Annotated in this window: 195 protein-coding genes, 2 tRNA genes and 1 riboswitch (2 of these 198 running past the window's edge); of the genes, 102 read left to right on the top strand and 95 right to left on the bottom strand. The window is 63.8% G+C overall.

Annotated elements, in window-relative coordinates; all coding sequences use genetic code 11:
- The 5 genes from GWQ44_RS13805 to GWQ44_RS13785 form a co-directional block, all read right to left on the bottom strand.
- A protein-coding gene (locus GWQ44_RS13805) for a protein adenylyltransferase SelO (protein ID WP_275927569.1) crosses the window boundary here: on the bottom strand, nt 1–1,440 show its 5' portion. 24 nt of this gene lie to the left of the window's left edge; the window shows 1,440 of its 1,464 coding nt (coding positions 1–1,440); it begins with the start codon at nt 1,438–1,440; the stop codon falls past the left edge of the window.
- 49 nt (nt 1,441–1,489) lie between these two features.
- Nucleotides 1,490–4,843: a mechanosensitive channel MscK gene (mscK, locus tag GWQ44_RS13800; protein ID WP_016962662.1), complete on the bottom strand. Its 3,354-nt coding sequence runs from the start codon at nt 4,841–4,843 to the stop codon at nt 1,490–1,492.
- Between the two features lie 65 nt (nt 4,844–4,908).
- On the bottom strand, nt 4,909–6,651 hold the full coding sequence (locus tag GWQ44_RS13795) for a potassium/proton antiporter (protein ID WP_047301248.1): 1,743 nt from the start codon (nt 6,649–6,651) through the stop codon (nt 4,909–4,911).
- Between the two features lie 166 nt (nt 6,652–6,817).
- Nucleotides 6,818–8,443: a methyl-accepting chemotaxis protein gene (locus tag GWQ44_RS13790; RefSeq protein ID WP_275927568.1), complete on the bottom strand. Its 1,626-nt coding sequence runs from the start codon at nt 8,441–8,443 to the stop codon at nt 6,818–6,820.
- 192 nt (nt 8,444–8,635) lie between these two features.
- A complete protein-coding gene (locus GWQ44_RS13785; protein ID WP_275927567.1) occupies nt 8,636–10,261 on the bottom strand; it encodes a methyl-accepting chemotaxis protein in 1,626 nt (541 codons plus the stop codon).
- Nucleotides 10,262–10,572: 311 nt separating this feature from the next.
- Between GWQ44_RS13785 and GWQ44_RS13780 the strand changes: the two genes are divergently transcribed.
- From GWQ44_RS13780 to GWQ44_RS13770, 3 genes are all read left to right on the top strand, one after another.
- The gene (locus GWQ44_RS13780) at nt 10,573–10,803 is read left to right on the top strand and encodes a hypothetical protein (protein WP_016962666.1); all 231 of its coding nucleotides are present in this window, start codon (nt 10,573–10,575) and stop codon (nt 10,801–10,803) included.
- The gene (locus tag GWQ44_RS13775) at nt 10,800–11,102 is read left to right on the top strand and encodes a cell division protein ZapA (RefSeq protein WP_016962667.1); all 303 of its coding nucleotides are present in this window, start codon (nt 10,800–10,802) and stop codon (nt 11,100–11,102) included. The genes GWQ44_RS13780 and GWQ44_RS13775 overlap by 4 nt, the downstream gene beginning before the upstream one ends.
- 118 nt (nt 11,103–11,220) lie before the next feature.
- Nucleotides 11,221–13,158, top strand: coding sequence for a methyl-accepting chemotaxis protein (locus GWQ44_RS13770; RefSeq protein ID WP_275927566.1), 1,938 nt, complete (start codon nt 11,221–11,223; stop codon nt 13,156–13,158).
- Nucleotides 13,159–13,318: 160 nt separating this feature from the next.
- Here the strand turns inward: GWQ44_RS13770 and GWQ44_RS13765 are convergent, their stop codons facing one another.
- Both GWQ44_RS13765 and putA read right to left on the bottom strand, forming a co-directional pair.
- Entirely contained in the window at nt 13,319–15,121 is a 1,803-nt protein-coding gene (locus tag GWQ44_RS13765; RefSeq protein WP_275927565.1) for an acyl-CoA dehydrogenase, read from the bottom strand.
- A gap of 277 nt (nt 15,122–15,398) precedes the next feature.
- A complete protein-coding gene (putA, locus tag GWQ44_RS13760; RefSeq protein WP_275927564.1) occupies nt 15,399–19,352 on the bottom strand; it encodes a trifunctional transcriptional regulator/proline dehydrogenase/L-glutamate gamma-semialdehyde dehydrogenase in 3,954 nt (1,317 codons plus the stop codon).
- Nucleotides 19,353–19,818: 466 nt separating this feature from the next.
- On the opposite strand from putA, the gene putP reads away from it, so the two are divergent.
- Nucleotides 19,819–21,303, top strand: coding sequence for a sodium/proline symporter PutP (gene putP / locus GWQ44_RS13755; RefSeq protein ID WP_047301260.1), 1,485 nt, complete (start codon nt 19,819–19,821; stop codon nt 21,301–21,303).
- 71 nt (nt 21,304–21,374) lie between these two features.
- Here the strand turns inward: putP and GWQ44_RS13750 are convergent, their stop codons facing one another.
- The 6 genes from GWQ44_RS13750 to GWQ44_RS13725 all read right to left on the bottom strand — a co-directional run bounded on the left by GWQ44_RS13750 (nt 21,375) and on the right by GWQ44_RS13725 (nt 28,495).
- The gene (locus GWQ44_RS13750) at nt 21,375–21,872 is read right to left on the bottom strand and encodes a DUF2165 domain-containing protein (protein WP_016964728.1); all 498 of its coding nucleotides are present in this window, start codon (nt 21,870–21,872) and stop codon (nt 21,375–21,377) included.
- Nucleotides 21,873–22,000: 128 nt separating this feature from the next.
- Nucleotides 22,001–23,272, bottom strand: a complete 1,272-nt coding sequence (locus tag GWQ44_RS13745; RefSeq protein WP_016964727.1) for an aminotransferase class V-fold PLP-dependent enzyme — start codon at nt 23,270–23,272, stop codon at nt 22,001–22,003.
- 222 nt (nt 23,273–23,494) lie between these two features.
- Nucleotides 23,495–24,919 (bottom strand): glycerol kinase, encoded by a 1,425-nt coding sequence (locus tag GWQ44_RS13740; RefSeq protein WP_199009098.1) that lies wholly within the window; start codon nt 24,917–24,919, stop codon nt 23,495–23,497.
- A 29-nt stretch (nt 24,920–24,948) separates the two neighbouring features.
- On the bottom strand, nt 24,949–26,181 hold the full coding sequence (locus GWQ44_RS13735) for an FAD-dependent oxidoreductase (protein ID WP_275927563.1): 1,233 nt from the start codon (nt 26,179–26,181) through the stop codon (nt 24,949–24,951).
- Complete coding sequence (locus tag GWQ44_RS13730) at nt 26,168–27,574, bottom strand: NAD(P)/FAD-dependent oxidoreductase (protein ID WP_275927562.1); 1,407 nt, start codon at nt 27,572–27,574, stop codon at nt 26,168–26,170. Before GWQ44_RS13730 ends, GWQ44_RS13735 begins: the two co-directional genes overlap by 14 nt.
- A gap of 156 nt (nt 27,575–27,730) precedes the next feature.
- Nucleotides 27,731–28,495, bottom strand: a complete 765-nt coding sequence (locus tag GWQ44_RS13725; protein WP_016964724.1) for a DeoR/GlpR family DNA-binding transcription regulator — start codon at nt 28,493–28,495, stop codon at nt 27,731–27,733.
- 383 nt (nt 28,496–28,878) lie between these two features.
- Here GWQ44_RS13725 and eutH point away from each other — a divergent pair, with 383 nt between their 5' ends.
- The 3 genes from eutH (at nt 28,879) to rlmJ (ending at nt 31,448) form a co-directional block, all read left to right on the top strand.
- A complete protein-coding gene (gene eutH / locus GWQ44_RS13720; protein ID WP_179598522.1) occupies nt 28,879–30,114 on the top strand; it encodes an ethanolamine utilization protein EutH in 1,236 nt (411 codons plus the stop codon).
- 37 nt (nt 30,115–30,151) lie between these two features.
- The gene (locus GWQ44_RS13715) at nt 30,152–30,508 is read left to right on the top strand and encodes a DUF1937 family protein (RefSeq protein WP_016964473.1); all 357 of its coding nucleotides are present in this window, start codon (nt 30,152–30,154) and stop codon (nt 30,506–30,508) included.
- Nucleotides 30,509–30,611: 103 nt separating this feature from the next.
- Nucleotides 30,612–31,448 carry a 23S rRNA (adenine(2030)-N(6))-methyltransferase RlmJ gene (gene rlmJ / locus GWQ44_RS13710; protein WP_047301263.1) on the top strand — a complete coding sequence of 279 codons (837 nt, stop codon included), beginning with the start codon at nt 30,612–30,614 and terminating at the stop codon, nt 31,446–31,448.
- Nucleotides 31,449–31,526: 78 nt separating this feature from the next.
- On the opposite strand, the gene msrA is transcribed toward rlmJ, so the two are convergent.
- From msrA to aceE, 4 genes are all read right to left on the bottom strand, one after another.
- On the bottom strand, nt 31,527–32,174 hold the full coding sequence (gene msrA / locus GWQ44_RS13705) for a peptide-methionine (S)-S-oxide reductase MsrA (RefSeq protein ID WP_016964475.1): 648 nt from the start codon (nt 32,172–32,174) through the stop codon (nt 31,527–31,529).
- Nucleotides 32,175–32,248: 74 nt separating this feature from the next.
- The gene (locus GWQ44_RS13700) at nt 32,249–34,942 is read right to left on the bottom strand and encodes a GGDEF and EAL domain-containing protein (protein ID WP_275927561.1); all 2,694 of its coding nucleotides are present in this window, start codon (nt 34,940–34,942) and stop codon (nt 32,249–32,251) included.
- A gap of 312 nt (nt 34,943–35,254) precedes the next feature.
- Nucleotides 35,255–37,165 (bottom strand): dihydrolipoyllysine-residue acetyltransferase, encoded by a 1,911-nt coding sequence (aceF, locus tag GWQ44_RS13695; RefSeq protein WP_275927560.1) that lies wholly within the window; start codon nt 37,163–37,165, stop codon nt 35,255–35,257.
- Between the two features lie 11 nt (nt 37,166–37,176).
- Nucleotides 37,177–39,822, bottom strand: coding sequence for a pyruvate dehydrogenase (acetyl-transferring), homodimeric type (gene aceE / locus GWQ44_RS13690; protein ID WP_016968310.1), 2,646 nt, complete (start codon nt 39,820–39,822; stop codon nt 37,177–37,179).
- Nucleotides 39,823–40,205: 383 nt separating this feature from the next.
- On the opposite strand from aceE, the gene glnE reads away from it, so the two are divergent.
- From glnE to GWQ44_RS13620, 14 genes are all read left to right on the top strand, one after another.
- Nucleotides 40,206–43,145 carry a bifunctional [glutamate--ammonia ligase]-adenylyl-L-tyrosine phosphorylase/[glutamate--ammonia-ligase] adenylyltransferase gene (glnE, locus tag GWQ44_RS13685; protein WP_103739497.1) on the top strand — a complete coding sequence of 980 codons (2,940 nt, stop codon included), beginning with the start codon at nt 40,206–40,208 and terminating at the stop codon, nt 43,143–43,145.
- 133 nt (nt 43,146–43,278) lie between these two features.
- Complete coding sequence (gene waaF / locus GWQ44_RS13680) at nt 43,279–44,313, top strand: lipopolysaccharide heptosyltransferase II (protein ID WP_275927559.1); 1,035 nt, start codon at nt 43,279–43,281, stop codon at nt 44,311–44,313.
- 1 nt (nt 44,314) lies between these two features.
- A complete protein-coding gene (gene waaC, locus GWQ44_RS13675; RefSeq protein ID WP_047301274.1) occupies nt 44,315–45,376 on the top strand; it encodes a lipopolysaccharide heptosyltransferase I in 1,062 nt (353 codons plus the stop codon).
- Nucleotides 45,376–46,500 carry a glycosyltransferase family 4 protein gene (locus GWQ44_RS13670; RefSeq protein ID WP_275927558.1) on the top strand — a complete coding sequence of 375 codons (1,125 nt, stop codon included), beginning with the start codon at nt 45,376–45,378 and terminating at the stop codon, nt 46,498–46,500. Before waaC ends, GWQ44_RS13670 begins: the two co-directional genes overlap by 1 nt.
- On the top strand, nt 46,497–47,303 hold the full coding sequence (gene rfaP, locus GWQ44_RS13665; RefSeq protein ID WP_179598514.1) for a lipopolysaccharide core heptose(I) kinase RfaP: 807 nt from the start codon (nt 46,497–46,499) through the stop codon (nt 47,301–47,303). Before GWQ44_RS13670 ends, rfaP begins: the two co-directional genes overlap by 4 nt.
- Nucleotides 47,303–48,037, top strand: coding sequence for a lipopolysaccharide kinase InaA family protein (locus GWQ44_RS13660; protein ID WP_016968304.1), 735 nt, complete (start codon nt 47,303–47,305; stop codon nt 48,035–48,037). Before rfaP ends, GWQ44_RS13660 begins: the two co-directional genes overlap by 1 nt.
- Entirely contained in the window at nt 48,034–48,786 is a 753-nt protein-coding gene (locus GWQ44_RS13655) for a lipopolysaccharide kinase InaA family protein (protein WP_016968303.1), read from the top strand. The genes GWQ44_RS13660 and GWQ44_RS13655 overlap by 4 nt, the downstream gene beginning before the upstream one ends.
- Nucleotides 48,786–50,240, top strand: a complete 1,455-nt coding sequence (locus tag GWQ44_RS13650; protein ID WP_275927557.1) for a lipopolysaccharide kinase InaA family protein — start codon at nt 48,786–48,788, stop codon at nt 50,238–50,240. The genes GWQ44_RS13655 and GWQ44_RS13650 overlap by 1 nt, the downstream gene beginning before the upstream one ends.
- A 201-nt stretch (nt 50,241–50,441) precedes the next feature.
- The gene (locus GWQ44_RS13645; protein WP_016968301.1) at nt 50,442–52,199 is read left to right on the top strand and encodes a carbamoyltransferase; all 1,758 of its coding nucleotides are present in this window, start codon (nt 50,442–50,444) and stop codon (nt 52,197–52,199) included.
- Nucleotides 52,183–53,313, top strand: coding sequence for a glycosyltransferase (locus GWQ44_RS13640; protein WP_275927556.1), 1,131 nt, complete (start codon nt 52,183–52,185; stop codon nt 53,311–53,313). Before GWQ44_RS13645 ends, GWQ44_RS13640 begins: the two co-directional genes overlap by 17 nt.
- Nucleotides 53,313–54,209 carry an antimicrobial resistance protein Mig-14 gene (locus GWQ44_RS13635; protein ID WP_016968299.1) on the top strand — a complete coding sequence of 299 codons (897 nt, stop codon included), beginning with the start codon at nt 53,313–53,315 and terminating at the stop codon, nt 54,207–54,209. Before GWQ44_RS13640 ends, GWQ44_RS13635 begins: the two co-directional genes overlap by 1 nt.
- 8 nt (nt 54,210–54,217) lie before the next feature.
- The gene (locus GWQ44_RS13630; protein WP_275927555.1) at nt 54,218–55,621 is read left to right on the top strand and encodes a PIG-L family deacetylase; all 1,404 of its coding nucleotides are present in this window, start codon (nt 54,218–54,220) and stop codon (nt 55,619–55,621) included.
- 84 nt (nt 55,622–55,705) lie between these two features.
- Nucleotides 55,706–56,662 (top strand): glycosyltransferase, encoded by a 957-nt coding sequence (locus tag GWQ44_RS13625; RefSeq protein WP_047301288.1) that lies wholly within the window; start codon nt 55,706–55,708, stop codon nt 56,660–56,662.
- Nucleotides 56,663–56,799: 137 nt separating this feature from the next.
- Nucleotides 56,800–57,897 (top strand): glycosyltransferase, encoded by a 1,098-nt coding sequence (locus GWQ44_RS13620; protein ID WP_275927554.1) that lies wholly within the window; start codon nt 56,800–56,802, stop codon nt 57,895–57,897.
- Here GWQ44_RS13620 and GWQ44_RS13615 read toward each other — a convergent pair.
- On the bottom strand, nt 57,886–58,452 hold the full coding sequence (locus GWQ44_RS13615) for a lipopolysaccharide kinase InaA family protein (protein WP_275927553.1): 567 nt from the start codon (nt 58,450–58,452) through the stop codon (nt 57,886–57,888). The two genes, GWQ44_RS13620 and GWQ44_RS13615, sit on opposite strands and share 12 nt — an antisense overlap.
- Before the next feature lie 146 nt (nt 58,453–58,598).
- Here GWQ44_RS13615 and GWQ44_RS13610 point away from each other — a divergent pair, with 146 nt between their 5' ends.
- The 5 genes from GWQ44_RS13610 to hldE all read left to right on the top strand — a co-directional run bounded on the left by GWQ44_RS13610 (nt 58,599) and on the right by hldE (nt 64,602).
- Nucleotides 58,599–59,771, top strand: a complete 1,173-nt coding sequence (locus GWQ44_RS13610; RefSeq protein ID WP_275927552.1) for an O-antigen ligase family protein — start codon at nt 58,599–58,601, stop codon at nt 59,769–59,771.
- 15 nt (nt 59,772–59,786) lie between these two features.
- A complete protein-coding gene (msbA, locus tag GWQ44_RS13605; RefSeq protein ID WP_016968293.1) occupies nt 59,787–61,595 on the top strand; it encodes a lipid A export permease/ATP-binding protein MsbA in 1,809 nt (602 codons plus the stop codon).
- A 152-nt stretch (nt 61,596–61,747) separates the two neighbouring features.
- Complete coding sequence (locus tag GWQ44_RS13600; RefSeq protein ID WP_016968292.1) at nt 61,748–62,452, top strand: sulfotransferase family 2 domain-containing protein; 705 nt, start codon at nt 61,748–61,750, stop codon at nt 62,450–62,452.
- Nucleotides 62,445–63,065: an adenylyl-sulfate kinase gene (cysC, locus tag GWQ44_RS13595; RefSeq protein ID WP_275927551.1), complete on the top strand. Its 621-nt coding sequence runs from the start codon at nt 62,445–62,447 to the stop codon at nt 63,063–63,065. The genes GWQ44_RS13600 and cysC overlap by 8 nt, the downstream gene beginning before the upstream one ends.
- Before the next feature lie 103 nt (nt 63,066–63,168).
- Nucleotides 63,169–64,602, top strand: a complete 1,434-nt coding sequence (gene hldE / locus GWQ44_RS13590) for a bifunctional D-glycero-beta-D-manno-heptose-7-phosphate kinase/D-glycero-beta-D-manno-heptose 1-phosphate adenylyltransferase HldE (protein ID WP_275927550.1) — start codon at nt 63,169–63,171, stop codon at nt 64,600–64,602.
- A 48-nt stretch (nt 64,603–64,650) separates the two neighbouring features.
- Here hldE and GWQ44_RS13585 read toward each other — a convergent pair whose 3' ends face one another.
- The 4 genes from GWQ44_RS13585 to GWQ44_RS13570 form a co-directional block, all read right to left on the bottom strand.
- On the bottom strand, nt 64,651–65,622 hold the full coding sequence (locus tag GWQ44_RS13585; RefSeq protein WP_275927549.1) for a metal ABC transporter ATPase: 972 nt from the start codon (nt 65,620–65,622) through the stop codon (nt 64,651–64,653).
- Between the two features lie 105 nt (nt 65,623–65,727).
- Complete coding sequence (locus GWQ44_RS13580; RefSeq protein WP_016968288.1) at nt 65,728–66,546, bottom strand: aldo/keto reductase; 819 nt, start codon at nt 66,544–66,546, stop codon at nt 65,728–65,730.
- Nucleotides 66,543–67,718 carry an FAD-dependent oxidoreductase gene (locus tag GWQ44_RS13575; protein ID WP_016968287.1) on the bottom strand — a complete coding sequence of 392 codons (1,176 nt, stop codon included), beginning with the start codon at nt 67,716–67,718 and terminating at the stop codon, nt 66,543–66,545. The genes GWQ44_RS13580 and GWQ44_RS13575 overlap by 4 nt, the downstream gene beginning before the upstream one ends.
- Nucleotides 67,719–67,828: 110 nt before the next feature.
- Nucleotides 67,829–68,161 (bottom strand): multidrug efflux SMR transporter, encoded by a 333-nt coding sequence (locus GWQ44_RS13570; RefSeq protein ID WP_011058907.1) that lies wholly within the window; start codon nt 68,159–68,161, stop codon nt 67,829–67,831.
- A gap of 110 nt (nt 68,162–68,271) precedes the next feature.
- On the opposite strand from GWQ44_RS13570, the gene GWQ44_RS13565 reads away from it, so the two are divergent.
- Together GWQ44_RS13565 and waaA are read left to right on the top strand one after the other, a co-directional pair.
- A complete protein-coding gene (locus GWQ44_RS13565) occupies nt 68,272–69,156 on the top strand; it encodes a LysR family transcriptional regulator (protein ID WP_275927714.1) in 885 nt (294 codons plus the stop codon).
- A 22-nt stretch (nt 69,157–69,178) separates the two neighbouring features.
- Nucleotides 69,179–70,459 (top strand): lipid IV(A) 3-deoxy-D-manno-octulosonic acid transferase, encoded by a 1,281-nt coding sequence (gene waaA / locus GWQ44_RS13560; RefSeq protein ID WP_103739480.1) that lies wholly within the window; start codon nt 69,179–69,181, stop codon nt 70,457–70,459.
- Nucleotides 70,460–70,558: 99 nt separating this feature from the next.
- Here waaA and GWQ44_RS13555 read toward each other — a convergent pair whose 3' ends face one another.
- Nucleotides 70,559–71,989, bottom strand: coding sequence for a TolC family outer membrane protein (locus GWQ44_RS13555; RefSeq protein WP_016964919.1), 1,431 nt, complete (start codon nt 71,987–71,989; stop codon nt 70,559–70,561).
- Between the two features lie 196 nt (nt 71,990–72,185).
- Nucleotides 72,186–72,290: riboswitch (TPP riboswitch) on the top strand.
- A gap of 164 nt (nt 72,291–72,454) precedes the next feature.
- Between GWQ44_RS13555 and thiC the strand changes: the two genes are divergently transcribed.
- Both thiC and cytX read left to right on the top strand, forming a co-directional pair.
- A complete protein-coding gene (gene thiC / locus GWQ44_RS13550; RefSeq protein WP_016964918.1) occupies nt 72,455–74,344 on the top strand; it encodes a phosphomethylpyrimidine synthase ThiC in 1,890 nt (629 codons plus the stop codon).
- Nucleotides 74,345–74,451: 107 nt separating this feature from the next.
- The gene (cytX, locus tag GWQ44_RS13545) at nt 74,452–75,741 is read left to right on the top strand and encodes a putative hydroxymethylpyrimidine transporter CytX (protein ID WP_275927548.1); all 1,290 of its coding nucleotides are present in this window, start codon (nt 74,452–74,454) and stop codon (nt 75,739–75,741) included.
- Here cytX and GWQ44_RS13540 read toward each other — a convergent pair.
- Nucleotides 75,710–76,456: an RsiV family protein gene (locus tag GWQ44_RS13540; protein WP_275927547.1), complete on the bottom strand. Its 747-nt coding sequence runs from the start codon at nt 76,454–76,456 to the stop codon at nt 75,710–75,712. The genes cytX and GWQ44_RS13540 overlap by 32 nt on opposite strands.
- A gap of 224 nt (nt 76,457–76,680) precedes the next feature.
- On the opposite strand from GWQ44_RS13540, the gene GWQ44_RS13535 reads away from it, so the two are divergent.
- The 9 genes from GWQ44_RS13535 (at nt 76,681) to GWQ44_RS13495 (ending at nt 85,933) form a co-directional block, all read left to right on the top strand.
- On the top strand, nt 76,681–77,298 hold the full coding sequence (locus GWQ44_RS13535) for an NUDIX domain-containing protein (protein WP_047301310.1): 618 nt from the start codon (nt 76,681–76,683) through the stop codon (nt 77,296–77,298).
- Nucleotides 77,289–77,741, top strand: coding sequence for a DUF1249 domain-containing protein (locus tag GWQ44_RS13530; RefSeq protein WP_016964915.1), 453 nt, complete (start codon nt 77,289–77,291; stop codon nt 77,739–77,741). The genes GWQ44_RS13535 and GWQ44_RS13530 overlap by 10 nt, the downstream gene beginning before the upstream one ends.
- A gap of 99 nt (nt 77,742–77,840) precedes the next feature.
- Nucleotides 77,841–78,656 carry a 3',5'-cyclic-AMP phosphodiesterase gene (cpdA, locus tag GWQ44_RS13525; protein ID WP_275927546.1) on the top strand — a complete coding sequence of 272 codons (816 nt, stop codon included), beginning with the start codon at nt 77,841–77,843 and terminating at the stop codon, nt 78,654–78,656.
- A gap of 67 nt (nt 78,657–78,723) precedes the next feature.
- Nucleotides 78,724–79,332: a YqiA/YcfP family alpha/beta fold hydrolase gene (locus GWQ44_RS13520; protein WP_047301314.1), complete on the top strand. Its 609-nt coding sequence runs from the start codon at nt 78,724–78,726 to the stop codon at nt 79,330–79,332.
- A 42-nt stretch (nt 79,333–79,374) separates the two neighbouring features.
- Nucleotides 79,375–81,279 (top strand): DNA topoisomerase IV subunit B, encoded by a 1,905-nt coding sequence (gene parE, locus GWQ44_RS13515; protein WP_047301316.1) that lies wholly within the window; start codon nt 79,375–79,377, stop codon nt 81,277–81,279.
- A complete protein-coding gene (locus GWQ44_RS13510) occupies nt 81,279–82,262 on the top strand; it encodes an esterase-like activity of phytase family protein (RefSeq protein WP_103739476.1) in 984 nt (327 codons plus the stop codon). The genes parE and GWQ44_RS13510 overlap by 1 nt, the downstream gene beginning before the upstream one ends.
- Nucleotides 82,259–82,780, top strand: a complete 522-nt coding sequence (locus GWQ44_RS13505) for a TIGR02281 family clan AA aspartic protease (RefSeq protein WP_016964911.1) — start codon at nt 82,259–82,261, stop codon at nt 82,778–82,780. Before GWQ44_RS13510 ends, GWQ44_RS13505 begins: the two co-directional genes overlap by 4 nt.
- Before the next feature lie 7 nt (nt 82,781–82,787).
- A complete protein-coding gene (parC, locus tag GWQ44_RS13500) occupies nt 82,788–85,046 on the top strand; it encodes a DNA topoisomerase IV subunit A (RefSeq protein WP_103739475.1) in 2,259 nt (752 codons plus the stop codon).
- Nucleotides 85,047–85,222: 176 nt separating this feature from the next.
- Entirely contained in the window at nt 85,223–85,933 is a 711-nt protein-coding gene (locus GWQ44_RS13495) for an ABC-type transport auxiliary lipoprotein family protein (RefSeq protein ID WP_275927545.1), read from the top strand.
- A 233-nt stretch (nt 85,934–86,166) separates the two neighbouring features.
- Here GWQ44_RS13495 and GWQ44_RS13490 read toward each other — a convergent pair whose 3' ends face one another.
- The gene (locus tag GWQ44_RS13490; RefSeq protein WP_275927544.1) at nt 86,167–87,693 is read right to left on the bottom strand and encodes an AhpA/YtjB family protein; all 1,527 of its coding nucleotides are present in this window, start codon (nt 87,691–87,693) and stop codon (nt 86,167–86,169) included.
- Nucleotides 87,694–87,826: 133 nt separating this feature from the next.
- On the opposite strand from GWQ44_RS13490, the gene serB reads away from it, so the two are divergent.
- Nucleotides 87,827–89,041: a phosphoserine phosphatase SerB gene (gene serB / locus GWQ44_RS13485; RefSeq protein WP_016964907.1), complete on the top strand. Its 1,215-nt coding sequence runs from the start codon at nt 87,827–87,829 to the stop codon at nt 89,039–89,041.
- A 72-nt stretch (nt 89,042–89,113) separates the two neighbouring features.
- Here the strand turns inward: serB and asd are convergent, their stop codons facing one another.
- From asd to GWQ44_RS13470, 3 genes are read right to left on the bottom strand one after another with little or no spacing between them, the layout of a single operon-like run.
- On the bottom strand, nt 89,114–89,974 hold the full coding sequence (gene asd / locus GWQ44_RS13480) for an archaetidylserine decarboxylase (protein ID WP_047301325.1): 861 nt from the start codon (nt 89,972–89,974) through the stop codon (nt 89,114–89,116).
- Between the two features lie 18 nt (nt 89,975–89,992).
- Entirely contained in the window at nt 89,993–90,808 is an 816-nt protein-coding gene (gene rhdA / locus GWQ44_RS13475) for a thiosulfate sulfurtransferase (RefSeq protein WP_199010410.1), read from the bottom strand.
- Between the two features lie 43 nt (nt 90,809–90,851).
- Nucleotides 90,852–92,390 (bottom strand): HDOD domain-containing protein, encoded by a 1,539-nt coding sequence (locus GWQ44_RS13470; RefSeq protein WP_275927543.1) that lies wholly within the window; start codon nt 92,388–92,390, stop codon nt 90,852–90,854.
- A 166-nt stretch (nt 92,391–92,556) separates the two neighbouring features.
- Here GWQ44_RS13470 and motA point away from each other — a divergent pair, with 166 nt between their 5' ends.
- Both motA and motB read left to right on the top strand, forming a co-directional pair.
- The gene (gene motA, locus GWQ44_RS13465; RefSeq protein WP_016965245.1) at nt 92,557–93,408 is read left to right on the top strand and encodes a flagellar motor stator protein MotA; all 852 of its coding nucleotides are present in this window, start codon (nt 92,557–92,559) and stop codon (nt 93,406–93,408) included.
- A 3-nt stretch (nt 93,409–93,411) separates the two neighbouring features.
- Nucleotides 93,412–94,527: a flagellar motor protein MotB gene (motB, locus tag GWQ44_RS13460; RefSeq protein WP_275927542.1), complete on the top strand. Its 1,116-nt coding sequence runs from the start codon at nt 93,412–93,414 to the stop codon at nt 94,525–94,527.
- 52 nt (nt 94,528–94,579) lie between these two features.
- Here motB and rsgA read toward each other — a convergent pair whose 3' ends face one another.
- Nucleotides 94,580–95,611 (bottom strand): small ribosomal subunit biogenesis GTPase RsgA, encoded by a 1,032-nt coding sequence (rsgA, locus tag GWQ44_RS13455; RefSeq protein WP_016965247.1) that lies wholly within the window; start codon nt 95,609–95,611, stop codon nt 94,580–94,582.
- A 108-nt stretch (nt 95,612–95,719) separates the two neighbouring features.
- Between rsgA and orn the strand changes: the two genes are divergently transcribed.
- Together orn and GWQ44_RS13445 are read left to right on the top strand one after the other, a co-directional pair.
- Nucleotides 95,720–96,262 (top strand): oligoribonuclease, encoded by a 543-nt coding sequence (orn, locus tag GWQ44_RS13450; RefSeq protein ID WP_011058931.1) that lies wholly within the window; start codon nt 95,720–95,722, stop codon nt 96,260–96,262.
- Nucleotides 96,263–96,379: 117 nt separating this feature from the next.
- Nucleotides 96,380–96,994 (top strand): trimeric intracellular cation channel family protein, encoded by a 615-nt coding sequence (locus GWQ44_RS13445; RefSeq protein ID WP_177435162.1) that lies wholly within the window; start codon nt 96,380–96,382, stop codon nt 96,992–96,994.
- Here the strand turns inward: GWQ44_RS13445 and queG are convergent.
- Nucleotides 96,976–98,055 carry a tRNA epoxyqueuosine(34) reductase QueG gene (queG, locus tag GWQ44_RS13440; RefSeq protein ID WP_016965249.1) on the bottom strand — a complete coding sequence of 360 codons (1,080 nt, stop codon included), beginning with the start codon at nt 98,053–98,055 and terminating at the stop codon, nt 96,976–96,978. The two genes, GWQ44_RS13445 and queG, sit on opposite strands and share 19 nt — an antisense overlap.
- Before the next feature lie 63 nt (nt 98,056–98,118).
- Here queG and GWQ44_RS13435 point away from each other — a divergent pair, with 63 nt between their 5' ends.
- The 12 genes from GWQ44_RS13435 to GWQ44_RS13380 all read left to right on the top strand — a co-directional run bounded on the left by GWQ44_RS13435 (nt 98,119) and on the right by GWQ44_RS13380 (nt 112,458).
- Nucleotides 98,119–98,979 carry an NAD(P)H-hydrate dehydratase gene (locus GWQ44_RS13435; protein ID WP_047301335.1) on the top strand — a complete coding sequence of 287 codons (861 nt, stop codon included), beginning with the start codon at nt 98,119–98,121 and terminating at the stop codon, nt 98,977–98,979.
- Nucleotides 98,967–99,437, top strand: coding sequence for a tRNA (adenosine(37)-N6)-threonylcarbamoyltransferase complex ATPase subunit type 1 TsaE (gene tsaE / locus GWQ44_RS13430; RefSeq protein WP_016965251.1), 471 nt, complete (start codon nt 98,967–98,969; stop codon nt 99,435–99,437). The genes GWQ44_RS13435 and tsaE overlap by 13 nt, the downstream gene beginning before the upstream one ends.
- Nucleotides 99,438–99,440: 3 nt before the next feature.
- Nucleotides 99,441–100,868: an N-acetylmuramoyl-L-alanine amidase gene (locus tag GWQ44_RS13425; RefSeq protein ID WP_197662855.1), complete on the top strand. Its 1,428-nt coding sequence runs from the start codon at nt 99,441–99,443 to the stop codon at nt 100,866–100,868.
- On the top strand, nt 100,865–102,775 hold the full coding sequence (mutL, locus tag GWQ44_RS13420) for a DNA mismatch repair endonuclease MutL (protein ID WP_275927541.1): 1,911 nt from the start codon (nt 100,865–100,867) through the stop codon (nt 102,773–102,775). The genes GWQ44_RS13425 and mutL overlap by 4 nt, the downstream gene beginning before the upstream one ends.
- A complete protein-coding gene (miaA, locus tag GWQ44_RS13415) occupies nt 102,775–103,746 on the top strand; it encodes a tRNA (adenosine(37)-N6)-dimethylallyltransferase MiaA (RefSeq protein ID WP_275927540.1) in 972 nt (323 codons plus the stop codon). The genes mutL and miaA overlap by 1 nt, the downstream gene beginning before the upstream one ends.
- 92 nt (nt 103,747–103,838) lie before the next feature.
- Nucleotides 103,839–104,099, top strand: coding sequence for an RNA chaperone Hfq (hfq, locus tag GWQ44_RS13410; RefSeq protein WP_007921378.1), 261 nt, complete (start codon nt 103,839–103,841; stop codon nt 104,097–104,099).
- Between the two features lie 12 nt (nt 104,100–104,111).
- Nucleotides 104,112–105,413: a ribosome rescue GTPase HflX gene (gene hflX, locus GWQ44_RS13405; protein ID WP_103739467.1), complete on the top strand. Its 1,302-nt coding sequence runs from the start codon at nt 104,112–104,114 to the stop codon at nt 105,411–105,413.
- Nucleotides 105,414–105,509: 96 nt separating this feature from the next.
- Nucleotides 105,510–106,688 (top strand): FtsH protease activity modulator HflK, encoded by a 1,179-nt coding sequence (gene hflK / locus GWQ44_RS13400; protein WP_047283685.1) that lies wholly within the window; start codon nt 105,510–105,512, stop codon nt 106,686–106,688.
- Complete coding sequence (gene hflC / locus GWQ44_RS13395) at nt 106,688–107,557, top strand: protease modulator HflC (protein WP_016965257.1); 870 nt, start codon at nt 106,688–106,690, stop codon at nt 107,555–107,557. Before hflK ends, hflC begins: the two co-directional genes overlap by 1 nt.
- A gap of 292 nt (nt 107,558–107,849) precedes the next feature.
- Entirely contained in the window at nt 107,850–109,037 is a 1,188-nt protein-coding gene (locus GWQ44_RS13390) for an ATP phosphoribosyltransferase regulatory subunit (protein WP_275927539.1), read from the top strand.
- A 54-nt stretch (nt 109,038–109,091) separates the two neighbouring features.
- Nucleotides 109,092–110,384 carry an adenylosuccinate synthase gene (locus tag GWQ44_RS13385; RefSeq protein WP_016965259.1) on the top strand — a complete coding sequence of 431 codons (1,293 nt, stop codon included), beginning with the start codon at nt 109,092–109,094 and terminating at the stop codon, nt 110,382–110,384.
- Between the two features lie 139 nt (nt 110,385–110,523).
- On the top strand, nt 110,524–112,458 hold the full coding sequence (locus GWQ44_RS13380; protein WP_275927538.1) for a methyl-accepting chemotaxis protein: 1,935 nt from the start codon (nt 110,524–110,526) through the stop codon (nt 112,456–112,458).
- Nucleotides 112,459–112,523: 65 nt separating this feature from the next.
- Here GWQ44_RS13380 and GWQ44_RS13375 read toward each other — a convergent pair whose 3' ends face one another.
- From GWQ44_RS13375 to GWQ44_RS13360, 4 genes are all read right to left on the bottom strand, one after another.
- Nucleotides 112,524–114,089, bottom strand: a complete 1,566-nt coding sequence (locus GWQ44_RS13375) for an iron ABC transporter permease (RefSeq protein ID WP_275927537.1) — start codon at nt 114,087–114,089, stop codon at nt 112,524–112,526.
- Nucleotides 114,089–115,114, bottom strand: coding sequence for an extracellular solute-binding protein (locus GWQ44_RS13370; RefSeq protein WP_103739465.1), 1,026 nt, complete (start codon nt 115,112–115,114; stop codon nt 114,089–114,091). The genes GWQ44_RS13375 and GWQ44_RS13370 overlap by 1 nt, the downstream gene beginning before the upstream one ends.
- A gap of 184 nt (nt 115,115–115,298) precedes the next feature.
- Nucleotides 115,299–115,385, bottom strand: a tRNA-Leu gene (locus tag GWQ44_RS13365).
- 165 nt (nt 115,386–115,550) lie between these two features.
- A tRNA-Leu gene (locus GWQ44_RS13360) sits at nt 115,551–115,637 on the bottom strand.
- A 226-nt stretch (nt 115,638–115,863) separates the two neighbouring features.
- Here GWQ44_RS13360 and rnr point away from each other — a divergent pair.
- From rnr to GWQ44_RS13295, 13 genes are all read left to right on the top strand, one after another.
- Nucleotides 115,864–118,491, top strand: a complete 2,628-nt coding sequence (gene rnr, locus GWQ44_RS13355; RefSeq protein ID WP_016964327.1) for a ribonuclease R — start codon at nt 115,864–115,866, stop codon at nt 118,489–118,491.
- Nucleotides 118,488–119,255 (top strand): 23S rRNA (guanosine(2251)-2'-O)-methyltransferase RlmB, encoded by a 768-nt coding sequence (gene rlmB / locus GWQ44_RS13350; RefSeq protein ID WP_016964328.1) that lies wholly within the window; start codon nt 118,488–118,490, stop codon nt 119,253–119,255. Before rnr ends, rlmB begins: the two co-directional genes overlap by 4 nt.
- 249 nt (nt 119,256–119,504) lie before the next feature.
- On the top strand, nt 119,505–119,930 hold the full coding sequence (gene rpsF, locus GWQ44_RS13345) for a 30S ribosomal protein S6 (RefSeq protein ID WP_011058949.1): 426 nt from the start codon (nt 119,505–119,507) through the stop codon (nt 119,928–119,930).
- 28 nt (nt 119,931–119,958) lie between these two features.
- Nucleotides 119,959–120,189, top strand: coding sequence for a 30S ribosomal protein S18 (rpsR, locus tag GWQ44_RS13340; RefSeq protein WP_002551829.1), 231 nt, complete (start codon nt 119,959–119,961; stop codon nt 120,187–120,189).
- Nucleotides 120,190–120,225: 36 nt separating this feature from the next.
- Complete coding sequence (locus GWQ44_RS13335) at nt 120,226–121,122, top strand: hypothetical protein (RefSeq protein WP_047301352.1); 897 nt, start codon at nt 120,226–120,228, stop codon at nt 121,120–121,122.
- Nucleotides 121,123–121,143: 21 nt separating this feature from the next.
- A complete protein-coding gene (gene rplI / locus GWQ44_RS13330; RefSeq protein ID WP_007921484.1) occupies nt 121,144–121,590 on the top strand; it encodes a 50S ribosomal protein L9 in 447 nt (148 codons plus the stop codon).
- Nucleotides 121,591–121,713: 123 nt separating this feature from the next.
- Nucleotides 121,714–123,111, top strand: a complete 1,398-nt coding sequence (gene dnaB / locus GWQ44_RS13325) for a replicative DNA helicase (RefSeq protein WP_007921486.1) — start codon at nt 121,714–121,716, stop codon at nt 123,109–123,111.
- 254 nt (nt 123,112–123,365) lie between these two features.
- On the top strand, nt 123,366–125,663 hold the full coding sequence (locus GWQ44_RS13320; RefSeq protein WP_060837271.1) for a YgiQ family radical SAM protein: 2,298 nt from the start codon (nt 123,366–123,368) through the stop codon (nt 125,661–125,663).
- A gap of 180 nt (nt 125,664–125,843) precedes the next feature.
- Nucleotides 125,844–126,776 carry a hypothetical protein gene (locus GWQ44_RS13315; protein WP_042940825.1) on the top strand — a complete coding sequence of 311 codons (933 nt, stop codon included), beginning with the start codon at nt 125,844–125,846 and terminating at the stop codon, nt 126,774–126,776.
- Complete coding sequence (locus GWQ44_RS13310; protein ID WP_275927536.1) at nt 126,773–127,234, top strand: hypothetical protein; 462 nt, start codon at nt 126,773–126,775, stop codon at nt 127,232–127,234. Before GWQ44_RS13315 ends, GWQ44_RS13310 begins: the two co-directional genes overlap by 4 nt.
- Before the next feature lie 172 nt (nt 127,235–127,406).
- On the top strand, nt 127,407–130,682 hold the full coding sequence (locus tag GWQ44_RS13305) for a transglutaminase family protein (protein WP_275927535.1): 3,276 nt from the start codon (nt 127,407–127,409) through the stop codon (nt 130,680–130,682).
- An 87-nt stretch (nt 130,683–130,769) separates the two neighbouring features.
- Nucleotides 130,770–133,256 carry a circularly permuted type 2 ATP-grasp protein gene (locus GWQ44_RS13300; protein WP_275927534.1) on the top strand — a complete coding sequence of 829 codons (2,487 nt, stop codon included), beginning with the start codon at nt 130,770–130,772 and terminating at the stop codon, nt 133,254–133,256.
- A complete protein-coding gene (locus GWQ44_RS13295) occupies nt 133,256–134,146 on the top strand; it encodes a transglutaminase family protein (protein ID WP_047301364.1) in 891 nt (296 codons plus the stop codon). Before GWQ44_RS13300 ends, GWQ44_RS13295 begins: the two co-directional genes overlap by 1 nt.
- 97 nt (nt 134,147–134,243) lie before the next feature.
- On the opposite strand, the gene GWQ44_RS13290 is transcribed toward GWQ44_RS13295, so the two are convergent.
- Both GWQ44_RS13290 and GWQ44_RS13285 read right to left on the bottom strand, forming a co-directional pair.
- Complete coding sequence (locus tag GWQ44_RS13290; RefSeq protein WP_016966114.1) at nt 134,244–134,414, bottom strand: hypothetical protein; 171 nt, start codon at nt 134,412–134,414, stop codon at nt 134,244–134,246.
- Between the two features lie 68 nt (nt 134,415–134,482).
- Nucleotides 134,483–135,070, bottom strand: coding sequence for a TIGR00730 family Rossman fold protein (locus tag GWQ44_RS13285; protein ID WP_016966113.1), 588 nt, complete (start codon nt 135,068–135,070; stop codon nt 134,483–134,485).
- 351 nt (nt 135,071–135,421) lie between these two features.
- On the opposite strand from GWQ44_RS13285, the gene azu reads away from it, so the two are divergent.
- A complete protein-coding gene (gene azu / locus GWQ44_RS13280; RefSeq protein WP_047301366.1) occupies nt 135,422–135,868 on the top strand; it encodes an azurin in 447 nt (148 codons plus the stop codon).
- A 154-nt stretch (nt 135,869–136,022) separates the two neighbouring features.
- Here azu and nadE read toward each other — a convergent pair whose 3' ends face one another.
- The 3 genes from nadE to GWQ44_RS13265 all read right to left on the bottom strand — a co-directional run bounded on the left by nadE (nt 136,023) and on the right by GWQ44_RS13265 (nt 139,172).
- Nucleotides 136,023–136,850, bottom strand: a complete 828-nt coding sequence (gene nadE, locus GWQ44_RS13275; protein ID WP_047301368.1) for an ammonia-dependent NAD(+) synthetase — start codon at nt 136,848–136,850, stop codon at nt 136,023–136,025.
- 3 nt (nt 136,851–136,853) lie between these two features.
- On the bottom strand, nt 136,854–138,068 hold the full coding sequence (gene pncB / locus GWQ44_RS13270) for a nicotinate phosphoribosyltransferase (protein WP_016967879.1): 1,215 nt from the start codon (nt 138,066–138,068) through the stop codon (nt 136,854–136,856).
- Nucleotides 138,069–138,269: 201 nt separating this feature from the next.
- Nucleotides 138,270–139,172, bottom strand: coding sequence for a LysR substrate-binding domain-containing protein (locus GWQ44_RS13265; protein WP_275927533.1), 903 nt, complete (start codon nt 139,170–139,172; stop codon nt 138,270–138,272).
- Nucleotides 139,173–139,342: 170 nt separating this feature from the next.
- Between GWQ44_RS13265 and GWQ44_RS13260 the strand changes: the two genes are divergently transcribed.
- The 9 genes from GWQ44_RS13260 (at nt 139,343) to GWQ44_RS13220 (ending at nt 150,459) form a co-directional block, all read left to right on the top strand.
- Complete coding sequence (locus tag GWQ44_RS13260; protein ID WP_103739551.1) at nt 139,343–140,833, top strand: aldehyde dehydrogenase family protein; 1,491 nt, start codon at nt 139,343–139,345, stop codon at nt 140,831–140,833.
- Between the two features lie 113 nt (nt 140,834–140,946).
- Complete coding sequence (locus GWQ44_RS13255) at nt 140,947–142,230, top strand: FAD-binding oxidoreductase (protein WP_275927532.1); 1,284 nt, start codon at nt 140,947–140,949, stop codon at nt 142,228–142,230.
- Nucleotides 142,231–142,594: 364 nt separating this feature from the next.
- Nucleotides 142,595–143,731: a branched-chain amino acid ABC transporter substrate-binding protein gene (locus GWQ44_RS13250; RefSeq protein ID WP_016967874.1), complete on the top strand. Its 1,137-nt coding sequence runs from the start codon at nt 142,595–142,597 to the stop codon at nt 143,729–143,731.
- Nucleotides 143,732–143,892: 161 nt separating this feature from the next.
- Nucleotides 143,893–144,807 (top strand): branched-chain amino acid ABC transporter permease, encoded by a 915-nt coding sequence (locus tag GWQ44_RS13245; RefSeq protein WP_011058967.1) that lies wholly within the window; start codon nt 143,893–143,895, stop codon nt 144,805–144,807.
- Nucleotides 144,808–144,809: 2 nt separating this feature from the next.
- Complete coding sequence (livM, locus tag GWQ44_RS13240) at nt 144,810–146,105, top strand: high-affinity branched-chain amino acid ABC transporter permease LivM (RefSeq protein WP_275927531.1); 1,296 nt, start codon at nt 144,810–144,812, stop codon at nt 146,103–146,105.
- Nucleotides 146,102–146,974, top strand: a complete 873-nt coding sequence (locus tag GWQ44_RS13235) for an ATP-binding cassette domain-containing protein (RefSeq protein WP_016967872.1) — start codon at nt 146,102–146,104, stop codon at nt 146,972–146,974. The genes livM and GWQ44_RS13235 overlap by 4 nt, the downstream gene beginning before the upstream one ends.
- On the top strand, nt 146,971–147,687 hold the full coding sequence (locus GWQ44_RS13230) for an ABC transporter ATP-binding protein (protein WP_016967871.1): 717 nt from the start codon (nt 146,971–146,973) through the stop codon (nt 147,685–147,687). Before GWQ44_RS13235 ends, GWQ44_RS13230 begins: the two co-directional genes overlap by 4 nt.
- A gap of 882 nt (nt 147,688–148,569) precedes the next feature.
- Nucleotides 148,570–149,331 (top strand): SDR family oxidoreductase, encoded by a 762-nt coding sequence (locus GWQ44_RS13225; RefSeq protein ID WP_199011542.1) that lies wholly within the window; start codon nt 148,570–148,572, stop codon nt 149,329–149,331.
- A gap of 222 nt (nt 149,332–149,553) precedes the next feature.
- Nucleotides 149,554–150,459: a cation transporter gene (locus GWQ44_RS13220; RefSeq protein ID WP_275927530.1), complete on the top strand. Its 906-nt coding sequence runs from the start codon at nt 149,554–149,556 to the stop codon at nt 150,457–150,459.
- A gap of 49 nt (nt 150,460–150,508) precedes the next feature.
- Here the strand turns inward: GWQ44_RS13220 and GWQ44_RS13215 are convergent, their stop codons facing one another.
- The 7 genes from GWQ44_RS13215 to GWQ44_RS13185 form a co-directional block, all read right to left on the bottom strand.
- The gene (locus GWQ44_RS13215) at nt 150,509–151,648 is read right to left on the bottom strand and encodes an AGE family epimerase/isomerase (protein ID WP_275927529.1); all 1,140 of its coding nucleotides are present in this window, start codon (nt 151,646–151,648) and stop codon (nt 150,509–150,511) included.
- Between the two features lie 208 nt (nt 151,649–151,856).
- Nucleotides 151,857–152,429, bottom strand: a complete 573-nt coding sequence (locus GWQ44_RS13210) for a HupE/UreJ family protein (RefSeq protein ID WP_275927528.1) — start codon at nt 152,427–152,429, stop codon at nt 151,857–151,859.
- 37 nt (nt 152,430–152,466) lie between these two features.
- Nucleotides 152,467–153,081 (bottom strand): urease accessory protein UreG, encoded by a 615-nt coding sequence (gene ureG / locus GWQ44_RS13205; RefSeq protein ID WP_103739548.1) that lies wholly within the window; start codon nt 153,079–153,081, stop codon nt 152,467–152,469.
- A gap of 9 nt (nt 153,082–153,090) precedes the next feature.
- The gene (locus GWQ44_RS13200; RefSeq protein ID WP_275927527.1) at nt 153,091–153,765 is read right to left on the bottom strand and encodes an urease accessory protein UreF; all 675 of its coding nucleotides are present in this window, start codon (nt 153,763–153,765) and stop codon (nt 153,091–153,093) included.
- The gene (gene ureE / locus GWQ44_RS13195) at nt 153,762–154,262 is read right to left on the bottom strand and encodes an urease accessory protein UreE (RefSeq protein ID WP_060842341.1); all 501 of its coding nucleotides are present in this window, start codon (nt 154,260–154,262) and stop codon (nt 153,762–153,764) included. Before ureE ends, GWQ44_RS13200 begins: the two co-directional genes overlap by 4 nt.
- A 281-nt stretch (nt 154,263–154,543) precedes the next feature.
- Nucleotides 154,544–155,176, bottom strand: coding sequence for a TetR family transcriptional regulator (locus tag GWQ44_RS13190; protein WP_016967858.1), 633 nt, complete (start codon nt 155,174–155,176; stop codon nt 154,544–154,546).
- Between the two features lie 167 nt (nt 155,177–155,343).
- The gene (locus GWQ44_RS13185; protein ID WP_275927526.1) at nt 155,344–155,799 is read right to left on the bottom strand and encodes a hypothetical protein; all 456 of its coding nucleotides are present in this window, start codon (nt 155,797–155,799) and stop codon (nt 155,344–155,346) included.
- Between the two features lie 384 nt (nt 155,800–156,183).
- Here GWQ44_RS13185 and GWQ44_RS13180 point away from each other — a divergent pair, with 384 nt between their 5' ends.
- Nucleotides 156,184–158,259 carry an AsmA family protein gene (locus GWQ44_RS13180; RefSeq protein WP_275927525.1) on the top strand — a complete coding sequence of 692 codons (2,076 nt, stop codon included), beginning with the start codon at nt 156,184–156,186 and terminating at the stop codon, nt 158,257–158,259.
- Between the two features lie 66 nt (nt 158,260–158,325).
- On the opposite strand, the gene GWQ44_RS13175 is transcribed toward GWQ44_RS13180, so the two are convergent.
- Nucleotides 158,326–158,856 (bottom strand): ferritin-like domain-containing protein, encoded by a 531-nt coding sequence (locus GWQ44_RS13175; protein ID WP_016967852.1) that lies wholly within the window; start codon nt 158,854–158,856, stop codon nt 158,326–158,328.
- 110 nt (nt 158,857–158,966) lie between these two features.
- Nucleotides 158,967–159,920 (bottom strand): LysR substrate-binding domain-containing protein, encoded by a 954-nt coding sequence (locus GWQ44_RS13170; protein WP_275927713.1) that lies wholly within the window; start codon nt 159,918–159,920, stop codon nt 158,967–158,969.
- A gap of 125 nt (nt 159,921–160,045) precedes the next feature.
- Here GWQ44_RS13170 and GWQ44_RS13165 point away from each other — a divergent pair, with 125 nt between their 5' ends.
- The 3 genes from GWQ44_RS13165 to GWQ44_RS13155 all read left to right on the top strand — a co-directional run bounded on the left by GWQ44_RS13165 (nt 160,046) and on the right by GWQ44_RS13155 (nt 162,008).
- Nucleotides 160,046–160,684, top strand: a complete 639-nt coding sequence (locus GWQ44_RS13165; RefSeq protein WP_275927524.1) for an NAD(P)H-dependent oxidoreductase — start codon at nt 160,046–160,048, stop codon at nt 160,682–160,684.
- 9 nt (nt 160,685–160,693) lie between these two features.
- Nucleotides 160,694–160,999, top strand: coding sequence for a multidrug efflux SMR transporter (locus GWQ44_RS13160; protein ID WP_179598449.1), 306 nt, complete (start codon nt 160,694–160,696; stop codon nt 160,997–160,999).
- Between the two features lie 118 nt (nt 161,000–161,117).
- Nucleotides 161,118–162,008 carry a triacylglycerol lipase gene (locus GWQ44_RS13155; RefSeq protein ID WP_275927523.1) on the top strand — a complete coding sequence of 297 codons (891 nt, stop codon included), beginning with the start codon at nt 161,118–161,120 and terminating at the stop codon, nt 162,006–162,008.
- A 3-nt stretch (nt 162,009–162,011) separates the two neighbouring features.
- Here GWQ44_RS13155 and GWQ44_RS13150 read toward each other — a convergent pair whose 3' ends face one another.
- Nucleotides 162,012–162,914 (bottom strand): DMT family transporter, encoded by a 903-nt coding sequence (locus GWQ44_RS13150; RefSeq protein ID WP_275927522.1) that lies wholly within the window; start codon nt 162,912–162,914, stop codon nt 162,012–162,014.
- Between the two features lie 96 nt (nt 162,915–163,010).
- Between GWQ44_RS13150 and GWQ44_RS13145 the strand changes: the two genes are divergently transcribed.
- From GWQ44_RS13145 to GWQ44_RS13125, 5 genes are all read left to right on the top strand, one after another.
- A complete protein-coding gene (locus tag GWQ44_RS13145; protein WP_275927521.1) occupies nt 163,011–163,799 on the top strand; it encodes a helix-turn-helix transcriptional regulator in 789 nt (262 codons plus the stop codon).
- 71 nt (nt 163,800–163,870) lie between these two features.
- Nucleotides 163,871–164,170, top strand: a complete 300-nt coding sequence (locus GWQ44_RS13140) for a PsiF family protein (RefSeq protein WP_103739539.1) — start codon at nt 163,871–163,873, stop codon at nt 164,168–164,170.
- A 214-nt stretch (nt 164,171–164,384) separates the two neighbouring features.
- Nucleotides 164,385–164,849, top strand: a complete 465-nt coding sequence (locus GWQ44_RS13135) for a hypothetical protein (protein ID WP_275927520.1) — start codon at nt 164,385–164,387, stop codon at nt 164,847–164,849.
- Nucleotides 164,846–165,733 (top strand): hypothetical protein, encoded by an 888-nt coding sequence (locus tag GWQ44_RS13130; RefSeq protein ID WP_275927519.1) that lies wholly within the window; start codon nt 164,846–164,848, stop codon nt 165,731–165,733. Before GWQ44_RS13135 ends, GWQ44_RS13130 begins: the two co-directional genes overlap by 4 nt.
- 124 nt (nt 165,734–165,857) lie before the next feature.
- The gene (locus GWQ44_RS13125; protein WP_016967043.1) at nt 165,858–166,868 is read left to right on the top strand and encodes a membrane protein; all 1,011 of its coding nucleotides are present in this window, start codon (nt 165,858–165,860) and stop codon (nt 166,866–166,868) included.
- 95 nt (nt 166,869–166,963) lie between these two features.
- On the opposite strand, the gene GWQ44_RS13120 is transcribed toward GWQ44_RS13125, so the two are convergent.
- On the bottom strand, nt 166,964–168,229 hold the full coding sequence (locus GWQ44_RS13120) for an Hsp70 family protein (protein WP_275927518.1): 1,266 nt from the start codon (nt 168,227–168,229) through the stop codon (nt 166,964–166,966).
- Nucleotides 168,230–168,526: 297 nt separating this feature from the next.
- On the opposite strand from GWQ44_RS13120, the gene GWQ44_RS13115 reads away from it, so the two are divergent.
- Both GWQ44_RS13115 and GWQ44_RS13110 read left to right on the top strand, forming a co-directional pair.
- Complete coding sequence (locus tag GWQ44_RS13115) at nt 168,527–169,468, top strand: DnaJ C-terminal domain-containing protein (protein WP_011058996.1); 942 nt, start codon at nt 168,527–168,529, stop codon at nt 169,466–169,468.
- Between the two features lie 23 nt (nt 169,469–169,491).
- The gene (locus tag GWQ44_RS13110; RefSeq protein WP_011058997.1) at nt 169,492–169,794 is read left to right on the top strand and encodes a chaperone modulator CbpM; all 303 of its coding nucleotides are present in this window, start codon (nt 169,492–169,494) and stop codon (nt 169,792–169,794) included.
- Between the two features lie 209 nt (nt 169,795–170,003).
- Here GWQ44_RS13110 and GWQ44_RS13105 read toward each other — a convergent pair whose 3' ends face one another.
- The 27 genes from GWQ44_RS13105 to cbiE form a co-directional block, all read right to left on the bottom strand.
- Nucleotides 170,004–171,137: a HAMP domain-containing sensor histidine kinase gene (locus tag GWQ44_RS13105; RefSeq protein WP_011058998.1), complete on the bottom strand. Its 1,134-nt coding sequence runs from the start codon at nt 171,135–171,137 to the stop codon at nt 170,004–170,006.
- Nucleotides 171,138–171,235: 98 nt separating this feature from the next.
- On the bottom strand, nt 171,236–172,936 hold the full coding sequence (gene ureC, locus GWQ44_RS13100) for an urease subunit alpha (RefSeq protein WP_011058999.1): 1,701 nt from the start codon (nt 172,934–172,936) through the stop codon (nt 171,236–171,238).
- Between the two features lie 108 nt (nt 172,937–173,044).
- Nucleotides 173,045–173,350: an urease subunit beta gene (locus GWQ44_RS13095; RefSeq protein ID WP_011059000.1), complete on the bottom strand. Its 306-nt coding sequence runs from the start codon at nt 173,348–173,350 to the stop codon at nt 173,045–173,047.
- On the bottom strand, nt 173,347–173,880 hold the full coding sequence (locus GWQ44_RS13090; RefSeq protein WP_011059001.1) for a GNAT family N-acetyltransferase: 534 nt from the start codon (nt 173,878–173,880) through the stop codon (nt 173,347–173,349). The genes GWQ44_RS13095 and GWQ44_RS13090 overlap by 4 nt, the downstream gene beginning before the upstream one ends.
- 7 nt (nt 173,881–173,887) lie before the next feature.
- A complete protein-coding gene (locus tag GWQ44_RS13085) occupies nt 173,888–174,421 on the bottom strand; it encodes a GNAT family N-acetyltransferase (protein WP_011059002.1) in 534 nt (177 codons plus the stop codon).
- 9 nt (nt 174,422–174,430) lie between these two features.
- A complete protein-coding gene (gene ureA, locus GWQ44_RS13080) occupies nt 174,431–174,733 on the bottom strand; it encodes an urease subunit gamma (RefSeq protein WP_011059003.1) in 303 nt (100 codons plus the stop codon).
- Between the two features lie 57 nt (nt 174,734–174,790).
- Entirely contained in the window at nt 174,791–175,630 is an 840-nt protein-coding gene (locus tag GWQ44_RS13075) for an urease accessory protein UreD (RefSeq protein ID WP_015633968.1), read from the bottom strand.
- Nucleotides 175,631–175,660: 30 nt separating this feature from the next.
- Complete coding sequence (gene urtE / locus GWQ44_RS13070) at nt 175,661–176,359, bottom strand: urea ABC transporter ATP-binding subunit UrtE (RefSeq protein WP_019094031.1); 699 nt, start codon at nt 176,357–176,359, stop codon at nt 175,661–175,663.
- Nucleotides 176,360–176,462: 103 nt separating this feature from the next.
- Nucleotides 176,463–177,323, bottom strand: coding sequence for an urea ABC transporter ATP-binding protein UrtD (gene urtD, locus GWQ44_RS13065; RefSeq protein ID WP_011059006.1), 861 nt, complete (start codon nt 177,321–177,323; stop codon nt 176,463–176,465).
- Nucleotides 177,320–178,399, bottom strand: coding sequence for an urea ABC transporter permease subunit UrtC (gene urtC / locus GWQ44_RS13060; protein ID WP_210457656.1), 1,080 nt, complete (start codon nt 178,397–178,399; stop codon nt 177,320–177,322). The genes urtD and urtC overlap by 4 nt, the downstream gene beginning before the upstream one ends.
- Nucleotides 178,399–179,901: an urea ABC transporter permease subunit UrtB gene (gene urtB / locus GWQ44_RS13055; protein WP_275927517.1), complete on the bottom strand. Its 1,503-nt coding sequence runs from the start codon at nt 179,899–179,901 to the stop codon at nt 178,399–178,401. Before urtB ends, urtC begins: the two co-directional genes overlap by 1 nt.
- Nucleotides 179,902–180,048: 147 nt before the next feature.
- Entirely contained in the window at nt 180,049–181,314 is a 1,266-nt protein-coding gene (urtA, locus tag GWQ44_RS13050; RefSeq protein WP_060837316.1) for an urea ABC transporter substrate-binding protein, read from the bottom strand.
- Between the two features lie 226 nt (nt 181,315–181,540).
- Nucleotides 181,541–181,840, bottom strand: coding sequence for a hypothetical protein (locus GWQ44_RS13045; protein WP_016968244.1), 300 nt, complete (start codon nt 181,838–181,840; stop codon nt 181,541–181,543).
- 148 nt (nt 181,841–181,988) lie between these two features.
- Nucleotides 181,989–182,999, bottom strand: coding sequence for an iron ABC transporter permease (locus GWQ44_RS13040; RefSeq protein ID WP_275927516.1), 1,011 nt, complete (start codon nt 182,997–182,999; stop codon nt 181,989–181,991).
- Entirely contained in the window at nt 182,996–183,955 is a 960-nt protein-coding gene (locus tag GWQ44_RS13035; protein ID WP_275927515.1) for an ABC transporter substrate-binding protein, read from the bottom strand. The genes GWQ44_RS13040 and GWQ44_RS13035 overlap by 4 nt, the downstream gene beginning before the upstream one ends.
- Nucleotides 183,952–184,740: an ABC transporter ATP-binding protein gene (locus GWQ44_RS13030; protein ID WP_103739531.1), complete on the bottom strand. Its 789-nt coding sequence runs from the start codon at nt 184,738–184,740 to the stop codon at nt 183,952–183,954. The genes GWQ44_RS13035 and GWQ44_RS13030 overlap by 4 nt, the downstream gene beginning before the upstream one ends.
- 29 nt (nt 184,741–184,769) lie before the next feature.
- A complete protein-coding gene (locus GWQ44_RS13025) occupies nt 184,770–186,905 on the bottom strand; it encodes a TonB-dependent receptor (protein ID WP_275927514.1) in 2,136 nt (711 codons plus the stop codon).
- Between the two features lie 154 nt (nt 186,906–187,059).
- Complete coding sequence (locus GWQ44_RS13020; protein WP_275927513.1) at nt 187,060–188,442, bottom strand: PepSY domain-containing protein; 1,383 nt, start codon at nt 188,440–188,442, stop codon at nt 187,060–187,062.
- A 99-nt stretch (nt 188,443–188,541) separates the two neighbouring features.
- Nucleotides 188,542–190,674, bottom strand: a complete 2,133-nt coding sequence (locus GWQ44_RS13015; RefSeq protein WP_275927512.1) for a TonB-dependent copper receptor — start codon at nt 190,672–190,674, stop codon at nt 188,542–188,544.
- 88 nt (nt 190,675–190,762) lie between these two features.
- Nucleotides 190,763–191,173, bottom strand: coding sequence for a DUF2946 domain-containing protein (locus GWQ44_RS13010; protein WP_179598417.1), 411 nt, complete (start codon nt 191,171–191,173; stop codon nt 190,763–190,765).
- A 55-nt stretch (nt 191,174–191,228) separates the two neighbouring features.
- The gene (locus GWQ44_RS13005) at nt 191,229–191,708 is read right to left on the bottom strand and encodes a copper chaperone PCu(A)C (RefSeq protein WP_173655926.1); all 480 of its coding nucleotides are present in this window, start codon (nt 191,706–191,708) and stop codon (nt 191,229–191,231) included.
- A gap of 64 nt (nt 191,709–191,772) precedes the next feature.
- Nucleotides 191,773–192,171, bottom strand: a complete 399-nt coding sequence (locus GWQ44_RS13000) for a DUF2946 domain-containing protein (RefSeq protein WP_275927511.1) — start codon at nt 192,169–192,171, stop codon at nt 191,773–191,775.
- A 99-nt stretch (nt 192,172–192,270) separates the two neighbouring features.
- Entirely contained in the window at nt 192,271–192,561 is a 291-nt protein-coding gene (locus GWQ44_RS12995; protein WP_016968235.1) for an addiction module antidote protein, read from the bottom strand.
- 3 nt (nt 192,562–192,564) lie between these two features.
- Nucleotides 192,565–192,867 (bottom strand): type II toxin-antitoxin system RelE/ParE family toxin, encoded by a 303-nt coding sequence (locus GWQ44_RS12990; RefSeq protein WP_016968234.1) that lies wholly within the window; start codon nt 192,865–192,867, stop codon nt 192,565–192,567.
- A gap of 183 nt (nt 192,868–193,050) precedes the next feature.
- Nucleotides 193,051–193,779 carry a cobalt-precorrin-6A reductase gene (locus GWQ44_RS12985; protein ID WP_275927510.1) on the bottom strand — a complete coding sequence of 243 codons (729 nt, stop codon included), beginning with the start codon at nt 193,777–193,779 and terminating at the stop codon, nt 193,051–193,053.
- Nucleotides 193,776–194,873 (bottom strand): cobalt-precorrin-5B (C(1))-methyltransferase, encoded by a 1,098-nt coding sequence (locus GWQ44_RS12980; protein ID WP_275927509.1) that lies wholly within the window; start codon nt 194,871–194,873, stop codon nt 193,776–193,778. The genes GWQ44_RS12985 and GWQ44_RS12980 overlap by 4 nt, the downstream gene beginning before the upstream one ends.
- A gap of 93 nt (nt 194,874–194,966) precedes the next feature.
- The gene (gene cbiE / locus GWQ44_RS12975) at nt 194,967–196,181 is read right to left on the bottom strand and encodes a precorrin-6y C5,15-methyltransferase (decarboxylating) subunit CbiE (protein ID WP_253163936.1); all 1,215 of its coding nucleotides are present in this window, start codon (nt 196,179–196,181) and stop codon (nt 194,967–194,969) included.
- A 131-nt stretch (nt 196,182–196,312) separates the two neighbouring features.
- Between cbiE and cobG the strand changes: the two genes are divergently transcribed.
- The 4 genes from cobG to cobJ are packed head-to-tail and all read left to right on the top strand — an operon-like array spanning nt 196,313 to nt 200,697.
- Complete coding sequence (gene cobG, locus GWQ44_RS12970; RefSeq protein ID WP_345894543.1) at nt 196,313–197,626, top strand: precorrin-3B synthase; 1,314 nt, start codon at nt 196,313–196,315, stop codon at nt 197,624–197,626.
- The gene (locus tag GWQ44_RS12965; protein ID WP_275927508.1) at nt 197,619–198,245 is read left to right on the top strand and encodes a precorrin-8X methylmutase; all 627 of its coding nucleotides are present in this window, start codon (nt 197,619–197,621) and stop codon (nt 198,243–198,245) included. The genes cobG and GWQ44_RS12965 overlap by 8 nt, the downstream gene beginning before the upstream one ends.
- Nucleotides 198,245–198,976, top strand: a complete 732-nt coding sequence (locus GWQ44_RS12960; protein WP_275927711.1) for a precorrin-2 C(20)-methyltransferase — start codon at nt 198,245–198,247, stop codon at nt 198,974–198,976. The genes GWQ44_RS12965 and GWQ44_RS12960 overlap by 1 nt, the downstream gene beginning before the upstream one ends.
- Nucleotides 198,976–200,697: a precorrin-3B C(17)-methyltransferase gene (gene cobJ / locus GWQ44_RS12955; protein WP_275927507.1), complete on the top strand. Its 1,722-nt coding sequence runs from the start codon at nt 198,976–198,978 to the stop codon at nt 200,695–200,697. Before GWQ44_RS12960 ends, cobJ begins: the two co-directional genes overlap by 1 nt.
- Nucleotides 200,698–200,751: 54 nt before the next feature.
- On the opposite strand, the gene GWQ44_RS12950 is transcribed toward cobJ, so the two are convergent.
- From GWQ44_RS12950 to gcbA, 16 genes are all read right to left on the bottom strand, one after another.
- Nucleotides 200,752–201,213: an SMI1/KNR4 family protein gene (locus GWQ44_RS12950; protein ID WP_047301456.1), complete on the bottom strand. Its 462-nt coding sequence runs from the start codon at nt 201,211–201,213 to the stop codon at nt 200,752–200,754.
- On the bottom strand, nt 201,210–201,755 hold the full coding sequence (locus GWQ44_RS12945; protein WP_275927506.1) for a CPCC family cysteine-rich protein: 546 nt from the start codon (nt 201,753–201,755) through the stop codon (nt 201,210–201,212). The genes GWQ44_RS12950 and GWQ44_RS12945 overlap by 4 nt, the downstream gene beginning before the upstream one ends.
- A 23-nt stretch (nt 201,756–201,778) precedes the next feature.
- Complete coding sequence (locus GWQ44_RS12940; protein WP_275927505.1) at nt 201,779–202,231, bottom strand: hypothetical protein; 453 nt, start codon at nt 202,229–202,231, stop codon at nt 201,779–201,781.
- A gap of 56 nt (nt 202,232–202,287) precedes the next feature.
- Nucleotides 202,288–202,884 (bottom strand): MarC family protein, encoded by a 597-nt coding sequence (locus tag GWQ44_RS12935; protein ID WP_003171467.1) that lies wholly within the window; start codon nt 202,882–202,884, stop codon nt 202,288–202,290.
- Nucleotides 202,885–202,947: 63 nt separating this feature from the next.
- The gene (locus tag GWQ44_RS12930) at nt 202,948–205,734 is read right to left on the bottom strand and encodes a hybrid sensor histidine kinase/response regulator (RefSeq protein WP_016968223.1); all 2,787 of its coding nucleotides are present in this window, start codon (nt 205,732–205,734) and stop codon (nt 202,948–202,950) included.
- Nucleotides 205,735–205,833: 99 nt separating this feature from the next.
- The gene (gene purD / locus GWQ44_RS12925) at nt 205,834–207,123 is read right to left on the bottom strand and encodes a phosphoribosylamine--glycine ligase (protein ID WP_275927504.1); all 1,290 of its coding nucleotides are present in this window, start codon (nt 207,121–207,123) and stop codon (nt 205,834–205,836) included.
- 162 nt (nt 207,124–207,285) lie between these two features.
- Nucleotides 207,286–208,893 carry a bifunctional phosphoribosylaminoimidazolecarboxamide formyltransferase/IMP cyclohydrolase gene (gene purH, locus GWQ44_RS12920; RefSeq protein ID WP_047301465.1) on the bottom strand — a complete coding sequence of 536 codons (1,608 nt, stop codon included), beginning with the start codon at nt 208,891–208,893 and terminating at the stop codon, nt 207,286–207,288.
- An 82-nt stretch (nt 208,894–208,975) separates the two neighbouring features.
- Nucleotides 208,976–209,296 carry a DNA-binding transcriptional regulator Fis gene (fis, locus tag GWQ44_RS12915; protein WP_003186237.1) on the bottom strand — a complete coding sequence of 107 codons (321 nt, stop codon included), beginning with the start codon at nt 209,294–209,296 and terminating at the stop codon, nt 208,976–208,978.
- Nucleotides 209,293–210,306 carry a tRNA dihydrouridine synthase DusB gene (gene dusB / locus GWQ44_RS12910; protein WP_275927503.1) on the bottom strand — a complete coding sequence of 338 codons (1,014 nt, stop codon included), beginning with the start codon at nt 210,304–210,306 and terminating at the stop codon, nt 209,293–209,295. The genes fis and dusB overlap by 4 nt, the downstream gene beginning before the upstream one ends.
- A gap of 196 nt (nt 210,307–210,502) precedes the next feature.
- Nucleotides 210,503–211,813, bottom strand: a complete 1,311-nt coding sequence (locus GWQ44_RS12905; RefSeq protein WP_275927502.1) for a DUF3426 domain-containing protein — start codon at nt 211,811–211,813, stop codon at nt 210,503–210,505.
- A 30-nt stretch (nt 211,814–211,843) separates the two neighbouring features.
- Nucleotides 211,844–212,722, bottom strand: a complete 879-nt coding sequence (gene prmA, locus GWQ44_RS12900; protein ID WP_016968218.1) for a 50S ribosomal protein L11 methyltransferase — start codon at nt 212,720–212,722, stop codon at nt 211,844–211,846.
- Nucleotides 212,723–212,960: 238 nt separating this feature from the next.
- Nucleotides 212,961–214,322 carry an acetyl-CoA carboxylase biotin carboxylase subunit gene (gene accC / locus GWQ44_RS12895; RefSeq protein ID WP_275927501.1) on the bottom strand — a complete coding sequence of 454 codons (1,362 nt, stop codon included), beginning with the start codon at nt 214,320–214,322 and terminating at the stop codon, nt 212,961–212,963.
- 17 nt (nt 214,323–214,339) lie between these two features.
- Complete coding sequence (gene accB, locus GWQ44_RS12890; RefSeq protein ID WP_015633997.1) at nt 214,340–214,801, bottom strand: acetyl-CoA carboxylase biotin carboxyl carrier protein; 462 nt, start codon at nt 214,799–214,801, stop codon at nt 214,340–214,342.
- A 48-nt stretch (nt 214,802–214,849) separates the two neighbouring features.
- Nucleotides 214,850–215,302 (bottom strand): type II 3-dehydroquinate dehydratase, encoded by a 453-nt coding sequence (aroQ, locus tag GWQ44_RS12885; protein ID WP_016968217.1) that lies wholly within the window; start codon nt 215,300–215,302, stop codon nt 214,850–214,852.
- 312 nt (nt 215,303–215,614) lie between these two features.
- On the bottom strand, nt 215,615–217,576 hold the full coding sequence (locus tag GWQ44_RS12880) for a methyl-accepting chemotaxis protein (RefSeq protein ID WP_275927500.1): 1,962 nt from the start codon (nt 217,574–217,576) through the stop codon (nt 215,615–215,617).
- Nucleotides 217,577–217,629: 53 nt separating this feature from the next.
- Entirely contained in the window at nt 217,630–219,300 is a 1,671-nt protein-coding gene (gcbA, locus tag GWQ44_RS12875; RefSeq protein ID WP_016968215.1) for a diguanylate cyclase GcbA, read from the bottom strand.
- Between the two features lie 288 nt (nt 219,301–219,588).
- On the opposite strand from gcbA, the gene GWQ44_RS12870 reads away from it, so the two are divergent.
- From GWQ44_RS12870 to GWQ44_RS12850, 5 genes are all read left to right on the top strand, one after another.
- Entirely contained in the window at nt 219,589–220,656 is a 1,068-nt protein-coding gene (locus tag GWQ44_RS12870) for a DUF2333 family protein (protein WP_103739510.1), read from the top strand.
- Between the two features lie 3 nt (nt 220,657–220,659).
- Nucleotides 220,660–221,196, top strand: a complete 537-nt coding sequence (locus tag GWQ44_RS12865; RefSeq protein WP_047301474.1) for an NUDIX hydrolase — start codon at nt 220,660–220,662, stop codon at nt 221,194–221,196.
- A 198-nt stretch (nt 221,197–221,394) separates the two neighbouring features.
- The gene (locus GWQ44_RS12860; protein WP_015634001.1) at nt 221,395–221,766 is read left to right on the top strand and encodes a translation initiation factor Sui1; all 372 of its coding nucleotides are present in this window, start codon (nt 221,395–221,397) and stop codon (nt 221,764–221,766) included.
- Nucleotides 221,767–221,988: 222 nt separating this feature from the next.
- On the top strand, nt 221,989–223,902 hold the full coding sequence (speA, locus tag GWQ44_RS12855; RefSeq protein ID WP_016968213.1) for an arginine decarboxylase: 1,914 nt from the start codon (nt 221,989–221,991) through the stop codon (nt 223,900–223,902).
- A gap of 117 nt (nt 223,903–224,019) precedes the next feature.
- The gene (locus GWQ44_RS12850; protein ID WP_275927499.1) at nt 224,020–224,889 is read left to right on the top strand and encodes an alpha/beta hydrolase; all 870 of its coding nucleotides are present in this window, start codon (nt 224,020–224,022) and stop codon (nt 224,887–224,889) included.
- On the opposite strand, the gene GWQ44_RS12845 is transcribed toward GWQ44_RS12850, so the two are convergent.
- Entirely contained in the window at nt 224,883–226,229 is a 1,347-nt protein-coding gene (locus GWQ44_RS12845) for an MATE family efflux transporter (RefSeq protein ID WP_275927498.1), read from the bottom strand. The two genes, GWQ44_RS12850 and GWQ44_RS12845, sit on opposite strands and share 7 nt — an antisense overlap.
- Before the next feature lie 67 nt (nt 226,230–226,296).
- A complete protein-coding gene (locus GWQ44_RS12840; protein ID WP_016967052.1) occupies nt 226,297–226,590 on the bottom strand; it encodes a hypothetical protein in 294 nt (97 codons plus the stop codon).
- Between the two features lie 184 nt (nt 226,591–226,774).
- Between GWQ44_RS12840 and GWQ44_RS12835 the strand changes: the two genes are divergently transcribed.
- The 3 genes in view from GWQ44_RS12835 to GWQ44_RS12825 are tightly spaced (at most 11 nt apart) and all read left to right on the top strand, a layout consistent with a single transcriptional unit that may run on beyond the window.
- Entirely contained in the window at nt 226,775–227,080 is a 306-nt protein-coding gene (locus tag GWQ44_RS12835; protein ID WP_016967051.1) for a MazG-like family protein, read from the top strand.
- On the top strand, nt 227,077–227,826 hold the full coding sequence (locus tag GWQ44_RS12830) for a methyltransferase (RefSeq protein ID WP_275927497.1): 750 nt from the start codon (nt 227,077–227,079) through the stop codon (nt 227,824–227,826). The genes GWQ44_RS12835 and GWQ44_RS12830 overlap by 4 nt, the downstream gene beginning before the upstream one ends.
- 11 nt (nt 227,827–227,837) lie before the next feature.
- Nucleotides 227,838–227,956, top strand: the 5' portion of a protein-coding gene (locus GWQ44_RS12825) for a DUF4136 domain-containing protein (protein WP_103739507.1). 490 nt of this gene lie beyond the right edge of the window; only the first 119 of its 609 coding nucleotides appear in the window; the start codon lies at nt 227,838–227,840; the stop codon falls past the right edge of the window.

Genomic DNA, 227,956 nt, shown 5'->3' with positions numbered 1-227,956 from the left:
GTGCTTGCCCCACTCCGGCGGGCGTTCGGCGTAGCTGTCCATGCCGGCCTGTTCCTCGAAAGGCCGGCTCAGTACCTGATGCAGGCGACGCACTTCGCTGTAGTCCCCGGCTTCTGCGGCGTCGATGGCTTTCTGCGCCAAATAGTTGCGCAGGATGTACAGCGGGTTGACCGCGTGCATGCGCGCGCGGCGCAGGTCCTGGCCCTGGATCGGATCGCGGGCGACCCGTTCCCGGTACAGCTCGGCCCAGGCGTCGAAGCCGTTGCGGTCGACGAAATCGTCCCGCAGCCGGGCCAGCGCCTGTTCCGGCGTGGCGTCTCCCAGGCGGCGGAAGAACAGGCTGTAGTCCACGCCGCTGTTCTGCATCAGTTGCAGCAGGCGTTCCACCAGTTTCTGGTCGTCGTCCTCGGCCTGGGTGAAGCCCAGGCGCCGACGCATCAGGTCCAGGTAATGGGCCTGATACAGCGGCAGGAACAGGCCCAGGCTTTCCCGTAGCGCCTCGACGCTGATGAACGGCGTCAGGGCCTGGGCCAGGGCGCTGAGGTTCCACTGGCCGACGGGCACCTGGTTGCTGAAGGAATAGCGCCCCTGGTCGTCGGAGTGGTTGCAGATGAAGTGGGCGTCGAAATCATCGAGGAAGGCGAACGGGCCGAAGTCGAAGGTGATGCCCAGGATCGACATGTTGTCGGTGTTCATCACCCCGTGGCAGAAACCGTAGGCCTGCCACTTGGCGATCAGCTCGGCATTGCGTTCGACGATTTCACGGAACATCGCCAGGTAGGGTTCCGGCTGCTCCAGGCACTCGGGGAAATGCAGGGCCAGCACATGCTCCCCCAGCTGCTTCTGCTGCTCGGGTTTCTTGGTGTAGTAGAAGTACTCGAAATGGCCGAAGCGGACATGGCTCGGCGCCAGGCGCAGGACCATCGCCCCGCGCTCCTGCTTCTCGCGCCATACCGGGGTGTCCGAGCCGATCACGCACAGCGCGCGGCTGCTGGGAATGCCCAGGGCATGCAAGGCCTCGGAGGCGAGGAATTCACGGATCGACGAGCGCAACACCGCGCGACCATCGCCCATGCGCGAGTAGGGCGTCTGCCCGGCGCCCTTCAGGTGCAGGTCCCAGTGTTCCCCTGCCTGGTTGTAAACCTCCCCCAGCAACAGGCCGCGACCGTCCCCCAGTTGCGGGTTGTAGGAACCGAACTGATGCCCGGAATAGACCATGGCCCGGGGCTCGGCCTCGGCCCACAGCTTGTGCCCGCCGAACAGCTCGGCGAACACCGGGCTTTCGGCCACGGCCGGGTCCAGGTCCAGCAGCGCCATGGCCGCCGGGCTGGCGGCCACCAGCCGCGGGTTGTCCAGGGGTTCGGGCAGTACATGGGTCGAGAAGGCGTCGCCCAGGCGGGCGAAGCGGTTGTCGAAGGTCAGTTCGTCGAGGGCTTTCAACGGCCATCTCCCAGCAGAATGTCCGAGCATTCTGCTAGGGATAGGGGCCTTAGTCGAGTTTGCTGGGTGGCGGTTCCTGCAGCGGCTTGCCCTCGGCCACCGGGACTATGGTCTTGGTCTCCGGCTCGATGGGCACCATCTTGTATTCCTGGCCGTGGAGGTTTTTCAGGTAGACCTCCATCTGCCGGAACGAGATGTTGATGTGCTGCTTCTTGAACTCGCGGTTGATGAAGCGGTTGACCTCGTCCACCACCGGGTTGCGGTCCCCCAGCTCGCGCACGTGCATGCGCAGTTCGTGGTCCAGGGTGCTTTCGCCGAAGTTGAGGAAGTACACCTGAGGCTCGGGTTCCTTGAGCACCCGCGGGTTGTCCCGGGCGGCCTTGAGCAGCAGTTCCTTGACCAGGTCCAGGTCCGAGCCGTAGTCGACGCCGAGCTTGAGGGTCACCCGGGTCACGGTGTCGGTCAGCGACCAGTTGATCAACTGCCCGGTGATGAAGGTCTGGTTGGGGACGATGATGTCCTTGCGGTCGAAGTCGGTGATGGTGGTGGCGCGGATGCGGATCTTGCTCACCGTGCCCGACAGGTTGCCGATGGTGATGGTGTCGCCGATGCGCACCGGCCGCTCGAACAGGATGATGATGCCGGAGATGAAGTTGGCGAAGATCGCCTGCATGCCGAAACCCAGACCTACCGACAAGGCCGCCACCAGCCACTGCAGCTTGTCCCAACTGACCCCGAGGGTGGCCAGGGTCGAGACGAAGCCTATGCCGGCAATGGCGTAGGACAGCAGGGTGGTGGTGGCGTAGGCGCTGCCCTGGGCCAGGTTCAGCTTGGACAGCACCAGCACTTCCAACAGGCCCGGCAGGTTGCGCGCCAGGGCGAAGGTGATGCCGACAATGATCAGCGCCCCGATCACGTCGCCGATGCTGATCGGCACCATGCTCATGTTGGCGCCGGTGCCGCTGGTGTATTCGTAGAGGGTGATGTTGTCCAGGTAGGAGAACACCGTGATCAGGTCCGACCAGACCCAGTACAGCCCGGCGATGAAGCCGCCCAGCAGGGCCAGGCGGATCAGGCGCAGGGACTGTTCGTTGACCTTCTCGATGTCCATGGTCGGCTCTTCGACCACCGCCTCGCCGCTTTCCCCGGCTTCCTTGGCCGCCTGGCGCTTGCTCAGCGCCCGCTGGTAGGCCAGGCGCCGCGCCGCCACCCCGAGTCCGCGGACGAAGGTGGCTTCGATCACCAGCCAGAACATCAGCAGGTACAGGGTGTTGATCAGGCGGTCGCTGAGCTTGAGCGCGGTGTAGTAGTAGCCGAAGCACACGGCGATGAACAAGGCGATCGGCAGCAGGGTGAACAGCATGCCCACCGCCTTGCGGAACAGCGAGGCATTCTCGTGGGCCGGGCTGCTCAGCAGCAGGCGACTCAGCAGCCAGGCCATCAGCCCGTAGCAGGTCAGCACCACGGCGATGCCCAGCACGTCATCGGCCAGGGCCGCGGGTTGGTGCTCGGCCACCGCCACCACGGCCACCAGCGCCAGGACCACCAGCCCCAGGCGCCGGACCCAGCCCTGGAGGAATTCCACCTGGGGTTTTTCCCAGCGGAAATGCAGTTCCGCCACGCCGCCGGGGGCGAGGATCCGATAGGCGGTGTAGAACACCAGCCAGGCCTGGGCGATCTGCAGCAGCGCCGCGCCGAGGTTGGCGTTCTGTCCTCGGGCGTCGATCTGCAGGGCATAGCCGCACAGCGCCAGGCCCAGGGTCACCGGCATCGCCAGGAGAATGTTGACCAGGATCGCCAGCGGCGTGTGCCACTGGCTGTCGCGTTTGAAGTGGCCGATGTCCTTGTGCACCTTGCTCAGGCGTGCATAGAGGTTCTTGCGCCGCCACAGCAGGGCGCCGATCAGCAGCGCCAGGGGCAGGAACAGCAACGGCCGCTGCGCCAGGCCGTCGGTCAGTTCACTGAGGCTGGAGGCCCAGGGCAGGGTGGTGACCTGTTTCTGCAGGCGCAGAGGCACTTCCTGCAGCCACTCGGCGTCCAGCGGCTTGTTGCTGGGGATCCAGAACATCTGCTCGTCGAGGGTCGCCCGCAGGCTCTGGGAGGTGCTCAGCAGCTGCTTCTGGTTCAGCTGCAGGGTGATGGACTCGTTGAGCAGGGCGCTGAGTTCGCGGTTCAGGCGCTCCAGCAGATCGGCGCGGGTCATCGCCAGGTCGATCAGGGTCCGGCGCAGTTGCGGCGTGACCTGCTCCGGCGGCTGGCTCTTGAGCAGGTTGTCGACGTAGGTGCTGGGGCTGCCCAGCAGTTCGCGCTGCTGGTTGACCTCGAACTGATAGAGACGGATATCGGCGATTTCGTCTGCCAGATCGCGGTCCAGCTTCAGGCGTGGCAGGGCCTGCTTCTGTTTGTAGAGAATCTTCGACAGCAGCAGGCTGCCCTTGAGCACGTTGATCTGCTCGTCCAGGGCCGCGTCGCTCTGGGTCACGCTGTCCAGCTGCTGTTTGGTCTGAAGGTTCTGCTGGGTCAGTTCGTTGAGGCGGTCGGTGCTCTTGAGCAGGTAGTCGGAGAGCTTGAGGTTGGTGGCGCTCTCGGTGGCCAGCAGGCTGCTGCTGCCGGCCTTCTGCGCCTCGATCGACTGCTGGGTCACGGTTTCCTGGGACTGGGCCAGGCGCTTCTGGTTGATCAGGGTCTGCAGGTCCTGGATTTCCTGCTCCAGGCGCGCGGTCTTTTCCATCAGCAGGTCATGCTGGCTGCTGCCCAGGTCCTGCAACTGGCTGTTGCCTGCCAGTTCCTGGCGCCGCAGCGGAATCAGCGCATTGATCGCCGCCAGTTCGGCGTTCAGCAGATTGCGCTGGTCGGCGCCGAGCAGCTTGCCGCCGTCCTTGCCGGACTTGAGTGCGGCGTTGATCTGCAGGATCCGGGTCTGGCTGCTGCTGATTTCCGCCTGGGCCCGTTCGGGCCGGGTCTGGGCGGTGATGGTCAGGGTGTTGGCGTCGGCCAGGGCCTTTTGCAGCTCGCCTTGCAGGGTGGTGCGTTCGCTCAGCAGTTGCTCCAGTTGCGACACCGCCAGCGAGCCGTAGCGCTGGGCCACCGGTACCACTTTGCTGGCCTTCAGGCGTGCCAGTTCCCGCTGGTTTTCCGTGGTCTGGCGCGGCGCGTTGCTCAATTGCTGGCGCAGGTCGTTGAGGCGTCGCTCGTAGTCCTGCTTGTTGTTCAGCTGATTCAGGGTGTTCTGCAGCAGGGTCTGCAGGGCCTTCTGATCGGCTTCCGGCAATTTGCGCTCGGCGATCTTGTCCAGGCTTTGCTGGACCGCCTCGGCACTGGGCGGATCGCCGCCCTGAGCGGCGCCGACAGAGAGACTCAGGCCCAGCAGGGCAACAGCGAAGAATTTACGCAGGTTAGGCATAGAAGTCGGTCAAGCAAATAGGAAAGGGGGGGCGCGTTGCGACCAGGTCCGACGCGCTCCGCAGTTTAGAGGAAGAGGCCGGGGCCGGGGCGACTTCCTTCGGGGAATCTGACGCCCACCTTGCCGATCTTGTTCCCGTCCATCACCGCCACGGTCCAGATGGTGTTGTTCCACTCCACCTGGTCGCCGACCACCGGCGCACCGCCGACCTTCTGCGCGATGAACGCCCCCAGGGGCATGTCCGCGTCCTGGCCGTCGAGCTTGAGCCCGTAGAGCGCCGACACCGCGCCCAGCTGGGCGTCGCCTTCGAGGACGAAGTCGCCGAAGAAGCGCAGGTCCAGCCCGCGCTCCGGCGCCTGGCTGAAGAGTTTGCCCAGGGCCGGCAGGTTGTGTTCATGGCCGATCACGCACAGCAAGTCATCGGCTTCAAGCACGGTACTACCCGACGGATGGAGCAGTTGCTGGCCGCGAAACAGCGCGGCAATCCGCGTGCCTTCGGGCATTTTCAGTTCCCGCAGGGCGGCGCCGATGCACCACTTTTCCGCTCCCAGGCGGTAGACGAACATCTCCCACTCGCTGGTGACATGCACTTCCAGGGCCGACCGGGAAATCGGCGCCGGGTCCGGCGGCACCGTGACCTTCAGCCACTTGGCCACCCACGGCAGGCTGGTGCCCTGCACCAGCAGCGAGATCAGCACGATGAAGAACGCCAGGTTGAAGTACAGCTGGGCGTTGGGCAGCCCGGCCATCAACGGGAACACCGCGAGAATGATCGGCACCGCGCCGCGCAGGCCGACCCAGGAAATAAAGGCCTTTTCCCGGCCGTGGAAGGCCTTGAACGGCGCCAGGCCCACCAGCACCGACAGTGGCCGGGCGAACAGGATCATCCACAGCGCCAGGCCCAGGGCCGGCAGGGCGATGGGCAGCAGGTCGTGGGGGGTGACCAGCAGCCCCAGCACCAGGAACATGCCGATCTGTGCCAGCCAGGCCATGCCGTCGAGCATGTGCAGGATGCCGTGGCGGCTGCGCACCGGGCGGTTGCCGATCATCAGGCCGCACAGGTACACCGCCAGGAAGCCGCTGCCGTGCAGGGCGTTGGTCAGGGCGAAGACCACCAGGCCGCCGGCGATCACCAGGATCGGGTACAGGCCGTTGGCCAGGTGGATGCGGTTGACCAGTTGCAGCATCAGCCAGCCGCCGCCCAGGCCGATCACCGCGCCGATGCCGAATTCGCGGATCAGGTCCCCCAGCAGGCCCCAGTGCAGGCCAGTGTGGCCGCTGGCGAGCATGTCGATCAGGGTCACGGTGAGAAACACCGCCATCGGATCGTTACTGCCCGACTCGATCTCCAGGCTGGCAGTGACCCGTTCGTTGAGGCCCTTGCCCCCCAGCAGCGAGAACACCGCCGCGGCGTCGGTGGAGCCGACGATGGCGCCGATCAGCAGGCCCTGGATCAGGTTGAGGTCGAACAGCCAGGCCGCGGCCATGCCGGTCAGCCCGGTGGTGATCAGCACCCCCACCGTGGCCAGGGACAGCGCCGGCCACAGGGCCACGCGGAAACTCGCCACCCGGGTGCGCAGGCCGCCGTCCAGCAGGATCACGGCCAGGGCCAGGTTGCCCACCAGGTAGGCGGTCGGGTAGTTGTTGAAGATGATGCCGCCGCCGTCGACCCCGGCGGTCATGCCCACGGCGAGGATGATCACCAGGATCGGGATGCCGAGTCGCGAGGACAATGAGCTCACCAGAATGCTCGCACCTACCAGCAACGCGCCGATCAAGAACAGGCTGTTGATGGTCGTCGCATTCAAAGGCAGTACTCCAGGGCGAAAAAGGCGGGCGCAAACTGACCATGCAGTCTGCGTGCCAGCGATTCTAACCTGTTGAAATGTGCCGCTGTCAAAAAGCTTTCAATGACCGCGGCCGACCCGGCGCAAGTGCTGTGCGCCGGGGCTTTGCCGAGCCTGGCCCGGCGTTTCAAAGGCTGAAGCGTGCCACCAGGCCGTTGAGGTCCACGGCCAGGCGCGACAGCTCGTTGCTGGCTGCACTGGTCTGGTTGGCGCCGGTGGCCGACTGCACCGACAAGTCGCGGATGTTCACCAGGTTGCGGTCCACTTCCCGGGCCACTTGGGCCTGTTCTTCGGCGGCGCTGGCGATCACCAGGTTGCGTTCGTTGATCTCGATGATGGCGCTGTTGATGGTGTCCAGGGACAGGCCGGCGCCGCGGGCGATGTTCAGGGTCGACTCGGCGCGTTCGGTGCTGTTGCGCATCGAGTCCACGGCATGTTCGGTGCCGCTCTGGATGCTGCCGATCATGCGTTCGATTTCGCTGGTGGACTGCTGGGTACGGTGGGCCAGGGCACGCACTTCGTCAGCGACCACGGCAAAGCCGCGACCGGCCTCGCCGGCACGGGCGGCTTCGATGGCGGCATTGAGCGCCAGCAGGTTGGTCTGGTCGGCCAGGCCGCGGATCACGTCCAGTACCTTGCCGATGTCCCGGGATTCGTTGGCCAGGTCGCCGATCAGGCGGGCGGTGCTTTGTACGTCCGAGCTCATGCGCTCGATGGCGGACACGGTTTCCTGCACCAGGTCGCGACCGTCGCCGGCAGAGGTGGTGGCGTTCTTCGAGGCTTCGGAGGTGCTGACGGCGTTGCGCGCCACTTCTTCCACGGCGCTGGTCATTTCATTGACCGCGGTGGCGGCTTGTTCGATCTCGTTGTTCTGCTGGGTCAGGCCGCGAGCGCTTTCCTCGGTGACGCTGTTGAGCTCCTCGGCCGCCGAGGCCAGCTGGGTGGCCGAGCCGGAGATGCGTTGCAGGGTGTCGCGCAGTTTTTCCTGCATCTTGGCCATGGCGCGCAGCAGGCGTCCGGCTTCGTCGTTGCCGTCGACCCGGATCGGCCGGGTCAGGTTGCCTTCGGCGATCTCTTCGGCGGCGCTCAGGGCGTTGGCGATCGGCAGGGTGATGCTGCGGGTCAGCAGCCAGGCGAACAGCAGGGTCAGGGCGGTGGCCAGCACCAGCAGGGTCACCACCAGGGCGAAGGCCGAGGAGTACTGCTCGGCGGCTTGCTGGTTGGTGTCCAGGGTCTGCTGGGTGTTGATCTCCAGCAGGCGGTTGAGCACGGTGTTCATGGCTTCGGAGTTGTTCAGCAGGTCGGTGTTGAGCAGGTTGCGCAACTCGTCCACCTGATTGCTGCGCGACAGGCTCTTCATCCGCTCTTCGATCTGCCGGTACTGGCCCAGCAACTGCACGTACTGGTCGTAGGCGGCTTTTTCCGCCGGGCTGCTGATCAGCTTTTCATAGGTCGCCTGGGCCGTGCGGATCTGCTGATTGCGCATCTCCAGCAGTTCCACGGTCTTTTGCTGCACATCCGGCTCGCGGTTGACCAGCAAACGGTAGGACAGCACCCGCAGGCGCAGGGTCAGCTGGGTGAACTCGTCGAGGCTCTTGATGCTCGGCACGCTGCTCAGGGTGATGTCCTCGGCGGCGCCGCGGATCTTGCTCATCTGATTCAGGGCGAACACCCCCAGGATCAGCATCAAGCCGCCGATCATGGCAAAACCGAGGAAGGCCCGCGGAGCGATATTCATATTACGAAGGGACATGGTGGGTACCAGAAAGGGCGCATCCGTGCGGGGCTTGAGACTGATCTACCGTGACTTATCGGTCGTACGACTAAAGTCTTGAGCCACGCCGTGGATTTAGCCTTTTGGCTACGCACCCGGCCGGGAGCGCCAATGGCCGACGGCATCGGCTCCAGGCCCGCAATAGAGCCTTGGAACCGAGCGAAGGGCTTTTTATAGCTGGAACCGGGTCACCAGGTTGTTCAGGTCCACGGCCAGGATCGACAACTCACTGCTGGCGGAGCGGGTCTGGTTGGCTCCGGTGGTGGACTGCACCGACAGGTCGCGGATGTTCACCAGGTTGCGGTCCACTTCCCGGGCCACCTGGGCCTGTTCTTCGGCGGCGCTGGCGATCACCAGGTTGCGTTCGTTGATCTCGTTGATGGCGCTGTTGATGGTGTCCAGGGACTGCCCGGCGTTGCGGGCGATGGTCAGGGTCGACTCGGCGCGTTCGGTGCTGTTGCGCATCGAGTCCACGGCGTGTTCGGTGCCGCTCTGGATGCTGCCGATCATGCGTTCGATTTCGCTGGTGGACTGTTGGGTGCGGTGGGCCAGGGCACGCACTTCGTCGGCGACCACGGCAAAGCCGCGCCCGGCCTCGCCGGCGCGGGCGGCTTCGATGGCGGCATTGAGCGCCAGCAGGTTGGTCTGGTCGGCCAGGCCGCGGATCACGTCCAGCACCTTGCCGATGTCCCGGGATTCGTTGGCCAGATCGCCGATCAGGCTGGCGGTGCTTTGCACGTCGCCGGTCATGCGCTCGATGGCGGCGACGGTTTCCTGGACCATGTCGCGTCCGTCCCCGGCGGACTGGGTGGCGTTCTGCGAGGCTTCGGAGGTGCTGACGGCATTGCGCGCCACTTCTTCCACGGCGCTGGTCATTTCATTGACCGCGGTGGCGGCCTGTTCGATTTCATTGTTCTGCTGGGTCAGGCCACGGGCGCTTTCATCGGTGACGCTGTTGAGTTCCTCGGCCGCTGAGGCCAGTTGGCCGGCGGAGGCGGAAATGCGTTGCAGGGTGTCGCGCAATTTTTCCTGCATGGTGAGCATGGCCTGCAGCAGGCGACCGGCTTCGTCGCGGCCATCCACGGTGATCGGTTGGGTCAGGTCGCCTTCGGCGATGGTTTCGGCGGCATGCAGGGCGTTGGCGATCGGCAGGGTAATGCTGCGGATCAGTCGCCAGGCGAACAGCAGGGTCAGGGCGCTGGCCAGTACCAGCAGGGTCACCACCAGGTTGAAGGCGGTGGTGTATTGCTCGGCCGCGTCTTGGTCGGCGGCGCTGGAGTACTGGGTGTTGATCTCCACCAGTTGGTTGAGGAGGCCGTTGATCTTTTCCGCGCTGGTCAGCAGCTCGGTGTTGAGCAACTGCTGCATGCTTTCGAGCTGGTTGTTGTGCGACAGCTCGATCAACTGGTCTTCCAGTTGGCGGTGGTGGGTCAGCAGCTCCATGTACTGGTCGTAAGCGGCGCGCTCCTCGGGGCTGCTGATGAGCTGTTGGTAGCGGGCACGGGTTTCATCGATCTTCTGGTTGCGCTCGCGGATGGAGTCCAGGGTCTTTTGCTGTTCCTCGGGGTCGCGGTTGAGCAGCAGTCGATAGGCCTGGACCCGCAGGCGCAGGCTCAGTTGGGTGAAGTCGTCGACGCTCTTGATGCTGGGGATGGTGTCCTGGGTGATGCGTTCGGTCGCTGCGCGGATCTTGCTCATCTGATTCAGGGCAAAGATCCCCAGAAACAGCATCAAGCAACCTATCAGGGCAAAGCCGAGGAATGCCCTCGGAGCGATATTCAGGGTACGCAGGGACATTGAACCTACCTCGGATGTGCGCGGCTTGCGCGTGTGGGTCTGGGAAGTACCTGTGCTATCGCGTTGAAAAAGTGCTTCTTGAATGCCCGGGAGTAGTTTCAGAAAAGTCTGAGTAACTGTTGGGATATTTCAGAAAAGTCCTGACGGCCCGACGGAGCGTCAGGAACCCACGGCGCCAATGACAGTCTCTAGCAGCTCTCGCGGAAGGGTCATCGCCAGTAAAATCAAGGCCTTGCGCCTGGATAACCCTGGTATCCAAGGTGACTTTTCTTTATCGTACGCGCCCTTTGCAAAACGCCCGGAAGGTCAAAATGTTGGAAGCATCCCTCAGCCAATTGGAACAGCTGGTCAGCGACCTGGTGCTACAGAACCAGGAACTGCTCGGCACGAACGCAGCCCTCAAGGAACAACTGGCCCAGGCCAAGGATGAAAACGAAAGCCTGCAATTGAGCCTGATGGAACAGGAAGAGAAACAAGGCGCGACCGCAGCCCGCATCCAGGCTCTGGTTGAGCGCGTCAGCGCGAGCCCGGCCAACCCATGAGACACCATATCGATGGGGTGAAGGTGATCTCGATCCTGGGCGAGGATTACTCGATCAAGGCCCCGGCCGGTGAGGAGCAGACCCTCATGGACGCCGCGCTGATGCTCAAGGCGGCCCTGGCCGACACCAAGAAGAAATACCCGACGCTGATAGGCGAGCGCCTGCTGGTGCTGGCGGCGATGAACCTGTGCTCGCAGCAGATCGACATGCAAAAACGCCATGCCCAGGAACTGGCCCGTTATGAGGAACAGGTGAGCGCCACCGTCGAGGTGATCGCCAAGACCATTCAACAGAATTGATGGAAGTGCACACAGCCGGCGGGTAATGGGTTGGACAAGCAGGATCTTTGTTTGTATACAACTTCCCGCGGCTGGCGCGGTATCTCAGCCTCTTATAACCATAAGAAAGAGGTGTTCCATGCAATTCTGGCGACGCAGTATTCAATGGCAGCTGATCCTCAGCATGGGATCGGCCCTGTTGGTCAGTCTGCTGGTGGTAGTAGCCATCTACACGGTACTGATCAATCACCTGACCCAGAACTATCTGGTGGACAGGGCGCTCCCTTCGAGCATCGAAGCCATGCGCAACGATATCGAGCGCATTCTCACCCAGCCCCTGACCGCCGCCCGCGACCTGGCCGGCAACGGCATGCTGCGCGACTGGCTGGCGGCCGGCGAAGACCCGGCCCGGGCGCCGAGCTTCATCAGCTACCTGGAAGACATCCGCGCCGAGAACCAGGCGTTCACCACCATGATGGCCAGCCCGCTCAGCCATCACTACTACAACCAGAAAGGCCTGGACCGGACCCTCAGTCGGGATAATCCCAAGGACGTCTGGTTCTACCGCTTTATCGACAGCGGCAAGCCGCGGGTGCTGAACATCGATATCGACGTGGCCAGCGGCGAGCTGGCGCTGTTCATCAACTACCGGGTCGAGAAAGACGGTGAACTGGTGGGCGTCACCGGCCTGGGCTTGCGCATGACCGAGCTGTCGCAGCTGATTCACGACTACAGCTTTGGCGAGCGCGGCCGGGTGTTTCTGGTGCGCAGCGATGGCTTGATCCAGGTGCACCCGGACGCCGAGTTCAGTGGCAAGCGGCAGTTGTCCGAGCAGATCGGCGCGACCGCCGCCGAGGCGCTGATGGGGCACGAGGGGCTGACCAGCAGTCATTTCGAACGTGACGGCGAAGACTACCTGGCCCTGAGCCTGCCCCTGCGCGGCTTTGGCTGGAGCCTGGTGGCCGAGGTGCCGCAGGCGCAGATCTACGCCGAGGCGCACCGGGCGATCTGGCTCACCAGCCTGATCGGCCTGGGCATTGCCGCGGTCTGCCTGTTGCTGGTTGTGCTGTTGGCCCGTGGCCTGGTGCGGCCGGTCCGGCAAGTGACCGAGGGGCTGGTGGCCATCGGCAGTGGTGGCGGTGACCTGACCCTGCGCCTGGACGCCAGCCGCGCCGACGAGCTGGGGGACCTGGCCCGGGGCTTCAACCGCTTCCTCGACAGCCAGCGCGGCATGATCGGCGAGGTGCTGGCCACCACCGAACGCCTGCGTTCTTCGGTGAGCCAGGTGGCGGCGGTGGTGGAGAACACCGCCGAGCGCTCCGGACAGCAGCAGGAGATGACCGACACCGTGGCCACCGCGGTGCACCAGATGGGCCTGACGGTCCAGGACATTGCGCGCAATGCGGGGCAGGCGGCGGACGCGTCCCAGGCGGCCCGGGACGAAGCCCTGCAGGCCCGGGAAGTGGTGGGTGGCTCGATCCAGCATATCGAGAGCATGTCCGGGGACATTGCCCTGGCCGCCGGCGCCGTGAGCGAACTGGCGGAACAGGTGGCCTCCATCGATCAGGTGCTGGCGGTGATTCGCGGGGTTTCCGAACAGACCAACCTGCTGGCCCTCAACGCCGCCATCGAAGCGGCCCGGGCCGGGGAGATGGGCCGTGGCTTTGCCGTGGTCGCCGATGAAGTGCGCACCCTGGCCCAGCGCACCCAGACCTCCACCGATGAAATCCAGCAAATGATCCAGGGCCTCAAGCAAGGGGCGGAGAACGCGGTGTCCTCGATGCATGCCGGGCAGACAGCGACGGGCACCGGCGTCGAATCCAGCCAGCGCACCGGCGCCTCGCTGACCGCAATCACCGGGCAGGTGGAGCGCATCAGCGACATGAATCAGCAAGTGGCCACGGCCACCGAGCAGCAGTCGACGGTGACCGAAGAGATCAACCGCACGGTGCAGGGGATTTCCGATCTGGCCCGGGCCACGGCGGCCGAAGTGCATGCCTGCCGTGAAGATTGCCGGACCTTGCAGCGCTTGGCCGAGGACCTGGTGCGCCAGGTGGGCGGTTTCAAGCTGCACTGAGTGCCCAGGAGCGCGGGCCTGCCGGCGAACCGCATGCTGCGGTGTGCCAGGCCCGCCGCTTTCGCCGGCAAGCCGGCTCCTACAGGTGTGGCGTGATCCCTCTGGTAGGAGCTGGCTTGCCAGCGAATAGCGCGCCGCGGTGTGTCAGGCCGCCTCGGCCTCAGAACCAGGCGTCCTGCATCTCCAGGCAGGTGGCGTCCCGTGCTTCCAGCAGGGTCAGTTCATGCTGGCAGCCCGGCACTTCCCAGGTCAGGAAGTAGCGCGCGGCCTGCAGTTTGCCGTGATAGAAATCCCGGTCCCCGGCATGGCCTCGCGCCAGTCCTTCCTCGGCCCTGATGGCCTGTTCCAGCCAGCGCCAGCCGATCACCGCGTGGCCGAAGGCCTTCAGGTACAGCGCCGAGTTGGCCAGGGTCGCCGTGACCTTGCCGCTGGCTAGATCCCCGAGCAACCCCAGCGTCACGCTCTGCAGGCGCGACACCAGTTGCTCCAGAGGCAGGCGCAGGGCATCCAGCGACGCATGGGCGCGGGCCCGCTCGCCGGTTTCGGCGATCAGGCGGATCAGGCGCTTGAGCCCGGCGCCGCCGTTCTGCGCCAGCTTGCGCCCCAGCAGGTCCAGGGACTGGATGCCGTGGGTGCCTTCGTGGATCGGGTTCAGGCGGTTGTCGCGGTAGTACTGCTCCACCGGGTATTCCCGGGTGTAGCCGTGGCCGCCGAGGATCTGGATCGCCAGCTCGTTGGCCTTGAGGCAGAACTCCGACGGCCAGGATTTGACGATCGGCGTCAGCAGGTCCAGCAGTTCGTGGGCCTGCCGGCGCCCGGCCTCGTCGGCCAGGGTGGTGGTGTCGTCGAACAGCCGCGCCGCGTACAGCCCCAGGTCGAAGGCGCCTTCGACGTAGGCCTTCTGAGTCAGCAGCATGCGGCGCACATCGGCGTGCTGGATGATCGATACCGGCGCGGTGCTCGGGTCCTTGCTGTCCGGCAGGCGACCTTGCGGACGCTCGCGGGCGTATTCCAGGGAGTACAGGTAGCCGGCATAACCCAGCATCACCGCACCCATGCCGACGCCGATCCGCGCCTCGTTCATCATCTGGAACATGTAGCTCAGGCCCTGGTGCGGCTGGCCCACCAGATAGCCCACGCAGTGGCCGTTATCACCGAAGTTCAGCGCCGTGGAAGTGGTGCCGCGCCAGCCCATCTTGTGGAACAGTCCGGCCAGCAGCACGTCGTTGCGCGGCCCCAGGCTGCCGTCGTCGTTGACCAGGAACTTGGGCACGATAAACAGCGATATGCCCTTCACCCCGGCCGGCGCGTCCGGCAGCTTGGCCAGGACCATGTGCACGATGTTCTCCGACAGCGGGTGGTCGCCGCCGGAGATGAAGATCTTGTTGCCCTTGAGCCGGTAGCTGCCATCGGCGGCCGGTTCGGCACGGGTGCGGATATCGGCCAGGGAGGAGCCGGCATGGGGCTCGGTCAGGGCCATGGTGCCGAAGAAGCGGCCGTCGATCATCGGCTGCAGGAAGCGTTGCTTCTGTTCCGGGGTGCCGAAGCTTTCGATCAGGTTGGCCGCGCCCATGGTCAGGAACGGGTAGGACGTGGTGGCCGCGTTGGCCGCCTGGAAGTGGGCGAAGCAGGCCTGGGACAACAGGGTCGGCAACTGCATGCCACCGGCTTCGAAACTGCGCGCGGCGTTGAGGAAGCCGGCTTCGAGGAAAGCGTCCACCGCCGGTTTCACTTCAGGAATCAGCCTCGCCTGACCGTCTTCGTAGCGTGGTTCGTTCTCATCGCCCTTGCGGTTGTGCGGGGCAAAGTACTTCTCGGCGATGCTGCGGGCGGTGCCGATGGCGGCGTCGAAGGTTTCGCGATTGTGCTCGGCAAACCGCTCGCGCTGAGTCAGGCCCTCGGCGTCGAGCACCTCATACAGTTCGAAAGCCAGATTACGGGAACTCAGCAACGTCTCGGACATGGCGCCACACCTGTTGGATAGGGAATGAGCCGAGTCTAGGCGCGTGAATAAACACTGAATAGCAAGATTGATATCGGTGATAAAGATGCCAAACAGGCACGGCCCCTGTCGCCGCTGCCGAAGGCTGCGATAAGCCCCGCAGGGACGTTGGCGGCAATGAAATCGCTACGGCCGTTCCGGCCGATCGCAGCCTGCGGCAGCGGCTACAGGACATGGCGTCGGGCAAAAAAAAGAGCGCCGCTGAGGGCGCTCTTTTCCATGCCGCTGACTATTGGCTTCAGCCGATGGTCATCAGGCTGGCGTTACCGCCGGCCGCCGCGGTGTTGACGCTCAGGGCGCGCTCGATCACCAGGCGCTCCAGGGCAATCGCCGTCTCGCCCTGGGACAGGCCCTGGACGCCAACGATGGCTCCGGCGCGCTGGGCCACTTGCTGGCAAACGCCGCGCAACTGGTCGGAATCGCCGTGGTGCAGGACTGCATCGAATACCACTTCGTCCTTGGTCCAGTCGGCCACGCGCTGGATGCGCGCTTGGACGTCCTTCGGCAAGCGGGCGAACAGCGCCTTGCTGATCTCGCCTTCCGGCCACACCGCCGAGCCACCGACGGCCAGCACGGCTGCCAGTTGGGTCAGCAGGTCACCCTCGACCTCCGCCAGGCACAGGACGTGCTCGCGGGGCAGGATGGCGTAGCTGTTGCGCTCGCCGGTCGGGCCGGTCAGCTGGCGGGTGATGCCGCTTTGCGACTGGCTGGCGAACTGTTTGCACAGGGTGGCCAGTTCCGCCAGCTTGCTGCTCTCGGCCCAGGCTTGCAGGGCATTGAGCGGCTTGCCCAGGACTTCGCGCAGGCGCAGGTCCGGGGCGTTCTCGGCATCGCTACGGGCGAAGGACTGCTCGATGGCATCCACCGGGCGGGTCGACAGCAGGCGGTACAGGTACAGCGGGCCGCCGGCTTTCGGGCCGGTGCCCGACAGGCCTTCGCCGCCGAACGGCTGCACGCCGACCACGGCACCGACGATGTTGCGGTTGACGTAGACGTTACCGGCGTGGACGTTGTCCACCACCTTGGCGATGGTTTCGTCGATCCGGGTGTGCACACCCAGGGTCAGGCCATAGCCGGAGGCGTTGATCTGGGCGATCAGCTGGTCGATGTCCTTGCGCTTGTAGCGCACCACGTGCAGCACCGGACCGAAGATCTCGCGTTGCAGCTCGTCGAAGCTTTCCAGCTCGATCAGGGTCGGCATGACGAAGGTGCCACGCTTGCATTCTTCGCTGTCGGCAATGGCCATCTGGTACACGCTGCGACCTTTGTCGCGCATGGCCTGGATGTGCTTCTCGATGCCGGCCTTGGCTTCGGCGTCGATCACCGGGCCGATGTCCACCGACAGGCGCTCCGGGTTGCCCAGGCGGCTTTCGGCCATGGCGCCCTTGAGCATTTCGATCACGCGGTCGGCGGAATCTTCCTGCAGGCACAGCACGCGCAGGGCCGAGCAACGCTGGCCGGCGCTGTCGAAGGCCGAGGACACCACGTCGATGACCACTTGTTCGGTCAGGGCCGAGGAGTCGACGATCATCGCGTTCTGGCCGCCGGTTTCGGCGATCAGCGGGATCGGCCGGCCCTGGTTGTCCAGGCGCCCGGCGATGTTGCGTTGCAGCAGGCGCGCGACTTCGGTGGAACCGGTGAACATCACGCCCTTGACCCGCTCGTCGCCGACCAGGCGGGCACCGACGCTTTCGCCCTGGCCCGGCAGCAGTTGCAGCACGCCTTCGGGAATCCCGGCTTCGAGCAGCAGGCGCACGGCCTGGGCGGCGACCAGCGGAGTCTGTTCGGCCGGCTTGGCCAGTACCGGGTTGCCGGCGGCCAGGGCCGCGGCGACCTGGCCACTGAAGATCGCCAGCGGGAAGTTCCACGGGCTGATGCACACCACAGGACCCAGTGGACGGTGGGCGTCGTTGCTGAAGTCGTTGCGTGCCTGCACCGCGTAGTAGCGCAGGAAGTCCACGGCTTCACGCACTTCGGCGATGGCGTTGGCGAAGGTCTTGCCGGCCTCGCGGGCCAGCAGGCCCATCAGCGGCTGGATCTCGCCTTCCATCAGGTCGGCGGCGCGTTCCAGGATCGCGGCGCGTTCGGCCGGCGGCGTGGCTTGCCAGATCGGCGCGGCGTTGAGGGCGCACTGGATGGCGTTGTCGACGTCTTCGACCGTGGCTTCCTGGACGTGACCGACCACATCGCGATGATCCGCCGGGTTGAGGACCGGCGCCGGGGTTTCGCTGCTGGCGGCGCAACCGAGCATCGGTGCGGCTTTCCAGTGGTTGTGGGCGGTGGCCAGCAGGGCGCAGGACAACGACGCCAGGCGGTGTTCGTTGGCCATGTCGATGCCGGCGGAGTTGGCGCGTTCGCTGCCATACAGGTCACGCGGCAGCGGAATGCGCGGGTGCGGCAGGCCGAAGCCGCCTTCCAGGGTGGCCATCTGCTCGATCTGCGCCACCGGATCGGCCACCAGCTCTTGAATCGAGATCGACTGGTCGGCGATGCGGTTGACGAAGGAGGTGTTGGCGCCGTTTTCCAGCAGGCGGCGGACCAGGTAGGCCAGCAGGGTTTCGTGGGTGCCGACCGGTGCGTACACGCGGCACGGACGGTTCAGCTTGCCATCGGCGACCTTGCCCACTACTTGCTCGTACAGCGGTTCGCCCATGCCGTGCAGGCACTGGAACTCGTACTGGCCGGGGTAATAGTTCTGACCGGCAATGTGGTAGATCGCCGACAGGGTGTGGGCGTTGTGGGTGGCGAACTGCGGGTAGATGACTTCCGGCACCGACAACAGCTTGCGTGCGCAGGCGATGTAGGAAACGTCGGTGTACACCTTGCGGGTGTAGACCGGATATCCTTCCAGGCCTTCGACCTGGGCGCGCTTGATCTCGCTGTCCCAGTAGGCGCCTTTCACCAGGCGGATCATCAGGCGGTGACGGCTGCGACGGGCCAGATCGATCACGTAGTCGATCACGTATGGGCAGCGCTTCTGGTAGGCCTGGATCACGAAGCCGATGCCGTTCCAGCCGGTCAGTTGCGGCTCGAAGCACAGGCGCTCCAGCAGGTCCAGGGACAGCTCCAGGCGGTCGGCTTCCTCGGCGTCGATGTTCAGGCCGATGTCGTACTGCTTGGCCAGCAGGGTCAGGGACAGCAGGCGCGGGTACAGCTCTTCCATCACGCGCTCGTACTGGGCGCGGCTGTAGCGCGGGTGCAGGGCCGAGAGCTTGATCGAGATGCCCGGGCCTTCATAGATGCCGCGACCGTGGGAGGCCTTGCCGATGGAGTGGATGGCCTGCTCGTAGGACGCCAGGTACTTCTGTGCGTCGTGCTCGGTCAGTGCCGCTTCGCCGAGCATGTCGTAGGAATAGCGGAAGCCCTTGGCTTCGAACTTGCTGGCGTTGGCCAGGGCTTCGGCGATGGTTTCGCCGGTGACGAACTGCTCGCCCATCAGGCGCATGGCCATGTCCACGCCCTTGCGGATCATCGGCTCGCCGCTCTTGCCGATGATGCGGCTCAGGGAGGAGGTCAGGCCGGCCTCGTTGTGGGTCGACACCAGCTTGCCGGTGAGCAGCAGGCCCCAGGTGGCGGCGTTGACGAACAGCGACGGGCTGTTGCCCAGGTGCGGCTGCCAGTTGCCGGTGCTGATCTTGTCGCGGATCAGTGCGTCGCGGGTGCCCTTGTCGGGGATGCGCAGCAGGGCTTCGGCCAGGCACATCAGCGCCACGCCTTCCTGGGACGACAGGGAGAATTCCTGCAGCAGGCCCTGGACGATCCCGGCACGGCCGCCGGCGCTCTTCTGGTTGCGCAGCTTCTCGGCGATCGAGGCCGCCAGCTTGTTCGCGGCTTCGGCGGTGGCGGCCGGCAGGCGCGCCTGCTCCAGCAGCATCGGCACCACTTCCGGCTCCGGGCGACGGTAGGCGGCGGTGATCGAGGCGCGCAGCACCGATTGCGGGAGGATGCTTTCGGCAAACTCCAGGAAGCATTGGTGAGCGTGATCGGTCTGCACCTCGCCGGCGTCATCGCCGTCTTTGGCGGTGACACTGCTCAGCTCGGACAGGGTTGCACCACCCTCGAGTTTTTCCAGGTAATTGAAAATCGCCTGCTTGATCAGCCAGTGCGGCGTACGATCGATCGAGGCCGCGGCGGCCTTGAGGCGCTCGCGGGTTGGGTCGTCGAGTTTGACCCCGAGGGTGGTGGTAGCCATATTTTTATCCTCATGTTTGCCACGCACGTGTGGCATCAGCTGGCGGCAAGATTATCCGCGCTATGCAATAGGTGCAACCGGGTGCAACCCATTTTCGGACGGAAAAAATGGCAGCTTGTCAGGAATAAATATCCTGCATCACTGGGTCGGCATCTTGATGGTGCGTTTGCTTCTGAAAAATTGATTTCTTGCTCCAAAAAGGAGCAAAAGCGCCATGGGGGGTCGATTATTCGACAAGGTGCAACTTAAACACCGCAAATTGGTTGCACCTTGTTCATTTTGTTGCATAGGATTCGCGCCCAAGGTGCAACCGACCCCTTTTCGGGGTGGTTCATCGGCTGATGGCTTTCCTGGGGAAACATCAGTCATAAATGCGCGGCTCGCCTGACCGTCTGCCAAATACCATCGTTTGGCGTCGGCGGGCAGTGACCGCCGCACCATAAAAACAAAGCCAGGGCGTAACTCAATGAGTGCAAGCAATCCCACCCTGATCACCTTCGTGATCTACATCGCAGCAATGGTGCTGATCGGCTTCATGGCCTATCGCTCCACCAACAACCTTTCCGACTACATTCTGGGCGGCCGTAGCCTGGGCAGCGTGGTGACCGCGCTTTCCGCCGGTGCTTCCGACATGAGTGGCTGGTTGCTGATGGGCCTGCCGGGCGCCATCTATATGTCCGGTCTGTCTGAGAGCTGGATCGCCATCGGCCTGATCGTCGGTGCCTACCTGAACTGGCTGTTCGTGGCCGGTCGCCTGCGGGTGCAGACCGAGCACAACGGTGATGCCCTGACTCTGCCGGACTACTTCTCCAGCCGTTTCGAAGATAAAAGCGGCCTGCTGCGGATCATCTCCGCGGTGGTGATCCTGGTGTTCTTCACCATCTATTGCGCCTCCGGCATCGTCGCCGGCGCCCGTCTGTTCGAAAGCACCTTCGGCATGCCTTACGAGACAGCCCTGTGGGCTGGCGCGGCCGCGACCATTGCCTACACCTTTGTCGGTGGTTTCCTGGCGGTGAGCTGGACAGATACCGTACAAGCCACCCTGATGATCTTCGCCCTGCTGCTGACCCCGATCATCGTGCTGCTGGCCACCGGTGGCGTCGACACCACCTTCCTGGCCATCGAGGCCCAGGATCCGACCAACTTCGACATGCTCAAGAACACCACCTTCATCGGCGTGATCTCGCTGATGGGCTGGGGCCTGGGCTACTTCGGTCAGCCGCACATCCTGGCGCGCTTCATGGCCGCGGACTCGGTCAAATCGATCGCCAACGCGCGTCGCATCTCCATGACCTGGATGATCCTGTGCCTGGGCGGCACCGTGGCTGTGGGCTTCTTCGGCATCGCCTACTTCTCGGCGCACCCGGACGTGGCCGGCCCTGTGAGCGAGAACCCTGAGCGGGTGTTTATCGAACTGGCCAAGCTGCTGTTCAACCCGTGGATTGCCGGTGTGTTGCTGTCGGCGATTCTGGCGGCGGTGATGAGTACCCTGAGCTGCCAGTTGCTGGTGTGCTCCAGTGCCCTGACCGAAGACTTCTACAAAGCCTTCCTGCGCAAGCATGCCTCGCAGCTGGAACTGGTATGGGTCGGCCGCGCCATGGTGCTGGTGGTGGCGCTGATCGCCATCGCCATGGCCGCCAACCCGGAAAACCGCGTACTGGGCCTGGTGAGCTACGCCTGGGCCGGTTTCGGCGCCGCCTTCGGCCCTGTGGTGCTGATCTCGGTGATGTGGAAAGGCATGACCCGCAACGGCGCGCTGGCCGGGATCATCGTCGGTGCCGTCACCGTGATCCTGTGGAAGCACTTCGCTCTGCTGGGTCTGTACGAAATCATCCCGGGCTTCATCTTTGCCAGCCTGGCGATCCTGCTGGTGAGCAAGATGGGCACGCCGACCGCTGGCATGGTTCAGCGTTTCGAAGCGGCCGAGAAGGATTTCAAGCTCAACCACTGAGTGCGAATGCCTTGCCCTGATTCCCCAGGGCGCTGAACAACGGCCCGCTGCGTCACCGCAGCGGGCCGTTTTCATTTGTACAGCTCGGCGTCGGGCTGGTTGAGGAAGATCAGCACCCCCAGGATCGCCATGTAGAACTTGAAGGCAGCGTCCTGACCGTTCCAGGTCGGGGATTGCCACATCATGAACCACTCTCCGCCCACCACCATGAAGCCGAAGAACCAGACGCAGAAGCCCAGGCAGAAGCCGGCAATCGCCCAGCCCTTGGAGCGGTTGAAGTAGCTGGCGACGCCGTGCCGTGCCAGCCACAGGCGCAGCGCCCCGACCACCAGCAGCACACCGGTCAGGGCTTCGCCGCCGATGATCAGCCAGTAGCCGACATTCCACAGCAGTGGCAGGGTCACGGCGCGGTCGGTGGCGGTGTTGCCGGGGAACACGCTGTCCATGCTCAGCACATGCTGGACAAAGGCGAAGTTGGAGCCGTAGTCACTGATGTTGTTGTAGGCCACCAGCAGCGCGAAGGCCGCGACAGCCAGGGTCATGGTGATCTTTACGTAACGCACAATCATGGTTGATTCCTTTGCGGGTAAGAGAGGTTCCTGGGGGCTATTGGTGGGGAGGGCGCGCCGGTGCCGACGCGGTTGAGTCAATGCATGGGACGCGGCCCCGCCACCTTCGGGCGGCGGGGCTTGCGGGCTCAGGCCTGGCGCAGCGCCTGATCGAGGTCTTCGAGCAGGTCCTCGATGGCTTCGATGCCCACCGAGAGCCGGATCATCTCCGGTTTGACCCCGGCCTTGGCCTGCTCTGCTTCGTTCATCTGCCGGTGGGTGGTGGAGGCCGGGTGGCAGGCCAGGGACTTGGCGTCGCCGATGTTCACCAGGCGCTTGAAGATCTGCAGCGCGTCATAGAAGCGCACGCCCGCGGCGTAGCCGCCCTTGAGGCCGAAGGACAGGATCGCCGACGGCTTGCCCTGCATGTACTTGCGCGCCAGTTCATGGTGCGGGTGATCGGGCAGGCCGGCGTAGCTGACCCAGGCCACCAGCGGATGGTCCTTGAGGAACTGCGCGACCTTGATGGCGTTGTCGGTGTGGCGCTCCATGCGCAGGGCCAGGGTTTCCAGGCCTTGCAGCAGGAGGAAGGCGTTCATCGGCGCCAGCGCCGCACCGGTGTTGCGCAGCGGCACGGTGCGGGCTCGGGCGATAAAGGCCGCCGGGCCGAATTTCTCGGTGTAGACCACGCCGTGGTAGGCCGGCTCCGGGGTGTTGAGGCTGGCGAATTTCTGCGGATGCTCGGCCCAGGGGAAGTTGCCGCTGTCGACGATCACCCCGCCCAGGGAGTTGCCGTGGCCACCGACGTACTTGGTCACCGAGTGCACCACGATGTCGGCGCCGAACTGGATCGGCTTGCACAGGATCGGCGTGGCCACGGTGTTGTCCACCATCAGCGGCACGTTGCGGGCGTGGGCGACCTGGGCCAGGCCCTCGATATCGACGATGTTGCCCGCCGGGTTGCCGATGCTCTCGCAGTACACCAGCTTGGTCTTGTCGTCGATCAGCTCGGCGATGGCTTCGGGGGAATCGTCCCGGGCAAAGCGCACTTCGACGCCGAAGCTCGGCAGCAGGTGGGCGAACAGGGTGTAGGTGCCGCCATACAACTGCGGGGTGGAGACAACGTTGTCGCCGGCCTGGGTCAGGGTCTGGATCGCGTAGTGGATCGCCGCGCTGCCGGCGGCCACCGCCAGCCCGGCGATCCCGCCTTCCAGGGCCGCCATGCGCTGCTCCAGCACATCGTTGGTAGGGTTCATGATGCGGGTATAGATGTTGCCGGGCACATCCAGGTTGAACAGGTCGGCCCCGTGCTGGGCGTTGTCGAACTCGAAGGCGACGTTCTGATAGATAGGCACGGCCACGGCCTTGGTGGTCGGGTCCGACTTGAATCCGTGGTGCAGCGCAATCGTTGCGTCTTTCATAAAACCTCGACTCAGTAGCAATCCATTAATGAGCACAGCCAGGCAGGTGGTGTGCCCGCGCAGCAGTCAGTGGTCCCGTGTGTCTGAGTCGCCAGCAACCGCTTGATGTGCCCGCCGCTCGGTGGCGGGCGGGCGCGTCAGTGTCCAATAGGCGTGGCGGATCGGCAAGGGCAGCGCGGGCGTGTCGGCAGCAGGGCGGCCATCCTTGGCCGCTGGAGCGTTTCAGCGTGGTTGCGACCAGCCCTGGGAGCGACTGACCGCGCCGCTGAAGGTGTGGCGCCAGGCGGCCGCGGTGGCCGGGTCGATGCGCGGCCGATAGTAGGTGCTGGTGTTGTCCAGGGCCGGCAACTCCAGGCCCAGGCCACGGGCGGCGAGGGCGGCGCAGCCCAGGGCGGTGAGCTCGTCGAAACGCTGGGTGACGATGCTGCGCTGCAGAATATCGGCCAGGAACTGGGCGAAATACGGGCTGCGGGCCAGCCCGCCGTCGATCGACAGCTGGTCGGTGACATTGAGGTGGGCGTCCATGGCGCTGATCACTTCGGCGCTGCGCAGGGCCACGCCTTCCAGTACCGCCTGGCACAGGTCCTGGCGGCTGGTGGCGGCGTTCATGCCGATCCACACCGCCCCGGCGCTGCGGTCCCAATGCGGGCAGGCCAGCCCGGACAGGGCCGGAACGAAGGCCAGGTCGCGGGAAATCGCCGGAGGCTGATCAAAGGCTGCCAGTTCCGAGAAATCACTGAACAGGCCCAGGCGCCCGGCCCACTCCACCGCGGCGCTGGCGTCATAGACACCTCCGTCCATGGCGTACACCGGCTGGCCGTCGGCCTGCCAGGCCACGGTGGCCAGCAGGCCTTTTTCCGGGGCGCGGATGATCTGCTCGCCGGTGACGGTCAGGGCAAAGGCGCCGGTGCCGAAGGTGATCTTGGCGTCCCCCGGTTTGCGGCAGCCGTGGCCATAGAGCGAGGCTTGCTGGTCGACCACCGAAGCGCTGATGGGGGTCTGGCCGATGCGCCCGAAGTCGCCGACCGTGGCGCGGATTTGCGGCAGGGCCTGCAAGGGCACGCCGAACAATGCGCAGAGATCCGGGTCCCACTGGCCGCTGGCGAGGTTCATCAGCGAGGTGCGCGAGGCGGTGGTGATGTCGGTGGCGTAGACCCCCGTCAGGCGGTCGAGGAAGTAGGCGTCGGTGGTGCCCAGGCGCAGGCGGCCGGCGCTCAGGGCGGCTTGTGCTTCGGGCAGATGGCGGACGATCCAGGCCAGCTTGCTGGCGGAAAAGTAGGCATCCAGGGGCAGGCCGGCCCGTTCCAGGGTCAGGGCCTCGGCCCCGTCGGCCCGCAGTTCCTCGATATGGGCGGCGGTGCGGTTGTCCTGCCAGACGATCACCGGCGACAGCGGCGCGCCGGTGATGGCGTCCCAGGCCAGGCAGCTTTCGCCCTGGTTGGCCAGGCCGATGGCGTCGACCCGGCCGGTGGCTTCCAGGCAGCGTTGCAGGTTGGCCAGCAGTTCCAGCGGGTCGTGCTCGACCCAGCCCGGACGCGGGTGATGCTGCTGATGACGCAGAGCCAGTTGGATGTCGGCCCGGCCTTGCATGTCCACCACCAGTACGCGGGTGCTGGTGGTGCCCTGATCAAGTGCGGCTATTCGCATGGTGTTCTCTCTTGTTTGGATGGGCCGGGCTAGTCGATGCAGATATCCAGTTGGTCGATGTGTCCGGGCAGCGTCAGTTCCTTGAGGGGGATCAGCAGGCGGCGTTCCGGCAGGGCCGACACCGGTCGGCTCCAGAGGTCCTTGCCGTGGGCGCGGACCCGCAAGGTGCCGCTGACGGCCTGGCCGACTCGCAGCTGGATGTGGCGCAGGCCGGGCAGCTCGCTGCGCACCAGTTGCGCCGGTACGCCGAGCTTGATCGGGGCGGCGAACTTGAGGGTCAGCGCGTCTTGGGGAGCGGGTAGCTGGCCGCACAGGGCCTGTGCCATCAGGCCGCCGATGCGCCGCCCTTCACGGTACGACCAGCCGGCCGTCTCGATCGGCCGCAGCAGGTTGCCGGCGGCGAAGTAGGCCGGGTCCGAGCAGCGCCCGTACTGGTCGATCTTCGGCCCGCCGCTACCGCTGTCCAGCTGCAGGTGGCTCTGGCGCACCAGGCTCGACTCCGGGGTGAACTGGCCGGTGAGCAGCACGCCGTCGCAGGGGATGTCGCGGACCTGGTCGTCGGCCAGGCGTACCTTTGCCGACTCCACGCGACCGGTGCCCTGGATCTCCAGCAGTTGCGCGCCCAAATGCATGGGGATGCCCAGCAGACGTGGGAACAGGGTCAGTGGCCAGCGGGCGGTGGCGCGCTGGTTGGCCTCCAGTACCGCGACCGGTCGGATGCCGGCCCGCCGACAGCTGAGCACGGCGGACAGGCTGACCAGTTCGGTGCCGATGATCAGCGGTCGTTCGAAGGGCTTGAGATGCCGCACATAGAGGAAGTTCTGCAGGGCTCCGGTGTTGATCACCCCCACCGGCCGGTCCCCGGACAGCAAGCGCGCCGAGCGCGGGGTTTCCCGGGCGCCGGTGGCGATCAGCACCTTGCGCGCCTGCACCAGCCGCGGCCCGTCGGGACTGGCCAGGCGCAGCAGGCCGGCGGGTTCGAGGCTGAGCACGGTGTGGCGCAGCAGCAGCACGACCCCAGCTTTGAGCGCCGCCTGGACATTGCGCCGGGCATAGGCCGGGCCGCTGAGAATGCGCTGGTACTCGCCCATGCCGAACGGCGGATGGGCACAGTGCCGGGGAATGCCGCCGGCTTCGCTTTCCCGCTCGATGACGAGCACCGGGCCGATGCCCTGGCGGCGCAGTTCGATGGCCGCGGCAAGGCCTGCGGGTCCGCTGCCGATAATGGCCACTTCGGCCTGAATCTGTTCAGTGCTGTGCATGGCAACGACCTGTGGCAAGAGGGATGGCCAGATGGCTGGCACTGAGTTCGGCGACCTGGGCCGAGCAATAGAAACCCTGGCAGCGGCCCATGCAGGCCCGGGTGCGGCGCTTGAGCCCGCCGATATCGCCAGGGGGCAGGGGGCTGCTCAGGGCGCTCTCGATCTCGCGGCGGGTCACCAGTTCGCAATGGCAGACGATCTCGCCGTAGCCGGGTCGTTGCCAGTCGCGGGGCAAGTGCTCGGCGAGATTGGGCATCTGCGGCCAGCTCGGTTGCTCCACCTGAGCGTGCTGGCAGCGCTGGCTGTACAGCTGGTAGACATGCCGGGCAATGCCCAGGGCCGCGGTGAGCCCGGTGGAGCGGATGCCGCCGACGGTGATCCAGTGTCGGGCATGATCGGCGCGGATCCGGTACTCCTTCTTTTCGCTGGCGGGGCGCAGCCCGGCGTAGGTGGCGGTCACCGGGACGCCGGCCAGGGCCGGGATGCGCTCCACGGCGGCATCGATCAGGCTTTGCAGGGTGGCCCCGTCGAGGCCGGCGTGAATCCGGTCGTCCTGCTCTTCGGCGGTGGGGCCGACCAGCAGGTTGCCGTAGACCGTGCGGGTCAGGACGATGCCTTTGGTGCGTTCGTTGGGCACCGGCAGGACGATGCGCTGCAGGAGCTTGGCCGCGGCCTTGTCGAAGACCACGAACTGGCCCTTGCGCGGCATGATGCGAAATTCGCTGTGGCCCAGCAGGTTGTGCTCCAGGGTGTCGCCGAACAGCCCGGCGCAGTTGATCAACTGGGCGGCGTGCAGGCTGCCCTGGTTGGTGTCGAGGCGCCAGCGTTCACCGTCGAACTGGCCTTGCTCCACCTCGCACCGCAACTGCACCCGGGCGCCATGGGCCATGGCCTGTTGCAGGTAGCCAAGCGGGGCGGACCAGGGGTCGATCAGGTGCTCGTCGGGCACCAGTACCGCGCCGCAGGCGTGATTGGCCAGCTGGGGCTCCAGGGCCAGGATCTCGCCCCGTTCCAGCAGGCGCGCGTTGTCCACGCCATTGGCCCGGGCCTGGGCGAGGATGCCGGGCAGTCTGGCCTGATCCTCGGTATTCCAGGCCACCACCAGGGCTCCGCTCTTGAGCAGGGGCAGGTTCATCTTCGAGTGGATGTCCAGGTACTCCTGGTACCCGGCCTGCATGCATTGCAGTTCCAGGCTGGCGCTGGGGGCATCGAAGCCGGTATGCAGGATGGCGCTGTTGGCCTTGCTGGCTCCGGAGAGAATGTCGCTGCCCTTTTCCAGCAGCACCACCCGCGCGCCTTCCAGGGCGAAGCGCCGGGCCATGGCGCAACCGACGACGCCGCCACCGACTATGGCCACGTCGAAAGTCACATTGTTCGGATAAAGTTCGGTCATATAAATGCCTGTTTCCTGCAGTAACACCCAAGAGCGGTGCTGCAAGCAAAGCACAATACGGGCCAGTCTTGTTGTTTTTATTTGTTATTCGGTCATTTATCGGTCATTAAGTTGTGTGTTTTTTGACTGATAAAGCCGTGCATTCGTTGCTGCAATTCAGGCCTGCGGCACCAGGTGAACCTGCACCTTGGCCTTTTCCAGCGCCGCCAGCAGCTGCGGGCCGGGCTGGCGATCGATCACCAGGCGGTCGATGCGTTCCAGGGGGAAGACCTTGAACAGGCCGCGCCGTTCGAGCTTCGAGGAGTCGGCGATCACCGTCAGTTGGCGCGCCTGGGCAATCATGGCGCGGGCCACTTCGGCTTCTTCGATGGAGAAGTCCATGGCGCCGTCTTCATTCAGGGCGCCGATGGTGATCACCGCGTGTTCGGCGTTGAACCGGGTGATCTGTTCCAGGGCCAGGGTGCCGACGTTCTGGGTCGAGTCGGGGCGGTATTCGCCACCGATCATGAACACCCGGTTGCCCGATTCGCCGATACAGCCGGCAATCGGCAGGGAGTTGGTGATGACCGTCAGGCGTGTGTGCTGCGCCAGCTCCCGGGCAAAGAACAGGGTGGTGGTGCCGGTGTCGATGAAGATGCTGTCGCCGGCGCAGAACAGGCCAGCGGCGTAGCGGGCGATGGCGCGCTTCTCCTGGGCGTGTTCGTTCATGCGGGTCTGGAAGGTGTTCTCGTGCTCGCCGGTCGGAGGCAGCGCCGCGCCGCCGTGGAACTTGGTGACCAGGCCGCTTTCCGCCAGTTCGCTGAGATCGCGGCGGATGGTTTCCTGGGACGTGGCGGTGATGCGCGCCAGTTCCTCCACGGAAATCCGCTCCCGTTGCCGCAGGAGTTCGAGAATGTGCTGTCGTCGTTCGTTGGGGCGCATGCTGGGTTTCCGTCGGTGGTACTTCGCCACACAAGTGGGCAGTTTTTGTTACTTACGCACACCTTTGGCACATCGATATGCGGATTCGGTCAACTTGGCTGAGCCAGTTAAGCATTTCATTGCGGTTTTCACAATCAGCCTCGGTCACTGTGTGGCGCCGCGTTGATGATGGGGTAGGAAAAGAGTAGTGGGAATTTTTTGACCGATATTTGAGAGTTTATCGGTAATAACCACAAAGAATGCACATTGTGGCACAGGAAATGCCCTGTGTTTGCATGGCGCCTGCATCGTCTGTCCTGGCGATGGGGTGAGCGCAGCTGGCCTCAACAAGAACCTCCCCGGCGGGGGAACCCTATAAATGACGCTCAGAGAGATGAACCCACATGGCTGAATTTGGAAACTACGTCATTTACCTGATCATGCTCGGCGCAGTGCTCGGCGCCTTGTCGTCGATCATCAAGCCCGAGAGCGGCCTGGGTCGGGAATTCGTCAACGGTATCCACTCCATCGGCCCGGTGTTCCTGGCCCAGGCCGGGATCATGGTGGCGATTCCCTATCTGTCGCAGGCCATTTCCCACGCCCTGGGGCCGTTCTTCAACGCCCTGGGTTCGGACGTCTCCATTGCGGCGCTGTCGATCATCGCCGTGGACATGGGCGGCTACCAGCTGGCCAATGCCCTGACCGCCAATCGTGACCTGTGGATTACCGCCATGCTGGTGGGCTACACCTCCGGGGCGACCATCGTCTACCTGATCCCGGTGGGGCTGACCATGCTCGAGCGCAAGGATCACAAGTACCTGGCCCTGGGCGCCATGGCCGGGCTGATCAGCATTCCCTTCGCGGTATTGATGTCGCTGCTGATCATCACCGCGACCCAGTTGCCGGTGCGGGACATCGTCTCCACCAACTCCGAGGCGCTGTACTACCTGTCCCTGAGCTTTGTCGACATGCTCAAGCTGCTGGCGCCGCTGTTCGTGTTCTGCTTCCTGCTGGCGGCGGGGCTGCGCTACCGGCCGCAGATGATGGTCAGGGGCTTTCTGGTGTTCGGCAAGATCATGGATGCGGCGATCAAGCTGATCCTGGCCCTGAGCATCGTCGAGCACTTCACCAAGTTCTTCAGCATCAACTTTGGCGGCTGGGGCTTCGACCCGATGTTCGCCGATGAGAAGGAGCTGTTCCGGGCCATCGAGATTGCCGGTTACATCGGCATCATGCTCGCCGGCACCTTCCCCATCTGCTACCTGTTCCAGCGCTACTGCAAGAAGCCCATGGAGCTGCTGGGGCGCCAACTAAACCTGTCGAGCACCGGTGCCGCGGGCTTCATCATGGTGTTCGCCAACATCATCGCCACCTATCACCTGTTCAAGCACATGACCGCTCGCGACAAGGTGCTGTGCGTGGCCCTGGGGGTCTGTGCCCAGGCGCTGATCGGCGATCACCTGGCGTTCACCGCGAATTTCCAGCCGAGCCTGATCCTGCCCATCCTCATCGGCAAACTGTTCGGCGGCCTGCTGGCGGTGGCAATCGCCATCCGCATCTCGGTGCCGGCCGCCCAGCGTTACGAGCAGCAAGAGCAGGAGCAGGCCGCGGCTTTCGCCCTGCAACCCGCGCGGGCCTGAACGGCCCGCTTCTCCTACCCATGATTTCGAGGTAACGATGCGCAAGATTTTCCTGGCCTGCCCCTACAGTCATTCCGAGCCGGCGGTCATCAATGAGCGTTTTCTCCAATGCAACCAGGTGGCGGCGCGGATACTCGAGGCCGGACACGCGGTGTTCAGCCAGGTGAGCATGTCCCACCCCATCAACCTGTGCCTGGAAGGCAAGGACAACGCCGCCATCGGCAAGCTCTGGGCTCCGGTGGATGCGTTGTACATGGCGATGATGGAGGAGCTGATCGTGCTCGACCTGCCAGGCTGGAAGGACAGCGGCGGGATCAAGCGCGAGATCGAGGTGTTCGAATCCTCGGGACGTCGGGTCAGCCTGTGGTCCGAGGTCAGCCACGAGTTCGTCTGAGTGCCTCCCCGTACCCGTCGTCGACTGCGCCGGGTACGGGCCTGCTGTGAACTGACGACAGGCTGCACACAAGGTAAACTTGCGCTCCTGCGCAGGAGCAACCATGAACTATCGTCACGCCTTCCACGCCGGCAATCACGCCGACGTCTTCAAACACCTGACCCTGACCCGCCTCATCGCCCTGATGTCGCGCAAGGAGCAGCCGTTCGCCTACCTCGACAGCCACGCCGGCATCGGTCTGTATGACCTCAAGGGCGATCAGGCGAGCCGTACCGGCGAGTACCTGGAAGGCATCGCCCGCTTGTGGGGCGCACAGGATCTGCCGGCGCTGACCGCCGACTACATGCAGGTGCTGCACAAGATGAACCCCGATGGCGAGCTGCGTTACTACCCGGGGTCGCCGGAGCTGGCGCGCCGCCTGACCCGCTCCCAGGACCGGGTGCTGCTCAACGAGAAACATCCTGAAGATGGCCTGCTGCTCAAGGACAACATGAAGGGCGATCGCCGGGTGGCGGTGCACCTGGGGGAAGGCTGGCACGTGGCCCGGGCCTTGCTGCCGGTGGCGGAAAAGCGCGCGGTGATGCTGATCGATCCGCCGTTCGAGCAACTGGACGAGATGCAGCGCTGCGCCGCATCGCTCAAGGAAGCCATTGGCCGTATGCGCCAGACCGTGGCGGCCATCTGGTACCCGGTCAAGGATCAGCGCGCCCTGCGGCGCTTCTACCAGGACCTGGCCGGCAGCGGCGCGCCGAAGCTGTTGCGGGTGGAGTTGCTGGTGCATCCGCTGGATACCCCCAACAGCCTGAACGGCTCGGGCCTGGCGATTGCCAATCCGCCGTGGGGCCTGGAGGAGGAGTTGCGCGAGCTGCTGCCCTGGCTGTCGAAAAAACTCGCTCAGACCCAGGGCGGCTGGCAGATGGACTGGTTGATCGCGGAGTAGCAGTCACCAGCCATAAGCGGCAAGCTGCAAGTCGCCGGCGAACCACTTGCAGCTCGGGGCTTGCAGCTTGTAGCTGCTTTAAATGGGGCAGGTCACGCCAGTGCCGCCGATGCCGCAGTAGCCTTCCGGGTTCTTCGCCAGGTATTGCTGGTGATAGGCCTCGGCGAAGTAGACGGTCGGCGCTTCTGCGATTTCGGTGGTGATCTCGCCCAGGCCGGCCTTGGTCAGTTCCGCCTGGAACACTTCCTTGCTGTGCAGTGCCTGTTCCAGCTGGGTCGGGGTGGTGGTGTAGATCACCGAGCGGTACTGGGTGCCGATGTCGTTGCCCTGGCGCATGCCCTGGGTCGGGTTGTGCAGTTCCCAGAACATCGCCAGCAGTTCCTGGTAGCTGACCTTTTCCGGTTCATACACCACCAGCACCACTTCGGTATGGCCGGTCAGGCCCGAGCAGACTTCTTCGTAGGTCGGGTTCGGGGTGAAGCCGCCGGCATAACCCACGGACGTGCTGAACACGCCCTCGCGCTGCCAGAAGCGCCGCTCCGCGCCCCAGAAACAGCCCAGGCCGAAGATGGCGAATTCCACATTGCCCGGAAACGGACCCAGCAGCGGGTTGCCGTTGACGTAGTGTTCTTCGGGCACGGTCATGGGCGTTTCGCGGCCGGGCAGAGCTTGTTCTTTGGTTGGAAGCACGTTTTTGTTCACCAGAATTTCCGAGCGCAAGACCATGGGGCAGTCCTCCAGTCAGGTTGGGGAGTCGGTAAGAAGATAGACACGCAGTTTGCCCGAGTGTTACAGCGCTGTCAGGCAATTGGACCGCGCGGATAGCGCTTGAGCTTGGCAATCAGCTCGGTGCCGGGAATCGGTCGGTCGAACAGGTAGCCCTGGCCGACGTCGCAGCGATGGCGACGCAGGAACGCCAGTTGTTCCGCGGTTTCGATGCCTTCGGCAACCACCTTGATCTTCAGGTTGTGGGCCATGGCGATCACCGCCGAGGTGATTTCCATGTCGTCCTGGTTGTCCGGGATTTCATGGATGAAGCTGCGATCGATCTTGATGATGTCGATGGGGAATTTCTTCAGGTAGCTCAGGGACGAATAGCCGGTGCCGAAGTCGTCCATGGCCAGGGTCAGGCCGAGCTTTTTCAGCTGTTCCAGCTGCTGGTGGGTGTCCTCGGTGGCTTCCAGCAGCAGGCCCTCTGTCAACTCAAGCTCCAGCAGCGAGGACGGCAGTTGTTCTTCCCTGAGGATGCTGGCGATGGAGGCCACCAGGTCCGGGTCGGAGAACTGCTTGGGCGACAGGTTGATGGCCACGTGCAGGTTGCCCAGGCCGGCGGCGGTCAGCTGCTTGCTCATGCGGCAGGCCTGACGGGCGATCCACTTGCCGATGGGGATGATCAGGCCGGTTTCTTCCGCCACGCTGATGAACTGGTCCGGACGGATCATGCCCTTTTCCGGGTGGTTCCAGCGCAGCAGCGCTTCCATGCCCAGCAGGCGGCCGCTGCGCAGGCACAGCTTGGGCTGGTAGAACACGTCCAGCTCGTTCTGGGTCAGGGCCCGGCGCAGGTTGTTTTCGACGAACAGCTTGTAGCTGGCTTCGGCGTTGAGCGCCTCGGTGAACACCTGCACCTGGTGCTTGCCGTTGGCCTTGGCCTTGTGCAGGGCCAGGCCGGCGTTGCGCATCAGGGTCTGGGGGTCGCGGCCATGCAGCGGCGCGCTGGCCAGCCCCACGGAGCCGGTGACGCTGATCAGCTGGTTGTCGACGAACATCGGCTTGTCCAGGGTCATCAGCAGTTGGCTGGCGATCTGTTGGCCGGATTCCAGGTCGGTGTTGTCCAGCAGCACCGCGAACTCGTTGCTGGCAAAACGCGCCAGGCTGCCGCTGGGGCTCAGGCTATTGCGCAGGCGCCGGGCCAGGCTGATCAGCAGCTTGTCGCCGGTCTGGTGACCGAGGCTGTCGTTGATCCGCTTGAAGTTGTCGATGTCCACCAGCAGCAGGCTGATCGGGGTATCGCTGTCTCGGGCGAAACGTTCATCCAGGTTGCGGATGAATGCGGGGCGGTTGCCCAGGTTGGTCAGGTTGTCGGTGTAGGCCAGGCGCTCGATGCGCTGCTGGGCGAGCTTGGTCTGGGTGATGTCTTCGTAGATGCCGATGTAGTGGGTCAGCTCGCGATTGTCGCCATACACCTTGGAGATCGACAGCTGGCCCCAGTAGGGCTCGAGGTTCTTGCGCCGGCTCTTGAACTCGCCTTGCCAGCTGTTGCTCTTGGCCAGGCTGGAAGGGGCGTCGAACAACAGCTCGCTGAGGTTTTCCAGGGCTGGCAGTTCGGACAGGCGATGGCCGTGAACCTCTTCGGTGCTGTACTGGGTGATGGCGGTGAAGCTGGGGTTGACGTACTCCACCACGCCGTCGCAGTTGACCAGCAGGAAGGCGTTGGCGCTCTGTTCCACGGCGCGCTGGAACAGGTGCAGGGCGCTGGTGGCGGCGCGTCGGTTGTGATTGTTGATGACCTGGGCGAACTGGTCCGCCAGTTCGCCGGCGAAGGCGATCTCGTCGGACTGCCAGGCGCGGGTCATGCCGGTCTGTTCCAGGCAGAGCACGCCGACCACCTGGCCATCGATGCGGATGCTGGCGTCGAGCATGGCGTTGACGTCCCGCGGACGCAGGCTTTCGGCCATCTCCCGGGTGCGCGGGTCGCGCATGGCGTTCTGCGCATCGATGGCGCGAGAGCTGTGCAGGGCTTCCAGGTAGTTGGGAAAGCTGCTGGCGTCGATGGGCTCCGGCATGCGGTATTCCTGCGGGCCGCGATGGTAGGCGGCAATCGGCACCAGTTGCCGGTCTTCCAGGTTCCAGATGCTGGCGCAGTCGATCTGGTAGATATCACAGGCGCAGCGGGTGATGAGTTCGGCGGCTTCCTTCAGGGAGTTGCCGCTGCTGTAGCGCTGGCGCGTCAGCAGCAGGATCAGGTCCTGCTGGGCGCGCACCCGTTCCAGGTGCTGAAGCTGTTCCTGCTGGGCCCGCTGGTTCAGTTCCAGGGCGATCTGCAGCCTGGTGTTCTGGGTTTCCAGGTCCTGGGTCGGCGGGGTGGTGGAGTTGCTGAACAGACCTTCGACAACCAGCAGGTAACCGCGCAGCAGGTGCCGGTTGTGCTGTTTGTAGGCTTCTCCCAGCTCCAGGATGCTCAAGGGGCCCTGGCCGGTGTGCAGGGTGTAGCGGATCAGGTAATGGGGGCTGCTGCTCAGCTGTTGCTGGATGGTGTCGTGCAATTGATAGCGCGCTTCGGGTTCCATCAGGCTGGCGTAGGGCGAGCCCACCAGGGCGCAGAGTTCGACGGCGGGCAGGCCGAACTGGCGCTCGCAATTGGGATCGAGAAACAGCAGCGCCCAGCTTGCTTCATTCAGCCGTTCGAAACGCAACATGCCGAGCCGCGAGGGCACAGGCAACTGCGTCACTACCTCGGCCGCCATACGGCTGGCGGCATCGGGTTGGCTTTTCATGGGGAAACTCGCTTCGAAATTGCTGATCGCGCCGGGCTCGCGCCCTCTTTACTGTTGCCTGCGGCAAGGTTGCATCATGGCGCGTCGACTGACAAGTAAGATGAAGGCTAAGTGCTATAAACCTGTATCGGCAGACCGAAGGATTTCTGCAAAGTAACTTTTCTGCGCCTTTGCCTCGGGAAATGACGGGCAATTGACGACGTTTTTCCGGCAAAAAAAAGCCCCGCCAAATTGACGGGGTTGAGGTACGAGCGTGGCGCTCGGAAAGCATGCGGTGCCGGCCCGCCCAGGTTGGGAGGGCCGGTTCGCGGGTTACAGCAGGATGGTGCGGATGTCCGCCAGCAGGTCGCTCAGACGCTTGGTGAAGCGTGCAGCGGCCGCGCCGTTGATCACACGGTGATCGTAGGACAGGGACAGTGGCAGCATCAGCTTCGGCTGGAAGGCCTTGCCGTCCCAGACCGGCTGGATGGTGGCCTTGGATACACCGAGGATCGCCACTTCCGGCGCGTTGACGATCGGCGTGAAGCCGGTGCCGCCAATGTGCCCGAGGCTGGAGATGGTGAAGCAGGCGCCTTGCATCTCGTCCGCGGAGAGCTTCTTGGTCCGGGCTTTTTCCGCCAGGGAAGCCGCCTCGGCCGCCAGTTGCAGCAGGCTCTTCTGGTCGACGTTCTTGATCACCGGTACCAGCAGGCCATCCGGGGTGTCCACGGCGAAGCCGATGTTCACGTACTTCTTGCGGATGATCGCCTTGCCGCTTGGCGCCAGGGAGCTGTTGAAGTCCGGCAGTTCCTTGAGCAGGTGCGCGCAGGACTTGAGCAGCAGTGGCAGGATGGTCAGCTTGACGCCGGCCTTCTCGGCCACGGCCTTCTGGGCAACGCGGAAGGCTTCCAGCTCGGTGATATCCGCCGAGTCGAACTGCGTCACGTGCGGCACGTTCAGCCAGCTGCGGTGCAGGTTGGCGGCACCGGCCTGCATCAGGCGGGTCATCGGCACTTCTTCGATTTCACCGAAGCGGCTGAAGTCCACGACCGGAATCGGCGGGATGCCCGCGCCACCGGTTGCGCCGGCAGCAGCTGGCGCTTCCTTGGCCTTCTGCATCATCGCCTTGACGTAAACCTGCACGTCTTCTTTCAGGATGCGACCGTGTGGGCCGCTTGGGCTCACGGCGCTCAACTCGACGCCGAATTCACGGGCCAGTTGGCGTACCGCCGGGCCGGCGTGAACTTTCGCGCCGGGCTTGGCTGGCGCGGCAACTGGAGCAGCAGCGGCAGGCGCGGCGGCGGCAGGAGCAGCTTCAGTTTTGGCTGGAGCAGGTGCGGCGGCAGGTGCCGGAGCGGCTGCCGGGGCTGCGCCCTTGACCTTGAGCTTGAGGATCAGGTCGCCGGTACCGACTTCGTCGTCCAGCTTGATCGATACGCTTTCCACGATGCCGGCGGCTGGCGATGGGATTTCCATGCTGGCCTTGTCGGATTCGAGGGTGATCAGCGATTGATCGGCAACCACGCTGTCGCCGGCCTTGACCAGCACTTCGATGATCTTGGCCTTGCCGGCCGAGCCGATGTCCGGAACGTGGATGTCCTGCACGCTGTCAGCCACTGCAGCGGCCGGGGCTGCTGCGGGAGCAGGCGCGGCAGCAGCAGGCGCTGCAGCACCCGCCACTTCCAGATCCAGGATCAGGTCGCCGGTGCCGACTTCGTCGTTGAGCTTGACGCTGATGGCCTTGACCACGCCAGCGGCAGGCGATGGGATTTCCATGCTGGCCTTGTCGGATTCGAGGGTGATCAGCGATTGATCGGCCTCGACGGTGTCGCCGACCTTGACCTGGATCTCGATGATCTGGGCCTTGCCCGACGAACCGATATCCGGCACGTGAACCTGTTGCACCGAGGCGCTGGCAGGTGCGGCAGCCGGAGCGGCAGCAGCAGGTGCTGCGGCTGGCTGTGCAGGGGCTGGCGCAGCGGCGGCAGGTGCAGGGGCCGCAGCAGCGGCGCCCTCGACTTCCAGTTCCAGCAGTTCGTCGCCTTCTTTCAGGCGGTCGCCCAGCTTCACTTTCAGGCTTTTGACCACGCCGGACTTCGGTGCAGGGATTTCCATGCTGGCCTTGTCCGACTCGAGGGTCAGGATGCTCTGGTCGGCTTCGATGCGATCGCCGACCTTGACCATCAGTTCGATTACTTCACCTTCACCGCTGCCGATGTCAGGTACGCGAATGAGTTCGCTCACAGAAAGTCTCCTCAGCAGTCCAGTGGGTTGCGTTTTTCCGGGTCGATACCGAACTTGGTGATGGCTTCAGCCACGACCTTGGGTTCGATGTCGCCACGGTCAGCCAAGGCTTCCAGGGCTGCCAACACCACGAAGTGACGGTCTACTTCGAAGAAGTGACGCAGTTTCTTGCGGCTGTCGCTGCGGCCGAAACCGTCGGTGCCCAGGACTTTGAATTCCTTGGACGGCACCCACTGGCGGATCTGTTCGGCAAACAGCTTCATGTAGTCGGTAGAGGCGATGACCGGACCCTTACGGCCGCTCAGGCACTCTTCGACGTAGCTCAGCTTCGGCTTCTGGCCAGGGTGCAGACGGTTGCTGCGCTCTACGGCCAGGCCATCGCGACGCAGTTCGTTGAAGCTGGTCACGCTCCACACGTCGGCGGCGACGTTGAACTCGTCACGCAGGATCTTCGCTGCTTCGCGGACTTCGCGCAGGATGGTGCCGGAGCCCATCAGTTGCACGTGGTGCGCGGCTTCGCGGGTGTCTTCTTCCAGCAGGTACATGCCCTTGATGATGCCTTCCTCGACACCTTCAGGCATGGCTGGCTGCTGGTAGGACTCGTTCATCACGGTGATGTAGTAGAAGACGTCCTGTTGCTCTTCGGTCATCTTCTTCATGCCGTCCTGGATGATCACCGCCAGCTCGTAGCCGTAGGTCGGATCATAGGTGCGGCAGTTCGGGATGGTCCCGGCCAGCATGTGGCTGTGACCGTCTTCGTGCTGCAGGCCTTCACCGTTGAGGGTGGTACGGCCGGCGGTGCCGCCGATCAGGAAGCCGCGGGTACGGCTGTCGCCGGCAGCCCAGGCCAGGTCGCCGATACGCTGGAAGCCGAACATCGAATAGAAGATGTAGAACGGCAGCATCGGCTGGTTGTGGCTGGAGTACGAAGTACCGGCCGCGATGAAGGAGCTCATGGCGCCCGCTTCGTTGATGCCTTCCTCGAGGATCTGGCCCTTCTTGTCTTCGCGGTAGAACATCACCTGGTCTTTATCGACTGGCTCGTAGAGCTGGCCGACGGAGGAGTAGATGCCCAACTGACGGAACATGCCTTCCATACCGAAGGTACGGGCTTCGTCCGGGATAATCGGCACGATGCGCTGGCCGATTTCCTTGTCCTTGACCAGCTGCGCGAGGATCCGCACGAAGGCCATGGTGGTGGAGATTTCACGGTCGCCCGAGCCGTCGAGGATGGCCTTGAGGGTATCCAGTGGCGGAGTCGGGATGCTGAAGCTCTTGGCGCGACGCTGAGGCACGAAACCACCCAGCGCGGCACGACGCTCGCTCAGGTAGCGGGCTTCGGCGCTGCCTTCTTCAGGCTTGAAGAACGGCAGGTTTTCGATGTCTTCGTCTTTCACCGGAATGTCGAAACGATCGCGGAACAGCTTCAGGCTTTCAACGTCGACTTTCTTGGTGTTGTGCGCGGTGTTCTTCGCTTCGCCGGCGCCGGTGCCATAACCCTTGATGGTCTTGGCCAGGATGACGGTCGGCTGCTCTTTGTGGTTGACCGCCTCGTGGTAGGCCGCATAGACCTTGTACGGGTCGTGGCCGCCACGGTTGAGTTTCCAGATCTCGTCGTCGGACAGATCGGCAACCATCGCCTTGAGTTCAGGGGTGTTGAAGAAGTGCTCACGGACGAACGCACCGTCCTTGGCCTTGTAGTTCTGGTATTCGCCGTCGATGACTTCGTCCATGCGGCGCTGCAGGATGCCGTCGACGTCCTTGGCCAGCAGTGGGTCCCAGAAACGGCCCCAGACCACCTTGTTGACGTTCCACTGGGCACCACGGAACACGCCTTCGAGTTCCTGGATGATCTTGCCGTTGCCGCGAACCGGGCCGTCGAGGCGCTGCAGGTTGCAGTTGATGACGAAGATCAGGTTGTCCAGCTTCTCGCGGCCGGCCAGGGAGATCGCGCCCAGGGATTCCGGCTCGTCGCACTCGCCGTCGCCCATGAAGCACCAGACTTTCTGCTTGCCGGCCGGGATGAAGCCGCGGGCTTCCAGGTACTTCATGAAGCGTGCCTGGTAGATCGCCTGGATCGGACCCAGCCCCATGGAAACGGTCGGGAACTGCCAGAAATCAGGCATCAGCCAAGGGTGTGGATAGGAGGACAGGCCGTTGCCATCCACTTCCTGGCGGAAGTTGTTCATCTGGTCTTCGGTGATGCGGCCTTCCATGAACGCACGGGCGTAGACGCCTGGCGATGCGTGACCCTGGAAGTAGATCAGGTCGCCGCCGTGTTCGTCGGTCGGGGCCTGGAAGAAGTAGTTGAAGCCGATGTCATACAGGGTGGCGCTGGAGGCGAAGCTGGAGATGTGACCGCCCAGGTCAGAATCTTTCAGGTTCGTACGCATGACCATGGCCAACGCGTTCCAACGTACCAGCGAGCGAATGCGGCGTTCCATGAACAGGTCGCCAGGCATGCGTGCTTCGTGGGTGACGGGAATCGTGTTGCGGTACGGCGTGGTGATGGCGTAGGGCAGTTGCGAGCCGCTGCGGGTCGCGAGTTCACCCATACGGGTCATCAGATAGTGAGCACGGTCTTCGCCTTCTTTGTCGAGAACCGATTCCAGGGCGTCCAGCCATTCCTGGGTTTCGACGGGATCGAGGTCTTGCATGGCTTGCTCCAGGGCGGAAAGGCTTCCAGAATCGGTTGCCTGAGTTTGCGACTGGCCTTGTGGGCAGACGATTATAAATTCTTGGATTGCCGGAGGTTGATCCGGCGGCGTGTAGTTTTACTACAAATCGTCGGCCATTTCAGCCTTTCGAATGTATATACGAGTAGTAAAACTACAGAAGAGCGGCTTATGGCCTCCTGCTGCGTTGTGAGAATAATCGTTACTGTTGGTCGGTGACTAACGGGAATAGGTAAAAAATTAATGCTGGCTGCCAAAAAAAACCTATTTTCAGCTATTTCTAACTTTTGTTCGACAGTCCATCAGGCTGCTTGCCCTCGATATCCCTCTCCGCCTGCCTTTTCCACGCCGATCAAGGATAGCCCATGAGTCTGCCCGCGCTTGCCCCAGTCCCCGCGATTCTCCTGCCATTGGTCAGCCGTGCAGAGCAGTCGTTCCGCGCTGCGGTGGCGGCCCTGGAAGACAGCCCCGGTGTCGCGGATTGGACTGCCGAGCGCTGGGCCGAGTTCGCCCGGATCAGTGCCGCCAGCGACTTCGTCATTGAACAGAGTCTGCGTGACCCTTTGATGTTGCTGGAGCTGGTGCGCAGCGGCGAACTGGATCGCGGTTTCGCCCCGGGCGAGTTATGTGCACAGATTGCCGCGGCCGTGGACACCGCCGAGAGCGACGATCAACTGGGGCGCGTGCTGCGTCGCCAGCGCACCCGGCAGCAGGTGCGGATCATCTGGCGCGATCTGACCCGTCGGGCGGATCTGGTGCAGACCTGCCGCGATCTTTCCGACCTGGCCGACGCCTGCATCGACCAGGCCTATCAATGGCTGTACCTGCGCCACAGCCAGCAGTTCGGCGTGCCCACCGGCGCGCGCAGTGGCGAGCCGCAGCAGATGGTCATCCTTGGCATGGGCAAGCTGGGGGCGGTGGAGCTCAACCTGTCGTCGGACATCGACCTGATCTTCGCCTACCCCGAAGGCGGCGAGACGGTGGGGGTCAAGCGTGCCCTGGATAACCAGGAGTTCTTCATTCGCCTGGGCCAGCGCTTGATCAAGGCCCTGGACCCGATGACCGTCGACGGTTTCGTGTTCCGCGTCGACATGCGCCTGCGGCCCTACGGTTCCGCCGGGGCCCTGGTGCTGAGCTTCAATGCCCTGGAGCAGTACTACCAGGATCAGGGGCGCGACTGGGAACGCTACGCCATGATCAAGGCCCGGGTGGTCGCCGGAGATCAGCTGGCCGGGGCGCAATTGCTGGATATGTTGCGGCCCTTCGTCTATCGCCGTTACCTGGACTTCTCCGCCATCGAGGCGCTGCGCACCATGAAGCAGCTGATCCAGCAGGAGGTGCGGCGCAAGGGCATGGCCGACAACATCAAGCTGGGCTCGGGAGGCATTCGCGAAGTCGAGTTCATCGCCCAGGCCTTCCAGCTGATTCACGGCGGTCGCGACCTGAGCCTGCAGCAGCGTCCTTTATTAAAGGTGCTGGGCACGCTGGAGGGGCAGGGCTATTTACCGGCGGCGGTGATCAGCGAGCTGCGCGAGGGTTACGAGTTCCTGCGCTACACCGAGCATGCGATCCAGGCCATCGCCGATCGCCAGACACAGATGCTGCCGGACAATCCCCAGGATCAGGCGCGGATTGCCTTCATGCTCGGCTTTGCCGACTGGAGCGCTTTCCATGAGCAACTGATGTACTGGCGCGGGCGGGTGGAGTGGCACTTCCGCCAGGTGATTGCCGATCCCGATGAAGACGAAGGCGCGGAAAGCGAAGTGGTGGTGGGTGGCGAGTGGCTGCCGCTGTGGGAGGAGGCCCAGGACGAGGAAGCAGCTTGCCGGCAGTTGCAGGAGGGCGGCTTTGCCGATGCGCCCAAGGCCCTGCGAGCCCTGGCCAGTTTGCGTGGCAGTCCGCAATTGCGGGCGATGCAACGTCTGGGGCGTGAGCGCCTGGATGCCTTTATTCCACGGTTGTTGGCCCAGGCGGTGGAGCACGCCAATCCGGATCTGGTGCTGGAGCGGGTGCTGCCATTGGTCGAGGCCGTAGCCCGGCGTTCGGCCTATCTGGTGCTGCTCACTGAAAACCCTGGTGCTCTGCGCCGCTTGCTGACCTTGTGCGCGGCCAGTCCGTGGATTGCCGAACAGATCACCCGCTTCCCCCTGTTGCTGGACGAATTGCTTAATGAGGGACGCCTGTTCAAACCGCCCCTGGCGCCGGAGCTGGCGGCCGAGCTGCGCGAGCGCCTGACGCGGATTCCCGAGGACGACCTGGAACAGCAGATGGAGGCCCTGCGCCACTTCAAGCTGGCCCACCGGTTGCGGGTGGCCGCCTCGGAGATCGCCGGCAGCCTGCCTTTAATGAAGGTCAGCGATTACCTGACCTGGCTCGCCGAGGCGATTCTGGAGCAGGTGCTGGCCCTGGCCTGGCGCCAGACCGTGGCCAAGTACGGCGCGCCACAGCGCAGCGACGGCACCTTGTGTGACCCGGGGTTCATCATCGTCGGCTATGGCAAGGTCGGCGGCATCGAGCTGGGCCACGGTTCCGACCTGGACCTGGTGTTCATCCATGATGGCGATCCCCAAGCGGAAACCGATGGCCCCAAACCCATCGACGGCGCGCAGTTCTTCACCCGCCTGGGGCAGCGCATCATCCACCTGCTGACCACCCAGACCAACTCCGGCCAGCTCTACGAAGTGGACATGCGCCTGCGGCCGTCCGGCGCCTCGGGGCTGTTGGTGAGTTCCCTGGGCGCCTTTGCCCGCTATCAGGAAAACGAAGCCTGGACCTGGGAGCATCAGGCGCTGGTCCGGGCCCGGGTGCTGGTGGGCAGCCAGGATGTGGGGCAGGCCTTTGAAAAGGTCCGGGCCGTGGTGCTGGGCAAAAAGCGCGATCTGCCGACCTTGCGCCAGGAAGTCAGCGAGATGCGGGCCAAGATGCGCGACAACCTGGGCAGCCGCCTGACCGCCGCCGGAACCGCAGCCAACGCCTTCGAAGCCACGGCGCCGTTCGACCTCAAGCAGGACGCCGGAGGTATCGTCGATATCGAATTTATGGTGCAATACGCGGCCCTGGCGTGGTCCGAAGAGCACCCGTCATTGCTGCGCTACACCGATAACATCCGCATTCTGGAAGGTCTGGAGCAGGTCGGCCTGATGCCGGCGAGCGATGCCAGCTTGCTGCGCGAGGTCTACAAAGCCTACCGTTCCGCGGCTCACCGGCAGGCGTTGCAGAATGAGGCCGGAATCATTGCCGGTGATCAATTCGTGACCGAACGACGGGAAGTGTTACGGATTTGGCGCGAGCTGGGGCTAAGCTAAGCGGCCTGACAGGGCCACTCCTATTTCGGCGAGCCTTGTGGGCTCGCCCAAACTGAACCGGCGGTGAAGGCCGCGGTGCTGGATTCTCGAGGCGGGGAGGCGTATGCCTCCCCGGCTCGTTTATGGAAACCACATGAATATTCTGATCGTTGGGCCCAGTTGGGTCGGTGACATGGTGATGGCGCAGACACTCTTCGAGTGCCTGAAACAGCGTCATCCACAATGCGAGATCGACGTGCTGGCCCCCGAGTGGAGCCGGCCGATCCTGGAGCGCATGCCCCAGGTGCGTCGGGCCTTGAGCTTTCCCCTGGGCCACGGCGCCCTGGAGCTGGCCACCCGCCGGCGGATCGGCAAGTCCCTGGCCGGCCAGTACGATCAGGCGATCCTGCTGCCCAATTCGTTGAAGTCGGCGCTGGTGCCGTTTTTTGCCGGCATCCCCAAGCGCACCGGCTGGCGCGGCGAGTTCCGCTATGGCTTGCTCAATGACGTGCGCAAGCTCGACAAAGAACGTTATCCGCTGATGATCGAGCGCTTCATGGCCCTGGCCTATGAACCGGGCGCCGAACTGCCCCAGCCTTATCCGCGCCCGAGCCTGCAGATCGATCCGCAAAGCCGTGAGGCGGCCATGGCCAAGTTCGGTCTGACGCTCGATCGTCCGGTGCTGGCGCTGTGCCCAGGGGCGGAGTTCGGCGAGGCCAAGCGCTGGCCGTCCGAGCATTACGCCCAGGTGGCCGAGGCGAAGATCCGCGAGGGCTGGCAGGTGTGGCTGTTCGGTTCGAAGAACGATCATGCCGTGGGTGAAGAGATTCGCGGGCGACTGATTCCCGGCCTGCGCGAGGAATCGAGCAACCTCAGTGGCGAAACCTCCCTGGCCGAGGCCATCGACCTGCTGTCCTGCGCCGACTCGGTGGTGTCCAACGACTCCGGGCTGATGCATGTGGCGGCGGCGCTGAATCGCCCTTTGGTGGCGGTGTATGGCTCCACTTCGCCGGGCTTCACTCCGCCCCTGGCGGATCAGGTCGAGGTGGTGCGCCTGGGCATCGAATGCAGCCCGTGCTTTGACCGCACCTGCCGCTTCGGCCATTACAACTGCCTGCGCCAGTTGTTGCCGCAGCCGGTGAATGAAGCCTTGCAGCGCTTGCAGGGCTCCCCGGTCGAGGTTCAATAAGTTGCGGGTACTGTTGATCAAGACCTCGTCCCTGGGAGATGTGATTCACGCATTGCCGGCGCTGACCGATGCCGCGCGCGCCATCCCCGGGATCAAGTTCGACTGGGTGGTGGAAGAAGGCTTTGCCGAGATCCCCACCTGGCACCCGGCGGTCGGCAAGGTGATTCCGGTGGCGATCCGTCGCTGGCGCAAGAACATCTGGCAAACCATCAAGAGCGGCGAGTGGCGCCGCTTCAAGCAGAGCGTGCGCTCGACCAAGTACGACCTGGTGATCGATGCCCAGGGCCTGCTGAAAAGCGCCTGGCTGACCCGCTACGTGCGCGCCCCGGTGGCGGGGTTGGACAAACACTCGGCCCGTGAGCCCCTGGCGTCGCGTTTCTATTCGCGGCGCCTGGCGGTGGCCCGTGGGCAGCACGCGGTGGAGCGGGTGCGTCAGTTGTTCGCCGTGGCCCTGGGCTACGACCTGCCGCAGGGCCTGGGCGACTACGGTCTGAATGTCGAAAAGCTGGTGGAACTGCCGCGCAAGAATCCCTTCGTGCTGTTCCTGCACGGCACCACCTGGGACACCAAGCACTGGCCCGAAGCCTACTGGCGCGAGCTGACCGAGCGCATGGGCATGCTCGGGGTGGAGGTCAAGCTGCCCTGGGGCAACGCCGCCGAGAAAGCCCGGGCCGAGCGCATCGCCAGCGGCCTGAAAAATGCCACGGTGCTGCCCAAGCTGAACCTGGCCGGGGTCGCCAAGGTGCTGGCCGATGCCCAGGCCTGTGTGGCCGTGGACACCGGGTTGGGTCACCTGGCTGCAGCCCTGGATGTGCCGACCATCTCCTTGTTTGGCCCGACCAACCCGGGCCTGACCGGCGCCTATGGCAAGGTGCAGATCCACCTGGGCAGCAACTTTCCCTGCGCGCCGTGCCTGCAGAAAAAATGCACCTACCAGCCCTCCGCTGTGGACCAGCAGCGCTATGACATCAAGCGCGAGTGGCCACTGTGTTTCACTCGCCTGAACCCCGAGCGTGTCGCCAGCCGACTGAGCGCCTTGTTACTGGCTGAGGAGCCGCGCTGATGCAATTGGCTTTTGTCCTTTATAAGTATTTTCCCTTTGGCGGCCTGCAACGCGACTTCATGCGCATTGCCCTGGAGTGCCAGCGGCGCGGGCACCAGATCCGCGTCTACACCCTGATCTGGGAAGGCGATGTGCCTCCCGGCTTCGAAGTGCTGGTGGCGCCAGTCAAGGCGCTGTTCAACCATCGTCGCAATGAAAAGCTCAGCGCCTGGATGGAGGCCGACCTGGCCAAGCGTCCGGTGGATCGACTGATCGGTTTCAACAAGATGCCGGGGTTGGACGTGTACTACGCCGCTGACGGCTGTTTCGAGGACAAGGCGCAGAACCTGCGCCATTCCCTGTACCGGCGCTGGGGCCGCTACCGGCATTTTGCCGAGTACGAGCGGGCGGTATTCGCCAAGGAGGCCAAGACCGAGATCCTGATGATCTCCGAGGTCCAGCAGCCGCTGTTCATCAAGCATTACGACACCCCGCTGGAGCGCTTTCACCTGCTGCCGCCGGGCATTGCCCAGGACCGTCGGGCACCGGCTAACGCCGCCGAGATCCGCGCCGATTTCCGTCGCGAGTTCGCCTTGCAGGATGACCAGTTGCTGCTGGTGCAGATCGGCTCCGGGTTCAAGACCAAGGGCGTGGACCGCAGCCTGAAGGCGCTGGCGGCGCTGCCGTCGGCGCTGAAAAAACGCACCCGGCTGTTTGTAATCGGCCAGGACGACCCCAAGGTATTCCAGGTGCAGAGTACGGCGCTGGGTTTGAGCGATCAGGTGCAGTTCATGAAGGGCCGCAGCGATATCCCGCGGTTCCTGCTGGGCGCCGACCTGCTGATTCATCCGGCCTACAACGAAAATACCGGCACCGTCCTGCTTGAGGCCCTGGTGGCCGGGCTGCCGGTGCTGGTGACTGCGGTTTGTGGCTATGCCCATTACATCGCCGAGGCCGAGAGCGGCCTTGTGCTGGACGAGCCGTTCGAGCAGAGCCAGCTCAATCAATACCTCACCAACATGTTGACCGACGACGCTGCACGCGCGACCTGGAGCCGTAATGGCCTGGCGTTCGCCGAGACGGCCGACCTTTACAGCATGCCGCAGTATGCTGCGGATGTGATTCTGGCGGAGCAACACCGATGAAGTTGATGCTTGCCGAACCCTTCAAGAGCCTGTGGGCCGGACGCGACGCGTTCGAGGCTGTCGAGGGCCTGAAGGGCCAGGTCTACCGTGAGCTGGAGGCGCGCCGTACCTTGCGTACAGAGGTCGATGGCCGCGGTTATTTTGTGAAGATCCATCGTGGGATCGGCTGGGGCGAGATCGTCAAGAACCTGATCACCGCCAAGCTGCCGGTGCTCGGCGCCGGCCAGGAGTGGCGGGCCCTGGAGCGCCTGCACCAGGTGGGCGTGCCGACCATGACCGCGGTGGCCTATGGCGAGCGCGGCGCCAACCCGGCGGACCAGCATTCGTTCATCGTCACCGAAGAGCTGGCACCGACCGTCAGCCTCGAAGACTTCAGCATCGACTGGGTCAAGCAGCCCCCGGCGCCGGCCCTCAAGCGCGCGCTGATCGCCGAGGTGGCGCGCATGACCGGCATGATGCACCGCGCCGGGGTCAACCATCGTGACTGCTACATCTGTCATTTCCTGCTGCACACCGATCGGCCCATCACCCCTGAGACTCTCAAGCTCTCGGTGATCGATCTGCATCGGGCCCAGACCCGGCCCAAGATCACCTTGCGCTGGCGCAACAAGGACCTGGCGGCCCTGTATTTCTCGGCCCTGGACATCGGCCTGACGCGCCGCGACAAGCTGCGTTTCCTCAAGGGCTATTTCCAGCAGCCGCTGCGGCAGGTTCTGGCCGAGGAAGCGGCGCTGCTGTCCTGGCTCGAAGGCAAGGCGGAAAAACTCTACGCCCGCAAGCAACGTTACGGAGACGCACTCTGATGGCGAGTTGGAATCTGGACCCCGCCTATCAGGAGTTGACGCAGGATTTCGGCAGTCTGGAAGCGGTATTCGCCCTGCAGGGCGAGCACCTGACCCGTGATCCGCTGTCCGAAGTGATTCGCGTCGAACGAGGTGGCATTCACTATTACGTCAAGCGCTACAGCGGCGCCGGCAAGAACCTGCGGCGCTATCTGGGCAAGCCCCGGGTCAAGTTCGAATGGCAGAACCTCAAGCGCTTCGCCAAGTGGGGCATTCCCACCGCCGATGTGGTGGCCTGGGGCCTGGAGCGGCGCTGCCTGGCTTATTCCCGTGGCGCGATGATCACCCGCGAGTTGCCGCGGACCGAGGACCTTTCGGTGTTGGCCGAGCGCAATGATCCGCGGCTCAAGGACCGGCGCTGGGTCGATGGCATCAGCCAGCAGCTGGCAACCCATACCCGGGTCATGCACGACCATCGCTTTACCCACAACGATCTGAAGTGGCGCAACTTGCTGGTCGACGACCAGGACCGCTTGTACCTGATCGACTGTCCGAACGGCGATTTCTGGCGTGGATTCTGGCTCAAGTACCGGATCACCAAGGATCTGGCCTGCCTGGACAAGGTGGCCAAATATCATCTGTCGGCCACTCAGCGCCTGCGTTTCTATCTGCAGTACCGCGAGCGCAACCGGCTGAGTGCCTCCGACAAGGAGCGCATTCGTCACGTGGTGAGATTTTTTGAGGGGCGTGAATGACTGATTTCCTGGCGCCGCAGGAGCGTGCGCTGCTGGAGCGTAACGGCCTCGGCACTTTTGACCAGCTGTGGGCCGTGCAATTGGCTGCGGTGGATGAACCCAACACCAGCCGTGGCGGCAGCAGCAGTGTCTTTCGCCTGGATGTGGAGGGGCAGGGTTTCTATCTCAAGCGTCAGACCAACTACCTGACCCGCACCCTGCACCGGCCCTTCGGCGAGCCGAGTTTCGCCCGGGAGTTTCGCAATATCCGGCGCTATCAGCTGCTGGGCATTCCGGCCTTGCAGGCGGTGTTCTTTGGCATGCGCAAGGTGGCGGGCGAGTCCCGGGCGATTCTCCTGACCCGGGCCCTGGACGGCTGGGACGACCTGGACGGGCTGCTGTTGCGTTGGGATGAACTCAGCGAAGTACAGCGTCAGGCGGTGCTCAAGGCTTGCGGGCAACTGGCCCGGCAGCTGCACAGCTTGCGTCAGGTGCATGGCTGTTTCTATCCCAAGCATATTTTTCTGCGGGGGCACGGCGACGGCTATCAGGCGCAGTTGATCGACCTGGAGAAAACCCGGCCTCTATTGTTCGGGCAGCGTGATCGGGTCAAGGATCTTGAGCCTTTGCTGCGCCGGGCTTCGGTGTGGAGCGTCGACGAGGTGCGCGCGCTGCTGGCGGCGTACCTGGATCAGTCGCCCGACAGTTCCCTGGTGCAGGCCTGGCTGACCCGTCTCAGTGCTCGCAGCAGTCATAAGGAATCTCGCTGATGCGTTTGTCCGAGCTGAAGAACAGCGGGCGCAGCCCGGTGCTGCCCCTGAGCCTTGAACTGGCGGATGCCGCCGGCCCGGCGCAACTGCAATTGCTGACCTTGCTGCGGGTGCTGCCGGGGCAGCGCTACGTGGGCGCCGGGGTCTGGCGAGGCCGCCCGGTGCTGGCCAAGTTGCTGGTGGGGTCCAAGGCGGCGCGGCATTTTCAGCGAGAGTTGAACGGCGTGCGCCTGCTGGCGCAGCAAGGCCTGACCACCCCTCTGCTGCTGGCCGACGGCCTGCAGGAAGGCGAGGGTGGCTGGCTGCTTTTTGAATTTCTAGAAGGCTCGCAAAGCCTGGGCGACGCCTGGCAGCAGGTGGAGAACCTGCCGGTACTGGCCGATGAGCAGACGGCGGTGCTGGCCGAGGCGCTCGGGGCGATTGCCCAGTTGCACGCCAAGGGCCTGTGGCAGGAAGACCTGCACCTGGACAATCTGCTGCGCCATGGTGGCCAGCTGTATTTGATCGATGGTGCGGGGATCTGCGTCGAGGAGGCCGGCAAGCCTCTGTCCCGGTCCAGGGTGCTGGAGAACCTTGGGGTGTTCTTCGCCCAGTTGCCCAAGAGCCTGGAGCCCTTCACCGAAGAGTTGCTGGTGCACTACCTGCTCGGCAATGCCGAGCACGCCTTGCCCCTGGAGGCCCTGGAAAAACAGGTGAACAAGGTGCGTGGCTGGCGGCTGCGGGATTTTCTCAACAAGGTCGGCCGTGACTGCACGCTGTTCAGCGTGCAGCGCGGACCCTTTGCCTTGCGGGCGATCCGTCGCGAAGAAGAGGCGGCGATGCGGCCGGTGCTGGAGCAGGCCGATGCCTTGCTGGACCAGGGCCATCTGTACAAGACCGGTGGCGCGGCCAGCGTCGGCCGGGTCGCGGTGGCGGGGCGGACCCTGGTGGTCAAGCGCTACAACATCAAGGGTTTCGCTCATTGGCTCAAGCGTTTCTGGCGCCCGAGCCGGGCCTGGCACTCCTGGCGCGAAGGCAATCGCCTGGCGTTTCTCGGCATTGCCACGCCCAAGCCCCTGGCGCTGCTGGAGCAGCGTTTTCTCTGGTTGCGCCGGCGCGCCTACCTGGTCACCGAGTATCTGCCGGGGCCGGACATCATCGAGCGTTTTGCGCCGTTCGTGGACAGCGGCGAAGCGCCGGAGCCTGAGTTGCAGGCATTGGGCCGGCTGTTTGCCGAGCTGATCAAGGAGCGCATCAGTCACGGTGACTTCAAGGGGCACAACCTGTTCTGGCACGAGGACCGCTGGGCGTTGATCGATCTTGACTCCATGTGCCAGCACACCAGCCTGAGCAGTTTCGCCCCGGCTTATGCCCGGGATCGCGCGCGCTTCATGCGCAACTGGCCCGAAAGCAGCCATTTGTATCAAGTGATTGATCAGCGCCTGCCCAAGACCGCCGATTCCCCCCAGGCCTGACCTGCGACCCATGGCCGCTGTTGCTGGCAGCGGCTGCGGGCCCTGCTGGCGGCAGCGCCCTGGCTTGCCGCTTGCCGCTAGAGGCTTGCCCCTGCTTTTCAGTTATAATCGCGCCCTTTCGTTGTTTCTCGCCCCTTGCGAGCACACTTTATTTTCAAGGCGCATCGCGCCCGCATGCAGACTAAACGAGGCTAGACCCCTGTGGCATTGACGATTCTTGGCCTGTCCGGCGCCCTTAGCCATGATCCTTCAGCAGCCCTGTATATCGACGGCAAGCTGATCGCGGCCGCTGAAGAAGAGCGTTTCGTGCGCGACAAGCATGCAAAGAACCGCATGCCCTACGAGTCGGCGAAGTTCTGCCTGGAACAGGCCGGTATCAAGCCTTCCGACGTTGACGTGGTAGCGATTCCCTTTGCTCCGATCAGCCTGTTCGGCAAGGCCCGCTGGCATTACGCCAAGCGCTACTGGTACGCCCCGGACCGCGCCCTGGACGCGATCCTGATGGGCAACCGTCGCTACAAGCGCTACCGCAAGAAGATCGTCTGGTGCCTGGAGCAACTGGGCTTTGACCCGAAAAAGGTCAAGATCGAGCCGGTGGAACACCACCTGGCCCACGCCTCCAGTGCCTACCACTGCTCGGGCTTCAAGGAGAAGACCGCGATCCTCGGGATCGACGGCAAGGGCGAATACGCCACCACCTTCTTCGGCTACGGCGAAAACGGCAAGATCCACAAGATCAAGGAATTCTTCGATCCGGACTCCCTGGGCGGCCTCTATGGCGCGATCACCGAGTTCCTCGGCTTCGAGATGCTCGACGGCGAGTTCAAGGTCATGGGCATGGCGCCTTATGGCGATGCCAGCAAGTACGACTTCTCGCGCCTGGCCAGCTTTGAAAACGGCGAGTTGGTGATCAACACCGACTACGCCAACGTCATCGGCCTGCGCCGCTACAAAGAAAAGGGCAAGGGTTTCTACTTCTCGCCAAAACTCATCGAGTGGCTGGGTCCCAAGCGCGAAGGCGACATCGCCGACGAGCCGTACATCCACTACGCGGCGAGCATGCAGGCGCTGTTCGAGAAGCTGGCCCTGCAGATGATCGACCACTACCTGGGCGACATCCTCAAGGAAACCGGCAAGCTGGCCTTCGCCGGTGGCTGCGCGCTGAACGTCAAGTTGAACCAGAAGATCATTGCCCGTCCCGAGGTCAAGGAGCTGTTCGTGCAGCCGGCTTCCGGCGACGCCGGCACCGCCGTCGGTGCCGCGGCCTATGTTTCCCATGCCCGTGGGGTGCCGGTGGAGAAGATGGAACACGTCTATCTCGGCCCGTCCTACAGCAACGAAGACGTGATCGCCGCTTGTGCCCGCCACCCGAACAAACCGGCCTGGCGGCAGATCGACAACACCCCGGAACGCATCGCCAAGATCATGGTGGACGGCAACCCGGTGGCCTGGTTCCAGGGCCGCATGGAGTTCGGTCCTCGGGCCTTGGGCGGTCGTTCGATCATCGGTTGCCCGAGCGCCACCGGCGTGGCCGACCGGATCAACGAGCAGATCAAGTTCCGCGAGCGCTGGAGGCCTTTCTGCCCGTCGATGCTCGACACCGTTGGTCCGCAGATGATCAAGGTCGATCACCCGGCGCCGTTCATGACCTTCACCTTCGAAGTGGCGGAAGAATGGAAGACCCGGGTGCCGGAAGTGGTCCACGAGGACGGCACGTCCCGGGCCCAGGTGCTCAAGCGCGAATACAACCCGCGCTACTACGACATGATGAAGGCCCTGGAAGTCCTGACCGGCAACGGCGTGTCGCTGAACACCTCGCTGAACCGCCGTGGCGAACCGATGATCTGCTCGCCGACCGACGCCTTGAACATGTTCTATGGGTCCGATCTGCAGTACCTGATCATGGAAGACATTCTGGTGGTCAAAGACGGCGTGGACCCTTATGACACGCTCGGCTGAACGCCATGTGCTGCAGTTCTGCCACGGCTATGACGGGCCGTTCCTGGACTGCGCCCGGCAATACGCCAATCTGTTCGCCGGCAGCGGCTATCGAGTGACCACGGTGTTCCTGACCGGGGTCGCCGATGCCGAGGTCGCCGCGGGCTGTGCGTCAGATGAAGTGCTGTTCATGGAGTACAGTTCCAAGGCCATCCGAGGGCTGAAGCTGGGAGCGATCCGTGACCTGCGCAAGATCGCCGCCTCGCGTGATTTCAGCTTCTGCATCGCCCATCGCTTCAAACCGATCTACATCGCCCTGCTGGGTACGGGCTTGCCGGTGATCGGTGTCCATCATGCGTTTTCCGATTACAAGCGTGGCAGCCGCAGGCTGTTCGCCCATCTGTTCCGCAAACGCTTGAGCCTGCTCGGAGTGTCGGATGCGGTGCGTGACGATATGCGCGCCTGCCTGCCGAAATGGCCGGCACAGCGTATCCAGACTCTGTACAACCGTATCGACATTGAGGCGCTGCAGGCCGAACAACTGAGCGCGGCCCAGGCTCGCAGCGAGCTGGGCCTGTCCGCTGAGGCCTGGATTGTCGGCAATGTCGGGCGCCTGCATCCGGACAAGGACCAGGCCACCCTGCTGCGGGGTTTTGCCGCCGCCGTGGCGCAACTGCCGCCGCACAGCCAATTGGCGATCCTGGGCACCGGTCGCCTGGAGAAGGATTTGAAATCCCTGGCTCGGGAACTGGGCATCGCCGATCGCGTGCTGTTCCTTGGACAGGTGCCGCAGGCCCGGCGCTACTTCCGCGCGTTCGACGTGTTTGCCCTGAGTTCCGATCACGAGCCCTTTGGCATGGTCCTGCTGGAGGCCATGGCCGCCGGCGTGCCGCTGCTGGCCACCGCCTGTGGGGGAGCCAAGGAAGTGGTCGAGGGCGTGGGCATTCTGTTTCCGCTGGGTGACGTCGAGCACATGGCTCAAGGGCTGCAGCGCCTGGCCGCGATGGATGATCATCAGCGTCGGGTCTGCGCCGAACTGATGCTTGACCGCCTGCGTGAGCGTTTCTCCGACCGTGCCGTACGCGACGCATTCTGGCGTTTGCCGCAAGTCACCGATCTGACCGCGAGGGGCTGATGCTCAATCGATTTCAAGGCTGGCGCGAACGCGGCTGGTCAGTCATTGACGCATCGACCTATGCCGATGCCTGGCAGCGTTTTGGTGGCAGCGTGGCGACTCATCCGCTGGTGGTCGAGCAACTGGCGGAGCTGGCGCAGATTCCCGTGCGCTATCTGGCCTGGGAGCAGAACGGCCATCTGCAGGCGGCCATCGCCACCTGGGGGCGGGACCTGGCGCTGTCCAAGGACGTGCTCAAGCGTGCCGGCAAGAAGGGGTTGTTCGATATCGGCAATGCCGAGCTGATCCTGCCGGCCGCCGCGGATGCCCAGGCCGTGCTGCGTCATCGCGGGCGTTATCTCTCCGCGCTCAACGAAGGGCGCTTCACCGCCCTCAGGCCTCAGGCCGAACAGTTGGCCATGGCTCGCACCCCGGAAGAGTTGTCGAAGAAGTTTCGCTACAACCAGCGCCGCGAACTGCGCCTGCTGGAAGAGGCCGGCGGCGTGGTGCGTGCCGTCACTGATTTCACCAGTGCTGAGCTGGCGGCGATCTACTGTGATCTGTTCCAGCGTCGCTGGGGCTTTGCCGCGACGGGGGCCGAGCGCATGGCCGAGGTACTGGAGCGCCTGCGCGAGCTGTTGATCGGCTCGGTGATCTTCCTCAACGATGCGCCCATTGCCGTGCAGTTGATCTACCGGGTCGAAGCCCCGCAGTGGATCAGCGTCGAGTACGTCAATGGCGGGGTCGATCCCGAGACACGGGAGTTCAGCCCCGGCAGTGTGCTGAGCTTCCTCAATACCCAGAGCGCCTGGGAGCAGGCCCGGGCCTTGAACAAGCCGCTGCGCTTTTCCTTCGGTCGCGCCGACCGTGAATACAAGGATCGTTGGTGCAATCCTGTGCCGGTTTTCCAGGTGTGAGTCCGTCCATGAGTCGCAAGCAGCAATTGCTCAAGCGCCACCGGCGCAACAAACGAATCGTCCTGTTGGCGGGGCTGGTCCTGTTGCTGCTGGTGGGGGTGCTGGTGGCCTGGTGGTTGCCGCTGCTGTTGGCGGTGCTTGGCTGGCTGGCTCATGAAGCCTGGTTTGCCGATCACTTGTTCTATTCGCCCAAGGATGACTACTGCTACGACTTCGGCAGTGAAGCCCGGCAGATCGCGGTGCGCCTGGAAGCGGGACGTCTGTTGCTGGATCCGGCGCCCGAGTTAGGCGCGGATGAAACCCTGATCCTCGGAGTGCAGGTCAAGAGCTCCTGGATCGGACGTTTTCTCGACCCGGCGATTGAAGTGCTGGGTGGTCCGAGCGCTGATCGCCAGGCCTTCGAGCGTGGGGTCAATGGGCTGCGCTATCTCAACCTCAGTGGTCTGGCCGGTCCTCTGGTTCGTGGCGAGCTGCAACTGCGTGGGCGCTTTTGCCGGATCCAGGTCCAGCCTCGCTTGCTGGCTTGGCGCGACCCCGACTACCGGCGTCAGCGGGTGATGGTAATCGCACCCCATGCCGATGATGCCGAACTGGCCGCTTTCGGCTTGTACAGCCAGGCTGACGAAGCCTGGATCGTGACCCTGACAGCGGGTGAAATCGAGGCCGAGCATTATCAGGCCATGGGCATGAGCCCGGTCGAGGCGGCGCGCATCAAGGGCCGCCTGCGGGCCTGGGACAGTATCGCCGTGCCTCGCTGGGCCGGTGTGCCTGAGGCTCACTGCGTGCAGCTTGGGTATTTCTGCCTGCAACTGCCGGCCATGCAGGCCGATCCGCAGCAGCCGGTGGCCTCGCGCGAAGCGCAGTTGAGCGATATCCGCCTGTTCCGTCAGTTCAATCCATTTCCCTTGCCTGCCGACCGTGACGGCCTGCCGACCTGGGACAACCTGCTGGCGGATCTGCGGGCGCTGTTGCTCAAGGCCCGGCCTGAAGTGCTAGTGCTGCCGCACCCGTCACTGGACCCCCATCCTGACCACATCTGTGCCCAGGCGGCAGTGATGCAAGCGCTTGAGGGGTTGGAGTGGCAGCCGACCACCGTGCTCGGCTACGCCAATCACCTGCATGACAACGACCGCTGGCCCATGGGCGATTCTGGAGCGGGCGTTGCCTTGCCTCCGCTCTTTGATGCGGCTACCGCCTTGCGTCCGTGGTGCTTGTCGCTGTCCCAGGCCGAGCAGTTTGACAAGGCCATGGCGCTGGGGATGATGCATGACTTGCAACCACCGGCGCCTTTCAAACGGCGTGTGCGACGCTGCCTGCAGCGTTGGTTGGCCGGTCGTTCAGGATCGACCTACGGTGAAAACGAGTTTTTCCGCAAGGCGGTTCGCAGGCATGAGTTGTTCTGGCGTTTGTGAGTTGCTGCTTTAAAACTGCCTTGTGCCAAGACAACAGGGCAATGTCGATTTTTTCTCGGACTGCTCAGCGTCGAAAGGAAGATGATGAAGGTTTTATTTCTGGTGCAGAAAGAACAACGAGCCATTCTGGATCGTTTGTACGAAGGCGTTGCCGAGAATTGTGAATGCGATGTGCGCTGGCTGAGCAGCGACGAGCAACGCAACTTGCGTCGTTACTTCCGGCGGGAGGTCGATGTTTCCCGTTATGACCGCATCATCTTCTTCCTGCGCTTCAAGCAGGAGATACGCCAGGTCGGGTTCATTCGCACTGTGCCCAACCTGGTGATTCTCGAGCACGATGCTTACCAGAATTACATTCCCTGCAAGTACACGGGCAAGTTCAGCGCCCATTACCGTCGCTTGCCTTGGGCGCGGGTGATCAGTTCAGGGCATATGGTGACCGAGCGCTTGCGCGAGGAAGGTTTCGACGCGGTGTTCGTACCCAAGGGCTACGATCAGGCGCTGTTGCAGGCGCAAGGGCGTGAGCGGGATATCGAACTGGCCTTTGTCGGCAGTACCAACAGCGTTGCCTACAGCGGTCGCAAGGCATTGCTGGATGAACTGGCGCGGGTTGAGCCGCTGGTGGTTACGCGAACCAAGTCGGGTGAAGAGTACTGCGCGACCCTCAACCGGATTCGTTTTTTCGTCAGTGCCGATGTGGGTATGGGCGAGTACATGATCAAGAATTTTGAAGCGATGGCTTGTGGTTGTGTGTTGTTGGCCTTCGATCAGGGGGCTGCCGAGAATGCAGCCTTGGGTTTCAAAGACATGGTCAATGTTGTGCTCTACAAGGACATCCCTCAGCTGCAGGAGAAGCTGGCCCACTTGCGCATGAATCCGTTACTGGCGGCGGATATCGCTCGTAACGGACAGGAACTTGCGGTCAATCAGTTCAGTTTCGCTCAGATCGGCCGGCGTATTGTTGATGCGCTCCAGCCGCCCTTGAGAGCTCGTGCTCCCTTAAGTCTGGTGGAGAGATTGCGGTTGCGACTGGGTGTTTGATATCGACTTGTCGGGAATGCTTAGTGGCTTTTTGATACTGTTCAGGTCGGGATTCAGTTCTTTGATCGAAGGCCAACCTGGCATCACTGAATTGCAAATGGCGGGCTTGCGAAACCACGTATCAAGGTCTTTTTTCAATGAGCATTCTTAACATCATGTGGGCCGGTGGCTCTGCTTTTGCTTCGGTGCAGAAGGTACATCAACAGATACTTTCTCGCGTTGAGGGCTGTGCTTCGATCAACACTTGGCTGCTCCAGGGAAGTGCGGGTATTGGCGATTTCCAGGGCAACCAAGTCGTTGAGTGGAACCTTTCTGCTGATCAGCTCAAGGAGCGACGCATCTGGAAGTTGCTGGCTCCCTTTATGCGTGCGCGTTTCAAGAAGGCTCTGCCGAAAGACTTGGAAGTGGTGCTTCTGGATGGCATCGGTGTGGCGCGAGCGTTGCTGCCGGCACTCAGGACTGTGCCAGGGGTGCGTGCTGTGGTCATTTTTCATGGCACCACTCGCCTGCGCGGGAGTGATCGAAAGCTGTTTGCGAGGTTCTCGGACTCTGAATTGACGCTGGTAGCTGTGTCGAACACTCTCGCCCAATCTCTTGAGTGTGATTCGCGCCGGCCTGTAGCTGTCTTGCGCAGCGCCTACGACCCGGTCGCTTTTCGTGCCGCGTCACTGTCTCGTGAGCAGGCTCGAGCTCGCTTGGGGGTGCCATCAGGAGCCTCACCGGTGCTGGGCGCGGTAGGCCGCTTGGTGAGTGGCAAGGGCTTTGCGTGTTTGCTGGAGGCTTTTGCTGCTGCGGCGGTGCATCGACCCGATGCGCGTTTGGTCATCGTCGGCGAGGGGTCCGAGCGGCCTGCCCTTGAGGCCGTTATCGAGCGTTTGGGCTTGCGTGGCAAAGTTTCCCTCCCTGGTCATCTGCCGGAGGCGGCAGCGCTTTACCGAGCGTTTGACTGGGTAGCCATTCCATCGCTGGACGAGGGGCTGGGCTTGATCTTGCAAGAGGCGGTGATCTCGGGAGTTCCGGTGCTCACCAGTGATCTTGCGGTATTCCGGGAACAGTTGGCTGAGTCAGGCTGGTATGCGCCGCCGGACGATGTAGGTGCCTGGAGCAACCTCATGGAGCGTGCATTTTCAGCGTCGGCTGAGGTGATCCTCGACGGTCAGTCTCGGGCACTGGCGCCGGAACAGGCTTGGACCGATTTCACTGAAACCTCGCGGCGGCTGTTTTCATGCCGGTAACAGCGCTTGTTCCAGTGATTGCATTGGAAAGCGTTCGTTCAGCTCTTCGCGCGCAATATAGCGGGCAAAGTGCTGCAAGTTACGCTTGATCAACCTGGGGGGGAGGGGGGCACGCAAGAAACGCATATCGGCGACATCAATGAGCCCCATTTCATTGTCCGGCGTGACCACGATATTGCCCAAGTGTAATGAGCGGAAGTAGATGCCGGCCGCGTGCAATCGACGAATCAGTGCCACGAGTGGCTCGAGGTTTTGTTGCCAGTTAAAGTCTTTTTGGCTGGCCATTTGACGCAGCGTCTGCCCGGGTAGTGGTCGATAAAGCACCGCCGTCATGCCGGGGGCACTTAGTTCGAAGAACTTGAGGACGGTCAAGGTGGGTATTCCACGCTTGCGCAACTCCGCCGCGTTGTCGATGAAGCGCTTGGAGTAGGGGTGAAACAACGCTGAAGAAAAAAGGCGTTTGCGGCGAAACAGTTTGAGGATGTCTCCGTCTGCCAGCAGGTAGACTTTGGGACCGTAGCTGTCGGCTTCCAATATTCTGGCGCCTTCAGTCATTGAAGTTAGAGCGGCTTGGGAAAGCCTTGAACATTGCATTGTCGGAGCCTTCTCGGGGGCGCGGGTACAGTGGTCGGTAATGATGCCGAAAGTTTTGGGTTTTAACCATGCCGGGTAGGGTGGTTGGCCGTGATGAGGAGTAAGGAATGCAAGCAAATCGTTGGGCGCAGGGATGGATGGTTGGTGGACTGTTATGGTTTTTACTGGCTATTGCATTTGCGCCGACCAACAAGATTTATCAGCAGGGCCTGGTGCTCTTTCTCTGGTTGCCGGCCTTGGTTTTTGCCTGGCCTGCCCGTGATCGGCTCAAGGAAGTCTGGCGGTCGCAGCCTTGGATCTGCCTGATGATCCTGTTATTGGCGGTCTGGGGCGGCATCAGTTTGTTCTGGACCAACGCAGAAGATCCTTCCCGTGAGGCCAAGCGCCTGCTTTATATCGGCGTCTTCCTGCTATTCTTCCCAGTGTTTGCCAATGCTCGACCCGAGCGGGTCATTCGAGTCATGCAATGGGGCGGTTTCGGACTGGCATTGTCGTCGCTGATTGCAGTGATCAAATTCTATGGCGTTGAAGGACATCCCTGGTATGCCCGCCTTGAAGGGTTGGGCCAGCTTTCTCATCCGATTCTCGGTGCCTACGTCATTGGTTTGGCCGCGGTGTGGATGCTGCACTGGGTGCCTCGCGGTCGTTGGATGCAGGTGGCTTGGTTGCTGGCGATGGGGCTGCTCGCGCTCTTTGTGGTGCTGAGCCAAAGCAGAGGCGCCGCTCTGGCACTGCTTCTGAGCATCGTGGCTATGCCTATCTGGTGTCGTGACCGGCGCAGTACCTTGATTGCAGCGGCGGCGGTTGTCACTGCGTTGGCGGTATTCTGGGCAATGGAATCTCTGGTCTTGTCCCGTGGCGTTTCCTATCGCCCTCAGATTTTCATGGCAGCCTTGCACATGATTGCTGAGCGGCCTTGGGGCGGCTTGGGATTGGGGGGCGATTACAAGGTCTTTGCCGATAACCTCTATTTCGATCACTCTCACAACCTGTTCACCCATGTGGCCATCGAACTCGGTCTGCCGGGCCTGCTGCTGTGGTGTGGGCTGTGGTTCGGAGTGCTATGGCAAGCGTGGAAGGCGCGTGATACCCAATATGGCAAGGGCCTCATCGGGATATGGGTGTTCTCATTTCTGGCGATGCAGTTTGATGCGGCGAGCCTGACAGGCACGCCTCGGGCCGAGTGGTTCATCTCCTGGTTTCCAATTGCATTGGCCAGCGTTTTGGTCTGGGCTCGGGCCAAGCCCGAGGCTTGTGATAAAATTCGCCGTTCTACCTAACCAGTGAGCCCGATGATGAGTGACGCACCGCCCAAAGCGGAACAGGATTCCAGCCTGAAAATTTATTTCCGGCTGCTGGGCTATGTACGGCCGTACCTTGGCATGTTTCTGTTGAGTATCGTGGGCTTCGTGATTTTTGCGTCTACCCAGCCGATGCTCGCGGGAATCCTCAAATACTTCGTTGATGGCTTGAGCAATCCCGATGTGGTGTTCTTCCCCAATGTGCCGTATCTGAGAGACCTGAAGTTGCTGATGGCCGTTCCGCTGCTGATCGTCCTGATCGCCGCGTGGCAAGGTTTGGGATCTTTTCTGGGCAACTACTACCTGGCCAAGGTTTCCTTGGGGTTGGTCCACGACCTGCGTATCGAACTGTTCAACAAGCTTTTAGTTCTGCCCAATCGCTATTTTGATACTCATAGTTCTGGGCACCTGATTTCCCGTATCACTTTCAACGTGACTATGGTCACGGGGGCGGCCACCGACGCGATCAAAGTGGTCATTCGCGAAGGCCTGACAGTGGTGTTTCTGTTTGGTTATCTGTTGTGGATGAACTGGAAACTGACGCTGGTGATGCTGGCGATCCTGCCAGTAATTGCCCTGATGGTTGGCAGTACCAGCAAGAAGTTTCGCAAACAGAGCAAAAAGATTCAGGTCGCCATGGGCGATGTGACCCATGTTGCTTCGGAAGCGATCCAGGGTTATCGAGTGGTGCGCAGTTTCGGTGGTGAAGGCTATGAGCAGCGGCGCTTTGCTGCGGCTAGCCAGAGCAACACTGAAAAACAATTGCGCATGACCAAGACTGGCGCTGTTTACACCCCCATGTTGCAACTGGTGATTTACTCCGCCATGGCCGCACTGATGTTTCTGGTGTTGTTCTTGCGGGGCGATGCAACAGCCGGTGATCTGGTGGCCTATATCACTGCTGCCGGTTTGCTGCCTAAACCGATTCGGCAGTTGTCGGAAGTCAGCTCAACTATTCAAAAGGGTGTTGCTGGTGCCGAAAGTATCTTCGAGCAACTGGATGTTGAGCCTGAAGTCGATAGCGGAACGGTCGAGCGAGATCGCATCAGTGGTCGCCTTGAAGTTCGCAACTTGAGCTTCACGTATCCGGAGACCGGGCGTGAGGTTCTCAAGAACATTACCTTCAGTGCCGAGCCAGGGCAGATGATTGCCTTGGTTGGACGCTCTGGTAGTGGTAAATCGACTTTGGCCAGCCTGATTCCGCGTTTTTACCATCATGAAACCGGAGAAATACTGCTCGACGACGTTGAGGTCGAGGACTATCGGCTGCGTAACTTGCGCCGACACGTGGCTCAAGTGACACAGCATGTGACCTTGTTCAACGATACCGTTGCCAACAACATTGCATACGGGGACCTGGCAGGTGCGCCGCGTGCGGATATCGAGAAGGCTGCCCAAGACGCCTATGCGATGGACTTCATTGCCGAGCTGCCTCTCGGCCTGGATACCGAAGTCGGAGAGAACGGCGTGCTCCTTTCGGGTGGTCAGCGTCAGCGCTTGGCCATAGCCCGGGCGTTGCTGAAGAATGCGCCGTTGCTGATTCTTGATGAGGCGACGTCGGCACTGGACACCGAGTCGGAGCGGCATATTCAGGCGGCGTTGGACAAGGTCATGAAAGGGCGTACCACTCTGGTTATCGCTCACCGGTTGTCCACCATCGAGAAGGCTGACCTGATCCTGGTGATGGACCACGGCGAAATTGTCGAGCGTGGTACTCACGTCGAGCTACTGGCCATGGGCGGCTACTACTCGCGGCTGCATGCCATGGGGCTGGACGCGCCGGCTGAGGCCGATATCGTCTGATATTCCGGGGCGCGCAATGCGCCCGGGCTTTTGTATCAATGCCCTTACAAGGTTGACCAAAGCTAAATAATTCCTTCTCCAGCGTTTGTTATGTTGGCCCTCTCGATTCGAATGATGAACGAGAGGGCTAACCTTCTTGCGTGGGTAATGGGATGTTGCAACGTCTGTTGTGGAAACTGCTTCCTAAGAATCAAAGGGCTTTTTTGCTGGGACGTTTGTCTGTGGTTGATCGGCAGGCTGTGAACAAGTCCTTGTCCGCGGTCATTACGCTTCCAACAAGTTTTGTGACGCATAAGTGCGTGTTCATCCATGTGCCCAAATGCGGTGGCAGTAGCCTGTGTTCTGCCTTTCTAGATGGCCGGTGGCCAGGGCATTTACCGTATTACTGGTATCAGCAGCAGTTCCCCGAACACTGCGCGCGCAGTTTCAAGTTCGCCTTCGTCCGCGACCCCTTGGAGCGGGCTTACTCGGCATACGCTTACTTGCGTGGCAATAACATGAGTCGGCGTGACCAGGAAGCTCAGGCCCTGGTGACCAGCTACCGAGACTTCGACGATTTCGTTGCGCAGTGGTTGCACCCGGATAACCTGCGTCGTCAGCTGCACTTTGCGCCTCAGACGGATTTTCTCGTTGATCATTTGGGCCGGATGTCCATGGATTTTCTAGGACGGCACGAGCATTTTGAGCGAGACTTTCGCCATCTATGCGAGCGACTCGCAGTGGACACATTATTGCCACATCTGAATGTTTCCCTTGAGCGTCGAAATGAGCCAGTCAGGGAGTTTTGCTCCTTGCGCACGCGGCGCTTGGTCAGGCGTGCTTATCAGCGTGATTATGAGGTCCTGGGTTATGAGTAACTCTTCAGTATTTCCAGTCTCTAAGGGGCTTGCTCCCCCTATCCGCCCCTTTTCCCTATCGTTGTCAGTGGTTGCCCGTTCTGCGTTGAAACATCAGCAGCCTTGTTGTCTGTGGCTGACGGGGCTGTCGGGTGCCGGAAAGTCAACGTTGGCCAATGCGTTGGAGATCAAACTCAATGAGCAGGGTCGCCATACGTTTGTGCTAGACGGTGACAACCTGCGTACTGGGTTATGCAGCGATTTGGGTATGGGCAACGAGGCGCGCAAAGAGAATATTCGTCGTATTGGCGAGGTAGCGCGCTTGATGGTCGAAGCCGGATTGATTGTGATCGTCTCGGCAATTTCGCCTTTTAGTGCTGATCGGGCGACTGCCAGGGCGCTGTTTGGTCCTGGGCAGTTCTTTGAGGTCTATGTCAGCACGCCGTTTGATGTGTGCGCCCGACGCGATCCCAAGGGCTTGTATCAAGCTGCGCTGCAAGGGGCAATCAAGGATTTCACCGGGCTGGACAGTCCTTACGAAGCGCCAGAGCAGGCAGATTGCGAGATCAATACCGATGAAATCGAATTGTCCGATGCGGTGCAGTTTGTTTTGAGTCGGGTGTTCAAAAAATGATCAGGTAAAGTGCGTGATACATCCCGCGTAAAGCTCTCAAACGAGACGGCGCCAACCCTGTGTTAATATCGCGCCCCTGTTCATTTTGTATGTGGGATGCTCCATGAAGTTGTCCATGCCGCGATTCGATCAAGCCCCTGTCTTGGTGGTCGGCGATGTCATGCTCGACCGTTACTGGCATGGTGGTACCTCACGGATTTCCCCTGAGGCGCCGGTGCCGGTGGTCAAGGTCGAGCAAATCGAGGACCGCCCGGGTGGTGCCGCTAACGTTGCCCTGAACATTGCCGCTCTGGGCGCTCCGGCGTCTCTGGTGGGGGTGACCGGTGACGATGAGGCTGCCGACAGTCTAGCCAACAGCTTGAAAGGCGCAGGTGTACGGGCGCTGTTTCAGCGCATCGCTCATCAGCCGACCATCGTCAAGTTGCGGGTCATGAGCCGTCACCAGCAGTTGCTGCGTATCGATTTCGAAGAGCCCTTCGCCACTGACGCTCTGGCCCTGGCGGCCGAGGTCGATGCCCTGCTCGATGGGATCAAGGTGTTGGTGCTGTCCGACTACGGCAAGGGCGCGCTGCGTAACCATCAGGTGCTGATCGCGGCGGCGCGGGCGCGGGGCATTCCGGTGCTGGCCGACCCCAAGGGCAAGGATTTTTCCATCTATCGCGGCGCCAGCCTGATCACGCCGAATCTCAGCGAGTTCGAAACCATCGTCGGCGGCTGTGCCGATGAGCACGAGTTGGTGAGCAAGGGCGCCAAGCTGATGCACGATCTGGAGCTGGGAGCGCTGCTGGTGACCCGTGGCGAGCACGGCATGACCCTGCTGCGTCCGGAGCATCCACCCCTGCATCTGCCGGCTCGTGCCCGTGAAGTGTTCGATGTCACCGGTGCCGGGGATACGGTGATCTCTACCCTGGCCGCTGCCATTGCCGCCGGTGAAGAGCTGCCCCATGCGGTGGGCCTGGCCAATCTGGCAGCGGGCATCGTGGTCGGCAAGCTGGGGACGGCGGCTATCAGTGCCCCGGAATTGCGTCGGGCGATCCAGCGCGAGGAAGGTTCCGAGCGTGGGGTCCTGAGTCTCGATCAGTTGTTGCTGGCGATTGATGACGCCCGGGCGCACAACGAGAAGATTGTCTTCACCAATGGCTGCTTCGATATCCTCCACGCCGGGCACGTGACCTACCTGGAACAGGCTCGGGCCCAGGGTGATCGGCTGATCGTGGCGATCAACGATGATGCCTCGGTCAGCCGCCTCAAGGGGCCCGGACGTCCGATCAACAGTGTCGACCGGCGCATGGCGGTGCTGGCGGGATTGGGCGCCGTGGACTGGGTGATCAGCTTCCCTGAAGGCACTCCGGAAAACCTGTTGACCCAGGTGCGGCCGGATGTGCTGGTCAAGGGCGGGGACTATGGCATCGATCAGGTGGTGGGCGCCGATATCGTCACGGCGTATGGTGGCACGGTGAGGGTGCTGGGGCTGGTCGAGAACAGCTCGACCACCGCCATCGTCGAGAAGATCCGCAAGACCGACAAGGCCGAGTAACGGCCACCGCGGAAAAAAGGCGCCTGCTCAAGGCGCCTTTTTTTGGCCTCAGCCCTGGCGCCTGGCCTTGGCCGGAACCATCTTGCCAAGGATCTGCCGGGCCTTGCCGGTCAGGCGTGAGAGTTTCGAGTCCTTTGCAGGTTCACTCAGGCCCCGCTGCCTGAGCCAGTCCTTCCAGCGAATCCGCTCCTCGCGCACCACCCAGCCTTCCTGCTGGGCGAAGCTTTCTGCCAGGTACAGGCCACGGGTGCTCGCCGGGTACAGCTGGTCCTTCTTCAGGGTGTAGAGCTCGGCGCAGGGTTCGCCGTTCTCCAGGGGCATCAGGTACAGGTCCGGGCGCTTGCGGTCGAGCCGGGCCACCAGTTGATCGCCCTCCAGGCGTTCATCGACGTGGAACAGGCTCAGGGACTTGGCTTCCTTGGGCACCTCCAGGCGCAGGTCGTAGATCAGCTGCAGCGATGCGGTGGGCAGGTGCACATAGGCCTGGGGACGCTCGAGCAGTTGCAGGTTGGCGCAACGCACCGGACGCGCCGCGCCGGACAGTGGCGTCAGGCGAAAGGGCAGGGCCTCGCGGTAGTGCAGGGCACCGGCATAGGGCGCGGGCAACCAGGTGTCGTTGAAGCGTCCGCCGAGCCAGCCTTCGGGGGTCTCCAGCAGGCATTCCTCGGCGATTTCCTGGATGGCGGTAAGCAGCGGCAGGTTCAGCTCGTGAGCCGGCACGTAGCCGGAGATCAGCTTGAGCACCACGTCGCCGCGATCCTGGCGGCGCTGGCGTACCAGTACCCAGTAATCGCGGTTCTGCCAATGCAGGGTCAGGCGCACCGAGACCCCGAGATTGGCCAGCTCCAGGGCGAAACGCTGGTTGTCGGCCACGGTCACCGCGCGCCGGCGCTGCAGGGTCTGGGCGAAGTTCAGCGGCATGCCGACGCTCTGGTAGCACAGGCTTTCGGGAGTCGCCTCGACGAACAGTGGCAGGGTCTTGAAGTTGCTGGGGTTCTTTCTAATCAGCGGTCGCGACATTGCGGCTCCTTCTTGCGTCGGGGTCGGCCGCGTCGGCGGCATCAGTTCTGGCCTGGGGGCTGTTCCCGTTTGACACGCAACCCGAAGGGACGGGGCGGCCTGACACTAAACGCGAACGGACCCTAGAACCTGTGCCACGGTCGCCACGTTATGGGCCAGGTGCAGCGGATTGATGGTCCCGACAATAGCACTGGCGACACCGGGCCGGTCAAACAGCAATTCGAAGCTGGCCCGCACCGGATCGGTGCCCGGGCTCAGGCACACGTGGCCGCTGGCCAGGGCCTTCTTCACCAGGATGCCCTTGTGCTGGGCGGCGGCGTAATCAATGACCGCTCGCTCGGCCTGTTCGTTCAGATTGTAGGTAACCATGGCGCAATCGCCTTGCTCCAGAGCCTTCAAACCGCCGTCGACAGTCTTGCCGGAGAAGCCGAAGCCGCGGATCTTGCCCTCCTGCTTGAGCTGCGCCAGGGTCTGGTAGACCTCGCACTGTTCGAGGATCGCCAGGTCGTTGCCGTCGGAATGCACCAGCACCAGGTCGATGAAGTCGGTTTCCAGGCGTTGCAGGCTGCGTTCCACGGACAGTCGAGTGTGGGCGGCGCTGAAATCGTGGCGGGACACGCCGTCGGCAAACTCCTCGCCGACCTTGCTGACGATCACCCATTCCTGGCGCTGGCCCCGCAGCAGCGGGCCCAGGCGTTCTTCGCTGCGGCCATAGGCCGGAGCGGTGTCGATCAGGTTGATGCCCAGGTCGCGGGTCAGCTTGAGCAGCATGCGCGCTTCCTGGTCGTCGGGGATCTGGAAACCGTTGGGGTATTTCACGCCCTGGTCACGGCCCAGCTTGACCGTGCCCAGGCCCAGAGGTGAAACCATCAGTCCGGTGCTGCCGAAGGGACGATGCAGGTCGTGCAGGGTTGGCTGGCTCATGGCAGCAGTTGCTCCCAGGCCGTTTGCGCCAGCGGCGGCTTGGGCAGGTCGGGGAGTGCCTGGTTGTGGCCGGGGCGAATGCCATCGCGCTCCAGGGCCGCCAGGACCCTGTCGGCGAAGTCCGGCGCCAGGGCCAGCTTGGTCGGCCAGCCCACCAGCAGGCGATCCTGTTCGGCGAGGAAGGCGTTGTCCGGGCGGGTCAGGCCTGATTGCGCAGGTTCGGCGCGCTCCACTCGCAAGGTGGCCCATTGCGCCTGGCTCAGGTCGACCCAGGGCAGCAGCTGGCCCAGTTCCTTCTGGGCCGCAGCGATTTGCGCCGCCGGTTCCCGGGCCACGCCCTCGGCTTCGGCCAGATCGCCCCCCAGGTACCAGACCCACTGGCCATCGGCGGCCGGATGGGTGGTGACGGTGATCCGCGGCTTGGGGCCGCCGCCCAGGCAATGGGCATACAGTGGTTTCAGGCTTGGCCCCTTGACCAGCACCATGTGCAGTGGGCGTCGTTGCATCGCCGGCTGGCTCAGGCCGACCGCCTGGAGCAGCTCGGCATTGCCGGCACCGGCGCTGAGGACGATGCGCTGTGCGCGAATCTCCCGCTCGTCGACCCGCAGGCCTGCCAGCTGACCGCTCTCCAGCAGTGGCTCGATCTTCTGCCCGGCCAGCAGGCTATCGCCGCCCAGCTCCGCCAGACGCTGGATGACGCTGGGCACATCCACCACCAGCTCGGCCAGCCGGTAGACCTTGCCCTTGAAGCGCTTGTCTTGCAGGGCCGGCGGCAACTGCTCGCCCTTGACCTGATCGACCCGGCCGCGCACGGCCTTGCTGGCAAAGAAGCTGGTGAGGTTGCCGGCCAGGGTGCCGGGGGACCAGAGATAGTGAGCGTCGGACAGCAGGCGCACGCCGGACAGGTCCAGCTCGCCGCTGCCGGCCAGGGCCTCGCGCCAGCGCCGCGGCATGTCGGCAATGGCTTCCGAGGCGCCGGTGAGGGCGCCGTGCAGGGCGTATTTGGCGCCGCCGTGAATGATCCCCTGGGACTTCACGCTCTGTCCGCCACCGAGGCTGGCGCTTTCCACCAGGACCGTGGAAAAGCCCTGGCGCCGCAGGCGGGCGTTGAGCCAGAGACCGGCGACGCCTGCGCCGACAATCAGCACATCGGTGGAAATAGCGGATGGCATGCAGCGACCTCGGTAAACAAAACGAAGCCGCAAGTTTCAAGCCTCAAGCCTCAAGCTGCAAGCATGGCACTCACTCTTGCCACTTGAAGCTTGTCGCTTGAGGCGGCTTTTCAATGTCCGGCGGTTTTCGAGAACAGCTGGATCACCACCACGCCGAGGACGATCAGCGCCATGCCCAGCATCGCCGGGATATCCAGCTTCTGGCCGTACAGGAACAGCGCGGCAATGCTGACCATGACGATGCCCATGCCGGCCCACACCGCATAGGCCACGCCCACCGGGACGGTACGCACCACCAGGGTCAGCATCCAGAAGGCCACGCCGTAGCCGACGATGATCAGCGCCAGGGGCAGCGGTGTGCTCAGGCCCTTGACCGCTTTCATTGAAACAGTGGCAATCACTTCTGCGCAGATGGCGATGGCCAGGTAGTAGTAAGCGTTCATGGGAGGGTTCCTCGTGTTCGGGGCTGCTTTCTGAGGTCGGCATTCTAGAGGCTGCTCAGATGCGGTAAAGTCATTACCTATCTGCTATGGAGATAGGTTGCACTATGAACATGCAATGGAACCTGGAGCAGTTGCGGCTGTTCGTCAGTGTCGCCGAGCTGCGTTCGTTCTCGGCGGTGGCCCGCCAGCAACGCAAGGCGCAATCGGCCATCAGCAACGCCATCGTTCTGCTGGAGGAGGACCTGGGGGTCAGCCTGTTCGAGCGTAGCAGCGGGCGTCAGCCCAAGCTCAGCGAAGCCGGCAGTGCCTTGTTGCAGGAGGCGCGGGAGATTCTGCGCCAGTGCGATCGCCTCAATGGCCGGGCCCTGGCCCTGATGCGGGGCCAGGAGGCGCGGTTGCGCCTGGCCCAGGACGAGGCGATGCCCTACCAGCCGGTGCTCGACAGCCTGGAAGCCCTGGCCGAGCGTTTTCCCAGCCTGGAAGTGCAACTGGCCAGCGGCGCCCAGGGTGATGTGGCGCGCAAGCTGGTGGAGCGCCGGGCCGACCTGGGGTTGCTGTTCCACCATGAGCAGATGCCCGAAACCCTGGAACGTCAGGCCCTGGGCAGCGTCGAAATGGTCACTGTCTGTGCCGTGGGGCATCCGCTGGCCCATGAACGGCGGGTCAACCGCCAGCTCCTGGCCCGGCACCGGCAGTTGCTGATCGCCCCGCAACTCAGTGGTTATCCGGGGGGTGAGCAGGTCAGCCCCCAAGTCTGGCGGGCGGACAGCTTCTATGTGATGGCCGAATGGCTGATGCGCGGCCTGGGCTGGGCCTGGTTGCCGCGGCATGTGGTGCAGTACCCGACCTATCAGCATCAGATGGTGGAGCTGGTCAGCGAATGGACACCGCCGGCGCTGGTGGTGGAACTGGCCTGGCGCCGCGACGAGCCCTTGGGGCCGGCAGCGTGCTGGCTGGCGGAACGTTTTGCCGTGCACCTGAAGGCGATCGGCTAAAAAACCGATAAACTCCGCCGCCATGAATAGAACTCTCTACACCGCACTGTTTTACCTGGGGCTGCCATTGGTAGCGATTCGCCTGTGGCTGCGTTCGCGCAAGGCCCCGGCTTATGCCAAGCGCATTGGCGAGCGTTTCTCCCTGGGCTTGCCGGCCATGCGCACTGGCGGCATCTGGGTGCATGCGGTGTCCGTGGGCGAGAGCATCGCCGCCGCGCCAATGATCCGGGCGCTGTTGGCCCGTCATCCGCAACTGCCGATCACCGTGACCTGCATGACCCCCACCGGCTCCGAGCGGATCCAGGCGCTGTTCGCCCATGAGCCGCGCATCCAGCATTGCTACCTGCCTTACGATCTGCCCTGCGCCGCGGCGCGCTTTCTCGACCGGGTGCAGCCCAAGCTGGCGGTGATCATGGAAACCGAGCTGTGGCCCAACCACATCGACCAGTGCGCCCGGCGCGGGATTCCGGTGGCCCTGGCCAATGCCCGCCTGTCCGCGCGTTCGGCCAAGGGCTATGGGCGCTTTGCCGGCCTGACGGCGCCGATGCTGGCGCAGATGAGCCTGTTCGCGGTGCAGACCGAGGCCGAGGCCCAGCGTTTCCGGGAACTGGGCGCACGTCCCGAGACAGTGGAAGTGACAGGCTCGATCAAGTTCGACCTGAGCATCGACCCGCAACTGCTGGAGCGTGCCCGGGAGCTGCGCCAGCAGTGGCAGGCCATGGATCGTCCGGTATGGATCGCCGCCAGTACCCACGAGGGTGAAGACGCCGTGGTGCTCGATGCCCATCGGCAACTGCTGGCCAGTTACCCGAATGCCTTGCTGATCCTGGTGCCACGGCATCCGGAACGCTTCGACTCGGTGTTCGAGCTGTGTCGGCAACAGGGCTTCGCCACCATTCGCCGCTCCGCCGGGGAGCCGGTGGGCGCCACCACCTCGGTGTTGCTGGGGGACACCATGGGCGAGTTGCTGTTCCTCTACGCCCTGGCCGACAGCGCCTTTGTCGGTGGCAGCCTGGTGGCCAACGGCGGGCACAATCTGCTGGAACCGGCGGCGCTGGCCAAGCCGGTGATCAGCGGGCCGCACCTGTTCAACTTCCTGGAAATCGCCGCGATGCTGCGCGAGGCCGGGGCCCTGCAGGAGGTGGATGACGCCGAGGGGCTGGCGGTGGCGGTGCAGCGCCTGTTCGAGTTGCCCCGGGATGCGCAGAAGATGGCCGAGGCCGGGCTCAAGGTGCTCAAGGCCAATCAGGGCGCCTTGCAGCGGCTGCTGGATGGCCTTGATCGCCTCTTGAACAGGCACTGATCGTCGTTCTGTGGCGGTTGCCGTAAAGGGCGTTTGTCACAACAGGCTCACCATGAAAAAGGCCACCTGCAAAGGTGGCCTTTTTCATGGCTTCAGGCTTCAGGGACGAGCCTTGAGCTGCTCCTGTGCGGCCTTGGCCAGGTCCGGCGGCAGGAAGTCGCGGTCCGGGTTGTAGTCGGCCTTGAGGTAGCGCGACAGGTCCTGCAGGTCACCGGGGTTGAGGGTGCCGGCGGCCTGCTTCAGGCGCAGGTTGTCGAGGATGTAGTCGTAGCGGCTGTTGTTGTAGTTGCGCACCGAGGTGTACAGCTGACGTTGCGCATCCAGCACGTCGACGATATTGCGGGTGCCCACCTGATAGCCGATTTCCGTGGCTTCCACCGCGCTCTGGTTGGAGATGATCGACTGGCGCCGGGCCTGGACCTGCTCGACATCGGTGTTCACCGCGCGATGCAGGTTGCGGGTGTTTTCCACCACCTGGCGACGCAGGGACTCGCGCTGCTGCTCGGTCTGGCTCAGGCGCGAATAGGACTCGCGGACCTGGGAACTGGTCAGGCCGCCGCTGTAGATCGGGATGTTCAGTTGCAGACCGATGGAGCGTTGCTCGACATCGCTGCCATAGCGCGTCAACGGGTTGGGGTTGCTGAAGCCCAGGGCGTCGTTGTCGCCTTTCTTGTACTGCGCCACGGCGTCCAGGGTCGGGGCGTGCCCGGCCTTGCGCTGCTTGAGGGTTTCTTCGGCGGCGCTGACCGCGTAGTTGCTGGCCAGTAGGTTGAGGTTCTGCCGGGCGGCGGTGTCGACCCAGGCCTTGGCGTCGTTGGGTGTCGGTGCCAGCACCGGCAGGGTGTGGACAATGCCCTGGATCGAGTTGTACTCGCGGTTGGTCAGGGTGATCAGCGCTTCGAAGGCGTCATCCACCTGGCGCTGGGCGAGGATCCGGTTGGCCCGGGCGGTGTCGTAGCTGGCCTGGGCCTGGAGGACGTCGGTCTTGTCCGACAGACCCACGTCGAAGCGCTCGTTGGACTGGTCCAGTTGACGCTTGAAGGCGGCTTCCTCGGCCTTGGTCGAGGCCAGGTTGTCCTGGGCGCGCAATACCGCGAAGTAGTTTTCCGCGCTTTGCAGGATCAGGTTCTGTTCGGTGGCCGAGAGCTGCAGCGAGGCCTGCTCGTTGATGTCCTTGGCGGCCTGCAGCTGGAACCAGCGGTCGGCGCGGAACAGCGGCTGGGCCAGGGTCGCCTGGTAGACGTTGCCGCTGCGGGTCGAGGCCATGGAAGGCTCATCGAATTTGGTGCGGGTGTTGTTGATGTCCGCCCCCGCCGAGAGGTTGGGCAGCAGGCCGGCGCGGGCCTGGGGCACCACTTCCTTCTGGGCGCCGTACTGGGCGCGGGCGGCCGCCAGATCGGCGTTGTTGTCCAGCGCTTCCTGGTAGACGCTGACCAGGTCGGTCCTGGTGGTCAAAGGCGCTTCTGCTGCCCAGGCCATTCCATTGGACGCACAAGACACGGCAACAGCCAGTGAGAGTTTGCGCAGCATTCGGCGATCCCTAGAGTTGATATTACGGAGATAATCCAGGCGCCAAGGCTAAGGCGCGGTCCATGGAGCGTCAAGGTTCGACATAGGGCTGGGAGTGTAGAGCTGCTGACCTATGGCAACAATCCTGCAATTACGCCATTCATCCTGCTTATTGCACCGGTGTTGGCGTTCTGTCCCGGCTTTGTCTAGACTGGCCCGGTTCTTGTCGGGGTGCCTTGCTATGAGGCTGAGATCGGATAATCCGGATCCCGTTGAACCTGATCAGGTTAGCGCCTGCGTAGGGAACAAGATTTCTCGTCACCCGGCGAGTCCTCTTGTGCTTCGTCCGGGATGTTGTTCGACAATCGAACACCCCCTCGAGTACCAAGCACTGCACTCACTAGTTGCTTAGACAGGGTGCGTCCGTCCGTTACAGGTTCGCTCCGACAACAATCCACTGCCTGGATGCTGTCTGGAGAGCCCGTGATGACGACAAAACTAAAAAACGCTAGCAACCTCAGTGAGTCGGCCCAAGTCGACCAACAATCGGTTCAGCCCTTTACCCGCTCGCAAAAAATCTATGTCCAGGGTTCGCGCCCGGACATCCGCGTGCCCATGCGCGAAATCACCCTGGACGTGACCCCCACCGATTTCGGTGGCGAGATCAACGCCCCGGTGACCGTGTACGACACCTCCGGCCCCTACACCGATCCGAACGTGGTGATCGATGTGCGCAAGGGCCTGGGCGACGTGCGTTCGGCGTGGATCGAAGACCGTGGCGACACCGAGCGCCTGCCCGGCCTGAGCTCCAACTTCGGCCAGCAGCGCCTGGCGGATCCGGAGCTGACCAAGCTGCGTTTCGCCCACGTCAACAACCCGCGCCGGGCCAAGGCCGGGGCCAACGTCAGCCAGATGCACTACGCCCGCAAAGGCATCATCACCGCGGAGATGGAATACGTCGCCATCCGCGAAAACATGAAGCTGCAGGAAGCCCGCGCCGCCGGCCTGCTGAACCAGCAACACGCCGGCCACAGCTTCGGCGCCAGCATCCCCAAGGAAATCACCCCGGAGTTCGTCCGCGAGGAAATCGCCCGCGGTCGCGCGATCATTCCGGCCAACATCAACCACGTCGAACTGGAACCGATGATCATCGGCCGCAACTTCCTGGTGAAGATCAACGGCAACATCGGCAACAGCGCCCTGGGCTCCTCGATCGAGGAAGAAGTGGCGAAACTGACCTGGGGCATCCGCTGGGGTTCGGACACGGTGATGGACCTGTCCACCGGCAAGCACATTCATGAAACCCGCGAGTGGATCATCCGCAACTCGCCGGTGCCGATCGGCACCGTACCGATCTACCAGGCCCTGGAAAAGGTCAACGGCGTGGCCGAGGACCTGACCTGGGAGCTGTTCCGCGACACCCTGATCGAACAGGCCGAGCAGGGCGTGGACTATTTCACCATCCACGCCGGCGTGTTGCTGCGCTATGTGCCGCTGACCGCCAAGCGCGTGACCGGCATCGTCTCCCGCGGCGGTTCGATCATGGCCAAATGGTGCCTGGCGCACCACAAGGAGAACTTCCTCTACACCCACTTCGACGAAATCTGCGAAATCATGAAGGCCTACGACGTCAGCTTCTCCCTGGGAGATGGCCTGCGTCCGGGGTCGATTGCCGACGCCAACGACGAAGCCCAGTTCGGCGAGCTGGAAACCCTCGGCGAGCTGACCAAGATCGCCTGGAAGCACGACGTGCAGTGCATGATCGAAGGCCCCGGCCACGTGCCGATGCAGTTGATCAAGGAGAACATGGACAAGCAGCTGGAATGCTGCGACGAGGCGCCGTTCTACACCCTCGGCCCGCTGACCACCGACATCGCTCCGGGCTACGACCACATCACTTCCGGTATCGGTGCGGCGATGATCGGCTGGTTCGGTTGCGCCATGCTCTGCTACGTCACGCCCAAGGAGCACCTGGGCCTGCCGAACAAGGATGACGTGAAGACCGGGATCATCACCTACAAGATCGCCGCCCACGCTGCCGACCTGGCCAAAGGTCACCCCGGCGCGCAGATCCGTGACAACGCCCTGTCCAAGGCGCGTTTCGAATTCCGCTGGGAAGACCAGTTCAACCTCGGCCTGGATCCGGACACCGCGCGTTCGTACCACGACGAAACCCTGCCCAAGGATTCGGCCAAGGTGGCGCATTTCTGCTCCATGTGCGGGCCGAAGTTCTGCTCGATGAAGATCACCCAGGAAGTGCGCGAATACGCGGCCAACCAGCGCATCGACGCGGTCGATGTGGACGTCGCCAAGGGCCTGGCGGAGCAGGCTGAGCGCTTCAAGCAGGAAGGCAGCCAGCTGTACAAGAAGGTCTAAGCCATGAGCTGCAAGCTGCAAGCTGCAAGCGGAAAGCAAAGGCCGAAGTGCTTTTTCTTGACGCTTGAGGCTTGCAGCTTGCTCCTGTTCTTATTGAGATATGTCCCTTGAGCAGTCCAAGTACCTATTCCCCCAATCTGGCGGTCCCCGCCGACCGGCGTGTGTTTGGCGCCCGGGACCTGTTTTCCCTGTGGTTCTCCCTCGGCATCGGTTTGATGGTGCTGCAGACCGGTGCGCTGTTGGCGCCGGGCCTGGGGCTGTCCCATGCGTTGCTGGCGATCCTGCTTGGCACCGCGGTGGGCGTTCTGCTGCTGGCGGCGGTGGGGGTGATCGGCAGCGACACCGGCCTGTCGTCGATGGCCGCGCTCAAGCTCAGCCTGGGCCGGCGTGGTGCCAGTTTGCCGGCGTTGCTCAACCTGCTGCAGTTGGTGGGCTGGGGTTCGTTTGAAATCATCGTCATGCGCGATGCCGCGAGCCTTTTGGGCACCCGGGCCTTCGGTGACGGCAGCCTGTTGGCCAACCCGCTGCTCTGGACCCTGTTTTTCGGCGCCCTGGCAACCTTGCTGGCGGTCAGTGGCCCCTTGACCTTTGTCCGCCGGATCCTGCGCAAGTGGGGCATCTGGCTATTGCTCGCGGCGTGCCTGTGGCTGACCTGGAACCTGTTCGCCCGGGCCGACCTGGCGGCACTCAAGGCTCAGGCTGGCGACGGCTCGATGCCCTTCGCCGCAGGCTTCGACATCGCCATCGCCATGCCCTTGTCGTGGTTGCCGCTGATCGCCGATTACTCGCGGTTCGGCAAACGCGCCAAGAGCGTGTTCGGCGGCACGGCCCTGGGTTTTTTCATCGGCAATTTCTGGCTGATGAGCCTGGGCGTCGCCTACACCCTGGCCTTTGCCCCGAGCGGTGAAGCCAATGCCTTGCTCCTGGCGCTGGCCGGCGCGGGCCTTGGAATCCCGTTGTTGCTGATCCTGCTCGACGAGTCGGAGAACGCCTTTGCCGACATCCACTCGGCGGCGGTTTCCAGTGGCATTCTGCTGCGCCTCAAGGTCGAGCACCTGGCCCTGGCCATCGGTGTGCTCTGCACCCTGATCGCCTGCCTGGCGCCGCTGGCCCAGTACCAGAATTTCCTGCTGCTGATCGGCTCGGTGTTCGCGCCCTTGTTTGGCGTGGTGCTGGTGGATCACTTCATTCTGCGTCGACGCTCCGGGCACGATTCGCTGTCAGCCTGGCGCTGGACCGCGCTGTTGGCCTGGCTGGGTGGGGTGAGCACCTATCACCTGCTGGCCAACCTGTATCCGGATGTCGGGGCTACCCTGCCGTCGCTGCTGCTGGCAGGGCTGCTGCAGTGGCTGTTGGGCCGGGTTTTCAATTACTGCCAGGAAACAGCTCGGGCTTGAGCACGCCCTTGAGGCGGTCGTAGGGAATCTGCAATTCGATATGGCCCAGCACCGAGGGCGCGATGGTGCTGACGTCGTACTTGAGGGTCACGGCTTTCTGGGTCAGCGCCACGTTGGCGGTTTTCTGGAACGGCCAGGTCTTGATGAATTCGGCTTCGCGATCCAGGTGGGTGCTGATCAGCCAGTTGTTGTGGGCGACCCGCGCGGCCTTCCAGAACATCTCTTCCTGGCCGGGCAGCAGCATGTCCGCCAGGCTCAGCGCCCGCTGCTGCTGGCGCGAATAGTTGACGAAGCCCCGTCCCGGGGTGCCGTTGGCGGCGCCGGTGTCCAGGTAGCTGGCCAGTTCGATGATCACCAGGCCGTCATGCTGCTCGCGTACCTTAGATTGCAGGTACATGCCGTGGCGGTCCGCCGCGCTGCGCAGGAACTGTTCACGGTAGGCCGCCAGGCTGGCCGGCAGCGCTGCTTCGGGGCTGGTGCGGGTCATTTGCAGCAGGCGTTTTTCGACGATGGCATCCAGTTGCGGCTCGGCGGGAAAGTGCACGGTGTCGAGGTTGACCAGCGGACAGTCGGCGCCGCTGCAGCCTGGCTTGAGCTGCTCGGACTTCTCGCGCTTGGTTTCCAGCGGGGTGTTGTAGCTTGGCTGAAACAGGCTTTGACAGGCGCCCAGGGTCAGGGCGATACAGGCCACGGAGGCGATTTTGACAAGCGACATGGGCGTCCTTCATAAACCAGGGGGAGGCAAAAGTTACCGGCTTCGACTGTCTGCGAGGCAGTCGGTTCGCCACTAAGCTCAATACAGGCAATTAGATTAGGTTTAGCCCCCCGCCGTCTATCCCGCTGAGGCTAAAGGGGCTGCATCGGCGACGGCGGGCGCGTTAGGATGGCGCGAAGTCGAGGGGGATCCTCGGGATGAACAGGCTGTACACGAGGATTGCTATGACTGACTTTGCCAACTCCACGCCGAGTGCCGTCGAGATCATCCGGCGCGAGAACTGCTTCCAGGGTTTCTACCGGCTCGATCGCCTGCAACTGCGTCATGAGCTGTTCGCCGGTGGCATGGGGCGTGAAATCAATCGTGAAGTCCTGCTGCGTCACGATGCGGTCTGCGTACTGCCGTACGATCCGCAGCGCGATGAGGTGGTGCTGATCGAACAGTTTCGCATCGGCGCCATGGGCAAGGCCGCCACGCCCTGGCTGGTGGAACTGGTGGCCGGGTTGATCGACAAGGACGAGCAGCCTGAAGAAGTGGCGCGTCGCGAGGCGCAGGAAGAAGCGGGCCTGGAGATCTCGGCGTTGTGGCCGATGACCCAGTACTTCCCGTCGCCAGGGGGTAGCACCGAGTTCGTCCATCTGTTCCTGGGGCGTTGCGACAGCAGTGCCGCTGGCGGGTTGCACGGGCTGGAGGAAGAGGCGGAGGACATCCGGGTGTCGGTGATGGCCTATGAAGATGCGCAGCAGGCCATGCGCGACGGGCGGATCTGCAATGCCGCCAGCATCATTGCCTTGCAGTGGTTGGCGCTCAATCGCGCTGAAGTGAGGGGGTTATGGTCGTAAACAAGGTACGCGACCGCTATCGGGTGGATCTCGCGGGGCTGCAAGCTTCCTGCGAGGCCAACTACGCCCGACTGATGCGCCTGCTGCCCGATATGCGCAACCAGCCTGTGGCGCGGCGCATCGCCGTGACCCAGGGCGAGCAGATGCTCGGTGTACTGGCCCTGGAAGTGGTGCTGGCCTGCCCATACACCACCACCTTGCAGGTGCGCCAGGAGCACAGCCTGCCCTGGCTGCCGGTGCCGCAGCTGGAGGTGCAGGTCTATCACGACGCGCGCATGGCGGAGGTCATCAGTGCCGAGCATGCGCGGCGGTTTCGCAGCATCTATCCCTATCCGAATGCCTTCATGCACCAGCCGGACGAGAAGGCCCAGTTGAATGTTTTTCTGGGCGAGTGGCTGAGCCACTGCCTGGCCTGTGGGCACGAGTTCGAAGCGGTGCGCTAGATGTGAACTGGGTCCGCTTCCCAGGTTTCCTCTTTTTCACTTCCCCCAGCATAATTACCGCCTTCATCATGCTTTGTGCCCTTGCTCCGGGAGAACACCGTGCCAAGCGTATCCGCACTGACTGCCGACGACTCGGTGCTGCTGGTGCAACTGTCCGATAGCCATCTGTTTGCCGAGACCGACGGCGCGCTGTTGGGCATGAACACCGCCGACAGCCTGCAACGGGTCATCGACCTGGTGCTGGCGCAGCAGCCACGGATCGACCTGATGCTGGCCACCGGCGATCTGTCCCAGGACGGCACGCTGGAGTCCTATCAGCGCTTTCGCCAGCTGACCCGGCAGATTCCGGCGCCAGGCCGTTGGTTGCCCGGTAATCATGACGAGCCCCAGGTCATGCAGTTGGCGACGGGGGACAGCGATCTGCTGCAACCGATCATCGATATCGGCAACTGGCGCATAACCCTGCTGGATTCGGCGGTGCCCGGCTCGGTGCCGGGCTACCTGCAGGACGACCAGTTGCAATTGCTGGCCCGCTCCCTGGGGGAGGCGCCTGAACGTCATCACCTGATCTGCCTGCACCATCATCCGGTATCCATCGATTGCGCCTGGATGGAGCCCATCGGCCTGCGCAACGCCGAGGCGCTGTTCGCCGTGCTCGACCGCTTCCCCCAGGTTCGCGCCTTGCTCTGGGGGCATGTGCATCAGGAGATCGACCGCCAGCGGGGCGACGTGCGGCTGTTGGCCTCACCCTCCACCTGCATCCAGTTCGAGCCCGGCAGCGACGACTTCAAGGTCGAAGAGCAGGTGCCCGGCTATCGCTGGCTGCGCCTGCTGCCCGATGGACGGTTGGAAACCGGTGTGGAGCGGGTCCACGGCTACGCCTTCAGCATCGATTACGGCAGCAACGGCTACTGAAGCGGCTTCGTTCGCCGCTGCCATCCCTGTAAACTGCGGCTTTTGCCCAGGTGCACAGGGAGTTCGCATGTCCGGTTCGATCCTTTATATCCACGGCTTCAACAGTGCTCCCGCGTCGACCAAGGCCTCCCAGTTGCGGCGTGTCATGGAGCAAATGGGGCTGGCCGAGCAATTGCGCGTACCGGCCCTGCATCACCATCCACGCCAGGCCATTGGCCAGCTGGAACAGGCGATTGCCGAACTCGGTCGTCCATTGCTGGTCGGCAGCTCGCTCGGCGGCTACTATGCGACTCACCTTGCCGAGCGCTATGGTCTGAAAGCCCTGCTGATCAACCCTGCGGTCAGCCCGCACCGGATGTTCGACGGTTATCTGGGCACGCAGAAGAACCTGTACACCGACGAAACCTGGGAACTGACCCACGACCACGTGGCGGCGCTGGCGGCGCTGGAAGTCGCGCCTCCCCAGGACCCGCAGCGTTATCAGGTGTGGTTGCAGACCGGGGACGAGACCCTGGACTATCGCAGCGCCGAGCGCTACTACCGCGCCTGTGCCTTGCGCATCCAGGCCGGCGGCGATCATAGTTTCCAAGGTTTTGCCGGACAATTGCCGGCGATGTTGAATTTTGCCGGCATCACTGCCGATCAGTACCAGGCGATCGACTTCACCGCACTGTGAAGCCCCGCCCCATATTCATTGAACGACTAACGACGAGAACCCATGGCCACTCCCAGCGCTAGCTCTTATAACGCAGACGCCATCGAAGTCCTCTCGGGACTCGACCCGGTGCGCAAACGCCCGGGCATGTACACCGACACCACGCGGCCCAACCATCTGGCCCAGGAAGTCATCGACAACAGCGTCGACGAAGCCCTGGCCGGCCATGCGAAGTCGATACAGGTCATCCTGCATGCCGACCATTCCCTGGAAGTCTGCGACGACGGCCGCGGCATGCCCGTGGACATCCACCCGGAAGAGGGCGTCTCCGGGATCGAGCTGATCCTCACCAAGCTCCATGCCGGCGGCAAGTTCTCCAACAAGAACTACCAGTTCTCCGGCGGTCTGCACGGGGTGGGCATTTCCGTGGTCAACGCCCTGTCGAACCAGGTGCGGGTGCGGGTCAAGCGCGACGGCAACGAATACCAGATGACCTTCGCCGACGGCTACAAGGCCAGCGAGCTGGAAGTGGTCGGCACCGTGGGCAAGCGCAACACCGGCACCAGCGTGTACTTCGCCCCGGACCCGAAATACTTCGATTCGCCGAAATTCTCCGTCAGCCGTCTCAAGCATGTGCTCAAGGCCAAGGCCGTGCTGTGCCCGGGGCTGCTGGTGAGCTTCGAGGACAAGTCCAGCGGCGAGAAGGTCGAGTGGCATTACGAAGACGGCTTGCGTTCCTACCTGGTGGACGCGGTCAGTGAATTCGAGCGCCTGCCCAACGAACCCTTCTGTGGCAGCCTGGCGGGCAACAAGGAAGCGGTGGACTGGGCCCTGCTGTGGCTGCCCGAAGGCGGCGACAGCGTTCAGGAAAGCTACGTCAACCTGATCCCCACGGCTCAGGGCGGTACCCACGTCAACGGCCTGCGCCAGGGCCTGCTGGATGCCATGCGCGAGTTCTGCGAATTCCGCAACCTGTTGCCCCGCGGCCTCAAGCTGGCCCCGGAAGACGTCTGGGAGCGCATCGCCTTCGTCCTGTCGATGAAGATGCAGGACGCGCAGTTCTCCGGCCAGACCAAGGAGCGGCTGTCGTCCCGTGAGGCGGCGGCTTTCGTTTCCGGTGTGGTCAAGGACGCCTTCAGCCTGTGGCTCAATGCCAACCCCGAGCTGGGCATGCAACTGGCGGAACTGGCCATCAGCAACGCCGGCCGTCGCCTGAAGGCCAGCAAGAAGGTCGAGCGCAAGCGCATTACCCAGGGCCCGGCACTGCCCGGCAAGCTGGCGGATTGCGCCGGCCAGGACCCGATGCGTTCCGAGCTGTTCCTGGTGGAGGGCGACTCCGCCGGCGGTTCGGCCAAGCAGGCGCGGGACAAGGAATTCCAGGCGATCCTGCCGTTGCGCGGCAAGATCCTCAACACCTGGGAAGTGGACGGCAGCGAAGTTTTGGCCAGCCAGGAAGTGCACAACATCGCCGTGGCCATCGGTGTCGATCCAGGCGCCGAGGACATGAGCCAGCTGCGCTACGGCAAGATCTGCATCCTCGCCGACGCCGACTCCGATGGTCTGCATATCGCCACCTTGCTCTGTGCCCTGTTCGTCCAGCATTTCCGTCCGCTGGTGGATGCCGGCCACGTCTATGTGGCCATGCCGCCGCTGTACCGCATCGACCTGGGCAAGGAGATCTTCTACGCCCTGGACGAGGCCGAGCGCGACGGCATTCTCGACCGCCTGGTGGCCGAGAAGAAACGCGGCAAGCCCCAGGTCACCCGATTCAAGGGGCTGGGTGAAATGAACCCGCCGCAACTGCGCGAGACCACCATGGACCCGAACACCCGGCGCCTGGTGCAGTTGACCCTGGACGACGTCGAGGCCACCGCGGAAATCATGGACATGCTGCTGGCGAAGAAGCGCGCCGGTGATCGCAAATCCTGGCTGGAGTCCAAGGGCAACCTGGCCGAGGTGCTGGCCTGATGCACAGAGGTTTTGCCCTGGCCCTAGCGCTATTGGCAACCTCGGTGGTGGCCGCGCCTGCGCCCGAACTGACCTTGCTGTCCGAGCATCCTGTCGAAGGCATGCGCGGTGGCAATCTGTCCGGGCTGGCGCTGTGCGGCCAGGAATTGTGGACGGTTTCCGACCGCGATGACGATCAGATCTACAAGCTCGATACCCGCGACAGCGTCTGGCAGGCCGAGGCCCTCAAGCTGGAGGTGCCGGCGGTGCCGGATACCGGCTTGCCCTGGGGCTTGAAGTCGCGGACCTGGGCCGCGTCTTTCGTGCGTGGCGGCGATCTGGATTTCGAAGGCATCTCCTGCGACGCCGCGGGCAACAAATATGTGGTCAGCGAAGCTCACGCCACGGTGCTCAAGGTACCGGTGCAAGGCGCTCCGGCCTGGTTGAAGATTTCGCCGATCATGGTCCGTGAAGCACGGGCCAGCGGCATGCTCCTGCATTTCAATGCCTTGTTCGAAGGCCTGGCGGTGAACCCCGCCGGCGACCGGATCTGGCTGGCGGCAGAGCGTGAGCGGCGCGGGCTGCTGTTGATCAAGCGTGGGCAGACCACCTGGGACTGTGATGGCGGTTGCGTACTGCTCAGTGAGGCCGGCTCGGAAATGCAGCCGCAGCAGGTGCCCAACGCCAAGGCGGTGTCCCGGGACTTTGCCGACCTGGCTTTGTTTGACGGCAAGCTGTTCACTCTGGAGCGTAACGCCTACCAGATCTGCCGCCGGGATGGGCAGAGCGCCAAGGTCGAGCGCTGCTGGTCCTTTGCTGCCGAGGCGCTGGTGGAACACCGGCGTTATCCACAGCCTTACGGTTTGGCCGAGGCGCTGGTGGTGGATGCCAAGGGCGCCTGGATCGGACTGGACAACAACAACGGCGCCCGCGCCGATGGCGAGGCCCGCCCCATCGTCTGGCGCTTTGCCGCCCCCGAAGGCGGCTGGAGTGCCCAGCCATGAGCCAGCAACCGGGCAAGAGCGCCGGGCGGGTGATGCTGATCATGGCCTGGGCCGCGGCGCTATTCCTGGCCACACGGTTCTTCGCCGACTGGGAAGCCCGTCAGGAGAACCCCAACACGGTCGTCAGTTCGCAACAACATGAGGGTTACATCGAAGTGCAGCTGGTCGGCAACGGCCAGGGGCATTTCGTCGCCAGCGGCCATATCAACGGGCAGCCGGTGCAGTTCATGCTCGATACCGGTGCCACCGAGGTGTCGATTCCTTCCGGACTGGCCGAGCGCCTGGGCCTGGAGCGCGGGGTACCGGTCACCCTGAGTACCGCCAATGGGCGCAGCGAAGGCTATCGGACCCGCATCGAGCGTCTGCAACTGGGGGACATCGTCCTTCAGGACGTCAGGGCCCTGGTGGCCCCGGGGCTCGACGGCGACCAGGTTTTGCTGGGCATGAGCGCTTTGAAGAAACTTGAATTTACTCAGCGCGGCGGCACCATGCTGCTGCGCCAGACCACGAACCAATGAGGCCCGCATGAGCGACTCCCTTGATCTCAGCCTGGATGGCGTAGAACGCCGGTCACTGGCTGACTTCACCGAAAGTGCCTACCTCAACTACTCCATGTACGTGATCATGGACCGTGCTCTGCCGCATATCGGCGACGGCCTCAAACCCGTACAGCGGCGTATCGTCTACGCCATGAGTGAGCTGGGGCTGGATGCCGATTCCAAGCACAAGAAATCCGCGCGTACCGTGGGCGACGTGCTCGGCAAGTTCCACCCGCACGGCGACTCCGCCTGCTACGAAGCCATGGTGCTGATGGCCCAGCCGTTCAGCTACCGCTACACGCTGGTGGACGGGCAGGGCAACTGGGGCGCGCCGGACGATCCCAAGTCCTTCGCCGCCATGCGTTACACCGAGGCGCGCCTGTCACGCTATTCCGAAGTGCTGCTCAGCGAGCTGGGCCAGGGCACTGCGGACTGGGGGCCGAACTTCGACGGCACCCTGCAGGAGCCGCTGGTATTGCCGGCGCGTCTGCCGAATATCCTGCTCAACGGCACCACCGGTATCGCCGTGGGCATGGCCACCGACGTGCCGCCGCACAACCTGCGGGAAGTGGCGTCGGCCTGCGTGCGTCTGCTGGATGAGCCCAAGGCCACCGTGGAACAGCTCTGCGAGCACATCCAGGGGCCGGACTACCCCACCGAAGCGGAAATCATCACCCCTCGCGCCGATCTGCTGAAGATCTACGAAACCGGCCGCGGCTCGGTGCGCATGCGCGCCGTGTATCGGGTCGAGGATGGCGACATCATTGTCACCGCGCTGCCGCATCAGGTGTCCGGGGCCAAGGTACTGGAGCAGATCGCCGCGCAGATGCAGGCCAAGAAGCTGCCCATGGTGGCAGACCTGCGGGACGAGTCGGACCATGAGAACCCCTGCCGCATCGTGATCATCCCGCGCTCCAATCGGGTCGATCCCGATGAGCTGATGCAGCACCTGTTCGCCACCACCGAGCTGGAGTCGACCTACCGGGTCAACATCAACATCATCGGCCTGGACGGCAAGCCGCAGTTGAAGAACCTGCGTGCGCTGCTGGTGGAGTGGCTGGAATTCCGGGTGGCTACCGTGCGTCGTCGCCTGCAATTCCGCCTGGACAAGGTCGAGCGGCGCCTGCACCTGTTGGACGGCTTGCTGATCGCCTACCTCAATCTGGATGAAGTGATCCACATCATCCGTACCGAGGAGCATCCCCGGGCCAAGCTGATCGAGCGTTTTGCCCTCAGCGAAATCCAGGCCGACTACATCCTCGACACCCGTCTGCGGCAGTTGGCGCGTCTGGAAGAGATGAAGCTGCGGGCCGAGCAGGACGAGTTGCTCAAGGAGCAGGCCAAGCTGCAAGCCCTGCTCAACAGCGAAGCCAAGCTCAAGAAGCTGGTGCGCACCGAATTGCTGCAAGACGCAGAAACCTACGGCGACGACCGTCGCTCGCCGATCGTCGCCCGCGCGGAAGCCAAGGCCCTGTCGGAAAACGAGCTGATGCCCACCGAGCCGGTGACCATCGTTCTGTCGGAAAAAGGCTGGGTCCGTTGCGCCAAGGGGCATGATATTGACGCCACGGGTCTGTCCTACAAGGCCGGTGACGGCTACAAGACTGCCGCTGCTGGGCGCTCCAACCAGTTTGCGGTGTTTATCGATTCCACCGGCCGCAGTTACTCGGTGGCGGCCCACACGCTGCCATCGGCCCGTGGCCAGGGCGAGCCGCTGACCGGTCGCCTGACGCCGCCGCCGGGTGCGACCTTCGAATGCGTGCTGCTGCCGGATGACGAGGCTCTGTATGTGATCGCATCCGACGCGGGCTACGGTTTCGTGGTCAAGGGCGAGGATCTGCAGGCCAAGAACAAGGCGGGCAAGGCGCTGCTGAGTCTGCCGAACAACGCCAAGGTTCTGGCGCCGCGGCCGGTGGCCGATCGCGAGCAGAACTGGCTGGCCTCGGTGACCACCGAAGGGCGTCTGCTGGTGTTCAAGATCAGCGACCTGCCGCAACTGGGCAAGGGCAAGGGCAACAAGATCATCGGCATTCCCGGTGAGCGGGTGGCCAGCCGTGAAGAGTACGTCACCGACATCGCGGTGTTGCCGGATGGCGCGACCCTGGTGTTGCAGGCGGGCAAGCGCACCTTGTCGCTGAAGGCCGACGACCTTGAGCACTACAAGGGCGAGCGCGGGCGCCGAGGCAACAAGCTACCGCGCGGATTCCAGCGGGTCGATGCGTTGTTGGTAGAGCCTCTCAGTTGAGTGTCGGCCAGAGCGCTTGATCCTGGATTTAAGCGGCGGATCGATGCTGGAACACTGGAGTCAAGGCGCATATTCACGGATGATATGCGCTTTCAAACGCCGGCCTTGCCGGCGTTATTCAATTTTTTGAGTATTTATACTGTGGCCAGGCTTGTGGCCGCCACCTGGATGGGATGATGACTGCTCTGCGCCTTCCTCTTGTTTTTCTGCTCGCGGGCGTTCTTGGCCTGGCGGGTTGCAGCGTGCACCAGCCGGTGTCGCTGTATCAGCTGGACAGCGGAAGTCCAGCCCAGCCGGCCAGTGCCGGCATGTCGGTATTGTTGGGGCCGGTGCTGATCGCCGATTACCTGCAACGTGAAACCCTCCTGCAACGCCAGGACGATGGCAGCCTGCAAGCGTCCACCGATGGTCGTTGGGCGGGCAGCCTGTCTTCGGACATCGACCAGTTGCTGTTGCGCCAGGTGGCCGGTCATCTGGACAGTCAGCGCGTAGTGCTGGCGCCGGCGAACAGCGGCTTCACCCCGGATGTACAGGTCCTGCTGTCGATCACCCGCCTGGATTCCGGCAAGTCGCAGCCGGCGGTGCTGGACGCGCAGTGGCGTCTGATCGACCGGCGTGGCCAGGTGCGGGATAACCGCATCGTGCACCTGCAGGAGCAGCATGCGGGCACCACCGCTTCCCAGGTCCAGGCTCAGGGCGTGTTGCTGCAGCGCCTGGCCGAGCAACTGTCGGTGGCCCTCAAGCCCCTGGCCAACCAGCCGGCCGTGGCGGAAGTGCCGCGCAAGGCTACACCGGCGCCAGCGCCCAAGCCCGTGGAGCAGGGCAAGCAGCCGAAGATTCCGATGGCCACGCCGATCCGCACGGATATGGAAGTGTTCCGGTTCTGAAGTAAATCGCTGTCAGACAAGGCCCGCCTACCCGCGGGCCTTGTTGTTTCTGGTTCTGGCAGGTTCCACATGGCCCACCCTGTAGCCGCTGCCGAAGGCTGCGAACGGGCCACCAGCGGCGATATCCCCAGTGCTCAAGCCCCTTCGATGCTTGTCGCAGGCAGTGCCAGCGTCTGCCCGCCGGCCACGAAAAAGCCCGCACTGGGCGGGCTTTTTCTTGTGTGGGAGTCGCCTTACAGCTTGGCCCGTGTTTCATGCATGCGCGCCAGTTGCCGCTCCAGCATCGACGGGTAGGGCTCCATCAGGCGTTCAACGCAGCAGGCTCCTTCAGGGCTGGCGATCGGACGGATGCGTGCGCGCTGGCGCAGCAGCGCGTCGTCATTGACCTTGCGCTCAACCAGCAGCAGGTTGCGGCTGTGTTGGGACAGGGCCAGGGCATCTTGAGCCGTTTCGGTGAGCAGCAGGTCGATCTGGCTCAGGCCGAACAGTCCTTCGCCCAGTGTCAGGCCCAGTTGCAATTGCAGGGTGATGCCGCTGTCCGCCACTTCGATCTGCAGGGCATGGCCCAGGGCGCGCAGCAGTTCGCCGCAGCAGATGGCGTTGGTCAGGTAATCGTCGCCGCTGTCTTCGCTGTGGAACAGCATCAGCGTGCTGCCGTCGTTCAGGGTGTGCAGTTCGCTCTGGTACAGCGAGGCGGCCTGGTCGAGGCAGTCGCGATAGCGCTCGAGCAATTCCATCAGGCGTGCCCGTGGCAGGCGTCGCAGTTGTTCCTGGGCGCCCAGTTGCACCGCGAGTACCGCGCTGTGCTGAGGCTGGGCGGGCGTTTGCGGTTGCAGCGTCGGTTTGGGAGCGGGTGTCGACGAGTGATCACGCAGGTCGGCGAACGGATCTTCTTCGTCCAGCTCGTCCTCCTCCGCGCTGACCAGGTGCCGTGGCGCAGGCTTCAGGCCCGCCACGGGCGCGCTTTGATCAAAGCTCGGATCACGCAAGTTGCGCACTTCGAAGCCGGGCTCGGGTCCCTCGTCGGCCTCTGCTTCCAGTTCAGGCTGAAGCTCTGGCTCGGGCTTTTCCGGCACCAGGCGGGCGTGCAGCTGGCGCGCCAGATCGCCGATCTCGTCCTGGCGCTGAGTGGCCGGTGTGTGTTCATCCAGGTCCCGCAGCCAGACACGCAGTTGCAGCAACGGGGTGGAGATGTGGCGACCCAGGCGCAGGCTCAGGGCCAGCGCCAGGGCCAGCAGGATGGCGCTGAGGATACCCATGCTCTGCAGGCTGATGGTCATTGGCTGCTGGAACTGCGCCATGTCCAGGCTGATCCGCAGGTTGCCGGCGGTCACGTCCTGAAAGGTGATCTTGGTCTGGTACACGCCCTCGGTTTCGCCCAGCAGGCTGCTCTTGGGGCGCTGTCCGGCCTCGGCGAGGATGCGGTTGTCGACGCTGTAGATCGCCGCGTGGGCCACCAGCGGGTTCTTGGTCAGGTTGTTGAGCAGGACGTTGAGGCTGAGGATGTCGTTGGACACCAGCAACTCGGTGGCCGAGGTGGCGGTCTGGGTGGTCAGGCTCTGACCCAGGGCATCGGCTTGTTCGTGCATGGCTTGCTTGAACTGCAGGCCCATCACGCCGGCATAGATCACCAGGGCCAGGGCGACCAGGATCACGTTATGGCTGGCGATGCGCAATGCAATCGGCACACGACGATGGCGCAGTGCACGGAAGATCAGCAGGAAGAAGTTGTCGGTTTTGACTGGCGTGGGCCGGTTCACTGAGCTCGGCTCTTTTGTCCGTGAATTTGACGCGCAGTATAGCGACAGGCCCTAGACCGGCAAAGCGCTGGCTGTGCCCGATGGTCACCGAAAGTGGGTAGAATGCGCTTTTTTTCCACCTCGGGGGTGCGCCTTGCGCGAAATTGTCCTGATCAACATCACCGGCGAAGATCGTCCCGGTCTGACTGCGGCCATTACCGGCGTTCTGGCCCAGGGCGGTGTGAACATTCTCGACATCGGTCAGGCGGTGATCCACGACACCTTGTCGTTCGGCATCCTGGTTGAAATTCCGAGCAACGAACAGAGTTCGTCGGTGCTCAAGGACATTCTGTTCACGGCCTACAAGCTCGACCAGCAGGTGCGTTTCACGCCGGTGTCCGAAGACGATTACCAGCAGTGGGTCGACGGCCAGGGCAAGCAGCGCCATATCGTCACCCTGCTGACCCGCAAGGTCACCGCCGAGCAGTTGCAGCGGGTGAGTTCGATCACTGCCAAGTACGGCCTGAACATCGACCACATCGATCGCCTGTCCGGGCGCATGCCCCTGGATATGCCGGCCGATCAGGGCAAGGGCTGCATCGAGTTCTCGGTGCGTGGCGAAGCCGCCGACCCGCAAGCGCTGCGGGCCGAGTTCCTCAGCGTGGCCCAGGAGCTGAACGTCGACATCGCCTTCCAGGAAGACTCGCTGTTTCGCCGCAACCGCCGTTTGGCGGTGTTCGACATGGACTCGACGCTGATCGAGGCCGAGGTGATCGACGAGCTGGCCAAGGCGGCAGGCGTGGGTGATCGGGTGGCAGAAATCACTGAGCGGGCCATGGCCGGCGAACTGGATTTTCGTGCCAGCTTCAAGGAGCGCCTGGCCTTGCTCAAGGGCCTGGACGTCAGCGTGCTGGACTCCATCGGTGCCTCGCTGCGCCTGACCGAGGGCGCCGAAACCCTGTTCGCCGAACTCAAGCGTCTGGGCTACAAGACCGCGATTCTCTCAGGCGGCTTCACCTACTTCGCCAAGCAGTTGCAGGCCAAGCTGGGCATCGACTATGTGTTTGCCAACGAGCTGGAAGTGGTGGACGGCAAAGTGACCGGCGTGGCGGTGGAGCCGATCGTCGACGCCCAGCGCAAGGCTGATCTGCTGCGCGAGCTGGCGCACAAGGAAGGCCTGCGCCTGGAGCAGACCATCGCTGTCGGTGATGGCGCCAACGACCTGCCGATGCTGGGCATTGCCGGCCTGGGCGTGGCATTCCGTGCCAAGCCGCTGGTCAAGCAGTCGGCCAAGCAGGCGATCTCGACCCTGGGCCTGGATGGGGTGTTGTATCTGCTGGGCTTCCGCGATCGTGACGGTCAGCTCTGAGTTGTGCGGAAAACGCCCCGAGCATAAAAAACGCCGCTGATCAGCGGCGTTTTTTTGTCCGGTATCCGGGTTTCAGGCCTTGGGCAGGCCCAAGCCCTGGCCCATGCGTACTGGCGAGCCGGCGGCCAGTTCTTCCGCCCACTGCACCTGGTCCGGGCCAAACAGCACGATGGCCGTGGAACCCAGCTTGAAGCGCCCCATTTCGGCACCTTTTTCCAAATGAATCGGTGCCCGGGCCGCTTCGTCGTAGCGCACGGTCTTGAGTTCGCGCTTGGGCGGGGTTACCAGGCCGGCCCAGACGGTTTCGATCGAAGCCACGATCATGGCGCCCACCAGTACCAGCGCCATAGGCCCGCGTTCGGTGTCGAAGATGCACACCACGCGCTCGTTGCGGGCGAACAGTTCAGGCACGTTCTCGGCGGTGGTCTGGTTCACCGAGAAGATGCGGCCAGGGACATAGACCATTTCCCGCAGGGTGCCGGCCAGCGGCATGTGCACCCGGTGATAGTCTTTGGGCGACAGGTAGATAGTGGCAAAGTCGCCGCCCATGAAGGGGGCAGCCAGGGCCGGATCGCCCCCCAGCAGTTCCAGCACGCTGTAGCTATGGCCCTTGGCCTGGAACACTCGGCCGTGCTCGATCGGGCCCAGTTGGCTGACGGCGCCGTCGGCAGGGCTGAGCACTGCGCCCGGCGTCGGGTCCAGCGGTCGTGCGCCGTCTTTCAGGGCGCGGGTGAAGAAGGCGTTGAAGTGTTCGTAGGCGGTCACGTCCTCGACCTGGGCCTCGGACATGTCCACCTGATACTGCTTGGCGAACCAGCGGGTGAAGGCATTCTTGAACCAGCGCACGCGGCACTCGGCAATGCAGCCGGCCAGGCGCGACAGCAGGTGGTGAGGCAGCAGGTACTGGCTGAGGATGAACAAGCGCTTTTTCATTGGGTGTCCTTAAAAACCTTAAATCTCTACGGGCGTATCGGGATGATTGCCCCATTCGCCCCAGGAGCCGGCGTAGCCCTTGACCCGCGGGTAGCCCAACGCCTTGGCCACCAGGTAGGTGAAGCCGGAGCGGTGGTGGGTCTGGCAGTGGGTGATGATTTCTTTGTCTTTGCTGATGCCCAGGTCCATGAGGATCTGCGGCATGTCGCGGCGAATGCGCAGGTGGCGTGCCTGGTCCATGCCGGCGGTCCACTCGAAGTTCACCGCGCCGGGAATGTGTCCGCCCTTGGCGGCCAGGACCTTCTCCCCGGAGTATTCCAGCGGGCCGCGCGCGTCCCAGATTGCCAGGTCAGCGGCGCCAAGACGGCTTTGCAGGTATTCGCGGGTGGCGGTGGGTTCGTCATGCAGGGTCAGCGGCACCGGGCCGCCTGCCGCAGGCGGGGCTTCGGTGCTCACGGGCAGGCTTTCCGCCAGCCAGGCCGGCAGGCCGCCATCCAGGTAGTGGTAGCGGCCGTGGCCGATCACGTCCAGAAGCCAGATGAAGCGCCCGGCCCAGCCGCCGCCTTCGTCGTCATAGACCACGTATACCGCGTCCGGGTTGTGCCCGAGCTCGCCGAACAGCGCTTCAAGGGCGTTCTGCGGCGGTAGCAGTCCGGGAGCGGGGGGCTGGCCGAGCTGGGTGCGCTTGGGGTCGACGAAGCGTGCCCCGGGGATATGTCCGGTGGCATAGCGGGCAGCGCTGGTCAGGTCGACCAGGATCAGTTCGCGGGCGTCGAGGCGGGCGAGCAAGTCGCTCGGTTCGATGACCAGCGGCAAGCCAGAGAAGTCAGACATGTGAGGTCCCCAGGGCACAAAGGGTGGGATTGTAGCGCAAGCGTCATTGGCTGCGGTTGGTAAAGCTGTGCAAGGCTTTTTCGATGCACTGGGCGGTCTTGCCGAATGCCTGGACACTGATTTCCGAGAACGGCACGCCGCCCTGGTCGGCGATTACCAGCATCAGTACCCGGCCATTGCAGGACAGTGAGCGCAGCAGCAGGTGTTCGCCGCGGAACAGTTGGCGCAAGGGGCCCGGCAGGTGCGAGGAGTACTGTGCCTTGTTGGCCGGCGTCAGGCGTACCTGGGCGGATTTCTCCAGCAAGCGCTGCAGCAGCGAGCTCTGCTTGGTCTGCAGAGTCAGCCCCGCAGCTTCTTTGGGCAGGCCATATAGCTGTTGCACCCGCAGATGACTCAGGCTGCGATCGACCATCAGCAGCAATACCCGGCGCATGCCGCATGCCACCAGGGCGTCTCTGGCAAAGCTGGTGAGATGCACGGCATTGGTGAAGGGGCTTTGTTCGAGCAGCAGTTCGCTGCAGGCCTTGCGCCACTTGGCCAGTTCTTCGGCCGTGGGCGCCGGTGCGGGCTGTTCGCCGCTGTGCAGGCGGCGGGCGTTCCAGGGCCAGAGCAGGGCCTGGGCCGGATGCCAGAGGTCCGGCTGGCTGTCATTGCGGGCGCTGGTTGCCGCCTGCTGGTGCAGCTGTTGCTGGACCTGGGCGATCGGCATCTGCAGGTAGAGGCCGGTGAGGTTCTGCCAGCGTCGGCCGTGGGGGTTGTTCCAGGAGTGTTGTGCCGCCAGGGCCAGGCCGTTGGCCAGCAATACGCAGTTGGCCGGCTGGTTCAGCCAGCGTTGCAGGTCCGGGTCGGCATCCAGGCGTTGCTGCTGACGCAGGGGGTGCTCGTTGTCCCGGGCGATCAGCATGGCCTTGGCCAGTTGACGCCGTTCACGGGTCAGCAGGCGATAACCCTGCTGCACCCAGATCGGCAAGTGCCAGACCTGCACCAGCGCCTGGCACAGTTCCATCAGTCGCACGCCGAACAGCTGCATTTCCACCTTGCGCGCCGACTCATGCTTATAGATGACCCGCAGTTCCCACTCTTCCATGAGCTTGGGATAGACCAGGGCCATGGCCCACAGTGGCGAGAGGAACAGCAGGCTGCCCCAGTGAATGTCCTGCCACAGCCGCGCCAGGCGCCCGGCAAAAAAACCGTTGGCTTGCTGGGTGGCGTGCTGGCTGATCAATTGCAGTTGCCGCAACTCCTGGGGGATCTTTTCCTCGGGCAGGGTCGGCAACTGTTCCAGCAGTTCTTCGGTGCGCTTGAGGCCCAGGCGGTTGACCGCGACCTCCAGGTTTTCTGCCGGCTCGCTCATGCTGCCGTGGGAATGCCGATTGGCTTCGCGGATCACGCTCAGGGCCAGCGCAGGGCTGTTTTGCATCAGATCGGCGATGTCTCGCAGCGAGCTGCGGTTGTTGGCGATGGCTTTGCACACGCGATCATGGCTGGCTTGCGGCACGGGCAAACGCACGCCATTAAGCAGCTTTACCCAAGCGTCGAGAGAGGTCGGCGGGGAATGTGGGACGTTGGTTTCATTAGACATGGTTGGGCGCAATCATCGTCTGCTTTGAACACGCCCAGAGCGGGCCAAACTGGCTTTTCGCCTTAACTGGCTATAGTCTGGCGCAGTTTTGCCGATAAGTAGAAGAAGAGTTTTAAGAACTTCCGAATATGACCTTGAACCCGACTCAATAAGTACTCTCCTACCTATGGCTAAAATTATCGGCATCATCGTCGTATTCGCGAGCGTGCTCGGCGGATACGTGCTCTCTCACGGCAAAATCGCTGCTCTGATCCAGCCCTTCGAGGTCATGATCATCGGTGGTGCAGCCTTCGGCGCATTCCTGCAGGCCAACCCGGGCTACATGACGATGCACGTCGTGAAAAAATCCCTGGGCATGTTCAGTTCGCGTTTCACCCACACCTTCTACCTGGAAGTGCTGGGCCTGATCTACGAGATCCTCAACAAGAGTCGCCGTGAAGGCATGATGGCGATCGAGGGTGATATCGAAGACGCCGCGGCCAGTCCGATCTTCGCCAAGTATCCGGCGGTGCTTAAAGATGAACGCATGACGGCGTTTATCTGTGACTACCTGCGCATCATGTCCTCCGGCAACATGGCTCCCCACGAGCTCGAAGGCCTGTTCGACATGGAGCTGTTCAGTCTCAAGGAAGACCTCGAGCACCCATCCCACGCGGTCACCGGGGTTGCCGACGCCATGCCGGGCTTCGGTATCGTGGCGGCGGTACTGGGTATCGTGGTGACCATGGCGTCCCTGGGCGAAGGCGACCAGAAGTCCATCGGTCTGCACGTAGGTGCGGCGCTGGTAGGTACCTTCTTCGGTATTCTGGCGGCCTATGGTTTCTTCGGTCCTCTGGCGACCTCGCTGTCCCACGACGCCAAGGAAGAACTCAATGTCTACGAAGCCATCAAGGCGTCCCTGGTAGCTTCCGCTTCCGGCGTTCCGCCTTCGCTGGCGGTGGAGTTCGGGCGCAAGGTCCTGTATCCGGCCCACCGTCCTAGCTTCGCCGAGCTGGAACAAGCGGTTCGCGGTCGCTAAGTCATGGAAAATAACCAGCCGATTATCATCAAGCGCGTCAAGCGCTTTGCGGGCGGGCATCACGGGGGCGCCTGGAAAATCGCCTTCGCCGACTTCGCCACGGCGATGATGGCGTTCTTCCTGGTGCTGTGGCTGCTGTCCACCGCGACCCCGGAGCAGAAGATCGCCATCGCCGGTTACTTCAAGGACCCGATCGGCTTCTCGGAAAGCGGCACGCCGTACATCATCGACCTGGGCGGCTCGCCGCAGCTGGCGCCGGAAAACACCCTCAACCCCGAGGTCAAGTCCCAGCCGCAGCCGGACAAGGTCACGGTGGACGCCGAGCAGGTGGAGGGCATGGCCGAGCAGGTGGAGCGCGAGCGTCTCGAACTGTTGCTGCAAGAGCTGCAGAACAAGGTCGAAGAGAATCCTCAGTTGCAGAAGTTCAAGGACCAGATTCTTTTCGAGATCACTCCGGATGGCCTGCGCATCCAGATCATGGACGCCGAGAACCGGCCGATGTTCGACTCCGGCAGTGCGCGCTTGAAGCCGTATTTCGAAGACATCCTGCTGGCCATGGCCGACACCATCAAGGCGGTGCCGAACAAGATCAGCATCAGCGGTCACACCGACGCCACGCCTTATGCCGGTAGCGGCGAGTTCGGCAACTGGGAGCTGTCCGCCAACCGTGCCAACGCCGCACGTCGTGCATTGGTGGCCGGTGGTTATCCGGATCCGCAAGTGGCTCGGGTGGTGGGTTTTGCCTCCTCGGCGCTGTTCGATCGCAAGAACCCGCTCAATCCGGTCAACCGGCGTATCGACATCGTGGTGCTGACCAAGAAGGCCCAGCGTGCCATCGAGGGCGAACAGGTCGATCCGCAGGCACCGGCACCGACTCAGGGCAGCGGGGCTCCCGGAGAAGTACCGGCCGACCCCCACGCCTTGCCGCCGGGCAGCGAACCGCTGCCGGCCCACGAGGTGCGCCAGCGTCTGAACATCTTCGAGGACGGTGTGCTGAAGATGGATGAGCAGGGTGCCGCAGGTCAGGCCCCCGCTGGCAAGCCGGCGGCGCCGGCGCCCCAGCCAGCGGCACCCCCAGCAACACCGGCGCCTCCGGCCACACCGGGCAGCGCCAGGTAAGACACCAAAAGGCCGCGATCTTCGCGGCCTTTTCGTGTCTGGAACAGAGGGTTCAGTAGCTGCTGTCGGGCAGGCTGGCGAGAATCGAGCGGTAGCTGTTCATCCGTTGTTGCTGGATGCGCCCGTCTTCCAGGGCCTTGAGCAGGGCGCAGCCCGGTTCGCGATCGTGCTTGCAATCGCGGAAGCGGCAGGTGCCCAGCAGGTCGTTGAACTCGATGAAGCCGGCCTCGACATCGGCGCGGCTGACATGCCCCAGGCCAAACTCGCGGATACCGGGGGAGTCGATCAGCTCGCCGCCGCCGGGGAAGTGGAACAGGCGCGCGGTGGTGGTGGTATGGGTGCCCTGTCCGGAAAACTCCGACAGCGGCCCGACCCGGGTTTCGACTTCCGGCAGCAGGCTGTTGACCAGGGAGGACTTGCCCACCCCCGACTGGCCCACGAACACGCTGATGCGGCCGTCCAGCAGGGCTTGCAGCTGTTCCATGCCGTCGCCGTGGTGCGCCGAGACTTCCAGCAGCGGATAGCCCAACTGGCGATAGACCGCCAGCAAGGCATTGAGCGCCGGGGCGTTCTGCTCGTCGATCAGGTCGGCCTTGTTCAGTAGCAGCAACGGGCGGATGCCGGCGTGCTCGGCAGCCACCAGATAGCGGTCGATGAGGTTGGCGTGGGGCTCGGGCATGGGCGCGAACACGATCACGATCATGTCGACGTTGGCGGCGACCGGCTTGAGCTGGCCGCGGCTGTCCGGACGGCACAGCTCGGTGCTGCGTGGCAGTTGCGCGACGATCACGCCGATGCCCTGATTGCCGGCACGCCAGACCACTTGATCACCGGTGACCAATGCCGGCAGGTTGGCCCGCAGATAGCAGCGGAATACCTGGCCGGCCAGCTCGCCTTCGCGCGCTTCGACCTCGACCTGCACGCCGAAGTGGGCGATGACCAGGCCGGTCTGTTCCGGGCCCAGGTCGCCACCTTCGAGCGCCTCTACGGCAGAGGACTCGCGTTTGGCGGCGCGGGCGGCGCGCTCACCCTGAATCTTTTCGATGCGCCAGTTTTGGCGACGATTGAGCTGGCGTTTGGCCATTGGTGTTCCGTGTCGATAATTACGGCGGTTGGGTAAAGCGGCGGCGAGTTTAGCACGCCGGGCGGGTCCTCTAGGCTAAACTGCGCAACTACGCCGAGGAGCCCTCCCATGCAAAACCCGCAGAACCTGATTTGGATCGATCTGGAAATGACCGGTCTGAACCCCGACACCGACGTCATCATCGAGATGGCGACCATTGTCACCGACAGCAACCTCAACACCTTGGCTGAAGGACCGGTCATCGCCATCCACCAGAGCGACGAGATTCTCGCCGGCATGGACGAGTGGAACACTCGCCAGCACGGTGGTTCCGGCCTGACCCAGCGGGTGCGCGAAAGCCGCATCAGCATGGCCGAAGCCGAAGCCCAGACCATTGCCTTCCTTGAGCAATGGGTGCCGAAGGGCAAGTCGCCGATCTGTGGCAACAGCATCTGCCAGGACCGGCGTTTCCTCTATCGCCACATGAAGGCCCTGGAAAGCTACTTCCACTACCGCAACCTGGATGTCTCGACCCTCAAGGAGCTGGCCGCCCGCTGGGCCCCGGACGTGCGCGACAGCTTCAAGAAAGGCAGCACCCACCTGGCCCTGGACGACATCCGCGAGTCCATTGCCGAGCTTCAGCACTACCGCAAGCACTTCATCAAGTTTTGATCTTCAGCAGCCGGCTGGTCGGCGAACGGGCGCGCGATGCCATTCGGCGCCCGCTCCCGCCCTCTTTTGGTGCTCGCTTCAACTGAGTAGACTGCGCGCCTTCTTGTAAGGACCGCCATCATGTTGTTGATGCTTTATCTGATCGCCATTACCGCCGAAGCCATGACCGGTGCCCTGTCTGCCGGCCGCCGTGGCATGGACTGGTTCGGCGTGGTGCTGATCGCCTGCGTCACCGCGCTGGGTGGTGGTTCGGTGCGCGACATGTTGCTCGGCCATTACCCGCTGACCTGGGTCAAGCACCCGGAGTACCTGGTGCTGACCTCGGTGGCGGCATTGGTGACGATCTTTATCGCGCCGTTGATGCGTCACCTGCGTTCGCTGTTCCTGGTGCTCGACGCCGTGGGCCTGGTGGCCTTTACCCTGATCGGCTGCATGACCGCCCTGGAAATGGGCCACGGCATGCTGGTGGCCTCGGTCAGTGGGGTCATCACCGGAGTGTTTGGCGGCATCCTTCGGGATATCTTCTGCAACGACATCCCGTTGATCTTTCGTCGCGAGCTGTACGCCAGCGTGTCTTTCGCCGCGGCCTGGTGCTACATGCTGTGCATTTATCTGCAGTTGCCGAGCGAACAGTCGATCCTGATCACCCTGTTTGGCGGTTTTCTATTGCGCTTGCTGGCGATCCGCTTTCACTGGGAAATGCCCAAGTTCGTCTACAACGACGAGCACTGACGCTGGGCGTGCTGGGCCAGGGCCCACTGCACATGTTCGCGCACCAGCTCCGACGGGTAGTCCTGGCGGGCCTTGAGCGCTTCCAGCACGGGAATGCTCGACGGTGCGTTGCCCAGGCCCACGGCCAGGTTGCGTAGCCAGCGCTCGTAACCGGCGCGGCGCAGGGGCGAGCCCTCGGTGCTGCTGAGGAACTTGTCCTCGTCCCACATGAACAGCTCGGCCAGTTCGGCGTTGTCCAGGTTATGCCGGGGCTTGAAGTCGCCTTCTGCCGAGGGTCGGGCGAAGCGGTTCCAGGGACAGACGATCTGGCAGTCGTCGCAGCCGAATACCCGATTGCCGATGAGCGGGCGCAGGTCTTCGGGGATGGCGTTTTTCAGTTCGATGGTCAGGTAGGAAATGCAGCGCCGCGCATCCAGCACGTAGGGACCGACGAAGGCATTGGTCGGGCAGATGTCCAGGCAGGCGGTGCAACGTCCGCAATGCTCGCTGGCGTGGGGTTCATCCACTGGCAGCGGCAGGTCGACGAACAGCTCGCTGAGAAAGAAGTAGCTGCCGGCCTTGCGGTTGAGCACCAGGGTGTTCTTGCCGATCCAGCCGAGCCCGGCCTGTTCGGCGATGGCTTTCTCTAGCACCGGGGCGCTGTCGACGAAGGCGCGATAGCCGAACGGGCCGATGGCTTGCTGGATGCGCTCGGCCAGTTGCTGCACGCGCTTGCGGATCAGCTTGTGGTAGTCGCGGCCCAGGGCGTAGCGCGAAACATAGGCCTTGGAGGGCTGGGCCAGGCGCTGGGCCATCTGGGTGTCGCCGGGCAGGTAGTCCATGCGCAGCGACACCACGCGCAGGGTGCCGGGCACCAGTTGCTCGGGATGGGAGCGCTTGCTGCCGTGGGCGCCCATGTAGTCCATCTCGCCGTGGTAGCCGGCGGCGAGCCAGCGCTCCAGGTGCTGTTCATGCTCGGCCAGGTCCAGGCCGCTGATGCCGACTTGCTGAAAGCCCAGTTCGCGGCCCCAGTCCTTGATCGATTGGGCGAGAGCGGGAAGATCCTGGGTAATAGCGGGCATGAGGCGAGAGAAACCGGGGCTGAGGTGCGTATAATTCTGCCAGACATCGGAGCCCTAAGACGCATGCCGCAGACAAAACACCCATTACCTGAGGTTCAGTTGCTGACTGGCGGTCATCTGCCGCGCCTGAACGGCCGGCCTGTGGATGCCCATAAGGGGCAGTTCGGCCATCTGTTGCTGATCGGCGGCGACCGCGGCTTCGCCGGTGCCGCGTTGTTGAGTGCGGAAAGCGCCTTGCGCAGTGGCGCGGGGCTGGTTTCCCTGGCGACTCGCAGCGAGCACGTGGCGGCGGCGGTTGCGCGGCTGCCGGAAGTCATGACCCAGGCGACCCATTCGGCCAACCAGCTGATGGGACTGCTGGCCAGGGCCTCTGTGTTGGTGGTCGGTCCAGGCCTGGGCCAGGGAGCATGGGGGCGCAGCCTGTTATCCGCAGCGGCCAACGCACCCTTGCCTCAAGTCTGGGATGCCGATGCGTTGAACCTGTTGGCGCAGGGTGAGCTGCAACTGCCCGCCGGCAGTGTGATCACCCCCCATCCTGGTGAGGCGGCCCGTCTGCTGGGCCTGACCAATGCGGCGGTTCAGGCCGATCGGCCGGCAGCGGCCCGGGCCTTGAGCGCAAAATATGCGGCGGTTGCGGTGCTCAAGGGCGCTGGCAGTTTGATCGCCGCTCCCGACGGGCGAGTGGCGCGTTGTGATGCCGGGCACCCGGCGATGGCGACTGCGGGGCTGGGGGATGTGCTCGCGGGGTTGATCGGTGCGTTGCTGGCCCAGGGCATGTCGGCGTTCGATGCGGCTTGCCTGGGTGTCTGGCTGCATGCCAGTGCCGGCGAGCGACAAGGCAAATTGGGCCGTGGGCTGGCGGCCAGTGATCTGATTCCAGCCATTCGTCAGTTGTTGGAGGAGCAATCACCGTGTCTGAGTTAACCCTTTATCTGGCCGACGAGCAGGCCATGGTGGAATTTGGTGCACGCATTGCTCAGGTCACCCAGGGGGTGGGGGTGATTTTTCTCGAGGGCGACCTAGGGGCGGGCAAAACCACCTTGTCCCGAGGGATCATCCGCGGGCTGGGGCATGCAGGGGCGGTGAAGAGTCCGACCTTTACCCTGGTGGAGCCTTACGAGATAGGTGCGGTGAGGGCCTTTCACTTCGATCTGTATCGTTTGGTGGACCCCGAAGAGCTGGAATTTTTGGGCATCCGCGACTACTTCGAAGGCGATGCGCTGTGCCTTTTGGAGTGGCCCCAGAAGGGTGCAGGCTTTTTGCCAAAGCCTGACCTGACCATTACCATTACCCCGCATCACAATGGGCGTTCTGTGCATCTGTTGTCTCAAGGCTCGCGAGGCGAGTCCTGGTGTGCCGCTTTGGCGTTGGAATTCAAATAATTGATGGGGTTAGGTATGCGCATTCGCGCGTTGGTTGCTGTCGTAGGACTGTTGCTTACGGCATTGGCCGTCGATGCTGTGGCCGCTACACAGGTTCGCAGCGTCCGCCTGTGGCGGGCACCGGATAACACGCGACTGGTCTTCGACCTGTCCGGCCCGGTTCAGCACAGCGTCTTCACCCTGACGGCCCCGGATCGTCTGGTCATCGATATCAATGGTGCGACCCTCGGCGGCCCGCTGAACGTCGCCACGGCCAACACCCCCATTACCGCGATGCGTTCGGCACAGCGCACCCCTAGCGATTTGCGGGTGGTCATCGACCTGAAAAAGGCCGTCACGCCGAAAAGTTTTACCCTGGCGCCCAACGCGCAGTACGGCAACCGCCTGGTGGTCGATCTGTTCGACAATCCATCCGATGCGGCGCCGCCTGCGGCCCCGCCACCGACAGTGACCACTGTGCCCGCCGTGCCTGTCACGCCTGCTGAGCCGGCGATCAAGTTGCCTCCGGCCCCGGCTGGCAAGCGCGACATCATCGTGGTGATCGATGCCGGTCACGGCGGTGAAGACCCGGGCGCATCCGGCTCTCGTGGCCAGCACGAGAAGGATGTGGTGCTGGCCATCGCCCGCGAGTTGCAGCGCCAGGTCAATGGCCTCAAGGGGTTCCGCGCCGAGCTGACCCGGACCGGTGACTACTTCATTCCGCTGCGTGGTCGTACCGAGATAGCGCGGAAGAAAGGCGCCGACCTGTTCGTCTCGATCCACGCCGACGCCGCGCCTTCGGCTGCCGCCTTTGGTGCTTCGGTGTTCGCCTTGTCCGAACGCGGCGCCACCTCGGAAACCGCCCGCTGGCTGGCGGACAGTGAAAACCGTTCCGACCTGATCGGCGGGGCTGGCAACGTCAGTCTCGATGACAAGGACCGGATGCTGGCCGGGGTGCTGCTGGACCTGTCGATGACCGCATCGCTGACTTCGAGTCTGAATGTCGGGCAGAAAGTGTTGAACAACATTGGCCGGGTCACACCGTTGCACAAGCAGCGGGTGGAGCAGGCTGGGTTCATGGTGCTCAAGTCGCCGGATATTCCATCGATCCTGGTGGAAACCGGCTTCATCTCCAACTCCAACGAGGCCTCGAAACTGGCCACCGCCAGTCATCAACAGGCCCTGGCGCGTTCCATCAGCAGCGGTGTGCGGCAGTTCTTCCAGCAGAATCCGCCACCGGGGACTTACATCGCCTGGCTGCGGGACTCCGGCAAGATCGCCCAGGGACCGCGTGATCACCGGGTCAACCCGGGAGAAACCCTGGCCATGATCGCCGTGCGCTATCAGGTGTCGGCGGCCACCCTGCGCAGTGCCAACAATCTGAAAAGCGATGAGTTGAAAGTGGGGCAGGTCCTGACCATCCCCGGTACAGAATTGGCGGCCAAGGAATGAGTGATTCGGTAATCAGCGGCGCGCGCATCGAGCTGCTCAGTCCACGGCTGGCCAACCAGATTGCGGCGGGTGAGGTTGTTGAGCGTCCAGCCTCGGTGATCAAGGAACTGTTGGAAAACAGCCTGGATTCGGGCGCCAAACGCATCGATGTGGATGTCGAGCAGGCTGGGGTCAAGCTGTTGCGGGTTCGTGACGACGGTGGCGGCATTTCCTCCGACGACCTGCCGTTGGCTCTGGCGCGACACGCCACCAGCAAGATCCGTGACCTGGAAGACCTGGAGCGGGTGATGAGCCTGGGCTTTCGCGGTGAGGCCCTGGCCTCCATCAGTTCCGTGGCGCGGCTGACCCTGACCTCGCGGACCCGGGATGCCGAGCAGGCCTGGCAAGTGGAAACCGAAGGTCGGGACATGGCGCCGAGGGTTCAGCCGGCGGCCCATCCGGTGGGTACTTCGGTGGAAGTGCGCGACCTGTTCTTCAATACACCGGCCCGCCGCAAGTTCCTCAAGGCCGAGAAAACCGAGTTCGATCACCTGCAGGAGGTGATCAAGCGCCTGGCCCTGGCGCGCTTCGATGTGGCGTTCCACTTGCGCCACAACGGCAAAAGCATTCTCAGCCTGCACGAAGCCAAGGACGACGCGGCTCGTGCCCGGCGGGTGGCGGCGGTGTGCGGTTCGGGCTTCCTGGAGCAGGCGCTGCCCATCGAGGTGGAGCGCAATGGCCTGCATCTATGGGGCTGGGTGGGGTTGCCGACGTTCTCCCGCAGTCAGGCGGACTTGCAGTATTTCTACGTCAACGGCCGTGCGGTGCGGGATAAGCTGGTGGCCCACGCGGTTCGCCAGGCTTATCGCGATGTGCTGTTCAACGGTCGGCATCCGACGTTTGTGCTGTTTTTCGAGGTCGATCCGTCGGCGGTCGACGTCAATGTGCACCCGACCAAGCACGAAGTGCGCTTTCGCGATGGGCGCATGGTCCACGACTTCCTGTATGGCACTTTGCACCGGGCCCTGGGAGATGTACGCCCCGAAGACCAGCTGGCGGCGCCGGCAGCGGTGGCCGGTATCGTGCGCCCGAGCGGTATCGAAGCCGGTGAGTTCGGGCCGCAAGGCGAGATGCGCCTGGCTGCGAACCTGGCCCTGGAGCAGCCTCAGTCCGAACCGGGTTACAGCGCTCCGGGTTCCGCGGCTGGCAACGGCTATCAGTACCAGTACACGCCGCGTCCCCAGCTGGTGTTGCCGGCGGCGGAAGCACAAGGCGTCTATCGTGAATTCTTTGCCCCGTTGCCGGGAGCGGCGGCTACCGCCCTGCCGGAAGGGCAGGAGGACATTCCGCCTCTGGGCTACGCCCTGGCCCAGCTCAAGGGCATCTATATCCTTGCGGAGAATGCACTGGGCCTAGTGTTGGTGGATATGCACGCCGCCCATGAGCGGATCATGTACGAGCGCTTGAAGGTGGCCATGGCCAGCGAAGGCCTGAGTGGCCAGCCGCTGTTGGTGCCGGAGTCGATTGCTGTCAGCCAGCGTGAAGCCGATTGCGCGGAAGAGCACGCCGCCTGGTTCCAGCGGCTGGGCTTTGAGTTGCAACGCCTGGGGCCTGAGTCCCTGGCGATCCGGCAGATTCCGGCGCTGCTGAAGCAGGCCGAGGCCAATCGCCTGGTGCACGATGTGCTTGCCGATCTGATGGAATACGGCACCAGCGACCGGATCCAGGCTCATCTCAACGAGCTGCTGGGGACCATGGCCTGTCATGGTGCCATTCGCGCCAATCGGCGTCTGGCCGTTGCGGAAATGAACGGCTTGCTGCGGGATATGGAAAATACCGAGCGCAGTGGCCAGTGCAATCATGGTCGACCGACCTGGACCCAATTGGGTCTGGACGATTTGGACAAACTCTTTCTGCGCGGCCGTTGATGAATCAGCTTCCTCCTGCGATTTTCCTCATGGGTCCGACCGCAGCGGGCAAGACCGACCTGGCCATCGAGCTGACCAAGGTGCTGCCTTGCGAGCTGATCAGTGTCGATTCGGCGCTGGTCTATCGCGGCATGGACATCGGCACCGCCAAGCCTTCCAGGGAATTGCTGGCGCAATATCCCCATCGGCTGATCGATATTCTCGATCCCGCAGAAAGCTATTCAGCGGCGGATTTTCGTAGCGATGCCCTGGCGGCCATGGCCGATATCACCGCGCGGGGCAAGATTCCGCTGTTGGTGGGCGGCACCATGCTGTACTACAAGGCGCTGCTGGAAGGCTTGGCGGACATGCCGCCGGCGGACCCGCAGGTGCGCGCCGAGCTTGAACAAGAGGCCCAGCATCTGGGCTGGCAGGCGCTGCATGATCAGTTGGCGGCGGTAGATCCGGAGTCGGCCGCCAGGATTCATCCCAATGATCCCCAGCGTCTGACGCGGGCGCTGGAAGTCTATCGGGTCAGTGGCCTGACGATGACCGCTCATCGTCAGCGTCAATTGGCGCAAAGTACTGAAGCAGGCGCATCGGGACACGGTCAATTGCCCTATACTGTCGCCAATCTGGCCATCGCTCCGGCGAATCGTCAGGTACTGCATCAGCGTATCGCACAAAGATTCACACAAATGTTGGAACAGGGATTCATTGATGAGGTCGTAGCTCTGCGCTCCAGAAGTGACCTGCACGCCGGGTTACCGTCTATACGTGCTGTGGGCTACCGCCAAGTCTGGGATTACCTGGATGGCAAACTGACGTCAGCCGAAATGCAGGAGCGGGGCATCATCGCCACGCGCCAATTGGCGAAGCGGCAGTTCACCTGGTTACGCAGTTGGGCTGACCTGCAATGGTTGGACAGCCTGGATTGCGACAATCTGCCACGCGCCTTGAAATACTTAGGGACGATCTCCATATTGAGCTGAGTCCTTGCAATTGCCGTCTATCCTTGGGGGTGTGACGGTTTTAGCTATCTGTTTTCCGATTTTTATTATTGATCCTTAAAGGAGTGCGGCACATGTCAAAAGGGCATTCGCTACAAGACCCTTACTTGAATACATTGCGTAAAGAGAAAGTTGGGGTGTCCATCTATCTGGTTAACGGAATCAAACTGCAAGGCACGATCGAGTCCTTTGACCAGTTCGTCATCCTGCTGAAAAACACCGTCAGCCAAATGGTTTACAAGCACGCTATCTCTACAGTGGTTCCGGTTCGCCCAATTCGTCTGCCTAGCGCATCCGAATCCGAACAGGGTGACGCTGAGCCAGGTAACGCCTGATAGGAGTCTCCTTTGTTCTTTGAGCGCCACGGTGGTGGTGAACGGGCCATTCTCGTTCACTTGGATGGTCAGGACCCTGAGGCGCGCGAAGATCCGCAGGAGTTTCAGGAGCTGGCATTATCGGCCGGCGCCGAGACCGTCGCGTTTGTTAGCGTGCCGCGTCATCGGCCAACCGCCAAATACCTGGTTGGCAGCGGCAAGGTCGAGGAATTGCGCGACCTGGTCAAAGCCGAACAGGTAGACCTGGTGATTTTCAATCACATCCTCACGCCCAGTCAGGAACGTAACCTCGAACGTGTATTCGAGTGTCGCGTGATTGATCGCACGGGTCTGATTCTCGATATCTTCGCTCAGCGCGCGCGCACCCATGAAGGCAAGCTCCAGGTTGAACTGGCCCAGCTTGAGCACATGAGCACGCGATTGGTCCGTGGCTGGACTCACCTTGAACGGCAGAAAGGCGGTATTGGTCTGCGTGGTCCGGGTGAAACCCAGTTGGAAACCGACCGGCGCCTGCTGCGAGTGCGTCTGCGGCAGATCAAGGCGCGGCTGGAAAAGGTTCGCAGTCAGCGCGAGCAAGCCCGCCGTGGCCGCAAGCGTGCCGACATTCCTTCGGTGTCGCTGGTGGGCTATACCAACGCTGGCAAGTCCACGTTGTTCAATGCTGTCACCTCCTCCGATGTGTTCGCCGCCGACCAGTTGTTCGCTACCCTCGATCCGACTTTGCGCCGCCTCGAGCTGGATGATCTGGGGCCGATTGTGCTGGCCGATACCGTGGGATTCATTCGTCACCTGCCGCACAAGCTGGTGGAGGCGTTTCGAGCTACCCTCGAAGAGTCCAGCAACTCCGACCTGCTGCTGCATGTGATCGATGCGCATGAACCCGAGCGTACTGCCCAGATCGAGCAGGTGATGGTGGTGCTGGGCGAGATCGGGGCTCAAGACTTGCCGATCCTGGAGGTCTATAACAAACTCGATTTGCTCGAGGGTGTGGAGCCGCAGATCCAGCGCGATCCGGACGGCAAGCCGCAGCGAGTCTGGTTGTCGGCCCGTGACGGCCAGGGGCTGGATCTGCTCAAGCAGGCCATCGCGGAGCTGCTGGGCGAAGATTTGTTCGTGGGCACCTTGCGCTTGCCTCAACGTTTTGCTCGACTGCGAGCACAGTTTTTCCAGTTGAACGCTGTGCAGAAAGAAGATCACGACGACGAGGGTGTCAGTTTGCTGGCCGTTCGCCTGCCGCGGGCCGAGTTGAATCGGCTGGTCAGTCGCGAAGGTTGGCAGCCGTCGGAATTCATCGAGCAACACACTTTGCAATAAAAGCCTGGGCAAGCGGTTGTGCCGCTGTAGCAGGCATTCTGTAGCATTGGTCGGCGCGCCGTGGGTGCGTCTTTGCTTTATCAGATGGAGAGCGCTATGGCTTGGAATGAGCCGGGTGGCAACTCGAATAATCAGGACCCTTGGGGTGGTAAGCGCCGCAATAATGGCGATCGCAAGGGACCACCAGATCTCGACGAGGCCTTCCGAAAGCTGCAGGAAAGCCTGAATGGGTTGTTCGGTGGTGGTAAGAAACGTGGTGATGACGGCGGTAGCTCCGGCAAGGGCGGTGGTTTCGGCTTGCTGGGTATTGGTCTTGTCGTGCTGGCGGCCGTGTGGCTGTACAGCGCGGTTTATGTAGTCGACGAGCAGGAGCAGGCCGTGGTGCTGCGCTTCGGCAAATACTACGAAACCGTCGGCCCGGGTCTGAACATCTACTTCCCGCCGATCGATCGCAAGTACATGGAAAACGTCACGCGCGAGCGTGCCTACACCAAGCAGGGGCAGATGCTCACCGAGGACGAGAACATCGTCGAAGTGCCGCTGACCGTGCAGTACAAGATCAGCAACCTGCAGGACTTCGTGCTGAACGTCGATCAGCCGGAAATCAGCCTGCAGCATGCGACCGACAGTGCCCTGCGCCATGTGGTGGGTTCCACCGCCATGGACCAGGTTCTGACTGAAGGCCGTGAATTGATGGCCAGCGAGATCAAGGAGCGTCTGCAACGTTTCCTCGACAACTACCGCACCGGTATCACCGTGACTCAGGTGAACGTACAGAGCGCGGCTGCGCCGCGTGAAGTGCAGGAAGCCTTCGACGACGTGATCCGTGCCCGTGAAGATGAACAGCGCTCGCGCAACCAGGCTGAAACCTATGCCAACGGCGTCGTGCCGGAGGCGCGTGGTCAGGCTCAGCGCATCCTCGAGGATGCCAACGGTTATCGCGACGAAGTGGTTTCTCGGGCCAAGGGTGAGGCGGATCGCTTCACCAAGCTGGTCGCCGAGTACCGCAAGGCGCCTGAAGTCACACGTCAGCGCCTGTACCTGGACACCATGCAGGAAGTCTTCAGCAACACCAGCAAGGTGTTGGTGACCGGCAGCAAGGGCGGGCAGAACAACCTGCTCTACCTGCCGCTGGACAAGATGATCGACAGTGGTCGTAGCGGCGCTGCTCCGGTAACGGGCTCGGCTTCTGCGGCCAGCAATGAAGCGAATGCGCGCGCTGCGGCTGATCATATGCAGCAACAGCAGCAGACGCGTTCTAGGGAGAGTCGCTGATGAGCAATAAATCGCTGATCGCCCTGATCGTGGGCGTTGTCGTGGCGGTGGTTGCCTGGAACAGCTTCTACATCGTCGCTCAGACCGAGCGCGCGGTGTTGCTGCAGTTCGGTCGTGTGGTCCAGGCCGATGTCCAGCCTGGTCTGCATGTGAAAGTGCCCTATGTGAACCAGGTGCGGAAGTTCGACGCGCGCCTGATGACTCTGGATGCACCGACGCAGCGCTTCCTGACTCTGGAAAAGAAAGCCGTGATGGTGGATGCCTACGCCAAGTGGCGCGTGAAGGATGCCGAGCGCTTCTACACCGCTACATCCGGCCTCAAGCAGATCGCCGACGAGCGTCTGTCCCGTCGTCTGGAATCGGGCCTGCGTGACCAATTTGGTAAGCGCACCCTGCATGAAGTGGTTTCCGGCGAGCGTGACGCGCTGATGGCGGATATCACCGCTTCGCTGAACAAGATGGCCGAGAAGGAACTGGGTATCGAAGTGGTCGATGTCCGGGTCAAGGCGATCGATCTGCCGAAGGAAGTGAACCGCAGCGTGTTCGAGCGCATGAGCACCGAGCGTGAGCGCGAGGCTCGTGAGCACCGGGCCAAGGGTAACGAGCTGGCGGAAGGCATTCGTGCCGACGCTGATCGTCAGCGTCGTGTGTTGCTGGCTGAAGCCTATCGCGAGTCTGAAGAAGTGCGCGGTGATGGCGATGCCCAGGCAGCGGCGATCTATGCCAAGGCCTACGGTCAGGATCAGGAGTTCTACGCGTTCTATCGTAGCCTGCGTGCCTACCGTGAAAGCTTCGCGAACAAATCCGACGTCATGGTTCTGGACCCAAGCAGCGACTTTTTCCACTATCTGGAAAAGTCCAAGCCTTGATCAGGCCCTGATCCGGGAACACCCCGCCGGGCGGCTAAAATGCCTCGCGGGGTGATCCTTTGGGAAAACGGGTGTATGATGCGGCAGCCGGGAAATTCCCGGCTTTTTTGCGTCTGCATCTTTGATTGGCCGTGGTTCGTTCAAGAGCCCGGTAAGATTTTTCGAGGAAAATGGTCTGTACAGCTGATTCCTGGCTGCCTGTCCGGCTGAGCTCGCGTCGGATGCGACTGTTTTCTGCTTCACTCTAAGGCTGGCCCCAGGCTTGCCGCCCGGACCATAGGGGAATGGCGTAATGGCAACGGTAGACCGCTGGCTGCTGCCAGATGGCATCGAAGAAGTATTGCCGCCGGAAGCGGCGCGCATCGAAGTAGCGCGTCGTCAGGTGTTGGATCTGTTTCAGAGCTGGGGTTACGAGTTCGTCGTTACTCCCCATATCGAATACCTGGAATCCCTGCTGACGGGCGCCGGCCAGGACCTGGATCTGCGCACCTTCAAGGTCATCGACCCGCAGTCGGGCCGGCAGATGGGTTTCCGGGCCGACATCACGCCGCAGGTGGCGCGTATCGATGCTCACACTCTGCGCCGCGAAGGGCCGAGCCGCCTGTGCTATGCCGGCAGCGTGCTGCATGCGCAGCCCCGAGCCTTGTCGTCCTCGCGCAGCCCGATCCAGCTGGGCGCCGAGTTGTATGGCGATGCCAGCCCGAGCAGTGACGTCGAAGTCATCAGCCTGATGCTGGCCATGCTGCAACTGGCGGATGTGCTGGATGTGCACATGGATCTGGGGCATGTGGGCATCTACCGCGGCCTGGCCCAGGCTGCCGGCCTGTCCGGTGCCGTGGAGCAACAATTGTTCGATGCCCTGCAGCGCAAGGCGATCGATGAAGTCATCAGCCTGACCCAGGGCCTGCCGGCCGATCTGGCCGACATGCTGCGCTCCCTGGTGGAGTTGTGCGGCAGTCGCGAGGTCCTGAGTGATGCTCGCCGTCGCCTGGCTGGTGCACCGACTTCGGTGCTGCTGGCGCTGGATGAGTTGCTGACGATCGCCGAGCGCTTGTCGGTGCGTTTCCCGGACTTGCCGTTGTACTTCGACTTGGGCGAGCTGCGTGGCTATCACTATCACACTGGTGTGGTGTTCGCGGTGTTCGTGCCGGGCGTGGGTCAATCCATTGCCCAGGGCGGTCGTTACGATGACATCGGCGCGGACTTCGGGCGTGCCCGTCCGGCGACCGGTTTCTCCACCGATTTGAAAACCCTGGTGACCCTGGGGCGTGCTGAAGTCGAGCTACCGTCCGGCGGTATCTGGATGCCTGACAGCACTGACGCGGCACTCTGGCAGACCGTCTGCCAGTTGCGCAGTGAGGGTCAGCGTGTGGTTCAGGCGTTGCCTGGACAACCTTTGGCCGCCGCCCGTGAAGCGGACTGCGACCGGCAATTGATTCAGCAGAATGGGCTTTGGCAAGTATTGCCGCTGGCTTCTTGAGTTTTCCTGCCGGCGGCTGCCGGCACCAAGTTTGCGCGAATGAGGACAAGTGTTATGGGTAAGAATGTCGTAGTCCTGGGCACCCAGTGGGGTGATGAGGGCAAAGGCAAGATCGTTGATCTGCTGACCGAACATGCCGCCGCCGTAGTGCGCTACCAAGGTGGCCACAACGCTGGCCACACCCTGGTGATCGACGGTGAGAAGACCGTGCTGCACCTGATTCCGTCCGGCGTGCTGCGCGAAGGCGTGCAGTGCCTGATCGGTAACGGCGTAGTGGTAGCACCGGACGCCTTGATGCGTGAAATCGTCAAGCTGGAAGAGAAAGGCGTACCGGTGCGCGAGCGTCTGCGCATCAGCCCTTCCTGCCCGCTGATCCTGTCCTACCACGTGGCCCTGGACCAGGCTCGCGAGAAGGCCCGTGGCGAGCAGAAGATCGGTACCACCGGTCGCGGCATCGGCCCGGCTTACGAAGACAAGGTTGCTCGTCGCGGTCTGCGCATCGGTGATCTGTTCCACCGTGAGCGTTTCGCCGCCAAGCTGGGCGAGTTGCTGGACTACCACAACTTCGTCCTGGTGAATTACTACAAAGAGCCGGCCATCGACTTCCAGAAGACGCTGGACGAGTGCATGGAATACGCCGAGCTGCTCAAGCCGATGATGCTCGACGTGACCGCCGAGCTGCACCAACTGCGTCGCGCCGGCAAGGACATCATGTTCGAAGGTGCCCAGGGTTCGCTGCTGGACATCGACCACGGTACCTACCCCTACGTCACCAGCTCCAACACCACCGCCGGCGGCATCGCGACCGGTTCGGGCGTGGGCCCGATGTACCTGGACTACATCCTGGGCATCACCAAGGCCTACACCACTCGCGTGGGTTCCGGTCCGTTCCCGACTGAGCTGTTCGACGACGTCGGCGCGTTCCTGGCCAAGCGTGGTCACGAGTTCGGCGCAACAACCGGTCGTGCCCGTCGTTGCGGCTGGTTCGATGCGGTGATCCTGCGTCGCGCCATCGACGTCAACAGCATCTCGGGCCTGTGCCTGACCAAGCTGGACGTGCTGGACGGCCTGGAAACCATCAACATCTGTGTCGGCTATAAGAACCAGGATGGTGCAGTCATCGACGCGCCGACCGACGCCGACAGCTACATCGGCCTGGAGCCGGTGTACGAGCAGATGCCGGGCTGGAGCGAATCGACCCTGGGTGCCAAGACCCTGGAAGAGCTGCCTGCCGCTGCTCGGGCCTACATCAAGCGCATCGAAGAGTTGGTCGGCGCGCCGATCGACATTATTTCGACGGGCCCGGACCGCAACGAAACCATCGTTCTGCGCCATCCGTTCGCTTGATAAGTCGTTGATGTAAAAACCAAAGGGCCCTTGATTGGGCCCTTTGTCGTTTCTGTGCGCCGCGCGGCACGACCCTTGCTGTGAAATCCACTTCTAGAGTGCCATCAGAATAATGGCGTCAAAAGTAGAGGGATTTCCTGTGTCGGCCGTTCTCTCACTGTTACAAAGCCGTTTATTGCGGCCTGTGTTCGTTACCCTCGGTATCGCCCTTTTGGTGCAGGTCGTGCTCGCCGTTGCCCTGACTCGGAGCACGGTGACTGCCCTGGAGGCTGATCTGGCTTCGCGTTTGGGTGTCGATAGCCAGAAGTTGTCTGGCGAACTCGAGCAGGCAGGCAAGGAAGTCACTTCCAGCCTGGAGAGCCTGTCCAGCAGCACCCGTCAGCGTCTTACCGCCGGCCTGTCTTCCCGTCTCAAGGAAGAGCAGGTGCAACTGCGTGCGGCCCTGGAAAAGGACCTGAAGGACTCCGCCAATGACATGGCTCAGTTGCTGGCCTCCGTGGCGCCACGTGCCATGTGGGACAGTGATGTGCCGACTTTGTCCGAGTTCGCACGACGTGCCCAGCGTAATCCCAACGTGTTGTTCGTGGTTTATGACGATGCGGCGGGTGAACACCTGACGCGTTACCTGAATCGCGAGAATCCGATCAACAAGGCTTTGCTGGAGAAGGGCAAGGGTGATCGGGCCTTGGACAAGGTGCTGGATGCGGCCAAGAACGATCCGTCGGTCTACTACCTGGAAGCATCGATCAACCCCAATGGGGTCGAGATCGGCAAGGTGCTGATGGGGGTGTCCACGGCTTCCGTGGAGGCGGATATTGCCGCTCTGGATCAGCGTTTTGGGGCATTGATCGCCAGCAGTGACCAGTTGGTCGGCGACAGTCTCAAGGGCGCCTCTGCCGACAGTTCGGCGGCCATGCGTTCACGCTTGCAGTCGGCCCAGGCCACTGCCGCGCAGATGCAGGCCAATACCGCCAGTACGGTGCAAGAGGCGGCAGCGACGCTGCGCTGGCAGATTGGTGTAGGCCTGGCGCTGGTGGGGCTGGCGCTGCTGCTGTTGCTGGCGGTGGTGCTGGGGCGGCGCGTGGTGAACAAGTTGCACCTGTTGATTTCTGCCCTCAATGACTTGGCTGCGGGCGAGGGTGACCTGACCAAGCGGGTGCCGCTCAACAGCAATGATGAGATCGGCGACATGGCTTCGGCGGTGAATCGCTTTGTGGATAAGTTGCAACCCATCGTGCGTGAGGCGGGCGACGTGGCGCAGCGGACCGGGGTCGAGATCGGCGCCATGAGCCAGCGTAACGCTGGCGCCGATGCGGCGGCCGAAGCGCAGCGTGACGAGGTGGCTGAAAGCCTGCGGGCGCTGTCGCAGATGGCTGATGAGGCCCAGGCGGAAAGCCAGGCGATGCAGGCGGCGTTGCAGCAGGTGGTGGAGATCCGTCAGGCCACTGACGAGAACACTCGCACTTCGGAGCAGGTCGGCAGCCTGATCGAGGCCCTGGTCGGGCAGGTGGATACCGGGGCCAAGGTGATCGAGCGCCTGGCTCAGCAGAGCGAGCAGATCGAGGTGGTGCTGACGGTGATTCATGGCATTGCCGAACAGACCAACCTGCTGGCGCTGAATGCGGCGATCGAAGCGGCGCGCGCCGGTGAAACCGGGCGCGGATTTGCCGTCGTGGCCGATGAGGTGCGAGCCCTGGCCAGCAAGACCCAGAGTTCCACTGGCGATATCCAGGCCCATATCGGCGCTTTGCAACAGGGCGCGCGGGAGGCGGTGGCGGCTATTGGTCAGGCCGGTCGTCAGGCCAGCGAGGGTTTGCTGGTGCTGCGTGACAGTGTGCGCCTGCAGCAGACGGTGCAGTCTTCGGTCGAGCAGGTGCATGCCGCGATTGGCTTGGCCACCCAGGCCGCGGCTCATCAGGCTCAGGGTGCGCAAGCGGTGCGTGGGCGGGTGGAAACCATCCATGCCCAGGCCGAGCGGGCGGCCCAGGCGGTGGTGGAAACCACCGCCAGTGGCAAGGTGCTGGACAGCCTGGCGGCGCAGCTCAAGGCCAGCCTCGGCCAGTTCCGCGCCTGACGCTTCGCCGGCAAGCCAGCTCTTACGACCGTTGTGTAGGAGCCGGCTTGCCGGCGAAGTACTTTTCAGCGACTCAAATACATCCGCGTCGTCAGTAGATACACCGGCAGCCCCGACACCAGAATCAGCAGCGCCGCATAAGGTGCCGCTGCCGCAAACTCCACATTCGCCGTATGCGCCCAGACCTCCGTGGCCAGGGTGTTCAGCCCTGTCGGGCTGAGGAGCAGTGTCGCGGTCAGCTCTTTCATGGCATCCAGAAACACCAGGGCAAACGCCGCACCCAGCGCAGGAAAGATGATCGGCAGGGTCACCCGGCAGAAAGCGCTGAACGACGACGCGCCGAGGGTTCTGGCCGCCTCTTCCAGCTGTGGCGCCGCCTTGTTCAGTGCCGTGCGGATCGGCGCCTGGGCCAGCGGCAGGAACAGCAAGGCATAGGCGATCAGGAGCAGCGCCGAGGTTTGATACAGCGCCGGCACATAGTGCAGGGCGAAATACACCAGGGTCAGGGCGATCACCAGGCCTGGCAGGGCGTGCAGCAGGTAGGGCAGGCGTTCGGCCCAGAGCGCCAGCGGCCCCTTGTAGCGCACCACCAGCAGGCCCACTGGCACCGCCAGCACCAGGCACAGACCGGCACCGCCCAGAGACAGTGCCAGGGAGGAAAGCAGCGCCTGGCTGATGGCGGCCACTGGAAAGGCGGCCGATGAGCCCACTGCCAGCCAGTAGGCGAGCATGCCCAGGGGGATGCCGCTGCCGATCACGGTCAGTAGCAGGCAGTAGATTTGTCCCCCAGCGGACCAGTGCCCCAATCGCACTTGTTCGGCGTGTCGTGCTGCGCCCTGGCCGGTGCGCACATGGCGCCCCTTGCCCCGAACCCGCAGTTCCAGACCCAGCAGGATCAGGCACAGCGCCAGCAGCACGGCTGAGAGCATGGCGGCGTTGGCGTTGCTGAATTCCAGCTCGAATTGCTGGTAGATCGCGGTGGTGAAGGTTTGCAGGCCGATGATCGACAGGGCGCCGAACTCCACCAGCATGTGCAGGGCGATCAGCAGCGATCCGGCCAGCAGAGAAGGCCAGAGCAGGGGCAGGGTGATCTTAAAGAACACGCCCCAGCGATTTTGTCCCAGGGTTCGCGCCGATTCCTCAAGGGCCGGGTCGAGATTGCGCAAGGTGGCTGCCACCGGCAGGAACACCAGCGGGTACTTGGACAGGGTCATCACCAGGATCGCACCGCCCAGCCCTTCGAATCCCGAGCTCAGGGACACCCAGGTAAAGCTGCTGACAAAAGCCGGCACGGCGAAGGGCAGGCACAGCACTACGCCCCAGATCCGTCGTCCCGGCAGGTCGCTGCGTTCCAGCAGCCACGCCAGGGACAGGCCGATGATGGCGCAGGCGATGGTCACCCCGAACATCAGCAGCAGGGTGTTGCTTAGCAAGCGCAATACATAAGGGCGCCATAGCAGGTGCAGGGCCTGCGCCCAGCCGGCCTGCCAGGCCTTGAGCCCGACATAGAGCAGTGGCAGCAGGCTCAGGCAGACCAGCAGCAGGACCGGCAATAGCAACCAGCTCGAGGGCCGCTTGCGCCTCGGCACATAGGGCGCGCGTGAGGCGAGGGTCGATAGCGGTGGGTTCATCAATTCAGGCCGACGTCGCGTTCCAGGTCCAGGGCTTGCTCGGCGTTGCCCAGGTCGGCCGGGGTCACTTTGGGCGCCTGCAGTTCGCTGAAGGGCTTGAGGCCGCGCTCCGATTCCATGCCTTTATGCAGCGGGTATTCGGCGGTGGTCTGGGTGATCACTCGCTGACCTTCTTCGCTGGCCATGTAGGCGAGCAATTGCTGGGCTTCTTTGGGGTGCTTGCTGGACTTGAGCACTGCGGCGCTGGAGACGGTGATCAGGCCGCCGACGTCGCCGTCGGTGAAGTAGTGCAGTTTCGAATCCAGTTGGCCCTTTTCCCGTTGCAGGGCGAACCAGTAGTAGTTGTTCACCAGGACCGTAGCGACTTCGCCGTTTTCCACGGCTTTCAGTGCCACCATGTTGTTGCTGTAGACCTTGCCGAAGGCGCGCAGCCCGGTCAGCCACTCTTCGGCAGCGTCCATGCCATGCAGCTTGATGATGGCTACGGCCTGTTCCTGGAAGGCGCCGCTGGTCGGTACGAAGCCGACCTTGCCTTGCCATTGTGGTTGGGAGAACTCCAGCACTGACTTGGGCAGGTCTTTCTCGTCGATCAGTTTAGGGTTGAAGGCCACCACCCGTACCCGGGCCGTGACACCGATCCACGTGCCGTTGCCCGCCACGTATTCCTTGGGCAGCACGGCCAGGGTTGCAGCGTCGGTTTGGGCCAGCAGGCCTTGCTCGCCGAGTTTGTTCAGGGGCGGGGATTCTTCGGTGTAGATCACGTCGGCGGGAGAGCGCTGGCCTTCCTCGACGACTTGGCTGGCCAGCTGGTTGCTGCTGCCTTTGCGCACATTGACGTGAATCCCGGTCTTGGCCTCGAAGGCCTTGGCGACGGCGTCGCCGACTTCCTTGTGCTGGCCGTTGTACAGGGTCAGGGAAATCTTATCGGCTGCCTGGGTGAGTGGAGATGCCAGGGTCAGCCCCAGCAAAGTGATGGTCAAGCCACGCAGAAGGGATGTTGAAAGGAGGGTGTTTCGGAACATCATTCGCAGGTTTCCTCACTGTTTTGCCGCAAAAACTTGTAACAATCATAAACGATATCGTTTCTCATGTGCGTTTTGCGGGTTCGGCGTCAGGCGAGGGGGTGAGGAAACGGTGGGGGTAGAAACGCAAAAACCCGCTTTCGCGGGTTTTTGTGAGACTTGAAAGCATCGCTCTCAAGTTTTGAATTGGTGCCCAGAAGAAGACTCGAACTTCCACGACCTTGCGGTCACCAGCACCTGAAGCTGGCGTGTCTACCAATTTCACCATCTGGGCAGTATCGACGTCGTCGCCGTGTCGATGGAGCGCACTATACGGATCGTCTTTTGATCTGTAAACCCCTGTTTTGGATTTATTAAATCAAGCACTTAGAATGCAAAAACCCGCTTTCGCGGGTTTTTGTTTGAGCCTTGAAACTGATCTAATCTCAAGCTCTTGAATTGGTGCCCAGAAGAAGACTCGAACTTCCACGGCCTTGCGGCCACCAGCACCTGAAGCTGGCGTGTCTACCAATTTCACCATCTGGGCAGTATCGCTGACGTCTCCGTCGTTGATGGCGCGCACTATACGGAGGCTCTTTTGAGCTGTAAACCCCCGATTTCAAAAAAGTTTGAAAAAAGTCTTCGGTGGCATGCATAAGGATGTTTCTGAAGTGAAGCGGCGGATTTTTCCAGCGTTGTCTGAGCCTGAAATTTCCCGTTTCAATACGCGTATGCCAAACTAACCCGCATATAGACAAGGTGAAATTTATCTAATGGCCGATTGGCAGTCCCTCGATCCCGAGGCCGCTCGTGAAGCGGAAAAATACGAAAACCCTATTCCTAGCCGCGAACTCATCCTCCAGCACCTTGCTGACCGGGGTTCGCCTGCTAGTCGCGAGCAACTGGTAGAAGAGTTCGGTCTGACCACAGAAGACCAACTGGAAGCCCTGCGCCGCCGCCTGCGCGCCATGGAGCGCGATGCCCAATTGATCTACACCCGCCGGGGTACCTATGCACCGGTGGACAAGCTCGACCTGATCCTGGGCCGCATCAGCGGCCACCGCGACGGCTTCGGCTTCCTGGTGCCGGATGACGGCAGTGACGACCTGTTCATGAGTCCCGCGCAAATGCGCTTGGTGTTCGATGGCGACCGCGCCCTGGCCCGGGTTTCCGGCCTGGATCGTCGTGGTCGTCGCGAGGGCGTGATCGTCGAAGTGGTGTCCCGTGCTCATGAAAGCATCGTGGGTCGTTACTTCGAAGAAGGCGGCATCGGCTTCGTGGTGGCGGATAACCCGAAGATCCAGCAGGAAGTGCTGGTCACCCCCGGTCGCAATGCCAATGCCAAGATCGGTCAGTTCGTTGAGGTGAAAATCACTCACTGGCCAACGCCGCGCTTTCAGCCGCAAGGCGACGTGATTGAAGTGGTGGGTAACTACATGGCTCCGGGCATGGAGATCGACGTTGCCCTGCGGACCTATGACATTCCCCATGTCTGGCCCGAAGCCGTGCTCAAGGAAGCCGCCAAGCTCAAGCCGGAAGTGGAAGAGAAAGACAAAGAGAAGCGCATCGACCTGCGTGACCTGCCTTTCGTCACCATCGACGGCGAAGACGCCCGTGACTTCGACGATGCGGTGTTCTGCGAAGCCAAGCCCGGCAAGCTGCGCCTGTTCGGTGGCGGCTGGAAGCTGTATGTAGCGATCGCGGATGTGTCCAGCTACGTGAAGATCGGTTCGGCCCTGGACGCCGAAGCCCAGGTGCGTGGCAACTCGGTGTATTTCCCCGAGCGGGTGATTCCGATGCTTCCGGAGCAGTTGTCCAATGGCCTGTGCTCGCTGAACCCGAAAGTCGATCGCCTGGCCATGGTTTGCGAGATGACCATTTCCAAATCCGGCGAGATGACCGATTACCAGTTCTACGAAGCGGTGATCCACTCCAAGGCGCGTCTGACCTACAACAAGGTCAGCACCATGCTCGAACAGCCGAAAACCAGCGAAGCCAAGCAATTGCGCGGTGAATATGGCGATGTATTGCCACACCTCAAGCAGCTGTATGCGCTGTACAAGGTGCTGCTCGGTGCCCGCCATACCCGTGGCGCCATCGACTTCGAAACCCAGGAAACCCGGATCATTTTCGGCTCCGAGCGCAAGATCGCCGAAATTCGGCCGACCACTCGCAACGATGCCCACAAACTGATCGAGGAATGCATGCTGGCGGCCAACGTGGCCACTGCCGAGTTCCTCAAGAAGCATGAGATCCCGGCCTTGTACCGGGTGCACGACGGCCCGCCGCCGGAGCGTCTGGAAAAGCTGCGCGCCTTCCTGGGCGAGCTGGGTCTGTCCCTGCATAAAGGCAAGGACGGTCCGACGCCGAAGGACTACCAGGCACTGCTGGAAACCATCAAGGATCGTCCGGATTACCACCTGATCCAGACCGTGATGCTGCGTTCCCTGAGTCAGGCGGTGTACAGCGCCGACAACCAGGGCCACTTCGGCCTGAATTATGAAGCCTATACCCACTTCACTTCGCCGATCCGTCGCTACCCGGACCTGCTGACCCATCGGGCCATCCGCAGTGTGATTCACTCCAAGCAGGACACGCCGCACGTGCGTCGAGCCGGGGCGATGACCATTCCGAAAGCGCGCATCTATCCGTACGACGAAGCCACCCTGGAGCAGCTCGGCGAGCAGTGCTCGATGAGCGAGCGCCGTGCCGACGAGGCCACTCGCGACGTAGTGAACTGGCTCAAGTGCGAGTTCATGAAGGATCGCGTCGGCGAGTCCTTCCCGGGGGTTATCACGGCGGTGACCGGTTTTGGTCTGTTCGTCGAGCTCACCGACATCTACGTCGAAGGCCTGGTGCATGTCACCGCCTTGCCGGGTGACTACTACCATTTCGATCCTGTGCATCACCGCTTGGCGGGCGAGCGCACCGGTCGCAGTTTCCGCCTGGGCGATACCGTGGAAGTGCGGGTCATGCGCGTCGACCTGGACGAGCGCAAGATCGACTTCGAGATGGCGGAAAAAACCATCAATGCGCCGATCGGTCGCAAGAAGCGCGGTGCCGCGGACGTTCCTGCAAGCAAGGCGGTGGAAGAACCGGCGCCGGCCAAGGCGGGGCGTCGCAGCTCTACCAAGGAGAAGGCGGTCGAGGCTTATCGCCCGAGCGACGCGGCGGCGAAAAACGCCGAAGTCCGCAAGAGTCGTGAAATGAAACGGGCGCTGCTGGCCGAAGCCAAAAGCGGCGGTAAAGCGGCGCCTGGGGGAAAGTCCGGCAAATCGGCTCCGGCCAGGGACAGCGACCGTCCAGCCAAGCCGAGCAAACATCGTAAGGGGCCGCCCAAGGCGGGCTCTGCCTCCGGCGCGAAAAGCGGCGGGGCGCGCAAACCTAAGGCCAAGTCATGAGTCAGTTGGAAAAGATCTACGGCGTGCATGCTGTAGAAGCGTTGCTGCGTCACCATCCCAAGCGGGTCAAGCAGATCTGGTTGGCAGAAGGGCGCAGTGACCCACGGGTTCAGGTATTGGTGGATCTGGCGGCGCAGAACCGTGTGTCGGTGGGTCAGGCCGAGCGTCGCGAAATGGATGCCTGGGTTGAGGGCGTGCACCAGGGCGTAGTGGCTGAAGTCAGCCCGAGCCAGGTGTGGGGCGAGGCCATGCTCGACGAGCTGCTGGACCGTACCGAAGGCGCGCCGCTGTTGCTGGTGCTCGATGGCGTGACCGATCCGCACAACCTCGGCGCCTGCCTGCGCACCGCCGACGCGGCGGGTGCCCTGGCGGTGCTGGTGCCCAAGGACAAGTCGGCGACCCTGACCCCAACCGTGCGTAAAGTGGCTTGCGGCGCTGCGGAAGTGATTCCGCTGGTGGCGGTGACCAACCTGGCTCGCACCCTGGAAAAGCTCCAGCAGCGCGGCCTGTGGATCGTCGGCACGGCCGGCGAGGCCGAACAGGAGCTGTACGATCAGGACCTGACCGGCCCCACCATCATCATCATGGGCGCCGAAGGCAAAGGCATGCGGCGCCTGACCCGCGAGCACTGCGACTATCTGGTGCGCCTGCCAATGGCCGGCAGCGTCAGCAGCCTCAACGTCTCCGTGGCCACGGGCGTCTGCCTGTTCGAAGCCATGCGTCAGCGTGGCGCAAAAGCCAAGGCCGTCGCCAAGAAAGCCTGATCTATCCCGCAGGAGCCGGCTTGCCGGCGAACCACGCCCTGCCGTCCATTGCCGGCACGCTGGCTCCTGCAGGTGATTGTTCAAATAATCACCAATTGCCTTGCGCCGCTGTTCCCCCTTCTCTACAATTGCGCCCCTTGCCGTGACGGCAGGCGCATATGTGCCTACTAACAGGCAAGACACACCAGTGTCATTCACTCCTTGTCTGACCGCTTATAGGCGGCAGGCTACAACCCGTAAGGAGCATTCATGCGTCATTACGAAATCATCTTTTTGGTCCACCCGGATCAAAGCGAGCAAGTCGGCGGCATGGTTGAGCGTTACACCAAGCTGATCGAAGAAGACGGCGGCAAAATCCACCGTCTGGAAGACTGGGGCCGTCGTCAACTGGCCTACGCAATCAACAATGTTCACAAGGCTCACTACGTGATGCTGAACGTTGAGTGCACCGGTAAAGCCCTGGCTGAGCTGGAAGACAACTTCCGTTACAACGATGCTGTGATCCGTAACCTGGTCATCCGTCGCGAAGAAGCCATCACTGGCCAATCCGAGATGCTCAAGGCTGAAGAAAACCGCAGTGAGCGCCGTGAGCGTCGTGACCGTCCTGAGCATGCTGACAGCGCCGATGGCGATGACAGCGACAACAGCGACGCCAGCGATAACGCTGACGAGTAATCCACGGACCTTTTGAGGAGCCAATTACATGGCACGTTTCTTCCGTCGTCGTAAATTCTGCCGCTTCACCGCTGAAGACGTGAAAGAGATCGATTACAAAGATCTCAACACTCTGAAAGCCTACGTATCCGAGACCGGCAAAATCGTTCCAAGCCGCATCACCGGTACCAAAGCTCGTTATCAGCGTCAGCTGGCCACCGCTATCAAGCGCGCCCGCTTCCTGGCCCTGCTGGCCTACACCGACAGCCACGGCCGCTGAGATCGGGCAGTCGACAAGTAGTAAGGGATTGAATGCATGCGCGCCTTAGCTGAGTTCATCATGCGCGGTCGTGTGCAGGCCACGTTAGTCGTGGCCGGATCTGCGGCATTGCCGCTGTTGTTCTGGTTGAGTGCCGCTGCGGGTTGCCTTGTGCTCCTTCGGCGCGGTTCGGATGCCCTTGGCGTCCTTGGAGTCGGAGTGCTTTCAGCATTGATTTGCTGGCACTTCCACAAAGACCCCAGCGTACTGCTGGTGCTGCTTGGGTCTTGCGGTCTGGCGCTGGTGTTGCGCGTCGGCCACTCCTGGAACCGTGTGCTGTTGGCGAGCGTGGCGATTGCGCTGTTGTGTGTAGCGATATTGGGGGCGTTTTTCAGTCCCTTTATCGACGCGGTGACGCAGGAACTTGTAAAGGTCCTGCCACTGATTTTGGGTGAGGCCTACCAGCAGCTTTCGGTAGACCAGCGAGCCAACCTCGCTTCACTCATTGCACCTTTGGTGATCGGTTCGATTGCGATGATGTTTCAGATCTTCAGCGTGCTGTGCCTGATTCTTGGGCGCTACTGGCAAGCGTCGTTGTACAACCCCGGTGGTTTTGGTCGCGAATTTCGCCAGATCAGAATCCCCAAGGGACCCTTGATGTTGCTGTGGGCACTGATGTTTGTGGGGCCGGTTCTGAGCCCGCAAATGTGGATTATGGTGCCGTTTTGCAGCGTAGCTCTGGTCCTTGCCGGGCTAGCCCTGATGCACGGGCTGGTGGCACAGAAAAGACTGGCCAATTTCTGGCTGGTCGGGGTGTACGTCACGTTGTTGCCTTTGATGCACCTGCTCGTCCCGTTGCTCGTGGTCATGGCCACTGTCGACAGTCTGGTTGATTTTCGCGGTCGTTTGGCGCCGAAAGACGCTGATAACGGCCCTGCGAACGGTGAAGGTTAAAAGTTAAGAGGTTATTACCAAATGGAACTGATCCTGCTGGAAAAAATCGCCAACCTGGGCAACCTGGGCGATAAGGTAAACGTTAAGGCTGGTTACGGCCGTAACTACCTGCTGCCTTTCGGCAAAGCCACCGCTGCTACCGCTGCCAACCTGGCTGCGTTCGAAGCGCGTCGTGCCGAGCTGGAAAAACTGGCTGCAGAGAAGAAGGCTTCTGCCGAAACTCGCGCTGCGCAACTGGCTGAGCTGGAAGTGACCATCACTGCCACCGCCGGTGACGAAGGCAAGCTGTTCGGTTCGATCGGCACCCACGACATCGCTGATGCACTGACCGCCTCGGGCGTTGAAGTGGCAAAAAGCGAAGTTCGTCTGCCGAACGGCACCATCCGCAACGTAGGTGAATTCGACGTAGCCGTGCACCTGCACGCTGAAGTTGAAGCAACCGTACGCGTTGTCGTGGTGGCTGCTTAAGCAGTACCAAATCGTCTGGCACCTTGTGTGGCTGACGGTTAACATCGGGCACGATCCTGTTTACAGGTCGTGCCCTTTGTCTTTCTGCTGATCCTGATTTTCACCCCCGAATTCCAAGTGGCCATGAACGATATCTCCGCTCCCGAGCAATACGATCTGCAAACCGCCGCCCTGAAGGTGCCGCCGCACTCCATCGAGGCCGAACAGGCCGTGCTCGGTGGTCTGATGCTGGACAACAACGCCTGGGAACGCGTGTTGGATCAAGTGTCCGACGGCGATTTCTACCGGCATGACCACCGTTTGATCTTTCGCGCCATCGCCAAGCTGGCCGACCAGAACATGCCCATCGACGTGGTCACCCTGTCCGAGCAGTTGGACAAGGAAGGCCAGACTTCGCAGGTCGGCGGCCTGGGCTATCTGGGCGAGCTGGCGAAGAACACCCCGTCGGTGGCCAACATCAAGGCCTATGCGCAGATCGTTCGCCAGCGGGCAACCCTGCGCCAGCTGATCGGCATCAGCACCGAGATCGCCGACAGCGCCTTCAACCCCGAAGGCCGCACCGCCGAGGAGATCCTCGACGAGGCCGAGCGGCAGATCTTCCAGATCGCCGAAGCGCGGCCCAAGACCGGCGGCCCGGTGGGGGTCAATGAACTGCTGACCAAGGCCATCGACCGCATCGATACCCTGTTCAACACCGACAACGCCATCACCGGCCTGTCCACCGGCTACACCGACCTCGACGAGAAGACCAGCGGCCTGCAACCGGCCGACTTGATCATCGTCGCCGGCCGTCCGTCCATGGGTAAGACCACCTTCGCCATGAACCTGGTGGAGAACGCGGTACTGCGCAGCGACAAGGCGGTGCTGGTGTACTCCCTGGAGATGCCAGGCGAATCGCTGATCATGCGTATGCTGTCTTCCCTGGGCCGCATCGACCAGACCAAGGTCCGTTCCGGCCAACTGGAAGATGACGACTGGCCGCGCCTGACGTCGGCGGTCAACCTGCTCAACGACCGCAAGCTGTTCATCGATGACACCGCGGGCATCAGCCCTTCGGAAATGCGCGCGCGGACCCGGCGCCTGGTTCGCGAGCACGGCGATATCGCGCTGATCATGATCGACTACCTGCAGCTTATGCAGATCCCGGGGTCCAGCGGTGACAACCGGACCAACGAGATTTCCGAGATCTCCCGCTCCCTGAAAGCCCTGGCCAAGGAATTCAACTGCCCGGTGGTGGCCTTGTCCCAGCTCAACCGCTCCCTGGAACAACGCCCCAACAAGCGCCCGGTGAACTCCGACTTGCGGGAATCCGGAGCGATCGAGCAGGACGCCGACGTGATCATGTTCGTGTACCGCGACGAGGTGTATCACCCGGAAACCGAGCACAAGGGCATTGCAGAGATCATCATCGGCAAGCAGCGGAACGGCCCGATCGGCTTTATCCGCCTGGCGTTCATCGGCAAGTACACCCGTTTCGAGAACCTCGCGCCGGGCAGTTACAACTTCGACGACGACGAATAACGGCGCACGCCATGGTGGTGGCCGCCTGTGGCGAGGGAGCTTGCTCCCGCTGGGTCGCGCAGCGGCCCCATGTCCAGTCGTCACCCAGCTTCAGATAAATTGTCAGCACCGCCACTGCGCCAGCCGCCCGCGTGACATGAAAATGAATTCCGACCCTTTTGGTCGGAATTGGTTATTTTTTGTGCTATATTCCGCGCCCGCGAATTTTCCTGATACCCATCGCGTCCCTATTCAAGCCAACACCGGTCATCGACATGCAAGCAGCCAAGCCGTTATTTGACTATCCCAAGTACTGGGCCGAATGTTTCGGGCCAGCGCCATTCCTGCCCATGAGCAGGGAGGAGATGGATCAGCTCGGCTGGGATTCGTGCGACATCATCATCGTCACCGGTGATGCCTACGTCGATCACCCGTCGTTCGGCATGGCGATCATCGGCCGGCTGCTGGAGTCCCAGGGCTTTCGCGTGGGGATCATCGCCCAGCCCAACTGGCAGTCCAAAGACGACTTCATGAAGCTCGGCGAGCCGAACCTGTTCTTCGGGGTCGCCGCCGGCAACATGGACTCGATGATCAACCGCTACACCGCCGACAAGAAAGTCCGCTCCGACGACGCCTATACCCCCGGCGGCCTGGCGGGCAAGCGCCCGGACCGCGCCAGCCTGGTGTACAGCCAGCGCTGCAAGGAAGCCTACAAGCATGTGCCGATCGTCCTCGGCGGCATCGAAGCCTCCCTGCGCCGCATCGCCCATTACGACTACTGGCAGGACCGGGTGCGCAACTCGATCCTGATCGACGCCAGCGCCGACATCCTGCTGTACGGTAACGCCGAGCGGGCCATCGTCGAAGTGGCCCAGCGCCTGTCCTACGGCCACAAGATCGAAGACATCACCGACGTGCGCGGCACCGCCTTCATCCGCCGCGACACGCCCAAGGACTGGTACGAAGTGGACTCCACCCGTATCGACCGCCCGGGCAAGATCGACAAGATCATCAACCCCTACGTCAACACCCAGGACACCGCCGCCTGCGCCATCGAGCAGGAAAAAGGCCCGGCCGAAGACCCCAACGAAGCCAAGGTGGTGCAGATCCTCGCCAGCCCGCGCATGACCCGGGACAAGACCGTGATCCGCCTGCCGTCCATGGAGAAGGTACGCAACGACCCGGTCCTGTACGCCCACGCCAACCGCGTGCTGCACCTGGAAACCAACCCGGGCAACGCCCGCGCCCTGGTGCAGAAACATGGCGAAGTGGACGTGTGGTTCAACCCGCCGCCCATTCCCATGACCACCGAGGAAATGGACTACGTGTTCGGCATGCCGTATCAGCGCATTCCGCACCCGGCCTATGGCAAGGAAAAGATCCCGGCCTACGAGATGATCCGTTTCTCGGTGAACATCATGCGTGGCTGCTTCGGCGGCTGTACCTTCTGCTCCATCACCGAGCACGAAGGGCGGATTATCCAGAACCGTTCCGAAGAGTCGATCATTCGCGAGATCGAAGAAATTCGCGACAAGGTTCCCGGTTTTACCGGGGTGATCTCCGACCTCGGCGGCCCGACCGCGAACATGTACCGCATCGCCTGCAAAAGCCCGGAGATCGAATCCGCGTGCCGCAAGCCGTCCTGCGTGTTCCCCGGCATCTGCCCGAACCTGAACACCGACCACTCGTCGCTGATCCAGCTGTACCGCAGCGCCCGTGCCCTGCCCGGGGTGAAGAAGATCCTCATCGCTTCCGGCCTGCGCTATGACCTGGCGGTGGAATCGCCGGAGTACGTCAAGGAGCTGGTGACCCACCACGTCGGTGGCTACCTGAAGATTGCCCCGGAACACACCGAGGAAGGCCCGCTCAACCAGATGATGAAGCCGGGCATCGGTACTTATGACCGCTTCAAGCGCATGTTCGAGAAGTACTCCAAGGAAGCGGGCAAGGAGCAGTACCTGATTCCGTACTTCATCGCCGCCCACCCGGGCACCACCGATGAAGACATGATGAACCTGGCCCTGTGGCTCAAGGGCAACGGCTTCCGCGCCGACCAGGTGCAGGCGTTCTACCCGTCGCCGATGGCCACCGCCACCGCCATGTACCACTCGGGCAAGAACCCGCTGCGCAAGGTCACCTACAAGAGCGACGGCGTGACCATCGTCAAGAGCGAGGAGCAACGCCGCCTGCACAAGGCCTTCCTGCGCTATCACGATCCGAAGGGCTGGCCGATGCTGCGCGAGGCCCTGCTGCGCATGGGCCGTGGCGACCTGATCGGCCCGGGCAAGCACCAGCTGATTCCGGCCCATCAACCGGCCACCGACAGCTACCAGAGCGCCCGGCGCAAGAACTCGACCCCGGCTGGCAGCCACAAGGTGGCCAAGGAAACCCGGATCCTCACCCAGCACACCGGCCTGCCGCCGCGTGGCAGCGACGGCGGCAATGCCTGGGACAAGCGCGAGCAGGCCAAGGCTGCGGCGTTCGCCCGCAACAAGCAGGCCGCCAAGGAGCGTGCCGACGCCGCCAAGGGCAAAGGCAAGAAGCCGACCCGCAAGCCGGTGGTACCGCGCTAAACCCACAAAACGCCAGCCGCCGAGCTGGCGTTTTGCTTTTAGGGCGCTGGATTTTTTTGCCCGAGCGCGGGCAACAAATCGCCAGGGCTTTGTTAAGGTTGCCGGGTTTTTATCGCCCTAGTGCCGGGATGGCTTGAGGCCATCAGGCAGCTTTCAATCGCCAGACCAAGGATGAATCCCGTGACCAGCTCGTTAGCCGCCATTGGCATGGACTCCAGCCCTTCGCAGTTTCTTGCCCGCCAACGTATCGAAAGCCAGATCAACCTGCCGCGCCTGTTCGCCGCGATTGACGCCGACCCAGCGATTGTCGGCGCCGGGGTGGTGTACATCGATGCCGACTTCAACGTGGTGACCCTGCGCGAATTCAAGCCGATCTGCAGCATCACGCCCAAGCGCATCATCCTGCGGGAGGCGAAGAAGTACATCGCGCCCCAGCAGTTCGTCGATCAAGTGAAGAACAACCCCCGGGAATCCCGCCTGGCCACCGAATCGTTCAACACCACGCTGTCCTGCACCGCCGCGGTCATCGGCTGGCTGGTGGTGTTCAGTGGCAGCATCGCCGTGCCGTTCACCGCCGGCGCCAGCGCCTGGATGGTCGGCCTGGGAGTCACCGTCGCCGCGGCGGGCACCGCCCAGTGCGCCATCGGTGGCGCCCGGGTGATCAACGAGATCCAGGACCCGGCGGCCAATGACCGCATGGACGACGCCGAGTGGTACAACACCGTCTCGCCGATCCTCGACGGCATCTCGCTGGTGGGTGTCGGCGGTTCGGCGCTGACCACGGTCAAGCTGCTCAAGGCCAGCAAGGCCGCTGGCACCGGCAAAAGCTGGGTGCAGTTGCTCAAGGGCCTCAATCGCCAGGAGCGGGCCAAATTGACCAAGGAGTTGCTCAGCCTGCGCGACCCCAGCCTGACGCCCAAACTGCTCAAGTTGCAGCAACGGGCAGGGGGGCTGCCCAAGCGCTACTCGTCGGCGCAGATCAAGCACGCCACCCTGACGCAGATGAAGGACGCCCTGGGCGCCGCCCTGAGCACCGCCGGCAGTTACAGCTCCGGCAACCTGGGCACGGTGAAGACCCTGGCGGTGGGCCTCTACGAGGAGTTCGACCAGTGATTGGCGGCGGCCGCATGGGCGAGTTCCTCGCGCGTTATTTTCCGATTTTCATGCTTACGGTGCTGCTCGGCTGCTTCAGCGCTTCGCTGCTGCTGTCCCTGTGCGCAACCACCTATTGGCGGGGCATGGCGCCGGTCCAGCGCGACGACTACCTGCTGCTGGGCCTGTTGCTGCTGATTCCGCTGCTGGTGCTGGGCAACCTGCTGATCGTGCGCGGTGTGGCCTGGGCGGTGTGGCTGGTGGCCGGCTACTTTCTGACCTGCCTGCTGCTGGTGGTGCCGATGATCCAGTACCGTCCGCACCAGGGCGTGTACCTGTGCGCCATGCTCGTGCCACTGCTCGGCCTGCTGTTGCTCAACAGCCGGCGGTACCGGGAGATGCGTGAACGCCTGCTGGAGATCCGCCACGAGCGTCGGCGCCTCCAGGCTGCCGCCAGGCAACCGCGCAAGCGCCGTTGATGCTGGCCCGGTCGTCGGGTGCATTTTCGTGCAATCCCTTGCACAGGGATGCACCGGTTGCGCGGTTTTGGTGCTGTACTGCCCCGAGTCGTTGAGCAAAACCCCCGGATCTGTGCGCTGGCATAAGTCTTGCGCGGGTCCATCCACCGCTCAGGCTCGCAGGAGGCACGCCGTGTCGATCCATGTCGCATTGCACCACGTCACGCACTATCGCTACGACCGCGCCGTCGAGCTGGGCCCGCAGATCGTCCGCTTGCGCCCGGCGCCCCACAGCCGCACGCGGATTCTGGCCTATGCCTTGAAGGTTGAGCCCGAGGAGCATTTCATCAACTGGCAACAGGACCCCCAGGGCAATTACCTGGCGCGCCTGGTGTTCCCGGAGAAAACCACCGAGCTGCGCATCGAAGTGGATCTGCTGGCGGAAATGGCAGTGTTCAACCCCTTCGATTTTTTCCTCGAGCCCTACGCGCAGCAGATCCCATTCAGCTACGCCGCCGATGAGCGGCGGGAGTTGGCGCCCTACCTGGAAACCCTGCCCCTGACCCCGACCTTCCAGGCCTACCTGGACGCCATCCCGCGCACGCCAGTGCCGACCGTGGATTTCCTGGTGGGCCTGAATCAGCGGCTCAGCGACGACATTGCCTACCTGATCCGCATGGAGCCCGGGGTGCAGAGCCCGGAGCAGACCCTGGTCAATGCGTCGGGCTCGTGTCGTGACTCGGCCTGGCTGCTGGTGCAGCTGCTGCGCCACCTGGGGTTGGCGGCGCGGTTCGTCTCCGGCTACCTCATCCAGCTGACCGCGGACGTCAAGGCCCTGGACGGTCCTTCGGGCACCGACGTGGATTTCACCGACCTGCATGCCTGGTGCGAGGTCTACCTGCCCGGTGCCGGCTGGATCGGCCTGGATGCCACCTCCGGGCTGTTTGCCGGGGAAGGGCATATACCCCTGGCCTGCAGCCCCGATCCTTCTTCAGCGGCGCCCATCAGCGGTCTGGTGGAGCCCTGCGAGTGCCAGTTCAGTCATGCCATGAGTGTCGAGCGGATCTGGGAAGCCCCCCGGGTGACCAAGCCCTACACCGATGAGCAATGGGCGGCGATCCAGGCCCTGGGGCGGCAGATCGACCAGGAGCTGCAGCAAGGCGATGTGCGCCTGACCATGGGCGGCGAGCCGACCTTCGTGGCCATCGACGATCCCGACGGCGCCGAATGGAACACCGCGGCCCTCGGGGCGAACAAGCGCCGCCTGGCCGGCGAGCTGTTCCAGCGCCTGCGCCAGCGCTACGCCCCCCAGGGGCTGGTGCACTTCGGGCAGGGCAAGTGGTACCCGGGGGAGCAATTGCCGCGCTGGTCGCTGAACGGCTACTGGCGGCGCGACGGCGTGCCGATCTGGCACAACCATGCCCTGATTGCCGACGAGCACCAGGATTACGCCGCCGATGCGCAACTGGCCGGGCGTTTTCTGGCCTCTGTCGCCGAGCGCCTGAAACTGCCGGCGCGCTTCGTGTTCCCCGCCTACGAGGACCATTTCTACTACCTGTGGTGCGAAGGCCGCCTGCCGCTGAACGTCAGCGCCGAAGACTCGCGGCTGGAAGACGCCCTGGAGCGTCAGCGGCTGCGCAAGGTGTTCAGCCAGGGCCTGGACAAGGTCATCGGCCAGGTACTGCCCCTGGCGCGCACGGCCAAGGGCGACCAGTGGCAGAGCGGGCGCTGGTACCTGCGCGACACCCACTGCCGCCTGGTGCCCGGGGATTCGCCCCTGGGCTACCGCTTGCCCCTGGCGTCCCAGCCCTGGGTGACGGCGGCGGAGTACCCCTTCATTCACCCCCAGGATCCGAACCAGGACTTTGCGGACCTGCCGGGCCCGTCGCAACTGGCGGATATCGCCGAGCCGGCGGCCGCCCAGGAGCGGGTTCCCGCGATCGACCAATCCGCCGACTGGCTGACCCGCACCGCGTTGTGCGCTGAGGCGCGGGAGGGGCGCCTGTACCTGTTCATGCCGCCTCTGGAGCGACTGGAGGACTACCTGCAACTGGTCAGCGTGATCGAGGCCAGCGCCGCCGAGTTGCAGTGTCCGGTGCTGCTGGAGGGCTACGAGCCACCGGCGGATCCGCGCCTGGGCAACTTCCGGGTGACCCCGGACCCGGGGGTGATCGAGGTCAACGTGCAGCCTTCGGTGAGTTGGGACGAGCTGGTGGAGCGCACCGAGTTCCTCTACGAACAGGCACGGCAGACCCGCCTGACCAGCGAGAAATTCATGATCGACGGGCGCCATACCGGCACCGGCGGCGGCAACCATTTCGTCCTGGGCGGCGCCACCCCGGGGGACTCGCCGTTTCTGCGCCGCCCGGACCTGCTGCGCAGCCTGATCAGCTACTGGCACAACCACCCGTCGCTGTCCTACCTGTTTTCCGGTTTGTTCATCGGCCCCACGTCCCAGGCGCCCAGGGTCGACGAGGCCCGTAACGATGCGCTCTACGAGCTGGAAATTGCCTTCGCGCAGATGCCCGCGCCGGGCGAGGAATGCCCGCCGTGGCGGGTGGACCGCCTGTTGCGCAACCTGCTGATCGATGTCACCGGCAATACCCACCGCGCCGAGTTCTGCATCGACAAGCTGTACTCGCCGGATGGCGCCACCGGGCGTCTCGGGCTGCTGGAGTTGCGCGCGTTCGAGATGCCGCCCCACGCGCGCATGAGCCTGGTCCAGCAGTTGCTGTTGCGGGCCCTGGTGGCGCGCTTCTGGCGCGAGCCCTACGCTCCGGCCCGGCTGGCGCGCTGGGGCACGCAGCTGCACGATCGCTTTCTGCTGCCGCATTTCATCGAGCAGGATTTCGCCGATGTGCTGCTGGAGCTCCAGGCCGCGGGCTATCCCTTGCAGGCCGAGTGGTTTGCCGCGCACCGGGAGTTTCGCTTTCCCAAGGTGGGCGACTATGCCGTCGGCGGTATCGAACTGGAGTTGCGTCAGGCCCTCGAGCCCTGGCATGTGCTGGGGGAAGAGGGCGCGGCCGGGGGCACGGTGCGTTACGTCGACTCCTCGCTGGAGCGCTTGCAGGTCAAGGTCAGCGGGCTGACGCCCGAGCGGCATGTGCTGACCTGCAACGGCGTGCCGGTGCCCTTGCAGCCCACCGGGCGGGTTGGCGAGTTCGTCGCTGGGGTGCGCTTTCGCGCCTGGCAGCCGGCCAACTGCCTGCAACCGATGATCCCGGTCCATGCGCCGTTGGTGTTCGACCTGCTGGATACCTGGATGCAGCGCTCGCTGGGCGGTTGCCAATACCATGTGGCCCACCCTGGAGGACGCAACTACGACAGCCTGCCGGTCAATGCCAATGAGGCGGAAAGCCGGCGCATGGCGCGCTTTTTCCGCCACGGCCACAGCCCCGGCAGCCTGCGGGCTGCGCCGCCGACCCACAACCAGGAAATGCCCATGACCCTGGATTTACGACGCTTTTAGTCCCGCTGCGACGCCCGCGATATAGCCATATCCGGGCGTCATGGCTGTGGGTTAATCTGCCTTTCCCTGCCGTCTGCCGAGTGTTCCATGCCTGACTTGCTAGACCGCTACCCGCTGACGGCGGGTACCTACCACGAGCTGCTGGATGACCAGGGTGCGGTGCGGGCGCACTGGCGGCGCCTGCTCGAACAGCTGCAGCGCAGCAGCCCCGCGCAACTGGCTCAGCGCCAGGCGCTGCTGACCCGGCAGATCCACGAGAACGGTGTCACCTACAACGTCTATGCCGATCCCAAGGGGGCCGACCGGCCCTGGGAGCTGGATTTGCTGCCCCATGTCATCCCGGTGGAGGAATGGCAGCAGTTGTCGGCCGGGATCGCCCAGCGGGCGCGCCTGCTCAATGCCGTGCTGGCAGACCTGTACGGCCCGCAGCGCCTGATCAGCGAAGGGCTGTTGCCTGCCGAGCTGGTGTTCGGGCACAACAATTTCCTCTGGCCGTGCCAGGGCATCCAACCGCCCGAGGCGACCTTCCTGCATCTGTATGCGGTGGATCTGGCGCGCACCCCCGATGGTCGCTGGTGGGTCACTGCCGATCGGACCCAGGCGCCGTCGGGGGCCGGTTATGCCCTGGAAAATCGCATGATCGTGTCCCGGGCCTTTCCCGATCTGTACCGCGACCTGCAAGTGCAGCATCTGGCCGGCTTCTTCCGCACCCTGCAGGAAACCCTGGCCCGCCAGGCCCCCCGGGATGCCGAGGCGCCGCTGATCGTGCTGCTGACTCCGGGGCGTTTCAACGAGAGTTACTTCGAGCACCTGTACCTGGCGCGCCAGCTGGGCTATCCGCTGGTGGAAGGCGGCGACCTGACGGTGCGCGACGCCACGGTCTACCTCAAGACACTCAGCGGCCTGCGTCGGGTGCACGCCATCATGCGGCGCCTCGACGATGATTTTTGCGATCCCCTAGAGCTGCGTACCGATTCGGCCCTGGGGGTGCCCGGCCTGCTCGACGCCGTGCGCCAGGGCCGGGTGCTGGTGGCCAATGCCCTGGGCAGCGGGGTACTGGAGTCTCCCGGGCTGCTGGGCTTCCTGCCGAAGATCAGTCAGTTCCTGCTGGGCGAGGAGTTGCTCCTGCCGTCCATCGCCACCTGGTGGTGTGGTGAGGCGCCTGTGCTGCAACAGGCCCTGGAAAAGCTTCCGCAGTTGTTGATCAAGCCGGCGTTTCCATCCCAGAGCTTTACCCCGGTGCTGGGCCGCGACCTAAGTCCCGAGCAGCGCCAGCGCCTGGCCGAGCGCATGCGCGCGCGGCCGTATGCCTATGTCGCCCAGGAGCTGCCGCAACTGTCCCAGGCGCCGGTCTGGCAGGCCGAGGACGGCCGGCTGCAAGCCCGGGCGATCGGCATGCGGGTCTATGCGGTGGCCAGTGATGAAGGCTACCGGGTCCTGCCCGGCGGCCTGACCCGGGTCGCCGCCGACGCTGACGCCGACGCGGTGTCGATGCAGCGCGGCGGCGCCAGCAAGGACACCTGGGTGCTGGGGGAACGGGCCCCCAGCGGCGAGCAGTGGAAGGCCCAGCGCACCATTGGCGTCTACGATCTGGTGCGTCGCGACCCCTACCTGCCATCGCGGGTGGTCGAGAACCTGTACTGGTTCGGCCGTTACTGCGAGCGCTGTGACGACAGCGCGCGGTTGTTGCGGATCATGCTGGCGCGCTACGTCGATGGCGATGACCCGCAAGCCTTGCGCGCCGCGGTGGACCTGGGGGAAAGCCTGATGCTGCTGCCGGAGGAGGGCGAGTTGCCCGAGCGCCTGCTGGCGGCCCTGCTGGGCGAGGACTGGTCGTTCAGCCTGCGTTCCAACCTGCAGCGCCTGCAGTGGGCGGCGTCCCAGGTGCGCGGCAAGCTGTCCCGGGAAAACTGGCAGGCCCTGGTGGAGTTGCAGCGCGAGGCCCAGGAGCTGGATACCCAGGAGCCGGACTTCGGAGAGCTGCTGGACTTTCTCAACCGCCTGGTGATGTCCCTGGCGGCGCTTTCGGGCTTTGCCCTGGACGACATGACCCGGGACGAAGGTTGGCGCTTCCTGATGATCGGCCGGCGTATCGAGCGCCTGCAATTTCTCAGCAGCAGCCTGGCGGCCTTCCTGCGGGGCACCGCGGCCTTCGATCAGGCGGGCCTGGAGTGGCTGCTGGAGTTGGGCAACAGCAGCATCACCTATCGCTCGCGTTACCTGGCCGTGGCGCAGTTGATCCCGGTGCTCGACCTGTTGCTGCTCGACGAGCAGAACCCCCACGCGGTGCTGTTCCAGCTCAAGCTGGTGACCCGCACCCTCAAGCGTCTGAATGACGACTTCGGCGTGCCGCGCGACCTGGCGCTGCCCAAGCTGGTGGAGCGCCTGGCGCATTTCGATCTGGGCTGCCTTGAGAACTCGCTGTTCGGCCAGGCCAGCGTGCGGGCGGCGCTGGAGGGGCTGGCGGACCTTTTGCAGGAGATCGCCGAGGTCAGCGGACAGGTTTCCGATCGCCTGGCCCTGCGGCATTTCGCCCATGTGGATGATGTCAGCCAGCAAACGGTGTCGGTCTGATGAGCGCTCGTTACCAGATATTCCACGATACCCATTACCGCTATGACAGCCCGGTGTCCCTGGCCCAGCAACTGGCGCACCTGTGGCCCCGGGCCTGTGCCTGGCAACAGTGCAGCGAGCGGCAGTTGCTGATCAGCCCCGAACCCACCAGCCGCCGCGACGAACAGGATGTGTTCGGCAATCCCCTGACCCGGCTGGCTTTCGAACGGCCCCATGATGAGTTGCAGGTCAACGCCCAGCTCAGCGTCGAAGTGCTGGACCGGCCGCCCCTGGACTTCGCGGCTTCCGAGGCCTGGGACGCTGCCCGCAACAGCCTGAGCTACAGCGGCAGGCCCCTGGCGCCTCAGGTGCTGGATGCCTGCCGTTATCGCTTCGAGTCGCCTTATGTGCACCTCAAGCAAAGCTTCGTCGAGTTTTCCGCCAGCTGTTTTCCCCCGGGCCGACCCTTGCTGCTGGGCGTCCAGGCGTTGATGGAGAAAATCTTCAGCGAGTTCACCTTCGATGCCGAGGCGACCCAGGTGGCCACGCCCCTGGTGGAGGTGCTGGAGCGCCGCCGTGGGGTGTGCCAGGACTTCGCGCACCTGATGCTCGCCTGCCTGCGTTCGCGAGGGCTGGCGGCGCGCTACATCAGCGGCTACCTGCTGACCCAGCCACCGCCGGGACAGCCGCGGCTGATCGGTGCCGATGCTTCCCATGCTTGGGTTTCAGTGTTTTGCCCGGTGCTGGGCTGGGTGGATTTCGACCCGACCAACAATGTGCAGCCGGCGTTGGAACACATCACCCTGGCTTGGGGCCGGGATTTTTCCGATGTGTCGCCGTTGCGGGGAGTGATTCTGGGAGGGGGCAGCCATGACCCTGATGTCCGGGTCACCGTCATGCCCCTGGCATGACGCGGCCATCTCCAATCGTGTAGGCGCCGGCTTGCTGGCGAAGACGGCGTAGGGCTGGAAGGCGCTTTCGCTGGCAAGCCAGCTCCTACGGGGCAGGTCAGGCCTGGGGGGCCTGGGGTTCGGTGTCGTCGATGCTCACTTCAGGATCCGCATCCGCTGCGTTGCTTTCTTCGGCGGCGGCTTTCTTGCGTTGCAGCTTTTCCTCTTTCTTCTGTTCCTTGGCCAAGTCACGTTGACGTTTGGCGAAGGAGTAATTGGGTTTGGCCATGGGCGATCCTCTGGGGTCGAAGGTGAGGTTGAGCGGCGCGTATTCTGCCTGTAATCGGGTGTTGACCGTTAACTGGGTTTGCTGTCGGCCCACTTGTCCGCCACCGACGGTTTCCAGGCGTCCAGGGCATCCAGCAGGCTGGCGGGCGAGTCGCTGATTTGCAGCATGTCACGGTGCGGGGCGCGGACGAAGCCTTCGCCGACGATATGGTCGAGAAAACCGCTGAGTTTTTCGTAGAAGCCGCTCACTTCCAGCAGGCCCAGGGGCTTGTGGTGATAGCCCAGCTGGCCCCAGGTCCAGACTTCGAACAACTCTTCCAGGGTGCCCAGGCCCCCGGGCAGGGCGATGAAGGCATCGCTGAGTTCGGCCATGCGCGCCTTGCGCGCGTGCATGCCGTCCACCACTTCCAGGCGGGTCAGGCCGTTGTGGCCGATTTCCTTGTCTTTCAGGCTTTGCGGAATGATCCCGATGACCTCGCCGCCGGCCGCCAGGGCTGCATCGGCGACGATGCCCATCAGGCCCACCGCGCCGCCGCCGTAGACCAGGGTCAGCTTGCGCTCGGCAATGGCCCGGCCCAGGGCCTGGGCGGCTTCACGATACAGAGGGTTGGTGCCGGTGCTGGCGCCACAGAATACACAGACAGATGTTAACGACATGCCTTACTCCGAGGTCATTGAGGGCCTCAGAGTAAAGGCAGGCAGGCGTGGCTCCAAGCATTAAACCTCGCGTTGCGGGGTTTCATGGGTGCCGCTGGCACCACAGGCGTAGGCGGCGAGCAAGCTGCGAAACAGGCTGTTGAAGGGCATGACCAAGGCTCCGGAAAGTGCAGGTGGGCGCAGTTTAGGGAGCACGTTGGGCACTGGCTGTTTAATTGTCTCGATCGGCCCGATAGCAGAGAGTTGTATACAATTTTTTGATGCACATCATAGGAACTTGGGAGAAATTCAGGCAGTCTTCGGTCCCATGGATTCAGATGGATTTTGTTAACCCTGCCTTGGAGATTCACCATGTTTGCCAAACTCGTTGCGGTATCCCTGTTGACACTGGCCAGCAGCCAATTGATGGCTGCCGAATGCAAGGTCGATGTCGACTCTACCGACCAGATGTCCTTCAACACTAAGGAAATCACCATCGACAAGAGCTGCAAGACCTTCACCGTGAACCTGACTCACTCCGGCAGCCTGCCGAAGAACGTCATGGGCCATAACTGGGTCCTGAGCAAAACCGCAGACATGGCCGGCATCGCCACCGACGGCATGGCCGCTGGCATCGACAAGAGCTACCTGAAGGAAGGCGACACCCGCGTCATCGCCCACACCAAGATCATCGGTGCCGGCGAGAAAGACTCGGTGACCTTCGATGTGTCGAAGCTGACTGCGGGCGAAAGCTACCAGTTCTTCTGTTCGTTCCCAGGCCACAACTCGATGATGAAAGGCGCTGTGATCCTGAAGTAAGCATCAGGCCCAGCTGCACAAAAAAGCGCCCCTCGGGGCGCTTTTTTGTGGGTGCATCTGTAGGAGCGGGCTTGCCCGCGAACAGGTCCTTGAGCCTTGTGCAGCATCAAGCGGCCCTTTCGCCGGCAAGCCGAGTCCTACAGAACGAGGTGGGTCATGGGGCAAAGGGCATCACGCGTTTGTGCTGGGTCTTGCGGTAGGTGTCGCAGATGATCTTGAAGGCTTCCTCGCGCACCGGCTGGCCGTGCAGGAAGGCGTCTATCTCGGCATAGGTGACGCCGTGGGACGCTTCATCCGGTTTGCCCGGGGACAGGTCTTCAAGGTCGGCGGTAGGGACTTTTTCCACCAGGGATTCCGGCGCGCCGAAATAGCGGGCAATGGAGCGCACCTGGTTCTTTACCAGTCCGCTCAGGGGCGCCAGGTCGCAGGCGCCGTCACCGAACTTGGTGAAGAAACCCATCACCGCTTCGGCGGCGTGGTCGGTGCCGATCACCAGGCCCTGGGCGGCGCCGGCTATGGTGTACTGGGCCACCATGCGCATCCGTGCCTTGGTGTTGCCGAGGACGAAGTCCCGGGACACCGCGTGCTGCCCTTCGAAGGCCGCCACTTCACTGGCCAGGGCCTTGACCGCCGGGCCGATGTTCACCGTGTGGCGCTCGTCGGGGTTGATGAAGTCCACCGAGGCTTGGGCGTCGTGTTCGTCGAACTGGGTTTCATAGGGCAGGCGCACCGCGATGAAGCGATAGCTGTCGTCACCGCTGCGTTCGCGCAGTTCACGCATCGCGCGCTGGGCCAGCAGGCCGGCGGTCAGCGAGTCGACGCCGCCGCTGATGCCCAGGACCAGGGACTTGAGCCCGGAATTGACCAGGCAATCCTGAATAAAACCGATGCGTCGGGCGACTTCCGCCTCCAGGGCGGCGTGGTCGGAAAAAGGGGCTTGGACCTTGAGCTGCTGCGCAATCTCACGCTGTACGGCTTGCATGATTCACTCCTTGCCAGGTTGGGCAGGTACTTGGAAAACGTGGCGCAAGTAAGCGACGAAGTTGGGATCCTTGCAATGGGTCTTGCCCGCTTCATCGGAGATCTTGGCGACGGGCTGGCCATTGCAGGCGGCCATTTTAAGCACGATGCTCATTGGCTCGACACCGGGAATATCACAGGTCAGGTTGGTGCCGATGCCAAAGCTGACGTTGATCCGCCCGCGCAGCGCGCGGAATATTTCCAGGGCCCGGGGCAGGGTCAGGCTGTCGGAGAACACCAGGGTCTTGCTCATCGGCTCGATGCCCAGCTTGTGGTAGTGGGCGATGGCTTTTTCCGCCCAGAGGATCGGGTCCCCGGAGTCGTGGCGCAGACCGTCGAACAGCTTGGCGAAGAACAGATCGAAGTCACCGAGGAAGGCATCGGTGGTGATGCAGTCGGTCAGGGCGATGCCCAGCAGGCCGCGGTATTCCCGGACCCAGCAGTCGAGGGCGGCGATCTGGCTGTCGATCAGCCGTGGCCCCAGTTGCTGGTGGGCCATGATCCATTCGTGGGCCATGGTGCCCAGGGGCTTCATGTTCAGCTCGCGGGACAGGTGCACGTTGCTGGTGCCGACAAAACGCCCGGGGAAATCGTGCTTGAGCACGTTCACCACTTCTTCTTGAACCCGGTAGGAAAAGCGTCGGCGGGTGCCGAAATCCGCCATTTGCAGCTCGGACAGTTCCTCGCTGCTGGCGTTGGCGGTCAGCCAGTCGAACTTGCGATACAACTGTTCCCGGGCCTGCACCAGCTGGATCTCGCGGTAGCGGTAGCGGTTACGCACTTCGCTGATGATGGCCAGCATCGGCACTTCGAACAGGATCACGTGCAGCCAGGGGCCGCGCAGACGGATGAACAACTCGCCGTCCTCGATGCCGGTGTGCACGTAGCGCAGGTTGAAGCGGAACAGCCCGAGAAAACGCAGGAAATCCGGCTTGAGAAAGCTGATGCGTTCGAGAAAGCCCAGCTGGTCGGCGCTCAGGCTGAGTTCCGCCAGGCGCTCGAACTGGTAGCGGATCTCTGCCAGGTACGGCCGCAGGTCTTCGCTGTTACGGCAACGAAACTCCCATTCCACTTCCACGTTGGGGTAGTTGTGCAGCACCGCCTGCATCATGGTCAGTTTGTAGAAGTCGGTGTCGAGCAGGTTCTGCACGATGCGATCGGCAAACACACTCTCGCTCATAACGGGAATCTCCATGCTGGCCGCGACGGACAGCGGCGGCTTCAGCTCTTTCAATGAAGGCGCTAGTGGCGCATAGACGTCCTGCGCTTGACCAGCGATTTTTGCGGCGGGCCATTCTCCTGCCGTAGGAGCTGGCTTGCCAGCGAACGGCTCTTCAGCCTTGTGCAGGGCTCAAGGGCTCCATCGCCGGCCAGCCGGCGCCTACGGGAGGGGAACGTCGTTGTGTTCGAGCATCCAGCGCACGAAGTCGCGGACCTTGGGCACTTCCGCCGAGTGCTCGGGGTAGGCCAGGTAGTAGGCGTCCTGGCTGGGCATGGCGTACTTCCAGGCGATCACCAGCTTGCCCTCGGCCAGTTCCTCTTCCACCAGGAAGCGCGGCAGCAGGGCCACGCCACAACCGACCTGGGCGGCGCGGATGCACATGTAGAAGGTTTCGAAGCGCGGGCCGTGATAGCTGTGTTCGGTCTGGTAGCCCTGCTGTTCGAACCATTCGTGCCAACCCTGGGGCCGCGAGGCGTTCTGCAGCAGCACCAGTTCGGTCAGTTGCCGCGGGTCGGTCAAGGGTTCGGCGGGCAGGCTGTCCGGGGCGCAGACCGCCACCAGTTCCTCGCTGAACAGCTTCAGGCTTTCGGTGCCGGGGCGCGCGCCCTGGCCGAAGTAGAACGCCAGGTCGGCGTGGCCCTGGAGCAGTTCGTCCGGCTCCTGCTCGTTGCACAGGTCCAGGTGGATATGCGGGTGGCGCAGGCGCCAGCCCTTGAGGCGCGGCACCAGCCAGCGAGCGCCGAAGGTGTAGGGCGTGGACACCCGCAGCACTTCGGTTTCGCCGCCATAGGAGCGCAGGTAGTGGGTGGACATCTCCACCTGGGTGAGGATCTTGCGCACTTCCACCAGGTACAGATCGCCGGCCGGGGTCAGTTGCAGGCGCCGCCGCACCCGGCGGAACAGCAGGTGCTGCAGCAGCTCTTCCAGTTGCGCCACCTGTTTGCTCACCGCGCTCTGGGTCAGGTTGAGTTCCTCGGCGGCGCGGGTGAAGCTCAGGTGCCGGGTCACGGCCTCGAAACACTGCAGGGCGGTGATCGACGGCAGGTAGCGTTTGTTCAGCATGGGTGGTCCTTGTTCTTATCGGTGCTGGATACCGGCTCAGCATGAATAAACGGAATGATATCTCGCTTAAAGGTCGTTTGTTGGCAAGTCTCGGGCCAGCTACAACTACAGGCCTTGATGGCCGTCACGGCGGCCTGGATCTTTCGCGTTCATCTGTCAGGAGTAACCCCATGGTTGCCGCATTGCTTGATCGTCTGGGTGTCAACCCGGCCCTGTACCAATCGGGCTCCCAGCCTGTGCATTCGCCCATCGACGGCAGCAAGATCGCCGCGGTGAACTGGCAGGGCGCCGCCGAGGTGGAGCAGCAGGTCAGTCGTGCAGAGCATGCTTTCGCCCTGTGGCGCAACGTGCCGGCACCCCGTCGTGGCGAGCTGGTGCGGCAATTCGGTGAGGTGCTGCGCGAGTACAAGGCCGACCTGGGGGAACTGGTGTCCTGGGAAGCCGGCAAGATCACCCAGGAAGGCCTGGGGGAAGTGCAGGAGATGATCGATATCTGCGACTTCGCCGTCGGCCTGTCGCGCCAGCTCTACGGCCTGACCATCGCTTCCGAGCGCCCGGGCCACCACATGCGTGAAACCTGGCATCCCCTGGGCGTGGTCGGGGTGATCAGCGCCTTCAACTTCCCGGTGGCGGTCTGGGCCTGGAACACCGCCCTGGCGCTGGTCTGCGGCAACCCGGTGATCTGGAAGCCTTCGGAGAAGACCCCGCTCACCGCCCTGGCGTGCCAGGCGTTGCTGGAGCGGGTGCTGAAGAACTTCCAGGACGCTCCCGAGTACCTGAGCCAGGTGATCATTGGCGGCCGCGACGCCGGCGCCGCCCTGGTGGACGATCCGCGCGTGGCCCTGATCAGCGCCACCGGCAGCACCCGCATGGGCCGCGAAGTGGCGCCGAAAGTCGCCGCGCGCTTTGCCCGCAGCATTCTTGAACTGGGCGGCAACAACGCCATGATCCTCGGCCCGAGCGCCGATCTGGACATGGCCGTGCGCGCCATCCTGTTCAGCGCCGTCGGCACCGCCGGCCAGCGCTGCACCACCTTGCGCCGGTTGATTGCCCACGAGTCGGTGAAAGAAGACATCGTCACCCGGCTCAAGGCGGCCTACTCCAAAGTGCGCATCGGTCACCCCCTGCAGGGCAACCTGATCGGCCCGCTGATCGACAAGCACAGCTTCGATGCCATGCAGGACGCCCTGGAACAGGCCCTGAGCGAAGGCGGCCGGGTCTTTGGCGGTCAGCGCCAGTTGCAGGAGCAGTTCCCCAATGCCTACTACGTATCGCCGGCGATTGTCGAAATGCCGGAGCAGAGCGATGTGGTGTGCAGCGAAACCTTCGCCCCGATCCTCTATGTGATCGGCTACAACGACTTCGAGGAAGCCCTGCGCCTGAACAATGCCGTGCCTCAGGGCCTGTCGTCCTGCATCTTCACCACCGACGTGCGTGAAGCCGAGCGGTTCATGTCGGCGGTGGGCAGCGACTGCGGGATTGCCAACGTCAACATCGGCCCGAGCGGCGCGGAAATCGGCGGCGCCTTCGGTGGCGAGAAGGAAACCGGCGGTGGTCGTGAGTCCGGCTCCGACGCCTGGCGCGGCTACATGCGACGCCAGACCAACACCGTCAACTACTCCCGGGAACTGCCGCTGGCCCAGGGCATTACCTTCGATTGAGTCTTTTCGCGAGCAAGCTCGCTCCTACGGGGAGGTTTGTAGGAGCCAGCTTGCTGGCGAACAGCGGTCAATGCGTTTCAGCGTCTGTGGTTCGTTGATTTCGGAGTCTGGCAATGGCGCTACAAGAACAATGTCTATGGGAAAAACTGACCCCGCAGCGGCCTGACAACGCCCCGCTCAAGGGCGAGCTGACGGCGGATGTGTGCATCATCGGCGCCGGTTTCACCGGCCTGTCGGCGGCGGTGCATCTGCTGGAGCAGGGCAAGCGGGTCTGCGTGGTCGAGGCTCATCGCGCGGGGCAGGGCGGGTCGGGGCGCAACGTCGGGCTGGTCAACGCCGGTATGTGGATCCCGCCGGACGAGATCGAGGCCGGTTTCGGCGAGCAGGTGGGCAGCCAGCTCAACCGCATGCTCGGCGCCGCGCCGTCCCTGGTGTTCAGCCTGGTGGACAAGTACCAGATCGATTGCCAGTTGCGCCGCGAAGGCACCTTGCACATGGCCCATAACGCCCGTGGCGAGGCCGACCTGCGCAGTCGCGAAGAACAATGGAAGCGCCGTGGCGCCCCGGTGGAGCTGTTGACCGGCGCGGCCTGCGAGCAGGCCACCGGCACCCGCAAGATCGCCGCCGCGCTGCTCGACCGGCGTGCTGGCACCCTCAATCCGATGGCCTACACCACCGGGCTGGCCAAGGCCGCGGTCAAGCTCGGCGGCCAGCTGTTCGACCATTCCCCGGTGACCCGCCTGGAGCGCCAGGGCCAGCGCTGGTCGGTGCAGAGCGAGCAGGGTTCGGTGCTGGCCGAGCAGGTGGTGATCGCCTCCAACGCCTACACCGAAGGCGACTGGACCGAGCTGCGGCGCAATTTCTTCCCCGGCTACTACTACCAGGTGGCTTCCGCGCCGCTCACCGAAGAGGCGGCCCGGCAGATCCTGCCCGGTGGCCAGGGCTCCTGGGATACCCGGCAGGTGCTGAGCAGTATCCGCCGGGATGCCGATGGGCGCTTGCTGCTGGGCAGCCTGGGCAATGGCAACCAGAAGCCTCTGTGGTTCCTCAAGGCCTGGGCCGACCGGGTGCAGCAGCACTACTTCCCTTACCTCAAGCCGGTGCAGTGGGAATGCACCTGGACCGGCTGCATCGCCTTCACCCCCGATCACCTGATGCGCCTGTTCGAACCGGCCCCCGGCCTGGTGGCCGTCACCGGTTACAACGGCCGTGGGGTGACCACCGGCACCGTGGTCGGCAAGGCCTTCGCCGACTACCTGTGCAACGGCGATCCCCAGGCACTGCCGATTCCCTTCGCACCCATGCAACCCCTGGCCGGCGTGGGCCTGCGCAGTTGCCTGTACGAAGCCGGTTTTTCCCTCTATCACGCGGGCCAGTGCCTGCGGATCGTGATCTGAACAAGGAAATAAATAGCCGCAGACGACGCTTTTCGATGCAGCGACTAGCCTGTAATGGTGCGGCTCGTAGCAGTCCCGCACCAGCAGTGTGCAGTTCGGTGACGCGGGCTGTTACAGCAAGGTTGCACGTTGAATTGTGTCGCGGTTGCAATGATGGCACGCATGGGTTGCGCCCATTAAAAAGCAGGGTTTCACCTTCCGCGGTTTAGACGGTTGCACGCCCAATAAAAAAGGGCTCGAAACAGTCGAAATAACAATAAGACAGCGACTTTTTTCAGAATAAAAAACCACTGGCACGGCGCTTGCTCTGAGCAACCTTAGTGAAGTCGCAGTGCCAACTAAAAAAACCTTGGAGCACCACCTCATGTCCCAGACGTTTTACAAGAAAGGCTTTCTGGCCCTCGCAGTGGCAACTGCGCTGGGTGTTTCTGCGTTTGCTCAAGCCGACCTGAAGATCGGTGTAGCGGGTCCCATGACAGGCGCCAATGCGGCATTTGGCGAGCAGTACATGAAGGGTGCACAGGCAGCGGCTGACGAGATCAACGCCAAGGGCGGGGTCAACGGCGAGAAGATCGTGCTGGTCAAGGGCGACGACGCCTGCGAACCGAAGCAGGCGGTGGCGGTGGCCAACCGTCTGGTGGACCAGGACAAGGTCGCTGGCGTGGTCGGGCACTTCTGCTCCTCGTCGACCATTCCGGCTTCCGAGGTGTACAGCGACGCCGGCGTGATTGCCATCACCCCGGGCTCCACCAACCCGCAAGTCACCGAGCGCGGCCTGTCCGCGATGTTCCGTATGTGCGGGCGTGACGACCAGCAGGGCATCGTCGCCGGCGACTACATCGTCGACGTGCTCAAGGGCAAGAAAGTCGTGGTGCTGCACGACAAGGACACCTACGGCCAGGGCCTGGCGGACGCCACCAAGGCACAGCTGACCAAGCGCGGCGTGACCCCGGTGCTGTACGAGGGCCTGACCCGTGGCGAGAAAGACTTCAGCGCCGTGGTGACCAAGATCCGCGCTGCTGGCGCCGACGTGGTGTACTTCGGCGGCCTGCACCCGGAAGCCGGTCCGCTGGTCCGCCAGCTGCGCGAGCAGGGCCTGAAGGACGTCAAGTTCATGTCCGACGACGGCATCGTGACCGACGAGCTGGTGACCACCGCCGGTGGCCCGCAATACGTTGACGGCGTGTACATGACCTTCGGCGCCGACCCACGCCTGCTGCCCGACAGCAAGGCGGTGGTGGATGCTTTCCGCAAGGCCGGCACCGAGCCTGAAGGCTACACCCTGTACGCCTATGCCTCGGTCCAGGCCCTGGCCGCCGGCTTCAACGGCGCCAAATCCAACAAGGGCGAAGACGCCGCCAAATGGCTCAAGGCCAATCCGGTGAAAACCGTGATGGGCGAGAAGTCCTGGGACGCCAAGGGCGACCTGAAGATCTCCGACTACGTGGTCTATCAGTGGGACAAGGACGGCAAGTACCACCAGCTGGAAAAACAGAAGTGACCTGAGTCCGAGCGAACCGGTACTACCCCCTGGTGCCGGTTCGTGTTCGTGCAGTACTTGCCTTTTCTCGTAGAGCTGCACAACGGACGTGTTGCGCGGGCCGGTGATCCCTGCCCGTCGCTGACGCCCTGTGCCGTCTCTCAAGTCCGTGAGATTGCGTTATGGATGGTATTTTCCTGCAGCAACTGATCAATGGACTGACCCTCGGGTCTGTCTATGGTCTGATCGCCATCGGCTACACAATGGTCTATGGCATCATCGGCATGATCAACTTCGCCCACGGCGAGGTTTACATGATTTCCGCTTACCTCGCGGCAATCAGTCTGGCTCTGCTGGCCTACTTCGGCATCGAATCCTTCCCGCTACTCATTCTCGGCACCCTGATCTTCACCGTGGTGGTGACAGGGATTTACGGCTGGGTCATCGAGCGTGTGGCCTACAAACCCCTGCGCAACTCCACCCGCCTGGCACCGCTGATCAGCGCCATCGGCATCTCGCTGATCCTGCAGAACTACGCGCAGATCAGTCAGGGCGCCAAGCAGCAAGGGGTTCCGACCCTGCTGGCCGGGGCCTGGAAAGTCGACATCGGCACCGGCTTCGTGCAACTCACCTACACCAAGATCTTCATCCTGGTGGCGGCGTTCGCCGGCATGGCGCTGCTGACCTACATCATCAAGTACACCAAGCTGGGGCGCATGTGCCGGGCCACCCAGCAAGACCGCAAGATGGCCTCGATCCTCGGCATCAACACCGACCGGGTGATCTCCTATGTGTTCGTCATCGGCGCGGCCATGGCGGCCCTGGCCGGGGTGCTGATCACCATGAACTACGGCACCTTCGACTTCTATGCCGGCTTCGTGATCGGCATCAAGGCGTTCACCGCGGCGGTGCTCGGCGGCATCGGTTCGCTGCCCGGAGCGATGCTTGGCGGGATCATCCTCGGGATCTCCGAGTCGCTGTTCTCCGGCTTGATCAACTCCGACTACAAAGACGTGTTCAGTTTCTCGCTGCTGGTGCTGATCCTGATCTTCCGTCCCCAAGGCCTGCTGGGTCGCCCACTCGTGGCGAAGGTGTAAGTATGTCTGCTGCCAATAAACCGATTGATATCAAAAAGAGCGTCATCGACGCCGTGCTCGCCGGGCTGATCTCGCTGATCGTCTTCGGCCCCATCGTGGGCGTGGTGCTCGACGGCTACAGCTTCAACCTGCAACCGACTCGCGTGGCGTGGCTGGTGGCGATCGTCATGGCCGGCCGCCTGGCCCTGAGCCTGTTCCTGCAAACCCCCAAGGGCCTGAAGATTCTCCAGGGCTTCGAGACCACCGGTTCCGGGGTGCATGTGCTGGCGCCGGACTACAAGTCGCGGCTGCGCTGGATCATCCCGGCGCTGATCGTGATCGCCATCGTGTTCCCGTTCTTCGCCAACAAGTACCTGCTGACCGTGGTCATCCTCGGCCTGATCTATGTGCTGCTGGGCCTGGGACTGAACATCGTGGTGGGCCTGGCGGGGCTGCTGGACCTGGGCTACGTGGCGTTCTATGCCATTGGCGCCTACGGCCTGGCCCTGGGTTACCAGTACCTGGGCCTGGGCTTCTGGACCGTGCTGCCCCTGGCGGCGATTGCCGCGGCGCTGGCGGGGTGCATATTGGGCTTCCCGGTGCTGCGAATGCACGGCGACTACCTGGCCATCGTGACCCTGGGCTTTGGCGAGATCATCCGCCTGGTGCTCAACAACTGGCTGTCCTTCACTGGCGGCCCCAATGGCATGCCGGTGCCTTCGCCGACCTTCATGGGCCTGGAGTTCGGGCGCAAGGCCAAGGACGGCGGTGTGCCGTTCCACGAGTTCTTCGGCCTGGAATACAACCCCAACCTGAAGTTCCTGTTCATCTACATCGTGCTGTTCATCGTTGTGCTGCTGGTGCTCTACATCAAGCACCGGCTGACCCGCATGCCGGTGGGCCGGGCCTGGGAAGCCCTGCGCGAGGATGAGATCGCCTGCCGCGCCATGGGCCTGAACCATGTGCTGGTGAAACTCTCGGCCTTCACCATCGGCGCTTCCACCGCCGGTCTGGCCGGGGTGTTCTTTGCCAGCTACCAGGGCTTCGTCAACCCGTCCTCCTTCACCTTCTTCGAGTCGGCGCTGATCCTCGCCATCGTGGTCCTGGGGGGCATGGGCTCCACGGTGGGCGTGGTGATCGCGGCCTTCGTCCTGACCGTGGCCCCGGAGCTGCTGCGCAGCTTCTCCGAGTACCGGGTGCTGCTGTTCGGCATTCTCATGGTGTTGATGATGATCTGGCGACCGCGAGGGCTGATCCGCATCAGCCGTACCGGGGTCACTCCACGCAAAGGTGCTCTGACTGAGGGGAACGCGCCATGAGCGAATACATTCTTTCGGTCGAGAATTTGATGATGCACTTCGGCGGCATCAAGGCCCTGAGCGACGTCAGCCTGAAGGTCAAGCGCAACTCGATCTTCGCCCTGATCGGCCCCAACGGCGCCGGCAAGACCACGGTGTTCAACTGCCTGACCGGCTTCTACAAGGCCTCCGGCGGGCGCATCGAGCTCAATACCCGGGGCCAGCAGACCAACGTCATCAAGCTCTTGGGCGAGCCGTTTCGCGCCAGCGACTTCGTGTCGCCGAAAAGCTTCGCCAGCCGCCTGTACTACAAGATGTTCGGCGGCACCCACCTGGTGAACCGGGCCGGGCTGGCGCGGACTTTCCAGAACATTCGCCTGTTCAAGGAAATGTCCGTGGTGGAGAACCTGCTGGTGGCCCAGCACATGTGGGTCAACCGCAACCTGCTGTCGGGCATCCTCAACACCAAGGGTTACCGCAAGGCCGAAAGCGCCGCCCTGGACCACGCCTTCTACTGGCTGGAAGTGGTGGACCTGGTGGACTGCGCCAACCGTCTGGCCGGCGAGCTGTCCTACGGCCAGCAACGGCGCCTGGAGATCGCCCGGGCCATGTGCACCCGGCCGCAGATCATCTGCCTCGACGAACCGGCCGCCGGCCTCAACCCTCAGGAAACCGAAGCGCTGAGCGCGATGATCCGGCTGCTGCGCGACGAGCACGATCTGACCGTGGTGCTGATTGAACACGACATGGGCATGGTGATGAGTATTTCCGACCACATCGTGGTGCTCGACCACGGCAACGTGATCGCCGAGGGCGGACCGGAGGCGATCCGCAACGATCCGAAGGTGATCGCCGCCTACCTGGGTGCCGACGAAGAGGAGCTGGTATGAGTCAACCTATCCTCGAACTCAAGGACCTGGACGTGTACTACGGCCCGATCCAGGCCCTGAAGAAAGTCTCGCTGCACATCAACGAAGGGGAAACCGTGAGCCTGATCGGCTCCAACGGCGCCGGCAAATCGACCCTGCTGATGTCGATTTTCGGCCAGCCCCGGGCGGAGTCCGGGCAGATCCTCTATCGCGGTGTGGACATCACCCACAAGTCGTCCCACTACATCGCCTCCAACGGCATCGCCCAGTCCCCGGAAGGGCGCCGGGTGTTCCCCGACATGACCGTGGAAGAGAACCTGCTGATGGGCACCATTCCCATTGGCGACAAGTACGCCAATGAGGACATGCAGCGCATGTTCGAGCTGTTTCCGCGGCTCAAGGAACGGCGTACCCAGCGGGCCATGACCATGTCCGGCGGCGAGCAGCAGATGCTGGCCATTGCCCGGGCGCTGATGAGCCGGCCCAAGTTGCTGTTGCTGGATGAACCGAGCCTGGGGCTGGCGCCGATCGTGGTGAAACAGATCTTCGCCACCCTGCGCGAGCTGGCGGCCACCGGCATGACCATCTTCCTGGTGGAGCAGAACGCCAACCACGCGCTGAAGCTCTCTGATCGCGCCTACGTGATGGTCAACGGCGAGATCCGCCTCAGCGGCACTGGCAAGGAGCTGCTGGTCAACGAGGAGGTGCGCAACGCTTACCTGGGCGGTCACTGACGGCCCGCTGTGTGGATAAAAATGCCCCGCCGGCTCCCGCCGCCGGGGCATTTTTTATCCACAGCGGCGACCCGTCTTGCAGGCGCTGGCCGGCCAGCGCAACGACCCGCGCCGATGGCCGCTATCCAGCGGCGGCTGTGGGTTCGAGGTGCGTCGGCAAGCCGGCTGCTGCGCGCTTGGGCAGAGTGCGTTCGGACAAGGGCCACTCACGTAGGACAATTGTGGACAACATTATTCGCAAGCTGGTAAAGCGCGGCATAAAGACGCTGCAAACAGTTGTTTTTCCACCGTTTTGACTTGTCCCCGTTTGCTGTGGAGCGGGCTGTGGGTAACGTGGGAGTAGCTGGCTGAAGGCCTTTATTTACGTGGCTTGCAGGCGATTGTGTGTTTTTTGACCAGGGCTTTTGGAGTGGCTCGTGGACGCAATTGTCAACCTTTTTATTGTCGCAGCCAGACCCTGCCAAAGGCTTGGATAAGCCTGTGGATAAGTCTGTGACTAAACTCTGGAAAGACCGCGCTGAGCAGCGTGGTTGCTGGCCTCTGGCCTTATGCACTTTGACCGCGCGGTCATCTTTGCCGGCGGCGGGTGCACGGACGACTGCTGCGGGTCAAGCAAAAAACTTCTCGTGATCGGCTACAGGCCTTGTGCACAGTGGCTTTGCGGGATCTGCACTTGCCCCCAAAGACTGTGGACCGGCCTGTGGATAAGGTGCGCGCAGCTGGCTGCAGGCCGCGTCTGCTGTGCCTTTCAGGGCGGTGAGCGTTTTTTGTACAGTCGCCCGGGGGATCCGGCGCTTCTGTTGCCGCCCGGAGCCGGGCCGGGCATGCTGCGAAACGCTTTTTTATCGACACGGCGGCTCGCCACCCAGCAAGGAGAACACCATGACTTCCACACTGTTCATTACGGGCGCGACATCCGGTTTTGGCGAAGCCTGCGCCCGGCGTTTTGCCGCGGCCGGTTGGTCGCTGGTGCTCACCGGTCGTCGCCAAGAGCGCCTCGACGCGCTGTGCGCAGAGCTTTCCAAGCAGACCGAAGTGCACGGCCTGGTGCTCGATGTGCGCGACCGCAAGGCCATGGAGAACGCCATCGCCAATCTGCCGGCGTCCTTCGGCAAGCTGCGTGGCCTGATCAACAATGCCGGCCTGGCCCTGGGGGTCGACCCGGCGCCCAAATGCGACCTGGATGACTGGGACACCATGGTCGACACCAACATCAAGGGCCTGATGTACAGCACCCGCCTGCTGCTGCCGCGGCTGATCGCCCATGGCCGGGGCGCCGGGATCGTCAACCTGGGCTCCATCGCCGGCAACTACCCGTACCCGGGCAGCCACGTCTATGGCGCGAGCAAGGCCTTCGTCAAACAGTTCTCCCTGAACCTGCGCTGCGACCTGCAGGGCACCGGGGTACGAGTGACCAACATCGAGCCGGGCCTGTGCGAAAGCGAGTTCTCCCTGGTGCGTTTCGCCGGTGACCAGGCGCGCTATGACGCCACCTATGCCGGCGCCGAGCCGATCCAGCCCGAGGACATCGCCGACACCATCTTCTGGGTGCTCAACACGCCGGCCCACGTCAACATCAACAGTCTGGAGCTGATGCCGGTAAGCCAGACCTGGGCCGGTTTCGCCATTGAACGCAAGGTGTAGCCGCTGCCGCAGGCTGCGACAGGGCCGCCAGGCCCTCCGGTGGTTGCAGGCCCTCGGCGACCGCAGCCTCGCCATGGCTCGGCAGCGACTACAGTTGTACTCGGAAACACATAAGCTGATTCGTTTCAGCTAAAGGTCAGCCCTGGCAAGGTAGAATTCCGCCCCGAAATTTCGCTGCCGCCTCACTGGAGGCGGTGTTTTTGAAGTTCGATAGGAGGAATCGTGAGTAACCGAGGTGAGCAGGTTCTGCTCAAACAATCGACCGTACTGATGTTCGCCGTGGCGATCGCCGGTATCGTCACGGGTTTTGTTTCTGGCGCCCAATCCATTTTGTTCGATGGTTTCTTTTCCCTGATCGCGACCTTCATCAAGGTCCTGATGCTGATCACCGCCCGGTTGATCGCCAAGGAAAGCAACCATCGTTTCCAGTTCGGCTTCTGGCATCTGGAGCCGATGGTGCTGCTGATCGAAGGCAGCTTCCTGCTGCTGATTGCCATCTATGCCTTCCTCAACGGTGTGTTCGGCATCATCAACGGTGGCCGAGAAGTCGAGTTGGGGCTGGTGATCTTTTATGCCGCCTTCTTCGCCGTGGCGGAGTTCGCCTACTTCTTCTATGTGCGCCGGCGTAACCGCACGCTCAAATCGTCGCTGATCCAGTTCGACAACATCAGCTGGCTGGTGGACGCCATGCTCTCGGTGGGGCTGCTGGTGAGCTTTGTCACGGCCTTGCTGCTCAAGCAGTACGGGCATGACCGCTGGGCGGTGTATGTCGACCCGGCGATCCTGATCCTGCTGGCCATCAGCATGTTGCCACCGGCCTTGAAGATCCTGCGGCCGGCGTTGCGGGATGTGCTGGGCATCGCTCCGGACCAGCTGGATGAGAAGGTGCGCAGCGTGATGGAGGAGGCCGTGGTCGCCTATGGCTTCCAGGAATACATTTCCTACGTGCAGAAGCACGGCCGGGCGCGTTTCATCGAGATCCACATCGTCCTGCCGGCGGACTATCCGCTGCAGAACGTGGCGACGCTGGACCAGGTGCGCGAGGAGCTTTCCAGTCAGCTGGGCGAGGCCGATGCCGCGCGTTGGCTGACCATCAGCTTTACCGGGGATCGCAAGTGGATCGTCTGATCGGCGTTGCCTGCTGCGCGGGCACGCCCATCCCTAAGGGCGCAAGGCTTCAGGCGAAATAGTCCGCCAGCCCGCGATAGCAGGTGGCCAGGTGGTATGGCGTGGTCGACGGCATGTCCCGCCGGCTGACCGCGCCCTGGCTGTCCAGGCATTCATTCCAGCCCCGGGCATGCAGGAAATGCGCGTGCAGCGCCTGGAGCTGGCGTAGCAGGGTGGCCTGGCTGTGCGGGCGCAAGGTCAGGGCGCGCAGGTATTCGGCCTGGGCCCAGATGCGCTGGGTGGCGTCCTTGACGCTGGCCTGGGGCGGCAGTTCGAGCATGGCGCAGACGGCGCCGCTGTCCGGCTCGACGCCCAACTGCTCGGTGAAGGCGAACGCCCGCTCCAGCGACTGATGCAGCGCGCTGCCACGCAGCAGGGGTGACGAGGCCAGGAGGAAATACCACTCGAACTGGTGCCCGGGCTCGAACCAGTTATCCACAGCCCCCAGCGGTTTTTCCATCATCACCCCGTGCTGTGGCTCGATGAAGTGCTGCTGCATGGCCTGGCACAGGGTCAGTAGCGCGTCTTGCACCGCCTGGTCGTCACGCACCGCCAGGGTGGCGAGGAAGGCTTCGGCCAGGTGCATCAGCGGATTCTGCAGCGGGCCGCCGCCCAGCGGTGACCAATCCTGATCGAGGCTGGCTTCATAGAGGCCGTCGCCCCGGGCAAAACGCAGGGCCACTACTTCCAGGGCGGCATTGAGCACCGACTCCACCAGCGGCTCGCGGACCCTGGCCCAGTAGTGGGCGCAGGCGAAGAGGATAAAGGCGTGGGTGTAGAGATCCTTGCGCCGATCCAGCGGCGCGCCGTCGGCATCGATGCTGTAGAACCAGCCACCGTGCTCGGCATCGTGGAAGTGCCGCTGCAACGAGCGGAACAACGCGGCGGCCCGCTCCTGGGCAAAGGGCGCGGCGGCATCGCCGATCAATTGGGAGAACAGATACAACTGGCGGGCGCAGGCCATGGCCCGGTAGCGCTGCGGCGGCAGCGGCCGCTGCTCGGCATCCAGCGCCTCGAACGGCAGAGCCAGTTGCGGATTCCAGCCCGGGCCTTGCCACAGCGGCACTATCACCTGGTGGAAATGCTGCTGTACGGCGTTGAACAGCGCGTGCGATTCAGGCGAGGAGGCAGAGCGGGATACATCGGGCATTGGCTGGCGTCGTCACGGCAGGTTTGAGTGCGCGACATGTTATCAGAGAAGCCCCGCAAGGCGGCTTGCCAGCGAGCCTGTAGGAGCTGGCTTGCCAGCGAAGGCGGCCGAAAACTCACCTCAGCCTTGCAGGAGCTGGCTTGCCAGCGAACGAGGCCCGCAAGACCGCCTTCGCCGGCAAGCCGGCTCCTACAGAAGAGGGCAGGGATCAGCCTGCCAGCAACCACACGCCTGTGGCGGCCGAGGCCGCGCCGGCCAGGCGCACCAGCGGCGCCGCCGCCTGCGGCAGTACCCGCACCACGGCATAACCGGCGGCATGCAGGGCCGCAGTGGCCGCGACAAAACCGGCGGCATAGGCCCAAGGGCTGGACATGTCCGGCAGCTCCAGGCCGTGGGCCACGCCGTGGAACAGGGCAAACAGCGCGGTGGCGGCAAGCGCCAGGCTCAGCGGCGGACGCACCGCCAGGGCCACGGCCAGGCCCAGGGCCAGTACCGACGCGGCAATGCCGCTTTCCAGGGCCGGCAGGTGCAGCCCTTCGAAGCCCAGCAGGCCGCCGATCAGCATGGTGCCGACAAAGGTGCAGGGCAGGGCCCAGCGCGCCGCGCCTTGCTGCTGGGCCGCCCACAGGCCGACCGCAACCATGGCCAGCAAGTGGTCGAGGCCGCCGATGGGATGGCTGATGCCGGCCATCAGGCCGTTGTCGCCGTGGCCCGGATGGGCGAAGGCCAGGGCCGGGGTCAGCAGCAGGGCCAGGGCGCCGAAGAGTGATTTCAGTGTCATGAGTGGCTTCCTTGTTGAGCGTTTTTCAGGTTCGGTTTCAGGCCGCGGTCAGCAGGCCCTGGCGTTCGATGAAGGCGATGATGTCCTGCAGGCCCTGGCCGGTCTTCTGGTTGCTGAAGACGAACGGCTTGCCGCCGCGCATGCGCTGGGTGTCGCTGTTCATCATTTCCAGAGAGGCGCCCACCAGCGGCGCCAGGTCGATCTTGTTGATCACCAGCAGGTCGGACTTGCAGATCCCCGGGCCGCCCTTGCGCGGCAGCTTGTCGCCAGCGGAAACGTCGATCACGTAGATGGTCAGGTCCGACAGTTCAGGGCTGAAGGTGGCCGAGAGGTTGTCGCCGCCGGACTCCACCAGGATCAGGTCGAGCCCGGGGAAGCGCCGGTTCAACTGGTCCACCGCCTCCAGGTTGATCGAGGCGTCTTCGCGGATCGCGGTGTGCGGGCAGCCACCGGTTTCCACGCCGATGATCCGCTCCGGGGCCAGGGCCTCATTGCGCACCAGGAAGTCGGCGTCTTCGCGGGTGTAGATGTCGTTGGTCACCACCGCCAGGTTGTAGCGTTCGCGCAGGGCCAGGCACAGGGCCAGGGTCAGGGCGGTTTTGCCGGAGCCCACCGGGCCGCCGATGCCGACCCGCAGAGGTTGTGCGTTCATGAGTTTCTCCTAGGAACGAAACAGGCGGCTGTATTGGCGCTCGTGGGCCATGCTCGCCAGGGACAGGCCGAAAGCGGCGCTGCCAAGGTGGTTGGGGTCAAGGTTCGCGGCCTGCCGTTGGGCCTGCTGCAACTGCGGCAGCAGCTCGCTGGTCAGGCGCTGGGCGGCTTGCTGGCCCAGGGGCAGGGTCTTCATCAGCACTGCCAGCTGGTTTTCCAGCCAGCTCCAGAGCCAGGCGGCCAGGGCATCGGCGGGGCTGATGTTCCAGGCGCGGGCGGCCAGGGCCCAGCCCAGGGCCAGGTGCGGTTCGTCCTGGCGCGCCAGCAGCTCCCGGGCGCCGCTGTCCAGCTCCGGCAGGCCTTCCAGCAATTGCTTAAGGGAATAGCCCATCTGCCGGCTTTCCTGATACAGCTCGCGGGTTTCGCGGCTGGCCCGGTGGGCTTCGCACAAGTGCTGCAAGCGCCCCCAGTCCTGGTCGGCGGCGGCTTGGCAGTGGGCCAGCAACAGCGGTGCTTCGAAGCGCGCCAGGTTGAGCAGCAGCTGGTCGCCGATCCAGCGGCGGGCGCTGTCCGGGTCATGCACGCGCTGCTGTTCCACGGCCATCTCCAGGCCCTGGGAATAGCTGTAGCCGCCAATCGGCAACTGCGGGCTGGCCAGGCGCAACAAGGCCCAGGCCGGGTTCATGGACGGACGCCGAACTGGTGCAGGCGCGGCGGGTAGTTGAAGTCTTCATCGCCGTGGCGCGAATGATGGTGGCCGCCGCCATAGGCGCCATGCTCGGGCTGGAACGGCGCTTCGATGGTGTCGGTGCTGGCGCCCAGCTGTTCGAGCATGGCCTTGAGCACGTAGTCATCGAGCAGGCGCAGCCAGCCATCGCCCACTTGCAGGGCCACGTGGCGGTTGCCCAGGTGATAGGCGGCGCGGGTCAGTTCGAAGGCATTGCGGCAGGTGACGTGCAGCAGGGTTTCCGGGCGGGCGCAGACCTTGACGATGCGCCCGTCCTCGGCTTCCAGAAACTCGCCGTCGTGCAGCGGCGGCTGGCCTCGTTCGAGAAACAGGCCGACGTCCTCGCCCTCGGCACTGAAACAGCGCAGGCGGCTTTTGCTGCGCGCCTCGTACGTCAGGTGCAGCTCGGCGGACCAGGCGGTTTGGGGAGCGGTTCTGCGGTGGATCACCAGCATCGGGGGAGCTTCCAGCTATGAGCGATGCACAAGCCAGAGCAAGGGCCTTGCCAATCGCTCGGAGGAGAGGAAAACCCCTTTGCCGACACCGGAACTGCGCCTGAAAAAGGGGCAAAACCTTGTTTTATCTTGTTACAAAATGGCGCGCTGTGCTGATTTATAGCACCGAGTTGGTGCGCTGGAAATATTTTTGCCGCAATCCGGTGCCAGGTCGGCGCCCAGGCGCAAACCCGCACCCTTGAGCGGGGCGCGCAGAACCATAGCGGAAGCGGAGCGGCGGGTTACTCGGTGCTGCCCAGGCCTTGCCAGTGTTTCAGGCCGATGAAGATGAAGCGCAGTTGCTGGGTGATCTTGGCCTGGGGCGTGAGGTGCTCGGGCAGGGCCTGAGCCGGCGGATCGATGATGTCCGGCAGGGTGGCGAACACGCTCTTGACGATCAGGTCGGCCATCACCCCGAGGTCGGCGGCGTTGAGGTGCTGCAGCTTGGGCATCAGGGTCAGGTCGGCCGCCAGGTCGGAGCTGATGTTCTCCCGCAGGCTGGCGATGGCCTGGCGCACCGGCAGCGAGCCGCCGTATTGCTCACGGGCGAGAAACAGGAATTGCGCGCGCTTGGCTTCCACCACGTCGAGGAAGATCCGCACCGAGGCGTCGATGATGCCGCCCATGACGAATTCGTTGTGGCGCACCAGGCGGATGGTTTCGCGAAAGGTCTGGCCGACCTCGCTGACCAGTTCCAGGCCCAGCTGGTCCATGTCGCTGAAGTGCCGGTAGAAACCGGTGGGCACGATGCCGGCGGCTTTGGCCACTTCTCGCAGGCTCAGGCTGCCGAAACCACGACCACACTCCATCAGATGCCGGGCGGCATCCATCAAGGCATTGCGGGTCTGTTGCTTCTGTTCGGCGCGGGGCAGCATCGGAGGGGTGTTCTTTGCTCAAGAGGAGCGGCGCACTCTAGCAAATCAACTTTGCCGGAGTCGAACCCGTGTCAGGCGAGGGCGGGGTGGGCAAGGCTCAACAACCGGGCTCCATAAAAGCCAAAGCCCGATCCAGGGATCGGGCTTTTTTCAGGGCCAGCATGGCCTCAGCTCGCTGCTTGATGACGTTCGGCCAGGCGATCGGCACCGCCTTCGGCAACGGTCTGGCCTTGAGGCGTGCGTTCCACCAGGCCTTTCTCTTCCAGGCGATCACGGCCGCCTTCAGCTACGTTTTGACCTTGTGGGGTGCGATCGTAGCCATCTTCAGCGACGTTCTGACCCTGTGGAGTACGGTTGTAACCATCTTCGGCAACGTTCTGGCCCTGAGGGGTGCGATCATAGCCGTCCTCGGCAATGCTCTGGCCTTGGGGAGTGCGGTCATAACCGTCGGCAGCGACTTTGTTGCGTTCGATCAGGCGATCCGAACCGCCTTCAGCCAGGGTTTGACTGAACACGCTGTGGCTGGCCTTGACCTGCGGAGTGGCTTGTTCGGCGGCAGGCAGGGCGAAGGCGTTGGCGGCCAGGATGGACAGGGTCAGGCTCAGTAAGATGTGGCGTTTCATGATGGGTGGCTCCTTGGCAGGGCGATAAATTGGGTACGGAGCTAATGTTACCGCCGCTAATTCGATATAAAAGTTCATAACCACAATGGTAATAATCAACGAAATTGATTGTTTGCCTGCAAGGCTCTAGCCCGGGCCTTTGCGCCGATGGCGTTTGCACCGCAGTGGGTATTTTCGACTCACTCATGCTTCGCAACAGGGCAGGGCGAGGTAACACCGGGTTGTCCGATCGATCAGGAAATCGGTTTTTTTCGCCTGAGCCGGCGCCCGGATTAAACCTGTGTGGGCTTTATCAGTCGTAGTTTTCATGGCCGGGGATTCTCCGCCGGCATTTCACCGATGCGTCGTGATCTGGCGCTCAGCTGTCTTCAGGAGCCTCGTGCAATGACGCGCACCCGTAAAATTCTTGCCTGGACCCTCTCCGGTCTGATCCTGCTACTGGCCGTGCTGGTACTGGTGATTGCCTTCTTCGATTGGAACCGGATCAAACCCACCCTCAACGCCAAGGTGTCCGAGGAACTGCACCGGCCCTTCGCGATCAATGGCGACTTGTCGGTGGCCTGGCAGCGCGAGCCTGAGGAGGGCGGCTGGCGCGCCTGGGTGCCCTGGCCCCACGTGGTGGCCCAGGACCTGACCCTGGGCAATCCGGACTGGTCCAAGGCGCCGCAGATGGTCAGCCTCAAGCGGGTCGAGCTGCGCATCTCGCCCCTGGCCCTGCTGCTGCGGCGGGTCAGCATTCCGCGTATCGATCTCACCGAGCCCGACGCCGCCCTGCAGCGGCTGGCAGACGGTCGCGCCAACTGGACCTTCAAGTTCGACCCGAAGGACCCTGACGCCGAGCCCTCCAGCTGGACGCTGGATATCGGCGCCATCGGTTTCGACAAGGGCCACGTGACCCTGGATGACCAGACCCTGAACACCCAGCTCGACCTGCAAGTGGAGTTGCTCGGCAAGCCCATCCCCTTCAGCGACATCGTCGGCGAAAGCGAAGCGCAGAAAGTCGCCGAGAAAGGCGCTCAAGCCCAGGCCTATGCCTTCGCGCTCAAGGTCAAGGGCCAGTACCACGGGCAGAAGCTCGCCGGCACCGGCAAGATCGGCGGGCTGTTGGCCCTGCAGGACGGCCGCCAGCCGTTTCCGTTGCAGGCCCAGGCGCAGATCGGCGCCACCCAGGTCGAGTTGCGTGGCAGCTTGACCGACCCGCTGAACCTCGGTGCCCTGGACCTGCGCCTGAAACTGGCGGGCTCCAGCCTGGGCAATCTCTATCCGCTGACCGGCGTGACCCTGCCGGATTCGCCGCCCTATGCCACCGATGGCCGCCTGACCGCCAAGCTGCGCGACCCGGCGGGCGCGACCTTCAGCTACCAGGATTTCAACGGCAAGATCGGCGACAGCGACATCCACGGCAACCTGACCTACGTCGCCAGCCAGCCGCGACCCAAGCTCAGCGGTGCGCTGGTTTCCAACCAGTTGCTGATGAGCGACCTGGCGCCGCTGATCGGTGCCGACTCCAACGCCAAGCAGAAGGCCCGGGGCGGCGAGAGCAAGCAGCCGGCGGACAAGGTGCTGCCGGTGGAAGAGTTTCGTACCGAGCGCTGGCGCGATATGGATGCCGATGTGGAGTTCACCGGCAAGCGCATCGTCCACAGCGCTGATCTGCCGTTCACCGATCTCTACACCCACCTGGTGCTCAATGACGGCCAGCTCAGCCTGGAGCCCCTGCGCTTCGGCGTGGCCGGCGGCAAGCTGGATGCCCAGGTGCGCCTCAACGGGCAGGCCACACCGCTGGAAGGCCGGGCCAGGCTGACCGCGCGCAACTTCAAGCTCAAGCAGCTGTTCCCGGGGTTCGAACCGATGAAGACCAGCTTCGGCGAGCTCAATGGCGATGCCGACATCGCCGGGCGCGGCAACTCGGTGGCGGCCTTGCTGGGCAGCGCCAACGGTGACCTGAAGATGCTGATCAACGACGGCGCCATCAGCCGCAGCCTGATGGAAATCGCCGGACTCAACGTCGGCAACTATGTGGTCGGCAAGATGTTTGGCGACAAGGAAGTGAAGATCAATTGCGCCGCCGCCGACTTCGGCATCAAGAGTGGCCTGGCGACCTCGCGACTGTTCGTCTTCGACACCGAGAACGCCATCATCTACATCGACGGCACCGCCAACATGGCCAGCGAGCAACTGGACCTGACCATCACCCCGGAATCCAAGGGGCTGCGCCTGTTCTCCCTGCGCTCACCGCTGTATGTGCAGGGCAAGTTCAGCAAGCCCAACGCCGGGGTCAAGGCGGTGCCGCTGGTGCTGCGCGGGGCCGGGATGGTGGCGCTGGGGGTGATCGCCGGGCCGGCGGCGGGACTGCTGGCGCTGGTGGCGCCCAGCGGCGACGAACCCAATCAGTGCGCGCCGTTGCTGCAGCAGATGCGCTCGGGCAAGGCTCCGGTGACGGTGAAGCCGGGCAAGTAAGCGGCAGGGGAGCTTCGCGGGCGAGCCCGCGCCTGCGGTAGGCAGGAGCGGGCTTGGGGGAGGGCGCTACAGGTCGTTGAGGATGTCGGCCATGTCGTCGGCGTGTTCTTCTTCCTGGGCCAGGATCTCTTCGAACAGGCGGCGGGTGGTCGGGTCCTTGTCGCCGATGTACTGGATGATCTCGCGGTAGCTGTCGATGGCGATCCGTTCGGCCACCAGGTCCTCGTAGACCATTTCCTTCAGGGTGTTGCCGGCCACGTACTGGGCGTGGGAGTGCTTGGACAGCAGGTCCGGATTGAATTCCGGTTCGCCGCCGAGCTGGACGATGCGCTCGGCCAGCTTGTCGGCGTGCTCGGCTTCCTGGGTCGCGTGTTCGAGAAACTCGTCGGCCGCCACGCTGGCCTTGAGGCCGTTGGCCATGAAGTAGTGGCGCTTGTAGCGCAGGACGCACACCAGCTCGGTGGCCAGCGACGCGTTAAGCAGGCGCAGCACCTCCTCGCGGTCGGCGTTGTAGCCTTCGGTCACGGCGCCGTTTTCCACGTGTTGGCGGGCCCGCTGCCGCAGGCTTTGCACATCAGATAAATGCTTGTCGCTCATGTCGATCTCCTGGGGGCTAATCCGTTTGGCGTCAGGCTCTGCCGACCTGATCGCTACAGGGGTGTGAGTCCCGGACGCGGCAAAAAGTTTTATCCGATAGGCCGGCACCTTCAGTCCGCGCTGTTTGACCGGCCTGGGGCGCCGCCGCGCGCCAGGGGCGGATGCCCGTCCAGCAGCGATTCCTCTTGCAGCCACTGGAGGAAGGCCTTCACCGGCGGATGGCGTTCACGGCCCGGCACGCACAGGGCGCTGTAGCCGGCACCGTCCACCTGGACCTGCGGGCGATAGGGTTGCAGCAGGCCGCTCGCCACGCTCTGGGACACCAGGATATTGCTCGCCAGCACCAGGCCCTGGCCGGCAATCGCGGCTTGCAGGGCGTATTGCTCTTCGTCGTAGGAGCGGATCAGCGCCGGGTCGTCGAGCCACGGTTCTCCGGCCAGGGTGCACCAGGCCTGCCAGCCGTCGGCGTAAAGCCGTGAGTTGCGCCAATGCACGCTGATCAGCGGCGGTCGCTGCTGGTGCGCGAGGGCCACTTGCTGGGGCGCGCCATAGACCGCGAAACGCTCATCGAACAGGCACAGGCCGTGGAGGTCCGGGTAGTCATCCTGGCTATAGCGGATCGCCACATCGATGCTGGCGTCCTGCTGCAGGTCCACCACTTCGCAACGGGTGTCCAGGCGCAGGCTGATGCGCGGGTGCCGGGTGTAAAACCGTCCCAGCCGCGGCACCAGCCACAGGGCGGCAAAGGCCGCGGTGGTGGAAACCGTCAACTGCGCAGCGCTGGGGCTGGGGCGCAGGCTATCGACACTCTGGGTCACATCCAGCAGGGCGCCATGCAGGCTGTGGAACAACCGTTCGCCGGACTCGGTCAGGCGTACCTGGCGTGGCAGGCGCTGGAACAGGGGCACTCCCAGCCAGTGCTCCAGGCTGCGGATCTGGTGGGACACCGCGGTGGGCGTCACCGACAGGTCCTCGGCGGCGGCCTTGAAACTCAGCAGGCGCGCGGCGGATTCGAAGGTACGCAGGGCGGTCAGGGGCAGGTGGGCGAACATGACGGGCTCCATGGATGAATTGAGTTCATCCAAGTGAATGTTTACTCATTTGTGGGTGAGTCGCGGTAGCTCTAGCTTTAACGCGGAACATGGCCGGTTTCAAGGCCGCTACAGTCAATCCGTACACGAGAAAGCAGATGAGCACAATTCTTGCGATTCACGGCAGCCCCCGAGGCGAGCGCTCCCACAGTCGGCGTCTGACCGATGACTTTCTACAAGCCTGGCAACAGGCCAATCCCGGGGCAAGCCTGACCCGGCGCGAAGTCGGGCGGGGTTCCTTGCCCCATGTCAGCGAAGCCTTTATCGCCGCGGCGTTTTATCCACAGCCCGAAGCGCGGCCGCTGTCGATGCAGGCGGACCTGGCCTTGAGTGACGAGCTGGTCGGTGAGTTGCTCGGCCACCAGCGCCTGGTGATCTCGGCGCCGATGCACAACTTCAGCGTGCCCAGCGGGATCAAGGCCTGGGTCGATCACATCGTGCGCCTGGGGCTGACCTTCAACACCCAGCTGGAAAACGGCGTGGCCCAGTACCAGCCCTTGGTGCAGGGCAAGAAGGTACTGATCGTCACCAGTCGTGGCGGTGGCGGCTTCGGTCCCGGGGGCGAGCATGAAGCGCTGAACCACGCCGACAGCTGGTTGCGTACGGCCCTGGGATTCATCGGTATCGAGGAGGTGACGGTGGTCGCGGCAGAAGGCGAGGAGTCGCTGCCCGAGCGTTTCCAACAGTCCTGTGCCGAGGCGCAGCAGCGTCTGCTGGCCCTGGCGCGCACGTTCTGAGGTGGCGCCATGGCCTGGATATGCCTGCTGCTGGCGGCGGCCTTTGAAGTCACGTTCGCCATGGGCATGAAGTATGCCGAAGGCTTTACCCGGCCCTGGCCATCGCTGCTGACGGTGGTCGCGGCGGTGGGTGGCATCTACTTTCTGACCCTGGCCATGCGCGAGTTGCCGGTGAGCGTGGCCTACCCGATCTGGACCGCCATCGGCTCCCTGGGCACGGTTTTGCTGGGGTTCGTGCTGCTCGGGGAAAGCCTGACGCCGGTCAAGCTGCTGTCGGTAGGGCTGATCGTGGCCGGGGTGGTGGGGCTGAAGTAGCAACTCGGGGCCGGGTTGTCATCGGTTTGTCGCCAAAGCGTCATAGGGGCTGACGATGGCCTTGGTTATGGTCTAGCTTTCAGCCAGCCCCGCCGCCTTCGCACAAGGATGTCCCCGCATGTCCCAAGAGCTTGCCACGCGTTACCCCCTGGTACTGGTGCCCGGCATGCTCGGTTTTGTCCGCCTGCTGCTGTATCCCTACTGGTACGGCATCATTCCGGCCTTGCGCCAAGGTGGCGCTCAGGTGTTTGCGATACAGGTGTCGCCGCTCAACTCCAGCGAGGTGCGCGGCGAACAGCTGCTGGCCCAGGTCCAGCGGATCATGGCCGAGACCGGCGCTGCCCGGGTCAACCTGATCGGCCACAGCCAGGGCGCGCTGACCGCCCGCTACGCGGCGGCCAAACGCCCGGACTGGATTGCCTCGGTGACTTCGGTGGCGGGCCCCAACCACGGTTCCGAACTGGCGGATTACCTGGCGCGGGATTCCCCGGCCCACAGCTTCAAGGGGCGCATTCTGAGTGCCATATTGCGGGGGATCGCGGCCCTGATGACGCTGCTGGAAACCGGCTATCGCGGGCCGAAACTGCCGGTGGATATCCACGCCTCGCACCAGTCGCTGACCACCGAGGGCGTGGCCCTGTTCAACCGCCAGTACCCCCAGGGGTTGCCGACGAGCTGGGGCGGCCAGGGGCCGGAACAGGTCGACGGCGTGCGCTACTACTCCTGGTCCGGCACCTTGCAGCCGGGCAAGACCAATCGCGGACGCAACCTGTTCGACGGCACCAGCCGCAGCTGCCGCCTGTTCGCCCGGACCTTCGTCCGCGAGGCCGGCCAGTGCGACGGCATGGTGGGGCGCTACAGCTCCCATCTGGGGCAGGTCATCGGCGACGATTACCCCCTGGATCACTTCGATATCGTCAACCAATCCCTGGGCCTGGTGGGCAAGGGCGCGGAGCCGATCCGCCTGTTTGTCGAACATGCCCAGCGCCTCAAGGCCGCCGGCCTCTGACCTTCAGCCTTGACCCGGAGCCGGCTTGCCGGCGAACGGCCGCAGCACGGTGGTCCAGCGCTCCGACAGGACCACCCCGGCCAAGGTCAGCACGCCACCCACCAGATGGAACCAGGCCAGCTGTTCATGCAGCACCACCGCGGCGATCAGCGCGGTGATCAACGGCAGCAGGTTGAAGAACAGCGTGGTCCGGCTCGGCCCCAGGCGCACCACCGCCTGCATCCAGGCCAGGGGCGCGAGCATCGAGGCCAGCAGGCAGGCGTAGAGCACCAGGGGAATGTTCTGCAAGGTCGGCCCGACCTTCGGCGAGGCCAGGAACAACGGCAGCAGCACCACCACCGCCACCAGTATTTGCAGATACAGCAGCACCAACGGCGGCAGGCGCAGCTGCCATTTCTTCAGCAGGGTGCTGTAGACCGCATAGGCCAGGGTGGCCACCAGCATCATCGCGTCCCCCAGGTTGACCCCGTGCTGCAGCAGCGCGCTCAGGCTGCCGGAGGACACCACCACCAGCACCCCGGCAAACGACAGCACCGCGCCCACCAGGGCCCCGGCGCTCAGGCGCTGGCCCAGGGCGGCGATGGCCATGGCCAGGGACATCAAGGGCATCAGCGACAGGATGATGCCCATGTTGGTGGCCGAGGTCAGGCTGGCGGCGAAGTAGGCCAGGCTCTGATACACCGCCATGCCCAGCACGCCGAGCACGGCGATGCGCCACAGGTTGGGGCGGATCAACGACCAGTGGCCGATCACCGGCTTGAGCATGAAGGGGGTGAACAGCAGGCCGGCCAGCAACCAGCGATAGAAGCCGATCTCCGCGGGGAAGATCGCGCCCACGGCGAGTTTGTTGACCACGGTATTGCCGGCCCAGATAAAGATGGCCAGCAGGGGATAAGCGTATTGCATGCAAACAACCAGAGAATGTGTGAGGGCCGATTATCCGCCTGTCCGGATCAATGCCTATACTGCGAACCGGACAACCCGCCCCGACATCCGGACAGCATGAGCAAAAAACACATCGACCTTCTGGATTTCCACGGCCTGCCGGCGCCGGTGTACTTCCGCTATGCCGATTTCGCCGCCCACAGCCACGCCCTGGAACACCGTCATCCCTGGGGCTGCCTGGAGTATTCGGCCCACGGCGTGATGCACATGGAGATCGCCGGGCAACGTTTCATGTCGCCGCCGCAATACGCGGTCTGGGTGCCGCCGCAGACGCCCCACAGCTTCTACACCTCGCAGCCGATCAACTACCGGGCGGTGCTGCTGGCGCCGGAACTGTGCACAGAGCTGCCACGGCAGGGCAGCACCCTGGCCATCAGCGAGATCCTCAAGGCGATCCTCAAGGACTTCGCCGCCCGGGACGTGCAGATCCCCGAGGGCGAGGCCGACCAGCGCCTGGCCCAGGTGGCGCTGGACCAACTGCGCCAGGCCCCGGTGCACACCTGTTACCTGCCTTACCCCAGCAGCCCCGAGCTGCTGCGGGTGCTCCAGGCGCTGCAGGCCGAGCCGGGCAACCAACTGCCCCTGGCGCACTGGGCACGGCAGGCCCATGTCAGCGAACGGACCCTGGCCCGGCAGTTCGTGCGCGAGCTGGGCATGAGCTTTGGCGAATGGCGCCAGCGCCAGCGCTTCCTGGCCTCCATCGAGGCCCTGGACAGCTCGCGCAGCATCCAGGAAATCGCCTTCGACATGGGCTACAGCAGCGCCTCGGCGTTTATCGCGATGTTCCAGCGCCAGGCCGGCTGCACCCCCGAGCAATATCGCCGGGCCGGCCTGCAGAACGGATGAAGGTGTAACAGGCTTTGTCTACACTGCGCAGGAGGCCGTGCCCGTCGGCGCGGTGACAAGGAGAAAACTCCATGAAGATGTTGCGTATTCCGTTGTTGATGGTGGGCCTGTTGCTGTGCTCCCAGGGGTTTGCCGCCACTGCCCAGCAGAACAAGATGACCAGCTGTAACGCCGAAGCCACCGCCAAGAGCCTCAAGGGCGACGAGCGCAAGGCCTTCATGAGCACCTGCCTCAAGGCCGCCCCGGCCGCTGCCGCGACCCCTTCCACGCCTCAGGAAAGAATGAAGAGCTGCAACGCCGACGCCACCGCCAAGGCCCTCAAGGGCGATGCGCGCAAGGCGTTCATGAGTGATTGCCTGAAGAAGAAATAAACCCCGGTCGATACTGTCATTGCGCCTCCCCGTCATGCCTTGGGGAGGCTCATCTGCCGCGCGTCTCGTTGCTCATGGCGGTTTTTTCTCAGCCGCATTCCGTCATTGTGTTTATGATCCTTGGCGCTTCGTCCGAAGCGAGGGGGCGGATGTTCGACGCCTTGATGGAGGGTCAGCGCCTGGAGCTGGCCAGCAATTGCATAGGGAAGTGACGGTGAAAAGAGTTCTGTGGGTTTTGCTGTGTTGTGTTCTTGCCGGGTGTGCCTCTGCTCCCCGTCAAAAAAGCCAGGACGAGGTCTTCTCTGACGTGGCGTCAGCTATACAACAGGGCCGCGATGGCTCCCCGCAATTCCAGGATGCCTTGCCGCTCGCCGTTACCCGGATCAACAGTCACGGCGTGCTTCCCGATCGCCTGATGATCGTGGCGGGGGGAGGCATGGAGCGCTTTGGCATGCGCGACATGTTCCGCATGGTGTCTGCAGAGCTGAACAGAAAGCTGGTGATATTCGGCGCCAACCCGGCATTGGACAAGGCGATTGTCGGCGGCGCGCTGAGTGATCAGCAGTTTCCTCGGGTCTGGGTGTTCTTTGTCGGCGAGCCGGCGCAGGAGCAGGAAATGCGGGCCATCGTCGAGGCGGCGGGGAGCAAGTATTCGTTTATCAGCAAATATCAGGAATGAGCCTGATGACTCTGGCCATGAGCATGCGCCGCGCTATCGAGCGCGCACTGGCAGGCGGACTTCTGCTGATCATCAGCGGTTGCATGACGCCCCCTCTGGTCTACGAAAATGATCGCTTGGACAGCCGGATGCTGTGCACGGAAAGCGCGAAGCGGATCACTCTGATGCAGCGTTACTCCTTCGACCTGCCCGGGCCTTATCGGCATGCGCAGTGCGGAACCATCACTGGCGGGTTCACCTATGAAAAGGGCCGTGATGCGCTGTCGGTCGGCACCTCGGGATCTTTCTCCTATGGGGACATTCAGGTGACGGCTTCCGGGCTCTACATGCGGGTCAACAGCTTTCTCGATGGCTGGGGGGATGGTCTGCTCTATCCGCAGCAGGCCTTTCTTGAGGATCTGCTGGCCAGGCAGGCGCTGCCATCCCATACCGGTGTCAAGCCCAGCAGTCTCGACTGGGTGAGCATGCAGGGCTATCAATGCCTGCGCTCCTATGAGCGCTGGGAAGGGACCGCGGTGGGCATTCTCGAAGACAAGGTCAAGTACTGGTGCTGGGAACAGGAAAGCGGCCTGCAACAGCCTTTCTATGTCCATGCCGGCCAGCGCCTGCCCCTGGGGAGCAAGGGCTATGACCTGGATCAGGTGTTCATCGTGCCGTTCTTCCAGAGTCTGAAGATCAACCCCTTGCCGGCGCCGGTGCTGGCCAAGGCTCGAACCGATATTCAAAAGGCTTGTGCCCACATCAAGTCGCGCTATGACCAGAACCTGAGATGGGGCGATGACTACCCGGACAAGCGCCTGACGTTGACCCGCCTGCACTACTGCGGCTACGACGTGCCGCTGCCCGACCTTTCAGCCCCGGTGCCTCAGGCCAAAAGCGACTGAACCTTCGTCTGTCACAACACTCCAGTACCCTGTAAGCCCGCGTCCTTACGGCGCCTGCCACTATTCCTCGGGGGTGAAGGCTGGCAGACTGCCGGTCTTTTCCCGCTGTTTGTCTTGAGGCTATATGCCAGCGTTTTCACAGCGTCATCTGTTGTTCATCAGTTGGATCATCATCTTCGGTGGCCTGTTGCTGGCCTTGCCCTTGCGTCTGCTGCCCAGCCTGCTGGCGGGTCTCTTGGTGTTCGAGCTGGTCAACATGCTCACCCCGCAATTGCAGCGGCTGATCGAAGGCCGGCGCGCGCGCTGGCTGGCGGTGGCGCTGCTGGGCACGCTGGTGGTCAGTCTGCTGACCCTGCTGTTCGCCGGGGCCATCAGTTTCCTGTTGCATGAAGCGGAGAACCCCGGCGCCTCGCTGGGCAAGTTCATGGTGGTGGTGGACAAGGCCCGGGGCCAGTTGCCGCCGTTCCTCGATTCCTACCTGCCGGCCAGTGCCGCGGAGTTCCAGGCGGCCATCGGCGCCTGGGCCAGCAAGCACTTGAGCGAGTTGCAGCTGGTGGGCAAGGACGCGGCGCACATGTTCGTGACCCTGCTGATCGGCATGGTCCTGGGGGCGATCATCGCCTTGCAGCGCATCCCCGACCTGACCAAGCGCAAGCCCCTGGCGGCGGCGCTGTTCGATCGCCTGCACCTGCTGGTCCAGGCGTTTCGCAACATCGTCTTCGCGCAGATCAAGATCTCCCTGCTCAACACCTTCTTCACCGGGATCTTCCTGGCGCTGATCCTGCCGCTGTTCGGGGTCAAGCTGCCGCTGACCAAGACCCTGATCGTGCTGACCTTCCTGCTGGGCCTGTTGCCGGTGATCGGCAACCTGATCTCCAACACCCTGATCACCATCGTCGGGTTGTCGCTGTCGATCTGGGTGGCGGTGGCGGCGCTGGGCTACCTGATCTTTATCCACAAGCTGGAATACTTCCTCAACGCGCGGATCGTCGGCGGGCAGATCAGTGCCAAGTCCTGGGAGCTACTGCTGGCGATGCTGGTGTTCGAGGCCGCCTTCGGCCTGCCCGGCGTGGTGGCAGGGCCGATCTACTACGCCTACCTGAAAAGCGAATTGAAACTGGCAGGCTTGGTGTAACAGCAGCGGCAAGCTTGCAGCTTCAAGCCGCAAGCTAAAGCCGACTGCGCTCTTGCCTTTACTTGTGGCTTGCCGCTTGAAGCTTGCCGTTGCCTTTATCCGTAGCGCTTCTTGGCCTCGATCGCCAGACCGCTGCCGATGCTGCCGAAGATATTGCCTTCCACATGCCGGGCATTGGGCAGCATGGCCGCCACGCTCTGGCGCAGCGCCGGAATGCCGCTGGAACCGCCGGTGAAGAACACCGTGTCGACCTGGGCCACACCGACGTTGGCGTCGCTCAGCAACTGGGTGACGCTGGTGCGGATGCGCTCCAGCAGGCCGTCGATGGAGGATTCGAACAGGGCACGGCTCAGGTCGACGCTGAGGTCGCGCTCGATGCGGTCCAGGGCCACCAGGCGGTTTTCGGCGTGGGTCAGCTGGATCTTGGTTTCTTCCACTTCCATGGCCAGCCAGTGCCCGGCGCGCTGTTCGATCAGCTTGAACAGGCGGTCGATGCCGCCGGTGTCTTCGATGTCGTAGCGCATGCTGCCCAGGGCCAGCTGGGACTTTTGCGAGTACACCGAGTTGATGGTGTGCCAGGTCGCCAGGTTCATGTGGTGGCTGGTGGGCATGTAGGCGCCGCTCTTCATCCGGCTGCCGTAGCCGAACAGCGGCATCACGCCCTGCAAGCTCAGTTGCTTGTCGAAGTCGGTACCGCCGACGTGCACGCCGCCGGTGGCGAGGATGTCGTCGTGGCGGTTATCGACGCCACGGCGCTCGGGGGACAGGCGCACCAGGGAGAAGTCAGAGGTACCACCGCCGATGTCGACGATCAGCACCAGCTCTTCGCGCTCGATGGTGGATTCGTAGTCGAAGGCCGCGGCGATGGGTTCGTACTGGAAGGACACGTGCTTGAAGCCGATCTTGCGGGCCACTTCCACCAGGGTATCTTCGGCTTCCTGGTCGGCGGCGGCGTCGTCATCGACGAAGAACACCGGGCGCCCCAGCACCACTTCTTCGAATTCCCGACCGGCGGCGGCTTCGGCGCGGCTTTTCAGTTGGCCGATGAACAGCCCCAACAGGTCCTTGAACGGCATCGCAGTGCCCAGCACGCTGGTGTCGTGCTTGATCAGCTTGGAACCCAGCAGGCTTTTCAGCGAGCGCATCAGCCGGCCTTCGTAGCCTTCCAGGTATTCGTGCAGCGCCAGGCGGCCGTACACCGGACGGCGTTCCTCGATATTGAAGAACACCACCGAAGGCAGGGTGATCTTGTCGTCCTCCAGGGTGATCAGCGTCTCCTCGCCGGGGCGCAGCCAGCCGACGGTGGAGTTGGAGGTACCGAAGTCAATGCCGCAGGCACGGGCCGGGGTGGCGTTGTTCATGTCTTTGGATCCGGTGAAAAAAACGGCCGCGCAGCGTACGCCAGTCCTCGCGCCTTGCAAAGGCCGACTATCTGCTAAATCACCCCCTGTCGTGCCTTGAAAGACTATCCTTTACCCCCAAACTTGCAGGCATGGGCCGCGCAGCCACCCGGGATCACAAGATCCGCCCGAGGCTGCCGATAAACTTCTGATGCGCCGTTCAGTCAGAGAATTGAGATTGATCAATTCTCATGCTGCCAGACCGAGCATGCTGTGCTGCACGCCGCGCGACTTTGATAACGGATGGTGATTCCCTCGATGGACTTCAAAGACTATTACAAGATTCTCGGCGTGGAGCCGACAGCGGACGACAAGGCGATCAAGGCCGCCTATCGCAAGCTGGCGCGCAAGTACCACCCCGACGTCAGTAAGGAAAAGGATGCCGAGGCCAAGTTCAAGGACGCCTCGGAAGCCTATGAAGCGCTGAAAAGCGCCGACAAGCGCGCCGAGTACGATGACCTGCGCAAGTACGGCCAGCATGGCCAGCCCTTCCAGGGCCCGCCGGGCTGGCAGAGCCGTGGCGGTTTTGGCGGCGGCGAGGACGGTGGCGATTTCTCGGACTTCTTCAGTTCGATCTTTGGTAACCGGGGGCCAGGATTCGGCGGCCCGGAGCAGCGCCGCAGCAGCGGTCGTCGTGGACAGGATGTGGAAATGGAACTGCCGATCTTTCTTGAAGAAACCCTGTCCACCGAGTCGAAGAAGATCAGCTTCCAGGTGCCGCAGTACAACGCCAATGGCCAACACGTCAGCAACACCAGCAAGAGCCTGAACGTGAAGATTCCGGCAGGTGTCACCGACGGCGAGCGCATCCGCCTCAAGGGCCAGGGCGCGCCGGGCGTGGGCGGCGGCGCGAATGGCGACCTGTACCTGACCATTCGCTTCGCGCCGCATCCCAAGTTCGATGTCGAAGGCGAGAACCTGATCATCACCTTGCCACTGGCCCCCTGGGAGCTGGCGCTGGGGACCGAGGTCGCGGTACCGACCCTGACCGGCAAGATCAACCTCAAGGTTCCGGCCGGCAGCCAGAATGGCCAGCGCATGCGCGCCAAGGGCCATGGCCTGCTGAACAAGGCCGGCCAGCGCGGCTACCTGTTCGTGCAACTCAAGGCGGTCATGCCCAAGCAGGCGGGCGACGACGTCAAGGCCTTGTGGCAGGAGCTGGCGAAGAAGGCAGCGTTCGACCCCCGGGAAAATTTCTGATTCGACACTAGGAGGCGCTGATCATGAGCACCCTGATCGTTCAGCTGGACATGGAAGAGTTCTGTGAAGTGGCCGACCTGTCGGCGGCCTACGTGATCGAAATCGTCGAGCACGGCATCCTCGAACCTCAGGGCCGGGCCCCCAAGGACTGGCGCTTCAACGACTATGAGCTGTCCCTGGCCAAGCGCGCGGCGAAGTTGCGCCGCGACCTGGACCTGGAATGGGAAGGCGTGGCCCTGGCCCTGGACCTGCTGGACGAAGTGCGGCAACTGCGCGCCGAGAACCAGATGCTCAAACAGCGCCTGGGCCGCCTGCTGGTGGACTGAGGGTGTGTAGGCCTGTAGCCGCTGCCGAGCGCTAGCGAGGCTGCGACCGGGCGCGCAGCGGCCGCAAAACCGGGCGACTGCGGTGTGTCAGGAAAAAGCGCGTTGCGAGGACTGCGTCCTCGTTCGCAGCTTCGCTGGCGCTCAGCAGCGGCTACAAAACGATACAAACGGCACAAACGATACAAACGCACCAGCGGTTACAAAGCGCCTCAGGCACTGGCGCGGGAGACGCGCGGCAGGACCACGGTGAAGGTGGTGCCATCGCTGGCGTTGGAGCTGACTTCGATGCTGCCCTGGTGGGCAACCACCACTTCCTTGACGATGAACAGCCCCAGGCCAAGGCTGGTGCTGGGGTTGCCCAGTTCTTCGTCGACGCTGCGCACCAACGGGTCGAACAGGGTGCCCAGGGCCTCCGGGGGGATCGGCGTGCCGTAGTTGTGCACGGTCAACAGCACCTGTTCCGCGCCACCGGTGATGGTCACGGTCACGGTGCGGCGGTTGTTGCCGTGCTGCAGGGCGTTGCCGATCAGGTTCTGCAGCATCTGCTCGATGCGCCCGCGGTCCCAGATGCCATGGCTGTCGCCCTCGAAGCTCATCAGCGGGGTGCAATCGGGCTGCCCGGCGCAGGCTTCGTCCATGGCCGCCTTGGCCGCGCTGGCCAGGTCCATGGGCGCAGGTTCGATGGGCAGGCTGCTGCCCAGGCGGCTGCGCACGAACTCCAGCAGGTCGCTGACCATGGCGCCCATGTGCCGGGTGCCGCTCTTGATACGTGAAACGAAGGCCTGGGCGTCGCCGTCCAGGGCGACTTTGCGTGCCAGCATTTCAGTGGACATGCTCACTGCCTGCAACGGCGCCCGCAGGTCGTGGCCAAGAATTGCCAGGAAGATATCCCGCGAGCGGCTGACCTGTTCGGCATAGGCCGCGGTGGACTCGGCCAGGGCTTCATCAATGGCTTCGTTGAAACGGATCATGTCCTGCAGGTAGGCCAGGTCCGGTGTCTGCAGGCTGGCCACCCACAGGCGGATCACGCAGGCTCGCAGGTGGCGGAATTCCGAGGTCATCTGCACCAGGTCGAACCCCACGTGATGGCGCAGCTCGCCATGGCTGGCGGCCGCGGCATCCAGGCTGGGGGTTTTTTCCGGGCCTTCGCCCTTGGCCTTGGCCCGTTGTTCCCCGGGGCTCTGGGCGGTGCACATATCCCGGGCGGCGGCCAGCAGGATGGAGCGCGCGTGGTCACGCAGGTCCGTGCGGGTCAGGGAGTCCTGGGCGAGGCTCCTGGCAAATTGTTCCCATTCATCAACGATTCGATCAACGTGCTGCACGATAAAATCGGACAGGCGCATAGCCGGGCACCTTAGTGGGCAGTGAGTGGAAAACCGAGACGCATCTTAGCGCCTAATCGAACATTTCAGCAGCCACTCTGCCCAGTGGTGGGCCGGCCCTAGAACAGGAAGTAGCGCTGGGCCATGGGCAGCACGTCCGCCGGTTCGCACCACAGCAGGACGCCATCAGCCTTGACCTGATAGGTCTGCGGGTCGACTTCGATATCCGGCAGGTAGTCGTTGTGGATCAGGTCGGTTTTCTGCACGTTGCGACAGCCCTTGACCACGGCGATGCGTTTTTTCAGCCCCAACTGCTCCGGCACGCCGGCCTCCAGTGCCGCCTGGCTGATGAAGGTCAGGCTGGTGGCATGACGGCTGCCGCCGAAGCTGGCGAACATCGGCCGGTAGTGCACCGGCTGCGGGGTCGGGATCGAGGCGTTGGCGTCGCCCATCAGGCTGGCGGCAATGGCCCCGCCCTTGAGGATCAGGGTCGGCTTGACCCCGAAGAACGCCGGGCGCCAGAGCACCAGGTCGGCCCACTTGCCCACTTCGACGGAGCCCACCTCATGGCTGATGCCGTGGGTGATCGCCGGGTTGATGGTGTACTTGGCAATGTAGCGCTTGACCCGGAAGTTGCTGTTGCCCGGGCCATCCCCCGGCAGCGGGCCGCGCTGCTTGTGCATCTTGTCGGCGGTCTGCCAAGTGCGGGTCACCACTTCGCCGACCCGGCCCATGGCCTGGCTGTCGGAGCTGATCATGGAGAAGGCCCCGAGGTCGTGGAGGATGTCCTCGGCGGCAATGGTCTCCCGGCGGATGCGGCTTTCGGCGAAGGCCACGTCCTCGGCGATGCTCGGGTCCAGGTGATGGCAGACCATCAGCATGTCCAGGTGTTCGTCGATGGTGTTGCGGGTGAAGGGCCGGGTCGGGTTGGTGGAGCTGGGCAGCACGTTGGCCAGGCCGCAGGCCTTGATGATGTCCGGGGCATGGCCGCCGCCGGCGCCTTCGGTGTGGTAGGTATGGATGGTGCGGCCCTTGAAGGCGCCCAGGGTGGTTTCGACGAAGCCCGATTCATTGAGGGTGTCGGTGTGGATCGCCACCTGCACGTCGTACTCATCGGCCACGCTCAGGCAGTTGTCGATGCTGGCCGGGGTGCTGCCCCAGTCCTCGTGCAGCTTGAGGCCGATGGCCCCGGCCTTGACCTGTTCGATCAGCGGCTCGGGCAGGCTGGCGTTGCCCTTGCCGGTAAAGCCGATGTTCATGGCGAAGGCGTCCGCCGCCTGGAGCATGCGCGCCATGTGCCAGGGCCCGGAGGTGCAGGTGGTGGCGTTGGTCCCGGTGGCAGGTCCCGTGCCGCCACCGATCATGGTGGTGACGCCGCTCATCAGCGCCTCTTCGATCTGCTGCGGGCAGATGAAGTGGATATGGGTATCGATGCCGCCGGCGGTGAGGATCATGCCCTCACCGGCGATGACCTCGGTGCTGGCGCCGATGGCGATGTTCACGTCGGGCTGGATGTCCGGATTGCCGGCCTTGCCTATGGCGGCGATGCGCCCGTCCTTGAGGCCGACGTCGGCCTTGACGATGCCCCAGTGGTCGATGATCAGGGCGTTGGTGATCAGGGTGTCCACCACCTCGGCGGCCAGCAACTGGCTCTGGCCCATACCGTCACGGATCACCTTGCCGCCGCCGAACTTCACTTCTTCACCGTAGGTGGTGAAATCCTTCTCCACTTCGATCCACAGCTCGGTGTCGGCCAGCCGCACCTTGTCGCCCACGGTGGGGCCGAACATGTCCGCGTAGGCTTCACGGGAAATCTTCATCGCAGCTCCTTACAAAAACAGGTCTTGCAGGAGCCGGCTTGCCGGCGAAGGGGCCCGAAAGACCGCATTCGCCGGCAAGCTGGCTCCTACGTGCGTAGGGTCGAGGGATCAGAGGTCGCCCATGATCCGCCCGGCGAAGCCGAATACCCGGCGCTTGCCGGCCAGTTCCACCAGTTCCACTTCCCGGGTCTGGCCCGGTTCGAAGCGCACCGCGGTGCCGGCGGCGATGTTCAGGCGCATGCCGCGGCTGGCGGCTCGGTCGAAGGTCAAGGCGTCGTTGGTTTCGAAGAAGTGGTAGTGGGAGCCGACCTGGATTGGCCGGTCGCCGCTGTTGGATACGTTCAGGCGCAGGGTGCGGCGCCCGGCGTTGAGTTCGATCTCGCCGGGCTGGATCTGGTATTGGCCAGGAATCATAGGGGTTGTCCCAGGGTCTTGAAGTAGATGGCGGTGGCGGTATAGGTGCCGTCCGGGCTCTGGCAGTAGTTGGGCAGTTCGCCGACCCGGGTATAGCCCAGGGCGCGGTAGAACTCTTCCGCCGCGGAGCCGGCCTCCGTGTCCAGGTACAGCAGCCCGCGCTTGTGCTGGCGGGCGGCCTGTTCCAGGGCATTCATCAACTGCTGGCCCAGGCCGCGGCGGCGGGCGCTGTGCAGGACCTGGAGTTTCTGCACCTCGGCGCGGTTGCGCCCGTTGGCCTTCATGCACAGGGCCAGTTGCACGCTGGCCAGGACTTTCTCGTCGCGTACCACCACCCACAACAGCAGGCTGCCGTCCTCGACCCCGGCCTGCACGCTGCTGAGGTAGCTGCGGGCCTGGCTGTCGTCGAGATCGGCCATGAAGCCGATGGACGCACCATGCTGCACCGAGTCCAGCAGCAACTCGATCAGTCCCTGACGGTAATGGGCAAAGCTTTCTCCATGGACAAGGCGCAGTTGGGCGGCATTCATCGAGATTTCACTCCTTGTGCGGGGCGGGCGGTTGCGCCCCGGGGTTGAGAATCAGCTGCATGAAGGTCAGGTCCAGCCAGCGCCCGAACTTGGTGCCCACCTGGGGCATCTGCCCGGTGCTGATGAACCCCAGGCGCTCATGCAGACGGACCGAGGCGCTGTTGCCGCTCTCGATGGCGGCCACCATCACGTGCTTGCCACAGCCCCGGGCGCGCTCCAGCAGCACCGCCATCAACTGCGGGCCCAGGCCGTTGCCGCGCTGGTCGCTGCGCACATAGACCGAATGTTCCACGGTGTGGCGGAAGCCGTCGAAAGGCCGCCAGTCGCCGAAGGAAGCGTAGCCGAGCACCTGCTCCTCGGCGTTGATGATCACCAGGATCGGATAGCCCTGGGCCTGGCGTGCACTGAACCAGGCCTGGCGGTTGCCCAGGTCTACCGGTTGCTCGTTCCAGATCGCCGTGGTGTTGAGCACGGCGTCGTTGTAGATGTCGCGGATCGCCGGCAGGTCGGCATGCAGGGCATCGCGGATGCGATAGGTCATGGCACGGCCTCAGGCGATGGGTTGGTGAACGGTGACCAGCTTGGTGCCGTCGGGAAAGGTGGCTTCCACCTGGATGTCCGGGATCATCTCCGGGATGCCTTCCATCACCTGCTCGCGGCTGAGCAGGGTGGTGCCGTAGTGCATCAGTTCGGCCACGGTCTGCCCGTCCCGGGCGCCTTCGAGCAGCGCCGCGGAGATATAGGCCATGGTTTCCGGGTAGTTGAGCTTGAGGCCGCGGGCCAGTCGCCGCTCGGCCACCAGGCCGGCGGTGAAGATCAGCAGCTTGTCTTTTTCGCGTGGGGTCAGATCCATCGTGGTCAATCCGTTGTCAGGCAGTAGAAAAAGGTGCAGTGGAAAAGGGCATGCGGGTCAGGTGTTCCAGATTCTGGGTGGCCTGGCTTCGCGGCCCAGCAGCGCCGGGCGCAGCAGGCGCCACAGCTCGATCAGCCAGGCCCGGGCCTGCAGAGCTTCGCTGGCCAGGCAGCGGGCCACCAGCAGGCCCGGCAGTTGGCTCAGGTCGCCGCGTACCGGGTGTGCCAGGGCGCGACAGCGTTCCAGCAGTTCGCTGTCGATTTCACCGGTCACCAGCAAGGTGGCGAACACCGGCTGGCCATCCAGGCCGATGGGGGAATCCAGCAGGCCGTCGCCACCGCCGATGCGCTGGCGTTCATGCCACAGCGGCCGGCCGTCGCGGTACAGGTCCAGGTGGGCCTGGAAATGGCCCTGCTCGAACCGCTCGCCACTGGCCGGGCGCCCCAGGGCAATGATGTCCCAGTAGAACAGCCGGGCATCGCCCTGCAATTCGATGCGGGTCGTGAGCTCGGCCTGGGCAGCGCTGAAGACGATGGTTTCCTGGGGCAGCCACTCCAGGGTCGCGCCCGGCGCTACCTGCAGGTTCAGGGCCTGGCTGGCCGGGCCGGTGGCGCGATACCACTTGGCCGCCCCGGGGCTGGTCAACTGGGCCCAGGCACCGCTGTCGACCCGGGCGCTGATGGCCAGCCGATCACCGCCGGCAATGCCGCCGGGCGGGTGGACGATGATGTGCTGGCAAACCTCGGGGCCTTCGGCATACAGGTGCTTCTGCACCCGCAGCGGGCCCAGGTGGCGGCGCAGCACCGGGCGCGTGGTGGCGCCGCAACGGGCATAGGCCAGCTCCAGTTCGGCGTGCCAGCTGGGAGTGAACAGGGCGGTGGCGGCAGGTAGGTTCATGCTGGGTCGTTATCGTTAGGAGGCTACAGATTAGATCGTAACCAGGCCGCGTACACCCTCGGCCTGCATATTTTCGCCGCGGCCCTGCTGGATGATTTCCCCCCGGGACATCACCAGGTACTGGTCGGCCAGTTCGGCGGCAAAGTCGTAGAACTGCTCCACCAGCAGGATCGCCATGTCGCCCCGGGCCGCGAGCTTGCTGATCACCGCGCCGATCTCCTTGATCACCGAGGGCTGGATGCCTTCGGTGGGCTCATCGAGGATCAGCAGGCGCGGGCGGCTGGCCAGGGCCCGGCCGATGGCCAGTTGTTGCTGCTGGCCGCCGGAGAGATCGCCGCCACGGCGCTGCTTCATCTGCAACAGCACCGGGAACAGTTCGTAGATGAAGGCCGGCACTTCCTTGGCCTGGGAGCCGGGGAAGCGGGACAGGCCCATCAGCAGGTTTTCCTCCACGGTCAGGCGGCCGAAGATTTCCCGGCCCTGGGGCACGTAGGCGATCCCGGCGTGGACGCGCTGATGGGGCTTGTAGCCGGTGATGCCCCGGCCCTCCCAGTTGACCGCGCCCTCCTTGGCCGGCAGCAGGCCCATCAGGCATTTGAGCAGGGTGGTCTTGCCCACGCCGTTGCGCCCCAGCAGGCAGGTGACTTCGCCAATCCGGGCTTCGAAGCTCAGGCCGCGCAGGATGTGGCTACCGCCGTAGTATTGGTGCAGCTTGTCGACTTGGAGCATGGTCGGGTACTCGAGTTTTGTGGGGATTGCGGGGCGGTCTTCGCTGGCCAGCCGGCTCCTGCGGGAGGGGTAGGAGCCGGCTTGCCGGCGAACGGCGGTTGCGCTAACGGCCGAGGTAAACCTCGATCACCCGTTCGTTTTCCTGCACCTGTTCCAGGGAGCCTTCGGCCAGCACGCTGCCTTGGTGCAGCACGGTGACGTGGTCGGCAATCGAGCCGACAAAGCCCATGTCGTGTTCCACCACCATCAGCGAGTGCTTGCCCGCCAGGGTCTTGAACAGCTCGGCGGTAAATTCGGTCTCGGCGTCGGTCATGCCCGCCACCGGTTCGTCCAGCAACAGCAGTTGCGGGTCCTGCATCAGCAGCATGCCGATCTCCAGAAACTGCTTCTGGCCGTGGGACAGCAGGCCCGCCTGGCGTTGAGCCGAAGGGCTCAGGCGAATGGTCTCCAGCACCTGGGCGATGCGGTCCTGCTGTTCTGTGCTCAAGCGGGCCCCGAGGCTGGCCCACACCGACTTGTCGGTCTTCTGCGCCAGCTCCAGGTTCTCGAACACGCTCAGGGCCTCGAACACCGTGGGTTTCTGGAACTTGCGGCCGATCCCGGCCTGGGCGATCTGCACTTCGCTCATCAGGGTCAGGTCCAGGGTTTCGCCGAACCAGGCCTTGCCCCGGGAGGGGCGGGTCTTGCCGGTGATCACGTCCATCAGGGTGGTCTTGCCGGCGCCGTTGGGGCCGATGATGCAGCGCAACTCGCCGACACCGATGTACAGGTTGAGGTCGTTGAGCGCCTTGAAACCATCGAAGCTGACGCTGATGTCCTCCAGGGTCAGGATGGTGCCGTGGCGGGTGTTGAGGCCCTTGCCGGCGGCGTGGCCAAGGCCGATGGCGTCGCGGCTGGTGCCGGCGTCCTTGTTGGTGTCGAGAATGGGTTCGAGCATGAAGTCCGCCGTTGCTGTGACTCTCATTGTTCACCTCGTTTGTTCAGCAGGCCGATCACGCCCTTGGGCAGGTACAGGGTCACGACGATGAACAGCGCACCGAGGAAGAACAGCCAGTATTCGGGAAAGGCCACGGTGAACCAGCTCTTCATGCCGTTGACCACACCGGCTCCCAGCAGCGGGCCGATCAGCGTGCCGCGCCCGCCCAGGGCGACCCACACGGCGGCCTCGATGGAGTTGGTGGGGGACATTTCGCTGGGGTTGATGATGCCCACCTGGGGCACGTACAGGGCCCCGGCCAAGCCACAGAGCACCGCGCTCAAGACCCAGACGAACAGCTTGAAGCCACGGGGGTCGTAGCCGCAGAACATCAGGCGGTTTTCGGCGTCGCGCAGGGCCGTCAGCACCCGGCCGAACTTGCTCCGGGCCAGGCGCCAGCCCAGGTACAGGCTGCCCACCAGCAGCGCCACCGTGGCCAGGAACAGCACCGCCCGAGTGCCCGGTTCGGTGATGCCGAAGCCCAGGATGCTGCGGAAGTTGGTAAAGCCGTTGTTGCCGCCAAAGCCGGTCTCGTTGCGAAAGAACAGCAGCATCCCGGCGAAGGTCAGGGCCTGGGTCATGATCGAGAAGTACACGCCCTTGATCCGCGAGCGGAAGGCGAAGAAGCCGAACACCAGGGCCAGCAGCCCCGGGGCCAGCACCACCAGGCACAAGGCCCAGAGGAAATGCTCGGTGCCGGCCCAGTACCAGGGCAGTTCGCTCCAGGAAAGGAAGGTCATGAAGGCCGGCAGGCCATCCCCGGCGGCCTGGCGCATCAGGTACATGCCCATGGCGTAGCCGCCCAGGGCGAAGAACAGGCCGTGGCCCAGGGACAGCAGCCCGGCGTAGCCCCAGACCAGGTCCAGGGCCAGGGCGACGATGGCGTAGCAGAGGATCTTGCCCACCAGGGTCAGGGTGTAGGCCGAGACCTGCAGCGGGTTGTCCGCCGGTAGCAGCGACAGCAGCGGCAGGGCCAGCAGCACCAGGAGCAGCAACGCCCCGACGGTGATCGTGACCCTGGGCCCGGCTTTCTGGCTGGCGGTAATGAGCAGTGGTTGATTCATCAGTCGATCACCCGTCCTTTCAGTGCGAAGAGTCCCTGCGGGCGTTTCTGGATAAACAGAATGATCAGCGCAAGGATCAGGATCTTGCCGAGCACGGCGCCGATCTGCGGTTCGAGGATCTTGTTCGCCACCCCCAGGCCGAAGGCCGCCAGCACGCTGCCGGCCAGTTGCCCGACCCCGCCGAGTACCACCACCAGGAACGAGTCGATGATGTAGCTCTGGCCCAGGTCCGGGCCGACGTTGCCGATCTGGCTCAGGGCCACGCCGCCCAGGCCCGCAATGCCCGAGCCGAGGCCGAAGGCGAGCATGTCCACGCGCCCGGTGGGCACGCCGCAGCAGGCGGCCATGTTGCGGTTCTGGGTCACCGCGCGCACGTTCAGGCCCAGGCGGGTCTTGTTCAGCAGCAGCCAGGTGAGCACCACGACAAACAGCGCGAAGGCGATGATCACGATGCGGTTGTAGGGCAGTACCAGGTTGGGCAGCACCTGGATGCCGCCGGACAGCCAGGCCGGGTTCGCCACTTCGACGTTCTGCGCGCCGAACAGCAGGCGCACCAGCTGGATCAGCATCAGGCTGATGCCCCAGGTGGCCAGCAGGGTTTCCAGGGGCCGGCCGTAGAGGTGGCGGATCACCGTGCGCTCCAGGGCCATGCCGATCCCGGCGGTGACGAAGAACGCCACCGGCAGCGCCAGCAGCGGGTAGTACTCGATGGCCTGCGGGGCGTAGCGCTGGAACAGCAACTGCACCACATAGGTGGCGTAGGCGCCGAGCATCAGCATCTCGCCGTGGGCCATGTTGATCACCCCCAGCAGGCCGAAGGTGATGGCCAGCCCCAGGGCCGCCAGCAGCAGGATCGAACCCAGGGACAGGCCGCTGAAGGCCTGGCCCAGCACTTCGCCCACCAGCAGCTTGCGCTTGACCTGGGCCAGGCTGGTTTCGGCCGCGGTGCGTACCGCGGCATCGGCTTCGACCCCGGGTTCGAGCAGGCCTTCGAGGCGGGTACGGGCCAGCGGGTCGCCGGTTTCCCCCAGCAGGCGCACGGCGGCCAGGCGCACCGCCGGGTCGCTGTCCACCAGTTGCAGGTTGGCCAGGGCCAGGCTCAGGGCATCGTGCACGTCCGGGGCTTGCTCGGCGGCCAGTCGGGCAGCGAGGAATTTCAGTTGCGCCGGCTTGGCGCTTTTCTGCAGTTGGCGGGCGGCGGCCAGACGGCTGTTGGCGTCGCTGGCGAGCAACTGGTGGCTGGCCAGGGCGCTGTCGATCAGGCCCCGCAGACGGTTGTTCAGGCGCAGGGTTCTGCTTTCGCCGGCGATGTTCAACTGGCCCTGCTGCAGGGCGTTGAGCAGTTCCAGGCGCGCCGGGTCGGGCTGCGCGGCCCAGGTTTCCAGGAGCCGGGCCTGCTCGCCGGAGTTGCCGGCGACGAAGTCTTCGGCATCCCCGGCCTGGGCCGTCCATGGCAGTAACAGCAGGCCGGCGAGGATCAAACGGTAGAGGGCAGTGGGCATATCGGTGTCCTTGAAAGCGCCCGGATAACCTGTAGGAGCGAGCTCGCTCGCGATCCGCGCAGCGGCCAGCCGGGCGGTTTTCGTTGGAGGTCCTGCGGACCTCGTCGCGAGCAAGCTCGCTCCTACGGGGAAGGCGTCAGGTTCGGATCAGTTGCTCTTGACCGCGTAGTCCGGCTTCTTGTCGTTGCCCGGGATGAACGGGCTCCAGGGCTGGGCACGGATCGGGCCTTCGGTCTGCCAGACCACGTTGAACTGACCGTCGGGCTGGATCTCGCCGATCATCACCGGCTTGTGCAGATGGTGATTGGTCTTGTCCATGGTCAGGGTGTAGCCCGAAGGGGCGGCGAAGGTCTGCCCGGCCAGGGCCTCGCGAACCTTGTCGACATCGGTGGACTTGGCTTTCTCCACCGCCTGGGCCCACATGTGGATGCCGACGTAGGTGGCTTCCATCGGGTCGTTGGTCACCGCCTTGTCCGCCCCCGGCAGGTTCTTGGCCTTGGCGTAGGCCTTCCAGGCGGCGACGAACTTCTGGTTCACCGGGTTATCCACCGACTCGAAGTAGTTCCACGCCGCCAGGTTGCCCACCAGCGGCTTGGTGTCGATGCCGCGCAGTTCTTCCTCGCCCACCGAGAACGCCACCACCGGCACGTCGGTGGCCTTCAGGCCCTGGTTGGCCAGCTCCTTGTAGAAGGGCACGTTGGAGTCGCCGTTGACCGTGGAGATCACCGCGGTCTTGCCGCCAGCGGAGAACTTCTTGATGTTGGCGACGATGGTTTGATAGTCGCTGTGGCCGAACGGGGTGTAGACCTCTTCGATGTCCTTGTCGGCCACGCCCTTGGAATGCAGGAACGAACGCAGGATCTTGTTGGTGGTGCGCGGGTAGACGTAGTCGGTGCCCAGCAGGAAGAAGCGCTTGGCGCTGCCGCCGTCTTCGCTCATCAGGTATTCCACCGCCGGGATCGCCTGCTGGTTCGGCGCAGCGCCGGTGTAGAAGACGTTGGGCGACATTTCTTCGCCTTCGTACTGCACCGGGTAGAACAGCAGGCCGTTGAGTTCTTCGAACACCGGCAGCACCGACTTGCGCGACACCGAAGTCCAGCAGCCGAACACCACCGCCACCTTGTCCTGGGTCAGCAACTGGCGGCCCTTCTCGGCGAACAGCGGCCAGTTCGAGGCCGGGTCCACCACCACCGGCTCCAAGAGCTTGCCGTTGACCCCGCCCTTGGCGTTGATCTCGTCGATGGTCATCAGCGCCATGTCTTTGAGCGAGGTTTCAGAGATCGCCATGGTCCCCGACAGGGAATGCAGGATACCGACCTTGATGGTCTCGGCGGCCTGGACGGTCCAGGTCATGCCCATCGCGGCAATGCTTGCCGAGAGAGTGAAAGCCTTGAGCAAACTACGACGCTTCATTGTGCGATCTCCATGAACTTTTGATTTTTTCAGGTGGTAGATGCGGACTGCTGAAGGGCTGTTTTGCAAGGGGTGTGCCGAGTCGCCGCAGGGCATGAAAACGTCGTCTTGGCGGCGGTGACCGGGTCGGCGTTGCCCCAAGACGAGGCTTGGCGCAGAGGATGGTGCGCAGGGATGCGTCATTGTGGTGCTGCCGCGCAGCGGCAGCCGGGATCAGCCTGGGGCTTCAGTTGACCCCTGGGAAGGAGTCGACGTACTGGATGGTGAAATCGGGAAAGGAGTCGACGATCTGGATCTTGTAATCGGCAAAGCTGTTGACGATCTTCCACTTGCCCGGCGAGTCGGCGAAGGAGTTGACCTGCTTGACCTTCAGATCGGGAAAGGAGTTCACCACCTTGACCTTGTAGTCGGGGAAGCTGTTGACGATCTGGATGTTGCCGTAGATTTTCGAGACGTCGACCGAGGTGCCGGCCTGGGCGCCAAGGGCGGTGCCGAGCAGCAAGGCCAAGAATGCGGTTCTGAACATGAGACTCATCCTGAGAGATCCAAGCGCGCGATCTTAAAGCAAGGGCGACGATTGTAGGAGCTGGCTGGCCAGCGAAGAGGCCCTCGAACCGGGCACAAGGCTCACGGGCGCCTTCGCCGGCAAGCCGGCTCCGACAACGGCGGGTGGATCAGCGACGGCGCATCAGGCCGATGAAGAACAGCCCGCCAATGGCCGCCGTGGCCACGCCGATCGGCAGGTCCTCGGGGGCGATCAGGGTGCGGGCGGCGACGTCGACCCAGACCAGGAACAGACTGCCCAGCAGCACGCACACCGGCAGCAAGCGGCGATGTTCGGCGCCCACCAGGCGCCGGGCGATGTGCGGCACCATCAGCCCGACAAAGCCGATGGAGCCGCTGATGGACACCAGCACCCCGGTCATCAGCGAGGCGATCAGGAACACCTTCAGGCGCACGTTGCGCGCATTCAGGCCCAGGGTCACGGCGGTCTGCTCGCCGGCCATCAGGGCATTCAGCGGCCGCGCCATGCCCAGCAGCAACCCCAGCCCCAGCAGCACGCTGACCGCGGGAATCGCCAGCAGCTCCCAACGCGCCAGGCCCAGGCCGCCGAGCATCCAGAACATCACCGCCGAGCTGGCCCGGTGATCGCCCATGAACAGCAGCAGGTTGGCCACCGCCATCATCACGAAGGACACCGCCACCCCGCACAGCAGCAGGCGGTCGCTGTCCAGGCGGCCGTTGCGCGCGGCGATGCCCAGCACCAGGAGCATGCTCGCCAGGGCGCCGATAAAGGCCGCCAGCGGCAGGGTCAAGAGGCCAATGACCTGGCCCAGGTGCAGCACCACGATCACCGCGCCGAGGGTGGCGCCGGAGGTCACCCCCAGCAGGTGCGGGTCGGCCAGGGGATTGCGGGTCACCGCTTGCAGCACCGCGCCGATCAGCGCTAGCCCGGCACCGACCAGCGCGCCGAGGAGCATGCGCGGGACGCGGATCAGCCAGACGATATGCTCCTGGCCCGGGCTCCAGTCCACCGTGCCCAGGCCCAGGGCCTTGTGCAGGAGAATCCGCCAGACCACCTCCGCCGGCACCCGCGCCGGGCCAAACCCCAGGGACAGCACGCAGGACGCCAGCAGCAGGGCGCCGAGGCTCAGCAACAGCCAGGCATAGCGACCCTTGATCATTGGCCGTGGAAACCCTTGGCCAGGGTTTCCACGGCCAGCACGTTGTCGATACCCGGGGTGGCCTGCACATAGGGAATGACGATGAAGCGCTGGTTCTTGATCGCGTCGACCCCTTGCAGGGCCGGGTTGTTCAGCAGGAACTGCTGCTTCTGCTCGGCCGTGACTTCGCTGTAGTCGACGATGACGATCACCTGCGGGTTGCGCTCGACCACGGTTTCCCAGTTGATCCGGGTCCAGCTGGCTTCGACGTCATCGAGAATGTTGCGCCCGCCAGCGGCATCGATCAGGGCCTGGGGCATGCCCAGGCGGCCCGAGGTCATGGCCCGGTCTTCGCCGCTGTCGTAGAGGAACACTCGCGGCTTGTCCTGGGGCAGGTCCTTCTGTACCTCGGCGACCTGCTCCTGCATCTGCGCGATCAGCGCGTTGGCCCGGTCCTGCACGTCGAAGATCCGCCCCAGGTTGCGCAGGTCGTTGTAGGTGTCATCGAGGCTGGCCGCCGGGCGTTTCATGACAAAGGCACAGGACTCGGTCAGCTCGTAGACGTTGATCCCCAGTGGCGCCAGGGTCTGCGGCGTGAGGTCGCCGCCGACGCGCATGCCGTAGTCCCAGCCGGCGAACAGGAAATCGACGTTGGCGTTGAGCAGGGTTTCCACCGACGGGTACCTGGCCGCCAGCTCCGGCAGACCGTCCAGCAGGCTGCTCATTTGCGGGGTCACGGCCTTCCAGCCACTGACTCCGCTGTAGCCCACCATGCGCGACTTGAGGCCCAGGGCGAGCATCATCTGGGTCATGTTGATGTCATGGCTGAGAGCGTGTTGCGGCGCTTGCTTGAAGGTCACTTGGCGGTTGCAGCTGTTGATGGTCAGCGGGTAGTGGGTGGCTTCGGCGAAGGCCTGGGCGGTGCCCAGTGACAGGGCCAGAAACAGACTGCGGCGGAGCAGGGAGCGCAAGGTCATGGTTGGGTGATCCAGGTGATTCGTGGGTAGCCGGACAGGGGATGGGCGTCGATCAGCGCCTCGACGCCGAATACGTTGCGCAGCAGCTCGACGGTGAGCACCTCGCGGGGCGTGCCGCTGGCGACAATGCGCCCGTGGTCGAGGACATACAGGCGGTCGCAGAAGGCTGCGGCCAGGTTCAGGTCATGGATGCTCGCCAGGGTGCCGATACCCAGGCGCTTGACCCGTTGCAACAGCTCCAGCTGGTAGCGCGGGTCCAGGTGGTTGGTCGGTTCATCGAGGATCAGCAGTTGCGGGCGCTGGGCCAGGGCCCGGGCCAGGATCACCCGCTGTTTCTCACCGCCGGACAAGGTGGCGAACCCGTGCTCCTCGAAGCCCAGCAGGCCCACCGATTCCAGGGCCTCGCGGGCGATGCGCCGGTCTTCCTCGGTATCACCGTCGAACAGGCCCTTGTGCGGCGTGCGGCCCATGGCGACCACTTCTTCCACGGTCAGGCCGAAGGCGTCGGGAAACTCCTGAAGCACCACGGCAATGCGTTGCGCGCACCAGCGCGGCGACTGCTTCCAGACGTTGTGCTGGGCCAGTTGCACCTCGCCCTGCTGCGGCTTGCTGAAGCGATAGGCGCAGCGCAGCAGGCTGGTCTTGCCGCTGCCGTTGGGGCCGATCAGGCCGACGAACTCGCCGGCCGCCACGTGCAGGCTGGCCTCACGCAGTTGGAACTGGTGATGGCAGTGGCCCTGGCCCAGGGGTGTCCAGGCCAGGTGGGTGAGGTTCAGCGAGGTCATGCGGTGTCCGTGTGGTCCAGCCGGGGCGGTTAAAAGGTGTAGTCAGCGGTGACGAACAACGAGCGCGGCTCGCCGAGTATCCATTGCTGGCCGTCATTGTATTGGCTTTGTGCGTACTGGCGGTCAAACAGGTTGTTCAATTGCAGGCCCAGGGTGGTATTGGCCAGGGCTTTCCACGACAGGTTGGCATCGACCACGGTGTAGCTGGGCAGCTCGTTGCGGTTGGCAAGGTCGGCGTAGCGCGCATCCACGTAGCGCACTCCGGCGCCGGCCCGCAGGTCATCGTTGAGGACCTTGCTCAGCCACAGGTTGGCGGTGCGCCGCGGCACGTCCACCGGGCGCTTGCCATCGCGGGAGACTTGCACGCCGTTGACGTCCTGCTTGAAGTCGTCGTACTGGGCGCGAACGAGGGCGGCGTTGGCTTGCAGTTGCCAGGCGTGGGGCAGTTGCAGGTCCAGGCTGGCTTCCAGGCCGTTGGAGGATTGCTGGCCCACCTGCTGTTTCTGGCTCGGCTCGCCGGGCACATCGGTCAGCAGCTTCTTCTTGACGATGTGGTAGGCGGCCAGGGTCCATTCACCGCGCTGGTCCCAGAACGCTTGCTTGAGGCCGATCTCGGTCTGTTTGGCGCTGGACAGGTCGAACTGCTGCTGGCCCTTGCTCAGGGAGATCAGCCCGCCGACGCCGTCGGTGCTGGTGGAGTACTGGCCGTACACGGACGTATCCGGAGTGACGGCGAACACCAGCCCGGCTTTCCAGTTGTTGCCGGTCAGGGTCTTGTCGCTCTGGCTGTCGTCCTTCAAGTCATCCCGATCAATGTGCGCGTAGTCGCGGCGCACACCGCTCACCAGGGACCAGCGCTCGCTCAGTTGCAGGCGGTTTTCGGCGAACACCGACATCTGCCGGGTGGTGGTCTTGAACTGGTCGCGGTAAGGGCTGGCGCTGGCGAACTCGCCTGGAGCCGGGTGGTACGGGTCTACCACTTGGCCATTGGCCAAGGCGTCGGTGAAGGGTGAATTGCTTTTCAGGTGGAAGCGGATGCGGTTGTAGTCCATGCCGGCCAGGGTCTGGCTGTCGAGGCCGAACAAGCTGTGCTTGAAGGTGAAGGTCTGGCGGTCGCCGAGCTGTTCCTGCTGGTGGCCGATCCCGTAGTAACCGCTGCGGCTCAGTTGGCCGGTGCTCGGGTTGAAGTTGTAGTTCTCGGCGTTCTGCCAGCGGCGTTGGGCCTTGAGGTAATACAGCTCGTTGCTGGCACTGACCTGGTCGGAAATCTGCCATTCGCTGGTCAGGCGGGTCCACTGGTCGTTGTAGTGCTGCTGGTCATTGCGCACGTTGTAGTTCTTGTCCCGCAGGCGCTTGTGCAAACGCCCGTCGAGCAGCGGCGTGCCGAAGTAGTTCATCGGCTGCTGGTCGCCGTAGTCGTGGGCCAGGGTGAAGGCCAGGTCGTCACGTGCCTGCCAGCGCAGGGCGGCGCTGACGAAATCGGCAGAGGAGTCGCCGTGGTCGATCCAGCCGTTGCTGCGCTCGCGGTTGAGGTTGAGCCGGTAGCTCAAGGTGTCGCTCAGGGAGCCGCCGCTGTCCAGGGCCTGTTGCTGGCGATCGAAGGAGCCGTAGCCCAGGCGCAGGTGGTTTTCGATTGCGCCGCTGAAGGGCTTTTTCGGAATGCTGTTGATCACCGCGCCGGTGGCGCCTTCGCCATACAGTACCGAGGCCGGGCCGCGCAGCACGTCGACCCGCTCCACCGCCCAGGTGTCCACCGGGAAGGTCACGGTGCCCATGCCGGTGTACAGGCGATTGCCGTCATACAACTGCATCACCGAGCTCTGCCCGGTAAAGCCCCGTGCCGACAGCGAGGTGCCGCCGTCGCCCGGGGTGCCGGTGCGGCTGATGCCGGTGCTGCGCGATACCGCGTCCTGGATGCTGCGATCACCCCGGGCACGAATCCGTTCGCCGCTCAGGCTGTCGGTGCTGGCCGGGGTTTCCAGGGCGCTCAGGTTCAGACGCGAACCGGCGCTGGTGGGGGTGTTCAGGTTGACGCTGTCGTCGGCCTCGCTGGCCGCCGCCGAAATGGTGCCGGTGGGCAGGGTCAGGGTCGAGGCAGATGGGGCCGCCTGGGCCAGGCAGGGCAGGGCGATCAGGCAAAGGCTGGGCAGCAGGTAGTTGTTCATCGGGACGGTGAATCACTTCTTCGAGGGGGTGCCCGCAGCGGATGGGCTGCGGGCCGGGATCTTACACGCTGGCGTTATAAAGTAACATTATAACTGTGCGTGGCTAGGCCGCCGGGATTCTACAGAGCCCTCTGGAATGCGCATCTCGGCTGATTCATGTTGAAGATGAAGCCGATTCAGGGCCGCGGTTGAAGCGTGAAAGCAGCAGGCGATCGAGCAGCCACACGGCAACCAGCGAGGCCCCCACCAGCGGAAAGGCCAGGGCCAGCAGCGCCATGATCAGGGTCGCGGTTTTCCACTTCGGCAGGTCGTGGCGCAGCGGCGGCACGCCGAGTCGACCCTGGGGGCGACGCTTCCACCAGATGACGACGCCACTCACGGCGCTGAGCAGGATCATCAGGCACACCACCAGCACCACGATCTGGTTGAAGCGGCCGAACATCTTGCCCTCGTGCAGCATTACCCCAAGCTCGGTGGCCCGGGCCACGTTGCTGTACTGCTGCCAGCGCACGTCGGCCAGGACCTTGCCGCTGTATTGGTCGACATGCAGGGTGGCGTCGTTGCGCGGGTCGTCGGCGAACACGGCGATGGTGAACACGCCGGTGGCCGTCTTCGGCAAGGTGATGCTGTAGCCCGCTTCGACCTGGTGCTCGCGGGCGATGTCCTGCACCGCTTGCAGGCTCACGGTCGGAGCCGCCGGAGCGCTGTCGCCGCCGTTGTGGGCCATGTGTTCGGCGTGGTCGCCGGACATCGGCAGCGGGGTGTTTTCCAGCGCCCAGGGCACGGTCTGGCGCGTCGCGCTGTTGAGTGTGCGGGCCTGCTGATCGGAGGTCGGCACATCGTTCCACATGGCTGCCGGGAAGCGGTTCCACAGGTCGGCGTACTGCTTGCCCCAGAAGCCGGTCCAGGTCATGCCGCTGAGCAGCATCAGCAGCAGGAATGCCGCGCCCCAGAAGCCCAGCACGCTGTGCAGGTCACGCCAGAACAGGCGGCCGCGGGCACTGAAGCGCGGCCATAGCACGCCGGCCGACGACTTGCCCCGTGGCCACCACAGGTACAGGCCGGACACCACCAGGACGATGCCCCAGCCGGCGGCCAGTTCCACCAACCGGTCGCCGACGGTGCCGATCATCAGCTCACCGTGAATGGCCCGGGCCACGGCCTGCAGGTTGCGCTTGGCATCCTGTTCGCCGAGCACGTCGCCGTGGTAGGGGTCGATGAAGACATTCAGCTCCCGGGCCTTGTCCTGCACCACGAACTGCGCGCTGCGCTCGGCATCGATGGGTGGCAGGTACTGCTTGATATGGCCCTGGGGATAGGCCGCTTGCACCCGTTGCAGCAAGTCGTCGGCACTCAGCAGGTGATGACCGGCGGGCACCTTGAGCAGGCTGGGGTACATCAGCGGGTCCAGTTGCGGCTTGAACAGGTAGACGATGCCGGTCAGGGCCAGCATCACCATGAAAGGAGCCACGAACAGCCCGGCGTAGAAATGCCAGCGCCAGGCCAGGTTGTAGAAAGACACTTTGGGTCGGTTCATCGGGGAAGGCTCCGCAAGGCCGTGGATTATTGTTTATTGGGTCTGTCCGCCGGCAAGCCGGCTCCCGCGAGGAGGGGCTGGCTTGCTGGTGAAGGGCTGTCAGAAACTCAGGTCGACCTTGGTCCAGAGGGTGCGCCCTGGTTCGTTGATGGCCTGAGGATCATTGGCCGGGTAGCCGAAGCCGGCGTTGCCCGCCAGGTTCAGGTGTTCGGCGTAGGCCTTGCCGAACAGGTTGTCGACCCCGGTGCTGAGCTTGAGGTTCTTGGTCACCCGGTAGGCGCCGTTGAGGGAGAACACGCCGAAGCCACCGCTCTTGCCGAAGTCCTTGCCGACCACGTTGCCCTTGTTCAGGTCGACGCGGTTCTGCGCCGCCACCACTCGCCACAAGGCACCGGCGCTCCAATCGTCCTCGCTGTAGGTCAGGCCGAAGCGCGCGTCCAGCGGCGGCATCTGCGGCAGGGCCTTGCCATCGCTGCTGTTCTTGCCCCAGGCGTAGGCCAGGGTCGCGTCGGCTTTCCAGTTGGAGGTCAGCTTGTAGGCCGCGCCCAGTTCGCCGCCCATGATCCGCGCGTCGATGTTCTCGGCCCGTGAGGTGCTCATGCCCATCATGCGGGTGTTGTAGTCGAAGAGGATGTAGTCGCGCACCTGGCCGATGTAGCCCGAGGCCCAGGCTTCCAGGTCTTCGCTCTGGTATTGCAGGCCGAAGTCGAGCTGGGTGGTTTTTTCCGGCTTGATCGAATCGAAGGCGTTCACTGAGCCGGCCGGGCCCATTTTCGGCGAGAACAGCTCCCAGTAGTCGGGGAAGCGCTGGGTGTGGCCAAGGCCGACGTAGAGCGTGGTCGGGCTGTCGTCCAGATCATGCTCGTAGCGCACAAAACCGCTGGGCAGGGTGTCGGCGCGGGTGTCGCCGGCGGTGGGGTTGGCGCCGCTCATCATCCCCGAGCCGATGCGCTCGCGATAATCCTTGGCCGAGGCGCGGTCCAGGCGGGCGCCTGTGATCAGGCGGTCGCGCTCGGCGGCGTACCAGGTCAGCTCGCCGAAGGCGCCGTAGTTGTGGAAGTCGGCGTCCTTGGTGCGCGGCAGTTGCTTGTAGGTGTCGACGCCGCTGCTGGACCGGGCGCGGTGTTCGTTGGTCTGGGCGTCCAGGCCGCCGATCAGTTGCAGGTCGGCCCAGCGCCAGGTGGCCTTGATCCGCGCGCCGAGGGTGCGACGGTCGACGTTGGAGGCCATGGGGCCGGCCATCATCCCGGTGCCGGACGGGGTGCGCAGGCTGTAGTTGTCCATCACGTGGTCTGCGTAGTTGTAGTAGACCTGGGCCTCGACCTTGTCCAGCACCTCGCCGAGGTTGGATTTCTCGAAGCGCAGGCCCAGGCTTTCGCGCTTGAACTGCGAGCCGTCCATGCCGCGTCCGGCGGAGCGGGCTTCACCGTCGCCCTTGCCGGCGGTGAGCTCCAGCAGGGTGTCGGCGTCCGGGGTCCAGCCCAGGGCCACGTCGCCATTCCACTTTTCGTAGCGCGAGGGCACGGTGTCGTTGTTGCCGTCCTTGTAGTCGTCGGAGTGGGCGGTGTTGCCGATCACCCGCACGTAGCCCAGGGGACCGCCGGCGGCCGCGTCCAGGGTCTTGTCGAAACGGCCGTTGGAGCCGGCCAGCAGGCTGGCGTTGACCCGGGTGCCGAGTTCGCCGAAGTGTTCCGGTTCACGTTCGAACAGCACCGTGCCGGCCGAGGCGCCCGGGCCCCAGAGCACGGTTTGCGGGCCCTTGATCACGGTCAGGCGGTCGTAGGTTTCCGGGGAAATGTAGGAGGTTGGTGCATCCATGCGGCCAGGGCAGGCGCCGAGCATCATGCCGCCGTTGGTGAGGATGTTCAGCCGCGAGCCGAACATGCCGCGCAGCACCGGGTCGCCATTGGTGCCGCCGTTGCGCACCAGGGCAAAGCCGGGAATGGTCTTCAGGTAGTCGCCGCCATCGCTGGCCGGCACCGGCTGACGCGGGTCCTTGGGGTTGGTGACCACGGTCAGCGGCGAGCTCGGGGCGACGGCGGTGATCACCGTCGGGCTCAGTTCGGTGCCGTGCTGGGCGTGCTCCTGTGGCGCATCGTCGGCCAGGGCCAGGGGCGTCAGCAGGACGCCGCAGAGAACCGCGAGGGCACGGTTGAAGGACTGGCGGGCAGGGTTCAAGGCGAAGGGCTTGGATGGCTGGGCAACGCCCAGGCGAGAGTCAGCAGAAAACATAGATGTTCCATCGATCAGTCTTGAATGACACGGCCGCAGGTACGCGCCTGTCGCGCTGACAGCCGGCCGTGTGAGATGAGCAGGGGACTCAGGCGAGGATCGGTGGGGCGCGGGTCAGGGCGCCGGGGAACACGGTCTGCCGGGCGTGGCCCAGGCGCGTGGCGGGGATCAGGAAATCAGCTGTGGGCGTGCTCGCCAGTGCGGCGAACGACAGGCCCGAAGGCAACGCCGGGCAGTTGAACAGCAGGCTGCAATAGCCGCACTTTTCCCAGAGCACATGCTGCTCGCCCTGGGGCTTTCCCTGTTGGGCGTGATGCGGGCTTTCACCGTGACAGCCGGGCGCGCCGTCGCCCATGTCCATCGTCGCGGACATGTTCATCGGCGTGCTGTGATCCATCGGCATCGACTGGGAAATCAGCGGGCCGATAAAGATCATCAACATGGCGAACAGGCTGATCCAGCTGCCGCGTCGAACTCGCCGGGAGTTGCGACGCGGCACGGACCGCCCGCGGCTAGGCGCGTGCGGGGCGTTCACGGTAAGGGCCGGTCAGGGATTACTGGTCGTGCATGTGCCCTTGCATGGCGTCGGGAGCCTGCTTCTGCACGGCGACCTCAACCGTGACATTGCCCGACTTTTCGAAGTGCAGGGTCAGGGGGAAGCGCTTGCCGTCGCTGAGCAGGCTGCGATCCTTGAGCTCCATCAACATCACGTGGTAGCCCATGGGCGCGAAGGTCACCTCGCCACCGGCGGGAACCGCGACCTTGGGCACCTGCTGCATCTTCATCATGTCGCCCTGCTTGACGTGCTCATGCAGCTCGGCCCGACCGGCGATCGGCGAGTCGACACTGAGCAGGGTGTCGGCGTTCTTGCCCGGGTTGTGCACCACGAAGTAGGCGGCCACGGTCGGCGCGTTCGGCGGCAGTTCCTGGGACCAGGGATGGGCGATCTGCAATTCGCCGGCCTTGTAGTCATGGGCGTTGGCGAAGCAGGCAGGCAGCAGCAGTGCGGCCAGGAGCAGGGATTGCTTGACCAGGGATGGTTGAGACATGGCAGTTCTCCAGAACGATTCAAAGACGCAGATCACTTGCGAAACGGAATCATGCCAGAGGCGGTGCACCGGGGTTCAGGCTGGGCCATTGCTGGCGCAGGGTGAGCATTTCGATCTGTGGCTGCGGCGCGCCCGGCCGGGCGGCGAAGCGAATGAAGTACAGCTGGGGGACGTGCCCCGGGAGGGCCACCAGGGGCGGCGAACCGGAGCAGCACCAGCAGTGCTGCATGGTCGAGTGATCGTCATTCTGCGGGGCCTGCTGGTCGAGCTTGCCGAGGGATATGGCCACCAGCTTGGTGCCGGTGGACGAGCAGAAGCTGCCCCACAGCAGTTGTTCGTTCAGCCCCGGATCGTTGCGCTGCATGGCCCCGGAAAGCGGCATGGCAAGCATGTTGAACAGCACTGCGAAGCAGGCGATCCAGGCAAATGCGAGCCGTTGTCGGGACATGGGGACGATCCGTCGGTTGAGCGATCAGGCGGGTATTTAGCCTGATCGCTGTGGATAAGTAAAAAAGCAGCGTATGCGGTGTGGTGTCGCAGTGCCCGTTCAGGCCGGGCTGACGTGGAGCTTGAGCCCGAGCGCCTTCATGACCTTGATGATAGTCGCGAACTCGGGATTGCCCTGGCTGCCCAGGGCCTTGTACAGGCTCTCACGGCCCAGGCCGGTGTCGCGGGCGACCTGGGTCATGCCGCGGGCGCGAGCGATGTCGTTGAGCGCGGCGCGGATCAGCTTGCCGTCGCCGGCGTCTTCCTCGAAGCAGGCGTCGAGGTAGGCGACCATGTCTTCAGGGGTCTTGAGGTACTCCGCCGCGTCGAAGCGGGTGACTGGGGTGTGCATGTTTCAACCCTCGCTCTTGAGGTCGTGGGCCAGTTGCCTGGCCTGTTGGATATCGCGTTTCTGGGTACTCTTGTCGCCGCCGATCAGCAACAGGTAGATCCGATTGCCCCGGCGCGAAAAGTACACCCGGTAGCCGGGGCCACGGTGGATGCGCATTTCATAGACTCCATCGCCCACGGGTTCGCAGTCGCCGAACCGGCCCAGTTGCGCGGCCCTGATCCGCGCCAGCACGCGGGTTTTTCCCTGGGGATCTTTAAGGCGTAGCAGCCAGTGGGTGAACGCCTGAGTCTGCTCAAAGATGAACATGGCGACTGTATTCCTTGGGATACGAGCTGGCAAGTCATTTGCCAGACTGAAATCGATTGCCGCGACGACCGGGCCACTGTTGAGCCGGTCGACACTGCATCGTTGCAAGGAGGCTAAAGCAGAGTCTTAGCGATCGCTGCCAGGGGAATCCCAAGAGGTTGTGGGGTTTGGCGTCTTTGTCTGTCAGGCGCGAGACAGCTGCCCCAGGGCGCCGAGCAACTCGGCCACGCTGGCAAAGTGGCGGTCGGCCGCGGGCAGCTCGGGGCGCTTGAGCACCAGCACCGGTATGCCCCGCTCACGTGCCACTTGCAGCTTGGGTTCGGTGGCGCCGCTGCCGCTGTTCTTGCTGATCAGCACGTCGATGTTGCGCCGGGCGAACAGTTGGCGCTCGTCTTCGATCAGGAAAGGCCCACGGGCGCCGATGACTTCGCAACGCTCATTGCCGGGGCAGGTTTCCAGGGCGCGCAGGGTCCAGAACTGCCCCGGAGGAATTTCATCCAGATGCTGCAACGGCTCGCGGCCCAGGGTGAACAGCGGGCGCTTGAACGGTCGCAGGGCTTGCATCAGTGGCTCCCAACCGGCGATCTCGCGCCAATCGTCACCCGCTTGCGGCTGCCAGGCCGAGCGCCGCAACGCCCAGCAGGGCACGGCTGCGAGAGCGGCGGCAGCCACTGCGTTGGCGCTGATCTGCGCCGCGTAGGGATGGGTGACGTCCAGCAGCAGGCCGATGCCTTGCTCGCGGATAAAGCCTGCCAGTCCTGAGGCGCCGCCGTAGCCGCCGACCTTGACCTGGCAGTTCAGGTCCGTGGGCACCCGGCCCACCCCGGCCAGGCTGTAGATATGTTCAGGGCCCAGGGTACGGGCGATGGCCAGGGCCTCGGTGACCCCGCCCAGCAGCAGAATACGGGTCATGACAAGACTCCGGCATGGCCAACGATGCCGCCCAGGCGATCGATGGCGAAGACTTCCACCTGAACCTGGGCCGGCACCACGCTGCGGGCGAAGTCCAGGGCGTGTCGGCACACCGCGTCGCCCAGGGCGATCCCGGCGGCGCTGGCCATGGCCAGGGCCTGCTGGCTGGTATTGGCCTCGCGGATGGCCTGTTGCAGGTCCGCACCTGCACCCACCGCGGCGGCCCATTGCGCCAGTTGCGGCAGGTCGATGCTGGAGTGGCGGCTGTGCAGGTCCATGTGGCCGGCGGCCAGTTTGCTGATCTTGCCGAAGCCGCCGCACAGGCTGAGTTTATCCACAGGCACTTTGCGCAGGTGCTTGAGCACCGCGCCGACAAAGTCGCCCATTTCGATCAGGGCGATTTCCGGCAGGTTGTAGACCCGGCGCATGGTGTCCTCGCTGGCGTTGCCGGTGCAGGCGGCAATGTGCAGGTAGCCGTTGGTCTTGGCCACGTCGATGCCCTGGTGGATCGAGGCGATGTAGGCCGCGCAGGAGAAGGGCCGGACAATGCCGCTGGTGCCCAGGATCGACAGTCCGCCGAGAATCCCCAGGCGCGGGTTCATGGTTTTCAGGGCCAGCTCGGCGCCGCCCTCGACATTCACCGTGACTTCGAAACCGCCGCTGTAGGCGTGCTCCTCGGCAAGCCGTTGCAGGTGCTCGCTGATCATCCGGCGCGGCACCGGGTTGATCGCCGGTTCGCCCACCGCCAGCACCAGGCCGGGGCGGGTCACAGTGCCCACGCCCTGGCCGGCGACAAAGCGGATTCCCGGCTCGCGGGTCAGGCGCACCTGGGAGTAGAGCAGGGCGCCGTGGGTCACATCCGGGTCGTCGCCGGCATCCTTGAGGGTCCCGGCTTCGGCGCCCTCGGCGGTGCGGCGGCAGAACTCCAGGCGCATCTGCACCTGCTTGCCCTTGGGCAGGACGATCTCCACCGCGTCCGCATTGACGCCCCCCAGCAACAGGCGCGCGGCGGCCAGGCTGGTGGCGGTGGCGCAACTGCCGGTGGTCAGGCCGCTGCGCAGGGGCGCGGGCTGCTCGGCCGTCTCCTCACGCATGCCCTTGCCCCCGTAGGAGCGAGCTGGCTCGCGAAGGGCGCGCGACGGTCTTTGGGGGGAACGCTTTCGCGGCCCCGCCTGTTTCTACAAAGCTCATGGCAGGTCCAGGGGTTTGTGCAGGTCCAGCAGGGTGATCGGCAGGGCCTGGCGCCAGGTGTCGAATTCCCCCAGGGGCTGGGCCTGGGCGATATGGATGCGGGTCAGCTCACCGCCGTGCGCTTGGCGCCAGTGCATCAGGGTCATTTCACTTTGCAGGGTCACGGCGTTGGCCACCAGGCGTCCGCCGGGCTTGAGCCGTTCCCAGCAGGTTTGCAGCACGCCTTCGCGGGTCACCCCGCCGCCGATGAACACCGCATCGGGGCGCTCCAGCCCGGCCAGGGCCTGGGGCGCGCTGCCGCGAATCAGTTGCAGCCCGGGCACCCCGAGCACGTCACGGTTGTATTCGATCAACTGCTGGCGGCCGTCGTCGGCTTCGATGGCCAGTGCCCGACAACTGGGGTGGGCACGCATCCATTCGATGCCGATGGAGCCGCTGCCGGCGCCCACATCCCAGAGCAGTTCGCCGGGCACCGGGGCCAGGCGGGCCAGGGTGATGGCGCGCACGTCACGCTTGGTCAACTGGCCGTCATGGCGGAAGGCCGAGTCCGGCAGGCCGGCCAGTCGGGACAGTTGCGGCGTATCGGCCGCGGCCCGGCATTCGATGGCCAGCAGATTGAGGTCGGCGAGCGCGGGATCGCTCCAGTCGTCGGCCGTGCTGTCCAGGCGCCGTTCCAGGGGGCCGCCCAGGTGCTCCAGCACCGTCAGGCGACTCGGGCCGAAACCGCGTTCACGCAGCAGTCCGGCAATCGCCGCCGGGCTGTGGCGGTCATTGCTCAGCACCAGCAGGCGCACGCCGCTGGACAGTTGGGCATTGAGCGCGGCAATCGGCCGTGCCACCACCGACAGCGTGACCACGTCCTGCAGGGCCCAGCCCAGGCGAGCGGCGGCCAGGGAATAGGAAGAGGGGAAGGACACGACCTGCAGCTCGTCGGCCGGCAGTTGCCGGGCCAGGCTGGCGCCCACGCCGAACAGCATCGGATCGCCGCTGGCCAGCACGCAGACCGGCGTTCCGCGCAGGCTCAGCAGGGGTTCCAGGGAAAATGGGCTGGGCCACAACTGGCGTTCGCCGCGGATGCATGCCGGCAGCAGATCCAGCTGGCGCTGGCCGCCGACGATCCGCGAAGCGCTCAGCAGGGCGTGGCGGGCATTCCTGCCCAGGCCCTTGAAGCCGTCTTCACCGATTCCCACTACTGTCAGCCAGGGCGACATCTATATTCCTCAAACCTAAGGTTCCGACCGGCAGGCTTTTCATGCCTTCGGACAAAGCAGGCATAATACCGCGCCTTCACTGACGAAGCGCTTTTCCCACACTGCCGGTTGCCCCTTTGAACGAACGCCCTATGTCCACCGCCATCCGCCCCTCGGCCTGCCCGGGGTTGCTGCGCATCGTCCCGGCGCTGGACGGCGGCATCTGTCGGATCAAGCTGGCGGGCGGGGTCATCAGTGCCGCCCAGGCCCGGGCGGTGGCCGGCGCGGCGCAGACCTATGCCGGCGGTGTGATCGAGGCCACCAACCGCGCCAACCTGCAGATCCGCGGGATCGGCGCCGAGCATCGGGCCTTGATCGATGCGCTGCTAGCGGCCGGCCTGGGACCGACCACCGCCGCCGGCGACGATGTGCGCAACCTGATGCTCAGCCCCAGCGCCGGCATCGACCGGCAATTGCTGATGGACACCCGGCCCCTGGCCGGGCAGATCCTTGACACCCTGCAGCGTCACCCGCGCTTCCATGAACTGTCGGCCAAGTTCGCCGTGCAGCTCGATGGCGGCGAAGCCCTGGCCATGCTCGAACATCACCACGACCTGTGGTTGGCGGCACTGGCGCGTGAAGGGCAGTTGCTGCTGGCCTTCGGTCTGGCCGGCAGCCCTGTGGATAAACCCCTGGCGGCGGTGCCCGAGGCCCAGGGCCATGAACTGCTGGTGGCGGTGCTGGAGCTGTTTCTCGATCTGGCCACCCCCGAGCAGACGCGGATGCGCCACCTGTTGGCGCAGATGCCGGTGGCGGATTTTCTCGCCCGACTGAACCTGCGCCTGAGCAGCCCCTTGCTGAACATCGATGGCTGGCAGCGTCCAGCTGCGGTTGCAGGGCTGCACCTGGGAACTTATCCACAGCGCGAGGGCGACCGGGTCTATGTCGGTGCGGTCGCGCCACTGGGGCGCCTGGACCCGGCCATGCTGCGGGGCGCCGCACAACTGGCCGAGCAGTACGGCGACGCCAGCCTGCGTTTCACGCCCTGGCAGAGCCTGCTGCTGCCGGGCATTGCCCCGGCGGATGCGGCCACGGTCACCGCCGGCCTGGGGCAGTTGGGCTTGCTGTGCAGTGCTCAACAACCCCTGGCCCAGCTGATCGCCTGCACCGGCTCCAGTGGCTGCGGCAAGGCCCAGGCCGACACCAAGGGGGATGCCCTTGAACTGGCGCAACTGCTGCAGCGCCACGGCCGGCAGACGGCCGTGCACCTGTCGGGCTGTTCCCGTTCCTGCGCCGCCGCCCATGTGGCGCCGGCCACCCTGCTGGCGACGGCCCCAGGGCGCTACGACTTGTATCTACGCGATGCTGCGCAGCCGGGTTTCGGCACGCTGCACGCACGCAACCTTTCTATTGAAGCGGCAGAGGCTCTGCTTGATGCCCGCCCACGGAGTCACCTTGATGATTGATTACATCCGCGACGGTCAGGAGATCTATCGCAACTCCTTCGCGATCATCCGCGAAGAAGCCAAGCTGGATCGCATTCCCGCCGACCTGGAAAAACTCGCGGTACGGGTGATCCACGCCTGCGGCATGGTGGAAGCCATCGACGGCCTGCAATTCTCCGGCGGTGCCGGCAAGGCCGGGCGTGAGGCCCTGGCCGCCGGTGCGCCGATCCTCTGCGATGCGCACATGGTGGCCGAGGGCATTACCCGGGCGCGCCTGCCGGCCAACAACCCGGTGATCTGCACCCTGCGTGACGAGCGCGTACCGGCGCTGGCCCGAGAGCTGGGCAACACCCGTTCGGCGGCGGCCCTGGAGCTGTGGCGCCCGCACCTGGAAGGCAGCGTGGTGGTGATCGGCAACGCCCCCACCGCACTCTTCTACCTGCTGGAGATGCTCGACGCCGGCGCGCCGAAACCGGCGCTGATCCTCGGTTTCCCGGTGGGCTTCGTCGGTGCCGCCGAATCCAAGGCGATGCTCGCCGCCGACAGCCGCGGCGTGCCTTTCGTGATCATGCAGGGGCGCCTGGGCGGTAGCGCCATGGCCGCCGCGGCCGTCAATGCCCTGGCCACGGAGGTCGAATGATGGTGCAACCTGGACGTTTGATCGGCCTTGGCGTGGGTCCCGGTGATCCGGAACTGATTACCGTCAAAGCCCTGCGCCTGCTGCGCGAATCACCGGTGGTGGCCTACTTCGTGGCCAAGGGCAAGAAAGGCAACGCCTTCGGCATCATCGAAGGGCACCTGCAACAGGCCCAGACCCTGCTGCCGCTGGTGTACCCAGTGACCACCGAAGTGCTGCCGGCGCCGCTGTCCTACGAGCAAGTGATCAGCGACTTCTACGACAGCGCCAGCGAAGAGCTGGCGCAGCATCTGGATGTTGGCCGCGATGTGGCGGTGATCTGCGAAGGCGACCCGTTCTTCTATGGCTCCTACATGTACCTGCACGATCGTCTGGCCGAGCGTTACCAGGCCGAAGTGGTGCCGGGGGTGTGCTCGATGCTGGGCGGCGCTTCGGTGCTGGGCGCGCCCCTGGTGTATCGCAACCAGAGCCTGTCGGTGCTCTCGGGCGTGCTGCCCCATGACGAACTCAAGCGCCGCCTGGCGGACGCCGATGCGGCGGTGGTGATGAAGCTGGGGCGCAACTTCCCCAAGGTGCGCCAGGTCCTGGAGGAACTGGGGCTGGCGCAGCGTGCGCTGTACGTCGAGCGCGCCACCATGGCCAACCAGAAGATCGTGCCGCTGGATGACGTGGAGCCGATGTCCTCGCCGTATTTCTCGCTGATCATCGTGCCCGGCGAAAGGTGGCAAGGGTGATGGCTCGTTCAATTCCGGCCATCGTCATCCTGGGCCAAGGCAGCCTCGACACCGCGCGACAGATCCAGCGGCTGTACCCCGACTCGTTGATCCACGGTCTGGCGGAACGGGTCGAAGGCGCCGATCGGATCTACCACGAATTTGGTGCCACCCTGCGCCAGCTCTATCAACAGGACACGCCGATCATCGCCCTGTGCGCGGCCGGGATCGTGATCCGCACTCTGGCGCCGCTGCTGCTGGAAAAAGGCGCCGAACCGCCGGTGCTGGCAGTGGCCGAAGACGGCAGCGCCGTGGTGCCGCTGTTGGGCGGCTTGGGCGGGGTCAATGTCATAGCCCGGGAAATTGCCGCGGGCCTTGGAGTGGCTGCGGCCATTACTACTAGCGGTGAACTGCGTTTTGGCACCTGCCTGCTCAACCCGCCCAGCGGTTATGCCCTGGGCGACCTGGAGCTGGGCAAGCGTTTCGTCTCCGACCTGCTGGGGGGCGAGAGCGTGCGCATCGAGGGCGCCGCGCCCTGGCTGGCTGCAGCGAAGCTGCCCGAGGACGAGCAGGCGCGCCTGACCATCCGCGTCGGCTCTGCCGAGCGCGAGCCTGCGGCCAACGAACTGCTGATTTACCCCCGCAGCGTCCTGGTCGCCTGCCGTAGGAGCCAGCTGGCTGGCGAAAGCGATACCTGCCTTGCCACGCAAATCCGAGAGGCCCTGCATCAGGCGCGCATCGCCGTGCAGTCCGTCGCCTGCCTGCTGGCGGCCGACAGCGACATGGCCGACCGCGTCCTGCACCAGGCGGCCGCCGAACTGGGTGTGCCGCTGCGCTTTCTGCCAGCCACCGACAGCGTCGCCGAACTGGCGCAACAGGCCGTGCCGCAACTGCTGCCGCCGCTGAAAGTGGGTGACGACATCGCCATCGCCGTTGCCAGCGAGCCCCTGGATCCAGAGCGGATCGGTCGGCCCCGTGGGCGCCTGGCAGTCATCGGCCTTGGTCCTGGTGCGGCCGAGCTCATGGTGCCGGCGGTCAAGGCCGAACTGGCCCGAGCCAACGACATCCTGGGTTATGAAACCTACGTGCGCATGGCCGGTCCGTTCCGCGCCGATCAGGTGATGCACTGCACCGACAACCGTGAAGAAATGCAGCGCGCCCGCCACGCGTTCGAGCTGGCGGCCCAAGGCCGTTCGGTGGTGGTGGTGTCGTCCGGTGATCCCGGAGTATTCGCCATGGCCGCGGCGGTGCTCGAAGCCCTGCATGAATCCAGCGACCCGGCGTGGCAGCGGGTCGACCTGGAAATCCTCCCCGGGGTTTCCGCGTCCCTGGCCACTGCGGCCCAGGCCGGCGCGCCGCTGGGGCATGACTTCTGCGTGCTGTCGCTGTCGGACAACCTCAAGCCCTGGGACATCATCGAGAAGCGCCTGGACCTGGCTTCCCAGGCCGATCTGGCCCTGGCCTTCTACAACCCGATCTCCCGTTCGCGACCCTGGCAACTGGGCCGGGCCCTGGAGATCGTGCGCCAGCACCGCACGCCGCACACCCCGGTGGTGCTGGGGCGCGACATTGGCCGTCCGGGCCAGACCTTGCGGGTGATCACCCTCGGCGAGCTGACCCCGGAGCAGGTGGACATGCGCACCATGGTGCTGGTGGGCTCTTCCACCACCTGCGTCTTCCCCCGGGCCGAGGGCGGCGAGTGGGTCTACACCCCGCGCTGGTACGGCCATAAACCCTTGTAGGAGCCGGCTTGCCGGCGAAGGCGCTCGCAAGATCGCCATCGCCGGCAGCGGCTTCTAGCGCGCAGGGTCCTCATCCTCATCCATGTCCGTGGCGGTCAGCAGCCAGGTGATGAATTCGAAGAAGCTGGCCCATCTGGCCGGGATCCGTCCGGCGACGAAAGCTTCCCGGTCGCCCAGGTCGAAATCCCAGACGCCACCGCTGTCCTTGTCCAGCAAGTAGCCGCCTTGACCTTGCAGTGAGGTGAAGGCGATGAAGTTCTTGGGCAACTCCCAGACTTCATGAATGAACTCGGTGCACATCAGGATTTCATCACTGGGCCCGTCGATGTTCATCAGCACTCCGTAGCTCACTCGGTCCAAGAAGTTGGCGGGGTGACAGGTCAGGTAGATCTGCGCGAACTCGCTGTCCAGGGCAATCCCCAATGTTGCCAGCGCTCGGGTGACCTCGGCGGTGTCGGGGGGCGCGCAGTAGCGGGGCTGGGCTTCGATCAGGGCGATCAACTGCGGGGGAATCATGGGTGCTCCTTGCTGATGTGTGGCCACTTGTCCAAGGGCAGGCGGCCCTGCTGCTGGGCAAAGTGTTCCCGGGCCTGGCCCAGGGTTTGGTGGTTGGGCCCGCTCAGCACGTCCAGCGCCTGGCTGCCGTCGTCTTCCCAATGGCACAGGTCGCAGATCTGGTATTCGCCCCGCGCCGAGAGGGTTCGATAACCGCAGCAGGGGCAGGCCTCCAGGTACTCGATGTCCGCGCTGACGGCGTAGTCGCCAAGCCCGGCTTCACGTAGGCAGCGCCTCAAATAGCGGTGGGTCACGCCGCGGTATTCGGCGCGCAGGGCGATCAGCAGCAGGGCGTCGTAGCGCGGGTCTCGCGTATCGTCCGGGGGCTCCGATTGCGAGATGAGCTGTTGCTGCAGGTCGGGTGGCAGTGTCGCGAATTCAAGGTTGTCGCTGTCCATCCCCCACCAGTTCAGGAGCAGGGAAGCCCGAGCGGCGAGGTCGAGGCCGGGCAGCCTGTGTGTGCTCAGGAGGTCGATGGCGGCGGTGGCGTTCAGTTTTTTCATCGGGCTCGGTGTGGGCGGGCGGTTCATGGCCAGATCAGGGTCAACTGATCGGGGCGCTCGACAGGGACCCGCACGGTGACGCCGGAGGTCGACTCGGCATGGATCTGCTGGTCGTGGATCGCGACCCGGCAGAAGGGATTGGTTTCGCTGAGGACAAGCAGCCAGATCAGTGCATCCGTGTCCTTTTCCAGCAAGGCCAGGAAGCCGTCGCCGCCGTGCCCGGCGGTCTCACCGCACTGGGCATGAAAGGACTGCGGGCCTTCGGCGGCAAACCCCAGGGCGGTGATGAAATCAGGATCATCCCTGCCTGGGAAGTCCAGGGCCGGCATCCAGACTTTGTTGCTCAGCCGGGGATGTTCGCAGGGCAGGTCGAACAGGCAGTAAAACCCGCTGTGGAGGACCAGGGTGTTTTCCCGGGGGAAGCACCCGGCTTGCCATTGTTCCTGGATAAAGGCCGCGTCGGCGCTGTAGGGCATGGTGCGGTTCCTGCTACTGCTGGGAAGGTTTCCTACAGGTTCGAGACCAGGCGGACCTAAGGGACCAGGTAACCCCTTACCCCGGTAAAGATGATCTGCGCCGCCAGGGCACAGACGAACAGTCCCATCAGCCGGCTGACGATCTGCAAGCCCTGGTCGCCGAGGATGCGTTCGATGCGGTTGGACAGGTACAGCACCACGCCCACGGTGAGGCTGGCCAGGGCGATGCTGAGGATCGCGGTGAGCTTGTCGTCCCAGTGCGGCTGGCTGACGCCCATGACCAGCAGGGCGCCGATGGTGCCCGGGCCCACGGTCAGGGGGATGGTCAGCGGCACTATGGTCACGTCCTGCTGCACGTTGTCGGTCTGCACCGCCGACTTGCCCTGGGCCATGCCCAGGGCGGAAATGAACAGCACGCTGCCGGCGCCGATGCGGAAGGCGTCCACGGTGATGCCGAACACGCTGAAGATCACTCGTCCGAACAGGTACAGCAAGACGCTGGAAACCAGGGTGGCCAGGGCGACTTTCCAGGCCAGGCGCCGGCGCTCCTTGGAGGAGTAGCCGCGGGTCAGGCTGATGAAGCACGAGAGAACGAAGAACGGGCTATAGAGCACCAGCATCTTCAGGTAAACGCTGAACAGCACGTGGAGCATGGTGGAAGCTCACGACTAGGGAGGGCGAGCGAGAGTTTAACAGGCGCCGCAGAGGCTGTCGGCTCAACTGGTGTGTGCGGCGCTGCGTTCGCGCAGATCGCGCTGGGTGACCCAGTGTTCCACCAGCTCGCGCAGTTGCGAGAGCTCTACCGGCTTGGCCATGTGCCCGTCCATCCCGGCCTGGCGCGCGCGCTCCTTGTGCTCGGCGAGGATGTGCGCGGTCAGCGCCACCACCGGGGTGCGCACCCGCTGGTTGCCCACTTCCCAGGCGCGCAACTGCTGGGTGGCGGAGAAGCCGTCGAGTACCGGCATCTCGCAGTCCATCAGCACCAGGTCATAGCGCTTGGCCTTCATTGCCTGCAGCGCTTCCTCGCCATTGCTGGCGGTGTCGGGCTGCAGGTTGAGCTTGCCGAGCATGCCGCGAATGACCTTGGTGGAGATGCTGTTGTCCTCGGCCACCAGGATGCTGAAGTCGCTGGGCACGGTGATCTGCGCGGGGCTTGGCGCCGGGGTCGAGGGCATGTTGTAGGGGGCGGCGGGGGCTTTGTCGCGCTGATTGAGTTCGTCGGCCAGGGTGGTCTTGAGGGTGTAGCCGGCCACGGGCTTGGCGAGGATGCGCTTGATCCCGGCATTGCGCGCAATCACCTTGCTCGGCGCGTTGCTGATGCCGGTGAGCATGATCAGCAGGATGTCGTGGTTCAGGCTCGGGTCTTCCTTGATCTTCGCCGCCAGTTGCATGCCGGTCATGCCTGGCATGTTCTGGTCCAGCAGCACCACGTCGAAATAGTCCCGCAGGTGCGCCTTGGTCCGCAGCAGGGCCAGGGCTTCCTTGCCCGACGGCACGGCGCTGACGTTCAGGCCCCAGGCGCTGCATTGCTGCACCAGCACCTTGCGGCAGGTGTCGTTGTCGTCCACCACCAGTACCCGCGCGCCCTGCAGGGGGCCGTCGAGGTCGGCGGTCGGGTGCTCCAGGCGCTCGGCGTCCAGGGGCAGGGTCAGCCACAGGGTGCTGCCCTGGTTGCTGCCGCTCTTGATGCCGAACTCGCCGTGCATCAGCAGGATCAGCTGGCGGGCGATCACCAGGCCCAGGTTGCCGCCCAGGCGGGTGCTGGCGAGGAAGTTCTTGCTGTGCAGTTCGGTGTGCAGCAGGGCCTCGCGTTCTTCGGCGTCCATGGGCTGGCCGCTGTCCTGCACGGCGATGCGCAGGCGCGGCTTGCTGCTGCGCTCGTCGATGGCGACGACGATCAGCACCTCGCCCTCGTCGGTCTTCTTCAGGGCGTTTTCCAGCAGGCTGAGCAGGGCCTGGCGCAGGCGCGTCGGGTCGCCGCTGATGACGCGCGGCACCTGGGGCTGGATAAAGCTGATCAGCTCGACATTCTGCTGTTCGGCCTTGGCCCGGAAGATGCTCAGGCAATCCTCGATCAGGGCGTTGAGGTCGAACTGTACGTCGTCCAGTTCGATCTGCCCGGACTCCAGCTTGGAGATGTCGAGGATCTCGTTGATCAGGGTCAGCAGCTCGTTGCCGGCGCTGTGGATGGTTTGCACGTAGTCGCGCTGCTTGACCGACAGCGGCGTGCCCAGCAGCAGCTCGGTCATGCCCAGCACGCCGTTCATCGGGGTGCGGATCTCGTGGCTGATCTTGGCCAGGAACTCGGCCTTGGCATTGACCTCGGCGGTGCTGGCGGCCAGGTCGCGGCTGACGCTGAAGCGGTTCTCGGTGATGTTGCGCTGGCGTTCGCCCAGGGCAATGCTCATCAGCAGGCCGGCGACGCAGACCACGCTGAGCAGGGTGACGATCAGCCCTTGCGGGGCCACCAGGGTCAGGCCCAGCAGGGCGGGGAGAATCACCAGGGTGCCGAGGTTGAAGATCACCATGGCGGTGACGAACAGCCGCGCCGGGCGGTAGCCCTGGTGCCAGTGATAGCCGCCGACGAACAACATGCTCAGGCCGGCCAGGGCCACCAGGCCGTAGGTGATGATGTTCAGCGGCAGGGTGTTGACGAACAGCAGCAACAGGCCGAACAGGCTGATCAGCAGGATATTGCCCAGCAGCAAGCGGTTCAGCGGGTGCGGGCCCAGCGGGGCGAAGAAGCGGTAGGCGAACATCATCCCGCAGGGCGCAGTCAGCAGCAGCGCCAGGTAGGCGCCCGGGGTCTGCAAGGCCTGCCAGTCCGGCAGCCACGGGCCGAACAGGTTCAGCAGCATCAGCAGGCTGAGGGTCAACAGGCCCTCGCAGGCCGCCAGCCACAGGCTGCTGCGCGAACGGGTGTAGGCGAAGCGCGTGAGGTTATGCAGGATCAGCATCGCCAGGCAGCCGAACAACAGGCCGTAGATCAGGGTCTGGCTCTGGTCGGCGGCGCTCATCACCGCCGATTGCAGGGTGATGTAGGGGCGCAGTTCGTGTTCGGACACCAGCCGCAGGTAGACCTCCAGCGGCTTGGCGCTTTGCGGCAGCGGCAGCATGAAGTCGCTGCTGGGCAGGGGCTTTTCCGTCTGTGGCTGGCTGGAGCCGGTGTTCACTTGCTCGATCAGCTTGTCGCCGTCGAGCACGTAGAGATTCAGGTGGGACAGGTCGGGGGCGAAGATCCGCAGGATCTGTTCGTGGGGCCCGGGCTGCAGCTTGAAGCGCAGCCACAGCGCGCCATCGGGCTCGGCGGCGGTCAGCTTGTCCAGCTCGATGGGGCTGAACTGGTTGGTGTAGCGCGGGGAGCGGATGTCACTGAGCTGCAGATCGGCCTGTTCGTCGAGCAGAACCGCCCAGCCACTGCCTTGAGCGGCCAGGGCCGGATTCAAGCAGAGCAGGGTCAGCAATGTGACGGTGAAGCCTAGGGCGATCCTGAGCCAGCGCACGGCGAAATCCCTTCATTGGTTGATGCCTGATTATAACTATGCGCGGCGTCATGAGCGCACGGCAAGGGCGCCGGGCCCTTGCCGGGGGCAGGGGCCGCCTTACTCCTGACCGCGCTCACGGGCAATGGCACGGTAGCCGATGTCCTTGCGGTAGAAGCAGCCTTGCCAGTCGATCTTGGCCGCCAGGCGGTAGGCTTGTTGCTGGGCCGCGTCGACGCTGTCGCCCATGGCGGTGGCGCAGAGCACCCGGCCGCCGGAGGTCACGACCTGACCGTCCTTGAGCGCGGTGCCGGCGTGGAACACCTTGCCTTCCAGGGCCGCAGCCGCATCCAGGCCGGTGATGGCCGCGCCCTTGGCGTAGTCACCAGGATAGCCGCCGGCCGCCAGGACGATGCCCAGGCTCGGGCGTGGATCCCACTGCGCTTCGACCTTGTCCAGGGCCTGGGCCAGGGCGGCTTCGACCAACAGCACCAGGCTCGACTGCAGGCGCAGCATCACCGGCTGGGTTTCCGGATCGCCGAAGCGGCAGTTGAACTCGATGACTTTCGGGTTGCCGGCCTTGTCGATCATCAAGCCCGCATAGAGGAAGCCGGTGTAGACATTGCCTTCCTCGGCCATGCCGCGCACGGTGGGCCAGATCACCTGATCCATCACCCGCTGGTGCACCTCGGCGGTGACCACCGGTGCTGGCGAGTAAGCGCCCATGCCACCGGTATTGGGGCCAGTGTCGCCGTCGCCGACGCGCTTGTGGTCCTGGCTGGTGGCCATCGGCAGCACGTTCTTGCCGTCGACCATGACGATGAAGCTGGCTTCCTCGCCGTCGAGGAACTCCTCGATCACCACGCGGGAACCGGCTTCACCGAAGGCGTTGCCGGCGAGCATGTCGCGCACGGCTTCTTCGGCTTCGGCCAGGGTCATGGCGACGATCACGCCTTTACCGGCGGCCAGGCCGTCGGCCTTGATCACGATTGGAGCGCCTTTTTCACGCAGATAAGCCAGGGCCGGCTCGATCTCGGTGAAGTTCTGGTAGTCGGCGGTCGGGATCTTGTGGCGCGCCAGGAAATCCTTGGTGAAGGCCTTCGAGCCTTCCAGCTGCGCGGCGCCGGCGGTCGGACCGAAGCAGTCCAGGCCACGGGAGCGGAACAGGTCGACCACACCGGCCACCAGCGGCACTTCCGGACCGACGATGGTCAGGGACACATTCTGCTCGGCGAAATCGGCCAACTGCTCCAGGGCCAGGACGTCGATGGCGACGTTCTCGCACTTGGCTTCGATGGCGGTGCCGGCGTTGCCGGGGGCGACGAATACTTTTTCGACCCGTGGGTCCTGAGCGACTTTCCAGGCCAGGGCGTGTTCGCGACCGCCGCTACCAATGATCAAAACGTTCAAGTCAGACTCCTTCGGAGGAAGCTACAAGCCGCAAGCTGCAAGTGAGGAGCAATCCGGATTGCTCTGAAGTGCGGCGTGCGGCTTTGAATAAGAAAGGCTGCAAGTGCAAGCAAGGGCGACGGCTGTCGGCTCTGGCTTGTCGCTTGCAGCTTGTGGCTGCTGTTAGTGACGGAAGTGGCGCATGCCGGTGAACACCATGGCAATGCCGGCCTCGTCGGCCGCGGCGATCACTTCGTTGTCACGCATCGAGCCGCCTGGCTGGATCACCGCGGTGATGCCGACCTTGGCCGCGTTGTCGATACCGTCACGGAACGGGAAGAAGGCGTCGGACGCCATGACCGCGCCCTGTACCTGCAGGCCGGCGTGTTCGGCTTTGATCGCGGCGATTCGCGCCGAGTTCACGCGGCTCATCTGGCCGGCGCCAACGCCGATGGTCTGGCGGTTCTTGGCGTAGACGATGGCGTTGGACTTGACGAACTTGGCCACTTTCCAGGCGAAGATCAGGTCGTGGATCTCTTGCTCGGTCGGAGCGCGCTTGGTCACCACTTTCAGGTCGTCGGCACCGATCATGCCGATGTCGCGGCTCTGCACCAGCAGGCCACCGTTGACGCGCTTGTAGTCCCAGGCCGGAACCCGGTCGGCGGACCATTGACCGCAGGCCAGCAGGCGCACATTGGCCTTGGCGGCGACGATGGCGCGGGCTTCCTCGCTGACGCTCGGGGCAATGATCACTTCGACGAACTGACGCTCGACGATGGCTTTGGCGGTTTCGGCGTCCAGCTCGCGGTTGAAGGCGATGATGCCGCCGAAGGCCGATTCGGTGTCGGTGGCGTAGGCCAGTTCGTAGGCCTGGCGGATGCCGCCTTCAGCGTCCGGGCTCACTGCCACGCCGCACGGGTTGGCGTGCTTGACGATGACGCAGGCCGGCTTGACGAAGCTCTTCACGCATTCCAGGGCGGCGTCGGTGTCGGCGACGTTGTTGTAGGACAACTCCTTGCCTTGCAGCTGGGTGGCGGTGGCGATGCCGACTTCGGCAGGCTTGGCTTCCACGTAGAACGCCGCGCTCTGGTGCGGGTTCTCGCCGTAGCGCATTTCCTGGGCCTTGATGAACTGGCTGTTGAAGGTGCGCGGGAATTCGCTGCGGCCGGATGTCGAGAGGGTCTCGGCGGCCTGGTTCACGGTACCCATGTAGTTGGCGATCATGCCGTCGTAGGCGGCGGTGTGTTCGAAGGCCTTGAGCATCAGGTCAAAGCGCTGGGCGTAGGTCAGGCCACCGGCCTTGAGGCTTTGCAGGACGCCGGCGTAGTCGCTGGCGTTGACCACGATGGCCACGTCCTTATGGTTCTTGGCCGCCGAGCGGACCATGGTCGGGCCGCCGATGTCGATGTTCTCGATGGCGGTCGGCAGGTCGCAGCCGGGCTTGGAAATGGTGGCTTCGAAGGGGTAGAGGTTGACCGCCACCAGATCGATCGGCTTGATGCCGTGCTCGTTCATGATGGCGTCGTCGATGCCGCGACGACCGAGGATACCGCCGTGGATTTTCGGGTGCAGGGTCTTGACCCGGCCGTCCATCATTTCCGCGAAACCGGTGTAATCCGCCACTTCCACTGCGGACACGCCGTTGTCCTGCAGCAGCTTGAAGGTCCCGCCGGTGGAGAGGATCTCCACGCCAAGGGCTTCCAGTTCCTTGGCGAATTCAAGGATCCCGGTCTTGTCGGAAACACTGATCAAGGCGCGGCGGATCGGCAGGCGGGTAGTCTGGTCGGTCATCTCAATTTCCATCAAAAGCAAAGGAGTCAGCAAAAAAGGCGACCGTTTTTTACGCGGGCGCCTTTCTGGTTTGAGTGCATGCTTACAACAAATCGTACTGCTTGAGTTTCTTGCGCAGGGTGCCGCGGTTCAGACCCAGGAGTTCGCTGGCCTTGGTCTGGTTGCCCTTGACGTAGTTCATCACGCTTTCGAGCAACGGAGCCTCGACTTCGGAGAGCACCAGGTTGTACACGTCCGTGACGGCAGCGCCCTCAAGGTGGGCGAAATAATTGTGCAGCGCCTTCTCGACACTCCCGCGAAGGGTCTGGCCTTCTTCGCTGGGGGTATTGAGGTGCTGTTTCAAATTCACGTTGTCGCTCACGGGTGTTGTTCCACTCACTAAAGTCTCGGTCATCATCGTCATGCGGCCACCCCTTCTCCGTCCCCTGTTTCCAGGCTCTTGTAACGTCCGGCAAAGAACTCACGAACGTTGGCGCATTGTGCTTCCGTATCTTCCAAACGATTGAAGTGGGCGCGAAACTCCCTGGCGCCCGGCAGGGTTGCGAGATACCAGCCCACATGCTTGCGTGCGATGCGGACGCCCATGACTTCTCCATAGAAGGCATGCAGCGCGGCCAGGTGCTCTAGCAGAATACGTTCCACTTCGAACAGCTCCGGTGCCGGGAGGGTTTCACCGGTACGCAGGAAGTGCTCGATCTCACGAAAAATCCATGGCCGCCCCTGGGCGGCCCGGCCAATCAACAACCCGTCGGCGCCGGTGGCATGCAACACCTGCCGGGCTTTTTCGGGTGAGTCGATATCGCCGTTGGCAAAGACCGGAATCGACACCGCCTGCTTGATCGCGGCGATGGTGTCGTACTCGGCTTCACCGGTGTACAGGTCGGCCCGGGTCCGACCATGGACCGCCAGTGCCGAGATGCCTGCCTGTTCGGCGATCTTCGCCACCGTCAGGCCGTTCTTGTTCTGCCGGTCCCAGCCGGTGCGGATCTTCAGGGTGACCGGTACATCCACCGCGGCCACCACCGCCTGGAGAATCTCGTTGACCAGGGCTTCGTCTTTCAGCAACGCGGAGCCGGCGGCCTTGTTGCAGACCTTCTTCGCCGGACAACCCATGTTGATATCAATAATCTGTGCGCCCAACTCGACGTTGGCGCGGGCGGCATCCGCCAGCATCTGTGCATCGCCACCGGCAATCTGCACCGAGCGTGGCTCGGGATCGCCTTCGTGGATCATGCGCAACCGCGATTTGCGGCTGTTCCACAAGCTCATGTCGCTGGTGACCATTTCCGAGACTACAAGGCCCGCGCCCAACTGCTTGCAAAGCTGACGAAAGGGCTGGTCGGTGACCCCCGCCATCGGGGCGAGAATCAAGCCGTTGTGCAATGTATATGGGCCGATGCGTACCGCCGACATAGGACTTCCCTGTTGTGGGGCCGGATCATGAGAGTTCGAAAAAGGGTTGGCATGATACCCGCTCTCGATGACCGGATAAAGGCTGAATTGGATAAAATCTGAACAGTTATTCCGTTATCGCTCTGGGATCAATCTGAGCGGCGCAGTCATAAATCTGTCTTCAATTCAGAGTTGTTCGCCAGCTCGTTCAGCCGATTCACTCGGGCGAGTGGAAACTGAGACTGTAGTTCACGGCTTTCGGCCCGGGGTCGAGAATATCCAGGGCGATGTGAATCGGCGTCTGCGGCGGCATTTCCGCCACATCCTGCATTTCACCGCCCAGGTACTCGCCGGGTTTGAAGCTGCGGCTGGCAATCAGGTGGCCGTTGAGGTCGGCGAAGCGCAGCTCCAGCAGCGGGAAGGGTTGGGAGAACGACGCGCGGTTGTAGATGATGGCGTCCACCACCAGGGCTCCGCTGAATTCCGGGTGGCTGCGCACTACCAGGTTGCTGCTCTTGATCCGGGCGATATCCACTCGGGACGGCACTGTACAGCCGAATTCCGGGCACAGTTGCTGGAACCAGGGGCGGTACTGGTCCTGGCGCGCCAGTTCGTCGAAATGGTAGGCGATGTACTGGCCCGCCAGGCCGCCGGCGGCCAGCAGGATCAGCAGCAGCCAGAGCAGGCGCCGACCCCAGGGGGAGCGGCGTTTCTGCCAGTCGAGGTGGAGCGGATCGTCCACCAGGTCCAGCAAGACGTCCTCCGGCACTGCGGGTTCGCTGCGTTCGCGGCGCTTCTTGCCGTGGGACGTGTCTGCTGCGTCGTCCTGCTCGGCGCTGTCTGCCGAGATCCGGGCGTCGAAAGGTTCCAGGTCGTCGTCCAGGCGCAGCTTGGGCGCTTTCGGTTCGTCTTCCAGGTCCGCCAGGTTGAAGGACAGCGACGGTTCGGTGCGGCTCTGCCGGGCCGGCTCGGGGCTGGGCTCGTCCGTCTGTGCCTGGGCCTTGAGGGTCGCGGGCGGCGGCTCGTCGTGTTCAGCGGCGCTGCCAAACAGGCCGTCGGGCCAGTGGGCATCATCGGCGTCCTGTGGGTCGCGGCGGGCGCTGAGGCTGCCTTCCTTATGCTCCCGTTCCTGGCCAAAGGCCTTGGCTGGCTGGATTTCCCGCTGTTCGAGCTTGGCCAGCTCCTCGTCGAGGTCCAGGTGATCCAGGTCCATTTCGGCAGCCGACCATTGTTTCTGGCTGATGGCGCGCTGCACGGGCGCCGCCGCTGGCGCGGGGGCTGCAGCTGCAGCCGGCTCTGCTGGCGGCTCGACAGGAGCTGCTGGCGCGGGGGCGGGCGCCGGTTTCGCCACCGGCCTGGACGCTGCGCTTTCCTTGGCGGCGCGCTGCTCCAGCAACTGCCGCGCGGCGTTGAACACCTGCAGGCAGGAGCCACAGCGCACCACCCCGCGAGCCACGCTCAGTTGAGCGTGGCTGACACGGAACCTGGTTTGGCAATGTGGGCATTGGGTGACGAAACTGTCGGTCATGCGGCCATCCGGATTATGCAGGCGGCCATTCTAGCGCCGACGGCCGGTGATGCGCACCCAGCCATCGAGGGTGGCTATCGGATCCAGATCGAAGTCCTGGGCATAGGCCGCGGCCACTTCTTCACCTTGCTCGGCGAGGATGCCGGAGAGCGCCAGGCGCCCGCCGGACTTGACCAGGCCCGACAGTTGCGGCGCCAGTGCCACCAGCGGGCCGGCCAGGATGTTGGCCACCAGCACGTCGGCCTGGACCTGCGGCAATTGCTCGGGCAGGTACAGCGGGAACAGTTCGTCGGCAATCCCGTTGCGCCCGGCGTTGTCCCGGGAGGCTTCCAGGGCCTGCACGTCGATGTCGGTGCCGACCGCTTGCTTGGCGCCCAGCAACAGGGCGGCGATGGCGAGGATTCCCGAGCCGCAGCCGAAGTCCAGCACGTTGCAGTCCTTGAGGTCCTGGCTGTCCAGCCACTCCAGGCACAGGGCGGTGGTCGGGTGGGTGCCGGTGCCGAACGCCAGGCCCGGGTCGAGCAGCAGGTTGACCGCATCCGGCTCCGGCGCGGCGTGCCAGCTGGGGACGATCCACAGGCGCTGGCCGAAGCGCATCGGCTGGAAGTTGTCCATCCAGCTGCGCTCCCAGTCCTGGTCTTCGATGACTTCGCTGTGATGCTCGGGCAACGGGCTGCCGGTCAGCAGTTCCAGGTGAGCGAGCACGCTGGCGGCTTCGGTGCCGCCTTCGAACAGGGCCAGCAGGTGGGTGTGGGACCACAATGGGGTGGTGTTCAGTTCGGGTTCGAAGATCGGCTGATCCTCGGCGTCCATGAAGGTGACCGAAACGGCACCGACTTCAAGAAAAGCGTCTTCATAGGTTTCGGCTTGTTCTGGGCTGATGGCGAGACGGACTTGCAGCCAAGGCATGGCGGGCACCTTTGAAAATATGTGATGTGCAGCCTAGCGGGCCGCGAGAAGCGCGCAAGTTTACGCGAGACGCCCCGCAGGAGCGAGGGGGACGCCGGGTTCTTGGTCGCGATGGCGGTTGATCGGGCAATGGCCGCTGCGCGGTTCGCGAGCAAGCTCGCTCCTACAGGGTGGAGGAGGGAACGACAGATACGACAAGGCCGCTCGAAAGCGGCCTTGTCGGTGTGGCGGGTGCCGATCAGTGTTGCTCGGCCAGCTTGTGCTCGAGGTAGTGAATGTTCACGCCCCCTTTGCAGAAGCCTTCGTCACGGGTCAGGTCGCGGTGCAGCGGGATGTTGGTCTTGATCCCGTCGACGACGATTTCGTCCAGCGCATTGCGCATGCGCGCCATGGCTTCGTCACGGGTGGTCCCGTAGGTGATCAGCTTGCCGATCAACGAATCGTAGTTCGGTGGAACCGCGTAACCGCTGTACAGGTGCGAGTCGACGCGCACGCCGTTGCCGCCCGGGGCATGGAAATGCTTGACCGTGCCTGGGCTTGGCATGAAGGTTTTCGGGTCTTCGGCGTTGATCCGGCATTCCAGCGCGTGACCGCGGATGACCACGTCATCCTGGGTGAACGACAGCTTATTGCCGGCGGCGATGCTGAGCATCTCCTTGACGATGTCGATACCGGTGACCATTTCCGATACCGGGTGCTCTACCTGCACGCGAGTGTTCATCTCGATGAAGTAGAAACGACCGTTCTCGTACAGGAACTCGAACGTACCGGCACCACGGTAGCCGATGTCGATACAGGCCTTGACGCAGCGGGCGAAGACTTCCTGGCGCGCGGTCTCGTCGATGCCCGGTGCCGGCGCTTCTTCGAGGACCTTCTGGTGCCGGCGCTGCAGCGAGCAGTCGCGGTCGCCCAGGTGGATGGCGTTGCCCTGGCCGTCGGACAGTACCTGGACTTCCACGTGACGTGGGTTGGTCAGGAACTTCTCCAGGTAGACCATCGGGTTGCCAAACGCCGCGCCGGCTTCGGAGCGGGTCAGCTTGGCCGAGGCGATCAGGTCTTCTTCCTTGTGCACCACGCGCATGCCGCGACCACCGCCGCCGCCAGCGGCCTTGATGATCACCGGGTAGCCGACTTCACGGCCAATGCGCAGGGCGGTTTCCTCGTCTTCCGGCAGTGGGCCGTCGGAACCTGGAACCGTCGGAACACCGGCCGCGATCATGGCGTGCTTGGCGGAAACCTTGTCGCCCATCAGGCGGATGGTTTCGGCTTTCGGGCCGATGAAGGCGAAGCCGGAGTTTTCCACCTGTTCGGCGAAGTCGGCGTTTTCCGCCAGGAAGCCGTAGCCAGGGTGGATCGCCGTAGCGCCAGTGACTTCAGCGGCCGCGATGATGGCCGGGATGTGCAGGTAGGACTGCGCGGCTTGCGCAGGCCCGATGCAAACGGATTCGTCCGCCAGGCCCAGGTGCATCAGCTCCTTGTCGGCCTTGGAGTAGACGGCGACGGTCTTGATCCCCATTTCCTTGCAGGCACGCAGGATCCGCAGGGCGATTTCGCCGCGGTTGGCGATCAGGACTTTTTCCAACTTCGCAGGCTTCAACATCAAAGACTCTCCGCGGTTCAAACGATGGTGAACAGCGGTTGGTCGTACTCAACCGGCTGGCCGTCTTCGACAAGAATGGATTCGATCACACCGCTGGTTTCAGCTTCGATGTGGTTCATCATCTTCATCGCTTCGACGATGCACAGGGTGTCGCCTTTCTTCACGCTCTGGCCGACTTCAACGAAGGCTGGCGAGGTAGGCGAAGATTTGCGGTAGAAAGTACCGACCATTGGCGAACGGGCCACGGTGCCGTTCAGCGCCGGTGCGGCGGGGGCGGCAGGAGCAGCGGCGGCGGCCGGTGCGGCAGCGGCAGGAGCAGCTACTGGAGCGGCAACCGGAGCCGGTGCGTAGTACTGCTGGGCTGGAGTCTTGCTGTGGCGGCTGATGCGCACGGACTCTTCGCCTTCCTTGATCTCCAGCTCATCGATGCCGGACTCTTCCAGCAGTTCGATCAGTTTCTTAACTTTACGGATATCCATGAATCATCAACTCCCAAGGGTCGGTCAGGGGCGTTTATCGCTTGTCGTTCAAGCTTTTGCCTGGCGTTCAAGCTGTTCTAGGGCGGCCTCCAGGGCCAGTCGGTAACCGCTGGCGCCAAGGCCGCAGATCACTCCCACCGCAACATCGGAGAAGTAGGAGTGATGGCGGAAAGGTTCGCGTTTGTACACGTTGGACAAATGCACTTCGATGAATGGGATGCTCACCGCCAGCAGCGCGTCACGTAATGCGACGCTTGTATGCGTAAAAGCTGCTGGATTGATCAAAATGAAGTCCACGCCTTCATCGCGGGCGGCATGGATGCGCTCGATCAATTCGTACTCGGCATTGCTCTGCAGGTACTGCAGATGGTGCCCGGCATCACGGGCCCGCTGCTCCAGATCCTGATTGATCTGGGCCAGGGTGGTTGCACCGTAGACCCCGGGTTCACGGGTGCCGAGCAGGTTCAGGTTGGGGCCGTGAAGCACCAGTAGGGTGGCCATCGGTCGTTCCTTGTTATCGGGGGGCTGTTGTCAGAACCCGGCGACTATGCCGGAAAGACTTTATGACTGTCCAGTTCTCGGCAATAGCCAGCACGATGACCGATGTTTGCGCAAAATATGTGACCGACTGATTAAATCCGGTCATTTGCCCGCAACCAGGGAGCACTGATGTGCCTGGCGTCGATTTCGCCGCTGTTGCGCTGAAAAGGGCTGCCGGTCGCTGCGGTTTTGCGCCCTGCGGCGCGGCGATCCCCTGGGCAGGGCCGAGCGGACTTGCCCCGATGGGCTGCGACGCTGGGCGGCCAGGCGGCCTCAGACGCGGAAGGCCTGCACCGCGGTATGCAATTGCCCGCCCAGGTCCAGCAGGTTCTCGCCCTGGGCCCGGCCTTCGCCGATGCGCAGCAGGTTGTCGCCGCCCAGTTGGTGAATGCGTTCGCTGTGGTCGCGAATCTCGCTGACCGCGCCGCTTTGTTGAGCGGTGACATCGGCGATGCGCACTGCGGTGTCGGCGATGGTCTGGATCGCCCCGACGATTTCATCCAGCGCGCCGTCGGCGGCCTGGGCCTGACTGGCGGTGGCTTCAGCGTGTTCCACCTGGGCACGCATGCCTTGAACCGATTGCTGCGCGGCGCTTTGCAGGCCTGCGATCAGGGTCTGGATCTCCGCCGTGGCGCCGGCGGTGCGCAGGGCCAGGGAGCGCACTTCCTCGGCGACCACGGCAAAGCCGCGGCCCATTTCCCCGGCGCGGGCGGCTTCGATAGCGGCGTTGAGGGCCAGCAGGTTGGTCTGGTCGGCGATGGAACGGATCACCGTCAGCACGCCGCCGATGGTGGCCGATTCCTGGGCCAGGTGTTCGATCATCTGCGCGTTGCCCTGGACTTCCCCTACTAGCGCATGCAGCCCGGTCAGGCTCAGGCCGATGACTTTCTGCCCTTGCTGCACCGCCAGCCCGGCACTGCTGCTGGCATCGGCGGCCTGGCTGGCATCGCCGGCGACCTGCTGGATGGTGGCTTCCAATTCGCCCAAGGCATCGCGAATCTGCGCGGTGTCGCCGGCCTGGCGTTCGGCCCCGCTGTGCAGGCCGCTGCTGAGGTCGGCCAGGGCGCGGCTGCTGCCCACCACTTGCTCGGCGTTCTGGCGAATGGTGCCCACCAGGTCCACCAGATAGGCGCGCAGACGGTTCAGGGACTCTTCGATGGCGTGCAGTTCGTGGTTGGTCTTGCCCAGTTGGATCGGCTGGCTGAAATCGCCTTCGGCCCAGGTCGACAGCGCCGGGGCGAGGTTGGTCAGGACCCGGGCCAGCTTGCGCTGCAAGGTGTCGATGACCAGGGCGATCAGCAGGATCAAGCCGATCATCAGCCCCTGCATCAGGCGCACTTCGCCCTGGATCTGCCCGTGCTGGGCCCGTACCGCCGGTTCCAGCTCGGCAATGGCCTGGCGCACGGCGGTGATTTTCAGCAGGGTGGCGGCGGCGAGGTCGGCGCGTTGCTGGATCTGCTCGCGGGTGCGCTTGAGTTCCGCCGGGTAGCGGTTGAGCAGGCTGTTGAGTTCGCGCTTGAGGCTGATACCGGCGTCTTCGGTGGCGGCTTTCTGAGTGTTTTCCAGGCCCATCATGGCGGCGAAATCATCGGTGCCGGACTCACTGCTGGCAGCCACGCCCAATAAAGGCAGGGCTTCAAGCTGATCGGCCTGGGCGCGGATGTTGTTCAGTTCGCGTTCGACATCAGCGGCCAGTTCACTGCGGCCGCTGCTCACCAGCTTGTCGCGGGCCAGGGACAGTTTGCCCAGGTGCTGCGAGGCGGTGAGCAATAGCGGCAGGTAAGGGGCCGCGTCCGGGTTCCTGGTTCCGCTGGCGTACTGGCTGAGCTGCTCCAGGTTGGCGCCCAGTTCGCGCTCGGCCTGCAACAGCAGCGCCTGGGGGTCGCCTGCCAGCTTGCCGGCTGCCAGCAGGTCGCTCTTGCTGAAGGCGTCGAGGCTGGCCAGGCTCGGGCGCAGGCTTTGTGCCAGCGCCGGCGGCAGTTCGCCGAGCTCGCCTTGCAGGGTTTCCAGGGCCTGGGTCGCGCTGCTCAGGCGCAGGGCATCGCCGCTGGCCAGATAGTCTTCGACATTGCGCGCCACTTGATTCTGAAACTGCTGGGACAGCCCCAAGTAACGCTCCATCAATAGATAGGGGCGTTCCAGGGCGCGTTGCGACCACCACAGCGTTGCCCCCAGGGCGAGGCAAACGGCAACCAGCAGCAAGGTATTGAGATTGGTCAGCAGCTTCAGGCGCATCGGGGCTCTACCAACGGCGAAAATGGTAAGCGCCTGAATTTATTGCGTTTGTATTACAAGGTTATGACCGAATCGGTGGATTCGGATGAAAAGGTGGCACTTTGACTTGATTGGCGCGCGGCCTGTACCCGGTTGCGGCCGCCATGCTTGGCGCGGTACAGGGCTTCGTCTGCCTGGCTGGCCATCATCAGGCTGTCGGAGTCTTCCTGCATTTCCACCACCCCGGCGCTGAAGGTGCACCACAGGTCCTGGGGCTGGGCCGGGTAGTGGATCTCGGCGAAGCGCTGGCGGATTTCGTCCAGCACCTTGCACGCCGATTCCTGGTCGGTGTCGGGCATGACAATGGCAAATTCTTCGCCACCGTAGCGGCCGATGAAGTCGGTCTTGCGCAGGCGCTGCTTGAGAAACAGCGCCAGGCTCTTGATCACCCGGTCGCCCATGGGGTGGCCGTGGCTGTCGTTGACCCGCTTGAAGTGGTCGATGTCGAGCATGGCGAAACTCAGCGGCTTGCCCTCGCGGCGGGCGCGGAAGCTGCAGTCTTCCAGCAATTGCAGGATATGGGTGTGGTTGTACAGGCCGGTGAGGCTGTCGCGGACCATCCGCGCCTTGAGGTTGCGCGCCCGTGCCGCGCGGTTGCGCACGGTGGTGATCAGGTGCCGCGGCTTGATCGGCTTGGTCAGGAAGTCGTCGCCGCCTTCGCTCATGGCGTCCAGCTGCTTGTCCAGGTCGTCCTCGGCGGACAGGTAGATGATCGGCACGCTGACGTAGCGGTCGTTGTGGCGGATCACCTTGGCCAGCTCGGTGCCGGTGCAGGCCGGCATGTACATGTCGAGGATGATCAGGTCCGGCTGGAAGTCCGCCAGCTCGGCCATGGCCTGGATCGGCTCGATCAGGGTGCGGGTGACGATCCCGGCGCTGTTGAGCAGGCGCTCGGTGTGCAGCGCCTGGGCCCGGGAGTCGTCGATGATCAGCACTTTATAGGGCTCGTACTGGGCGACGCAGGTCAGCACCTCGATCTTTTCCAGCAGGCTGGAGGCTTCCAGGGTGCCGGTGAGGAACTCCTGGCCACCGGCGCGCACGGCGGCCAGGCGGGTCGGGGTATCGGTTTCATGCAGGCTGAAGAACAGCAGCGGCAGTTTCTGCTCCAGGCCGACCTGGGCCTCGGCGGCCAGGGTCAGGCCCATGCCGGGGCCGCAGAAGTCGACGTCTATGACGATGGCCGCCGGCAGGCGCTCGACCATGGACGAGCGAAAGGCCGCAATGCTGTCCAGGGACTGGGCGCTGAGGCCGAAGAATTCCAGCTGCTTGGCCAGGCGTTCGGCGCGGTCGTGGTCCTGCAGCATCACGTAGATCGGCTTGCGCAAGGGCGGCAGGAAGGTCTGTTCCAGTTGGTCGCCGTGACGCAGGCCGGTGCGCGACAGGCGCTGCATCAGGCGGTTGAGATCGGTGATCAGGGTGCTGCTCAGGCGCCCGCGATTGGCATCCACCGCCTCCAGGGACTGGCTGATGCTGCGGGCCAGCTGAGTGTGTTCGGGTTGTTCGAAACGTTCGGCGAAGCGCAGCAGGCGCAGGTTGGCCTCGCACAATTCGGACATGTCGCTGGTGGACCATTCGCTGCGTTGCAGACGCTGCCATATCTCAAGAATCTGACGTGCCTGATGAATTACCCGCTGGGCAAAGTGGTGCTTGAGGCGCTCACGGCTGGGGTCTTCTGGCTCGGTCATATCCTGACTACTAGTTAGGGTGCATGCTGAGATCGACTGGTGGCTCTATGCTAGCACCACTTTTGCGTCCCATGAGTGTCGTGCGTCAATAATGTGCAAGGCGACGCAATTCAGTTCCTGACCGACTGGTCGCATAGGTTCTGGCCGGTGCTTCATTTATAGTGATCGCCCGATTCGCAATCATTGCGCGACGCGCATTTGCCGGAAGATTTATCCCGTCAAGGCAAGGCACGATGGAGTAGGGTTGTGGTCGAACCGATGAACCCAAGTGATTGAAAGGACATAGCCATGCTGGATTGGAAGAATCGCGCAGGCAGCGCGCCGGATCGTGCTGCCCAACCCAAGTCGGCGACACGCAGCTATTTTGGTGGCCTGCTGTTCAGTCGCGCCCTGGCCACCTTGCTGGGCCTGTACTTGCTGGTGACCGGTGGCCTGGGTTGGTACTGGAGCCAGGAACCGGCGCTGTTTCCGGTCCAGCAGAACGCCCAGATCGCCGCCGAGAAAGAAGGCCGGCAGATGGTGGTGGGCTACACCACCGTGGAAACCCTGAAGACCGTGGCCAGCACCTTGCTCGACAAACCGGGTGGCTATATCTCCAACGACCGTTTTCCACCGGGTCTGTGGATGGACAACATGCCGAGCTGGGAATACGGCGTGCTGGTCCAGGTCCGCGACCTGACCCGCGCACTGCGCAAGGACTTCGCCCGTTCCCAGTCCCAGTCCGCTGAAGACGCTGACCTGGCCAAGGCCGAGCCGCGCTTTAACTTCGACAACAAGAGCTGGATCCTGCCCTCCAGCGAGTCGGAGTACCAGGAAGGCATCAACTCCCTGAGCCGCTACCAGGCGCGTCTGTCCGATCCGAACCAGAAGACCGCACAGTTCTATGCCCGTGCCGACAACTTGAACAACTGGCTGGGTGATGTCGGCACGCGCCTGGGTTCGCTGTCTCAGCGCCTGTCGGCCAGTGTTGGCCGGGTCAAACTCAACACCGCGTTGAAAACCGAAGTGCTCGCCCCCGGCCAGGTGCCGCAAGTGGACGAAGAGCTGGAGGAAACGCCGTGGATGCAGATCGACAACGTGTTCTACGAAGCCCGTGGCCAGGCCTGGGCCCTGTCCCACCTGCTGCGCGCCATCGAAGTGGACTTTGCCGACGTGCTGGCGAAGAAGAACGCCACCGTCAGCGTGCGCCAGATCATCCGTGAACTGGAGGCCTCCCAGGAGCCGGTCTGGAGCCCGATGATCCTCAACGGCAGCGGCTTTGGCATTCTGGCCAACCACTCGCTGGTGATGGCCAACTATATTTCCCGGGCCAACGCGGCGGTCATCGACTTGCGTCAACTGCTCAATCAAGGCTGATCCATGGTCGCAACCGACAAAGAGGCCGCGCACCGCGCAGCCTCCGATGCTGAAGAAATTGCCTGGGTCGATGGCGAAGACCAGCTGCTGGGTGCCATGGTCCGTTCCGAGCTGCGCGAGCGTGGCCTGATTGGCCGTGGCACTTACATCATGCTGTTCAACTCCGCCGGTGAGCTGTGCGTGCACCGGCGCACCCTGAGCAAGGCCATCTACCCGGGTTATTGGGATGTCGCCGCCGGCGGCATGGTCCTGGCGACGGAAAGCTACGCCGAGTCCGCCGCCCGAGAACTGGAAGAGGAACTGGGGGTAAGCGGGGTCGAGTTGACCGCCCACGATCACTTTTTCTTCGAAGACACCGGCAACCGTCTCTGGTGTTCGGCCTTCTCCGCAGTCTGGGACGGTCCGCTGCGCCTGCAGCCCGAAGAAGTCCTCGAAGCGCGCTTCATTCCCCTGGACCAGGTACTGCGGGAAATCCATGAAAAGCCCTATTGCCCGGACTCCCTGGCCGCCTTGCAACGCTATCTGGCGCGACGTCGTTAAAGTTGCATAAATTGACGCTGATTGGCTCTTAGCAACCGGGCTTTTTGCCGTTACACTGCGCGACTTTTCAAGCTGAACCGGCGGCGCTTGTTGCAAGCGCGCCGGCCCAGTAGCGCTGCCCCTGCCTGAGTGGGGCTTCGCGGTCGATGGCACCGCCATGTGCTTCGACCAGTCTTTGTCCTCCCAAGAGGATTGCCGGTGGCCAAAAAAGCCGCATCCTTCGCCGCCCTTGGTGGCCTCGTGTTTTCCACCGACGCAGGTCGACATTGCCCGGACTGTAGCCAGCCGGTGGCCGCCTGTATCTGCAAACAAACCGTGATTCCGGCCGGCGACGGCATTGCTCGCGTGCGTCGCGAAAGCAAGGGCCGTGGCGGCAAGACGGTGACCACCATCACCGGCGTGCCCCTGGCCGAAGACGCCCTCAAGGAACTTGCCACCACGTTGAAGAAGCGCTGTGGCACCGGTGGCGCGCTGAAAGACGGCGTCATTGAAATCCAGGGCGACCATGTCGAGCTACTCTTGGCCGAACTGGTCAAGCACGGTTTCAAGGCGAAGAAGTCCGGCGGCTAGCAGCCTCTGTGAAAACCACCTCTGACTCGACCCTGTCTTGATTGGCTCAGGACGCGGCGCCGTCTCCCATGGTTTTCACAGAGCCTGTTCATGAACGGTTTCTAAACTCAGCACGGCAGGCGCGGTCTATTGCGCTTGCAGGCTAATCGTCATTTTCATTCTTTAGACTGCGCCGACCCCGGATTGGGGCGGCGCTCTATGACTTCTTTATAGGGGACTTCGATGTCCGTACGACGCACACGTAAAGACGATGGCAGCCAATGGACCGTTGCGGACAGCCGCAGTGTCTACGGGATTCGCCATTGGGGGGCCGGGTATTTCGCGATCAATGACGCCGGTCGCGTCGAAGTTCGCCCGAACGGCCCGAGCAGTTTGCCCATCGATCTGTTCGAGCAGGTCGAGGAGCTGCGCAAGAGCGGTTTGTCTTTGCCGTTGCTGGTGCGTTTTCCGGACATTCTCCAGGACCGCGTGCGTCAGCTGACCGGCGCTTTCGACGCCAACATCGCGCGCCTGGAATACCAGAGCAAGTACACCGCGCTGTACCCGATCAAGGTCAACCAGCAGGAAGCGGTGATCGAGAACATCATCGCCACCCAGAACGTCTCCATCGGCCTGGAAGCCGGCTCCAAGCCGGAGCTGCTGGCAGTCCTGGCCCTGGCGCCCAAAGGCGGCACCATCGTCTGCAACGGCTACAAGGACCGTGAGTTCATCCGCCTGGCGCTGATGGGCCAGAAGCTCGGCCACAACGTGTTCATCGTCATCGAGAAAGAGTCCGAAGTGGGCCTGGTGATCGAGGAAGCGGCCTCCCTCAAGGTCAAGCCACAGGTCGGCCTGCGGGTGCGCCTGTCGTCCCTGGCGTCGAGCAAGTGGGCCGACACCGGTGGCGAGAAGTCCAAGTTCGGCCTGTCGGCGGCGCAGCTGCTCTCGGTGGTGGAGCGTTTCCGCGCTGCCGGCCTGGACCAGGGCATCCGCCTGCTGCACTTCCACATGGGCTCGCAGATCGCCAACCTGGCGGACTACCAGCACGGCTTCAAGGAAGCCATCCGCTACTACGGCGAACTGCGCAACCTCGGCCTGCCGGTGGATCACATCGACGTCGGCGGCGGCCTGGGCGTGGACTACGACGGCACCCACTCGCGCAACGCCAGTTCGATCAACTACGACATGGACGACTACGCCGGCGTGGTGGTGGGCATGCTCAAGGAGTTCTGCGACGCGCAGAACCTGCCGCACCCGCACATCTTCTCCGAGAGCGGCCGTTCCCTGACCGCCCACCACGCCATGCTGGTGGTGCAGGTCACCGACGTCGAGAAGCACAACGACGACGTGCCGAAGATCGACAACAAGGAAGAGCTGCCGGAAACCGTGCAATGGCTGGTGGACCTGCTGGGTCCGACCGACATCGAGATGGTCACCGAAACCTACTGGCGCGCCACGCACTACATGAGTGACGTCGCCGCCCAGTACGCCGACGGCAAGCTGACCCTGGCCGAAAAAGCCCTGGCCGAGCAGTGCTACTTCGCCGTGTGCCGTCGCCTGCACAACTCGCTCAAGGCGCGCCAGCGTTCCCACCGCCAGGTGCTGGACGAACTCAACGACAAGTTGGCGGACAAGTACATCTGCAACTTCTCGGTGTTCCAGAGCCTGCCGGACACCTGGGCCATCGGCCAGGTGCTGCCGATCCTGCCGCTGCACCGTCTGGATGAAGAGCCGCTGCGTCGCGCGGTGCTGCAGGACCTGACCTGCGACTCCGACGGTAAGATCAAGCAGTACGTCGACGAGCAGAGCATCGAGACCAGCTTGCCGGTGCACGGCCTCAACGAGGGCGAGGACTACCTGCTGGGGATCTTCCTGGTGGGCGCCTACCAGGAAATCCTCGGCGACATGCACAACCTGTTCGGCGATACCGACTCGGTGAATATCTACCAGCGGCCTAACGGCAGCGTGTACCACGCAGGGATCGAGACTCACGACACCATCGAAGACATGCTGCGCTACGTGCACTTGTCGCCGGAGGAGTTGATGACTCACTACCGCGACAAGGTGGCCAGCGCCAAGATCAGCAGCGCCGAGCGCACCCAGTTCCTCGACGCATTGCGCCTGGGCCTGACCCGTTCGTCCTACCTGTCGTCCTGACGCTCGGCGCAAGCCTTGAAAACCCACCGCATGCGGTGGGTTTTTTTTGTCCCCGCTACAGCCTTTGCAGCTAGCCTGAACACAGCTGTGCAAAGCGCAAGGCAGACGGGAGGAGCGATGAGCAATGCAATACGCGGCACCTGGCGGCTGTTGTTCGGCGGGTTGTTGATCAGCGTGCTGGCGGCCTGTTCGCCGCTCAAGCTGCTCAACTCCCTGACCCCCGGCAGCACCTTCATCAAGACCCCGGACATTGCCTACGGCAGCGATCCGCGGCAGAAGCTCGATGTCTATCAGCCGCGGCAGGCGGCTGCGGGGGCTCCGGTGGTGGTGTTCTTCTACGGTGGCAGTTGGAACAGTGGCTCGCGCGCGGACTACGACTTTGTCGGCGAGGCCCTGGCCTCCCGGGGCATGGTGGTGGTGCTGGCGGACTACCGGCTTTATCCACAGGTGCGTTACCCGGCCTTTCTGGAGGACGCGGCCCGCGCCGTGGCCTGGACCCATGAGCACATCGGCGGCTTTGGCGCCGATCCTCAGCGCCTGTTCCTGATGGGGCACAGCTCCGGGGCCTACAACGCCGCGATGTTGGCGCTGGATCCGCGCTTTCTGGGAGAGGTCGGGCTGACGCCGCAAATCATCAAGGGCTGGATCGGCCTGGCCGGGCCCTATGACTTTCTTCCCATTCGCAACCTGGAGGTGCGTCCGGTGTTTTTCTACCCCGATTCGCCGCCGGATTCGCAGCCGATCAATCACGTCAGCCAGGGCGCGCCGCCAGCGCTGTTGATCGCTTCCAACCAGGATTCGCTGGTCAACCCGCAGCGCAATACCGGTGGCCTGGCCAACAAACTGCGCGCGGCGGGTGTGCCGGTGCAGGAGTTTTATTTTTCCCGCACCAATCACGCCACCCTGGTGGCCGCCCTGTCCCGCCCCCTGCGCGGGCTGGCGCCGGTACTGGATCGGGTCAGCGGCTTTGTCGAGTCGACTCAGTGAGCCCCGGAAAACCAGGCGTCGCGCCGCTCCAGCTGCCAGGCGAAGGCGCCCAGGGTCAGGCTGCGCAAGAGCATGAACAATAAGAAACTCAGCCACAGGCCGTGGTTGCCAAAGCCTTGCAGGGCCCAGGCAAAGGGCAGCAGCAGGAGCACGGTGAGGAGCATGCCGTTGCGCATTTCCCGGGCCCGGGTGGCGCCGATGAACAAGCCATCGAGCAGGTAGCTCCAGACCGCGATCAGGGGCAGTACGGCAAGGTAGGGCAGGTAGGTGAAGGCGGTCTGGCGGACTTCGGCAATGTCGGTCTGCATCTCGATGAACAGGTGACCAGCTAGCAAGAACATCAGCGCGAATCCCAAGCTGGCCAGCAATGACCAGCCACCGGCCACCACCAGCGAACGACGCAGGGCCCGGCGGTCATGGGCGCCGATGGCGTGGCCGCACAGGGCCTCCACCGCGTGGGCCAGACCGTCCAGGGCGTGTGCGGTGAGCAATAGGCCATTGAGCAGCAGGGCATTGGCCGCCACCGTGGCATCCCCGAGGCGCGCGCCTTGTACGGTGATCAGGAAAAACACCGATTGCAGGGCCAGGCTGCGAATGAAGATGTCGCGGTTCACCGCCAGCAGCGGGCGCCAGCTTCGCCAGCGGCGCAATGCGGCCCAGGCAATCTGTCCCGGGTAGGCGCGCAGGGCCGGCCGGGTCATGGCCAGGCCGATCAGGGCGCCGGTCCATTCGGCGATCACCGAGGCCCGCGCCGAACCCACCACGCCCCAGTCCAGACCGAGGACGAACCACAGGTTGAGGGCGATGTTCACCAGGTTGGTGCTCAGCAGGATGGCCAACGGCGCCCGGGCATTCTGGGTGCCGAGGAACCAGCCCACCAGGGCGAAGCTGGCCAGGGCCGCGGGCAGGCCCAGCAGGCGGGTGTGGAAAAATGCCCGGGTCATCTGGTCCAGGCCCGCCGAGGGTTGCATCAGGTGCAGGGCCGCGCCGCTCAGCGGCACGCCGATCGCTCCCAGCAGCAGTGCCAGGCCCAGGGCCAGCAGCAGCCCCTGGAGCAGGATCTGGCGCAGGGCTGCGCCGTCGCCGCGGCCGGCGGCCTGGGCGGCGAACCCCGTGGCCCCCATGCGCAAGAAGCCCATGGCCCAGGCCAGGAAGGTGTAGAGGCTGGCGCCGACTGCCACCGCCCCCAGTTGATGGGCATGGGGCAGGTGGCCGATCACGGCGCTGTCCACCAGGGCCACCAGGGGCACGGAAATATTCGACAGGATCATCGGCGCGGCCAGGGCCCAGACGCGGCGATGGGTGGGGCGATGACGCCAATCGGTGATCAGGGGGGACATGCGGGCTCCTTGCGAGAGCCGGCATTGTAGCCCCGGCGCCAGGATGCGCCGAGGTTTTAGCGCGGCCTCAGTGGATGATCCAGCTCAGCAGCCACAGGCCCAGCACCAGCCAGATGATGCCGAGGAGGATCGAGGCGCGCATGAAGGCGCGGATCGCCCAGTAGAGAAACATCAGGCCGATGATCAGGCCGATGATGCTGACGATCGAAGTGTCCATGCCCAGGGCCCGGGCCAGGCCATCGACGAAATTGCCGCCGGCGTGGGTCAGGCTGCCGAACAACCCGCTGAGCAGGTCGACGATGAAGCGGATGACCGAACCTATGGCCTGGCCAAGCCATTCGAAGAAACTTTCTACCTGCATGGATGCGTCCTGATCAAAGAAGGGGCCTGAGCTGAGCCTTGGGCCATGGATGCCCGTGGCGAGTTCCCTGCCAAGCATAGAAGCTGCCAGGGCGGGCACATTCTGTAGGAGCCGACCGGCCGGCGAAAGCGCTCTTGCGTCCCACGCCCATCCCCCGGAAGCTATACGCCTTCAGGAGACCCCGATGAACCTAGAGCAACTGACCCAACGCCTGCACGCCATCCGTGACCGCAACGACTGGCGGCAATTTCACAGCCCGAAGAACCTGGCCATGGCCGCCAGCGTCGAAATGGCCGAACTGGTGGAAATCTTCCAGTGGCTGACCGAGGACCAGTCGCGGCAACTGCCGGCGGACAAGCTGGCCCATGCCGGTCAGGAAGTGGGCGACATCGTCCTCTACCTGCTGTTGTTGTGCAGCGAATTGGGGCTGGACATGGACCAGGTGGTGCGCAGCAAGCTGGCGGACAGCGAACGGCGGTTCTGCTCATGAGCGACCGGCATTTCGACCAGCTGGCGACCCGTTTCGCCGAGAAGATCTATGGCGGCGCCAAGGGCGCGATCCGCCTCGCGGTGCTCCAGGCCGACCTCAAGGAAAGCCTGCCCGAGCTGCCGCTGCGGGTGCTGGATATCGGCGCGGGCCTGGGACACATGTCCTTGTGGCTGGCCCAGCACGGGCATCAGGTGACCCTGGCCGAGCCCGCCGCACCGATGCTCGAAGGCGCCCGCCAGCGCTTTGCCGAGGCCGGGCAGCAGGCGACCTTCATCCAGGCGCCCTGGCAGGAACTGCTGGGCCAACTGACCGAACCCTACGACCTGGTGCTCTGCCATGCGGTGCTCGAATGGCTGGCCGAGCCCCACGCGATCCTGCCGGTGCTGCACCAGTTGACCCGCGTCGATGGCTGGTTGTCCCTGGCCTTCTACAACCGCGATGCGCTGGTCTATCGCAACCTGCTCAAGGGCCATTTCCGCAAGATGCGCAAGAACGACATGGCCGGCGAAAAGCAGAGCCTGACCCCGCAACAACCGCTTGATCCGCGCGAGCTGGCGGCGCAACTTGATGGCTTGTGGCGAGTCGAAACCCAGAGCGGAGTGCGGGTTTTCCACGATTACATGCCGGTGGAGTTCCAGGCTCGGGCCGAGCTGACGGACCTGTTGGAAATGGAACTGGCTCACCGCCGACACCCAAGTTTCGCCGGCCTTGGGCGTTATCTGCATTGGCTGTGCCGGCCGGTCTAACGGAGTGCGCAATGAAACGCCGCCTGGGTCTGATCTTCCTGTGTTCGGGGCTTGCCGCCTGTCAGGGCAGCAACCCCTACGTCGCCAGCAGCAACCCTATGCCGCCGGCGCCGCCGCAAGCGGCCAACAC

It is taken from the genome of Pseudomonas sp. 3MA1 (assembly GCF_029237275.1).
GTDB lineage: Bacteria > Pseudomonadota > Gammaproteobacteria > Pseudomonadales > Pseudomonadaceae > Aquipseudomonas > Aquipseudomonas fluorescens_AP.
Note: the sequence above shows the minus strand (reverse complement) of the source record. Positions and strands in the feature narration are given on the sequence as shown.

Bases quoted from the DNA above. Each gene is read 5' to 3' on its own strand.
- mscK (WP_016962662.1), bottom strand. From the start codon at position 4,843: ATGCCTAACCTGCGTAAATTCTTCGCTGTTGCCCTGCTGGGCCTGAGT.
- GWQ44_RS13790 (WP_275927568.1), bottom strand. From the start codon at position 8,443: ATGTCCCTTCGTAATATGAATATCGCTCCGCGGGCCTTCCTCGGTTTT.
- GWQ44_RS13785 (WP_275927567.1), bottom strand. From the start codon at position 10,261: ATGTCCCTGCGTACCCTGAATATCGCTCCGAGGGCATTCCTCGGCTTT.
- GWQ44_RS13780 (WP_016962666.1), top strand. From the start codon at position 10,573: ATGTTGGAAGCATCCCTCAGCCAATTGGAACAGCTGGTCAGCGACCTG.
- GWQ44_RS13775 (WP_016962667.1), top strand. From the start codon at position 10,800: ATGAGACACCATATCGATGGGGTGAAGGTGATCTCGATCCTGGGCGAG.
- GWQ44_RS13770 (WP_275927566.1), top strand. From the start codon at position 11,221: ATGCAATTCTGGCGACGCAGTATTCAATGGCAGCTGATCCTCAGCATG.
- GWQ44_RS13765 (WP_275927565.1), bottom strand. From the start codon at position 15,121: ATGTCCGAGACGTTGCTGAGTTCCCGTAATCTGGCTTTCGAACTGTAT.
- putA (WP_275927564.1), bottom strand. From the start codon at position 19,352: ATGGCTACCACCACCCTCGGGGTCAAACTCGACGACCCAACCCGCGAG.
- putP (WP_047301260.1), top strand. From the start codon at position 19,819: ATGAGTGCAAGCAATCCCACCCTGATCACCTTCGTGATCTACATCGCA.
- GWQ44_RS13750 (WP_016964728.1), bottom strand. From the start codon at position 21,872: ATGATTGTGCGTTACGTAAAGATCACCATGACCCTGGCTGTCGCGGCC.
- GWQ44_RS13745 (WP_016964727.1), bottom strand. From the start codon at position 23,272: ATGAAAGACGCAACGATTGCGCTGCACCACGGATTCAAGTCGGACCCG.
- GWQ44_RS13740 (WP_199009098.1), bottom strand. From the start codon at position 24,919: ATGCGAATAGCCGCACTTGATCAGGGCACCACCAGCACCCGCGTACTG.
- GWQ44_RS13735 (WP_275927563.1), bottom strand. From the start codon at position 26,181: ATGCACAGCACTGAACAGATTCAGGCCGAAGTGGCCATTATCGGCAGC.
- GWQ44_RS13730 (WP_275927562.1), bottom strand. From the start codon at position 27,574: ATGACCGAACTTTATCCGAACAATGTGACTTTCGACGTGGCCATAGTC.
- GWQ44_RS13725 (WP_016964724.1), bottom strand. From the start codon at position 28,495: ATGCGCCCCAACGAACGACGACAGCACATTCTCGAACTCCTGCGGCAA.
- eutH (WP_179598522.1), top strand. From the start codon at position 28,879: ATGGCTGAATTTGGAAACTACGTCATTTACCTGATCATGCTCGGCGCA.
- GWQ44_RS13715 (WP_016964473.1), top strand. From the start codon at position 30,152: ATGCGCAAGATTTTCCTGGCCTGCCCCTACAGTCATTCCGAGCCGGCG.
- rlmJ (WP_047301263.1), top strand. From the start codon at position 30,612: ATGAACTATCGTCACGCCTTCCACGCCGGCAATCACGCCGACGTCTTC.
- msrA (WP_016964475.1), bottom strand. From the start codon at position 32,174: ATGGTCTTGCGCTCGGAAATTCTGGTGAACAAAAACGTGCTTCCAACC.
- GWQ44_RS13700 (WP_275927561.1), bottom strand. From the start codon at position 34,942: ATGAAAAGCCAACCCGATGCCGCCAGCCGTATGGCGGCCGAGGTAGTG.
- aceE (WP_016968310.1), bottom strand. From the start codon at position 39,822: ATGCAAGACCTCGATCCCGTCGAAACCCAGGAATGGCTGGACGCCCTG.
- glnE (WP_103739497.1), top strand. From the start codon at position 40,206: ATGAGTCTGCCCGCGCTTGCCCCAGTCCCCGCGATTCTCCTGCCATTG.
- waaF (WP_275927559.1), top strand. From the start codon at position 43,279: ATGAATATTCTGATCGTTGGGCCCAGTTGGGTCGGTGACATGGTGATG.
- GWQ44_RS13670 (WP_275927558.1), top strand. From the start codon at position 45,376: ATGCAATTGGCTTTTGTCCTTTATAAGTATTTTCCCTTTGGCGGCCTG.
- rfaP (WP_179598514.1), top strand. From the start codon at position 46,497: ATGAAGTTGATGCTTGCCGAACCCTTCAAGAGCCTGTGGGCCGGACGC.
- GWQ44_RS13660 (WP_016968304.1), top strand. From the start codon at position 47,303: ATGGCGAGTTGGAATCTGGACCCCGCCTATCAGGAGTTGACGCAGGAT.
- GWQ44_RS13655 (WP_016968303.1), top strand. From the start codon at position 48,034: ATGACTGATTTCCTGGCGCCGCAGGAGCGTGCGCTGCTGGAGCGTAAC.
- GWQ44_RS13650 (WP_275927557.1), top strand. From the start codon at position 48,786: ATGCGTTTGTCCGAGCTGAAGAACAGCGGGCGCAGCCCGGTGCTGCCC.
- GWQ44_RS13640 (WP_275927556.1), top strand. From the start codon at position 52,183: ATGACACGCTCGGCTGAACGCCATGTGCTGCAGTTCTGCCACGGCTAT.
- GWQ44_RS13635 (WP_016968299.1), top strand. From the start codon at position 53,313: ATGCTCAATCGATTTCAAGGCTGGCGCGAACGCGGCTGGTCAGTCATT.
- GWQ44_RS13630 (WP_275927555.1), top strand. From the start codon at position 54,218: ATGAGTCGCAAGCAGCAATTGCTCAAGCGCCACCGGCGCAACAAACGA.
- GWQ44_RS13625 (WP_047301288.1), top strand. From the start codon at position 55,706: ATGAAGGTTTTATTTCTGGTGCAGAAAGAACAACGAGCCATTCTGGAT.
- GWQ44_RS13620 (WP_275927554.1), top strand. From the start codon at position 56,800: ATGAGCATTCTTAACATCATGTGGGCCGGTGGCTCTGCTTTTGCTTCG.
- GWQ44_RS13615 (WP_275927553.1), bottom strand. From the start codon at position 58,452: ATGACTGAAGGCGCCAGAATATTGGAAGCCGACAGCTACGGTCCCAAA.
- GWQ44_RS13610 (WP_275927552.1), top strand. From the start codon at position 58,599: ATGCAAGCAAATCGTTGGGCGCAGGGATGGATGGTTGGTGGACTGTTA.
- msbA (WP_016968293.1), top strand. From the start codon at position 59,787: ATGAGTGACGCACCGCCCAAAGCGGAACAGGATTCCAGCCTGAAAATT.
- GWQ44_RS13600 (WP_016968292.1), top strand. From the start codon at position 61,748: ATGTTGCAACGTCTGTTGTGGAAACTGCTTCCTAAGAATCAAAGGGCT.
- cysC (WP_275927551.1), top strand. From the start codon at position 62,445: ATGAGTAACTCTTCAGTATTTCCAGTCTCTAAGGGGCTTGCTCCCCCT.
- hldE (WP_275927550.1), top strand. From the start codon at position 63,169: ATGAAGTTGTCCATGCCGCGATTCGATCAAGCCCCTGTCTTGGTGGTC.
- GWQ44_RS13585 (WP_275927549.1), bottom strand. From the start codon at position 65,622: ATGTCGCGACCGCTGATTAGAAAGAACCCCAGCAACTTCAAGACCCTG.
- GWQ44_RS13580 (WP_016968288.1), bottom strand. From the start codon at position 66,546: ATGAGCCAGCCAACCCTGCACGACCTGCATCGTCCCTTCGGCAGCACC.
- GWQ44_RS13575 (WP_016968287.1), bottom strand. From the start codon at position 67,718: ATGCCATCCGCTATTTCCACCGATGTGCTGATTGTCGGCGCAGGCGTC.
- GWQ44_RS13570 (WP_011058907.1), bottom strand. From the start codon at position 68,161: ATGAACGCTTACTACTACCTGGCCATCGCCATCTGCGCAGAAGTGATT.
- GWQ44_RS13565 (WP_275927714.1), top strand. From the start codon at position 68,272: ATGCAATGGAACCTGGAGCAGTTGCGGCTGTTCGTCAGTGTCGCCGAG.
- waaA (WP_103739480.1), top strand. From the start codon at position 69,179: ATGAATAGAACTCTCTACACCGCACTGTTTTACCTGGGGCTGCCATTG.
- GWQ44_RS13555 (WP_016964919.1), bottom strand. From the start codon at position 71,989: ATGCTGCGCAAACTCTCACTGGCTGTTGCCGTGTCTTGTGCGTCCAAT.
- thiC (WP_016964918.1), top strand. From the start codon at position 72,455: ATGACGACAAAACTAAAAAACGCTAGCAACCTCAGTGAGTCGGCCCAA.
- GWQ44_RS13540 (WP_275927547.1), bottom strand. From the start codon at position 76,456: ATGTCGCTTGTCAAAATCGCCTCCGTGGCCTGTATCGCCCTGACCCTG.
- GWQ44_RS13535 (WP_047301310.1), top strand. From the start codon at position 76,681: ATGACTGACTTTGCCAACTCCACGCCGAGTGCCGTCGAGATCATCCGG.
- GWQ44_RS13530 (WP_016964915.1), top strand. From the start codon at position 77,289: ATGGTCGTAAACAAGGTACGCGACCGCTATCGGGTGGATCTCGCGGGG.
- GWQ44_RS13520 (WP_047301314.1), top strand. From the start codon at position 78,724: ATGTCCGGTTCGATCCTTTATATCCACGGCTTCAACAGTGCTCCCGCG.
- parE (WP_047301316.1), top strand. From the start codon at position 79,375: ATGGCCACTCCCAGCGCTAGCTCTTATAACGCAGACGCCATCGAAGTC.
- GWQ44_RS13510 (WP_103739476.1), top strand. From the start codon at position 81,279: ATGCACAGAGGTTTTGCCCTGGCCCTAGCGCTATTGGCAACCTCGGTG.
- GWQ44_RS13505 (WP_016964911.1), top strand. From the start codon at position 82,259: ATGAGCCAGCAACCGGGCAAGAGCGCCGGGCGGGTGATGCTGATCATG.
- parC (WP_103739475.1), top strand. From the start codon at position 82,788: ATGAGCGACTCCCTTGATCTCAGCCTGGATGGCGTAGAACGCCGGTCA.
- GWQ44_RS13495 (WP_275927545.1), top strand. From the start codon at position 85,223: ATGACTGCTCTGCGCCTTCCTCTTGTTTTTCTGCTCGCGGGCGTTCTT.
- asd (WP_047301325.1), bottom strand. From the start codon at position 89,974: ATGAAAAAGCGCTTGTTCATCCTCAGCCAGTACCTGCTGCCTCACCAC.
- rhdA (WP_199010410.1), bottom strand. From the start codon at position 90,808: ATGTCTGACTTCTCTGGCTTGCCGCTGGTCATCGAACCGAGCGACTTG.
- GWQ44_RS13470 (WP_275927543.1), bottom strand. From the start codon at position 92,390: ATGTCTAATGAAACCAACGTCCCACATTCCCCGCCGACCTCTCTCGAC.
- motA (WP_016965245.1), top strand. From the start codon at position 92,557: ATGGCTAAAATTATCGGCATCATCGTCGTATTCGCGAGCGTGCTCGGC.
- motB (WP_275927542.1), top strand. From the start codon at position 93,412: ATGGAAAATAACCAGCCGATTATCATCAAGCGCGTCAAGCGCTTTGCG.
- rsgA (WP_016965247.1), bottom strand. From the start codon at position 95,611: ATGGCCAAACGCCAGCTCAATCGTCGCCAAAACTGGCGCATCGAAAAG.
- orn (WP_011058931.1), top strand. From the start codon at position 95,720: ATGCAAAACCCGCAGAACCTGATTTGGATCGATCTGGAAATGACCGGT.
- queG (WP_016965249.1), bottom strand. From the start codon at position 98,055: ATGCCCGCTATTACCCAGGATCTTCCCGCTCTCGCCCAATCGATCAAG.
- GWQ44_RS13435 (WP_047301335.1), top strand. From the start codon at position 98,119: ATGCCGCAGACAAAACACCCATTACCTGAGGTTCAGTTGCTGACTGGC.
- GWQ44_RS13425 (WP_197662855.1), top strand. From the start codon at position 99,441: ATGGGGTTAGGTATGCGCATTCGCGCGTTGGTTGCTGTCGTAGGACTG.
- mutL (WP_275927541.1), top strand. From the start codon at position 100,865: ATGAGTGATTCGGTAATCAGCGGCGCGCGCATCGAGCTGCTCAGTCCA.
- miaA (WP_275927540.1), top strand. From the start codon at position 102,775: ATGAATCAGCTTCCTCCTGCGATTTTCCTCATGGGTCCGACCGCAGCG.
- hfq (WP_007921378.1), top strand. From the start codon at position 103,839: ATGTCAAAAGGGCATTCGCTACAAGACCCTTACTTGAATACATTGCGT.
- hflK (WP_047283685.1), top strand. From the start codon at position 105,510: ATGGCTTGGAATGAGCCGGGTGGCAACTCGAATAATCAGGACCCTTGG.
- hflC (WP_016965257.1), top strand. From the start codon at position 106,688: ATGAGCAATAAATCGCTGATCGCCCTGATCGTGGGCGTTGTCGTGGCG.
- GWQ44_RS13390 (WP_275927539.1), top strand. From the start codon at position 107,850: ATGGCAACGGTAGACCGCTGGCTGCTGCCAGATGGCATCGAAGAAGTA.
- GWQ44_RS13385 (WP_016965259.1), top strand. From the start codon at position 109,092: ATGGGTAAGAATGTCGTAGTCCTGGGCACCCAGTGGGGTGATGAGGGC.
- GWQ44_RS13375 (WP_275927537.1), bottom strand. From the start codon at position 114,089: ATGAACCCACCGCTATCGACCCTCGCCTCACGCGCGCCCTATGTGCCG.
- GWQ44_RS13370 (WP_103739465.1), bottom strand. From the start codon at position 115,114: ATGATGTTCCGAAACACCCTCCTTTCAACATCCCTTCTGCGTGGCTTG.
- rnr (WP_016964327.1), top strand. From the start codon at position 115,864: ATGGCCGATTGGCAGTCCCTCGATCCCGAGGCCGCTCGTGAAGCGGAA.
- rlmB (WP_016964328.1), top strand. From the start codon at position 118,488: ATGAGTCAGTTGGAAAAGATCTACGGCGTGCATGCTGTAGAAGCGTTG.
- rpsF (WP_011058949.1), top strand. From the start codon at position 119,505: ATGCGTCATTACGAAATCATCTTTTTGGTCCACCCGGATCAAAGCGAG.
- rpsR (WP_002551829.1), top strand. From the start codon at position 119,959: ATGGCACGTTTCTTCCGTCGTCGTAAATTCTGCCGCTTCACCGCTGAA.
- GWQ44_RS13335 (WP_047301352.1), top strand. From the start codon at position 120,226: ATGCGCGCCTTAGCTGAGTTCATCATGCGCGGTCGTGTGCAGGCCACG.
- rplI (WP_007921484.1), top strand. From the start codon at position 121,144: ATGGAACTGATCCTGCTGGAAAAAATCGCCAACCTGGGCAACCTGGGC.
- dnaB (WP_007921486.1), top strand. From the start codon at position 121,714: ATGAACGATATCTCCGCTCCCGAGCAATACGATCTGCAAACCGCCGCC.
- GWQ44_RS13320 (WP_060837271.1), top strand. From the start codon at position 123,366: ATGCAAGCAGCCAAGCCGTTATTTGACTATCCCAAGTACTGGGCCGAA.
- GWQ44_RS13300 (WP_275927534.1), top strand. From the start codon at position 130,770: ATGCCTGACTTGCTAGACCGCTACCCGCTGACGGCGGGTACCTACCAC.
- GWQ44_RS13295 (WP_047301364.1), top strand. From the start codon at position 133,256: ATGAGCGCTCGTTACCAGATATTCCACGATACCCATTACCGCTATGAC.
- GWQ44_RS13290 (WP_016966114.1), bottom strand. From the start codon at position 134,414: ATGGCCAAACCCAATTACTCCTTCGCCAAACGTCAACGTGACTTGGCC.
- GWQ44_RS13285 (WP_016966113.1), bottom strand. From the start codon at position 135,070: ATGTCGTTAACATCTGTCTGTGTATTCTGTGGCGCCAGCACCGGCACC.
- azu (WP_047301366.1), top strand. From the start codon at position 135,422: ATGTTTGCCAAACTCGTTGCGGTATCCCTGTTGACACTGGCCAGCAGC.
- nadE (WP_047301368.1), bottom strand. From the start codon at position 136,850: ATGCAAGCCGTACAGCGTGAGATTGCGCAGCAGCTCAAGGTCCAAGCC.
- pncB (WP_016967879.1), bottom strand. From the start codon at position 138,068: ATGAGCGAGAGTGTGTTTGCCGATCGCATCGTGCAGAACCTGCTCGAC.
- GWQ44_RS13265 (WP_275927533.1), bottom strand. From the start codon at position 139,172: ATGCTGAACAAACGCTACCTGCCGTCGATCACCGCCCTGCAGTGTTTC.
- GWQ44_RS13260 (WP_103739551.1), top strand. From the start codon at position 139,343: ATGGTTGCCGCATTGCTTGATCGTCTGGGTGTCAACCCGGCCCTGTAC.
- GWQ44_RS13255 (WP_275927532.1), top strand. From the start codon at position 140,947: ATGGCGCTACAAGAACAATGTCTATGGGAAAAACTGACCCCGCAGCGG.
- GWQ44_RS13250 (WP_016967874.1), top strand. From the start codon at position 142,595: ATGTCCCAGACGTTTTACAAGAAAGGCTTTCTGGCCCTCGCAGTGGCA.
- GWQ44_RS13245 (WP_011058967.1), top strand. From the start codon at position 143,893: ATGGATGGTATTTTCCTGCAGCAACTGATCAATGGACTGACCCTCGGG.
- livM (WP_275927531.1), top strand. From the start codon at position 144,810: ATGTCTGCTGCCAATAAACCGATTGATATCAAAAAGAGCGTCATCGAC.
- GWQ44_RS13235 (WP_016967872.1), top strand. From the start codon at position 146,102: ATGAGCGAATACATTCTTTCGGTCGAGAATTTGATGATGCACTTCGGC.
- GWQ44_RS13230 (WP_016967871.1), top strand. From the start codon at position 146,971: ATGAGTCAACCTATCCTCGAACTCAAGGACCTGGACGTGTACTACGGC.
- GWQ44_RS13225 (WP_199011542.1), top strand. From the start codon at position 148,570: ATGACTTCCACACTGTTCATTACGGGCGCGACATCCGGTTTTGGCGAA.
- GWQ44_RS13215 (WP_275927529.1), bottom strand. From the start codon at position 151,648: ATGCCCGATGTATCCCGCTCTGCCTCCTCGCCTGAATCGCACGCGCTG.
- GWQ44_RS13210 (WP_275927528.1), bottom strand. From the start codon at position 152,429: ATGACACTGAAATCACTCTTCGGCGCCCTGGCCCTGCTGCTGACCCCG.
- ureG (WP_103739548.1), bottom strand. From the start codon at position 153,081: ATGAACGCACAACCTCTGCGGGTCGGCATCGGCGGCCCGGTGGGCTCC.
- GWQ44_RS13200 (WP_275927527.1), bottom strand. From the start codon at position 153,765: ATGAACCCGGCCTGGGCCTTGTTGCGCCTGGCCAGCCCGCAGTTGCCG.
- ureE (WP_060842341.1), bottom strand. From the start codon at position 154,262: ATGCTGGTGATCCACCGCAGAACCGCTCCCCAAACCGCCTGGTCCGCC.
- GWQ44_RS13190 (WP_016967858.1), bottom strand. From the start codon at position 155,176: ATGCTGCCCCGCGCCGAACAGAAGCAACAGACCCGCAATGCCTTGATG.
- GWQ44_RS13185 (WP_275927526.1), bottom strand. From the start codon at position 155,799: ATGAAACGCCACATCTTACTGAGCCTGACCCTGTCCATCCTGGCCGCC.
- GWQ44_RS13180 (WP_275927525.1), top strand. From the start codon at position 156,184: ATGACGCGCACCCGTAAAATTCTTGCCTGGACCCTCTCCGGTCTGATC.
- GWQ44_RS13175 (WP_016967852.1), bottom strand. From the start codon at position 158,856: ATGAGCGACAAGCATTTATCTGATGTGCAAAGCCTGCGGCAGCGGGCC.
- GWQ44_RS13170 (WP_275927713.1), bottom strand. From the start codon at position 159,920: ATGGAGCCCGTCATGTTCGCCCACCTGCCCCTGACCGCCCTGCGTACC.
- GWQ44_RS13165 (WP_275927524.1), top strand. From the start codon at position 160,046: ATGAGCACAATTCTTGCGATTCACGGCAGCCCCCGAGGCGAGCGCTCC.
- GWQ44_RS13160 (WP_179598449.1), top strand. From the start codon at position 160,694: ATGGCCTGGATATGCCTGCTGCTGGCGGCGGCCTTTGAAGTCACGTTC.
- GWQ44_RS13155 (WP_275927523.1), top strand. From the start codon at position 161,118: ATGTCCCAAGAGCTTGCCACGCGTTACCCCCTGGTACTGGTGCCCGGC.
- GWQ44_RS13150 (WP_275927522.1), bottom strand. From the start codon at position 162,914: ATGCAATACGCTTATCCCCTGCTGGCCATCTTTATCTGGGCCGGCAAT.
- GWQ44_RS13145 (WP_275927521.1), top strand. From the start codon at position 163,011: ATGAGCAAAAAACACATCGACCTTCTGGATTTCCACGGCCTGCCGGCG.
- GWQ44_RS13140 (WP_103739539.1), top strand. From the start codon at position 163,871: ATGAAGATGTTGCGTATTCCGTTGTTGATGGTGGGCCTGTTGCTGTGC.
- GWQ44_RS13130 (WP_275927519.1), top strand. From the start codon at position 164,846: ATGAGCCTGATGACTCTGGCCATGAGCATGCGCCGCGCTATCGAGCGC.
- GWQ44_RS13125 (WP_016967043.1), top strand. From the start codon at position 165,858: ATGCCAGCGTTTTCACAGCGTCATCTGTTGTTCATCAGTTGGATCATC.
- GWQ44_RS13120 (WP_275927518.1), bottom strand. From the start codon at position 168,229: ATGAACAACGCCACCCCGGCCCGTGCCTGCGGCATTGACTTCGGTACC.
- GWQ44_RS13115 (WP_011058996.1), top strand. From the start codon at position 168,527: ATGGACTTCAAAGACTATTACAAGATTCTCGGCGTGGAGCCGACAGCG.
- GWQ44_RS13110 (WP_011058997.1), top strand. From the start codon at position 169,492: ATGAGCACCCTGATCGTTCAGCTGGACATGGAAGAGTTCTGTGAAGTG.
- GWQ44_RS13105 (WP_011058998.1), bottom strand. From the start codon at position 171,137: ATGCGCCTGTCCGATTTTATCGTGCAGCACGTTGATCGAATCGTTGAT.
- ureC (WP_011058999.1), bottom strand. From the start codon at position 172,936: ATGAAGATTTCCCGTGAAGCCTACGCGGACATGTTCGGCCCCACCGTG.
- GWQ44_RS13095 (WP_011059000.1), bottom strand. From the start codon at position 173,350: ATGATTCCTGGCCAATACCAGATCCAGCCCGGCGAGATCGAACTCAAC.
- GWQ44_RS13090 (WP_011059001.1), bottom strand. From the start codon at position 173,880: ATGAATGCCGCCCAACTGCGCCTTGTCCATGGAGAAAGCTTTGCCCAT.
- GWQ44_RS13085 (WP_011059002.1), bottom strand. From the start codon at position 174,421: ATGACCTATCGCATCCGCGATGCCCTGCATGCCGACCTGCCGGCGATC.
- ureA (WP_011059003.1), bottom strand. From the start codon at position 174,733: ATGGATCTGACCCCACGCGAAAAAGACAAGCTGCTGATCTTCACCGCC.
- GWQ44_RS13075 (WP_015633968.1), bottom strand. From the start codon at position 175,630: ATGAACCTACCTGCCGCCACCGCCCTGTTCACTCCCAGCTGGCACGCC.
- urtE (WP_019094031.1), bottom strand. From the start codon at position 176,359: ATGCTCCAAGTCGACAAGCTGCACCAATACTACGGCGGTAGCCACATC.
- urtD (WP_011059006.1), bottom strand. From the start codon at position 177,323: ATGAGAGTCACAGCAACGGCGGACTTCATGCTCGAACCCATTCTCGAC.
- urtC (WP_210457656.1), bottom strand. From the start codon at position 178,399: ATGAATCAACCACTGCTCATTACCGCCAGCCAGAAAGCCGGGCCCAGG.
- urtB (WP_275927517.1), bottom strand. From the start codon at position 179,901: ATGCCCACTGCCCTCTACCGTTTGATCCTCGCCGGCCTGCTGTTACTG.
- urtA (WP_060837316.1), bottom strand. From the start codon at position 181,314: ATGAAGCGTCGTAGTTTGCTCAAGGCTTTCACTCTCTCGGCAAGCATT.
- GWQ44_RS13045 (WP_016968244.1), bottom strand. From the start codon at position 181,840: ATGTTCAGAACCGCATTCTTGGCCTTGCTGCTCGGCACCGCCCTTGGC.
- GWQ44_RS13040 (WP_275927516.1), bottom strand. From the start codon at position 182,999: ATGATCAAGGGTCGCTATGCCTGGCTGTTGCTGAGCCTCGGCGCCCTG.
- GWQ44_RS13035 (WP_275927515.1), bottom strand. From the start codon at position 183,955: ATGACCTTGCGCTCCCTGCTCCGCCGCAGTCTGTTTCTGGCCCTGTCA.
- GWQ44_RS13030 (WP_103739531.1), bottom strand. From the start codon at position 184,740: ATGACCTCGCTGAACCTCACCCACCTGGCCTGGACACCCCTGGGCCAG.
- GWQ44_RS13025 (WP_275927514.1), bottom strand. From the start codon at position 186,905: ATGAACAACTACCTGCTGCCCAGCCTTTGCCTGATCGCCCTGCCCTGC.
- GWQ44_RS13020 (WP_275927513.1), bottom strand. From the start codon at position 188,442: ATGAACCGACCCAAAGTGTCTTTCTACAACCTGGCCTGGCGCTGGCAT.
- GWQ44_RS13015 (WP_275927512.1), bottom strand. From the start codon at position 190,674: ATGTTTTCTGCTGACTCTCGCCTGGGCGTTGCCCAGCCATCCAAGCCC.
- GWQ44_RS13000 (WP_275927511.1), bottom strand. From the start codon at position 192,171: ATGTCCCGACAACGGCTCGCATTTGCCTGGATCGCCTGCTTCGCAGTG.
- GWQ44_RS12995 (WP_016968235.1), bottom strand. From the start codon at position 192,561: ATGCACACCCCAGTCACCCGCTTCGACGCGGCGGAGTACCTCAAGACC.
- GWQ44_RS12990 (WP_016968234.1), bottom strand. From the start codon at position 192,867: ATGTTCATCTTTGAGCAGACTCAGGCGTTCACCCACTGGCTGCTACGC.
- GWQ44_RS12985 (WP_275927510.1), bottom strand. From the start codon at position 193,779: ATGACCCGTATTCTGCTGCTGGGCGGGGTCACCGAGGCCCTGGCCATC.
- GWQ44_RS12980 (WP_275927509.1), bottom strand. From the start codon at position 194,873: ATGCGTGAGGAGACGGCCGAGCAGCCCGCGCCCCTGCGCAGCGGCCTG.
- cbiE (WP_253163936.1), bottom strand. From the start codon at position 196,181: ATGTCGCCCTGGCTGACAGTAGTGGGAATCGGTGAAGACGGCTTCAAG.
- cobG (WP_345894543.1), top strand. From the start codon at position 196,313: ATGTCCACCGCCATCCGCCCCTCGGCCTGCCCGGGGTTGCTGCGCATC.
- GWQ44_RS12965 (WP_275927508.1), top strand. From the start codon at position 197,619: ATGATTGATTACATCCGCGACGGTCAGGAGATCTATCGCAACTCCTTC.
- GWQ44_RS12960 (WP_275927711.1), top strand. From the start codon at position 198,245: ATGGTGCAACCTGGACGTTTGATCGGCCTTGGCGTGGGTCCCGGTGAT.
- cobJ (WP_275927507.1), top strand. From the start codon at position 198,976: ATGGCTCGTTCAATTCCGGCCATCGTCATCCTGGGCCAAGGCAGCCTC.
- GWQ44_RS12950 (WP_047301456.1), bottom strand. From the start codon at position 201,213: ATGATTCCCCCGCAGTTGATCGCCCTGATCGAAGCCCAGCCCCGCTAC.
- GWQ44_RS12945 (WP_275927506.1), bottom strand. From the start codon at position 201,755: ATGAAAAAACTGAACGCCACCGCCGCCATCGACCTCCTGAGCACACAC.
- GWQ44_RS12940 (WP_275927505.1), bottom strand. From the start codon at position 202,231: ATGCCCTACAGCGCCGACGCGGCCTTTATCCAGGAACAATGGCAAGCC.
- GWQ44_RS12935 (WP_003171467.1), bottom strand. From the start codon at position 202,884: ATGCTCCACGTGCTGTTCAGCGTTTACCTGAAGATGCTGGTGCTCTAT.
- purH (WP_047301465.1), bottom strand. From the start codon at position 208,893: ATGACCGACCAGACTACCCGCCTGCCGATCCGCCGCGCCTTGATCAGT.
- fis (WP_003186237.1), bottom strand. From the start codon at position 209,296: ATGACGATGATGACCGAGACTTTAGTGAGTGGAACAACACCCGTGAGC.
- dusB (WP_275927503.1), bottom strand. From the start codon at position 210,306: ATGTCGGCGGTACGCATCGGCCCATATACATTGCACAACGGCTTGATT.
- GWQ44_RS12905 (WP_275927502.1), bottom strand. From the start codon at position 211,813: ATGACCGACAGTTTCGTCACCCAATGCCCACATTGCCAAACCAGGTTC.
- prmA (WP_016968218.1), bottom strand. From the start codon at position 212,722: ATGCCTTGGCTGCAAGTCCGTCTCGCCATCAGCCCAGAACAAGCCGAA.
- accC (WP_275927501.1), bottom strand. From the start codon at position 214,322: ATGTTGAAGCCTGCGAAGTTGGAAAAAGTCCTGATCGCCAACCGCGGC.
- accB (WP_015633997.1), bottom strand. From the start codon at position 214,801: ATGGATATCCGTAAAGTTAAGAAACTGATCGAACTGCTGGAAGAGTCC.
- aroQ (WP_016968217.1), bottom strand. From the start codon at position 215,302: ATGGCCACCCTACTGGTGCTTCACGGCCCCAACCTGAACCTGCTCGGC.
- GWQ44_RS12880 (WP_275927500.1), bottom strand. From the start codon at position 217,576: ATGCGCCTGAAGCTGCTGACCAATCTCAATACCTTGCTGCTGGTTGCC.
- gcbA (WP_016968215.1), bottom strand. From the start codon at position 219,300: ATGACCGAGCCAGAAGACCCCAGCCGTGAGCGCCTCAAGCACCACTTT.
- GWQ44_RS12870 (WP_103739510.1), top strand. From the start codon at position 219,589: ATGCTGGATTGGAAGAATCGCGCAGGCAGCGCGCCGGATCGTGCTGCC.
- GWQ44_RS12865 (WP_047301474.1), top strand. From the start codon at position 220,660: ATGGTCGCAACCGACAAAGAGGCCGCGCACCGCGCAGCCTCCGATGCT.
- speA (WP_016968213.1), top strand. From the start codon at position 221,989: ATGTCCGTACGACGCACACGTAAAGACGATGGCAGCCAATGGACCGTT.
- GWQ44_RS12850 (WP_275927499.1), top strand. From the start codon at position 224,020: ATGAGCAATGCAATACGCGGCACCTGGCGGCTGTTGTTCGGCGGGTTG.
- GWQ44_RS12845 (WP_275927498.1), bottom strand. From the start codon at position 226,229: ATGTCCCCCCTGATCACCGATTGGCGTCATCGCCCCACCCATCGCCGC.
- GWQ44_RS12840 (WP_016967052.1), bottom strand. From the start codon at position 226,590: ATGCAGGTAGAAAGTTTCTTCGAATGGCTTGGCCAGGCCATAGGTTCG.
- GWQ44_RS12835 (WP_016967051.1), top strand. From the start codon at position 226,775: ATGAACCTAGAGCAACTGACCCAACGCCTGCACGCCATCCGTGACCGC.
- GWQ44_RS12830 (WP_275927497.1), top strand. From the start codon at position 227,077: ATGAGCGACCGGCATTTCGACCAGCTGGCGACCCGTTTCGCCGAGAAG.